Source organism: Nonomuraea sp. NPDC049607, assembly GCF_040675375.1.
GTDB lineage: Bacteria > Actinomycetota > Actinomycetes > Streptosporangiales > Streptosporangiaceae > Nonomuraea.
This window is the reverse complement of the sequence record NZ_JBFAOV010000012.1, coordinates 1-224,172: the sequence shown is the minus strand read 5'-3', so window position 1 is coordinate 224,172 and position 224,172 is coordinate 1. Positions and strand designations below refer to the sequence as shown.

Annotated in this window: 208 protein-coding genes (1 of these 208 only partly in view); 102 read left to right on the top strand and 106 right to left on the bottom strand. The window is 72.5% G+C overall.

Annotated features, from left to right (window positions below; translation table 11 throughout):
• Positions 1-980, bottom strand: the 5' portion of a protein-coding gene (locus AB0J97_RS24670) for an aldehyde dehydrogenase family protein (RefSeq protein WP_364092295.1). 478 nt of this gene lie to the left of the window's left edge; 980 of the gene's 1,458 nt are visible here — the first part of the coding sequence; the start codon lies at positions 978-980; the stop codon falls past the left edge of the window.
• A gap of 230 nt (positions 981-1,210) precedes the next feature.
• Between AB0J97_RS24670 and AB0J97_RS24665 the strand changes: the two genes are divergently transcribed.
• Genes AB0J97_RS24665 through AB0J97_RS24650 form a run of 4 tightly spaced genes read left to right on the top strand, consistent with a single transcriptional unit; the run spans position 1,211 to position 5,029 of the window.
• Complete coding sequence (locus AB0J97_RS24665; RefSeq protein WP_364092292.1) at positions 1,211-2,296, top strand: extracellular solute-binding protein; 1,086 nt, start codon at positions 1,211-1,213, stop codon at positions 2,294-2,296.
• Entirely contained in the window at positions 2,293-3,192 is a 900-nt protein-coding gene (locus AB0J97_RS24660) for an ABC transporter permease subunit (protein WP_364092291.1), read from the top strand. Before AB0J97_RS24665 ends, AB0J97_RS24660 begins: the two co-directional genes overlap by 4 nt.
• Complete coding sequence (locus tag AB0J97_RS24655; protein WP_364092289.1) at positions 3,189-4,013, top strand: ABC transporter permease subunit; 825 nt, start codon at positions 3,189-3,191, stop codon at positions 4,011-4,013. The genes AB0J97_RS24660 and AB0J97_RS24655 overlap by 4 nt, the downstream gene beginning before the upstream one ends.
• Positions 4,010-5,029 carry an ABC transporter ATP-binding protein gene (locus AB0J97_RS24650; RefSeq protein WP_364092287.1) on the top strand — a complete coding sequence of 340 codons (1,020 nt, stop codon included), beginning with the start codon at positions 4,010-4,012 and terminating at the stop codon, positions 5,027-5,029. The genes AB0J97_RS24655 and AB0J97_RS24650 overlap by 4 nt, the downstream gene beginning before the upstream one ends.
• 82 nt (positions 5,030-5,111) lie before the next feature.
• Here AB0J97_RS24650 and AB0J97_RS24645 read toward each other — a convergent pair whose 3' ends face one another.
• From AB0J97_RS24645 to AB0J97_RS24625, 5 genes are all read right to left on the bottom strand, one after another.
• On the bottom strand, positions 5,112-5,564 hold the full coding sequence (locus tag AB0J97_RS24645; RefSeq protein WP_364092285.1) for a hypothetical protein: 453 nt from the start codon (positions 5,562-5,564) through the stop codon (positions 5,112-5,114).
• Between the two features lie 181 nt (positions 5,565-5,745).
• Entirely contained in the window at positions 5,746-7,446 is a 1,701-nt protein-coding gene (locus tag AB0J97_RS24640) for a tetratricopeptide repeat protein (RefSeq protein ID WP_364092283.1), read from the bottom strand.
• Between the two features lie 196 nt (positions 7,447-7,642).
• Positions 7,643-8,863 carry a DMT family transporter gene (locus tag AB0J97_RS24635; RefSeq protein ID WP_364092281.1) on the bottom strand — a complete coding sequence of 407 codons (1,221 nt, stop codon included), beginning with the start codon at positions 8,861-8,863 and terminating at the stop codon, positions 7,643-7,645.
• A 444-nt stretch (positions 8,864-9,307) separates the two neighbouring features.
• Positions 9,308-9,796 carry a GNAT family N-acetyltransferase gene (locus AB0J97_RS24630; protein ID WP_364092278.1) on the bottom strand — a complete coding sequence of 163 codons (489 nt, stop codon included), beginning with the start codon at positions 9,794-9,796 and terminating at the stop codon, positions 9,308-9,310.
• Positions 9,793-11,343, bottom strand: coding sequence for an XRE family transcriptional regulator (locus AB0J97_RS24625; protein WP_364092276.1), 1,551 nt, complete (start codon positions 11,341-11,343; stop codon positions 9,793-9,795). The genes AB0J97_RS24630 and AB0J97_RS24625 overlap by 4 nt, the downstream gene beginning before the upstream one ends.
• Before the next feature lie 272 nt (positions 11,344-11,615).
• Between AB0J97_RS24625 and AB0J97_RS24620 the strand changes: the two genes are divergently transcribed.
• The 4 genes from AB0J97_RS24620 to AB0J97_RS24605 all read left to right on the top strand — a co-directional run bounded on the left by AB0J97_RS24620 (position 11,616) and on the right by AB0J97_RS24605 (position 15,297).
• On the top strand, positions 11,616-11,900 hold the full coding sequence (locus tag AB0J97_RS24620) for a hypothetical protein (RefSeq protein ID WP_357705137.1): 285 nt from the start codon (positions 11,616-11,618) through the stop codon (positions 11,898-11,900).
• Between the two features lie 544 nt (positions 11,901-12,444).
• On the top strand, positions 12,445-13,332 hold the full coding sequence (locus AB0J97_RS24615) for a mechanosensitive ion channel family protein (protein WP_364092274.1): 888 nt from the start codon (positions 12,445-12,447) through the stop codon (positions 13,330-13,332).
• Between the two features lie 59 nt (positions 13,333-13,391).
• Positions 13,392-13,772 (top strand): globin, encoded by a 381-nt coding sequence (locus tag AB0J97_RS24610; protein ID WP_364092272.1) that lies wholly within the window; start codon positions 13,392-13,394, stop codon positions 13,770-13,772.
• Between the two features lie 16 nt (positions 13,773-13,788).
• Positions 13,789-15,297 carry an alpha-amylase family glycosyl hydrolase gene (locus AB0J97_RS24605; RefSeq protein WP_364092270.1) on the top strand — a complete coding sequence of 503 codons (1,509 nt, stop codon included), beginning with the start codon at positions 13,789-13,791 and terminating at the stop codon, positions 15,295-15,297.
• Here the strand turns inward: AB0J97_RS24605 and AB0J97_RS24600 are convergent.
• From AB0J97_RS24600 to AB0J97_RS24590, 3 genes are all read right to left on the bottom strand, one after another.
• Positions 15,292-16,446: an MFS transporter gene (locus AB0J97_RS24600; RefSeq protein WP_364092363.1), complete on the bottom strand. Its 1,155-nt coding sequence runs from the start codon at positions 16,444-16,446 to the stop codon at positions 15,292-15,294. The genes AB0J97_RS24605 and AB0J97_RS24600 overlap by 6 nt on opposite strands.
• Positions 16,447-16,496: 50 nt before the next feature.
• Positions 16,497-16,880, bottom strand: coding sequence for a thioesterase family protein (locus AB0J97_RS24595; RefSeq protein ID WP_357705278.1), 384 nt, complete (start codon positions 16,878-16,880; stop codon positions 16,497-16,499).
• Between the two features lie 77 nt (positions 16,881-16,957).
• The gene (locus AB0J97_RS24590) at positions 16,958-18,388 is read right to left on the bottom strand and encodes an MFS transporter (RefSeq protein WP_364092268.1); all 1,431 of its coding nucleotides are present in this window, start codon (positions 18,386-18,388) and stop codon (positions 16,958-16,960) included.
• A 76-nt stretch (positions 18,389-18,464) separates the two neighbouring features.
• Here AB0J97_RS24590 and AB0J97_RS24585 point away from each other — a divergent pair, with 76 nt between their 5' ends.
• Both AB0J97_RS24585 and AB0J97_RS24580 read left to right on the top strand, forming a co-directional pair.
• Positions 18,465-19,364, top strand: a complete 900-nt coding sequence (locus AB0J97_RS24585; protein ID WP_364092265.1) for an SDR family oxidoreductase — start codon at positions 18,465-18,467, stop codon at positions 19,362-19,364.
• 1 nt (position 19,365) lies between these two features.
• Positions 19,366-20,199: a MaoC/PaaZ C-terminal domain-containing protein gene (locus AB0J97_RS24580; protein WP_364092263.1), complete on the top strand. Its 834-nt coding sequence runs from the start codon at positions 19,366-19,368 to the stop codon at positions 20,197-20,199.
• On the opposite strand, the gene AB0J97_RS24575 is transcribed toward AB0J97_RS24580, so the two are convergent.
• Positions 20,177-20,788 carry a TetR/AcrR family transcriptional regulator gene (locus tag AB0J97_RS24575; protein WP_357705121.1) on the bottom strand — a complete coding sequence of 204 codons (612 nt, stop codon included), beginning with the start codon at positions 20,786-20,788 and terminating at the stop codon, positions 20,177-20,179. The two genes, AB0J97_RS24580 and AB0J97_RS24575, sit on opposite strands and share 23 nt — an antisense overlap.
• A gap of 80 nt (positions 20,789-20,868) precedes the next feature.
• Here AB0J97_RS24575 and AB0J97_RS24570 point away from each other — a divergent pair, with 80 nt between their 5' ends.
• Both AB0J97_RS24570 and AB0J97_RS24565 read left to right on the top strand, forming a co-directional pair.
• On the top strand, positions 20,869-22,050 hold the full coding sequence (locus tag AB0J97_RS24570) for an acyl-CoA dehydrogenase family protein (RefSeq protein ID WP_357705118.1): 1,182 nt from the start codon (positions 20,869-20,871) through the stop codon (positions 22,048-22,050).
• A gap of 4 nt (positions 22,051-22,054) precedes the next feature.
• On the top strand, positions 22,055-24,160 hold the full coding sequence (locus tag AB0J97_RS24565) for an acetate--CoA ligase family protein (protein ID WP_364092261.1): 2,106 nt from the start codon (positions 22,055-22,057) through the stop codon (positions 24,158-24,160).
• 40 nt (positions 24,161-24,200) lie between these two features.
• Here the strand turns inward: AB0J97_RS24565 and AB0J97_RS24560 are convergent, their stop codons facing one another.
• From AB0J97_RS24560 to AB0J97_RS24540, 5 genes are all read right to left on the bottom strand, one after another.
• Positions 24,201-24,680, bottom strand: a complete 480-nt coding sequence (locus AB0J97_RS24560) for a hypothetical protein (RefSeq protein WP_357705113.1) — start codon at positions 24,678-24,680, stop codon at positions 24,201-24,203.
• A gap of 180 nt (positions 24,681-24,860) precedes the next feature.
• Complete coding sequence (locus tag AB0J97_RS24555; RefSeq protein ID WP_357705111.1) at positions 24,861-25,112, bottom strand: SCO4226 family nickel-binding protein; 252 nt, start codon at positions 25,110-25,112, stop codon at positions 24,861-24,863.
• Between the two features lie 113 nt (positions 25,113-25,225).
• Positions 25,226-26,353, bottom strand: coding sequence for a thiolase (locus AB0J97_RS24550; RefSeq protein WP_364092258.1), 1,128 nt, complete (start codon positions 26,351-26,353; stop codon positions 25,226-25,228).
• A complete protein-coding gene (locus AB0J97_RS24545; protein ID WP_364092256.1) occupies positions 26,350-26,757 on the bottom strand; it encodes a Zn-ribbon domain-containing OB-fold protein in 408 nt (135 codons plus the stop codon). Before AB0J97_RS24545 ends, AB0J97_RS24550 begins: the two co-directional genes overlap by 4 nt.
• 140 nt (positions 26,758-26,897) lie before the next feature.
• The gene (locus AB0J97_RS24540) at positions 26,898-27,410 is read right to left on the bottom strand and encodes a VOC family protein (RefSeq protein WP_364092254.1); all 513 of its coding nucleotides are present in this window, start codon (positions 27,408-27,410) and stop codon (positions 26,898-26,900) included.
• A 168-nt stretch (positions 27,411-27,578) separates the two neighbouring features.
• On the opposite strand from AB0J97_RS24540, the gene AB0J97_RS24535 reads away from it, so the two are divergent.
• On the top strand, positions 27,579-28,895 hold the full coding sequence (locus AB0J97_RS24535; RefSeq protein ID WP_357705100.1) for an MFS transporter: 1,317 nt from the start codon (positions 27,579-27,581) through the stop codon (positions 28,893-28,895).
• A 114-nt stretch (positions 28,896-29,009) separates the two neighbouring features.
• Here AB0J97_RS24535 and ettA read toward each other — a convergent pair whose 3' ends face one another.
• Together ettA and AB0J97_RS24525 are read right to left on the bottom strand one after the other, a co-directional pair.
• On the bottom strand, positions 29,010-30,674 hold the full coding sequence (gene ettA, locus AB0J97_RS24530; RefSeq protein WP_357705098.1) for an energy-dependent translational throttle protein EttA: 1,665 nt from the start codon (positions 30,672-30,674) through the stop codon (positions 29,010-29,012).
• Positions 30,675-30,967: 293 nt separating this feature from the next.
• Positions 30,968-31,564 (bottom strand): TetR family transcriptional regulator, encoded by a 597-nt coding sequence (locus AB0J97_RS24525; RefSeq protein WP_364092251.1) that lies wholly within the window; start codon positions 31,562-31,564, stop codon positions 30,968-30,970.
• Positions 31,565-31,654: 90 nt separating this feature from the next.
• Between AB0J97_RS24525 and AB0J97_RS24520 the strand changes: the two genes are divergently transcribed.
• On the top strand, positions 31,655-32,173 hold the full coding sequence (locus AB0J97_RS24520) for a carboxymuconolactone decarboxylase family protein (protein ID WP_364092249.1): 519 nt from the start codon (positions 31,655-31,657) through the stop codon (positions 32,171-32,173).
• Positions 32,170-32,382 (top strand): hypothetical protein, encoded by a 213-nt coding sequence (locus tag AB0J97_RS24515; protein ID WP_364092247.1) that lies wholly within the window; start codon positions 32,170-32,172, stop codon positions 32,380-32,382. Before AB0J97_RS24520 ends, AB0J97_RS24515 begins: the two co-directional genes overlap by 4 nt.
• Positions 32,383-32,587: 205 nt before the next feature.
• On the opposite strand, the gene AB0J97_RS24510 is transcribed toward AB0J97_RS24515, so the two are convergent.
• The 10 genes from AB0J97_RS24510 to AB0J97_RS24465 all read right to left on the bottom strand — a co-directional run bounded on the left by AB0J97_RS24510 (position 32,588) and on the right by AB0J97_RS24465 (position 47,609).
• Positions 32,588-33,880 carry a GGDEF domain-containing protein gene (locus AB0J97_RS24510; RefSeq protein WP_364092245.1) on the bottom strand — a complete coding sequence of 431 codons (1,293 nt, stop codon included), beginning with the start codon at positions 33,878-33,880 and terminating at the stop codon, positions 32,588-32,590.
• A 1,090-nt stretch (positions 33,881-34,970) separates the two neighbouring features.
• A complete protein-coding gene (locus AB0J97_RS24505; RefSeq protein WP_364092243.1) occupies positions 34,971-35,810 on the bottom strand; it encodes a single-stranded DNA-binding protein in 840 nt (279 codons plus the stop codon).
• Positions 35,811-35,961: 151 nt separating this feature from the next.
• Positions 35,962-37,587 carry a YfjP family GTPase gene (locus AB0J97_RS24500; RefSeq protein ID WP_364092241.1) on the bottom strand — a complete coding sequence of 542 codons (1,626 nt, stop codon included), beginning with the start codon at positions 37,585-37,587 and terminating at the stop codon, positions 35,962-35,964.
• Complete coding sequence (locus tag AB0J97_RS24495) at positions 37,584-40,328, bottom strand: dynamin family protein (protein ID WP_364092239.1); 2,745 nt, start codon at positions 40,326-40,328, stop codon at positions 37,584-37,586. Before AB0J97_RS24495 ends, AB0J97_RS24500 begins: the two co-directional genes overlap by 4 nt.
• 563 nt (positions 40,329-40,891) lie before the next feature.
• Positions 40,892-42,124, bottom strand: coding sequence for a uroporphyrinogen-III C-methyltransferase (gene cobA, locus AB0J97_RS24490; RefSeq protein WP_364092237.1), 1,233 nt, complete (start codon positions 42,122-42,124; stop codon positions 40,892-40,894).
• 79 nt (positions 42,125-42,203) lie between these two features.
• Positions 42,204-43,217: an agmatinase gene (gene speB, locus AB0J97_RS24485; protein WP_357705078.1), complete on the bottom strand. Its 1,014-nt coding sequence runs from the start codon at positions 43,215-43,217 to the stop codon at positions 42,204-42,206.
• 37 nt (positions 43,218-43,254) lie between these two features.
• The gene (gene cobT / locus AB0J97_RS24480) at positions 43,255-44,322 is read right to left on the bottom strand and encodes a nicotinate-nucleotide--dimethylbenzimidazole phosphoribosyltransferase (RefSeq protein ID WP_357705076.1); all 1,068 of its coding nucleotides are present in this window, start codon (positions 44,320-44,322) and stop codon (positions 43,255-43,257) included.
• Between the two features lie 13 nt (positions 44,323-44,335).
• Complete coding sequence (locus AB0J97_RS24475; RefSeq protein ID WP_357705073.1) at positions 44,336-45,181, bottom strand: sirohydrochlorin chelatase; 846 nt, start codon at positions 45,179-45,181, stop codon at positions 44,336-44,338.
• Positions 45,182-45,248: 67 nt separating this feature from the next.
• Positions 45,249-46,424, bottom strand: a complete 1,176-nt coding sequence (locus AB0J97_RS24470; RefSeq protein WP_357705071.1) for an SAM-dependent methyltransferase — start codon at positions 46,422-46,424, stop codon at positions 45,249-45,251.
• 81 nt (positions 46,425-46,505) lie between these two features.
• Complete coding sequence (locus AB0J97_RS24465; RefSeq protein WP_364092233.1) at positions 46,506-47,609, bottom strand: GNAT family N-acetyltransferase; 1,104 nt, start codon at positions 47,607-47,609, stop codon at positions 46,506-46,508.
• Between the two features lie 75 nt (positions 47,610-47,684).
• Between AB0J97_RS24465 and AB0J97_RS24460 the strand changes: the two genes are divergently transcribed.
• Positions 47,685-48,092 carry a DUF2795 domain-containing protein gene (locus AB0J97_RS24460; RefSeq protein WP_364092232.1) on the top strand — a complete coding sequence of 136 codons (408 nt, stop codon included), beginning with the start codon at positions 47,685-47,687 and terminating at the stop codon, positions 48,090-48,092.
• Between the two features lie 3 nt (positions 48,093-48,095).
• Positions 48,096-49,106 (top strand): Vms1/Ankzf1 family peptidyl-tRNA hydrolase, encoded by a 1,011-nt coding sequence (locus AB0J97_RS24455; protein WP_357705064.1) that lies wholly within the window; start codon positions 48,096-48,098, stop codon positions 49,104-49,106.
• 20 nt (positions 49,107-49,126) lie between these two features.
• Here AB0J97_RS24455 and AB0J97_RS24450 read toward each other — a convergent pair whose 3' ends face one another.
• Genes AB0J97_RS24450 through AB0J97_RS24440 form a run of 3 tightly spaced genes read right to left on the bottom strand, consistent with a single transcriptional unit; the run spans position 49,127 to position 51,826 of the window.
• The gene (locus AB0J97_RS24450; RefSeq protein WP_364092230.1) at positions 49,127-49,714 is read right to left on the bottom strand and encodes an LUD domain-containing protein; all 588 of its coding nucleotides are present in this window, start codon (positions 49,712-49,714) and stop codon (positions 49,127-49,129) included.
• A complete protein-coding gene (locus tag AB0J97_RS24445; protein WP_364092228.1) occupies positions 49,701-51,098 on the bottom strand; it encodes a lactate utilization protein B in 1,398 nt (465 codons plus the stop codon). The genes AB0J97_RS24450 and AB0J97_RS24445 overlap by 14 nt, the downstream gene beginning before the upstream one ends.
• Entirely contained in the window at positions 51,095-51,826 is a 732-nt protein-coding gene (locus AB0J97_RS24440; RefSeq protein WP_357705058.1) for a (Fe-S)-binding protein, read from the bottom strand. The genes AB0J97_RS24445 and AB0J97_RS24440 overlap by 4 nt, the downstream gene beginning before the upstream one ends.
• An 84-nt stretch (positions 51,827-51,910) precedes the next feature.
• Between AB0J97_RS24440 and AB0J97_RS24435 the strand changes: the two genes are divergently transcribed.
• Complete coding sequence (locus AB0J97_RS24435) at positions 51,911-52,591, top strand: FCD domain-containing protein (protein ID WP_364092226.1); 681 nt, start codon at positions 51,911-51,913, stop codon at positions 52,589-52,591.
• Here the strand turns inward: AB0J97_RS24435 and AB0J97_RS24430 are convergent.
• Entirely contained in the window at positions 52,585-54,015 is a 1,431-nt protein-coding gene (locus tag AB0J97_RS24430; RefSeq protein WP_357705054.1) for a sulfatase, read from the bottom strand. The two genes, AB0J97_RS24435 and AB0J97_RS24430, sit on opposite strands and share 7 nt — an antisense overlap.
• A gap of 74 nt (positions 54,016-54,089) precedes the next feature.
• Here AB0J97_RS24430 and AB0J97_RS24425 point away from each other — a divergent pair, with 74 nt between their 5' ends.
• Entirely contained in the window at positions 54,090-55,091 is a 1,002-nt protein-coding gene (locus AB0J97_RS24425) for an LLM class F420-dependent oxidoreductase (protein WP_357705051.1), read from the top strand.
• A gap of 30 nt (positions 55,092-55,121) precedes the next feature.
• Here AB0J97_RS24425 and AB0J97_RS24420 read toward each other — a convergent pair whose 3' ends face one another.
• A complete protein-coding gene (locus AB0J97_RS24420) occupies positions 55,122-57,062 on the bottom strand; it encodes an ABC transporter permease (RefSeq protein ID WP_364092225.1) in 1,941 nt (646 codons plus the stop codon).
• Positions 57,059-57,736, bottom strand: coding sequence for an ABC transporter ATP-binding protein (locus AB0J97_RS24415; protein ID WP_364092223.1), 678 nt, complete (start codon positions 57,734-57,736; stop codon positions 57,059-57,061). Before AB0J97_RS24415 ends, AB0J97_RS24420 begins: the two co-directional genes overlap by 4 nt.
• 91 nt (positions 57,737-57,827) lie before the next feature.
• Here AB0J97_RS24415 and AB0J97_RS24410 point away from each other — a divergent pair, with 91 nt between their 5' ends.
• Complete coding sequence (locus AB0J97_RS24410) at positions 57,828-58,475, top strand: response regulator transcription factor (protein WP_357705044.1); 648 nt, start codon at positions 57,828-57,830, stop codon at positions 58,473-58,475.
• A 46-nt stretch (positions 58,476-58,521) separates the two neighbouring features.
• Positions 58,522-59,262 (top strand): DUF4328 domain-containing protein, encoded by a 741-nt coding sequence (locus AB0J97_RS24405; protein WP_364092221.1) that lies wholly within the window; start codon positions 58,522-58,524, stop codon positions 59,260-59,262.
• A 43-nt stretch (positions 59,263-59,305) separates the two neighbouring features.
• On the opposite strand, the gene dnaE is transcribed toward AB0J97_RS24405, so the two are convergent.
• The 3 genes from dnaE to AB0J97_RS24390 form a co-directional block, all read right to left on the bottom strand.
• On the bottom strand, positions 59,306-62,947 hold the full coding sequence (gene dnaE, locus AB0J97_RS24400) for a DNA polymerase III subunit alpha (protein ID WP_364092219.1): 3,642 nt from the start codon (positions 62,945-62,947) through the stop codon (positions 59,306-59,308).
• Positions 62,947-63,213 (bottom strand): DUF6504 family protein, encoded by a 267-nt coding sequence (locus AB0J97_RS24395; RefSeq protein ID WP_357705037.1) that lies wholly within the window; start codon positions 63,211-63,213, stop codon positions 62,947-62,949. Before AB0J97_RS24395 ends, dnaE begins: the two co-directional genes overlap by 1 nt.
• Positions 63,214-63,294: 81 nt before the next feature.
• Entirely contained in the window at positions 63,295-64,053 is a 759-nt protein-coding gene (locus AB0J97_RS24390) for a GntR family transcriptional regulator (RefSeq protein ID WP_364092216.1), read from the bottom strand.
• Between the two features lie 112 nt (positions 64,054-64,165).
• Here AB0J97_RS24390 and AB0J97_RS24385 point away from each other — a divergent pair, with 112 nt between their 5' ends.
• From AB0J97_RS24385 to AB0J97_RS24350, 8 genes are read left to right on the top strand one after another with little or no spacing between them, the layout of a single operon-like run.
• A complete protein-coding gene (locus AB0J97_RS24385; protein WP_357705032.1) occupies positions 64,166-65,320 on the top strand; it encodes an ABC transporter substrate-binding protein in 1,155 nt (384 codons plus the stop codon).
• The gene (locus AB0J97_RS24380) at positions 65,317-66,141 is read left to right on the top strand and encodes an ABC transporter permease subunit (protein WP_364092214.1); all 825 of its coding nucleotides are present in this window, start codon (positions 65,317-65,319) and stop codon (positions 66,139-66,141) included. The genes AB0J97_RS24385 and AB0J97_RS24380 overlap by 4 nt, the downstream gene beginning before the upstream one ends.
• Positions 66,129-66,983: an ABC transporter permease subunit gene (locus tag AB0J97_RS24375; protein WP_357705028.1), complete on the top strand. Its 855-nt coding sequence runs from the start codon at positions 66,129-66,131 to the stop codon at positions 66,981-66,983. The genes AB0J97_RS24380 and AB0J97_RS24375 overlap by 13 nt, the downstream gene beginning before the upstream one ends.
• The gene (locus AB0J97_RS24370) at positions 66,980-68,050 is read left to right on the top strand and encodes an ABC transporter ATP-binding protein (protein ID WP_357705026.1); all 1,071 of its coding nucleotides are present in this window, start codon (positions 66,980-66,982) and stop codon (positions 68,048-68,050) included. Before AB0J97_RS24375 ends, AB0J97_RS24370 begins: the two co-directional genes overlap by 4 nt.
• Complete coding sequence (locus AB0J97_RS24365; RefSeq protein ID WP_364092211.1) at positions 68,043-68,708, top strand: HAD family phosphatase; 666 nt, start codon at positions 68,043-68,045, stop codon at positions 68,706-68,708. The genes AB0J97_RS24370 and AB0J97_RS24365 overlap by 8 nt, the downstream gene beginning before the upstream one ends.
• 54 nt (positions 68,709-68,762) lie before the next feature.
• A complete protein-coding gene (locus tag AB0J97_RS24360) occupies positions 68,763-69,707 on the top strand; it encodes a hypothetical protein (RefSeq protein ID WP_364092210.1) in 945 nt (314 codons plus the stop codon).
• Between the two features lie 25 nt (positions 69,708-69,732).
• On the top strand, positions 69,733-71,421 hold the full coding sequence (locus AB0J97_RS24355; RefSeq protein ID WP_364092208.1) for a serine/threonine-protein kinase: 1,689 nt from the start codon (positions 69,733-69,735) through the stop codon (positions 71,419-71,421).
• Between the two features lie 24 nt (positions 71,422-71,445).
• Entirely contained in the window at positions 71,446-71,595 is a 150-nt protein-coding gene (locus AB0J97_RS24350; protein WP_357705018.1) for a hypothetical protein, read from the top strand.
• 114 nt (positions 71,596-71,709) lie between these two features.
• Here the strand turns inward: AB0J97_RS24350 and AB0J97_RS24345 are convergent, their stop codons facing one another.
• On the bottom strand, positions 71,710-72,297 hold the full coding sequence (locus tag AB0J97_RS24345) for a TetR/AcrR family transcriptional regulator (protein WP_357705015.1): 588 nt from the start codon (positions 72,295-72,297) through the stop codon (positions 71,710-71,712).
• A 119-nt stretch (positions 72,298-72,416) separates the two neighbouring features.
• Here AB0J97_RS24345 and AB0J97_RS24340 point away from each other — a divergent pair, with 119 nt between their 5' ends.
• The 7 genes from AB0J97_RS24340 (at position 72,417) to AB0J97_RS24310 (ending at position 79,135) form a co-directional block, all read left to right on the top strand.
• A complete protein-coding gene (locus AB0J97_RS24340) occupies positions 72,417-73,934 on the top strand; it encodes an ABC-F family ATP-binding cassette domain-containing protein (RefSeq protein ID WP_364092205.1) in 1,518 nt (505 codons plus the stop codon).
• Complete coding sequence (locus AB0J97_RS24335; RefSeq protein WP_364092203.1) at positions 73,928-74,845, top strand: virginiamycin B lyase; 918 nt, start codon at positions 73,928-73,930, stop codon at positions 74,843-74,845. Before AB0J97_RS24340 ends, AB0J97_RS24335 begins: the two co-directional genes overlap by 7 nt.
• Positions 74,846-74,994: 149 nt before the next feature.
• Complete coding sequence (locus AB0J97_RS24330) at positions 74,995-75,942, top strand: quinone oxidoreductase (RefSeq protein WP_364092201.1); 948 nt, start codon at positions 74,995-74,997, stop codon at positions 75,940-75,942.
• A gap of 17 nt (positions 75,943-75,959) precedes the next feature.
• The gene (locus tag AB0J97_RS24325) at positions 75,960-76,580 is read left to right on the top strand and encodes a LysE family translocator (RefSeq protein WP_364092199.1); all 621 of its coding nucleotides are present in this window, start codon (positions 75,960-75,962) and stop codon (positions 76,578-76,580) included.
• Positions 76,581-76,736: 156 nt separating this feature from the next.
• Complete coding sequence (locus tag AB0J97_RS24320) at positions 76,737-77,111, top strand: hypothetical protein (RefSeq protein ID WP_364092197.1); 375 nt, start codon at positions 76,737-76,739, stop codon at positions 77,109-77,111.
• A gap of 58 nt (positions 77,112-77,169) precedes the next feature.
• Positions 77,170-77,982, top strand: coding sequence for a patatin-like phospholipase family protein (locus tag AB0J97_RS24315; RefSeq protein WP_357705002.1), 813 nt, complete (start codon positions 77,170-77,172; stop codon positions 77,980-77,982).
• Between the two features lie 40 nt (positions 77,983-78,022).
• Positions 78,023-79,135 carry a 1-acyl-sn-glycerol-3-phosphate acyltransferase gene (locus tag AB0J97_RS24310; RefSeq protein ID WP_364092195.1) on the top strand — a complete coding sequence of 371 codons (1,113 nt, stop codon included), beginning with the start codon at positions 78,023-78,025 and terminating at the stop codon, positions 79,133-79,135.
• On the opposite strand, the gene AB0J97_RS24305 is transcribed toward AB0J97_RS24310, so the two are convergent.
• A complete protein-coding gene (locus AB0J97_RS24305) occupies positions 79,105-80,604 on the bottom strand; it encodes a cobyric acid synthase (protein WP_364092193.1) in 1,500 nt (499 codons plus the stop codon). The genes AB0J97_RS24310 and AB0J97_RS24305 overlap by 31 nt on opposite strands.
• A 136-nt stretch (positions 80,605-80,740) precedes the next feature.
• Between AB0J97_RS24305 and AB0J97_RS24300 the strand changes: the two genes are divergently transcribed.
• Entirely contained in the window at positions 80,741-82,063 is a 1,323-nt protein-coding gene (locus tag AB0J97_RS24300) for an MFS transporter (protein ID WP_357704995.1), read from the top strand.
• Here AB0J97_RS24300 and AB0J97_RS24295 read toward each other — a convergent pair.
• The gene (locus AB0J97_RS24295; protein ID WP_364092191.1) at positions 82,060-82,935 is read right to left on the bottom strand and encodes a diacylglycerol kinase family protein; all 876 of its coding nucleotides are present in this window, start codon (positions 82,933-82,935) and stop codon (positions 82,060-82,062) included. The two genes, AB0J97_RS24300 and AB0J97_RS24295, sit on opposite strands and share 4 nt — an antisense overlap.
• A 64-nt stretch (positions 82,936-82,999) precedes the next feature.
• Between AB0J97_RS24295 and AB0J97_RS24290 the strand changes: the two genes are divergently transcribed.
• Genes AB0J97_RS24290 through AB0J97_RS24280 form a run of 3 tightly spaced genes read left to right on the top strand, consistent with a single transcriptional unit; the run spans position 83,000 to position 85,969 of the window.
• Positions 83,000-84,562 (top strand): phospholipase D-like domain-containing protein, encoded by a 1,563-nt coding sequence (locus AB0J97_RS24290; RefSeq protein ID WP_364092189.1) that lies wholly within the window; start codon positions 83,000-83,002, stop codon positions 84,560-84,562.
• Positions 84,559-85,284, top strand: coding sequence for a phosphatase PAP2 family protein (locus tag AB0J97_RS24285; protein ID WP_357704987.1), 726 nt, complete (start codon positions 84,559-84,561; stop codon positions 85,282-85,284). Before AB0J97_RS24290 ends, AB0J97_RS24285 begins: the two co-directional genes overlap by 4 nt.
• Complete coding sequence (locus AB0J97_RS24280) at positions 85,271-85,969, top strand: phosphatase PAP2 family protein (protein ID WP_364092187.1); 699 nt, start codon at positions 85,271-85,273, stop codon at positions 85,967-85,969. Before AB0J97_RS24285 ends, AB0J97_RS24280 begins: the two co-directional genes overlap by 14 nt.
• Positions 85,970-85,992: 23 nt before the next feature.
• On the opposite strand, the gene AB0J97_RS24275 is transcribed toward AB0J97_RS24280, so the two are convergent.
• The gene (locus tag AB0J97_RS24275) at positions 85,993-87,168 is read right to left on the bottom strand and encodes an acyl-CoA dehydrogenase family protein (RefSeq protein ID WP_357704983.1); all 1,176 of its coding nucleotides are present in this window, start codon (positions 87,166-87,168) and stop codon (positions 85,993-85,995) included.
• Positions 87,169-87,284: 116 nt separating this feature from the next.
• Between AB0J97_RS24275 and AB0J97_RS24270 the strand changes: the two genes are divergently transcribed.
• A complete protein-coding gene (locus AB0J97_RS24270; protein ID WP_364092185.1) occupies positions 87,285-88,166 on the top strand; it encodes a hypothetical protein in 882 nt (293 codons plus the stop codon).
• Between the two features lie 31 nt (positions 88,167-88,197).
• Here the strand turns inward: AB0J97_RS24270 and AB0J97_RS24265 are convergent, their stop codons facing one another.
• Entirely contained in the window at positions 88,198-89,121 is a 924-nt protein-coding gene (locus tag AB0J97_RS24265) for a TIGR03620 family F420-dependent LLM class oxidoreductase (RefSeq protein WP_364092183.1), read from the bottom strand.
• Between the two features lie 94 nt (positions 89,122-89,215).
• Here AB0J97_RS24265 and AB0J97_RS24260 point away from each other — a divergent pair, with 94 nt between their 5' ends.
• Positions 89,216-89,761 carry a helix-turn-helix domain-containing protein gene (locus AB0J97_RS24260; RefSeq protein WP_364092181.1) on the top strand — a complete coding sequence of 182 codons (546 nt, stop codon included), beginning with the start codon at positions 89,216-89,218 and terminating at the stop codon, positions 89,759-89,761.
• Positions 89,762-89,816: 55 nt separating this feature from the next.
• Here AB0J97_RS24260 and AB0J97_RS24255 read toward each other — a convergent pair whose 3' ends face one another.
• Together AB0J97_RS24255 and AB0J97_RS24250 are read right to left on the bottom strand one after the other, a co-directional pair.
• Positions 89,817-90,458, bottom strand: a complete 642-nt coding sequence (locus AB0J97_RS24255) for a TetR/AcrR family transcriptional regulator (RefSeq protein WP_364092179.1) — start codon at positions 90,456-90,458, stop codon at positions 89,817-89,819.
• Positions 90,451-90,789, bottom strand: coding sequence for a hypothetical protein (locus AB0J97_RS24250; protein WP_364092177.1), 339 nt, complete (start codon positions 90,787-90,789; stop codon positions 90,451-90,453). The genes AB0J97_RS24255 and AB0J97_RS24250 overlap by 8 nt, the downstream gene beginning before the upstream one ends.
• An 80-nt stretch (positions 90,790-90,869) precedes the next feature.
• Here AB0J97_RS24250 and AB0J97_RS24245 point away from each other — a divergent pair, with 80 nt between their 5' ends.
• Positions 90,870-91,334: an AAA family ATPase gene (locus tag AB0J97_RS24245; RefSeq protein WP_364092175.1), complete on the top strand. Its 465-nt coding sequence runs from the start codon at positions 90,870-90,872 to the stop codon at positions 91,332-91,334.
• 131 nt (positions 91,335-91,465) lie between these two features.
• Here AB0J97_RS24245 and AB0J97_RS24240 read toward each other — a convergent pair whose 3' ends face one another.
• Positions 91,466-92,224: an SDR family oxidoreductase gene (locus AB0J97_RS24240; RefSeq protein ID WP_364092173.1), complete on the bottom strand. Its 759-nt coding sequence runs from the start codon at positions 92,222-92,224 to the stop codon at positions 91,466-91,468.
• Positions 92,221-92,673, bottom strand: coding sequence for a MarR family transcriptional regulator (locus tag AB0J97_RS24235; protein ID WP_357704961.1), 453 nt, complete (start codon positions 92,671-92,673; stop codon positions 92,221-92,223). Before AB0J97_RS24235 ends, AB0J97_RS24240 begins: the two co-directional genes overlap by 4 nt.
• A 90-nt stretch (positions 92,674-92,763) precedes the next feature.
• Here AB0J97_RS24235 and AB0J97_RS24230 point away from each other — a divergent pair, with 90 nt between their 5' ends.
• Positions 92,764-93,738 (top strand): hypothetical protein, encoded by a 975-nt coding sequence (locus tag AB0J97_RS24230; protein ID WP_357704958.1) that lies wholly within the window; start codon positions 92,764-92,766, stop codon positions 93,736-93,738.
• Here AB0J97_RS24230 and AB0J97_RS24225 read toward each other — a convergent pair.
• A complete protein-coding gene (locus AB0J97_RS24225; RefSeq protein ID WP_364092171.1) occupies positions 93,695-94,816 on the bottom strand; it encodes a HupE/UreJ family protein in 1,122 nt (373 codons plus the stop codon). The two genes, AB0J97_RS24230 and AB0J97_RS24225, sit on opposite strands and share 44 nt — an antisense overlap.
• Between AB0J97_RS24225 and AB0J97_RS24220 the strand changes: the two genes are divergently transcribed.
• Positions 94,710-94,928 (top strand): hypothetical protein, encoded by a 219-nt coding sequence (locus AB0J97_RS24220; RefSeq protein ID WP_364092169.1) that lies wholly within the window; start codon positions 94,710-94,712, stop codon positions 94,926-94,928. The genes AB0J97_RS24225 and AB0J97_RS24220 overlap by 107 nt on opposite strands.
• Here AB0J97_RS24220 and AB0J97_RS24215 read toward each other — a convergent pair.
• From AB0J97_RS24215 to AB0J97_RS24200, 4 genes are all read right to left on the bottom strand, one after another.
• Entirely contained in the window at positions 94,892-98,845 is a 3,954-nt protein-coding gene (locus tag AB0J97_RS24215; protein ID WP_364092167.1) for a metallophosphoesterase, read from the bottom strand. The two genes, AB0J97_RS24220 and AB0J97_RS24215, sit on opposite strands and share 37 nt — an antisense overlap.
• Before the next feature lie 231 nt (positions 98,846-99,076).
• Positions 99,077-99,229 (bottom strand): hypothetical protein, encoded by a 153-nt coding sequence (locus AB0J97_RS24210; RefSeq protein WP_357710513.1) that lies wholly within the window; start codon positions 99,227-99,229, stop codon positions 99,077-99,079.
• A gap of 175 nt (positions 99,230-99,404) precedes the next feature.
• The gene (locus AB0J97_RS24205; protein ID WP_364092165.1) at positions 99,405-100,310 is read right to left on the bottom strand and encodes an NADP-dependent oxidoreductase; all 906 of its coding nucleotides are present in this window, start codon (positions 100,308-100,310) and stop codon (positions 99,405-99,407) included.
• 78 nt (positions 100,311-100,388) lie between these two features.
• Positions 100,389-101,297, bottom strand: a complete 909-nt coding sequence (locus tag AB0J97_RS24200) for a hypothetical protein (RefSeq protein ID WP_364092163.1) — start codon at positions 101,295-101,297, stop codon at positions 100,389-100,391.
• A gap of 161 nt (positions 101,298-101,458) precedes the next feature.
• Between AB0J97_RS24200 and AB0J97_RS24195 the strand changes: the two genes are divergently transcribed.
• The 4 genes from AB0J97_RS24195 (at position 101,459) to AB0J97_RS24180 (ending at position 106,429) form a co-directional block, all read left to right on the top strand.
• The gene (locus tag AB0J97_RS24195) at positions 101,459-102,013 is read left to right on the top strand and encodes a papain-like cysteine protease family protein (protein ID WP_357710506.1); all 555 of its coding nucleotides are present in this window, start codon (positions 101,459-101,461) and stop codon (positions 102,011-102,013) included.
• A gap of 14 nt (positions 102,014-102,027) precedes the next feature.
• Complete coding sequence (locus tag AB0J97_RS24190) at positions 102,028-102,744, top strand: hypothetical protein (protein WP_364092160.1); 717 nt, start codon at positions 102,028-102,030, stop codon at positions 102,742-102,744.
• Positions 102,745-102,888: 144 nt separating this feature from the next.
• A complete protein-coding gene (locus AB0J97_RS24185; protein ID WP_364092158.1) occupies positions 102,889-105,534 on the top strand; it encodes a hypothetical protein in 2,646 nt (881 codons plus the stop codon).
• 16 nt (positions 105,535-105,550) lie between these two features.
• Positions 105,551-106,429 (top strand): hypothetical protein, encoded by an 879-nt coding sequence (locus AB0J97_RS24180; RefSeq protein ID WP_364092156.1) that lies wholly within the window; start codon positions 105,551-105,553, stop codon positions 106,427-106,429.
• Positions 106,430-106,456: 27 nt separating this feature from the next.
• Here AB0J97_RS24180 and AB0J97_RS24175 read toward each other — a convergent pair whose 3' ends face one another.
• From AB0J97_RS24175 to AB0J97_RS24165, 3 genes are all read right to left on the bottom strand, one after another.
• On the bottom strand, positions 106,457-108,145 hold the full coding sequence (locus AB0J97_RS24175; protein ID WP_364092153.1) for a serine/threonine-protein kinase: 1,689 nt from the start codon (positions 108,143-108,145) through the stop codon (positions 106,457-106,459).
• 62 nt (positions 108,146-108,207) lie between these two features.
• Positions 108,208-108,636: a carboxymuconolactone decarboxylase family protein gene (locus AB0J97_RS24170; protein ID WP_364092151.1), complete on the bottom strand. Its 429-nt coding sequence runs from the start codon at positions 108,634-108,636 to the stop codon at positions 108,208-108,210.
• Positions 108,637-108,880: 244 nt separating this feature from the next.
• Entirely contained in the window at positions 108,881-109,411 is a 531-nt protein-coding gene (locus tag AB0J97_RS24165) for a GNAT family N-acetyltransferase (protein WP_364092149.1), read from the bottom strand.
• A 360-nt stretch (positions 109,412-109,771) separates the two neighbouring features.
• On the opposite strand from AB0J97_RS24165, the gene AB0J97_RS24160 reads away from it, so the two are divergent.
• The 7 genes from AB0J97_RS24160 to AB0J97_RS24130 all read left to right on the top strand — a co-directional run bounded on the left by AB0J97_RS24160 (position 109,772) and on the right by AB0J97_RS24130 (position 115,792).
• The gene (locus tag AB0J97_RS24160; protein WP_357710491.1) at positions 109,772-110,203 is read left to right on the top strand and encodes a hypothetical protein; all 432 of its coding nucleotides are present in this window, start codon (positions 109,772-109,774) and stop codon (positions 110,201-110,203) included.
• A 406-nt stretch (positions 110,204-110,609) separates the two neighbouring features.
• Positions 110,610-110,960, top strand: a complete 351-nt coding sequence (locus tag AB0J97_RS24155) for a hypothetical protein (RefSeq protein WP_357710488.1) — start codon at positions 110,610-110,612, stop codon at positions 110,958-110,960.
• Positions 110,961-111,186: 226 nt separating this feature from the next.
• The gene (locus AB0J97_RS24150) at positions 111,187-111,993 is read left to right on the top strand and encodes a rod shape-determining protein (protein ID WP_364092146.1); all 807 of its coding nucleotides are present in this window, start codon (positions 111,187-111,189) and stop codon (positions 111,991-111,993) included.
• 32 nt (positions 111,994-112,025) lie between these two features.
• Positions 112,026-112,352: a TraR/DksA C4-type zinc finger protein gene (locus tag AB0J97_RS24145; RefSeq protein WP_357710482.1), complete on the top strand. Its 327-nt coding sequence runs from the start codon at positions 112,026-112,028 to the stop codon at positions 112,350-112,352.
• Positions 112,353-112,447: 95 nt separating this feature from the next.
• Complete coding sequence (locus AB0J97_RS24140) at positions 112,448-113,011, top strand: TetR/AcrR family transcriptional regulator (protein WP_364092144.1); 564 nt, start codon at positions 112,448-112,450, stop codon at positions 113,009-113,011.
• A gap of 56 nt (positions 113,012-113,067) precedes the next feature.
• Positions 113,068-114,936 carry an alpha/beta fold hydrolase gene (locus AB0J97_RS24135; protein ID WP_364092142.1) on the top strand — a complete coding sequence of 623 codons (1,869 nt, stop codon included), beginning with the start codon at positions 113,068-113,070 and terminating at the stop codon, positions 114,934-114,936.
• Between the two features lie 7 nt (positions 114,937-114,943).
• Positions 114,944-115,792, top strand: a complete 849-nt coding sequence (locus AB0J97_RS24130) for a phosphotransferase (protein ID WP_364092139.1) — start codon at positions 114,944-114,946, stop codon at positions 115,790-115,792.
• A gap of 35 nt (positions 115,793-115,827) precedes the next feature.
• On the opposite strand, the gene AB0J97_RS24125 is transcribed toward AB0J97_RS24130, so the two are convergent.
• The 6 genes from AB0J97_RS24125 to AB0J97_RS24100 form a co-directional block, all read right to left on the bottom strand.
• Positions 115,828-117,576 (bottom strand): SpoIIE family protein phosphatase, encoded by a 1,749-nt coding sequence (locus AB0J97_RS24125; RefSeq protein WP_357710473.1) that lies wholly within the window; start codon positions 117,574-117,576, stop codon positions 115,828-115,830.
• Positions 117,577-117,638: 62 nt separating this feature from the next.
• Positions 117,639-118,094 (bottom strand): ATP-binding protein, encoded by a 456-nt coding sequence (locus AB0J97_RS24120; RefSeq protein ID WP_364092137.1) that lies wholly within the window; start codon positions 118,092-118,094, stop codon positions 117,639-117,641.
• A gap of 87 nt (positions 118,095-118,181) precedes the next feature.
• Positions 118,182-118,538, bottom strand: a complete 357-nt coding sequence (crcB, locus tag AB0J97_RS24115) for a fluoride efflux transporter CrcB (protein WP_357710517.1) — start codon at positions 118,536-118,538, stop codon at positions 118,182-118,184.
• 5 nt (positions 118,539-118,543) lie between these two features.
• On the bottom strand, positions 118,544-119,152 hold the full coding sequence (locus tag AB0J97_RS24110) for a CrcB family protein (RefSeq protein ID WP_364092135.1): 609 nt from the start codon (positions 119,150-119,152) through the stop codon (positions 118,544-118,546).
• Between the two features lie 194 nt (positions 119,153-119,346).
• The gene (locus AB0J97_RS24105) at positions 119,347-119,925 is read right to left on the bottom strand and encodes a TetR/AcrR family transcriptional regulator (protein WP_364092133.1); all 579 of its coding nucleotides are present in this window, start codon (positions 119,923-119,925) and stop codon (positions 119,347-119,349) included.
• On the bottom strand, positions 119,922-120,335 hold the full coding sequence (locus AB0J97_RS24100) for a hypothetical protein (protein WP_364092131.1): 414 nt from the start codon (positions 120,333-120,335) through the stop codon (positions 119,922-119,924). Before AB0J97_RS24100 ends, AB0J97_RS24105 begins: the two co-directional genes overlap by 4 nt.
• A 132-nt stretch (positions 120,336-120,467) precedes the next feature.
• Between AB0J97_RS24100 and AB0J97_RS24095 the strand changes: the two genes are divergently transcribed.
• The 3 genes from AB0J97_RS24095 (at position 120,468) to AB0J97_RS24085 (ending at position 123,500) form a co-directional block, all read left to right on the top strand.
• Positions 120,468-121,454, top strand: coding sequence for an aldo/keto reductase (locus tag AB0J97_RS24095; RefSeq protein ID WP_357710461.1), 987 nt, complete (start codon positions 120,468-120,470; stop codon positions 121,452-121,454).
• 101 nt (positions 121,455-121,555) lie between these two features.
• The gene (locus tag AB0J97_RS24090) at positions 121,556-122,287 is read left to right on the top strand and encodes a 3-keto-5-aminohexanoate cleavage protein (RefSeq protein ID WP_364092129.1); all 732 of its coding nucleotides are present in this window, start codon (positions 121,556-121,558) and stop codon (positions 122,285-122,287) included.
• A gap of 124 nt (positions 122,288-122,411) precedes the next feature.
• The gene (locus AB0J97_RS24085) at positions 122,412-123,500 is read left to right on the top strand and encodes a serine hydrolase domain-containing protein (protein ID WP_364092127.1); all 1,089 of its coding nucleotides are present in this window, start codon (positions 122,412-122,414) and stop codon (positions 123,498-123,500) included.
• Between the two features lie 41 nt (positions 123,501-123,541).
• Here AB0J97_RS24085 and AB0J97_RS24080 read toward each other — a convergent pair whose 3' ends face one another.
• Positions 123,542-124,666 carry a CU044_5270 family protein gene (locus tag AB0J97_RS24080; protein WP_364092125.1) on the bottom strand — a complete coding sequence of 375 codons (1,125 nt, stop codon included), beginning with the start codon at positions 124,664-124,666 and terminating at the stop codon, positions 123,542-123,544.
• A complete protein-coding gene (locus tag AB0J97_RS24075) occupies positions 124,659-125,243 on the bottom strand; it encodes an RNA polymerase sigma factor (protein ID WP_364092123.1) in 585 nt (194 codons plus the stop codon). Before AB0J97_RS24075 ends, AB0J97_RS24080 begins: the two co-directional genes overlap by 8 nt.
• Before the next feature lie 95 nt (positions 125,244-125,338).
• Here AB0J97_RS24075 and AB0J97_RS24070 point away from each other — a divergent pair, with 95 nt between their 5' ends.
• The 3 genes from AB0J97_RS24070 (at position 125,339) to AB0J97_RS24060 (ending at position 130,641) form a co-directional block, all read left to right on the top strand.
• A complete protein-coding gene (locus tag AB0J97_RS24070; protein WP_364092121.1) occupies positions 125,339-128,476 on the top strand; it encodes a S8 family serine peptidase in 3,138 nt (1,045 codons plus the stop codon).
• A 131-nt stretch (positions 128,477-128,607) separates the two neighbouring features.
• The gene (locus AB0J97_RS24065; RefSeq protein ID WP_364092119.1) at positions 128,608-130,146 is read left to right on the top strand and encodes an alpha/beta fold hydrolase; all 1,539 of its coding nucleotides are present in this window, start codon (positions 128,608-128,610) and stop codon (positions 130,144-130,146) included.
• A 132-nt stretch (positions 130,147-130,278) separates the two neighbouring features.
• On the top strand, positions 130,279-130,641 hold the full coding sequence (locus tag AB0J97_RS24060) for a cupin domain-containing protein (protein WP_364092117.1): 363 nt from the start codon (positions 130,279-130,281) through the stop codon (positions 130,639-130,641).
• Positions 130,642-130,654: 13 nt separating this feature from the next.
• Here the strand turns inward: AB0J97_RS24060 and AB0J97_RS24055 are convergent, their stop codons facing one another.
• Entirely contained in the window at positions 130,655-131,167 is a 513-nt protein-coding gene (locus tag AB0J97_RS24055; protein WP_364092360.1) for an STAS domain-containing protein, read from the bottom strand.
• Positions 131,168-131,276: 109 nt separating this feature from the next.
• Between AB0J97_RS24055 and AB0J97_RS24050 the strand changes: the two genes are divergently transcribed.
• Positions 131,277-131,768, top strand: coding sequence for a hypothetical protein (locus AB0J97_RS24050; RefSeq protein WP_364092115.1), 492 nt, complete (start codon positions 131,277-131,279; stop codon positions 131,766-131,768).
• A 36-nt stretch (positions 131,769-131,804) separates the two neighbouring features.
• On the opposite strand, the gene AB0J97_RS24045 is transcribed toward AB0J97_RS24050, so the two are convergent.
• From AB0J97_RS24045 to AB0J97_RS23995, 11 genes are all read right to left on the bottom strand, one after another.
• Positions 131,805-132,413, bottom strand: coding sequence for a cysteine hydrolase family protein (locus AB0J97_RS24045; protein ID WP_364092113.1), 609 nt, complete (start codon positions 132,411-132,413; stop codon positions 131,805-131,807).
• 99 nt (positions 132,414-132,512) lie between these two features.
• Positions 132,513-133,496: a helix-turn-helix domain-containing protein gene (locus tag AB0J97_RS24040; RefSeq protein WP_364092111.1), complete on the bottom strand. Its 984-nt coding sequence runs from the start codon at positions 133,494-133,496 to the stop codon at positions 132,513-132,515.
• A 49-nt stretch (positions 133,497-133,545) separates the two neighbouring features.
• Positions 133,546-134,415: an aminoglycoside phosphotransferase family protein gene (locus AB0J97_RS24035; protein ID WP_364092109.1), complete on the bottom strand. Its 870-nt coding sequence runs from the start codon at positions 134,413-134,415 to the stop codon at positions 133,546-133,548.
• A gap of 31 nt (positions 134,416-134,446) precedes the next feature.
• Positions 134,447-135,847, bottom strand: a complete 1,401-nt coding sequence (locus tag AB0J97_RS24030) for a GAF domain-containing SpoIIE family protein phosphatase (protein ID WP_364092107.1) — start codon at positions 135,845-135,847, stop codon at positions 134,447-134,449.
• Positions 135,848-135,975: 128 nt separating this feature from the next.
• A complete protein-coding gene (locus AB0J97_RS24025) occupies positions 135,976-138,291 on the bottom strand; it encodes a penicillin acylase family protein (RefSeq protein WP_364092105.1) in 2,316 nt (771 codons plus the stop codon).
• Positions 138,292-138,298: 7 nt separating this feature from the next.
• Positions 138,299-140,518: an FtsX-like permease family protein gene (locus AB0J97_RS24020; RefSeq protein ID WP_364092103.1), complete on the bottom strand. Its 2,220-nt coding sequence runs from the start codon at positions 140,516-140,518 to the stop codon at positions 138,299-138,301.
• Complete coding sequence (locus AB0J97_RS24015) at positions 140,515-141,195, bottom strand: ABC transporter ATP-binding protein (protein ID WP_357707449.1); 681 nt, start codon at positions 141,193-141,195, stop codon at positions 140,515-140,517. The genes AB0J97_RS24020 and AB0J97_RS24015 overlap by 4 nt, the downstream gene beginning before the upstream one ends.
• Positions 141,192-141,722: a PadR family transcriptional regulator gene (locus AB0J97_RS24010; protein ID WP_357707447.1), complete on the bottom strand. Its 531-nt coding sequence runs from the start codon at positions 141,720-141,722 to the stop codon at positions 141,192-141,194. The genes AB0J97_RS24015 and AB0J97_RS24010 overlap by 4 nt, the downstream gene beginning before the upstream one ends.
• Before the next feature lie 72 nt (positions 141,723-141,794).
• Entirely contained in the window at positions 141,795-142,439 is a 645-nt protein-coding gene (locus AB0J97_RS24005) for a hypothetical protein (protein ID WP_364092100.1), read from the bottom strand.
• A gap of 114 nt (positions 142,440-142,553) precedes the next feature.
• Positions 142,554-144,791 (bottom strand): immune inhibitor A domain-containing protein, encoded by a 2,238-nt coding sequence (locus AB0J97_RS24000; protein ID WP_364092098.1) that lies wholly within the window; start codon positions 144,789-144,791, stop codon positions 142,554-142,556.
• Positions 144,792-144,852: 61 nt separating this feature from the next.
• Positions 144,853-145,263, bottom strand: coding sequence for an organic hydroperoxide resistance protein (locus AB0J97_RS23995; RefSeq protein ID WP_364092096.1), 411 nt, complete (start codon positions 145,261-145,263; stop codon positions 144,853-144,855).
• Positions 145,264-145,352: 89 nt separating this feature from the next.
• Between AB0J97_RS23995 and AB0J97_RS23990 the strand changes: the two genes are divergently transcribed.
• The 4 genes from AB0J97_RS23990 (at position 145,353) to AB0J97_RS23975 (ending at position 149,581) form a co-directional block, all read left to right on the top strand.
• Entirely contained in the window at positions 145,353-145,925 is a 573-nt protein-coding gene (locus AB0J97_RS23990) for a TetR/AcrR family transcriptional regulator (protein ID WP_364092094.1), read from the top strand.
• Positions 145,926-146,187: 262 nt separating this feature from the next.
• A complete protein-coding gene (locus AB0J97_RS23985) occupies positions 146,188-147,759 on the top strand; it encodes a sulfatase (RefSeq protein WP_364092092.1) in 1,572 nt (523 codons plus the stop codon).
• A gap of 103 nt (positions 147,760-147,862) precedes the next feature.
• Entirely contained in the window at positions 147,863-149,104 is a 1,242-nt protein-coding gene (locus tag AB0J97_RS23980) for an alpha/beta hydrolase-fold protein (RefSeq protein ID WP_364092090.1), read from the top strand.
• A gap of 54 nt (positions 149,105-149,158) precedes the next feature.
• A complete protein-coding gene (locus AB0J97_RS23975; protein ID WP_364092088.1) occupies positions 149,159-149,581 on the top strand; it encodes a hypothetical protein in 423 nt (140 codons plus the stop codon).
• Between the two features lie 30 nt (positions 149,582-149,611).
• On the opposite strand, the gene AB0J97_RS23970 is transcribed toward AB0J97_RS23975, so the two are convergent.
• Positions 149,612-150,106: a hypothetical protein gene (locus tag AB0J97_RS23970; RefSeq protein WP_357707432.1), complete on the bottom strand. Its 495-nt coding sequence runs from the start codon at positions 150,104-150,106 to the stop codon at positions 149,612-149,614.
• 668 nt (positions 150,107-150,774) lie between these two features.
• Between AB0J97_RS23970 and AB0J97_RS23965 the strand changes: the two genes are divergently transcribed.
• Positions 150,775-151,302, top strand: coding sequence for a hypothetical protein (locus AB0J97_RS23965; RefSeq protein WP_357707431.1), 528 nt, complete (start codon positions 150,775-150,777; stop codon positions 151,300-151,302).
• Positions 151,303-151,449: 147 nt separating this feature from the next.
• Positions 151,450-152,034, top strand: coding sequence for a phospholipase (locus AB0J97_RS23960; RefSeq protein ID WP_357707429.1), 585 nt, complete (start codon positions 151,450-151,452; stop codon positions 152,032-152,034).
• Here AB0J97_RS23960 and AB0J97_RS23955 read toward each other — a convergent pair.
• Complete coding sequence (locus tag AB0J97_RS23955) at positions 151,954-152,619, bottom strand: helix-turn-helix domain-containing protein (RefSeq protein WP_364092085.1); 666 nt, start codon at positions 152,617-152,619, stop codon at positions 151,954-151,956. The two genes, AB0J97_RS23960 and AB0J97_RS23955, sit on opposite strands and share 81 nt — an antisense overlap.
• A 71-nt stretch (positions 152,620-152,690) precedes the next feature.
• Positions 152,691-153,914, bottom strand: coding sequence for a cytochrome P450 (locus AB0J97_RS23950; protein ID WP_364092083.1), 1,224 nt, complete (start codon positions 153,912-153,914; stop codon positions 152,691-152,693).
• 203 nt (positions 153,915-154,117) lie between these two features.
• Between AB0J97_RS23950 and AB0J97_RS23945 the strand changes: the two genes are divergently transcribed.
• The 7 genes from AB0J97_RS23945 (at position 154,118) to AB0J97_RS23915 (ending at position 159,295) form a co-directional block, all read left to right on the top strand.
• On the top strand, positions 154,118-154,432 hold the full coding sequence (locus tag AB0J97_RS23945) for a metalloregulator ArsR/SmtB family transcription factor (protein WP_357707424.1): 315 nt from the start codon (positions 154,118-154,120) through the stop codon (positions 154,430-154,432).
• A gap of 103 nt (positions 154,433-154,535) precedes the next feature.
• Positions 154,536-155,423 (top strand): TIGR03620 family F420-dependent LLM class oxidoreductase, encoded by an 888-nt coding sequence (locus AB0J97_RS23940; protein ID WP_364092081.1) that lies wholly within the window; start codon positions 154,536-154,538, stop codon positions 155,421-155,423.
• 83 nt (positions 155,424-155,506) lie between these two features.
• Complete coding sequence (locus AB0J97_RS23935; protein ID WP_357707420.1) at positions 155,507-155,872, top strand: hypothetical protein; 366 nt, start codon at positions 155,507-155,509, stop codon at positions 155,870-155,872.
• Positions 155,873-155,960: 88 nt separating this feature from the next.
• Positions 155,961-157,976: a sensor histidine kinase gene (locus AB0J97_RS23930; protein WP_364092078.1), complete on the top strand. Its 2,016-nt coding sequence runs from the start codon at positions 155,961-155,963 to the stop codon at positions 157,974-157,976.
• 81 nt (positions 157,977-158,057) lie between these two features.
• Positions 158,058-158,264, top strand: coding sequence for a hypothetical protein (locus tag AB0J97_RS23925; RefSeq protein ID WP_357707417.1), 207 nt, complete (start codon positions 158,058-158,060; stop codon positions 158,262-158,264).
• A gap of 179 nt (positions 158,265-158,443) precedes the next feature.
• Positions 158,444-158,773 carry a GNAT family N-acetyltransferase gene (locus AB0J97_RS23920; RefSeq protein WP_364092076.1) on the top strand — a complete coding sequence of 110 codons (330 nt, stop codon included), beginning with the start codon at positions 158,444-158,446 and terminating at the stop codon, positions 158,771-158,773.
• 279 nt (positions 158,774-159,052) lie between these two features.
• Positions 159,053-159,295, top strand: coding sequence for a hypothetical protein (locus AB0J97_RS23915; RefSeq protein WP_364092074.1), 243 nt, complete (start codon positions 159,053-159,055; stop codon positions 159,293-159,295).
• Between the two features lie 27 nt (positions 159,296-159,322).
• Here the strand turns inward: AB0J97_RS23915 and AB0J97_RS23910 are convergent, their stop codons facing one another.
• Complete coding sequence (locus AB0J97_RS23910; protein WP_364092072.1) at positions 159,323-159,886, bottom strand: TetR/AcrR family transcriptional regulator; 564 nt, start codon at positions 159,884-159,886, stop codon at positions 159,323-159,325.
• Positions 159,887-159,978: 92 nt separating this feature from the next.
• Between AB0J97_RS23910 and AB0J97_RS23905 the strand changes: the two genes are divergently transcribed.
• Both AB0J97_RS23905 and AB0J97_RS23900 read left to right on the top strand, forming a co-directional pair.
• Complete coding sequence (locus AB0J97_RS23905) at positions 159,979-160,362, top strand: nuclear transport factor 2 family protein (RefSeq protein ID WP_364092070.1); 384 nt, start codon at positions 159,979-159,981, stop codon at positions 160,360-160,362.
• A gap of 8 nt (positions 160,363-160,370) precedes the next feature.
• A complete protein-coding gene (locus tag AB0J97_RS23900; protein ID WP_364092068.1) occupies positions 160,371-161,375 on the top strand; it encodes an NAD(P)-dependent alcohol dehydrogenase in 1,005 nt (334 codons plus the stop codon).
• Between the two features lie 123 nt (positions 161,376-161,498).
• On the opposite strand, the gene AB0J97_RS23895 is transcribed toward AB0J97_RS23900, so the two are convergent.
• A complete protein-coding gene (locus AB0J97_RS23895) occupies positions 161,499-161,729 on the bottom strand; it encodes a DUF6289 family protein (RefSeq protein WP_364092066.1) in 231 nt (76 codons plus the stop codon).
• 171 nt (positions 161,730-161,900) lie between these two features.
• Here AB0J97_RS23895 and AB0J97_RS23890 point away from each other — a divergent pair, with 171 nt between their 5' ends.
• The gene (locus AB0J97_RS23890) at positions 161,901-164,189 is read left to right on the top strand and encodes a polysaccharide lyase 8 family protein (protein WP_364092064.1); all 2,289 of its coding nucleotides are present in this window, start codon (positions 161,901-161,903) and stop codon (positions 164,187-164,189) included.
• A 17-nt stretch (positions 164,190-164,206) separates the two neighbouring features.
• On the opposite strand, the gene AB0J97_RS23885 is transcribed toward AB0J97_RS23890, so the two are convergent.
• Genes AB0J97_RS23885 through AB0J97_RS23875 form a run of 3 tightly spaced genes read right to left on the bottom strand, consistent with a single transcriptional unit; the run spans position 164,207 to position 167,531 of the window.
• Positions 164,207-165,454 carry an FAD-dependent oxidoreductase gene (locus tag AB0J97_RS23885; RefSeq protein ID WP_364092061.1) on the bottom strand — a complete coding sequence of 416 codons (1,248 nt, stop codon included), beginning with the start codon at positions 165,452-165,454 and terminating at the stop codon, positions 164,207-164,209.
• 33 nt (positions 165,455-165,487) lie between these two features.
• Positions 165,488-167,110, bottom strand: a complete 1,623-nt coding sequence (locus AB0J97_RS23880) for a multicopper oxidase family protein (RefSeq protein ID WP_364092059.1) — start codon at positions 167,108-167,110, stop codon at positions 165,488-165,490.
• Positions 167,103-167,531, bottom strand: a complete 429-nt coding sequence (locus AB0J97_RS23875) for a hypothetical protein (RefSeq protein WP_364092058.1) — start codon at positions 167,529-167,531, stop codon at positions 167,103-167,105. Before AB0J97_RS23875 ends, AB0J97_RS23880 begins: the two co-directional genes overlap by 8 nt.
• A gap of 103 nt (positions 167,532-167,634) precedes the next feature.
• On the opposite strand from AB0J97_RS23875, the gene AB0J97_RS23870 reads away from it, so the two are divergent.
• The 5 genes from AB0J97_RS23870 (at position 167,635) to AB0J97_RS23850 (ending at position 172,383) form a co-directional block, all read left to right on the top strand.
• Positions 167,635-168,537 (top strand): LysR family transcriptional regulator, encoded by a 903-nt coding sequence (locus AB0J97_RS23870; protein WP_364092056.1) that lies wholly within the window; start codon positions 167,635-167,637, stop codon positions 168,535-168,537.
• A 167-nt stretch (positions 168,538-168,704) separates the two neighbouring features.
• A complete protein-coding gene (locus AB0J97_RS23865) occupies positions 168,705-169,808 on the top strand; it encodes a hypothetical protein (RefSeq protein WP_364092054.1) in 1,104 nt (367 codons plus the stop codon).
• 71 nt (positions 169,809-169,879) lie between these two features.
• Positions 169,880-170,293 (top strand): SRPBCC family protein, encoded by a 414-nt coding sequence (locus AB0J97_RS23860; RefSeq protein ID WP_357707397.1) that lies wholly within the window; start codon positions 169,880-169,882, stop codon positions 170,291-170,293.
• 94 nt (positions 170,294-170,387) lie between these two features.
• Complete coding sequence (locus tag AB0J97_RS23855; protein WP_364092051.1) at positions 170,388-171,077, top strand: GNAT family N-acetyltransferase; 690 nt, start codon at positions 170,388-170,390, stop codon at positions 171,075-171,077.
• A 136-nt stretch (positions 171,078-171,213) separates the two neighbouring features.
• Entirely contained in the window at positions 171,214-172,383 is a 1,170-nt protein-coding gene (locus tag AB0J97_RS23850) for an MFS transporter (RefSeq protein ID WP_364092049.1), read from the top strand.
• Positions 172,384-172,431: 48 nt separating this feature from the next.
• Here the strand turns inward: AB0J97_RS23850 and AB0J97_RS23845 are convergent, their stop codons facing one another.
• The 3 genes from AB0J97_RS23845 to AB0J97_RS23835 form a co-directional block, all read right to left on the bottom strand.
• Positions 172,432-172,758, bottom strand: a complete 327-nt coding sequence (locus tag AB0J97_RS23845; RefSeq protein WP_364092047.1) for a DUF3140 domain-containing protein — start codon at positions 172,756-172,758, stop codon at positions 172,432-172,434.
• Positions 172,755-172,988: a DUF2945 domain-containing protein gene (locus AB0J97_RS23840; protein WP_364092046.1), complete on the bottom strand. Its 234-nt coding sequence runs from the start codon at positions 172,986-172,988 to the stop codon at positions 172,755-172,757. Before AB0J97_RS23840 ends, AB0J97_RS23845 begins: the two co-directional genes overlap by 4 nt.
• 74 nt (positions 172,989-173,062) lie before the next feature.
• Complete coding sequence (locus AB0J97_RS23835; protein WP_357707389.1) at positions 173,063-174,295, bottom strand: serine hydrolase domain-containing protein; 1,233 nt, start codon at positions 174,293-174,295, stop codon at positions 173,063-173,065.
• Between the two features lie 193 nt (positions 174,296-174,488).
• Here AB0J97_RS23835 and gdhA point away from each other — a divergent pair, with 193 nt between their 5' ends.
• Positions 174,489-175,829, top strand: coding sequence for an NADP-specific glutamate dehydrogenase (gene gdhA, locus AB0J97_RS23830; RefSeq protein ID WP_357707387.1), 1,341 nt, complete (start codon positions 174,489-174,491; stop codon positions 175,827-175,829).
• 102 nt (positions 175,830-175,931) lie between these two features.
• On the opposite strand, the gene AB0J97_RS23825 is transcribed toward gdhA, so the two are convergent.
• The 10 genes from AB0J97_RS23825 to AB0J97_RS23780 form a co-directional block, all read right to left on the bottom strand.
• Positions 175,932-176,348, bottom strand: a complete 417-nt coding sequence (locus AB0J97_RS23825) for a cytidine deaminase (protein WP_364092043.1) — start codon at positions 176,346-176,348, stop codon at positions 175,932-175,934.
• Positions 176,345-177,091: an alpha/beta hydrolase gene (locus AB0J97_RS23820; protein WP_357707384.1), complete on the bottom strand. Its 747-nt coding sequence runs from the start codon at positions 177,089-177,091 to the stop codon at positions 176,345-176,347. The genes AB0J97_RS23825 and AB0J97_RS23820 overlap by 4 nt, the downstream gene beginning before the upstream one ends.
• Before the next feature lie 10 nt (positions 177,092-177,101).
• Positions 177,102-178,061 (bottom strand): hypothetical protein, encoded by a 960-nt coding sequence (locus tag AB0J97_RS23815; RefSeq protein WP_364092041.1) that lies wholly within the window; start codon positions 178,059-178,061, stop codon positions 177,102-177,104.
• Positions 178,058-178,501 carry a helix-turn-helix transcriptional regulator gene (locus AB0J97_RS23810; RefSeq protein ID WP_364092039.1) on the bottom strand — a complete coding sequence of 148 codons (444 nt, stop codon included), beginning with the start codon at positions 178,499-178,501 and terminating at the stop codon, positions 178,058-178,060. The genes AB0J97_RS23815 and AB0J97_RS23810 overlap by 4 nt, the downstream gene beginning before the upstream one ends.
• Before the next feature lie 125 nt (positions 178,502-178,626).
• Entirely contained in the window at positions 178,627-180,288 is a 1,662-nt protein-coding gene (locus AB0J97_RS23805) for a bifunctional metallophosphatase/5'-nucleotidase (RefSeq protein ID WP_364092037.1), read from the bottom strand.
• Positions 180,289-180,420: 132 nt separating this feature from the next.
• On the bottom strand, positions 180,421-181,230 hold the full coding sequence (locus AB0J97_RS23800; RefSeq protein ID WP_357707378.1) for a carbohydrate ABC transporter permease: 810 nt from the start codon (positions 181,228-181,230) through the stop codon (positions 180,421-180,423).
• Positions 181,223-182,155 carry a sugar ABC transporter permease gene (locus AB0J97_RS23795; RefSeq protein WP_364092035.1) on the bottom strand — a complete coding sequence of 311 codons (933 nt, stop codon included), beginning with the start codon at positions 182,153-182,155 and terminating at the stop codon, positions 181,223-181,225. Before AB0J97_RS23795 ends, AB0J97_RS23800 begins: the two co-directional genes overlap by 8 nt.
• Positions 182,156-182,158: 3 nt before the next feature.
• Positions 182,159-183,403 (bottom strand): sugar ABC transporter substrate-binding protein, encoded by a 1,245-nt coding sequence (locus AB0J97_RS23790; protein ID WP_364092033.1) that lies wholly within the window; start codon positions 183,401-183,403, stop codon positions 182,159-182,161.
• A 125-nt stretch (positions 183,404-183,528) separates the two neighbouring features.
• Entirely contained in the window at positions 183,529-185,898 is a 2,370-nt protein-coding gene (locus AB0J97_RS23785; protein ID WP_364092031.1) for a phospholipase D-like domain-containing protein, read from the bottom strand.
• Positions 185,895-187,535: a beta-N-acetylhexosaminidase gene (locus AB0J97_RS23780; protein ID WP_364092029.1), complete on the bottom strand. Its 1,641-nt coding sequence runs from the start codon at positions 187,533-187,535 to the stop codon at positions 185,895-185,897. Before AB0J97_RS23780 ends, AB0J97_RS23785 begins: the two co-directional genes overlap by 4 nt.
• A 199-nt stretch (positions 187,536-187,734) precedes the next feature.
• Here AB0J97_RS23780 and AB0J97_RS23775 point away from each other — a divergent pair, with 199 nt between their 5' ends.
• Genes AB0J97_RS23775 through AB0J97_RS23765 form a run of 3 tightly spaced genes read left to right on the top strand, consistent with a single transcriptional unit; the run spans position 187,735 to position 190,668 of the window.
• Entirely contained in the window at positions 187,735-188,907 is a 1,173-nt protein-coding gene (locus tag AB0J97_RS23775) for an ROK family transcriptional regulator (RefSeq protein WP_364092027.1), read from the top strand.
• Between the two features lie 53 nt (positions 188,908-188,960).
• Positions 188,961-189,419: a MarR family transcriptional regulator gene (locus tag AB0J97_RS23770; RefSeq protein WP_364092025.1), complete on the top strand. Its 459-nt coding sequence runs from the start codon at positions 188,961-188,963 to the stop codon at positions 189,417-189,419.
• 13 nt (positions 189,420-189,432) lie between these two features.
• Entirely contained in the window at positions 189,433-190,668 is a 1,236-nt protein-coding gene (locus AB0J97_RS23765; protein ID WP_364092023.1) for an epoxide hydrolase, read from the top strand.
• A 36-nt stretch (positions 190,669-190,704) separates the two neighbouring features.
• On the opposite strand, the gene AB0J97_RS23760 is transcribed toward AB0J97_RS23765, so the two are convergent.
• The 4 genes from AB0J97_RS23760 to AB0J97_RS23745 are packed head-to-tail and all read right to left on the bottom strand — an operon-like array spanning position 190,705 to position 194,778.
• Positions 190,705-191,475, bottom strand: a complete 771-nt coding sequence (locus AB0J97_RS23760) for a hypothetical protein (protein WP_364092021.1) — start codon at positions 191,473-191,475, stop codon at positions 190,705-190,707.
• Positions 191,476-191,530: 55 nt separating this feature from the next.
• Complete coding sequence (locus AB0J97_RS23755; RefSeq protein ID WP_364092019.1) at positions 191,531-192,481, bottom strand: CU044_5270 family protein; 951 nt, start codon at positions 192,479-192,481, stop codon at positions 191,531-191,533.
• Between the two features lie 33 nt (positions 192,482-192,514).
• Complete coding sequence (locus tag AB0J97_RS23750; protein ID WP_364092017.1) at positions 192,515-194,464, bottom strand: DUF6596 domain-containing protein; 1,950 nt, start codon at positions 194,462-194,464, stop codon at positions 192,515-192,517.
• Entirely contained in the window at positions 194,464-194,778 is a 315-nt protein-coding gene (locus AB0J97_RS23745; RefSeq protein ID WP_364092015.1) for a YciI family protein, read from the bottom strand. Before AB0J97_RS23745 ends, AB0J97_RS23750 begins: the two co-directional genes overlap by 1 nt.
• 63 nt (positions 194,779-194,841) lie before the next feature.
• On the opposite strand from AB0J97_RS23745, the gene AB0J97_RS23740 reads away from it, so the two are divergent.
• Complete coding sequence (locus tag AB0J97_RS23740) at positions 194,842-195,486, top strand: DUF998 domain-containing protein (protein WP_364092013.1); 645 nt, start codon at positions 194,842-194,844, stop codon at positions 195,484-195,486.
• Between the two features lie 62 nt (positions 195,487-195,548).
• Here the strand turns inward: AB0J97_RS23740 and AB0J97_RS23735 are convergent, their stop codons facing one another.
• Positions 195,549-196,772 (bottom strand): oxygenase MpaB family protein, encoded by a 1,224-nt coding sequence (locus AB0J97_RS23735; protein ID WP_364092011.1) that lies wholly within the window; start codon positions 196,770-196,772, stop codon positions 195,549-195,551.
• A gap of 215 nt (positions 196,773-196,987) precedes the next feature.
• Between AB0J97_RS23735 and AB0J97_RS23730 the strand changes: the two genes are divergently transcribed.
• The 3 genes from AB0J97_RS23730 to AB0J97_RS23720 all read left to right on the top strand — a co-directional run bounded on the left by AB0J97_RS23730 (position 196,988) and on the right by AB0J97_RS23720 (position 202,673).
• The gene (locus AB0J97_RS23730; protein ID WP_364092009.1) at positions 196,988-197,710 is read left to right on the top strand and encodes a TetR family transcriptional regulator; all 723 of its coding nucleotides are present in this window, start codon (positions 196,988-196,990) and stop codon (positions 197,708-197,710) included.
• Positions 197,711-197,829: 119 nt separating this feature from the next.
• Positions 197,830-201,015, top strand: a complete 3,186-nt coding sequence (locus AB0J97_RS23725; RefSeq protein ID WP_364092007.1) for an amidohydrolase family protein — start codon at positions 197,830-197,832, stop codon at positions 201,013-201,015.
• A gap of 107 nt (positions 201,016-201,122) precedes the next feature.
• Positions 201,123-202,673 (top strand): alpha/beta hydrolase, encoded by a 1,551-nt coding sequence (locus AB0J97_RS23720; RefSeq protein ID WP_364092005.1) that lies wholly within the window; start codon positions 201,123-201,125, stop codon positions 202,671-202,673.
• A 10-nt stretch (positions 202,674-202,683) separates the two neighbouring features.
• Here the strand turns inward: AB0J97_RS23720 and AB0J97_RS23715 are convergent, their stop codons facing one another.
• Positions 202,684-204,369, bottom strand: coding sequence for a tetratricopeptide repeat protein (locus AB0J97_RS23715; protein WP_364092003.1), 1,686 nt, complete (start codon positions 204,367-204,369; stop codon positions 202,684-202,686).
• Between the two features lie 297 nt (positions 204,370-204,666).
• On the opposite strand from AB0J97_RS23715, the gene AB0J97_RS23710 reads away from it, so the two are divergent.
• The 3 genes from AB0J97_RS23710 to AB0J97_RS23700 are packed head-to-tail and all read left to right on the top strand — an operon-like array spanning position 204,667 to position 211,912.
• Positions 204,667-205,995, top strand: a complete 1,329-nt coding sequence (locus AB0J97_RS23710; protein WP_364092001.1) for an SWIM zinc finger family protein — start codon at positions 204,667-204,669, stop codon at positions 205,993-205,995.
• Positions 205,992-209,135: a hypothetical protein gene (locus AB0J97_RS23705; RefSeq protein WP_364091999.1), complete on the top strand. Its 3,144-nt coding sequence runs from the start codon at positions 205,992-205,994 to the stop codon at positions 209,133-209,135. The genes AB0J97_RS23710 and AB0J97_RS23705 overlap by 4 nt, the downstream gene beginning before the upstream one ends.
• Complete coding sequence (locus tag AB0J97_RS23700; protein ID WP_364091997.1) at positions 209,132-211,912, top strand: hypothetical protein; 2,781 nt, start codon at positions 209,132-209,134, stop codon at positions 211,910-211,912. The genes AB0J97_RS23705 and AB0J97_RS23700 overlap by 4 nt, the downstream gene beginning before the upstream one ends.
• Positions 211,913-211,990: 78 nt before the next feature.
• Here AB0J97_RS23700 and AB0J97_RS23695 read toward each other — a convergent pair whose 3' ends face one another.
• On the bottom strand, positions 211,991-212,200 hold the full coding sequence (locus AB0J97_RS23695) for a heavy-metal-associated domain-containing protein (protein WP_357700554.1): 210 nt from the start codon (positions 212,198-212,200) through the stop codon (positions 211,991-211,993).
• Positions 212,201-212,351: 151 nt separating this feature from the next.
• Here AB0J97_RS23695 and AB0J97_RS23690 point away from each other — a divergent pair, with 151 nt between their 5' ends.
• The 7 genes from AB0J97_RS23690 to AB0J97_RS23660 all read left to right on the top strand — a co-directional run bounded on the left by AB0J97_RS23690 (position 212,352) and on the right by AB0J97_RS23660 (position 218,976).
• A complete protein-coding gene (locus AB0J97_RS23690) occupies positions 212,352-213,494 on the top strand; it encodes an FAD-dependent oxidoreductase (RefSeq protein WP_364091995.1) in 1,143 nt (380 codons plus the stop codon).
• A 26-nt stretch (positions 213,495-213,520) separates the two neighbouring features.
• Complete coding sequence (locus AB0J97_RS23685) at positions 213,521-213,895, top strand: BlaI/MecI/CopY family transcriptional regulator (protein ID WP_357700550.1); 375 nt, start codon at positions 213,521-213,523, stop codon at positions 213,893-213,895.
• Positions 213,892-214,842: a M56 family metallopeptidase gene (locus tag AB0J97_RS23680; RefSeq protein WP_364091993.1), complete on the top strand. Its 951-nt coding sequence runs from the start codon at positions 213,892-213,894 to the stop codon at positions 214,840-214,842. The genes AB0J97_RS23685 and AB0J97_RS23680 overlap by 4 nt, the downstream gene beginning before the upstream one ends.
• Before the next feature lie 256 nt (positions 214,843-215,098).
• Positions 215,099-215,575, top strand: a complete 477-nt coding sequence (locus AB0J97_RS23675) for a DUF4396 domain-containing protein (protein WP_364091991.1) — start codon at positions 215,099-215,101, stop codon at positions 215,573-215,575.
• Between the two features lie 266 nt (positions 215,576-215,841).
• A complete protein-coding gene (locus tag AB0J97_RS23670; protein WP_364091989.1) occupies positions 215,842-217,275 on the top strand; it encodes an MFS transporter in 1,434 nt (477 codons plus the stop codon).
• A gap of 32 nt (positions 217,276-217,307) precedes the next feature.
• Complete coding sequence (locus AB0J97_RS23665) at positions 217,308-217,796, top strand: universal stress protein (protein ID WP_364091987.1); 489 nt, start codon at positions 217,308-217,310, stop codon at positions 217,794-217,796.
• Between the two features lie 205 nt (positions 217,797-218,001).
• On the top strand, positions 218,002-218,976 hold the full coding sequence (locus tag AB0J97_RS23660) for an NlpC/P60 family protein (protein ID WP_364091985.1): 975 nt from the start codon (positions 218,002-218,004) through the stop codon (positions 218,974-218,976).
• On the opposite strand, the gene AB0J97_RS23655 is transcribed toward AB0J97_RS23660, so the two are convergent.
• The 5 genes from AB0J97_RS23655 to AB0J97_RS23635 form a co-directional block, all read right to left on the bottom strand.
• Positions 218,937-220,130, bottom strand: a complete 1,194-nt coding sequence (locus AB0J97_RS23655; protein WP_364091983.1) for an aminotransferase class I/II-fold pyridoxal phosphate-dependent enzyme — start codon at positions 220,128-220,130, stop codon at positions 218,937-218,939. The two genes, AB0J97_RS23660 and AB0J97_RS23655, sit on opposite strands and share 40 nt — an antisense overlap.
• Positions 220,131-220,256: 126 nt before the next feature.
• A complete protein-coding gene (locus tag AB0J97_RS23650; RefSeq protein WP_364091981.1) occupies positions 220,257-222,497 on the bottom strand; it encodes a heavy metal translocating P-type ATPase in 2,241 nt (746 codons plus the stop codon).
• 27 nt (positions 222,498-222,524) lie between these two features.
• Positions 222,525-223,481 (bottom strand): hypothetical protein, encoded by a 957-nt coding sequence (locus tag AB0J97_RS23645; protein WP_357700534.1) that lies wholly within the window; start codon positions 223,479-223,481, stop codon positions 222,525-222,527.
• Positions 223,478-223,690, bottom strand: a complete 213-nt coding sequence (locus AB0J97_RS23640; RefSeq protein ID WP_364091978.1) for a heavy-metal-associated domain-containing protein — start codon at positions 223,688-223,690, stop codon at positions 223,478-223,480. Before AB0J97_RS23640 ends, AB0J97_RS23645 begins: the two co-directional genes overlap by 4 nt.
• A gap of 22 nt (positions 223,691-223,712) precedes the next feature.
• On the bottom strand, positions 223,713-223,991 hold the full coding sequence (locus AB0J97_RS23635) for a metal-sensitive transcriptional regulator (RefSeq protein WP_357700530.1): 279 nt from the start codon (positions 223,989-223,991) through the stop codon (positions 223,713-223,715).
• Positions 223,992-224,172: the final 181 nt, after the last annotated feature.

Sequence of the window (224,172 nt, the reverse complement as noted above, 5' to 3'; positions counted from 1 at the left end):
CCGATCGTGGCCCCGTCCGACAGACCGGGGCCCACCTTGAGCCCGGCCACCTCGGCGACCAGCCGCGACAGGAACTCCTCCTTGACGGAACGGTCGACGATCACCCTGGACGTGGCGCTGCACCGCTGTCCCGACTGCCCGAACGCGCCGAACACGGTGGCCTTGACCGCCTTGTCCAGGTCCGCGTCCGCGAGCACCAGGACCGCGTTCTTGCCGCCCAGTTCGAGCTGGGTGCGCAGCAGCCGGGGCGCTCCGGCCTGGTGGATGGCCAGGCCCACGGGCAGCGAGCCGGTGAAGCTGATCCCGGCCACGCGCGGGTGCGTCACCAGCGCCTCGCCCGCCGCGATGTCGCCCTGGACGAGGTTGAGCACCCCGGCGGGCACGCCCGCGTCCACGAACGCCTCCACCAGCAGCGCGGAGGTCAGCGGCGTGAACGGCGACGGCTTGAGCACCGCCGCGCACCCGGCCAGCAGCGCGGGCGCGACCTTCCACATGGGGATGGCGAGGGGGAAGTTCCACGGCGTCACCAGGCCGACCACGCCGATCGGCGCTCGGAAGGTGTAGGAGAACGTGCGCGGCTCCTCGGCGGGCAGCGTCTCGCCCTTCAGCCTGCGCCCCTCGCCCGCGGTGAAGTCGAGGATGGCCAGGGCCCGCCTGACCTCGCCGCGGGCCTCCTTGATGAGCTTGCCCTGCTCGCGGGTGATCGCCTGGGCGAAGTCCTCGGCCCGCTCCTCGATCAGGCGCTCGGCGGCGCGCAGGAACTCGGCGCGCTTGATCGGCCCGAGCCCCTTCCACCCCGGCATCGCCGCGGCGGCGGCCTCCACGGCCAGCTCGACGTCCGCGCCACCGGACTCGGCGAAGTCCCCGATGTGGTCGGAGAGGTCGCCGGGGTTGATGTTCGGCCGGGTCTGCCCGCTCTCGGGGGCACGCCATTCGCCGCCGATGTGGTTGAGCAGGTAGCGACTCGGGATCGTCGCCATCGGGTTCCTTTCCGGTCAACTTCTAGTAGGGCAAAGCCTCATGGCCAGGGATGTTCCGGACAAGGGGGATTAGACCGATGCCCCCGATAGGCAGCCGTTATATGAGTCTGCCTATAGCGGCGATAGGCAAATCACACGTTGGCCGGACCGTTCCGCTGCACTAGACATGCCGGGGAAAAGACCTGCTCACGGCACTTGTCGAATTTACCGGGAATTAACCGAGGGTCCATATGAAGCATCGCACATGGGCGGTAATTGCCGCCTCATCCCTTTTCGCCCTCACCGCGTGCGGCAGTTCGGCCGGCGCCGGTGAATACGACTGGTCCGCCGCCCCGGACACCGGCAAGATCGCCGCCCAGGGCAAGGACCTGCCGACCTACGGCCTGGCCCCCGACTGGGCCAACTACGGCGAGGTCGTCAAGACGTTCTGCGCCAAGTACCAGGGCGCCTGCGCCCACAAGGACACCGACATGTCCTCCTCGGAGGAGATCGTCAAGTTCGACGCCGAGAAGGACAACCCGATCGGCACGGCCAGCGACATCGGCCTGATGTGGGGGCCGGTGGCCGAGGCCAAGGGCGTGGTGCCGGCGTACCTGCCGCCGTCGGCGGGCAGGCTCAAGGACTGGCAGAAGGGCAAGGGCGGCTGGGTAGCCACGTTCGTGGGCGCGCCCGCGTTCGTCGTCAACACCGACAAGGTGAGCAACCCGCCCAAGAGCTGGCAGGACCTGCTCAAGCCCGAGTACAAGGGCCAGATCGCCATCAAGAACCCGGCCTCGTCGGGCACCGGCCAGGCCATGGTCGTCGCCGCCGCGGTCGCCAACGGCGGCTCGGTGGACGACCTGACCCCCGCCTACACCTACTTCAAGAAGCTCAAGGACGCCGGCAACCTCAGCGACGTCAAGATGAGCGAGGAGACCCTGGAGAAGGGCGAGGCCCCCATCCAGATCAACTACGACTTCAACGGCCTGGCCCAGAAGGCCGCCCTGAAGGCCAAGAACGTCAACGTGGACGTGGTCATCCCCTCCGACGGCTCGGTCTGGTCGCCGTCCGGGATGATGATCAACAAGTACAACACCGCCAAGGGCGACTTCCTCAAGGGCCTGCTCGACTACGTGCTCTCCGACGAGGCCCAGACGCTGTTCGCCAAGTTCGGCGCCCGGCCGATCCGCGCGCTCAACGGCGACCTCCGGCTCCCCGCCGACGCCAAGGCCAACTGGCTGCCCGAGGAGTCGTACGCGCCGGTCAAGGAAATCGAGATCACGAAGGTCAATCCGGAGCAGATCGTCGCCGACTGGGAGGCGAAGGTCCTCGCGTGACGTCCCACATCACGGAGTCCGTGGCGGCTCCACCGGCCGCCCGTCGCAGGGTCCCGGGCAAGCTGTTCACCGCCTGGGGCCCGGCCCTGCCGCTGTTGCTGTTCACCCTGGCCACCCTGGTCCTGCCGGCGCTGCGGCTGCTGCACGACACCTTCGCCCTGCCCGACGGGAGCTACGGCTTCGACCACATCGTCAAGGTGGCCGGGAACCCGGTGGACCGCCAGGCCATCGGCGGCTCGCTCGCGCTCGGCCTGACCCAGGCCACGCTGGCCACCGCGCTCGGCGCGCCCGCCGCCTGGCTCATCACCCGGATGCGCCTCGGCGGCCGGGCCTTCTGGCTGTCGCTGATGAACGTCGCCTCGAACTTCGCCGGCATCGGCCTGGCCTTCGGCTTCGTCGCGCTGATCGGCTCGACCGGCATGCTGACGCTCGTGCTCAAGGGCCTGTTCGGGATCGAGGACAACCCGTTCCCCTCGCTCGGCTCCTTCAAAGGCATGAACGTCGTCTACCTGTACTTCAACATCCCGATGTTCGTGCTGCTCACCCTGCCCGCGCTGAGCGTGCTCAAGGACGACTGGCAGGAGGCCGCCGCGGTCTGCCACGCCACCAGATGGCAGTTCTGGCGGTACGTCGGCCTGCCCGTGCTCTCCCCGTTCGTGATCGCGGGCTGGCTGCTCGTCTTCACCTGGACGATCGGCGTCTACGCCGTCGCGTACGCCATCGGCTCCTCCCCCAGCGCGACCAAGCTCATCACCCTGCAGATCGGCACCACGCTGGAGTCCTCGGTGTTCGGCCTCGGCCGCGCCGCCGTGCTGTCGGTGCTGCTGATGATCCTGGCCATCGGGGCGACCCTGCTCTACCGGCTTTCGCTCAGGCGCGCTGCGAGGTGGCTGTGAGACGCCGCGTCTTCCTCGGCCTGCTGGCCGTCTACTTCGGGCTGCCGCTGCTGGCCGCCCTGCTGTACTCCGTGGCCACCCGCTGGACCGACACGCCGCTGCCCGACGGCTACACCCTGGCCCACTGGACCGGCGTGTTCGCCAAGCCGGACGTCATGGCCGCGCTCGGCCGCTCGCTCGTGCTCTCGGCGGTCGTCGTGGTGATCGAGATCGTGCTCGTCGTGCCGGCCGCGTACTGGTCGGTCGTGCACAACCCGCGCATCGGGTCGATCGTCCAGACGATCTCGGTGATCCCGTTCGCCATCCCGTGGGTGGTCGTCGGCGCGGGCCTCCAGCTCGTCACCAAGTCGGTCGCGCCCGAGCTGTTCGGCACGTTCTGGCTGCTGGCCGCCGCGACCGCGGCGATCGCGTTCCCGTTCATGTACCGGGCGGTGGAGAGCTCGCTGCTCGCGGCGGGAGCCGTGCGGCTCAGCGAGGCAGCCGCCACGTGCGGCGCCGGGCCCGCCGCCACCCTGATCAGGGTGATCCTCCCGGCGATCCGCGGCGGCGTGGTCTCCGGCGCGCTGCTGGTCATCGCGACCGCCATGAACGAGTTCGCGCTCGCCAAGATCCTCACCGGCGTCAGCTACGAGACGCTGCCGCTCTGGTCGGCCAGGCAGTTCGTCTCCCGGACGCTCGGCGACCCCAACGCGCTGGCCGTCGTCACCATCTTCACCTTCGGCCTGCTGTTCGCGCTGTCCGCGCTGGTCGTCTGGCTCGGCCGCGGCCGGGTGAGCGCGTCCATGGCCACCGCTCCGGTCCAGAAGGGCATCACTCCATGAGCCACGTCGTACTCGACCGCATCACCAAGCGCTACGCCGGCCACACCGCGCTCAACGGCGTGAGCGTCAGCGTCGAGCAGGGTGAGATGCTGGCCCTGCTCGGGCCGTCCGGCTGCGGCAAGACCACGCTGCTGCGCTGCATCGCGGGCCTGACCGGGTTCGACGGCGGGCGGCTGACGATCGGCGGCGCCGACATGGCGGGCGTGCCGGTGCGCAAGCGGCCCATCGGCATGGTCTTCCAGTCGTACGCGCTGTTCCCCAACCTCACCGTACGCGGCAACGTCGCCTTTCCCCTGACCGTCAGGAAGCGGCCGAAGGAGGAGGTCAGGGCCCGCGTGGACGAGATGCTCGACCTCGTCGGCCTCGACCACCTCGGCGACCGCCTGCCGAACCAGCTCTCCGGCGGCCAGCAGCAGCGCGTCGCCCTGGCCCGCGCGCTGTCCCCCCGCCCCGAGGTGCTGCTGCTGGACGAGCCCCTGTCCGCCCTGGACGCCCAGGTACGCCACCGCCTGCGCGACGAGGTCCGCCGCATCCAGCACCAGGTCGGCATCACCACCGTCTTCGTCACCCACGACCAGGCCGAGGCGCTGGCGATCTCGGACCGGGTCGCGGTGATGAACGCCGGCGACATCGAGCAGTGCGGACCGCCCGCCGAGATCTACACCGCCCCCTCCACCCGTTTCGCCGCCGGTTTCGTCGGCAACCGCAACACCCTGGAACTCGACGCGGTGGACGGCCGGGTCACCGCGGGCGGCGCGTTCGACGTCGAGGCGCCCGCTCCCCGCGTCCTGTGCATGTTCCGCCCCGAGGACGTCGAGCTGGCCAAGGACGGCCCGGGGGCTCGGGCGGTCGTGGACGTGACGGTGTTCCTGGGCGCGACCACCCGCGTGTACGCCCAGGCGGGCCCTTCGGTGATCTTCGCCGACCTGCCCTCCAGGGCCGCCGCCGGCCTGTCCCCCGGCGACGAGGTGCGCCTGCGGGTCGCCGCCGACCACGTCCAGGTGTTCCCCGCCTGACCGCTCCCGACGACCAGGCGCTCCGGGCCGTCACCCGCTGTTCGGTCGTCGCCCGCGTTCGGTCGTCAGCCGCGTTCGGTCGTCAGCCGCCGAGGCCGAACCAGAGCACGGCGAACACGCCGCACGGCAGGGCGGCCAGGGTCAGCGCGATCAGCACCCGCCAGCGCGGCGCGAGCCCCGGCCCGGTCACGAACGCCGCGACGGCTCCCGCCCCGGCGAAGACGACCGCGGCGCCCACGGCGTGCGCGGCGGTGGACGGCCACGACGGCAGCAGCTTCCCGGTGGCCCAGAACGCCACCGCCGCCCCGGCGGCCACCAGGGCCGCCCGCCGCGCGGGCCGCACGTCCACGCGGTCCAGCACGTACGCGGCCCCGGCCAGCATGACCAGGCTGATCGCCAGGAGGACGCCGAGGGCCGGGGCCAGGCAGTCCCAGTCGGCGCAGCCGACGCCCGCCCACGTCAGCCGGGCGGTGGCCCACCACAACACCCCCAGCGCCCCGCACACCCCCGCAGCTCGCCCAATACGCCCCGTCATACATCAATCGTCCCACCGCCAGAAGGAACAGACCGCTGCCAGGTGAAACGGGCCGCTTGCCAGGTGAACCGGCCGCCCTCAGGAGGAACGGGCCAGGCGAGCGGCCGTGGTCAGGAGGAACGGGGAAGGCGAGCGGCCGTGGTCAGGAGGAACGCGTCGCTGCCAGGCGAAGCGGCCGTGGTCAGGCGGAGCGGGTCGCGCGGAGCTCGTCGGCTTCGGCCTCGGCGGTTCGGCCCAGGGCGCGCAGGGCGACGGCGCGGTTGGCGTACAGGTCGGGCTGCCGGTCCAGCTCGACGGCCCTGCTCAGATCCGCGACCGCGCCCTCGGCGTCGCCCGCGGCGTAACGCAGCACGCCCCGGTTCCCCCAGGCGGCGGCCAGCTCGGGAGCGCGTTCCAGGGCCAGGTCAAGGGCCGCCGCGGCCTCCTCGAAGCGGCCTGCCGCCGTCTCCAGCTGGCCGAGCACGGTGAGCAGGTGCGGGTTCTCCGGCGCGCGGGCGAGCCCGGCCGTGACGTCGGCCCTGGCCTCCTCGTCCCGGTCCGCCGCCGCCAGCAGCCCGGCGCGGTTGACGTAGGCGTCCAGGTAGGCGGGGTCCAGCTCGATCACCGTGCCCAGGTCCGCCAGCGCCCCCGCCACGTCACCCCGCACGGTACGCAGCTCCGCCCGGTTGTAGTACGCCTCCGGCAGCGGCGGCCCGGCCCGCATGGCCCGTTCGTAGTCGGCCAGCGCCTCCTCGGTCAGCCCCAGCCCGAACAGCAGGTTCCCGCGCTCCAGATAGGTGTCGGGGAAGGCCGGGTCGATGGCGATGGCGGCGGTGTAGTCCTCCAGGGCCTCCTTGGGGTGGCCGAGCATGGCGAGGAGCTGGGCCCGGTTGGCCAGCAGCACCATCCGGTGCACGGGGTGCCGGTCGCCCAGCTCGGCGGCCAGCTCGATGGCCGACTCCACCAGCGACAGCGCGGCTTGCGGCCGTCCGTTCCGCAGCTCGATCAGCGCCAGGCCGTTGCGGTCGAAGCCGAGTTTGAAGGCCCGTTCCAGGGGGTCGGGCAGCAGCCCCGCGATGGCGATGGCCTCGTTGATCCAGCGCCGGGCCCGGCCCAGGTCGCGCCGCGCGGGGTCGGGGTGGCGGGCGTCGAGCATAGCCGTCCCGTACGCGGCGGCGGCGTGCACGACCGGGTCCTGGCTGGCCGCGCGTACGTGGTCCCACAGCGCCCGCGCCTCCCGGACGCGGCCGAGGCCGCCGAGCGCGGTGGCGGTGCGCTGGGCGAAGCGCCACCACCGGGCCTCCCCCGGCTCCGTACGATCCAGGCCCCGCTCGCCCAGCTCGGCCGCGGCGTGCAGGAAGCCCTCGCGCATGCAACGGTCCACCAGGGGCCACAGCTCGTCGGCGGCACGCTCGTCGGGGGGCGGCTCGGGCCCGTCGGCGTACACCAGGACGGTGAGCGTGCCGGCCGGGACGCGCCGGGTCAGGACGTCCAGGAGTTCGGTGTCGGTCGGGTCGGCGTGCGCGCCGTTGCACACCGCGAGCGTCGAGCCCGGCGGCACGGCGGCCCGGACGAACTCGGCGATCCCGTTGGCCAGCCTCAGCGTCCGGCGGGGCGCCGGCACCAGGATGCGCTCCTCGTCGGGCAGCCCCGCGTCGATGGTCATGCGCCGGGCGGGCACCTGAGCGGCCAGCTCGGGTGCGGCCGCCCGGATCTCGATGTCGTACGCCGCGACCAGCTCGGGCGACGCGCCCGGCACCAGACGGCGCAGCAGGGCGGCGCCCACGGTGTAGGGGCCGCGTGGCCGGCGATGCGCGTCCATCACCGGCATCAGCAGCCGTACGGCCCCCCATCGGGCAGGTGGCCCGCCCTGGACGCTGAGGTGGGACCTGTCCCTGGTCAACCCTTGTGGATGACGCCTGCGGTCCCTGCGAGCCTCGCGGTGCCTGGCTTACGGACGACGATGCGCTTCATGACGTGCCTCTCCGATGGGTGTGATTTCCCATTATTCGGACACTCAACCGGATATCAAGATTTATAGGGAATAGGTGGTGGTTTAACGAATAAGTAGCACCTGGCTTTTGTGCGCGTCCCGCAGCCTATTGAGACCGAAACCAATGTTCGACCGCCGCGACCCGCGTCTGTTCCGATTCCTCCATCAACGTGCACAGGCACCGCCCGACCAGCGTGACGGACTGGCAGCAGCCGGGCCCCGGCAACTTCTTGGCGCGGACGATCGCGGTCGCCCGCTCGATCAGCCGCTCCAGGCTCGGCTCGCCGCCGCCCTTCAGCGCGTGCGCGTTCCACGGGCACGACTCGACGTCCCCGCACGCGCTCTTGGCGATGAACGGCGCCGGCCCCGGCTCCAAAGGCAGCCGTTCCTCACGCTTGATCCGCAGGTCGGCCAGCACCAGTGCGGCACGGCGGGAGACCGCCAGCAGGTCGCGCCTGCCCGGCTGGTCCACTTTTCCCTTGGCGGCCCTCTCGGGCAGGGCCAGCAGCATGGCCGCGGCCATGAGCCCGCCGCCCATCACCATGCTCCAGCCCACCTGCTCGTGGAACCAGACGACCGCGATGGCGGCCACCCAGAGGGGCTGCGAGGACATCATGATCGCGCTGGGCACCGCCGGCACGTGCTTCTGCCCGTACGAGCGGGCCAGGAAGCCCAGGGCGCACGACACCACGGCCAGATGGGCGAGGATCGCCCAGTCGGGCAGGCTGGACGGCAGCGTGATCCCGCCGCGCAACGCGAAGCCCCCGGTGAGCAGCCCGATGGTGAAGAGCTGGATCGTGGTCAGCGCGTACGCCTGGAAGCGCTCGCCCTTCTTGGACAGCTCGGCGAGCATGAGCGTGTGGGCCGAGTAGAGCGCCGCGGCCGAGAGCGTGACGCCGAGCGCGAGCAGCGAGACCTCGTGGTCCTCGACCCCGCGCAGCAGCGTGAACACGGTCATCCCGGCCATGGCGAGCACCACGCCCGCCCACACCCGCCGCGGCGCCCGGCTCCTGAACATCACCAGGGCCAGGACGGGCGTGATCACCACGCTGCACCCCACGGCGAACCCTGACACCGCGGAGGGCAGGCTGTGCAGCGCGAGCGCCTGAGCGGTCTGTCCGACACCGAACAGCAGCCCCAGCACGAGCCCGTTGACCCACGTCCTGCGCGACAGCCCCCGAAGGCAGCGAGGCCGGATGAGCAGCAGCGTCAGCGCCGCGACGAGGTACCGCTCGGCCAGCAGGTCCTCGACAGGTAACCGGAGAATGAGGTCCTTCATCAGCGGGAACGCCGACCCCCAAGCGGCGCTGACGAACAACAGAAGCACGGCTCCCAAGAGGGGTCGGGGAGCGGGCACGACTGCCATGGAGCAGAGCATGCCACTACTAAGAGCATTCGCCAGGGCACGTGACGAAGCCGGTGAGGCTCCTGTTCCACTCGGAGTTAAGAGCCTCACTCGCAGGCCCGAAACATCCATACCGGCGTCGGCGAAAACTGTTCTTTCCTGCGGTTACTGCCTAGTAAGGCGAGGTTCTCACCATTCGCACGATGTGCCGGCGCGTACGCGGACCGTGCGGGCGAACCGATGCCGCACCCCGGGGCCGTCACTCTCCGCGAGCGCCGCGAGGCGGGATCGACACGCCTGAGCGTAAAAGCTCGCAGGAGCCCTGCGGGGACGGAAAGGGAGAACGAGCCAGGGCAAGCCAGGGCCCCAGGAGGGGATGGGGCGTGCCGCCGGGTCCGGAAGCGTCGGACCCTCGACGTGTGGGAGCTAGAGCTCCATGGCCGGCGCGCGCGCCAGCCGTTTCTCGCCGTAGATGACGACGAGGTCGCCCACCTGGCAGCGGGAGAGCTCACGCCAGCCCTGACGGGCGTAGAGCGCGAGGGCCGCCCCCTGGTTGAGCGTGGTGTCGCCGCGCAGGCTGCTGAAGCCGAGCTCCAAGGCGCGGTCTTCGAGGGCCGAGAGCATGGCGCCGCCGTAGCCGCGCCGCTGGAACTCGGGATGCACCCTGAGCCTGCACACCTCGGCGGTCTCCCGGTCGACGGGTTTCAGGCCGCCCATGGCGACCACCCGTGAGCCGGTCTCGCCGACGATGAAGTCACCTCCGCAGGCCAGGTAGATCTCCTGGATGCGGGGGAAGTCGTCGTCGTAGTAGACGCCGTCGCCGGGTTGGAGGCCCACCTCGGCGAGGCAGATCCGGTGTAGCGCGAGGATGGTGTCGAGATCGGACCAGCGGTACCGCCGGATCTTCAACGTCATCCACCGCTCCCTTCCTTCTGGGCCGACCTTCGACGCAACTCGGCGCTGAATTCGGCCAGCATGTGATGTTTGTCGACCTTTTTCATGATCGCCTGCTCCAGAGCGAGCGCCGGGCGGATGATGAGGTCCGTAAGGTATTCATCCCCCAAAGCGCGCAAGGCTTTCGTACCGATTTGAAGGGCTTCGTCGACGTCGCCCTCCAGGAGGCGGCACTGGGCCTGGTCGAGCCTGATCAGGGTCTGGTCGAGGATGTGGTCCTCGTACTTGCCGAGCGCCTGGTCGAGCACCACCTCGGCCTCGATGGTCTGGCCGAGCTTGGTGAGCACGTCGCCCTGGTAGAAGTAGAGCTGTTTCTCGGTGTAGCCGAAGGCCATGTCCTCCTGCTCCTCGCTCTTCATGTGCGCGAAAGCGCTCCTGGCCCTGGCCAGCGCCCGTTTGGCCTGGTCGACCACCTCTTTCTTGCTGTCGGTGCCCGAGAGCATGGCCAGGGCCCGCGCCTCGACGACCGGCGCCATCGCCTGGGCCACGCACGGAACGGTGCCCGCCAGGTCACGGCTCTTCTTGGCGAGGTTGAGGGCTTCGCGGGCGTCGCCGTAGTAGAGGGGTACGAGCGACTCCCTGGCCGTGATCCACGCCCGCAGCGCACGGTCGCCGGTCTCGTCGGCGGCGATGCGGCCGGTGCGGAAGAACGACCGGGCCAGCCGGTGGTCGCCGAGATTGATCATCACCATGCCGCTCAGGCCGGCCAGCTGCGCGGCCATGCGGCACAGCCGGTCCTGGAGGTCGATCGGCTGCCGCTGGGACAGCGCCGTACGGACCGCGCTCAGCTCCAGCAGCACGTCGCACAGCAGCCGTAGCGGGGGCGTCGTGGTGTACTGGCGGCCGAAGGCGAGCGTCGCCTCCTCCCACTGGTCGAGCATCCCGCCCGAGACGGTGGCCGAGACCAGCGTCTGGTCCATCCGCCGCCGGATGCCCTCACACGCGCCCAGCATCGCCCCGTCGAACTGCTGCTTGAACGAGACGTCGGTGTCGAGCAGATTTAACAACGTGCGCCGCAGGATGTTCTCGTCCTCCTGGGCGTCGGCCTCGACGGTCACCGGTTGCAGGACCAGGTCGCGAGGGAGCGACGCCGACCCCATGCGCTGGGTGATCTCGGCGAGCGCGCCCGGCATGCGGTGGCCGTGGCCGCAGATGCAGGGGCCGTCGAAGCCGAGCTCGATGGGCTCTACCCGGTAGACCGTGCACAGGTAGTGCAGGTATTCGGGACCCGGGCGCTTGAGCCCGCTCTCGTACGCCGACAGCAACGTCTCGCCGATGCCCGGCGGCGCCTTGGCGTCGCGCTCGAACAACGCGCGCACCTGTTCGATCACGTCCGCGAGTGCGATGCCGTAGGACAGGCGGTGCGCTTTGATGCGGGTCGTGCTGAACTGTGGTGAGCACGCTTCGTGGATCTCTTCAGCTATCTGGGCGGAGGTGCGCCCGGTGGCAAGGCCCTTGGCCCTGACCCGCCGGGCTATCTCCGTTTCCCTGTGCTGCCTGCCGGACATCCCGGCCCCTCTCCCGATGTCTCGACCCGTCAAGACTGGTGACTCAGCGTAGCCCTCAGGTAGCTCTTCGCCTAGAGATGACTATGAGGCAGTGAGGACCGTTTGAAAACGTGCTCATCAAGCCTACGGTTAAGGATCGTCCTCCGAGGGGTCGTTTCTTACAACCCACGAGGGAATAGCCACTCCCTGTGATCACCACAGTGGCGTTGCGTGTGCTGTTGACTTGAGCCATGTTTGGCCCACCAGCAACGATTCCCAGGGAGGACGAGAAGGTGACGGACGACAAGAACGGACATCTGCAGCGCCTCGTATCCGAGCTCGGCGCTCGCGGTCTGCTCGCACGAGTGGTCCAGACCCAGAGCGGCCGGCAGTTCGTACGCGTCATCAACCCGAAGGCGACGAGCCTGTCCGAGAACGTCACCTGCCGACCGGCGAACGCCTCGGACCTTCCCGACTGGTGGTACTGCTGGTCCTGGGGCGAACCCATGCACACGGCCGACGACCCGGCCGGTGCCGCGACCAAGGTCGCACGCGTGCTCGCCGCCGTGGGAGAGTGACGACGCGGTGATCCGGGTGGAGCGCAGCCACCACGGCTCACCGTCCCCACGGCGGCCTCGCGGGGCCGGCGGGACGATCGGTGCGGAGGGCGTCCGGGTTCCCGGGCCCCTGATCGTCCCGCCGGTTCCGGCTCTTTCGCGCGGGCGGGTGCCCGTGCGCGCAGGACAGCCCGGCGGGTGCCCCCGCCGGGTGCCGGGGGGATCACCTCCCCCCTTGGAACCGGAACGGGACACGCTTCCGGGTGCGTGGCCCGTCCGAGCCGTCCGTCATCGGAGCGTCCGGTCTCTCCCTCCGCGGCCCAGAGACCTGGCGACCCCGTCTTCCCCGGCGTGATGTGACGGCGGCCGGTTCGGTCAGCGGTATTTTTAGATCCAATTGGACTGATTTGCCGCTGACCGAACCGCTTCCTGAGGGGGAATCCACCCAGTGTTCCTGTTGGTGACATCGGGGCCATCACCGACGCCCGCGCCGACGGAGTCGTCGCTCGTGCAGGACTTGGACAAAGTGAGCTCGCAGATGGCGCAAGCCTGTCAAGGTGACACAGTGATCTGTGGTCCCCTGGTCGACTGGCTGGGCAACGTATCGTGGGCGCCGTTGCTGGCGAGCTTGATCACCATCGTCCTGATCCTGATCTTCGGGTTCGTCGTGCGGAACATCTCGCACCGTGTGATCACGAAGGTGGTGACCCGGGCGGCCACCGGCGGCTCGCTCGCCAACAGGTTCCGCCGCAACGCCGCCACCGACGGCATCGACGCGCTGCTGCACGAGCGCCGCAAGCAGCGGGCCGAGACCATGGGCTCGGTGCTCAAGCACATCGCCTCCATCGTCGTCCTCGGCACCGCCATCCTGACCGTGCTCGACCGGCTGACGATCCCCATCGCTCCCCTGCTGACCAGCGTCGGCATCCTGGGCGTCGCGATCGGCTTCGGCGCCCAGGAGCTGGTGAAGGACTTCATCGCCGGCATGTTCATGCTGCTGGAGGACCAGTACGGCGTGGGCGACGTGATCGACGCGGGCGCCGCCGTCGGCACCGTCGAGGCGGTCACCCTGCGCGTCACCCGGCTGCGCGACGCCGACGGCCGCGTCTGGTACGTGCGCAACGGCACGATCACCCGCGTCGGCAACGAGTCGCAGGGCTGGTCGCGGGCCTACTTCGACGTCCCGGTGGCCTACGACGCCGACATCACCGCCGTGCGCGCGGCGCTGGAGATCGTGGCCGAGGAGATCTGGGCCGACCCCGAGTTCCGCGAGAGCGTGATCGTGGAGGAGCCCCAGGTGTACGGCGTGGAGCAGCTCTCCGACAGCGCTCTGGTGTTCCGCATCACCGCCAAGACGCTGCCCTCCCACCAGGCCGAGGTCGCCCGGGAGATCCGGCTCAGGGTGAAGTCCGCCCTCGACTCGGCCGGCATCCCCATGGTCGCCCACGCATAGGCGGCGGCCCCTGCCACCTGCGGTTGGCCGCCGAACGCGGCCGACCGTAGGCTGAGAGCGTGACTGAGACCTCCTTCTACGACGCCGTAGGCGGCGAGGAGACCTTCCGCCGCCTTGTCCACCGTTTCTACGAAGGTGTCGCGGAAGACCCGCTGCTGCGGCCGCTCTACCCCGAGCCCGACCTGACGGGCGCCGAAGACCGGCTGCGTGGATTCCTGATCCAGTATTGGGGCGGCCCCAACACCTACAGCCAGGAGCGCGGCCATCCCCGGCTGCGCATGCGCCATGTGCCGTTCGTGATCGGGGAGGCCGAGCGCGACGCCTGGCTGCGGCACATGCGTGACGCGGTCGACTCGCTCGACCTGCCCGAGGAGCAGGCGACCCGACTTTGGGACTATCTGGTGTACGCGGCCCACAGTTTGGTGAACTCGCCGACATAGCGGGCATGACGCCCACATGGATATCCCCTGGTGGCGCGATGCCGTCGTCTACGAGATCTACGTTCGCAGCTTCGCCGACGCCTCCGGAGACGGCGTCGGCGACCTGGCCGGGGTACGGGAACGGATTCCGTACCTGAGGAGGCTGGGGGTCGACGCCATCTGGCTGACGCCGTTCTACCCGTCCCCGATGGCCGACGGCGGTTACGACGTGGCGGACTACCGCGGCGTCGACCCGCTGTTCGGCACGCTGGCCGACTTCGACGCGCTGGTGGCCGAGGCCCACGGGCACGGGCTGAAGGTGCTCGTGGACGTCGTCCCCAACCACAGCTCCTCCGAGCATCCCTGGTTCCAGGCCGCGCTGCGGGGCGAGGGCCGCGACCGTTACCTCTTCCGCGACACGATCAACAACTGGCAGTCCACGTTCGGCGGCCCGGCGTGGACCCAGACCCCCGACGGGCAGTGGTACCTGCACCTGTTCGCCCCCGCCCAGCCCGACTTCAACTGGCGCAACCCCGAGGTGCACGCGGAGTTCCTCGACGTCCTGCGGTTCTGGCTGGACAAGGGCGTCGACGGGTTCCGCATCGACGTCGCGATGGGCCTGTACAAGGCCGAGGGGCTGCCGGACGTCGGCGACCAGTCGTTCAAGTCGGTCTCGCCGGTCTGGGGGCAGCCCGAGGTGCACGGCGTCTACCGCGACTGGCGCAAGGTGCTCGACGGCTACCCGGGCGAGCGCATGGCCGTCGGCGAGGTCTGGACCGACAGCGCCGAGGATCTCGCCCTCTACGTGCGGCCCGACGAGCTGCACCAGAGCTTCAACTTCGCCTGGCTCCAGGCGCCCTGGTCGCCGACCGCGTTCAAGAAGGTGATCGACGACACCCTGGCCTCGGTGCCGTACGCCACCTGGGTGCTGTCCAACCACGACGTCGTACGCCATCGCACCCGCTACGGGACCGCCGATCCCGGCACGGGGCTGGCGCGGGCCAGGGCGGCGCTGCTCACGATGCTGGCGCTGCCCGGCTCGGCCTACCTCTACCAGGGCGAGGAACTGGGCCTGCCCGAGGTGACCGACCTGCCGGACGAGGCCAGGCAGGACCCGGTGTTCGTCCAGTCGGAGGGCAAGCTGCCCGGCCGCGACGGCTGCCGGGTGCCGCTGCCGTGGTCGGCGGAGTCCCCCTCCTACGGGTTCTCGCCGCCCGGCGTGCGGCCGTGGCTGCCGCAGCCGTCCTCCTTCGCCGAGCTGACGGCCGAGAAGCAGGAGGGCGACGCGGACTCGACGCTGGAGTTCTACCGCCGGGCCCTGGCCTGCCGCCGCGAGCTGGCGGGGGACATTCCTTACACCTTGGAGTGGCTGGATTCCCCCGAAGGAGCATTGTTCTTCTCCCGGGGCCCGCTGATCTGCGCGATCAACTGCGGGACGGAGGCCGTACGGCTGCCGGCGCACGACGCGGTGCTGCTGTCCAGCGGCCCGGTCCAGGCGGGGACGCTGCCGCCGGACACCGCCGTGTGGCTGCGCCGGGAGTCATGAGCGAAGGCCGGCCCGCTGCTCGCCGCGGACGGGGATGACGGGCAGCGAGAGCAGCGCGCAGGCCAGGCCCGCCGCGTACGCCGCCCAGTACCCCGTCCCGGTGATCAGCGCTCCGGCCAGCGGGGTCACCGCCAGGGCGACGACGTTCTGGACGGTGTTGTGGGTGCCGAGCACCTTGCCCGCCCAGGCGGGTCCGGCCAGCTCGCCCGCCCTCAGGTAGGCCAGCCCGTTGCCGGACACGGTGAGCACCGAGGCCGTCGCGAGCGCCGCCGGGCCGAGCAGGCTGTCCGTCCCCGTGCCCACGACCAGCAGGGCGAGCACGGCCAGGCAGGCGCAGGTGAGCAGCAGCAGGGGACGCATCCGCAGGCCGACCCGGTCCGACCAGCGGCCCACGGCCACGCGGACCACGGCCCCGGCCACGGCCGACAGGCCGAAGAGCTGGCCGGCCGCCACGGCGTCCCAGCCGTACAGGCCGACGAGGCAGGTGACGCCGTACGTGCTGACCACGATCTGCGGGACCGCGTGCAGCCCGCTGGTCGCGTGCACCCGCCAGAGCGCCGGCTGCCGGTACGGCGAGCGCGCCTGCTCAGCGCTCCCGCCGGAGATCGAGTGCGGCGGCTCGGCCAGGAACAGTGCGGCCAGGACGGCGGCCAGCAGGCTCACGGCGGAGCAGACCAGCAGCACGCCGGGCAGCCCGTGCGCCCGCGCGACCGGCGGCAGCACGAACGCCGCGACGGCCATGCCGAGGGTGTAGGAGACCTGCCGCAGGCCCATGGCGACCCCGCGCTCGGGCGGCTGGAACCAGCGCAGCACGATCCGGCCGCCGCCGACCATGGCCGCCGAGCCGGCCGCGCCGGCCAGCGCCAGCAGCGCGATCACCGCCCAGGCGGGCCCGGCGAAGGCCACGGCGGCGAGCAGCACGGCCGCCAGGCTTACGCCGATGCCGAGCACGAGACGCTCGCCGTGCCGGTCGGCCAGCGCGCCCCAGGCGACGAGCGCGATCAGAACCCCGATTCCCGGGGCGTTCCCAATGATTCCGGCCACCGCCAGCGGAACCCCGAAATGTCGCTCGATTTCCGGCATGACGAGCGGCAGGCCGAAGAGTCCTAAGGTGACGCTCGCGTGGGCGTTGACGCCCAACGCGAGCATCAACCAGCGCTTCCTGCCGGGGCCGGCGGGCGGCTGCGGTTCCAGGGCGGTCAGCCCTCGGCCGCGTAGCGCTTGAGCACGACCAGCTCGTCCTCGGTGAGCCGGCGCGGCGCGGCCCGTTCGACGTCGTAGGCCACGATCACCGAGGTGGCGGTCACGTAGATCTCGTCGTCGTCGCGGATCTCGTAGGACAGGGTGAAGCGGACCGGTCTGATCCCGGTGACCCAGGTCTCGACCCTGACCGGGTCGGGGCGCAGGCCGAGCGGCCGCCGGTAGTCGATCTCGTGGCGGGTCACCACGAGCCCTCCGAAGGGCGCCTCGCCCGCCCGCACCGGATCGATCGCGAACATGCCGAAGCGGGCGTCCTCCAGGTAGTCGAGGAAGCGCACGTTGTTCACATGCCCTTGGGAGTCGATGTCGGCGAATCTGACCATGCGGGGGAAGACGTGCCGGTGCGCCGAGGAGGGTTCTGCCACGTCCGCCACGGTACCCGTACCGTCCGGTCCGCCGGTCACCGGGCCTTGCGGCGGGCCAGGCAGGCCAGCACGGTCAGCACCGAGATCGAGGCCATGCAGGTGAGCGCCCAGCGGTAGCCGGTCACCAGCTCGCCGACCGCCTCCCCGGAGACCTGCGAGAGCGTCCCGGCGAAGACGCGCTGGTGCAGCGCGGCGGGGAGGGGCGCGGTGATGATCGACAGCACCAGGCCGGTGCCGACCACGTTGCCGGTGTTCTGGAGCATGAGGCGCATGGCGTTGACGATGCCGAGGCGGTCGGAGGGCAGGCCGTCCAGGATGGCGGTGGTGTTGGAGGGCAGGAAGACGCCCGAGCCGAGCCCGATGAGCACCAGCCCGGCGGTCACCGCCGCGTACGGCGTGCTCGCCGACATCGTGGCCAGCAGCACCAGCAGCCCGCAGGTCGTGGTGGCGGCCCCGGCCACCGCCAGGGTGCGCGCGCTGGTCAGCCGCTGGAGGAACCCCGACGCCACCGACGCGGCCATGGCCGCCACCGCCAGCGGCAGCACCTTCAACCCGGCCTGTACGGGATCGTCCCCCCGCACGGCCTGGAAGTAGAGCGCGACGAGGAAGACCATGCCCATGCGCGCCACGGCGTTGAGGAAGGAGGCGAGCGTGCCGAAGGCGAAGGCGCGGTCGTGGAACAGCCGCAGGTCCACGACGGGATGGGCGGCCCGCCGCTCCCTGGCCACGAACAGCGGCAGCCCCACGGCGAACGCGCCGAGCCCGGCCAGGACCGCCGGATGCCCCCAGCCCAGCCTGCCGAACTCCGACAACGCCAGCAGCAGCCCGCCCAGCGTGACCAGCACGAACACGCTGCCCGGCAGGTCGAGCCCGCGCTCGCGCCCGGCCGGCTCGGTCCGCCGCAGCGTGACCGCGCCCCACACCAGGCAGATCACGCCGATGGGCACGTTGAACCAGAACACCCAGCGCCAGCCCAGGTTCGAGGCGAGCACACCGCCGAGCGTCGGGCCGATCAGCCCGGCGATGGAGAAGGAGGCCACGTAGACGCCCATGCCCTCGCCCAGCCGCTCGCGCGGGAAGGCGTCGCTGACCAGGGCGGCGCTGTTGGTGAGCAACATCGCGGCGCCGACGGCCTGCACGACCCGCATGGCCACGATCACCCACGCGCCGGGCGCGAACCCGGCGAGCAGGGCGGCCGCGGTGTAGACGGCCAGCCCGAGCAGGTACATCCTGCGCCTGCCGAACATGTCGGCCAGACGACCGAATACCACCATGAGGACGGTCGTGGTCAACTGGAAGCCCAGCAGGATCCAGCCCGCGGCCGTGGCGTCGGCCCCGGTGTGCCGGGCGATCTCGGGCAGCGCGACGTTGATCGAGCTGCCGCCTAACCCGGTCAGCACGCTGGCCAGGCTCACGACCGAGAGCGTGCGCCAGGCGTGGCCGACGGATTCGGTGGTCGTCGTCACCAAGGGCCTGTCCTTTCTAGATTTTAATACTAGAATCCAGTTCAAGTCGTCGGCGGGTCAAGGATCGAGGTGTCGGATGAGCGGGATCGTCGAAGGTCGCGTGGTGATCGTCACGGGTGCGGCCAGGGGCATCGGGCGCGGGCACGCGCTGGAGTTCGCCAGGCAGGGTGCGAAGGTCGTGGTCAACGACCTGGGCGCGGAGGTGGACGGCACCGGTTCGTCCGGGGCCGCCGCCGAGGTCGTGGCCGAGATCGAGGCCATGGGCGGCCAGGCGATCGTCAACGGCGAGGACGTCTCCGACTTCGAGGGCGCCGAGCGCCTGATCAGATCGGCCGTCGAGCATTTCGGCGACCTGCACGTGCTGGTCAACAACGCCGGAATCCTGCGCGACCGCATGCTGGTCAACATGACCGCCGACGAGTGGGACGCGGTGATCAGGGTGCACCTGCGCGGCACGTTCGCGCCCCTGCGGCATGCCGCCGCCTACTGGAGGGCCAAGGCGAAGTCCGGCGAACGCCTCGATGCCCGGATCATCAACACGACGTCGTCCTCCGGCATCTACGGCAACCCGGGCCAGGGCAACTACGGCGCCGCCAAGGCGGGCATCGCGGGGCTGACCGTGATCGCCGCCAGGGAGCTGGAGCGCTACGGCGTGACCGTCAACGCCGTCGCCCCCGCCGCGCTCACCCGCATGACGGAGAACCTGATCCCGGCCGGGGCGACCGGCGCCGACCCCGACGACATCGCGCCGCTGGTGGTCTGGCTGGCCAGTGCCGAGGCGCGGGCCGTCACCGGGCGGGTGTTCAACGTGCGCGGCGGCATGATCAGCGTGGCCGAGGGCTGGCACGCCGGGCCCGGCGTGGACAAGGGCTCCCGCTGGGACCCGGCCGAGCTGGGCGCGGTCATCCCCGCCCTGGTGGACAAGGCCGCCCCCAACGCCCTGACCAACGGCCGCGTCCCCGGACGGGAGGACTGACATGCCGCTCGACCACTCGCTGATCGGCGTCGAGGGCCCGGCACACGAGCGTACGTGGACGGCCAAGGACACCATGCTGTACGCCCTCGGCGTCGGCTCCGGCCTCGACGAGCTGGAGTTCGCCACCGAGAAGGGGCAGCGGGTGCTGCCGACGTTCGCGGTGCTGGCCGCGCAGTCGCCGGGGCGGCGGCTGGGCGACTTCGACCCGGCCCTGCTGGTCCACGCCGAGCAGGGCTTCGAGCTGCGCCGGGAGCTGCCGGCCGCGGGCGGCGTGCGGACGACGTCGAAGGTGACGGGCATCTACGACAAGGGCTCGGGCGCGCTGGTGACCACCGAGGCCAGGGCCGTGGACCTGGAGACCGGCGAGCTGGTGATCGCCTCCCACAGCTCGGTGTTCATCCGGGGCGAGGGCGGCTTCGGCGGCGACCGTGGGCCCCGCGACGAGTGGACGGTCCCGGACCGGGCGCCCGACCACAAGGTGACCTGCCCGACCCGGCCGGACCAGGCGCTGATCTACCGGCTGTCGGGCGATCTCAACCCGCTGCACAGCGATCCTGAGTTCGCCGCCAGGGCCGGGTTCGACCGGCCGATCCTGCACGGGCTGTGCACGTACGGGGTGACCGGGCGGGCGTTGCTGCACACGCTCGCCGGGTCGGACCCGTCGCGGTTCGGGGCGATGTCGGGCCGGTTCAGCAGCCCGGTCTTCCCCGGCGAGTCACTGACCGTCTCCATCTGGGCCGACGGCGACGACGTGCTGTTCAGGACCGCCAAGGACGACGGGACGGTGGTGATCGACCGCGGACGGGCGACGATCAGTCGTCACCGAGCCCTCTGAGGGGATCGAGGCGGTGGATGAGCTTCATCGCCGCCTCGATGATCTCCCTGGCCTCCTCCTCGGTGTCGGACGTGGCCACCTCGCGGGCGGCCTCGCCGATGATGCTGGTCAGCACCGCCACGGTGAACCGGTCGAGCGGGTCTCCCCCGGCGCCGAGCAGGACGGCGTTCTGGCGCACCCACTCGCGCCCGCGGGTGCGGCGGATCAGCTCGAAGCCGGGCGGGCCGTCGCCGTCGATGAAGAGCCTGACCAGGTCGCGCCGGTCCCAGGCGCCGTCGAGGTAGGCGCGGGCCCCGGCGATCAGCAGCTCGACGGGGTCGCTGACGCCCGCCTTCTTGGCCTTGGCGACACTGGCGGCCGAGGCCTGCTCGTGGGCCGCCTGGTGGTCCTCGTAGAGGGCGAGGAACAGCTCGGTCTTGCCGCCGAAGTGGTGGTAGAGGCTGCCGACGCTGGAGCCGGCGCGGGCCACCACCTCCGAGACGTTGGAGTCGGCGAAGCCGTGCTCGCTGAAGACCTCACGGGCCGCCTGCAACATGCTCTTGCGCGTCTGAGCCGTGCGGCTCCACTCCCACGAGGACTTGCGTGCCATGCCGCCCATTCTAGCCCGGTAAATTCTAGAATCTGATTCTTGACCAGGGCGGCACGGGGGCTAGAATCCAGTACTAGAGAATGATTCTAGAAATTCAGGAGGCGGCCGTGGACTTCTCGCTCAGCCCGGAGGAACGCCAGATCCGCGACACCGTACGTTCCTTCGTCGAGAAGGAGGTCATGCCGCTGGAGCCCGAGGTCCTGCGCAACGAGCGCGAGGGCCGTCCGGGGCTCGATCCCGAGGTCGTGCGCGACCTGCGCGCCAAGGCCAGGAAGTCCGGCTTCTGGGGCATCAACACCCCCGAGGAGTACGGCGGCGCGGCGCTCGGCCCGATCATGTCCGCGATCATCGCCATGGAGATGGGCCGCACGTTCGTGCCCTTCTCCTTCGGCGGCAGCGCCGACAACATCCTGTACGCCGGCACCGACGAGCAGAAGCGCCGCTACCTCGTCCCCACCATCGAGGGCGAGCGGCGGTCCTGCTTCGCGATCACCGAGCCCGGCGCCGGCTCCGACGCCCGCAACATCCGCACCCGCGCCACCCGCGACGGCGCCGAGTGGGTGATCAACGGCGAGAAGACGTTCATCACCGGCGGCAGCGAGGCCGACTTCGTCATGGTGTTCGCGGTGGCCGAGGGCCACGGCGTGACGTGCTTCCTGGTCGACCGGGACATGGGCTGGAAGTCCGAGCCCATCCCGACCATGGGCGAGTGGGGCCCGGCGGCGCTGGTGTTCGAGGACGTACGGGTGCCCGAGGAGAACATCCTGGGCGAGCTCGGCAAGGGCTTCGAGCTTGCCATGCAGTGGATCGGGCAGGGACGCTACATGATCCCGGCCCGTGCCATCGGCTCCGCCGAGCGCATGCTCCAGATGGCCGTCGACTACGCCAAGATCCGCAAGTCGATGGGCCAGGCCATCTCGGAGTACCAGGCCATCCAGTGGATGATCGCCGACTCCCAGGTGGAGATCGAGGCGGCCAAGTGGCTCACCCTCTACGCGGCCTGGCAGGTGCAGCAGGGCATGGACGCCCGGCACGCCTCCTCCATCGCCAAGCTCAACGGCGCCGTGATGGCCAACCAGGTCGTGGACCGGGTGCTGCAGATCCACGGCGGCATGGGATACACCAAGGAGCTGCCGATCGAGCGGTGGTACCGGGAGCTGCGCCTGCTGCGCATCTTCGAGGGCACCGACGAGATCCAGCGCCGCACGATCGCCCGCAACCTCATCAAGGGCCACGCCAGGCTCGGCCTGATCGGAGAGTAGCCCCATGTCGGTCGAGGCACTGTTCAACCCGCGCTCGATCGCCCTGGTGGGGGCCACGGACAAGTCGGGCTGGTCGGTCAGCACGCTGCTGAACCTGCGTACCCACGGCTTCTCCGGGCCCGTCCACCTGGTCAATCCCAGGGGCGGGGTGGTGCACGGATCGCCGGCCTTCCGCAGCCTGACCGAGATCCCCTCCCCGGTCGACCTGGCCTACGTCATGGTGCCGACCGCGGCCGTGCTCGGCGTGCTGAAGGAGGGCGCCAAGCTGGGCATCGGCTGTTACGTGATCCTCACGGCGGGGTTCGGGGAGGCGGGCGCGGAGGGCGCTCGCCTGGAGGCCGAGATCGCCGGGTTCGCCCGCGAGCACGGCCTGACGATCCTCGGGCCGAACGGCAACGGCTACATCAACGCCGCCGCCGGCGTGACCCCGTACGGGCTGCCCATCCCCGAGCCGCTGCTGCGCGGGTCGGTCGGCGTGGTGTTGCAGAGCGGCGCGCTGGCCAGCTCGGTGCTCGGCTTCGCCCAGGCCCGCAACGTCGGCATCAGCCTGCTGACCTCGATGGGCAACGAGTCGGTCGTCACGGTCACCGACGTCGTCGACCACCTCGTGGACGACCCGGCGACCAAGGTCGTCGCCCTGTTCCTGGAGACGATCAGGAACCCGGCCGAGTTCTCCCGGGTCGCGCGCCGGGCGCTCGTCGCGGGCAAACCGATCGTCGCGCTCAAGATCGGCCGCAGCGGGCTGGCCTCGCACACGGCGCAGGCCCACACGGGCGCGCTCGTCGGCGACGACGACGTCATCGACGCCGCGATGCGCCAGCTCGGCGTGATCAGGGTGCGCTCGCTGGAGGACCTCATCATCACCGCCGGGCTGCTGGCCGCCACCGGGCCGCTGCCCGGCCGCCGGATGGGCGTCGTGACGCCGTCCGGCGGCGCGTCCGAGATCATCGCCGACCGGGCCGAGGACGAGGGCCTGGAGCTGCCGCCGTTCGCCCCGGCGACGGTCGAGCGCCTGGCCGGGATCGTGCCGTCGTTCGGCACCGTGCAGAACCCGCTCGACGTCACCGGTTACGTGCTCGTCGACCGCACCCTGCTCGGCCGCGCCCTGGAGACGGTGACCGCCGATCCCGGCATCGACCTGGTCATGCTGCTGTCCGAGCCGCCCAGGACCGCCCCTCCGGACCCGGCCCCCGTGCTCGCGATGTACGAGGCCAGCTCGCGGCGCATCGCCGAGTCGCCGGTGCCCGTCGTGGTGGTGAGCAACGTGCTGACCGACGTCACGGAGTTCGGGCGGCGGGTGCAGAAGGAGACCGGGTTCCCGTACGTCATGGGCGGGATCGAGCACGGGCTGACCGCGATCGGCGCGGCGGTGCGCTGGTCGGAGGCGCACCGCAGGGCGCTCACCAGCGCCCCGGCCGGGCGCGCGGCGGTCACCGGCGCGCCCGAGGGCGCGAGCGGCGTGTGGGCCGAGCACCGGGCCGCCGCCCTGCTCGCCGCCGCCGGGCTGCCCGTGGTGCCGTCCGAGACCGCGGCGGACGAGGCGGCGGCGGTCGCGGCGGCCGAACGTTTCGGCTACCCGGTCGTGCTCAAGGCCGCCGCCGAAGGGCTTGGGCACAAGAGCGACATCGGCGGCGTACGGCTCGGGCTGTCCGGGCCCGAGGAGGTGCGGCAGGCCTACCGGGAGGTGGTGGCCGCGGCGCGGGCGCACGCCCCGGACGCGGGCGCCCTCATCCAGCCGCAGCGCGGCGGCGGGGTCGAGCTGCTGGTGGGCGTGGTGCGCGACCCGGCCTGGGGGCTCACCCTCGCGGTCGGGCTCGGCGGCGTCTGGGTGGAGGTGCTGCGCGACGCGGCCCTGCGCGTGCTGCCGGTGGACGCAGTCGAGGTCCGCCGGGCCCTGTCCGAGCTGCGCGGCGCGGCCCTGCTGGACGGCGCCAGGGGCACCGAGCCGGCCGACCTGGACGCGGTGGCCGACGTGGTGACCCGGATCGCCGCCTTCGCCGAGAGCCTGGGCGACGCCCTGGAGTCCCTGGAGATCAACCCGCTCCTGGTCACCGGCTCCCGCGTCGAGGCCCTGGACGCCCTCATCACCTGGCGCCCACCGGCCCCCTGACCTCGGCCGCCCCGGGCGGGACCGCCACGCGCGGCCCCGCTCAGTGCCCGAGGCTCTTCAGCAGGATCATCACGGCCCCCAGAGCCCCCGCACCGGCACCGCAGAGCAACCGGACCCAGAGCCGGTCGGTCTTCGGCGCCGCCGCGAAGAAGCCCAGCACGGTGAGCAGGACGACCGACACGACGATCTCCAGGTACACCGACGCGTCCACGGACATCGCCCCGGTCATCGCCACGCACAGGATCACCGTGAGCGGCACCAGCCCCCACAACATGCCGGTGGACCGCATCACCGCGCCTCTCACCGCCTGGCGCACGTCCGGCGACCGGTCGCCGACGATCTCCGCGAACGCGTGCGCGATCCAGAACACGATGACCGTGCCGATCGCGGTCACCAGCAGCTCGTCGGCGTCGCTGATGAAGTGCGAGAGCCCGGACACGACGCCGGCCGTCAGGATGGTCCCGTAGACCGACTCGCCGTTGACGAACCGCCCCACCCCGCGCGCGGCTCCCGTTCCCACCCGACGAATCTAGTACGGCCCCCGCCCCCGCCCCGGCACCCGACGCGCCCCGCCTGCCCGGATTCTCTGGGTCCATGGCGCCCCGGTCCCGGATTCACAAGGTCCGGGGCGCCGCGGTGACGGACGTCCGCGTCCGCAGCAGCGCGGTCGTCGTCACCGGTCCGGCGGTCACCCCTGTGGTTACTCGACCTCGATCGGCAGCTCGTAGATTTCCGTCGTGGGATGGCCGGCCTTCTCGTGCACCCGCATCACCGCGTCCTTCGACGGCCCCGAGGACAGGCAGAACACCTTGCCCGAGTCGGGGTCGAGCCAGGCGCGCTCGAAGTGCACGCCCTCGGCGTCCTCGACCGCCAGGTCCCGCTCGTGTGCCTCGCGCAACTGCTCCTCGGTGACACCGACGAAACCACTGTGCACGTCCATGAACTTCGGCATCGCCGTCTCCTCTTCTCATGGTCTTCCGCTTCCGATGGAGAGGCGTTCCATCCCGTTCCATGCCGTTCCATCGGCCGTCCGGGCTCGCCTGCCCGGAGGGCCGACCGGGGAACCTAGGGCAGCCGGGACGCCAGGACGAGGGTCGCGGCCGAGGCGAACATGCCGCCGTTGCCCAGCACCACGCTCACCTCCACGTCCGGCACCTGCGCCGCCGCCTCCCCCCGGAGCTGCCGCACCGACTCCTGGATGGCGAACATGCCGTACATGCCGGTGTGGGTGTAGGACAGTCCGCCGCCGTTGGTGTTCATCGGCAGCCGGCCGCCGGGCGAGGTGTGCCCCTCGGCGACGAACGCCCCCGCCTCGCCCCGGCCGACGAAGCCCAGGTCCTCCAGCCCGTAGATGGGCACGTGGGCGAAGGCGTCGTACACCATCAGGTGGTCGACGTCGTCGTGCGAGATCTTGGCCTCGGCGAAGGCGGCCTCGCCGGACAGGCGGAAGCCCTTGGAGGTGGTGAAGTCCTCCATCTGCGAGACCATCGGCGCGTCCATGGCCTCGCCGGAGCCCAGCAGGTACACCGGCGAGCGGCGCGACAGCTCCTCGGAGGTGACGACCAGCGCACCGCCGCCGTCCGTCACCAGGCAGCATTCCAGCAGGTGGAAGGGGTAGGCGACCATCTTCGAGTCGAGCACGTCCTCGACCGTGATGAGGTCGCGGTACATCGCCCGCGGGTTGCGGGAGGACCAGCGGCGCTGCGCGACCGCCACCTCGGCCAGTTGCTCGTGGGTGAGGCCGGTCTCCTTCATGTGGCGCAGCGCCGTGACGGTGAACGACGTCGGTGGCCCGGCCACCCCGTACGGCAGCTCGAACTGCCCCAAAAGCGAGTCCGCGCCCAGCCCCCACCGGCCCGCGCCGACGCGCGACCTTCCCGACTCGCCGTGGGTGATCAGCACGGTACGGCACAGCCCGGCCCGGATGGCGGCGGCGGCGTGCCGTACGTGGAACAGGAACGACGACCCGCCCACCCCCGTGCCGTCGAGCCAGGAGGGCGTGATGCCGAGGGCGTGGGCGATCTGGATCGGGCCGGGCGTGCCGACCGTGGCGATGCCGTCGATGTCATGTTTCGTCATGCCCGCGTCGGCGAGGGCGTTGCGCGCGGCCTCCAGGTGGAGCTGGAAGGTGGAGCGGTCCGGCAGGCGGCCGATCTCGTCGGTCTCGGCCGCCCCGGCGATCACGATGTTCATCGGGCGCCTCCGGCGGGCTCGAAGAGCGGCACGTGCACGTCGCCGCGCCGCTCGAACACCACCCGCAGCTCCATGTCCAGCGGCAGGTTCTCGGGGGTGCTGGGCACGCCCACGATGTTCGTCATCATCCGCACGCCCTCCTCCAGCTCCACGACGGCGATGGCATACGGTCCGTCGGCCTCGAAACCGGGCGCGGGCCTGTGGTTGATGACGTACGAGTACAGGGTGGCGCGGCCCGTCGCGCGTACCCACTCCACGTCGTCGCCGCCGCAGTGGGGGCAGCTCGGCCGGGGGTAGAAGTAGTGCCGCGCGCACGTCTGGCAGCGCTGGATCCTGAGCTCTCCCGCGGCCGTGCCGTCCCAGAACGGTTGGGTCTCGGGCGTGGGCTTCGGTACCGGTTTCATCGGCCTCCCTAATCTGGTTCTAGAATCCCACTCTAGATCTAGGTTCGGTTCCGAGGGAAGGCTCAGGACTTCAGGGACGCGGGGACCTCAGGGGGTGGGGGTGGTCAGGGACGGGGGGGCGGTCAGGGACGGGGGGGCGGTCAGGGGCTGGGGATGCCGTCGCCGTTGCGGCCGCGTCCGGCCAGCACCTCCTCCAGCGTCGGACGGGTCTCGTCCGGCTCGCGGAACCCCGGACAGGCGAGCTGGATCAGCACCCCGTGCGCCTCCTTGGGGTGCAGGAACACCTCCTGCCAGCGGACGTCGGCCCGGTTGAGCCCGTGCAGCCGGTAGCCGCGCTCGGTGAGCCGGGCGACGGCCGCGTCCATGTCGCCGACGTGGAAGTTCAGATGGTGGACGCCACCCCGCCCCCGCGTCAGCCCGAAGAAGCTGTCGAAGAACGTGGACCCGGCCAGCGGCTCCATGAGCTCGATCTTGCTCCCGTTCTGGTACGTGAGCTGCAGCGTGCGGTACCCGTTGACCCGGTTGTCACCCCCGCCCCCCAGGTGGCGGCCCCCGAGCAGGTCGCGATAGATCGGCAGCAGGTCCCTGATCCGGGGAGCGGCCACGGCCGTGTGGTCGAAGGTCACGTCGAGGCCGTCAAGTTCCAGGTCCACGCACGGCTCCTTACTACGAGCGAATCCTAGAATTTGATTCTAATCACCTCATACCGGGTACGCACTCTTGACGTCCGCCGATGCGAGGAGCAGCATCTCAGAAATGGATTCTAGAGCTAGCTTCTAGAACTCATGACGGGGGGCCTAGGCTCGACAGAAAGGCTTGTCATGAGGCTGTCCTACGTCCGCGAGCTCGACGAGTACCCGACCGGCGCCCGCCGGATGAAGATCCTCACCATGGCCGTGCTGGCCATCCTCATCGGCTCCTACGAAGGGCAGATCGCGCCCGTCGTACCCCTCCTGCTCAAAGACCTGAACATGTCCCTGGCCACGTACGGCGCGGTCTCGGGGGCCGCGGCGGTGGCCGGGGCGATCGCCTCCATCCTGGGCGGCAGGCTCACCGACCGGGTCGGCCGGGTCCGCCTGCTCATCCCGCTCATGGCCCTCACCGCCGTGTGCTGCTTCGCCATGACGCTCGTGCACAGCCCGCGCGACCTGCTGATCGCCCGCATCCTGCTGGCCTTCGTGGACGGCGTGGCCATGGCCTCCACCGCGCCGCTGATCCGCGACTTCTCGCCCCGGCTCGGGCGGGCGCAGGCGTTCGGATTCTGGACGTGGGGCCCGGTGGGCGCGAACTTCCTGGCCGCCGCCGTCGCCGGCTGGACGCTGCCGATCTTCGACGAGTCGTGGCGGTCGCAGTTCGTCATCATGGGCTGCTTCTCTCTGGTGATCTCGGCGGTCATCGCGTTCAACATCGCCGACCTGTCCCCCGAGCTGCGCGCCAGGATCCAGCACACGGAACGGGCCGCCGAGGAGGTCGTCGACCTGCGGCGCCCGCCCACCATCCGGTCGCTGTTCGCGCGCCGCAACATCTGGGCCCACGTCGTCGGCATCTCGCTCTGGCTGGTGCTCTACATCACGCTGTCGCTGTTCGGCCAGACGATGCTGGTGGGCTCGCTCGGCATCAGCAGCGCGCAGGCGTCCACGATCATGGCCGCGTTCTGGAGCCTCAACCTCATCACGCTGATCGTCACCGGACGTCTGTCGGACCGTCTGCAACTGCGCAAGCCGTTCTCGCTCGCCGGCACGATCGCCGCGGTCCTGGTCACCGCCTACCTCGCCGTCGCACTCGGCCAGGAAGGCGTCTCCACCGGCACGCTCATGGTGGCCGGCGCCCTGCTCGGCGGCTCGCTCGGCGTCGCGTACGCCCCCTGGATGGCCAACTACTCCGAGGACGCCGAGGACGCCGACCCGCGCCTGCAGGGCACGGCCTGGGGGCTGTTCGGCTTCCTGAGCAAGGCGATCGCGGTGGTCGGGCTGCTGGTCATCCCGCACGTCGTGGCGGCCACGAGCTGGCAGACCTGGCTGTTCGTGGCGCTGGGCTGCCTGGTGCTGTTCATCCCCGCGATCCTGCTGTTCAACGGCCCCTGGCGACGCACCACCCCGGCCCCCGTACCGATCGCCCTCACCGAAGCCGAAGGCTGATCCCCCGTCGTACAAGGCTCGTCCGGGCCCTCCCGCATGGCGCTCCGGCCCCTCACAACACGCGAAAAGCGGCGAGCCCCTGGGAAGAGGCCCGCCGCTCGTCGGCTCGGGACGTCAGTCCCGGTGCAGCTTCCGGTACGTCACCCGGTGCGGACGGGCCGCGTCGGCACCGAGACGCTCGATCTTGTTCTTCTCGTAGTCGGCGAAGTTGCCCTCGAACCAGAACCAGTTCGAGCCTTCCTCCCACGCGAGGATGTGGGTGGCGATGCGGTCGAGGAACCACCGGTCGTGCGAGGTGATCACCGCGCAGCCCGGGAAGTCGAGCAGCGCGTTCTCCAGCGACGACAGCGTCTCGGTGTCGAGGTCGTTGGTCGGCTCGTCCAGCAGCAGCACGTTGCCGCCCTGCTTGAGGGTGAGCGCCAGGTTGAGCCGGTTACGCTCGCCGCCCGACAGCACGCCGGCCTTCTTCTGCTGGTCGGGCCCCTTGAACCCGAACGCCGCGATGTAGGCCCGCGACGGCATCTCGACGTTGCCGACCTTGATGTGGTCGAGCCCGTCGGAGACGACCTCCCAGACGTTCTTGTTCGGGTCGATGCCGCCCCGGCTCTGGTCGGCGTAGGAGATCTTCACGGTCTCGCCGACCGTGATCGACCCCGTGTCCGGCGTCTCCCCACCCGTGATCATGCGGAACAGCGTGGTCTTGCCGACGCCGTTGGGGCCGATGACGCCGACGATGCCGTTACGCGGCAGGTCGAACGTCAGGCTCTCCATCAGCAGGCGGTCGCCGAAGCCCTTGGTGAGCTCGTCGGACCTGATCACCGTGGTGCCCAGACGCGGGCCCGGCGGGATCTGGATCTCCTCGAAGTCCAGCTTGCGGAACTTGTCGGCCTCGGCCGCCATCTCCTCGTACCGCTGGAGACGGGCCTTGCTCTTGGTCTGGCGGGCCTTGGGGTTGGAGCGCACCCACTCCAGCTCGTCCTCCAGGCGCTTCTTGCGCTTGGCGTCCTTCTGGCCCTCGACCCTGAGACGCTGGGCCTTCATGTCGAGGTAGGTGGAGTAGTTGCCCTCGTAGGGGTAGCAGCGACCGCGGTCGAGCTCCAGGATCCAGGTGGCCACGTTGTCCAGGAAGTACCGGTCGTGGGTGACGGCCAGCACCGTGCCGGGGTACTTCTCCAGGTGCGACTCCAGCCACTGCACGCTCTCGGCGTCGAGGTGGTTGGTGGGCTCGTCGAGCAGCAGCAGGTCGGGGGCCTCAAGCAGCAGCTTGCACAGCGCCACGCGGCGGCGCTCACCACCGGACAGCTTGCTCACCTCGGCGTCGGGCGGCGGGCAGCGCAGGGCGTCCATCGCCTGCTCCAGCTGGCTGTCGAGGTCCCACGCGTTGCGGTGCTCCAGCTGATCCTGGAGCTTGCCCATCTCCGCCAGCAGTTCGTCGCTGTAGTCGGTGGCCATCTGCTCGGCGATCTGGTTGTAGCGCTCGAGCATCGCCATCGTCTCGGCGACACCCTCCTGCACATTGCCCAGAACGGTCTTTTCCTCGTTGAGCGGCGGCTCCTGCTGGAGCATGCCGACCGTGAAGCCCGGCATCAGCTTGGCGTCGCCATTGGACGGCTGCTCCAGGCCGGCCATCATCCGGAGCAGCGTCGACTTACCGGTGCCGTTCGGCCCCAGGACACCGATCTTGGCTCCGGGCAGGAACGACAGCGTGACGTCGTCAAGGACAACCTTGTCGCCGTGCGCCTTGCGCACGCGCTGCAGCGTGTAGATGTACTCCGGCATGCTCCCTAGCTTAGAGGCTGCACGCCCAGGCTTCCGCCGCCCAGCCCCATTCCCCTCCGCCCTTCCCTCCCCCCGCCACCCCTCAGCCCCTCGACGCCACAGTCCTCACGGGGTCTTCCGGCCGGGCAGAACCCCCTGCCGCCGCAGCCGAACGCCCACCCTCGGCAGGACACCGATCAGCCCGTCAGCACCAATGGCGACCCCCGATCAACACCGCCTCCGGTCGGCGAAGCCGACCCGGTCACGAACCGGTGGTCCGCGCCTGCGCGCTCCAAGCACCCGACGATTCGACGTCAGCGGACCGCGTCCTCCCTGACCGCCCCCGCAACGTCCGTCGTCACGCCCTCCCCGGTGGCGAGAAGCGCGGCGGCCGCGGCCCGCGCTCGCAGCGCAGGGCGGATTGAACGTTCGCGTACCGCCGTGACGATGGCCCCGTCCACCAGCAGCACGAACAGGTGCGCCAGCTCGACGGCGTCGGGCCGCGCGTCCCGCTCGATCAACTCCGCCACGTAGGCCCGCACGCGCTCCTTGTGCTCGGCCGCCACCCGATGGGCCGCGCTGTCCGGGTCCGCCGTCTCGATCATGGTGTTGATGAAGGCGCAACCACGGAAGTCCGCTCTCGCGAACCGCTCGGCCAGGGCGTCGAAGACGTTCAGCGCATGCCCACCCAGAGCCTCCACCCGTTCGGCCAGCCATGCCCGCCACCGCTCGTCCCGCCGCCGCAGCACCGCGACGACCAGGTCGTCCTTGCTCGGAAAGTGCCGGTAGAAGGAGGCACGCCCCACGCCCGACACACTCAGGATCCGCTCGACCCCGACGGCTCTGATCCCCTCCGCGTAGAAGAGGTCCTCGGCGGCGTCGAGCAGTCGTTCGCGGGCGCGGGTGGGCATGCCTCCAAGCTATCCCGAACTTTCCTAAAACGGAACCATTCGGTATCGTCTTGCCGAGACGGAACCGATCAGTACCGTTTTGGAGACATCATGCCCCGCCTTCCGCAACTGACCGAAGACCACGACGGTCTGCTCGAACAGACCCGCCGCCAACTCGGCAAGGTCCCCAACCTGTACGCCGCCCTCGCCAACGGCCCCGCCGCCCTGGCCGGCTACCTCGCCATGCGGGAGCACCTCAGCTCGGGCGTCCTCACGCCCAGGCTGCGGGAGCAGATCGCCCTGTTCGTCGCCCAGGAGAACCACTGCACTTACTGCGTGAGCGCCCACACCATGCGCGGTCACCGTATGGGCATGTCCGACGAGGAGCTGATCAAGACCCGCCAGGGCGCCGACGACGAGCCGCACGCGGCAGCCGTCCTGGCGATCACCAGGGCGATCATGCACACGGGCGGCGCGGTGAGCGACGACGACCTGGACGCCGCACGGGCCGCCGGCGTCTCGGACGCGGAGCTCGCCGAGATCGTGGGCCACGTCGCCCTCAACACCTTGTCCAACTACTTCAACCATCTCGCCCAGCCCGAGCTGGACTTCCCGGAGGTGCAGGCGTGAACCCCACCTGGAGAAACGGCACCGTCGAACTCCTCGACGGCTACACGCTGACGGACTCCGAGGGCCGCCGCCTGTCGAAGGTGGAAGGAGTACGGTTCGCCATCGAAGGCGGGTACCTCAACGTCGAGGTCCCGGGTGTACCGCACGTCCAGATCGTCTCGGCGCCCGCCGTCCGCCTCGTCACCTGCGACAGCGTCACCACGTCCTGACATCCCGGCCGGCTTCCCCGGACCGGCACCGGCAGGGGCAGGCCCCTGACCCGCACCTCCCTCAGACGCCTGCCCCCAGCTCCTCCGAGAGCCCTCGGCGGAGGCGGCCGACCGCCGCCCTGCAGATCCGCAGCCGACCGACAGCCCCACGGTCGGGAGATCGACGCACGCGACCGGCACGATCGCCTCGTCGTACGAAGCGAGATCACACGGCTTGCTCCTCGGGCGACGGCGGTTGCGGCGGCTGGACGGCGGGGATGCAGACACGGTCCCGTCCCAGTTCCTTGGCTCGATAGAGCGCCAGGTCAGCGGCGGCCAGCAGATCGATCAGATCGTCACCGTGCACGGTCATCAGCGCGACCCCGACCGAGATCGTGATCCGGATCAACGCGTCGTCCACCGGGGTCGCCATGTGCCCGATGTGCGTACGAAGACGTTCGGCGACCTGCCGAGCCTCGTCGACATCCGCGCCCGGCAGCAGGACGACGAACTCCTCACCTCCGAACCGCCCCACCACGTCGGAGTCCCGCAGCTCCCTGCGCAACATGGCCGCCACCCCGGCGAGGACCTCGTCGCCGACCAGGTGGCCGTGCGCGTCGTTCACGCGCTTGAAATGGTCGATGTCGATGATCAGCAGGGCCAGCGTCTCGCCGCTGCGACGCGCCCGCAGGATCTCGGTGTCGGCCTCCCGCTGCCAGGCGGCCGCGTTGAGCAACCCCGTCTTCGAGTCGGTACGCGCGGCGGCCTGCAACTGCGCGTGCAACAGGCTGCGTTGCAGCAGGACGACCGGCGGCAACGCGAGAACCAGCAGAGCGAGGTTGAGCCCGCACCCGATCGAGACCGTGACCCCGAGGCACAGCTCGACGATGTCCAGCAGCACGCTCTCCCTGTTCCACAGCACCTCCTGCCACGACCCCTCAGGGTCGGACGTGTGCGCCGCGACCGCGATGAGACCGATGTTGAGCAAGGAGAAGAGCACAGCGGCCGTCACCGCGTAGGCGATCGGCGGCCCGCTCCCCTGCGTCAGCACCCAGGGATCCGGGACGACCCAGTGGAAGGCCACCGACGCCGTACACCCGGCCAGACCGATGGCCGCCGAGCTGAACACCCGACGGTAGAGAACTGTGGCGCGGACGCGCACCTGGAGCAGGATCTGCAGCACGATCGGCGCGAAGAGGGCGTAGACCGGCGGCAGGAGCAGTGCGACCGGCAGCCACCAGGCCGACAACAGGTCGCGCGAGACTCCGGCGGGCATGCCCAGACGCCTGCTGGCCTCGATGCAGACCGCGCCGCATGCCATGAGCGCGGCAAAGGTCAGCAAATCCGGCCATTGGAAATCGGTAGATCTCGTGAACAAGGTAATCGCGACGGCATCGAGGGCGACAATGGCGCACAGATACGCCACAAGCGGGCGCCGTTGCCCGAGCAATGGCCAGCGACCGGCCAGTCTTGACACACCGTCGCGAGACTTGATCGTGGCGTGACTGGTCGCCGCCATCTCGTCTCCTCCCTGACTAACGATGTGTAACACAATAATTGCGGAGTGTGCGTTATGCGATGGGAACCGCTACGTTGAAACGACCACGCCCGCTCACTCCGCGAGCGGGCTGCCGGAAAGGAGCAACCATGGTGCGGGGCGTGACCTGGACATGACCCATGCTCTAGGTATCTGACGCGGACAAACACCCCATCGGCCCCCCTTCGGGGTGGCATCGGGGCCATCGGCCGATGCCCCTCCCCCTCCCCTTAGGCCGTCCCCTGCGCGGGGCGCCGACAATCGGCTGCTGCCCCTCCGCCCCGATCGCTTCCCACCCCGTCCACCGGCCGGTGATCGACCGCGAATCGGGATTCACACCGCCAAGGTGCGCATCACTCCAACAACCGGGTGTCTCATCACGCCCGCCGGCCGGGCCTCGCGTCAGACGGCGCACCGTCTCACCCCCATGAGACACACTCCGGTTCCTCACGACGTCCCCTCTGCCGACGTCTGCACGCGCCCGACCGCAGACACCGGCGGCGGGCAGGAGCACCGCGCGTCCGTACGTGCGCGCTCCCGAGTCGGGTGTGCGCAAGCGAAGGTGACCAAGCAGCTTCCCAGGTGGCCGCCCCGAAAGTGCAGCGGACGACCCCCAATGCACTTGACGCGACGTAGGCGAGGGGCGACCCGGCGTAGGCGAGGGCGCCGTGAAGGTGGACAAATCCGCAAGGCGGCGGACAGCCGCGCCGGTGGACGAGCGCCTTCCCAGGTTGGGCCTCCCCGCAGGCTGGAGGTCGCCGCCTTTGTGGGCGGCGCCGTGTGCGCGTACTCCTGTCGGCGAGCGGTCGCTCGCGGTGCGGGGAGGCGCGTGTCTTGCTGGTCGCCTGAGCAAGGCACCGGCACACACGCGCCTCCACCGACAGCGGCCACCCTCACGGCACGAGCATCCACCGACGTCAGTGCCTAGCCGTACAGAGCTCTAGCCGTACAGAGCTCTAGCCGTACAGAGCTCTAGCCGTGCAGATCCCTGGCCGTGTGACGCCCGGCTGTGTGACGCCTGGCTGTGTGACGCCTGGCTGTGTGGATGCCTGGCCGTGGGGTGGTGCTGGTGTCAGGCGGCGGCCTTTTCCGGGATCTGGGTCTTCGTCCGGGGCCGGGCGGTCGGGCCCAGGGGGCGGACTGTGCCGGTCTTCGTTGCCGAGCCACGCACCCGGTGCTCTCGGGTGCCCGTGTCGGCGTCGACGTAGTCTCCCGAGGCGGGAGCGTCTTCCGAGGCGGGGTCGGCCGGGGTTTCAGGGACGGGCACAGGGGGTGTGGCCGGCTTCGGGGTGGTGGCGCCGGGGTCGGTGGCCGCGATGGCCATTGGCGCATGGTCGGCTTCCGGCCTGGCATCCTCGTCGTGAGGCTGGGCGGGGACGGTTCCGGCGGCGTCGGCGGTCAGGGAGACCGACGGGTCGGCGGTCAGGGGGATCGACGGGTCGGCGGTGGGGCGGGACGGCGGGCGGACGGGCCTGGTGCCCATGGCCCAGTCCTGAGTCTCCTCGTCGAGGCGTTCGCGCATCTCCTTGGTCATCGAGCCGAGGCCGCCCCCGCGCTCCGGCTTGGTGAAGGCGCCAGTGCCCCAGCGCAGGTCGTGCCCCACCGCGCTGGCCTCGATCTCCGGCATGAAGCGGCGGTCGCCCTCCGCGCCGAACTCGCGGATGCGGAGCTTGCCGGACACGACGACGGGTTGCCCCGCCCGTACGCAGCCGGCGACGTTGTCGCCCAGCGCCCGCCAGCAGCGGACGGTGAAGCAGACGCGCTCACCGTCGGTCCACTGCCCCGTCTTCCTGTCGAAGTAGCGGTGCGAGGTGAACACCTTCAGCGATGTGACCCTGGTGCCGTCGTCGAAGCTGTACTGCCGTGGCTCTGCTGCGACGTTTCCGGTGAGCGTGATGTAGATGTCGTTCATCCGTGCCTCCCATGATGCGGGCCTGCTGCCCGCGACCTGGGAACACGGTGCCTGAAGGGGGCCGGGTGGGGTGGAGGCGAACGCCGTTCTGTGGATGAGGGGACGGGAAGGGAACGAGCCTGTGGACGACGGCCGTACGAACAGACGGGGATCAGCTGGAGAGGTCGCGAAGGGCCGTGTAGAAGGCGTGGTGACGGCCTAGCTCGCGTTCGACCGGCTCCACCACCATCGTCGCCGACACCGCCGCCACCCGGCGGCGCATCTCCCGCTCCAGCCGTTCCCGCTCGCGCGAGGCCCCCAGCTCGACGAAGTTGCGCGAGGCGATGCCGGACAGGGCGCCCAGCCCGAGCACAGAAGCGATCATGAGCGCCACCCACGGCAGCGCGGCGCCGTCGCCGACCAGTTGCAGGGTCGCGGGCAGCTGCCTGGGCACGGTCAGCCCGGCCACCAGCCAGACCACGCCGGCCACGAACGCCACCACCAGCAGGTACTGCCACACCTTGAGCAGCCGCCACCAGCCGGGCACCCGGTCGAGGCGCGGCGCCACCTCCGTGAGCTCCTCGGTCAGCGCCTTCGGCAGCTGGGACGCGTGCGAGCGCGCCGCCTGTTGCACCGCGGACCGCCACACCGGGTCCATCCCGGACGACAGCCCGTCGGTGAGCGCCTGCACGGCGTTGGCCACCTCGGCGGACTGCGCGCTCACCGAACCGGTCGTGATGCCGCGGATCTCGTCGCCGACGTCCTGGAGACGCAGGCTCTTCAACGGATCCGGACGGAACTTGGCGAACCACCGCGGATACGGCCAGCCGACCCACTGGCTGGACCGCTCGGCGTAGACGTTCTCCATGGCCTCCCCGACGGCGGGGACGCCGATCGCGTCGCAGAGCGCGTCGGTGAGCCCCATCCTGCGCGCCTCGTCGACCGACGACGGCACGAGCAGCGCGTCGCCGAGCGGCATGGCCTCGCCGAGCCGCTGCTCCATGCGCTGGAGGTCGGCCTCCAACTTCTGGATGGCGGCGCGGCGGCGGCCGACGGCGGTCGCGATCACGCTCTTGAGGCTCTCGACGCCGCGCCCGGTGACGGCCGAGGTGGGGACGACGCTGGGATGCTCGACGCCTTCCCTGCGCAGCAGGTCGTTGAGGTCGATGACCAGCTCGGCCAGCTCCGCGGCGGAGAGCTTGTCGGCCTGGTTGAGCGCGAACACGGTCACCGCGTCGTGCCCGGCCAGCTCGGTGACGTAGCGGCGGTGCGTGGAGGCGTCGGCGTACTTCTGCGGGTCGAGCACCCACACCACCAGGTCGGCCAGCCCGATGAGCCGGTCGGCCTCGTTGTCGCTGAGCGCCCGGATCGAGTCGTGGTCGGGCAGGTCGAGCAGGATCAGCCCGTGGAGCTGGCTGTCGCCCTTGTCGAGCGCGCTGGTACGGGAGAAGCGGTGGCGCTGCTGGATCCGCAGCCAGTCGAGCAGCGGCGCCGAGCCCTCCAGCCCCCACACGCAGGCGTGGGTACGGGCGGTCGTCGGGCGGCGTACGCCCGTGGGCGACAGCTCAAGCCCCGAAATGGCGTTGAACAGGGACGACTTTCCGCTGCCCGTGCCGCCCGCGAGAGCGACCACGGTGTGCTCGGACGACAGCTTGAGCCGGTCGCCCGCGTGCATCAGCAGCGCTCCGGCCTCGGTGAGCAGCTTCTGGTCGAGCCGTCCGGGGCCGAGCTCCACCACCTTGTTGAGCGCGGCCAACCTCGGCGCGAGCCCCGCCCTCGGGGGCGTGGTCGTCGTCATCGGGCGACCTCAAGGTTGTAGGTCGCCTGGAAGAGGCGGGTCGCGACGGACTCGTCCGGGATGCCCGCGGAGTCGAGAGCGTGTACGTAACGCATGGATTCCTCGTCGAACAGCATGCCTATCCTGGCTCGCAGGTCACTGAGCGCCTTGGAGCCGATGCCGCGTAGCGACTCCGCTCCGAGCAGCGCGTTCACGAGCCGGTGCGGGACGCCCGACCCGTCGCCGCCGCTGAACATGGCGACCGTGAAGATCAGGGAGAGCGCGTCGGGATCGAACGAGACGAGCTTGGACACCGAGCGCTTGGTCACGCCCTCGGTCCGTACGAGCTCGTTCAGGTGATCCTGCCAGGACGCGATGGCTCGCCCGGCGTGCCGCAGAAGGTTGTCCGACGGGCGGTCCAGCCCTTCGACGAGCTTGGCGCCCAGCTCCGAGCGGTGCCGCCAGCGAGCGACCACCTCCTCGGCGGCGCGGTTGGCCGCGGCGACGATCACCGACTCCAGCCCGGCCCGGATCGCCGCCTTGAACGCCAGCACGCGCTCGGGCGTCTGTCTGCCCGCCTTGCCGCCCTTGCCGAACTGCAGCGAGCGCATGAGGTCGCCGGAACCCGCGAAGTCCTGCCAGCGGGCCAGCACCTCGCCGTGCAGCAGCGAGCCGTTCTTGGACGCCTTGTCGATCTCGGCCAGCGCGCCCAGGTAGGCGGCCTCCACGTCGCTGCGCAGCTCGGCCCGGAACACCGCCTGGCCCTCCAGGTGCCTGGCCAGCGCGGGCACGCGGGTGCGGAAGCTGTTGAGCACCCCGTTCAGGGTCTCCTGCACGGCCTGCGCGCGGCGCGCCTCGTCGACGGAGAGCTCGGCCAGCCAGAGGCGCAGGTCGGTGACCTCGCTGTCGGGCAGCCTGCCGTCGGTCACCGTCGCCTCGTGGATCACGAACCTGTCGATGTCGCCCAGGCCGTATTCGGTCAACATGCGGACGAAGTGCTTGAGCACGACGTCGGCCGAGCGCGGCTGCACCCGCGACAGCACGATGGCCAGGCGGGCGCCGCGCTCCTTGGCCAGGCGCAGGAGGTTCCAGGCGGGGGCGTCGGCGTAGCGGGCGGCGGTGGTCACGAAGATCCACAGGTCGGCGGCGTCGAGCATGCGGTGCGCGATCTCGTGGTGCTCCTCGACGACCGAGTCGATGTCGGGGGTGTCGAGCAGCGCTACGCCCTGCGGGAGCTTCTCGGTGGACACGACGACCAGGCCGTCCGTGCCGCTGTCGGGCGACGGCCGCTCCAGCCGTTCGAGGCCGGCGAGCAGCTCGCCCTCGGCGAACCAGCTTCTGTCGTCGGGGTGGCAGGCGAGGATCGGGGTGCCGGTGGTCGGGCGGCGCACTCCGGTGCGGGAGATGTTCCGCTCGGCCAGGGAGTTGACCAGGGTGGACTTGCCCGCGCCGGTGGAGCCCGCGATCACGATCAGCGCGGGGGCGGTGTTGGTGCGCACCCTGGGCAGGACGTAGTTCTCCAGCTGGGCGAGCAGGTCGGCCCGTGCCTGCCTGGCCTCCTCGGCTCCCGGCAGGTCGAGGCTGAAGCGCAGGTCGGACACGCTTTCGCGCAACGCGCGCAGTGCCGCCGTCATGGCCTCGACGACCTCGGCGGGCAACTCCTCGACCCGCTGCCCTGCTTCCGCGCCCTGTGGATCTTCCGGCTCCGGCACGGCGTCCGCGTCGGCCGCCGCGTCGGCCGCCGTGTCGGTGTCGGCCACGGCATCCGGGTCGGTGTCAGGATCGGTCTCGCCGCTGTCGTCGGCGGGATCGGCGGCATCCGTTCCGGCCTTGTCGGCCTCACCCGGGATCGTGATGTCGTCGGTGTCGGCCTCGACGTCGAACTCCTCTTCCGCCAGGTCTCCCGGGTCGGTGGGGTAGTCGGCGTCGGCGGGGACATCGGTGGCCGCAGTGTCTTCGGTGGCTTCGGTGGTGGCGGTGTCGCTGGGTTCGTCGTCGGCGGGGGTGTCGTCGAGGTCGCCGTCGTTGTCGTCAAGGGCGATCGCCTCGGCGAGGACGTCCTCGCCTTCCGTAGAAGGCGACGCTTCGGCTTCGGGAGCGGGGTCGGATCCCGCGTCGGCCTGAGTGGCGGGACCGGCGTCGGCGTCCTCTCCTTCGAGGTCGGTCGCCTCGGCGAGGGCGCCGGTGTCCACGTCAGCGTCGGGAGCGGTGTCGAGGTCGGGGTCGCTGTCAGAAGCAGCGCTCACCTCGGAGGGGACGGCATCTGCGTCAGGGGCGGGGGCGACGTGGGGAAGGGGGCCGTCCGTGGTGGGCGGGCGGTCGTCGCCTGTGGTGTCCGTCTCGTCGTGCGTATCCCGTGGTGAGAACTCTTCGGGGTGTGGGTCGAGCGGAGCGTCGTTCGGGGGTGCGTCGTCGTCGCCAGAAGCCGCGTCGGCCGGGACGTGCTCGGGCTCGATGTCGGAAGGGGTGGCTCCGGTGTCGTCCGCGTCGGCGTTCGGGCTCGCGGCCACCGGGTCGGACTCCGCGTCCGGGGTCGGCTCGGGGGAGGCGGGCTGCTGGGAGGGGGCGGCGGGTTCTTGGGCGGCGCGTTCCCAGAAGGCGGGCGGCCTCGGGCGCGGGTCGTTGCCCTCGCGCGGCTCGGCAGGGCGGGCCGGGGTGAACAGGCTGGGCCGTTCGGCGGGACGCGCCGGAGTGAAGAGGCTGGGGCCGGTGGGCTGGCCGGTCTCCGTCTCGGCGGACGGCCGTTGCGGCGCCGAGGGCACCTGCCGCGTGAAGGGACGCTGCGGCGCGGCCGGCTCCTGCGACGCCGAGGCCGGCGGCCCGGACGGGTGACGCGGGGCGGCGGGCTCGTCAGCACGCGGCGGCCGCTGGAAGAGCGAGGGCCGGCCAGAGGAGGACGACGGCTCGTCCGCAGCGGACGGCAGCCGTTCGGCAGAGGACCGCGACGGCAAACCGGAGGGGGACCGCTCACTGGTAGACCGCGATGGCAAACCTGAGGAGGACCGCTCACCGGTAGACCGCGACGGCAAACCTGAGGAGGACCGCTCACCGGTAGACCGCGATGGCAAACCTGAGGAGGGCCGTTCAGCAGAGGACCGCGACGGCAAACCCGAAGAGGACCGCTCAGCGGAAGACCGCGACGGCAAACCCGAAGAGGACGACGGCCCTTCGGTGGGGGGAGGCGGCGGGGCCGCAGGGGGTTGGGGGGCCTCGGGGGACGAAGGGGCCGGGTTTCCGGGGTCGGGCAGGTCGTCGTCCGTCACCGGACGGAAGCTCAACGTCTGCTCCCCCAGCGACTCGTGCCGCCCGTCATCCATGGCGGTGTTCACGGCGATCGCTCCGCTCGAACCATCTCGACCTCCTGGCCGACCCGCACGACGTCGCCGACGATGACGATCGCCGGAGGCCGTATCCCAGCCGCGGACACGCGGTCGGCCACGGTGGAAAGCGGTGCGACTACCGCCCGCTGGGTCGGAAGGGTACCGTCCTGTACCACCATTACGGGAGTCTCCGGCGCACGTCCGTCTCGAAGGAGCGCCTCGGCCACCTTCGGCAGCCGCTCGACGGCCATCATCAGCACCAGCGTGCCCTGGGAACGGGCCAGGCCGGGCCAGTCGACGGTGGAGGCCGGGTCGTCGGGCGCGACGTGCACGGAGATGACGTGGAACTCCTGGCTGACCCCGCGATGCGTCACCGGCACCCCGGCAGCGGCCGGGACCGCGACGGCGCTGGTGATGCCGGGCACGACGAGCACGGGGATGCCGGCCCGGGCACAGGCGATCATCTCCTCGCCGCCGCGCCCGAACACGAACGGGTCGCCGCCCTTGAGCCGGACGACGAACTTGCCCTGCCTCGCCCGGTCGACCAGCAGCTCGTTGATCTTCTCCTGGGACAGCGACCTGCCGTAGGGCACCTTGGCGGCGTCGATCAGCTCGACGTCGGGGGCGAGCTCGTCGAGCAGCGCCCGGGGCGCGAGCCGGTCGGCGATGACCACGTCGGCCTGGGCGAGAAGCTGCCGCCCGCGCACGGTGATCAGGCCGGGGTCGCCGGGACCGCCGCCGACCAGGGCCACGCCGACGGGCTTGGTGCGGTTGCGCCGGGCGTCGACCGTGCCGTCGCGCAGCGCGTCGACGACCGCGTCGCGGATGCCCGCGGCCCTGCGCGGGTCGCCGCCCGCGGTGACGGCCACGCTGATCTCGTCGACCCGGCCGGAGGCGGGGGTCCAGGCGGCGGAGGCGTCCTTGTCGTCGGCGCGCACGCACCACACGCGCTTGGCCTCCGCCTCGGCGGCGACCGCGGTGTTGACGGCCCTGTCGTCGGTGCACGCCTGCACGAGCCAGGCGCCGTCGCAGTCGCCGACCTCGTACGGCCGCGGGTGCCAGGTGACCCGGCCCGCCGCGATCAGGTCGTCGAGGGCAGGCGTGACGCCCGGGGACACGACGGTGACCTCCGCACCGGCCTCTAGCAGCGCGGGAACACGCCGCTGGGCGACGCGGCCGCCGCCCACGACGAGGACCCGGCGGCCGGAAAGCCGCAGGCCGAGGAGGTAGGGACCCATGGGGGGAATCTCCCGTTCGCGAAGGTTGTGTTCGGAGGTAAACCTACCGGCTCACCGTGCGTCGTTCGCTGCACACGGCTCAACGGCCGTCAAGAAGAGGCTGCGACGGGTCCCAGCGTGGCCCGCCCTGAGCGTCTTTGCGGCGTCTGGCCATGGCCGAGAGTGCCTCAAGAATAACGCGGTTCCCGAGGAACGCGGTGATGTCGGCGTGGTCGTACGGCGGCGAGACCTCCACCACCTCCATCCCGGCCACGGGCAGCTCGTAACAGATCCTGCGCACGGCGTCGAGGAGCTGCCTGGCCGACAGGCCGCCGGGCTCGGGCGTGCCGGTACCGGGGGCGTGCCCGGGGTCGCAGACGTCGATGTCCACGGACAGGAAGACCTGGTCGCACTCGTCGAGCGCGATCGTGAACGACTCCGTCAGGCACTCCTCCAGCCCGCGCGTCACGATCTCGGTCATCTCGTACGAGCGCATGCGCTGCGCCGCCATCCAGTCGAGCGTCTCGGGCTCGGGCCAGTAGCCGCGCAGCCCGATCTGCAGGAACCTGTCGCCCCGGATGGCGCCGGACTCGATGAGCCGCCGCATCGGCTGGCCGTGTCCGTGCAGGTGGCCGAACTCGATGTCGCCGGTGTCGGCGTGAGCGTCGAAGTGGATCATGGACGTGCGGCCCGGCTCGTACGCCCTGGCGGTGCCCCGGGCGTCCGGCAGCGCGACGGTGTGGTCGCCGCCGAGCACCACGGGCACGGCCCCGGAGGAGGCGATCCGGTGGACCGCGTCCTCGATGGCGGCCAGCGAGCCCTCGACGTCGCCGGAGTAGCACTCGACGTCGCCCGCGTCGAACACCCGCAGGTCGCGCAGGGCGTCGACGCGCAGGGCCAGGCTCGGACGGGACCCGTTGTGCGGCAGGTAGCAGGTCTGGCGCAGCGCCATCGGCCCGAACCTGGCGCCCGGCCGGTTGGAGGTGCCCCCGTCGAAGGGGGCGCCGATGATCACGACGTCGGCGCCGGCATGACTGGCCGGGTCCGCGAGGTCGCAGCGCTCGACGCCGAGGAACGTGATGTCGGGGCCGAACATGGGACCGTACCGGGACACTGCTCACCTCACGTGCTGTCTGGCGTGTCCCCCATCATCACACGGGTTTCTCGGTGACCCCCGCCGAGTCGAACGTCGCCACGTCGTGCATCACCCGTACGGCCGCGCACACCAGCGGATGCGCGAGCAGGCCGCCGGTGCCCTCGCCGAGCCGCAGCTCCAGGTCCACCAGGGGGCGCAGCCCGAGGTGGTCGAGCGCGGCGGCGTGGCCGGGCTCGGCCGAGCGGTGACCGGCCACGCAGTGACCGCTGACGTGAGGGTCGAGCGCGGCGGCGGCCAGGGCGGCCGAGCCGGCGATGACGCCGTCGAGGATCACCGGCACCCGGTTCGCCGCGCCGCACAGCACGAAGCCCGCGATGGCCGCGTGCTCGAACCCGCCCACGGCGGCCAGCGCGCGCAGGGCGTCGCTCGGCCCGGTGCCGCCCGGCAGGCCGTTGACGCGCAGCGCCTCGCGGACGATGTCCACCTTGTGCGCGTACGTCTCGTCGTCGATCCCGGTGCCCCTGCCGGTCACCTCGGCCGGGTCCTTGCCGGTGAACACGGAGATCAGCGCGGCCGAGGCGGTGGTGTTGGCGATGCCCATGTCGCCGGTGATCAGGCAGCGGGCGCCCTTGTCGATCAGCTGCTGGGCCACCGCGATGCCCGCCTCCAGCGCCCTGACGGCCTGGTCGACGCTCATGGCGGGGCCGCGGGACAGGTCGGCGGTGCCGTACGCGACCTTGCGCTTGATCAGGTCGGGGGCGTCGGGCAGGTCGGCGGCGACGCCGACGTCCACGACCGTCACGGAGGCGCCCACCTGGGCGGCGAAGGCGTTGGCGACCGCGCCCCCGGCCAGGAAGTTGGCGACCATCTGCGTGGTGACCTCCTGCGGCCACGGGCTGACGCCGCGCGCGTGCACGCCGTGGTCGGCCGCGAAGATGGCCAGGGCGGCCGGCTCGGGCACGGGCGGCGGGCAGACGCCGGAGGCGCCCGCAAGGCGTACGGCCACCTCCTCCAGAGCCCCGAGCGCGCCGCGCGGCTTGGTGAGCCGGTCCTGGTGGGCACGGGCCTCGGCGAGCGCCTCGGGGTCGGCGGGACGGATGGCTGCCAGGGTCTCGGCGAGCACGGGACACCTCCACTTAGTGAACGAGCTGGAGCGCTTCCTCGTAGCGGTCGATCACGACGTCGGCCAGCGTCTCGCAGTCGCCGATCACCTCGGCGCAGCGGATGTCGAGGTCGGGGTGGCCCGCGCCGTACGCCAGGGCCTGCGCCCACACGCGCTCCAGCAGACCGCCCGCGAACAGCAGGTACGGCACCACGATCACGCGCTTGGCGCCCAGCCGCCGGCAACGTTCGAGCCCGCCGGGCACGCCGGGCGGCGTCACCGAGACGAACGCGGTCTCGACGGTCATGTAGTCGTAGGCGTGCGTCTCCCAGAACAGCCGCGACACCCGGTGGACCTCGGCGTTGGCGACGGCGTCGGTCGAGCCCTCGCCGACCAGCACGACCGCCGTCTCGCCCGGCTCGACCTGCCCGGGGGCTTCGTCGAAGGCCGGCGTGTCAACGGCGCGCAGCCGGGGGCGGGCGCCGACCAGCTCCAGCGGGCGCGGCCTGGCCATCTCGGCGGCGGCCTCGCCGAGCCGGTCGGCCAGCAGCGCCAGCACGCGCGGGTCGGGGCCGAGGGGACGGCCGTAGTCGTACATGAGGGTGGGGTGGCGCTGCTGTTCGAGCGCCATCGCGGCCGGGAACTCCTCGCCCACCCTGCTGAGACTGAGCGGCAGCGCGACGAGACGGTGGTGGCCGCGCGCCATCAGGGACGCCACGGAGTCGCTCAGGCGCGGCGTGGCGCGTTCCAGGTAGCCACCGGAGACGTCGACGGCCGTCTGGTCGAGGCGGCAGCGGAGCCGGTGGACGAACCTGCCGAACTCCGCGGCGTAGGCGTCATCGTTCGAGCCCTGCCCGATCAGCAGGAGCGGCGGCTTCATTGAGGGAATCTCCGGTGCGTAGACAAAGTCACGCGAGGATAACCGATACGTGCCCGTGGGGGACAGGTCACGCTGCGTGCACGGGCCTGGCGTGCACCACGAAGACGGGGTCGGCGGAGGTCAGGCGGTGCGACCCGGCGGCGCCGAGCGTCAGCCCGGACGCCTGGATCCGCGTGCCCTCGGCGCGGTAGCCGTGCTCGCGCAGCAGGGCGAGCACGGCCACGGCCCGCTCGACCGTGCCGAGCGCGCACACCAGCGCGCGGGGCCCGCGGGCGGCGCAGGCCGCGAGCACGTCGGCGCCGCCGCCGCCGACGTAGACGGCGTCGGGGTCGGGCAGCGGTTCGAGCGCGGCCGGCGCCTGTCCCCTGGTCAGAGCCACTTTGACGCCGTGGGCCAGCACGTTGGAACGCAGGCGGGCGCAGGCGGACTGGTCGCGTTCGACCGCCACGACGGCCGCGCCCAGCCTGGCGCACTCGACGGCGATCTCGCCCTCGCCGGCGCCGACGTCCCAGACCAGGTCGCCGAGCCGGGGACCGAGCTTGGCCAGGACGAACGCCCGCACCTCGGCGGGCAGCCCCTTCCCGGACGGCAGCGCCCACTCCGGCGGTCCCGGCTGCGCCCCGGCCAGCCAGCCGGGCTCTCCCGGCCGGTGCAGCGGGTCGATGACGAGCACCACGTCGGGGTCCTTCCAGGGCCGGGTGGTGGCCTCGCCCATGCGGCTGTGCGTGACGCGCTGCTCGGGGCCGCCGAGGTCCTCGCAGACGATCAGGGCGCGCGGCGTGGTCGGTGCCAGCTCCCTGGCGATCTCGGCTGGGCCGACGCCGGGCGCGACGAGCAGCGCGACCTTGGGGTGGGCGCGGCAGGCGTTCACCACGCGGGCGAGCTGGCCGGGGCCGGAGGGGGCGACGACGAGGGCGTCCTCCCAGTTGAGCCCGGCGCAGGCGAAGGCGCGGCTGATCAGCGAGGTGGCCGGGAGCACGTCCGGCCGGAGGCCGTGCGCCCGTAACGTGCGGACGACTCCGAAGAAGCCGGGATCGCCCTCGGCGACCACGACGGCCGGCCCGCGGCCCTGTCCGAGGTGGCCGTCGAGGGCTTGCAGCAGGTCGCCGTCGTTCGCGGCCCGTCCTTCGACCCTGAGCCGGCCGAGAATGGCGGCGGGGCCGACGACGAGCTCCGCCTCACGCAGCCTGTCCGCGGCCCTGGCCGGCAGCTCGACCCCGTCCCAGCCGACAACCGTGATCATTCAGCCTCACCGTCCTCATCCCCAGGGTGACGGTTCACGCCGGGTTTCACCATGGGTCGGCGGGGCCAGTCCGCCGTGCCCTCAGGCCAGGTCGGACGGGAGGAGGCTGTAGACGACCAGGTCCTCGCCGCCGAGCGCGGCGCGGGCGACGCCCTCGCGGGTGAAGCCGGCCTTCTCCGCCACGCGCTGTGAGCCCGGGTTCGACACCGCCGCCCGCAGTTGCAGCCGGCGGAAGCCGTGGCGCTCGAACAGCCAGCGGGCGATGCCGGTCACGGCCTCGCCCGCGTAGCCGTGGCCGCGGGCCCAGGGGGCGGTCATGTAGCCGACCTCGGCCGTACGGTTGTGCCAGTCGAGGTCCCTGAGGTCCACGTTGGCCACGAAACGGGTGGTCGTGAACTCCTCCACGGCGAACGCGATGCCCGCGCCCCTCATCCGCATACGTTCGCAGATGTCGATGAAGCCGCGGGCGTGGTCCTCGGTGTAGTCGCGGGGGACGCCGGTCCTGGCCTGGGTGAGCGGGTCGGCGGCGGTGGCGGTCAGGTCGGGGACGTCGGCGAGATTGGGCTGCCTGAGCAGCAGCCGGGGCGTGCGCAGCTCGGTCCTCGGCAGGGCGGGCGCGGGCTCGCCGGAGTCCTCGCGCAGCCGTCCGAGGACGACCAGGTCGTGCGGGCCGTCCTCCTCCAGCACGGCGGCGCGCAGCACGCCTTCCCAGGTGAAGCCCGCTTTGAACGCGACGCGCAGGGAGGCCGGATTGTCCAGGTTCGCGGTCAGGTCGACCCTCCGCAGGGCGGTGGTGGCGAACACCCAGGCGGTCAGGGCGCGTACGGCCTCGGTCGCGTAGCCGCGGCCCCGGTACAGCGGGTGGACGCCGTAGCCGACCTCGGTCGTGCCCGCCGTCCAGGAGGTCTTGAACAGGCTGATGGCGCCCACGATGCGGTCGTCGGCCTCGGTCATGGCCAGGTGCAGGCCCTGCTGCGAGCGGTACAGCTCGTGCACGCCGTGCGTGAGCCACTGGCCGACGCCGGAGGGGTGGACGGGCGCGCCCGGCGGGAGGAAGCGGTCCCCGGGCCCGGACGCGGCCCCGACTGCGGCCTCGACCACGGACCTCACACGGTCGGCGTCACGGGGACCGAACGGCCGCAGCACGAGCCGTCCGGCGGCTATGCGCGCATCGGGATCGAACACGTGCGCACCCTACACACCCACGATGTTTGCCCACGAAAGCGGGGGTAGGGGCCGATCGAGAGGAGTGAGGGAACTATGGAACGTGGGAGCGACAAGCACGGTCCGCGCCTGGACGATCAGCAGAAACACGAGACCGAGGGCATGGTCCGCGGCGGCGGCAGCACGCACGCCGAGGAGTGGAAGGAGACCGAGTCCATGCCCGGGCCCGGCGAGGAGTCATTGCAGTCGTACCCCCCCGGACACGAGCCCGGCACCCCCCAAGGCATCACCCGGCGGGGCGTCGACATCCGCAGCGACCTGGCCAAGTGGCTCAGCGACACCCATTGGCCCGCGTCCAAGGACGATCTGGTCCAGCACGCCCAGGAGGTGGACGCGCCTGACCAGGTGGCCGACATGGTGCAATCCCTTCCCGACCGCCGTTTTGTGAACATCGCCGACGTGGCCAAGGCCCTCGGGCTCGGCCTGGAAGAGCGGAGGTGGTGACCGGTGCGCCTCGACTTCATCCGGCCGCTGTACGAGCGGCGCGGCCCGTACGCCTCGGTCTATCTGGGCGCGCTCACCGAGCCGCAGCGGGAGACGCACTGGCACAGCGTGCGTGACCAGCTCGACGGGACCGACCCCGCCACCATCGACGCCCTGGAGGTGGCCGCCAACCGGCCGGCCCCCGGCCAGGCGCTGTTCGCCACGCACGGGGCCGTGGTGCTGGCCGAGCCGCTGGCGCGGCCGCCGTACGAGCTGGCGACCGTGTCGCCGCTGCCGCACGTCACGCCGATGCTGATGCAGCGCGGCGAGAACGTGCCGCACCTGCGGGTCATCGTGGACCACGCGGGGGCCGAGCTGTCGGTCTTCGGCGGCGGCGCGGCGCGCACGACCACCGTGGAGGCGGCCGACTGGCCGCTGCAGAAGACCGCCCAGGGCGGCTGGTCGCAGAAGCGGTACGAGCGGGGCGCCGAGGAGACGTGGGAGAAGAACGCGGTCGCCGTCGCCCGCGAGATCGACGAGCAGGTCCGCAGGATCGGCGCCGAGCTGATCATCGTGGCCGGCGAGCCGAAGTCGCGCTCCTACCTGCTGCAGCACCTCAGCACCAAGTCCGCCGACCGGGTGATGATGGTCGAGCACGGCAGCCGCTCCGACCACGGCCAATTCGAGGAGGACGTCGAGCGCGCGCTGGACGACTGGCTCGACCGCCGCCGCGCCGAGCTGCTCGACCGCCACCGCGAGTCCTCGGGGCCGGCGGGCCTGTCCCAGGTCGCGCACGCCCTGCGCGAGGGCAGGGTGCACGCGGTGCTCATGCCCGGCCCGCTCGACCGGAACGTGTGGACCGGCGACGGCGGCACCCAGCTCGCCACCGACCCGGCCGAGCTGCGGCGCTGGGGCGTGGAGCACCCCGTCGAGGAGCGCGCTGACTCGGCCGTGGTCAGGGCGGCCGCCATGACGGACGCCGAGCTGTGGTTCACCGACGACGTGCACGACGTGGCGGCCGTGCTCAGATACTGACGATTTGCGAGGGCGGCCGCTCAGGTGCTGATGATCACTTCGAGCGTCCTGGGGCCATGCACGCCCTCGACGCGGTTCAGCTCGATGTCGCTGGTCGCCGACGGGCCGCTGATCCAGGTCAGCGGGCGGGCCGGGTCGAGCCTGGCCACCGCCTCGGGCACGCCCGCCACGATCTGATCGGCGCGCACCACGCACACGTGGTGGTCGGGGACCAGCGTCTGCGCCCTGGCGCCCTGGCCGGGCCCGTGGTCGAGGACGATGGTCCCGGTCTCGGCGACGGCCACCGCGCAGGCGGTGAACACCCCGTCGGCGGCGTCCAGCGCGTCCCAGCGCCGGTCGGTCCCGGCCTCCGGGCTGCTCGGCGCCGCCCAGGCGAAGCCGTCCGGGACGATCATCCGGCGGCCCTCGGCCAGCTCGGCCAGCTTGCCGGGCACCTCCCCGTCGGGGAGCACGTGCACGACGGCCCGGTAGTCGCGCACCCGCTCGGCGAACAGGCCCACCACGTCGTCCACCTGCGGGCGGGTCCGGTAGTGCCGGGCGACCTCCACCTCGGGCGCGTCCGCGACCGCCTTCCTGACCTTGGCCAGGATCTCTTCACGCGCGCCCATCGTCACGCTCCCACCAGTCTCTAAAGGATTCTTCAGGGATGTCCGGCACGTCCCGGGTGTCGGTCCAGGCCGACAGCGGGCCGGGGAGCCGACGTCTGGGCACCAGCCGGCGCAGCCGGCCCGCCAGCCGCTGCGCCCTGGCCAGCCGCGCCTGGTCGCCCAGCACCCAGCCGGCGGCCTTCATGCCCGCGCGCTCGGCCGCCGCGTGCGGCGCCTTGGCCCGCAGGTCCACCAGCACCTCCGGAATGTCGATGGCCACCGGGCAGACCTCCAGGCAGGCCCCGCACAGGCTGGAGGCGAACGGCAGCGAGGCGTCCAGGTCCGAGGACATGCCCCTGAGCTGCGGGGTGAGGATAGCCCCGATCGGCCCGGGATAGACCGAGCCGTACGCGTGGCCGCCCGCGCGTTCGTAGACGGGGCAGACGTTCAGGCAGGCCGAGCAGCGGATGCAGCGCAGCGCCTGGCGGCCGACCTCGTCGGCGAGCACGTCGGTGCGGCCGTTGTCGAGCAGCACCAGGTGGAAGTCCTGGCCCTCGGTGGCGCCGGTCCACGTGCTGGTGTACGGATTCATCCGCTCACCTGTGGAGCTGCGCGGAAGAAGCTGGAGGAAGACCTCCAGATCCTGCCAGGACGGCAGGAGCTTCTCGATGCCGACGACGCTGATGAGCGTCTCGGGCAGGGTCAGGCACATGCGGCCGTTGCCCTCCGACTCCAGCACGACCAGCGTGCCGGTTTCGGCGATCATGAAGTTGGCGCCGGAGACGGCGACCTTGCTCTTGAGGAAGCGTTCGCGCAGGTGGAGGCGGGCGGCCTCGGCCAGGGCGGACGGCTCGTCGGTGAGGCCGGGGGGCGCGCCGGGCATGTGGTCGAGGAAGATCTCGCGGATCTCCGACCTGTTGCGGTGGATCGCGGGGACCAGGATGTGGCTGGGGAAGTCGTCCCCGAGCTGCACGATCAGCTCGGCCAGGTCCGTCTCGTACGCGGTGATCCCGCGCCGGGCCAGCGCCTCGTTGAGCCCGATCTCCTGGGTGGCCATCGACTTGACCTTGACCACCTCGGTCTCGCCGGTGGCCGCGACCAGGTCGCCGACGATGCGGTTGGCCTCGTCGGCGTCCCTGGCCCAGTGGACGGTGCCGCCCGCCCGCCGGACGGCCTCCTCAAGCTGGAGCAGGTAGCGGTCGAGGTGGCGGAGGGTGTGGTCCTTGACGGCCTTGCCGGCGGCGCGCAGTTCGGCCCAGTCGGGCAGCTCGCCGACGACGGCGGCGCGCTTGCCGCGAATGGTGTGAGTGGCTTTCCGGAGGTTGAACCGGAGTTGCGAGTCCTCCACGGCTTTCGCCGCATTTTTCGGGAAATTTCCGGGCATGCCGAGGAATGTTGCGCTCATGGGGTCTCTTCCGTGGCTGCGAGGATTTCCGCCAGGTGCATCGTCCTGACTCCCGTCTTCTGGCGGCTCAGGGTGCCGCCGATGTGCATCAGGCACGAGTTGTCGGCCGCGCAGATCACCTCGGCGCCCGTGTCGAGGATGCCGCGCACCTTGTCGGCCCCCATGGCGGCCGACACCGCCGGGTTCTTGACCGCGAACGTGCCGCCGAAGCCGCAGCACTCCTCCGCGCCGGGCAGCGGCACGAGCTCCAGGCCCCGGACCTTCCGCAGCAGCCGGGTGGGCCGGTCGCCGAGATGCAGCCCGCGCAGCGAATGGCACGTCGGGTGATATGTCACCCGGTGCGGGAAATATGCGCCAACGTCGTCGACTTTCAGGACGTCCAGCAGGAACTCGCTCAGCTCGTACACCTTGGGCACGACCTCGGCCACGGCCGCCGCACCCCTGCTGCCCGGCCGCACCAGCTTCGGGTACTGCTCGCGCACCATGGCCGCGCACGACCCGGACGGCGCCACGACGGCGTCGTACCCGGCGAACACCTCGGTGAACTTCCTGGCCAGCCGCACGCCCTCCGCCCGGTAACCGGTGTTGACGTGCATCTGCCCGCAGCACGTCTGGGCGACGGGGAAGTCCACGTCGCAGCCCAGCCTGCGCAGCAGCGACACGACGGCCTTGCCGGTGCCCGGGAAGAGCGTGTCGTTCACGCAGGTGATGAACAGGGCGACTCGCACGACTCTCCCAATGAATGGTCTGACCACTGTATGGTCAGACCATACCCAACCACACTGTTCCGGGCCAGCACCGGGGAGGCATCGGTGAAACGCACACGGGCGTTCGAGGACGTGCTCGCCCAGATCGAACGGCGCATCGCCGAGGACGGCCTGACCGTGGGCGACCGGCTGCCGGGCGAACGCCGGCTGGCCGAGCAACTGGGCGTCGGCCGCTCGTCCGTACGCGAGGCGCTGCGCGTCCTGGAGACCCTGGGCGTGGTGTCCTCGCAGGTGGGACGGGGACCGGAGGCGGGGGCCGTGCTGACCTCGCGGCCCGACACCGCGCTGACCGACCTGCTCCGGCTCAACCTGGGCCTGGCCACCCTGGAGCAGCGCGAGGTCGTGGACGCCCGGCTGATGATCGAACGCTGGTCGGCCGCGCACGCGGCGGCGACCCGGGCCGGCACCTCGGCCCTGGACGCCGCGATCGAGGGCATGGACCGGGCGGGCACGGCCGAGGAGTTCGTGGAGCACGACACGGCCTTCCACTGCGCGATCGCGGACGCCTCGGGCAACCGGCTCATCGCCGCCATCATGCGCTCACTCCGGGACGCGATGCGCAGGAACGCCATAGAGGCGGTCGAACGCCTCGGCGACCCGTCCGTGCTGCGCGCCGACCACGAGCGCATCCGCGCGGCCATCGCGGCCGGCGACCCGGACGAGGCCCAGCAGGCGGTCACCGACCACCTGGCGCACGCCTACCCCGCCCTGTTCCCCGGTCACTGACGCAGGTCGGCCTCCCGGCACCCGGCGCCCGAGCAGGCCCGCATCGCCTGGAGCCGGGTGTCGAGCCCGAGCAGCAGCGCCGGGTCGGCAGTGGCCGCGAGGTTGTCGAGCTGGTACGGGTCGGCGGTCAGGTCGTAGAGCTGCCGCTCCCCCGTGTCGTACCTGACGTAGGTGTAGCGGTCGGTGCGCAGCGCCTGGTAGGAGGGCACCGGCGTCTGGGCCGCCGACGACCGGTTGACCGGCCTGTTGAACTCGACCAGCACGTTCCTGCGCCACTGGGCGGGCGGGCTGCCGCGCAGCAGCGGCACCAGCGAGCGCCCCTCGGTGAACGACGGCACGGCGGCCCCGCCCAGCGCGGCGATCGTCGGCGCGATGTCGACGGTCGCGCCGAGCTGCCCGATCGTCGAGCCCGGCTTGATCCCCGGCCCGCGCACCACGAACGGGACCTTGATCGCCTCCTCGAACGGCGTCGTCTTGCCCTGGGTGAGCCGATGCGTGCCGAGATGGAAGCCGTTGTCGGAGGTGAAGACGATGTAGGTGTTGTCGAGCTTGCCGGACGCGCGCAGCGTCTCGACCACCGATCGGACCAGGTCGTCCACGCCGAGCATCGAGCGCAGCCTCCGGCGGTGGCGCTCGTCGACCCGGTCGATGTCCTCCTGGCTCAGCGGGGGCAGGGAGCGCAGCCACAGCGGCTCCTTGCTCACGTCGACCTGGTTGAACGACGGCGTGCGCGGCGCGCCGACCTCGGGGAGGTCGGCGACGTGCCGGACCGCCGGGTTGGCCGGGTTGTGCGGGCCGATGGGCGTCAGGTAGAGGAAGAAGGGGTCGTCGGAGCCGGTGATGAAGTCGCTCGCCTTGGCCGCCAGCACGTCGGACAGGTAGTCCTGCTCCGACCAGCCGTAGTCGTACAGGTCGCCGTTCTCGTTGAGACGGTAGCCGTACTCCTCGTAGAGCTTGCGGACCGGGACGTCCCATTCGTCCCAGCCGGGCGGCACGTACGCGGCGTCGGCGGTCGCGCCGGGATAGTGGTTCAGGAACTTGCCCATCAGCGCGGTGCGGTAGCCGGCCTGCTGCATCCACGTGCCGATCGTGGAACGTTCCAGATCCAGCGAATGGAAGCGGTCGAACCCCCCTTCGGGGGCGGTGTTGGTCAGGACGCCATGGCTGTGGACGTACTGGGACCGCAGGATCGACGTGCGCGAAGGGCAGCACCAGGAGTTCGTCACGAAGAAGTGGTCGAAGGAGGCGCCCTTGGCGACCAGCTCCGAGGTGATGGTCGGAAAGTAGGGCAGCACGCCGCTCTCCAGGTCGTCGGCCATCACGAACACGATGTTCGGCCGCGCGGCGCTCACGGCCATCGTCGGCTCGGCCGCCGGCGACAGCAGGAGCAGCAGGCAGAAGAGACGACAGAGACTCTTGAGCACAATGTCTGATCTCCCCGGAGGATCACGCATTGACACTGCGGCGTCGGTAATGGAACTTTATTCCGGAGGTACGTATGAAGCTCGGCCTGAATCTCGGCTACTGGCAGCGCGGCGCCGACGACGCCACGGAGACCGTCCTGGCCGCCGAACGCCTCGGCTACGACTCGGTGTGGACCGCCGAGGCGTACGGCAGCGACGTGTTCACGCCCCTGGCCTGGTACGGCGCGCGTACGAGCCGGATCAAGCTGGGCACGTCGGTGGCGCAGATCTCGGCCCGCCCGCCGGTCACCACCGCGATGACCGCGATGACGCTCGACCACCTGACCGGCGGCCGACTGCTGCTCGGCCTCGGCGCCTCCGGCCCGCAGGTGGTGGAGGGCTGGTACGGGCAGCCGTTCGCCAGACCCCTGGCCAGGACCCGCGAGTACGTCGAGATCATGCGCCGCGTGTGGCGCCGCGAGGAGCCCGTGACCAGCGACGGCGAGCACTACCCGCTCCCCCTGGCGGGCGGCCTGGGCAAGCCGCTCAAGCTCATCACCCACCCGCTGCGCCCCGAGATCCCCGTCTACCTCGGCGCGGAGGGCCCGAAGAACGTCGCCCTGGCGGCCGAGATCGCGCAGGGCTGGCTGCCGCTGTTCGCCTTCCCCGGCCGGATCGAGGAGATGTACGGCGACGCGCTGGCGGCCCGGAGCCCCGGCTTCGAGATCGCCGCCATGGTGATGGTCGTCATCTCCGACGACGTCAGGGCCGCCCTCGACGGCGTCAAGATGATGCTGACGCTCTACATCGGCGGCATGGGCGCCAAGCAGCGCAACTTCCACGCCGACATCATCGGCCGCATGGGCTTCGCCGAAGCCGCCGAGCACATCCAGGCCCTCTACCTGGCCGGCCGCAAGGACGAGGCGTTCCGGGCGATCCCGGACGAGCTGGCCGACGGCATCTCGCTCGTCGGCCCGCCCGGCCGGATCAGGGAACGGCTCGACCTGTGGCACAAGAGCCCGGTCACCAGCCTGCTGGTCATGGGACCGCGCGACGAGCAGTCCCTGCGCACGGTCCGCGACCTCGTGCTCGGCTGAGCGGCCGGTTCGGACACCCGGTCCGGGTGGTCAGTCCGGGCGCGGCGCCGGGTCGTCGGTCACCGAGCGCAGCAGCGGCCTGCTCAGCGCGCCCGCGCCGATCACGCCCCCGAAGCCCGCGGCCACGCAGACCAGCAGCGTGACCACCCCGGTCGTGCTGATCCCGCCGATCATGAACGGTATCGCGCAGAACGCGCCCACCAGGATCGCGCCGCCGCCCATCACGGCCATCGGGATCAGCGTCTCGGCCCGCCGGGCCCGGTCCAGGACCTCCAGGGGCGTGCCTGCCAGCCGCAGCAGCGCGTACGTCTGCCGCCGGTCCAGCACCGACGACGCCGCGGTGATCCCCGCACTGGCGATCGCCACGAGGAACGACACCGACAGCACCACGATCGTGCCCACGCGCACGTCGGCGAGGATCTGCAGGCCGAAGCGCTGGTCGTCGGCCTTCGTCGTCGGGGTGTGCCCCGGCACGAGATCGCTCAGCACGGTGCGCGCCCGGTCGACCACGACGTCGTCGGCGCCGCTGCCGAGCGCCGCGACCACGGTGTGCTTGGTGGTCTTCACCGTGGCCGTGATGCCCGCCCGGCCGAGCCGGTCGCGGGCCTGGTCGGCCACCTTCGACACCTCGCCCACCGGCGCCGCGACGCTGAGCTGGGCGGGCCCGGTGTCCCCGCCGAACGCGCCGGGGCTGAGCAGGCCGAGGAACCCGGCCACGAAGCCGGTCAGGGCCACTCCGCTGACGGTCCGCCAGGCCGAGCGCGGATCGTCCACGAGCCTGCGGGCCGCCAGCAGCCGCGCGGGCCGGCGCGCGGTCCCGGCCGCGACCTTGCCGATGAGGCCGACCACCCACGGGCCGGCCAGGTTCAGGCACAGGAACGCCAGTCCGAGCGCCACGGCCACGATCGCCACGCTGGTCCCCCTGGTGAGCAGCGGGAACGCGGCCAGCACCGCGAGCAGCGCGAGGACGCGGACGAACCGCATGCCGGGCGGCGTCTCGCGCTTGGCCACGCCCAGCGGGCTGACCACGACCCGGCGCAGCCCGACCACCGCCGACACCCCCACCAGCAGCGGCACCGCGACCAGCACGCCGGCCAGGATCAGCAGGTTCGGGAACAGGTCCGCGACGAACCAGGTGCCGCCCTGGATCGGGATGCGCGCCAGCAGCGGCACGGCCACCCCGAACGCGACCGCCCCGGCCAGCGCCCCGGCGAAGGCCACCAGCACGGCCTCGGCCACCGTCATGCCGATCACCTGGCCCGGCGTGGCGCCGACCAGCCTGAGCGCGGCCAGCCGCTGGTCGCGCCGGGCGACCGTGAGCCTGGCCGCCGCGCCGCCGAACACCAGCAGCGGCACGACCATGAGCACGCTGGCGATCAGCGCCAGCACCTGGTATGCGGTGGCGTCCTCGCTGGGCGTGCCCGCCAGGGTCGCGACCTTGACCGGCGGCTTGCCGAGGATCCAGTCGTCGCTGCGCTCGGCGGTCATCGCGGGCGAGTCCGGGGCGTGGCCGACGACCGCGACCAGCTCCTCGGGCTGGACCAGCGCCTCCGGACCCAGGACGCCCTTCGGCGCCGGGTAACGCTTGGCGAGCTGGTCGGCGGGCAGCCGGGCGGCCAGCTCGGACAGGGCGGGCGACAGCCACACCTCGCCGGGCGCGGGGAAGTGCGGCATGCCGGGCGGGGCGGGCGCCCCCGGCTTGAGCGCGGCCAGGTCGACGACAGTGATCGCCTGGTCCCCCACGTAGTCGAAGCGGCTCGCCTCGACGGCGACCGCCGCGTCCTTCTGGGCCGCCGCCACCGGGTTGCGCCAGGCGCTGCGGTCGGCCCTGGCGTCGAAGGCGACGTTCGCGGCGACGGCGAACAGCAGCAGCGCCGTGGCCACCGCGACCGCGCCGAAGGTGAGCCAGGTGCCCAGCATGCCCCTGCGCCCGCCGCCCTTGAGCAGCCGCCAGGTCAGGTCGAAGTTCACGCGGTCACCCCGTGGGCGAGCAGGCGGCCGTCGCGGACCTCGACCGTGCGGTCGCACCAGGCGGCCACGTTGGGGTCGTGCGTGACGACGATCAGGCAGGCCCCGTTGTGCCTGGTCGCCTCGGTGAGCAGGCGCATCGTGTCCTGGCCGGTCTGCTGGTCGAGCGCCCCGGTGGGCTCGTCGGCGAAGACCACGGCGGGCTTGCTCACCAGCGCCCTGGCGATGGCCACGCGCTGGGCCTGGCCGCCGGACAGCTCGCCGGGCCGCCGGGCCTCCATCTGGTGCAGGCCGAGCAGCGGGAACCACTCGCGCGCCTGCCGGACGGCCTGGACGCGCGGCACGCCGCCCAGCATGAGCGGGAGCGCCACGTTCTCCTCGGCGGGCAGCTCCGGCAGGAGCTGGCCGAACTGGAAGACGAAGCCGAAGCGGGTGCGCCGCAGGGCGCTGCGCTGGCGTTCGCCCATCGCGTCGATGCGCTGGCCCAGCAGGTGGACCTCGCCGTCGTCCGGCTTCATGATCCCGGCCAGGCAGTGGAGGAGGGTCGACTTGCCGGAACCGCTCGGGCCCATGATGGCCACGGCCTCGGCCGCCCGTACCGTGATGTCCACGCCGCCCAGGGCGACCGTCTGCCCGAACCGCTTGGCCAGGGCTCGTCCAACAAGCACGTCGTTCATGGGCTCCAGCCTTCCGGGACAGGGGGTGCCGGCGGATCGGCCGTGCGTCCATTTCGGCCTCGGCCGAACGGCTGATCCTTAGAGTTGAGCCGTGACTATTCGGGTTCTCATCGCCGACGACCAGCAGCTGGTACGCACCGGCTTTCAAATGATCTTGGACGCACAACCGGACATGGAGGTCGTGGCCGCCGTGGCCGACGGCGCCGAGGCCGTGGCCGAGGCCAGGCGGCTGCGGCCGGACGTGTGCCTGCTCGACATCAGGATGCCCAAGCTCGACGGGCTGGAGGTGACCCGCGTGCTGTCCGGGCCGGGCGTGGAGAACCCGATGCGGGTGGTCATCGTCACCACCTTCGACCTCGACGAGTACGTCTACGGCGCGCTGCGCGCCGGGGCCACCGGCTTCCTGCTCAAGGACAGCGGCCCCACGCTGCTCATCGAGGCGGTCAGGGCGGCCGCCGGCGGGGACGCGCTGGTGTCGCCGTCGGTCACCGTACGGCTGCTGCAGCACCTGACCCAGCCCAGGCGGGCGGCCGAGCCGCCGAACGGCGCGCTGACCGACCGCGAGCTGGACGTCGTGCGCCTGGTGGCCAGGGGACGCACCAACCAGGAGGTGGCCGCCGAGCTGTTCGTGTCGCTGTCGACGGTGAAAACGCACCTCGGCAGCATCCAGGCCAAGCTCGGTGTCCGCAATCGAGTGGGAATCGCAGCTTGGGCGTGGGAATCCGGCGTGGTGAGCTGATTAACAGCGGTGCTCACGGGATACAAGTGAGTCAGAACCTCAGCGCATGGCCCGGGGGGAGAACATCGTGCGCTACGCCCAGGCACCGCCAACCAAAGCAGCTTCCGCCGTCTACGTGACGCTCGCCGCGCAGGTCCTCTCCCTGGGCGCCCTCGTGGTCTTCGAGCGGTCCAGCGGCCGTCATCTCGCCGTCCAGCTCGCCGCGTTCGGCGGCCGTCCCCATGGGGCGCAGGCCGAGGCGGTCGTGGGGGCGGTGACGATGTTCGCGGTGCTGATGATGCTGGTCGCGGGCACCTCCGTCGCCGCCGCGGCCGCCTACGTGACCTGGCTGGTGCGCGCCCGCCAGGTCAAGGACCGTTCCAGCCCCACCGGGCCGGTCGCGGCCGCCTGGCTGATCCCCGTCGTCAACCTGGTCGCGCCCGCGCTGCTGGTCGACGACGTGTGGCAGCGGGCCAAGCCGCCGGCCGGGCGGCGCGGGCGGTGGCTCGCGCTGCTGACGGCGTGGTGGCTGAGCTGGCTGGCCATGCTGACGCTGATCACGGTCCGCCTCCCGCTGGAGTCCTCCTCCGACGGGCTGACCGGGGTGGGGTTGCTGGAGCTGGCCGGCGCAGTGACGGCGGCCCTGCTGTGCGCCGCCACCGTCCGCGAGGTCACCCGCGTCCAGCGGCTCGACGTGGCCGGACGGCTGCGCGAGGCGGTCGCCGAGGCCGCGCCCGGCCCCGAGGTCGTGACCCGCCTGACCACCCGGCCCGCCCAGGGCTCGACCCCGTTCGGCCACACCGGCTAGCCGTGGCGGCCACGCGGGCTCTGTCGGGTCAGAAGCTGCCGGGTCAGGCAGCCGTCGGGCCCGAGCTGCCGGGGCTGGCGTGCCAGAGCTGCCGGGGCGGGGCGGCGATGGCGGGGCCGAGGTCGGAGTAGGGCGAGAGCCGGAAGCCGTTGGCGTACTCGATCTTCCGTCCGCCGACGCCCTGCGACTGTTCCGGGGCCTGGTCGAGCAGGGCGCGGACCGCCTCGACGCCCTCCGCGCGCCACAGCGCGTCCAGGTCGGTCAGGTTCCAGCAGTCCACGGCGCGCATGGAGACCGCGCGGGCCCCCGTACGGCGGACCACTCCCCTGGCGAGCATGAGCCACGAGCCGAACACCGTCGCCGCGCACCTGCCCTGCACCGACTCGAAGAACGTCAGGTCGATCGGGCCCGTCGAGTCGTCGAGGGTGGTGAAGATGACCCGCTGCCCCGAGCGCACGGCGGGCGTCTGGGTGGCCACCTTCACCCCGGCGACCAGCACCTCCGCGCCGTTGCGCTGGGCGAGCAGGTCCTTGGAGCGCACGACCCCGAGCGCGTCGAGCAGCTCGTCGTGGAAGCTGATGACGTGCCGGCTGACGTCGATGCCCAGGATCTCCAGCTCGGCCTCGACCATCTCCGTCTCCGTCATCTCGGGCAGCTCGCCGGGCGGCAGGTGCTCGCCGAAGCCGAGCGGGAGCTGCGTGGACGGCTGCTCGGCCCGGGGGCGGGGCGCCGCCGCGGTGTAGCGCCTGGACCGGGGCGCGGCCGAGCGCACGCCGATCGACGACGCCCGTTCCAGCGCGCCCACCTGGGCGATCAGGTCACGCCGGGTCAGCTCTCCCGGACGCCAGCGGGGACCGCCGGGACGCAGGCCGTGCAGCGCGTCGAGGCCGCCGACCTGGACGATGCGCTCGATGGTCGGACGCGAGGGCCGGGCCCGGTCCCAGAAGTCGGCCAGCGACGTGTACGGCTGCCCCGCCACCATGCGTTCGACCTCCGCCTCGCTCACCCCCTTGATCGCCGAGAACGGCACCCGCAGCGCGTAACCGCGGCCGATCTCCCCGATCCGGAACTCCTGCCGCACCGGACGCCGCTCCTCCCCCAGCTCCGACGGGCTCACCCTCAGCCGCAGCGGCGGACGCGGGCCGAGCCGCTCCACCCGCCAGTCCTTGCCGGACCCGTTGACGTCGAGCGGCAGGATCTCGACCCCGCACTGGCGGGCCTCGTCGATGATGACGCGCGACGGGTACATGCCGGGCTCGTGGGTGAGCACCCCGGCGAAGAACGCCGCCGCGTGGTGCCGCTTGAGCCAGGCCGACTGGTAGGTGGGCAGCGCGAACGCCGCCGCGTGCGCCTTGCAGAACCCGAACGCGCCGAACGCGTCGAGCACCTTCCAGGCCCGCTCCACCGCCGCGTCGCCGAACCCGTTGGCCCTGGCCAGCGGCACGAACGCCTTGCGCACCCGCTCCCGGCCCGCCGGCGTGTCCAGGGTGCGCCGCAACGTCTCGGCGAAGGACAGGTCGCGTCCCGTCATGACCGAGATGACCTTCAGCACCTGCTCGTGGAAGACGACCACGCCGTGCGTCTCCTTCAGCGCCTCGCGCAGCCGCTCGTGCGGGTAGTACGGCTGCCGCCACCCGTGCCTGGCCTCCAGGTACGGGGTGACCATGTCGGAGTTGACCGGCCCCGGCCGGAACAGGGAGATGTCCACGATCAGGTCGTGCATCCGGCGCGGCTCCAGCTTGGCCACCAGCTCGCGCTGGCCCGGCGACTCGATCTGGAAGCAGCCGAGCGTGCGGCTGGCGCAGATCATGTCGTAGGTCTCCTGGTCGTCGTGCGGGACGTACTCGACGCCGGGGTCGTCGCCGGTCTGCTCGTCGAGCCTGACCTCGATGTCGTCCACGCGTTTGACCTCGCTCAGCGCGTACGCCATGGCCGACTGCATGCGCACGCCCAGGACGTCCAGCTTGAGCAGGCCGGCCTCCTCCACGTCGTCCTTGTCGAACTGGGACATCGGGAACTCCAGCAGGCTGCGTTCCACCGGCGTCCTGTCGCGCAGGCCCGAGTTGCCGACCAGCACGCCGCACGGGTGCAGCGCGATGTGCCTGGGCAGCCCGTCGAGCCTCTCGGCCAGCCGGAACACCCGGTCGAGCCCGGCCTCGCCGAGCCGGCTCTCGCGCAGCTCGGGCAGGTCGGCCAGGGACGCGGTGATCTGCCTGGCCCTGATGTGCGGGAACGCCTTGGCGATGGCGTCGATCTCGTGCGGGGGCAGGCCCATCGCGCCGGCGACGTCCCTGATGGCGCTGCGCGCCCGGTAGGTCTCCATCATGGACACGCAGGCCACGCGGGCCTCGCCGTAGCGTTCGAAGATGGCCTTGTAGCAGTCGAGCCGGCGGGCCGACTCCACGTCCACGTCGATGTCGGGCAGGCCGACGCGCCCTTCCGACAGGAAGCGCTCCATGAGCAGGCCGTGTTCGAGCGGGTTCACCTCGCCGATGCCGATGAGGTAGTTGACCAGGCTGCCGGCGCCCGAGCCGCGGATGGCGCAGCGGATGTCCATGCCGCGGATCATGTCGGTGATGCCGGCCACGGCGATGAAGTACCCGGACAGGCGCTTGCGCTCGATGACGTCCAGCTCGGCCCGCAGGCGTTCCCTGGCCTGCCGCGAGCGGTCGAGGCCGCGCCTGACCAGGCCGTCCTCGACGCGGTTGCGCAGCAGCGGCACCGGGTCGCGGCCGATCTCGGGCAGGTTGAGGTCGGGCGGGTCGTTCCTGAGCGCGAGCAGCCGCAGCGGGTCCATCGAGCACGCCTCGGCCAGGCGCCTGGTGGTGAACAGCAGCCGGGCCACCCGTTCCCGGTCGGCGCCGCAGACCTTGGCCGCCACCTGCCACATCTCCTTGGTGCTCTTGAGGTAGGCGTGCGAGGTGGTGCGTTCCAGGTGCCGCGGGTGCAGCGGGACGAGCTGGCGGGCCGCGTCGAGCACGTCCCCGACCTGGTGGTCGGCCGGGTCGAGGTAGCGGGCGGCGTTGGTCAGCACGGCCGGCACGCCGGCGGACTCGGCCAGGCCGAGCATGCGGACGGCCGTGGTGGCGTCGCGGAAGCCGTACTGGTCGACCAGTTCGATCACCACGCCGGGGACGGCGGCGCGCCACAGGCCGAGCAGCGTCCTGGCGTGCTCGTCGCGGCGTTCGGCGATCGCGCGGCCGACGTCGGAGCGCGGCCCGAGCAGCACCACGAGCCCGTCCTCGGCGCCGAACCCGTGGTCGCCGCCCTGCGGCCCGGCCCAGGCGCCGAGCAGCTCGCGGGTCACCTTGGGCGCGCCGCGCTCCCCGGCGGCGTGCGCGGCGGTGACCAGGCGGCACAGCCGTGACCAGCCGCCGGCGCGGGCCAGCACGGTGACCCGGTCCTCGGCGCCGGGACCGGTCCTCGGCCGCGGCGGGCGGAGGCCGGGCGCCGGGGTGGAGGCCGGGACGTCGAGCGCCAGGTTCACGCCGACCACGGGGGCGATCCCGGCGTCCGCGCACGCCTGGACGTGCTTGACCGCGCCGTAGAGCCCGTCGCGGTCGGTCAGCGCGAGGATGTCCATGCCGTGCTCGGACGCCCGGTCCACCAGGGCGCGCGGGAAGGCGGTGCCGTACCGCATGGAGTACGCCGAGGCCACGTGGAGGTGCGGGAACGGGGGCGCCATCAGTCCCACGCCCGCAGCAGCAGCCAGCCGTTCCCGGCGGTGTCGTAGCGCAGCTCGTACGAGCCCACCTCGCGCCCCGGGCTCGCCTCCACCCGCCAGAAGCGGCGCTCGCCGGGGTCGCCCTCGCCGGTCTTCCACCACTCGCGCGCCACGACCCAGTGGTCGAGCACGTTGCGGACGAGGTAGAGCCGGTCGCGCCAGACGAATTGGGTCGGCTCGCCGTCTCTGGTCCACACCTCTATCGGATCGCCATAGAGTCTGCTCAAGACGCTTCTCCCCGCGGCTCTGGTTCGTTTGCTGAGCCACCCGGGGGAAGACGGGCGTGCTTATGTATCGAACATATGTTCTTACGGCCCGAAGCGCAAGTCACCCGCCCGTCTTGTCAGGGGGTTGGCGCCGATCGAGTTGCGGATGCTGAAGGTGACGCTGCCCGCCCGGTACCTGTCGTCGGAGGACTCCACCGGCCGGCCCTCGTGGGTGGTGGTGACGCGGCGCTGGCGCAGGAGCGGGCTGCCGCGCCGCACGCCCAGCAGCCGGGCGTCCTCGGCCCCGGCGGGCACGGCGTCGATGAGGTGCTCGCCGTAGGCGAAGATCAGGCCGATGGAGTCGTACAGGGCCTCGGTGACGGACGCGCAGTCGGCGGGGAGCGCCTCGACGGCGGGGGCCACCCAGCCGGCGTAGACGGTCCGCTCGACGAGGACGGGCTCGCCCTCCAGCGAGCGCAGGCGCAGCACCTCCAGCACCTCGCCCCCATCCTCGCCCGCGCCGAGCCTGGCGGACTCGGGCGCGGTGGCGGACCGGCGGCGCTGGGAGACCACCTGGCCGCCGATGCGGTAGCCGTTGGCCCTGGCCCACTGGGCGAAGCTGTGCAGCTCGGCGAAGCTCTGGCTGCGCGCGTTGCCGAGCACGATGCGCCTGGCGCCCTGCCGCGACCCCACCAGCCCCTCGGCGACCAGCACGGCCACCGCCTGCCGTACGGTCCCGCGCGCCGCCCGGTGGCGGGTGGCCAGCTCGGCCTCGCTCGGGAGCTGGGAGCCGACCGGGTACGCGCCCGTGAGGATGTCATCACGCAGCTCAGCGGCTATCCGTTCATAGCGCGCAACCATTCGCGACCCTCTCCATTCATGAAAGAGCAATGTTTATGCGACTTACTGGTGCTCGCTTGTTTGTACAAGTTCCCTTAGGTTCTTTCCACACCCCCCGGAGAGTGGAGGCGACGTGTTCACACCTCGCGCCCGTACGGCCGGCGTCATCGCGGCCCTTACCGTTGTCACCGCGGCGTGTGGCGCCGCCCCGAGCAGCCAGCAGACCACCAAGACGGCCGAAGGCGGGGCGAACGCGGCGACCGCCGCCTCGGCCGCCGACTTCGGCGGCTTCGACAAGCTCGTCGAGGCCGCCAAGAAGGAGGGCAACCTCCACGTCATCGCACTGCCGCCCGACTGGGCCAACTACGGCGAGATCATCAAGTCGTTCGAGGCCAAGTACGGCATCAAGATCGAGAGCGAGACGCCCGACGCGGCCAGCGCGGACGAGATCAACGCCGTCAAGACCCGCAAGGGCCAGGACCGCGCCCCCGACGTGCTCGACCTCGGCCAGTCGTTCGCGATCAGCGGCGCCAAGGAAGGGCTGTTCGCGCCGTACAAGGTGCAGGCGTTCGACAAGATCCCCGAGGGCCAGAAGGAGCCGACCGGGCTCTGGACCAACGACTACGGCGGCTACGTCTCGATCGGCTGCGACGCCAAGAAGATCGCCAACTGCCCGACCAGCTACGCCGACCTGCTCAAGCCCGAGTACAAGGGCAAGGTCGCGATGAACGGCAACCCGACCAAGTCCGGCTCGGCCTTCGCCGGCGTGTACGCCGCCGCCATCGCGAGCGGCGGCTCCTTCGACGACATCCAGCCCGGCATCGACTTCTTCAAGAAGCTCAAGGACGCCGGCAACTACAACCCGGTCGAGACGACCCCGGCGACCATCGAGAAGGGCGAGACCCAGATCAGCATCGACTGGGACTACAACAACGCCGCCTACGCCCCCCAGATGTCCGCCAAGGGCCTCGACTGGAAGGTGAACGTGCCGACCGACGGCAAGTACTTCCAGATGTACGCCCAGGCCGTCAACAAGGACGCCCCGCACCCGGCGGCGGCCAGGCTGTGGCAGGAGTACCTGTACAGCGCCGAGGGCCAGAACCTCTACCTCAAGGGCTTCGCCCGTCCGGTGCTGCTGCCGTCCATGACCTCCGACGGCACGGTGGACAAGGCGCTGGCCGAGAAGCTGCCCCAGGTCGAGGGCACGCCCGAGTTCCCCACGCCCGAGCAGGTCGACGCGGCCAAGGCCAAGCTGGCCAGCGGCTGGGACGCCGCGATCTCGGGATGACCCGCTCGCGTTCCAGGGGCTGGGCGGGAGCCCTGCCCCTGCTGGCCTTCTTCGCCCTCGTCTTCGGCGTCCCGGCGGTCGCGCTGGTGGCGGGGGCCTTCACCGCCCAGGGACGGCCGAGCCTGGCCAACCTCGCGCAGAGCCTCCAGGGCGGCTATCTCGTCGCCATGGCCGGGAGCGTCAAGCTGTCGGCCGTGGTGGCGCTGGCCGGGGCCGTCCTCGGCACGTTCCTCGCCTACGCCGTGGTGACCTCGCGCTTCACGCTGCTGCGCGAGGCCGTGCTGACCGCCTCGGGCGTGCTGGCCAACTTCGGCGGGGTGCCGCTGGCGTTCTTCTGGATCGCCACGCTGGGCAACTCGGGCGTGATCAGCGGCCTGGTGGGGCTGCCCTCGGGGGCGCTGTACACGTTCTGGGGGCTGGCGATCGTCTACCTGTACTTCGCGATCCCGCTGATGGTGCTGGTCATGGCGCCCGCGCTGGACGGGCTGAAGCCCCAGTGGCGCGAGGCCGCGGCCAACAGCGGCGCGACCGCCTGGCACTACTGGCGCTTCGTCGCGCTGCCGGTGCTCGCGCCCGCGATGCTGGGCGGGGTGGTGCTGCTGTTCGGGTCGGCGTTCTCGGCGTACGCGACCGCCAACGCCATGGTGGGCACCGTCGTGCCGCTGGTCACCCTGAAGATCGCCAGCGCGCTGACCGGTGACGTGCTGGTCGGCTACGAGAACATCGCGCTGGCGCTCAGCCTCGACATGATCGTGGTGGCCGGCCTGGTGATGGCGATCTACCTGCCGCTGCAGAGGAGGAGCTCCCGATGGCTGCGCTGACCGGGCTGGAGCCCGTCGCCGCGGCGGCGGCGAAACCGCCCGCACGGCCCCGCTGGTGGCGCGGCCTGGTGTTCGCCCTGGCCGCGGCCTACTTCCTGATCCCGCTCGGGGCCTCGCTCTGGTACACGATCCACAACCCCGCCACCGGGGTGTCGTTCTCCGCCTACGGCGAGCTGCTGACGGCCGAGGGCTTCGCCCGCTCGCTGCTGATGTCGCTGTCGCTGGCCGCCGCGACGATCGTGCTGGTCCTGCTGCTGGCGCTGCCGGCGATGCTGGCCGTACGGCTGTTCGCGCCGCGGCTGCGGCCGGTGATGGAGGTGCTGTGCACGCTGCCGCTGGTGGTGCCGCCGATCACGTTCGTGGCCGGGCTGACGACCTCGCTGCGTGACGGGGCCGATCTGCTGGCGCCGACGCCGTTCTGGGGCACGCTGATCGCGATCCAGGACCCGGGGTTCCCCGTCGTGCTCGTGCTCGCGTACGTCGTGCTGGTGCTGCCGTTCGTCTACCGCTCGCTGGACGCCGGGCTGCGCACCATGGACGTGCGCACGCTGGTCGAGGCCGCGCGGAACCTGGGCGCGTCCTGGCCGCACGTGCTGCTGCGGGTCGTGGTGCCGAACCTGCGCTCGGCCCTGGCCAGCGCGTCGTTCCTGACGCTCGCGCTGGTGCTCGGCGAGTACACGGTGGCCAGCCTGCTCGGGTACGAGCCGTTCGCGGTGTGGATCGTGACCGTCTCCGGCTCCAAGGGGCAGCTCTCCGTCGCGGTCTCCATCCTCAGCCTGCTGCTCATCTGGGCGTTGCTGCTCGCCGTCTCCACCGTCTTCAGTGGAAGGAAGAAATCATGACCGCTCAGGTGGAGTTCCGCGGGCTGCGCCGGGTGTTCGGCAGGACGGTCGCGCTCGACGGGTTCGACCTGACCATCGCCCCCGGCGAGTTCGTGGCCCTGCTCGGGCCCTCGGGCTGCGGCAAGACGACGGCGCTGCGCTGCGTGGCCGGGTTCGAGCGGCCCGACTCCGGCGCGGTGCTGCTGGACGGCAAGGACATCACGAACGTGCCGGCCAACAAGCGCGACGCCGGGATGGTCTTCCAGTCGTACTCGCTCTTCCCCAACCTCAACGCCCGCGACAACGTGGCCTTCGGCCTGCGCGTACGCAAGGCGCCCGCGGCCGTCCGGCACGCCAGGGCCGCCGAACTGCTCGAACTCGTCGGGCTCCCCACGCACGCCGACCGTTTCCCGCACGAGCTGTCCGGCGGCCAGCAGCAGCGCGTCGCCCTGGCCCGCGCGCTCGCGCTCGAACCGCGCGTGCTGCTGCTGGACGAGCCGCTGTCGGCCCTCGACGCCAAGGTGCGCGTGACGCTGCGCGAGGAGATCCGCCGGCTGCAGCTCGACCTCGGCATCACCACCGTCTTCGTCACCCACGACCAGGAGGAGGCCCTGTCGATCGCCGACCGGGTCGCGGTGCTGCGCGAGGGGCGGCTGGAGCAGTGCGGGCCGCCCGCCGAGGTCTACGACCGTCCGGCCACGCCGTTCGTCGCCGAGTTCGTCGGGGCCATGAACCACCTGGCCGGGCGGCTCTCCGGCGACGGCGTGACCGTGTTCGGCCAGCTCCTTCCCGTGGACGGCCCGGTGCCCGCCGAGCCCGACGTGGACGTGCTGATCCGGCCCGAGGCCGTACGGGTCACGCCCGACCCCGACGGGCGGGCCGAGGTGCTGGCGGCGTCCTTCCGGGGGGCCTCGGTGCGGCTGCGGCTGTCGCTGGAGGGCGGCGAGGTGCTGGCCGACGTCCCGGGGCACGAGGCGGCCCGGCTGGGCGCTGGGGCCCGGGTCACGGTCCGGCTGGTGGAGCGGCCGGTGCTGGTGGCCGCCCGTACGGTCACGGCGCCCGCGCCGGTGTTGTCGGCCGATGCCTGAGGCGCTGCCCGACGCGGTCCAGGTTGATGCCGTCCCTGCCGACGCTGTCCTGTTCGACGCTGTCCTGTTCGACATGGACGGCACGCTGGTGGACACCGAGGGGCTCTGGTGGCAGGCCGTGGCGGCGGTGGCCCGGTCGCTGGGGCGCTCGCTGACGGCGGCCGACGCGCCGCACGTGGCGGGCCGCACGGTGGGCGACACGGCCGCGTACCTGGTGGACGGGACCGGCGCCGGATCCTCTGGCGAGGTGGCGGAGGCGCTCACCGAGGCGTTCGCCGAGCGTGTCAGGGAGGGACTGACGGTCCTGCCGGGGGCGCCGGAGCTGCTGGCCGGGCTGGCCGCGGCCGCCGTGCCGACCGCTCTGGTGACCGCCTCCCCCCGGAGCATCGCGGAGCTGGTGCTGCCCCGGCTCGGGCACGCGTTCGACCTGGTGATCACCGACGGGGACACCGCCCGCGGCAAGCCGCACCCGGACCCGTACCTGGAGGCGGCCCGCAGGCTGCGGGTGGCCCCGGCGCGGTGCGTGGCCGTCGAGGACAGCCCGGCGGGCGTGGCCGCGGCCACGGCCGCCGGCTGCCGCGTGCTGGTGGTGGACCCCGCACACGGGCTGGCCCGGGTGCGGGCCGCGCTGCTCGGCGCTCCCCCGCACGGGGGATGAGCACGCCTCCCGCAGGGGAGGGACGGGCCCGCGGCCGTCGGCAGGATGCCGTTCATGAGCATTGTCAGGACGCCCGTCGCGGCGCTCGCGCTGGTGGTCCTCTACGGCGGCCTGCGCGTCTACTGGGAGCTCGGCCACATGCCGGCGCGGATGTCGCCGATCGGTCCCGATCTGATCGTGTTCACCGGCTGGGCGGCGGTGGGCCTGTGCGCGGCGGCCGCGGCGGCGCTGGTGGTCATGATGACCGTGCGCCCGGACGGCCCGCTCGGGTGGGCGCCGCCGGCGCTGGCGTGGGCGGTGGGCGGCGCGCTCATCGTGTCGGGGGCGCTGCTGCTGCTCGACGTGGTGTCCGCGGTCGTCCCCGGGCTCGGCATCCCGTTCTCGTGGACGGGGGCGCTCAGCAAGGCGGCCTGCGTGGGCTCGGGGGTGCTGCTCTGGCGGTCGGCCGCGGCCTACCGGCGGCGGGCCGCGGCGACCTGCGAGGCGTGCGGGCGCGGGCCGCGTTCGGCCAGGGCGCTCGGCCGTACGCCGGGGTGGGCCTTCGCGGCGGCCTACGTGTCCGTGGCTGGTTGCCTGGCGCGGATCGCGGCGCAGGCGGCCGTGGGGTTCGACGCCGTGCCGTACCGGGCCGGGGCGGTGGCGTTCGAGGTGGAGTTCCTGCTGGCCGGGACGCTGCTGCCGCTGGCGCTCGTCCACCGGTTCGGGCGGGTGTGGCCGCGATGGGTGCCGTGGCTGGCCGGTCGGCCGGTGCCGCGCCGGCTGGTGCTGTGGCCGGGCGCGGGGGTGTCCGGCGGGCTGCTGGCCTACTTCGGGGTGGCGCTGGGGCAGATGGCCGCCGAACGGCTCGGCGGGGGCGTGCCGTTCTCCGGGGGCGACCTGCCCGAGGCGTTCTTCTGGGTGGCCGTGCCCGGGTACGTGGTGTGGGGCGCCGGGATGGCCGTGGCGGCCTGGTCGTACGCGCGGCGTACGCGTACCGCCTGCGAGATCTGCGGCGGATAGCCGTCAATCGGTAAGCTGACCCGCCGTGAGCGGTGATATATCCCAGATCGGGCGCTACCGGCTGCTGAGCGTGCTCGGGCGAGGCGGCATGGGCACCGTCCACCTCGCCGAGGACCCGGCCGGGCAGCAGGTCGCCATCAAGGTGATCAATCCGGAACTCAGCCAGCACGAGCAGTTCAGGATGCGCTTCCGCCGGGAGGCCGACGCCGCTCGCCGCGTGCGCAGGTTCTGCACCGCCGCGGTGATCGAGGCCGCGCTCGACGGCGACCTGCTCTACGTCGTCACCGAGTACGTGCCCGGCCCCAACCTGGAGGAGGCCGTACGCCGGTCGGGGCCGCTGCGCGGGTCCAGCCTCGACGCCCTGGCCGTCGGCGTGGCCACCGCGCTCACCGCCATCCACGGCGCCGGGGTGGTCCACCGCGACCTCAAGCCGTCGAACGTGCTGCTGTCCCCCGTCGGGCCGCGCGTGATCGACTTCGGCATCGCGCGGGCGCTCGACACGCTGGGCGGCGTCACCGGCACCGGCGAGCTGGTCGGCACGCCCCGGTACATGGCGCCCGAGGTGCTGCGCGGCGAGCCGGTCTCGCCCGCCTGCGACGTGTTCTCGTGGGGCTGCCTGATCGCGTTCGCGGCGAGCGGACGGGCGCCGTTCGGCGGCGACACGCTGCCCGCCATCGTCTACCAGGTGCTCAACACCGAGCCCGGCCTCGACGACGTCGACCCCGGCCTGCGCGAGCTGGTCGGGGCCGCGCTGCGCAAGGACCCGGCCATGCGGCCCACCGCGCAGCAGCTCCTCGACCACCTCGTGGGCCGCTCGGCGGCGCCCGCGCAGGCGGCGCACACCGTGCAGGTGGCCTGGCAGCAGGCCACCACGCCGTTCACCGAGGTCGCGCCCCCGGCCGGCACAGCAGCCAACACAGCGGCCAACACGGCGGCCGGCACGGCGGCGAAGCGGCGCGGCAGGCTGCTCGGAATCGGCGCGGCCGCCGCGGCGGTGCTCGTGGCGGGCTCGGTCGCCGCCTGGGCGATGCTCACCCCGGGCGGGCCGCCCGACGACCTGGGCGTCCTGTACCGCGAGGACTTCACGCAGACCTCCGGCGGCTGGCTCGGCACGTACGACCCCACCACCACGGGCAGCAAGGGCTACCGCACGGACGGCACGTACGGGCTCGACGTGGCGGACGGCCGCGAGGAGCAGCGGGCCAAGGCCCCGATCCCCTTCCTCGTCGCCACGCCCACGACCACGCCCGATCCCTCGGCCACGCCCACGCCGATGTTGCCGTCGTCGGTGGTCGTCGGCGTCACCGCCGAGATCCGGGAGTCCGCAGGCAACGGCGAGTACGGCGTCTACTGCCACGACTCCGACGACGACGACACCTACTACGAGTTCGGCCTCGACCTCCAGGGGAACGCGCGGATCCGCCGCGTGTACGACGGCGCGGGCGGCACGCTGACCCAGCCCGCCAAGGTGGCCAAGCCGGAGGGACGCGTGCGCATCGTGGCCTCGTGCGAGCAGCGCGGCGCGGCGGTGCGGCTGACGATGTGGGTGAACGACAAGCGGGTGGCACAGGCCGACGACCCCAACGGGCTCGGCAACGGGCACGTCGGGCTGTTCGCGCGTACGCCCAAGGACAGCGAGTCGTCGCTGAAGCTGACCTTCGACGACTTCGAGCTGCGGGGGCAGAAGGAACCCCAGGCGGGCCTGCGTTCATGACGGCCATCGGGGTAGGGGATGCGGATGGCGAAGCTCATGGACCGGGTGCGCGCGTACCTGCGCAGCCCTGAAGGCAGGCAGAACGTGGAGAAGGCCAAGCGCATGGCCCGCGACCCGCAGAACCAGGAGAAGGCCCGGCGCTTCCTGAACCGATTCCGCACCCGCCCACACTGACGGCCCTCTCCGTCCGCCGCCGCTGACTGGCCCCTCCGGCCTCAGCCACTGACGGGCCCTGCCGCCCGCCGCCGCTGACCGGACGCTGCCGGTCGCCGGCCTGATCGGGGACGCTCAGAGGACCCCGGCGCGGGCGGCGGCCAGGGCGGCGTCGGCGGCGCGGTCGGCGTCCCGCTCGCTCACCGGCTCGTGCGCCACGAACAGCCGGTAGTAGACCGGGGCGACGGCCACCCTGATCACCTCCCGCACGTCGACGACGTCGGGCAGCTCGCCACGGGCGATCGCCCGCCGGACCACCTCGGCCGACTGGTCGTGCCGCGCGGCGAAGAACTCGTGCAGGGCCCGCGCCGCCTGCGGGTCCTGGACGGCCGCCGCCACGAACGCCGACGACACCGGCCCCATCTCCGGGTCGGCGAACCCGCTGCGGACGAGCTGGACGACCCCCCGCAGGTCGCCCTCGACGCTGCCGGTGTCGGGGATCGGCCACGGCTCGTCCTTGGCCAGCTCCAGGGCGTCGGAGATCAGGCCCTCCACGCTGCCCCACCGCCGGTAGACGGTGGTCTTGTGCACGCCCGACCGCTCGGCCACGTTCTCGACCGTCAGGCCGCGGAACCCGTGGGCGGCCAGCTCGGCCAGGGTCGCCTGGCGCACGGCGTCGCGCACCCGCGCGCTGCGCCCTCCCGGACGCCTGCTCGTCTCCAAAAACTACTCCAGTTGCTTTTACGGCTCGACCTGTGCCAAACTAAAGCTACAACAGTTGCGATTGGAGTTCCATCCTGATCAACGTCCGCAAGCTCAGCAAGTCGTACGGCGACCGCGCCGTGCTCACCGAGGTGTCCCTGTCCGTGGGGCCCGGCGAGCGCGTGGCCGTCGTCGGCGAGAACGGCTCCGGCAAGTCCACGCTGCTCAGGCTGCTGGCGGGCGTCGAGCGGCCCGACGACGGCGAGATCACCGTCACCGGCGACGTCGGCCACCTCGGCCAGACCCTCGGCCTGCCGCTCGGCCACACCGTCCGGCAGGCGGTCGACCACGCGCTGGCCGGCCTGCGGGCCATGGAGCGGCGGCTGCGCGAGCTGGAGTCGTCGCTCACCGACGACGTCATGGACGAATACGGCGAGCTGCTGACCGCCTACGAGGCCCGCGGCGGCTACGAGGCCGACGCGCGCGTCGACAGGGCCTTCCACGGCCTCGGCCTGGCGCACGTCACCCGCGACCGGGTGCTGTCGAGCCTGTCGGGTGGCGAGCGCGCCCGGCTGGGGCTGGCCTGCGTGCTGGCCGCCGACCCCGCAACGCTGCTGCTCGACGAGCCGACCAACCACCTCGACGAGCCCGCGCTGACCTGGCTCGAAGAGCGGCTGCGCGGGCACCGGGGGCCGGTCGTCGTGGTCTCGCACGACCGGATCTTCCTCGACCGGGTGGCCACCGCCGTCCTGGAGGTCGAGGAGGGGGTCGTCACCCGCTTCGGCGGCGGCCACACCGGCTTCCTGGCCGCCAAGGCGGCGGCGCGGGCGCGGTGGGAGCAGGCGTACGCGGCCTGGCGCGAGGAGGTCCGGCAGGTGCGCCAGCACGCCGCCACCACCGCTCACCGCGTGGCGGCCGGGCGGGCCATGAAGGACAACAACAAGATGGCCTACGACCGCAACGCGGGCCGCGTCCAGAGCTCGGTGGCGGCCCGGGTGCGCAACGCCCACGAGCGCCTGCGCCGCCTGGAGGAGGACCCGGTCCCGCGTCCGCCGGCCCCGCTCCGCTTCCGGGCCGCCTTCCGCGGTCCCGCCCCGGCGGGCGACGGTCCCGGCACGCCCCGGCCCCTGGTGGAGCTGCGCGACGTCCACGTCGGCGACCGGCTCCACATCGAGTCGCTGACCGTCCGGCCGGGCGAGCGGGTGCTGGTGAGCGGGCCCAACGGCGCGGGCAAGTCGACGCTGTTGCGGATCATGGCCGAGCGCGCCGCGTGCCGGGCCGGCCACCTCCTCCAGGACGACGACTTCGACCCCGGCCTGCCCGTGCCGGCCGCGCTCGGCCACGACGGCTACGCCGACGAGCGTCGCGCGGCCCTGCTGGACACCGGCCTCTTCCCGCCGCACGTGCTCGGCCAGAAGGTGGGCGCGCTCTCGGTCGGCCAGCGGCGCCGGCTGTCGCTGGCCAGGCTGCTGATCCGGGAACACGACCTGCTGCTGCTCGACGAGCCGACCAACCACCTGTCGCCGACCCTGGCCGACGAGCTCGACCACGCGCTCGCCGCCTACCCCGGGGCGGTGGTCATGATCACCCACGACCGCGCGCTGAGACGGCATTTCTCAGGCACCGAGATCCGACTGACAGGGGGACACGTATGTTGACCATGATTCCCGAAGGCGCGCCCTACGGCGTGGCCACCGCCGCCGACGGCGCGCTCTGGTTCACGCTCGTGCACCAGGGCCGCGTCGGCAGGCTGGTGCCGGGGCGCGAGCCGGTGATCCACCAGCTCGACCCGGCCGACGGGCAGCCCGGGGTGATCGTGCCCGGCCACGACGGCGCGATGTGGTTCACCGAGGGCAAGGGCGGCCGGGTCTGCCGCATCACCGGCGACGGCCAGGTCACCGCGTACGCGGCCGACTCGCCGTACGGGATCGTCGCCGGGCCCGACGGGGCGATGTGGTTCACCCAGATGGGCAGCGGGCGCATCGGGCGCATCGGCGGCGCGGGCGAGCGGTCCGACTTCGACGTGCCGGTGGAGGGCGGGATGCCCGCCTTCATCACGGTGGGCAGCGACGACGCGCTCTGGTTCACGATCAACCAGGGCCACGCCGTCGGCCGGATCTCGTTGTCCGGGGAGGTCAGCGTGCATCCGCTGCCGACCGAGGGGGCCGCCCCCGTGGGCATCACGCTGGGGCCGGACGGGGCGGTGTGGTTCGTGGAGATCGGCGCCGGGCAGGTCGGCCGGATCGATCCGGCCGGGAAGATCACCGAGTTCCCGTTGCCCGATCGCGCCTGCCGTCCGCACGCCATCGTGGCCGGTCCCGACGGCGCGCTCTGGTTCACCGAGTGGGCCACCGGGCGGCTCGGCCGCATCACGGTCGACGGCACGATCGAGGAGCACCCGCTGCCCTCGGTGCCGCCGTCCGCGTCCGCCGGAGAGGGCGCCCCGAGCCCCGCCGAGGGCAGCGAGCCGCACGGGCTGACGGTCGGGCCCGACGGAGCGATCTGGGTGGCTTTGGAGGCCGGCGCCCTGGCCCGCGTCACGCCCACCCCCGACTCGGCACCCCGGTGAGCCGCCCGTAGCGACGCGCCACAACTGGCGGGCGCGCGGCGCGGCGCGGGGCGCGGAGAGGCGCGGCGTGGGTGCGGCGGGGGTGCGGCGGGGTGCGGCTTGGTGGGTCAGGGTGGCGGTGGGAGGGCGGGGCGGAGTTGACTGGGGGGATGCATGCCATCATCGTCTCCGCCCAGGGCGGTCCAGAGGTTCTCGAGTACGTCGAGCGTCCCGATCCGGTGCCGGGCGACGGGGAGGTCGTGGTCGACGTCGCGGCCAGCGGGGTCAACTTCATCGACATCTACCACCGTTCCGGCGCCTACCCGCTCTCCCTGCCGAGCCCGATCGGGTCCGAGGGGGCGGGCGTGGTCTCGGCCGTCGGCCCGGGGGTGCACGAGTTGGCCGTCGGCGACACCGTGGCCTGGGCCGGCGTGATGGGGAGCTATGCGGACAAGGCCGTGGTGCCGGCCGACCGGTTGGTGCCGGTGCCCGACGGCGTGTCCGCCGAGGTGGCGGCGGCGGCGATGCTCCAGGGCATGACCGCCCACTACCTCACCCACTCGACGTACGAGGTCAAGGAGGGCCACCAGGTCCTGGTGCACGCCGGGGCCGGCGGCATGGGCCAGTTGCTGATCCAGCTCGCCAAGCTGCGCGGCGCCAAGGTCTACAGCACGGTCTCCACGCCGGAGAAGGAGAAGCTGGCCCGCGCGGCGGGCGCCGACGAGGTGCTGCACTACGACGACTTCGCCGAGGCGTTGCGCGGCCGGATCCACGTGGTCTACGACGGCGTGGGCAAGACCACGTTCGACGGCGGTCTGGAGGCGCTGCGTCCGCGCGGCCTCATGGCCCTCTACGGCGCGGCCAGCGGCCCGGTCCCGCCGATCGACCCCCAGGTGCTCAACCGCAGCGGCTCGCTCTTCCTGACCAGGCCCACGCTCGTCCACTACGTCGCGGAGCGGGAGGAGCTGCTCTGGCGGGCCGCCGACCTGTTCGGCTGGATCTCCTCCGGGCAGCTCAGGATCAACGTGTCCGAGCGCTACCCGCTGGCCGAGGCGGGCCGGGCCCACGAGGACCTGGCCGCCCGGCGTACGACCGGAAAGTTGCTGTTGATTCCCTAGCGCTACGCTCACCCCTTGTGGACATCAGTGCGGCAGTTTGGTCCTTCGCTGCCGTCGTCGCGCTCCTGACGATCACGCCGGGGCTCGACACGGCTCTCACCCTGCGCACGTCGCTGCTCGTGGGCCGGCGTGCCGCCTGGGGGGTGGTGCTGGGCATCCAGCTCGGCACGCTCGTCTGGGGCGTGCTCACCGCGGCGGGGCTGTCGGCGCTGCTGGCGGCCTCGCGGCCGGCCTACGACGTCCTGCGCTGGGCGGGGGCGGCGTACCTGGTGTGGATGGGGGTGCGCATGCTCCTCACCAAGGCGCGGGCCGGCGAGGAGGAGGACGGGCAGCACGCGTTCGGATTCGGGAAGGGGTTCCGGCGCGGGCTGCTCACCAACCTGCTCAACCCCAAGGTCGGGGCGTTCTACGTGGCGATGTTGCCGCACTTCATCCCGGCCGGGGCGCCGCACGCGGCGATGGGGCTGCTGCTGGCCGGGGTGCACGCGGCCGAAGGGCTGCTGTGGAGCACGGTGCTGATCGGGTTCGCCTCGCTGATGAGCGACGTCCTGCGGTCGGCCCGCGTACGGCGGGTCCTCGACCGGGTGACCGGCGTGGTCATCGTCGGGTTCGGGCTCCGGCTGGCCCTTCACGACTGACCCCGGGGCCGATCCGGCAGCCGCTTTCCGGACGTTTCCAGAAACAGCAGTTTCCAGAAACCGGACTTTCCTTTATTTCTCGCTAATCTTTGAACTCATTTCGCATTCGCTCCCGTACGTCCCCACACAAGCAATTCCTTCGGGACAAGGAGCGAAATGTTCACCACCCGCACCACCGTCGGCGCGTCGGTGCTCGCCGCCGCGTTCGTCCTCGCGGCCGTTCCCGCGAGCGCCCAGACGCAGAGCCAGGCCCCCGCGGCCTCCGCCTGCCGCCAGATCGTCATCACGGGGTCCAACGTGGGCGTGCGCGAGTTCGCCTTCAACAACGGGCAGGTGCTGCAGACACGCAAGACCGGCAGCGTCCTCACCTCCTGCCAGTTCCTCAGAGGCAACGGCAGCAACGGGTACACCCCCAAATGCGGGGCCAGTGGTTACAACTGGTACCAGGTCAACATCAAACCCACGCGCGACGAGATCGGCCTCGTGGTCACGAAGGGGTACGTGCCCGCCACCTGCGCCCGCGTCCGCTAGCGTCGCCGCCGGTTCCCTTCCAGGACACTGCGCCGGGAAATGGGGCAGGGTGAGGTGCGTGAAGACAGCGTTCGTGCTCGGTGGCGGTGGTGTGCTCGGTGCTCACGAGGTGGGCATGCTTCAGGCGCTCGACGACTTCGGCGTCCAGCCCGACCTGGTCGTCGGCACGTCGGTGGGCGCGCTCAACGGCGCGCTCATCGCCGCCGACCCGGCGCGGGCGGTCGACCGGCTGACCTCGCTGTGGCGGTCCGACATCGTGCGCACGGCGTTCGCCGGGTCGTGGGTGGCCCGGCTGTCCACGCTGGCCAGGACCGGCACCCACCTGCACCCCAACGGCCCCCTGCGGGACGTGCTGGCCGGGACGGTGCGCACGGAGCTGATCGAGGAGCTCGCGGTGCCGTTCCAGTGCGTGGCGGCCTCGGTCGAGCGGGCCGCGGCCCACTGGTTCACCAGCGGGCCGCTGGTGGAGGCGGTGCTGGCGTCGTGCGCGGTGCCGGGGCTGCTGCCGCCCGTGAAGATCGACGGGGAGCACTTCTTCGACGGCGGGCTGGTGCACAGCATCCCCGTCGGCCGGGCCGTGCAACTCGGGGCCAGGCGGGTCTACGTGCTGCACGTCGGCCGGATCGAGCGGCCGCTGACCGCGCCCCGGCGGTTCTGGGAGGTGGGGATGGTGGCGTTCGAGATCGCGCGGCGCTACCGGTTCGCCGAGGAGATGGCCACGTTGCCGCCGGGAGTGGAGGTGCACGTGCTGCCTGCCGGGGTCGGTGAGCCGCTGTCGCCGTTGCGCTACCGGGACCTGTCCCAGATCTCCACCTACATCGACCGGGCGTACGAGGCTTCTTCTCGTTATCTGCGGACAATAGGAGGATGAAGACCCAACCTCAGGGAGGCTGACCCAAGGGAGGCCACCGATGCTCCCGCCGCGGATCGTGCGCCGGATCATCCTCGCGCCGCTCGTGATCGTGGTCACCGTGCTCGTGCTGGTGACGCTGCCGTTGTGGCTCCTGGTCACGTTCGGGGCCTCCTTGCGGCTGCCGCCGCCGCAGCGCAGGGGGCTGCGGTTCGTCTGGTTCGGGGCGGCCTGGCTGACGCTGGAGTCGGCGGTGCTCATCGCCTGCCTCGGGCTGTGGCTGTCGGGGGCGTTCGGCCGGGCCCGGCGCCAGGAGCGGCACTACGCGCTGATCCGCTGGTTCCTGTCGAAGGTCTACGCGGTGGCCGTGCGGATCTTCAGGCTGACCCTGGTCGTCGAGGAGCCGCCGCCGACCCCGCAGGAGCGCGCCGCCCGGCTGAGCCGCCCGGTCGTGGTGCTCTCCCGGCACGCCGGGCCGGGCGACTCCTTCCTGCTGATCTATCTCCTGCTGTCCCGGTACGAACGCCGCCCCCGGATCGTCATGAAGGCCGCCCTCCAGTACGACCCCTCGCTCGACGTCGTGGTCAACCGGCTGCCGAACGCCTTCGTGCCGCGCCGGTCCGGCCGCGAACGGGTGGTCGCGGAGATCCGGCGGCTGGCGACGACCATGGACGACCACGACGCGCTGGTGATCTTCCCGGAGGGCGGCAACTTCACCCCACGCCGGCGGCGGCTGGCGATCCGGCGGCTGGAGGAGAAGGGGCTGGCCGAGGAGGCGGAACGGGCACGCGGCATGGACCACCTGCTGCCGCCCCGGCCGAACGGCGCCATCGCCGCGATCACCGCCTGCCCGGAGGCCGACGTGATCTTCGTCGCCCACACCGGCCTGGACGACCTCGTCACGATCGGCGACGTGTGGCGCAGGCTGCCGTACGCGGCGCGGATCACGGCCAAGTGGTGGCGGGTGCCGGCGGCCGAGGTGCCCCGGGACCGGGAGAGCCAGGTCCGCTGGCTGTACTCCCACTGGGAGGAGATCGACGCCTGGATCACCGCCCAGCGTTCCACGCGGGACGGGGAAACGCCGCCGGACCGGGAAACGGCCCGGGATCAGGAGGCGCCACCGGATCAGGAAGTGGTGCCGGATCAGGGTGAGGGGGCGCCCGGCGGCAGGTAGGGGACCGGGGCGGGGCCGTCGCGCAGCAGGCCCAGCAGGGCGTCGGTGTCGAGGTTCTCCTCGATCAGGTCGCCCAGGGCGTCGAGGCGGGCCTCGCGCAGACGGGCGAAGTCGGTGTCCGGGGCGGGGACGAAGGCGCGCCCGGCCCGGTCGGCGACGTCGGCCAGGAACGCCCGCCGGAAGGCGTCGTTCTCCAGGGCGCCGTGCCAGGTGGTGCCCCACACGTCGCCGGCGCGGCAGCCGTCCAGGAAGGGTTCGCCGCCCTCGACCGTCGCCCGGCCGTGGTGGATCTCGTACGCGCTGACCGGCTCCCCGTAGGCCCGCCCGACCGGCCGTCCGAGCCGCTTGTCCGGCGCGAACTCGACCCGCACGGGCAGCAGCCCGAGCCCGTCCACCCGGCCCGCCCGCGACTCCACCTCGTCCACGATCTCCCGGCCGAGCATCTGAAACCCGCCGCAGATCCCCAGGACGGGCCCGCGCCGGGCGAGGAGGGCATCGGCCAGGCCGGTACGCCGCAGCCAGGCCAGGTCCTCGACCGTGGCCCGCGAGCCCGGCAGCACCACCAGGTCGGCGTCGTCCAGCTCGACCGGGTCGGTCACGAAGCGCACCACCACACCGGGCTCGGCGGCCAGCGCGTCCAGGTCGGTGAAGTTCGAGATGCGCGGCAGCCGGACGACCGCCACCCGCAACGTCTGCCTGCCCAGTGGCCGGCCGGTCGCGACCCGGCGGGAGTCCAGCGCGAGGGAGTCCTCGACGTCCAGCCAGAGGCCGTCGAGCCAGGGCAGCACGCCGTACACCGACCGGCCGGTGAGCTTCCTGAGCATGTCGAGGCCGGGTTCGAGCAGCTCGCGGGCGCCCCGGAACTTGTTCACGACGAAGCCGGAGACGAGGGCCTGGTCGGCCGCGTCCAGCAGCGCGACCGTGCCGTGGAAGGCGGCGAACACGCCACCCCTGTCGATGTCGCCGACCACGACGACGGGCAGCCCGGCGGCCCTGGCCAGGCCCATGTTGGCGATGTCGCCGCGGCGCAGGTTGATCTCGGCGGGGCTGCCGGCGCCCTCGCAGATCACCACGTCGTACCGGGCGCGCAGCCGTTCCAGGGAGGCGAGGGCGGTGGTCCGCAGGAGGTCCTTCAGCGCGCCGTACTCCATGGCGTCCACGTCGGCGACGGGCTCGCCCAGGAGCACGACCTGGCTGCGGCGGTCGCTGCCCGGCTTCAGCAGGACGGGGTTCATGTCGGCGACCGGTTCGAGCCCGGCGGCCTGGGCCTGCATGGCCTGGGCGCGGCCGATCTCGGCGCCGCCGGCGGTGACGTAGGAGTTCAGCGACATGTTCTGGGCCTTGAAGGGCGCCACGCGCACGCCCTGACGGGCCAGCCAGCGGCAGATCCCGGCGGTCACCACGCTCTTGCCCGCGTCGGAGGTGGTGCCGGCGACCAGCATCGCCCCGGTGAGCCGCGCAGCGTTCATGCAGATCACCGTACATGAGCCCCAAACTGCGAAATTTCCCAGAAAACGGCCATTTACGAATCGTGTGACTTCTGCCACTCTGTCTAGAACGTTCGCCTAGAACAGCATTCTAGATTTTCCTACTGGAAGGGTGAGCATGGTCAGGACGTTGGGATCGCCGCGTGCCGGCGCCATCGACGCGCAGACCCGGGCGCCGTTCGGCTGGGCGCCGCTGGTCGTGCTCTTCATCGTCGGACTCGTGGACCGGATCGAGTACAACCTGCTGTCGGGGGTGCTGCCGCTCGTCCAGAAGGAGTGGGGGTTCAGCGACACCGCCGCGGGCTCGATCCCCACCGCCGCGGCGCTCGCGGCCGCGATCGTCTCCCTGCCCGCGGGCTTCCTCGCCGACCGGTTCAGCCGTACGCGGATCATCGCGGTGGTCGTCCTCCTGTGGGCCGTCGCCACGCTCGGGTCGGGCCTGGCCACCGGCTTCGTGATGTTCTACCTGATGCGGGTGCTGCTCGCGGCGGCCGAGAACATCGACAACCCGGCGGCCGGCAGCCTGCTCGCCGACTACTACCCGCCGGTCAGCCGGGCCAAGGCGTACGGGCTGACCCGCGTCACGACCTATCTCGGCGGCGTCGGCACGCTGCTGGGCGGCGTGCTGGCCGAGGCGTACTCGTGGCGCACCGCGTTCCTGGTCATGGTGGTGCCCGGCGTGCTCACGGCGGTGCTCTGCTGGTTCCTGCGCGAGCCGGGCCGCGGCGACCTGGACCGGATGGTGGCCGGAGCCGCCGTCGAGCCGCCCGCAGCCCGGCCCGCGACGCCCAAGGCGCCCTTCTGGCAGCAGTTCGGGCAGGTCATCCGCATCCCGACGCTGCTGTTCGTGTGCGCCGGGCTGGGCCTGCTCACCCTCGGCCTGGCCGGCATCTTCTACTGGCTGCCCACCCTCATGGTCCGCGAGTACGGCGTCGGCGTCGGCGCCGCCGGCTCGCTGAGCGGCCTGATCACCATCGCGGGAACGCTGGCCGGCACCCTGGTCGGCTCCTGGCTGGGCCGCCGGTGGCACGGCACCCGCAAGGGCGGCAGGCTGCTGGCCGGCGGCGGCGGCATCACTGCGGGCGCGGCGGTGCTGGCCGGGGCGCTCGCCATGGACTCGATCGGCCCGATGACCGCGCTGGTCCTGCTGGCCTGCTCGCTGATGTCGATCGCGATCCCGAACATGACGGCCTGCCTGGCGGACGTCGTCCCGGCCGCGGCGCGCGGTCTCGGCTTCGCCGTGCTGCAACTGCTGATCACGGCGGCCGGGGCGTTCGGCTCGCTCGTCGTCGGCATCGCCTCCGACCGGTTCGGCTCGCTGATCGGCGGCATGTACCTGCTGGTCGTCCCCATGATCGTGGGCGGCCTCCTGACGCTCGGCGCCCGCGCCTCCTTCGAGCGCGACGCCGGGCGGGTCATGGACGCCGCCCGCGCGGGCTAGGGCAGGCAGACGGTCAGCGCCCCCGGGGCCACCTCGGCTTTGAGCTTGGTGGTGGCCTCGCGGTCGCCCCCGTCCAGTTCGTACGTCAGCGGCGACCCGAACCGGGCCGTCACCTTGCGCGCCCGGGTGATGCGCACGAACGGCGAGTCCTCCGACCGTCCGGCGGCCATCTTGCCCATCACCCTGGCCCACTGGATGGGCCCCTTGGCCGTGGACAGCCCGACCTCCAGCCAGCCGTCGTCCGGCCGGGCGTCGTCGAACGCCTCGATCCCGCCGGCGATCGTGCCCACGTTGCCGAGCAGCAGGCAGCTCGCCTCGCCCTCGAACCAGGTGACCCCGTCGACCTTGACCTTCATCGGCACCAGGGGCCCGCCGACGTGCCGGACGGCGGCCTTGACGTAGCTGAGCCTGCCGAACTTCCGCTTGGCCTTGCCGTCGGCCTCGGCGATCATCTCGGCCTCGAACCCGGCGCCGGCCATGACCGCGAAGTGCTCGCCGTTGAGCAGCCCGAGGTCCAGCTGGGCGCGGCGGCCCTCGAAACCGATCCGTACGGACTCCTCCAGGTCGGTGGGGATGCCCAGGTTGCCGGCGAACAGGTTGGCCGTGCCGGCGGGCAGGATCGCCATCGGCACGCCGGAGCCGGCCATGGCGTCGGCGCACCGTTGCACCATGCCGTCACCGCCCCAGACGAACACCTGCTCCGCGCCCGCCTCCAGGGCCTTGCGCACCTTCTTGGGCGCCTTCTTGCTCTTGGGCACCTCGTGCCAGATCAGCTCTCCGACGTCCCGCTCGGTGAGCAGCACGCGCAGCCGGTCCAGCCCGGCGCCGAGGATCTTCTTCTGATGTGCGACAACTGCGATTGTGGGGGACACTCCTCCCGCACTACCCGTGGTTTGCGGGGTTATGAATGGCTTTCATGCGGGTAGCGGTGGCCGAATGCGCATCCAGGACTGGTTCCTCACCGAGGAGGAACGCGATAACCGGGCGACCGGGCTCGACGCCTGGTCCAGCGGCAACGAGGTACGCCCGCTCATCCACGGCGCCACGTACTTCGCCGAGCTGAACAGCCGCCTGGCGGCGCTGCGCAAGGACGACCTGCTGCTGTTCGCCGACTGGCGGGGCGACCCCGACGAGCGGCTGACCGACGACGGGCCCACGGTGAGCGCGGCCCTCGGCGCCGCGGCCGAGCGCGGCGTCATCGTCAGGGGCCTCATCTGGCGCTCCCACCTGGACCGCCTGCGCTTCAGCGCGGCCGAGAACCGGCACCTGGGCGAGAAGATCGAGAACGCGCACGGGCAGGCGATGCTCGACACGCGGACCAAACCGGGCGGCTCGCACCACCAGAAGTTCGTCATCCTCCGCCACGACCGCGACCCCTCGGCGGACGTGGCCTTCGTCGGCGGCATCGACCTGTGCCACAGCCGCCGCGACGACGCCGAGCATCTGGGCGACCCGCAGTCCTGCCCGATGCCCGACGTGTACGGCCCCCGCCCGCCCTGGCACGACATCCAGCTCGCCATCCACGGCCCGGCGGTCGCCGAGGTGGAGAAGACCTTCTGCGAACGCTGGGAGGACCCGGCCCCCGAGACCAGGGACCCGCTGCGCCGCCTGCGCGACCATCTGAGCAGGCTGGACGACGCTCCCCCGCTGCCCGACCCGGGCCCGCCGCCCCCGCGCGCCGGCACGCACCACGTGCAGCTCCTGCGCACCTATCCGGCCCGGCGCAGCGCGTACCCGTTCGCGCCGGACGGGGAGCGCAGCATCGCCCACGCCTACCACAAGGTGCTCGGCAGGGCCCGGTCGCTGGTGTACCTGGAGGACCAGTACCTGTGGTCCACGGACGTGATCGAGCCGTTCGCGCAGGCGCTGGAGCGCGAGCCGGAGCTACGGATGATCATCGTGGTCCCGCGCCACCCCGACCAGGACGGCTGGCTGGCCGGCCCGGCGAGCCTGATCGGCCGGGTCGAGGCGCTGAACCGGCTGACGAGCGCCGGCGGCGACCGCGTCGCGATCTACGACCTGGAGAACCACCAGGGCACCCCCGTCTACGTGCACGCCAAGGTGTGCGTGGTGGACGACGTGTGGGCCTCGGTCGGGTCGGACAACGTCAACCTGCGCTCGTGGACCTACGACTCGGAGCTGAGCTGCGCCGTCCTGGACGAGCGGGAGGACCCGAGGCCGCCGCACGGCGCCCTGAGGTTCGCCCGCGACCTGCGGCTGACGCTCATGTCCGAGCACCTGGACGAGGAGTCCGAGGCCGGCCGGGACGAGCTGTGCGACCCGGTCGCCGCGTTCGACGCCTTCGCCGGGTCGGCGGCCCGGCTGGAGGACTGGCACTCCTCCGGCTGCCGGGGACCGCGCCCGGCCGGCCGGTTACGCCCGCACCCCGCCCCCACGCTGTCCAGGGTCCGCAGGGCGATGGCCATGCCGCTCTACCGGTTCGCCGTCGACCCCGACGGCCGGCCGCCGGAGCTGCGGAGATCGCGGAGGTTCCGATGAAGACGTTCCTGCTCCACAGGCTGGGGCCGCGGATGACGGTCGCGGCGTTCGCCGTCGCGCTCATCATGATCCCGTTCTCCCTGCTGCTCGTCGTGGCCAAGATGCCGCTCAACGAGCTGGACGCCGGAGCGGCCCGCGAACTGCACGAGTACGCGCTCGCCCACCCCGGCGTGACCCGGGTGCTCATCGTCTGGACGGACCTGTTCGGCCCGTGGCCGTGGCGGATCGCGGTGGGCGCGTTCACGGTCTGGCTGCTGATGCACGGCAGGCGCAGGCTGGCGCTGTGGGCGATCACGACCGTGACCGCGGGCGGCCTGATCGGGCTCGGCCTCAAGATCCTCGTCGCGCGGGTGCGGCCGCACCTGCCCGACCCCGTCGCCCTGGCGCCCGGCGACTCCTTCCCCTCCGGCCACGCGGTCAACGTGACCCTCGGGGCCGGGGTCGTCACCCTGCTCCTGCTGCCGATGCTGCCCCGGTGGGGGCGGCGGCTCGCCTGGGTGCTGGCCTGGTTCGTGGTGGTCTCGGTGGGCTTCACCAGGATCGCTCTCGGCGTGCACTGGGTGAGCGACGTCGTGGCGGGGATCGTGCTGGGCGTGGCGGTGATCGCCGCGACCGCGGCGGCGTTCGAGACGTGGCGGCGCGACACGGGCCGCAGGCCCACCGCGCCGCTGTCGGAAGGTATGGAACCCGAACCGGTGAAGGTGCCCGATGAGCAAAGCTGAGCATGTCCGGTACTACGCGCTGTCGCTGGTGTTACCTCTGGTGCTGATGGGCGCCGTCTCGTACGGCATGGGGCTGCTCATCGTCGGCGTCCCCCAGCCCGGCGACGTGGCCGTGAGCAAGGAGTTCGCCTCGATCCGCACGTCGCTGTGGAACACCCTCACCGACTACGGCACCAGCCTGTCGGACACGCCCTACGTGGTGGCGTTCACGGCGGTGGCGGTGATCCTGTTCCGGCTGGTGTACAAGCGCTGGCGGGAGTCGTTCTTCATGATCGCCGCGGTCTGGGGCCAGTCGCTGGTCTTCCTGGCGACCACCGAGCCGGTCGGCCGCAGCCGCCCGCCGGTGCACCACCTCGACCCCGCGCCGCCGACCTCCAGCTTTCCGTCGGGACACGTCAGCGCCGCCGTCGCGTTCTACTGCGGGCTGGCGCTGGTGCTGACGACGCACGTACGCAACCGGGCGCTGCAGGTGGTGATCTGGACGATCGGGATCGCGGCCCCGCTGATCGTCGCCTTCTCCCGGCTCTACCGCGGCATGCACTTCTTCTCGGACGTGACCTGGGGGCTGCTGCTCGGGGTGTTCTGCGTGGTGGTGGCCGCGCGGTCGATCCTCTACCGGACCTGGGACACCCGGCAGGCGGCCGTGAAGGGCGACCGAAAGCGTCCCGCCTCCGTCCACGACTAGCGCGGGTCGGCTCGCCGGCCGGGTCAGACGAAGGCCCCGATCCCCGTCACGGCCCGGCCGACGATCAGGGTGTTGATCTCCCTGGTCCCCTCGTAGGAGTAGATCGCCTCGGCGTCGGCGACGAACCTGGCGATGTCGTGGTCCAGCAGGATGCCGTTGCCCGCCAGCAGCTCCCGCGCCCACCCGACGACCTGGCGCATCTGCGTCGTGCAGTACGCCTTGGCCAGCGCCGAGTTCTCGTCCCGGTAGATCCCGGCGTCCTGGAGCTGCGCCAGGCGGACGACCATGCCGAAGCAGGCGGTGGCGTTGCCCAGCATCCTGACCAGCAGGTCCTGGACGAGCTGGAAGGAGCCGATCGGGCGGCCGAACTGCTCGCGCTCCTTGGCGTAGGCCAGGGCGATCTCGTACGCGGCGATCATGATGCCGACCGCCTGCCAGGCGACCCCGCTGCGGGTGCGGCGCAGCACCCTGGCGGTGTCCCGGAAGGAGCCGGCCTCCTGCAACCGGTCGGACTCGGGGACGCGGCAGCCGCGCAGCGTGATGTCGGCGTTCTGGACCGTGCGCAGGGCCATCTTGTTCTCCATCTTCGTGGCGGTGAAGCCGGGGGCGCCCTTCTCCACCACGAAGCCCTTGACACGGCCGTCGTCGGCGTCGCGTGCCCAGACGACGACGAGGTCGGCGAACGTGCCGTTGCCGATCCAGCGCTTGGCGCCGTCGAGCACCCACGTGTCGCCCTCGCGCCTGGCCGTCGTGCGCAGGCCGCCGGCCACGTCGGAGCCGCCGGTCGGCTCGGTCAGCGCGAACGCGCCGATCTTCTCCATCCTGCTCATCGCGGGCAGCCAGCGCCGGCGCTGCTCGGCCGAGCCGCACTCGGCGATGCTGCCCATGGCCAACCCGGTGTGCACGCCGAAGAACGTGGCCATCGAGGCGTCGGCGTGCGCCATCTCCAGGGCGAGGAAGCCGCTGAGCAGGCCGCTCGGCCGGGGCCCGGGGCACTCGGGGTGGGCCAGGCCCGCGACGCCGAGGCCGGCGTAGCCCTTCACCAGCTCGACGGGGAACTCCGCGCGCACCCAGCAGTCGTTCGCGACGGGCACGACCTTCTCCCGCAGGAACGCGCGCACCCGCAGCAGGATCTCGCGCTCGTCGGCCGAGAGCAGGTTCTCGAACTCGTAGAAGTCCCCGGTCAGCAGCTCGGACATGACCTCGTGTCCTTCCTCGGGCCGGCGCGGCGGGCTCTGTCCCAGCGCCCTACCCTGCGCGCCGGAGGCCACACGGACGGTCAGCCGGGTACGCCGCGCCGCTTACCATACGGCCCATGACCACCCACGGATTCACGCTCACCGCGGAGGGCCCGTTCGACTTCGGCGCGACGCTGCGCTTCGTCGAGGACTGGCCGGCCACCAGCGCGCTGCCCTCCGACGGCCGGGCGCTGCGCTTCGCCTACTGCGCCGAGTCCGACTGGCTGCCGATCGGGGTGAGCGTGACCGCCGCTCCCGGCGGCGTCGCCGTCACCACCACCCGCGCCCCCGGCCCGGCGATCCGGAGCGAGATCGCGCGCATCCTCTCCCTCGACGTGGACGCCGGCGGCTTCGCCGAGCTGGGCGAGGCCGACCCGGTGCTCGGCGACGTGCAACGGCACCGTCCGGGGCTGCGGCCGGTGTGCTTCTGGAGCCCGTGGGAGGCGGCCTGCTGGGCGGTGATCGTGCAACGCTCGTCGATGCTCGTCGCCTCGCGGATCAAGCAGCGCATCGCCGACCGCTACGGCGCGGCCGTCACCGTGGACGGGCAGGCGTACCAGGCGTTCCCGCCGCCCGTGAGCCTGGTGGACGCGGGCGGGCTCGGGCTGCCGGCGCAGAAGGAGGAGTGGCTGCGCGGGCTGGCCAGGGCGGCGCTCGACGGCGTGCTCACCACCGAGCACCTGCGCTCGCTCGCCCCCGAGGACGCCCTGGCCGAGCTGCGCGCGCTGCCCGGCGTGGGGCCGTTCTCGGCCGGTCTGATCCTGATCCGCGGGGCGGGCGCGCCCGACGCGTTCCCCGGCGACGAGCCCCGGTTGTTCGGGATCCTGCGCGAGGCGTACGGGCTGCCCGAGGACGCCCCGGCGAGCGCCTACCGCCGGATCGCCGAGTCGTGGCGGCCCTACCGGTCGTGGGCCTCGTTCCTGTTCCGCGCCACCGGCTACCGGGCCGCCGCGGACTGAACCCGTCGGCCGCCCGCGCCGAGCACGACGCTCACAGGGACGTCAGGGCGGCCAGTTCGCGCCACTCGGGCAGAGGCGGCTCGCCGGGGCGGTCGGTGAGCACCTGGAGGCACACGTGGTCGGCGCCCGCGTCGAGGTGGGCCCGTACGCGCTTCTCGATCGCCTCCACGTCGCCGTGGGCCACGATCGCGTCCACCAGCCGGTCGCTGCCGTGCTCGATCTCGTCCTCGCCGAAGCCGAGCCTGCGCAGGCTGGCGGCCTGGTGAGGGGCGCCGGTGCGGTAGAAGAAGACGTGCTCGGCCGCCAGCTCACGGGCCCTGGCCGGGTCGGGGTGCAGCACGACGGCCTGCTCGACGGCCAACCGGGCGCCGGGGCCCATGGCCTGCCTGGCCCGCGCGGTGTGCTCGACCGGCACGAAGTACGTGTGCGCCCCGAGCGTGCGCCTGGCCGCCAGGTCCAGCATCTTCGGGCCGAGCGCGGCCAGCATGCGGCGCGGCGCGCGCTCCGGGGCCGGCGAGTTCAGCGGGACGGCGTCCATGGCGTCGAGGTAGCCGCCCATCGTGGTCACCGCCCGGCCGAGGCTGGGGATCGCGTAGCCGTCCATCTGGATCGGCCCGTCGCTGATGCGGTGGCCACCGAGGCCCAGGACGTACCGGCCGGGGTGGGCCTCGTTGAGCGCCCGTTCGGCGGCGGCCATGCTGATCGGGTCGCGCAGGGCGATGTTGGCGATGCCGGCGGCCACCGTGATCCGCCTGGTCGCCGAGAGCAGCAGCCACGACTGGCTCACCGAGTCGCGGCCGAACCCCTCGCCGAACCACAGCGCGCCGTAACCCAGCTCCTCGATCTCGGCCGCGCCGTCGCGCAGCTCCCCGGCCGGACGGTCGTCGAAGGCGAACGTCCACAGGCCCACCTTGCCCAGGCGGGGGCCGTCGTCGTGGTGGGGGTTGTCGGTCATGGGTCACACCGTCCCGTCTATTCGGAGAGCCTCTCCGGTTACGTCGGGGACTATAATCGGAGATGTTCTCCGATTCAACCCGCGGGAGTGTCCAGTGCCGGCACGGGCGATGCGCGCCGATGCGCGCCGCAACTACGACCAGTTGGTGGCGGCGGCCATCGCCGTGGTCGCCGAGGAGGGGCCCGACGCCTCGCTCAACGAGATCGCCCGGCGGGCCGGCGTCGGGGCGGGCACGCTCTACCGGCACTTCCCCACGCGCGAGGCGCTGCTCGTGGCCGTGTTCGAGGGGCGGCTGGCCCGGCTGTGCGCACGGGCGGAGGAGGCGGGCGAGGAGCTGCCGCCCGGCGAGGCGCTGGTGGCCTGGCTGCGGTCGCTGGTCGCGCACGCGATGACCGACCGGGGGCTCGGCGCGCGGATGATGCTCACCCAGGACGGCGCGGGGGTCGACTGCTGGGCGATGTTGCGCGCCGCCGCCTCGCGGCTGCTGCGGCCCGCCCAGGAGGCGGGGGCCGTACGCGCGGACGTCGAGGTGTCCGACCTGGTGGAGCTGGCCGCGGGCATCGCCCAGGCCACCCCCGACCCGGCCCGCGCCGACCGCCTGCTCACCCTCATCCTGGACGGCCTGCACCCCCGCCCCTGACCGCCCCTGACCGCGCCCGACCACCGCACGCCCGACCACCGCACGGCCATCCCGCTCAGCGGACAGCGGTCATGGACGCCGTGAACGCGGACATCCCGGCGGCCCAGGCGGCTTCGACGTCCGCGCCGGGCGGGAAGCGGCCGTCGAGTTCGAGCACGACCAGGCCGTGGGCCAGCCCCCAGACGGCACGCGCGGCGGCCTCGCCACGCACGATCCGCGCCAGCGGCGCCGCGGCCCGCTCCTCCACCCCGGCGGGCAGCAGGTCACGCGGCAGCGGCCCGGCGCTCATCAGGCGGTACAGATGCGGATGAGCCAGCGCGTACGCCCGATAGGCCCGCCCGAGAGCCCCCAAGCCGCCCCCGCCCCCGCCGCCGTCACGCTCGCCACCCCCGCCGCCGTCACGCTCGGCGCGCTCGCCGCCGTCACGCTCGCCACCCCCGCCGCCGTCACGTTCGGCGCGTTCGGCGCGTTCGGCGCGTTCGGCGCGTTCGAGGGCGACCGCCAGTTCGGTCAGGGCGATGGCGATGAGCTCGGCCTCCACGGCGGACTTGTCGGGAAAGTGCTTGTAAAGGGACGGCGCCCGGATCCCCAGCCGCGCGGCCAGCGCGCGCATCGTCAGCGCCTCCGCCCCGCCCGCCTCGACCAGCTCGCGCGCCGCCGCGACGATCTGCCCGGCGCGCGGCGACAGGTCAGCCACGCGCGCTCCTCGGCCCGTGACCCAGGAACCGGGCGACCGCGACGTACGTCATCCAGGCCAGCCCCGCGGTGAAGACCGGCACCCAGCCCAGCGGCGAGACCGAGTAACCGACCAGCACGGCCAGCGGGATCCACGGACGGTGAGCGAGGTCGTGCAGCACCGCCGGCCCGCGGAACCTGGTCGCGTACGGCGCCAGCACGAACAACGCCGAGCTGACCGGCGTGACGCCTCCGTACTTGGCCACCTCGAAGACGAGGAACGCGAGGCAGAAGGCGGCGAGCAGCGCCCACCCGGAACGGCCGGCCACCCGCCTGACGGTCACTGCGGTCATGATGTCCTCCTCGGCTAACAGCGTTAGCCGCACTCTAGGCTAACGACGTTAGCCTGTCCAGGGAGCAATAGGGTGGAATCATGATCGATCGGGAGGTGGCCGTACTCATCGGCCTGCAGGCCTCCGGCAAGTCCACCTTCTACCGGCGCTGCCTGGCCGCCACGCACGCGCACGTGAGCAAGGACGACTTCCCCAACGCGCGCCGCCGTCAGCACCGCCAGCTCCGGCTGATCCGCGAGGCGCTGGAGGAGGACCGGAACGTGGCCGTGGACAACACCAACGCCTCGCCCGAGGAGTGGCAGCCGCTCATCGTGGCCGGCCGGGAGCACGGCGCGCGGGTGGTGGCCTACTGGTTCCCGCCCAATGTGAAGGCGTCCCTCCAGCGCAACGCCGAGCGCCTGGGCCGGGCGCGGGTCCCGGAGGTGGGCCTCTTCGCCACGCTCAGGCGACTGCGCCGCCCGCGCGCCTCCGACGGCTTCGACGCCGTCTACGCCGTGGAACTCGACGGCCGCGGCGGCTTCCTGGTCCGCAAACAGGAAGGCTGAGCGGCCGCGGCCCGGCCCGCCAGGCGCGGGCCGGTCCTTCAGGTACGGGCCGATCGGTCAGGTACGGGCCGGTCCTTGGCGCGGGCCGGGCCGTCAGGTGCGGGCCGGTCCTTCAGGCGCGGGCCGGTCGGTCAGGTGCGGCGGGTGAAGGGGGCACTGGCGAAGCGGTAGGCGATCTTGGCCGGGGTCAGCCACCGCACGTGGGCGCCGTTCCTGGCCCGGCCGACCACCCGTTCGGCCAGCCACGGCGCCACGGTCTCCACCGGGTCGGCGAGGATCGCGAAGATCCTGGCCGCCCGCGCCCGCTCGGCCTGCGAGTAGCCGTACGTCAGCAGGTCGGTGACCACCATGCCGGGGCTGAGCAGGCCCGCCGTCACTCCCTCGGGAGCCTCCTTGGCCAGCGCCCGGGTCAGGTACGTCACGGCCCGCTTGGTGGCGCCGTAGACGCCGAGCCCTGGCACCGTGCGGCCGTCGCTCCCCAGCCCCTCCATGTTCCAGACGTGGCCGCCGCCCTGCGCCGCCATGCCCGCCACCGCGACCGCGCAGCCGTTGACCGTGCCCAGCAGGTTGACCTCCGTCACCGCGCGGGCCTCGTCGGCGGGCAGCCGCCACAGCGGGAGGCGGTCGTGGGAGATCCCGGCGTTGTTGACCCAGATGTCGACCCGCCCGTGCCGGCGTACGGCCTCGTCCCAGAGGTCCTGGAGGCGGGCGCGGTCGGCGACGTCGGCCACGACGGCGGGCACGCCGAGCTCGGCCCCCGCCTCGGCCACCCGGACGGGGTCGGTGCCGCACACCGTGACCCGGTGCCCCAGGGCGGTCAGCGACCGGGCGAGGCCGAACCCGAGCCCCCGGGTGCCGCCCGTGATCACGATCGACCGGGACGCGCTCATGCCTCGTGCTCCTTCCTGGCCGCCACGGTCGCCTCGATCGCGTCCGCGAGGAACCTGCCGACGACCTCCCGCTCCGCCGGGGTGAACGCGTCGATCGCCGCGGTGAGGTGGCGGACCAGCGGGGCGAAGAACGCCCCCGCCAGCTCGACGGCCTGCTCGTTCAGGACGACCTCGACCTTGCGGCGGTCGCCCTCGTCGCGCCGCCGTACGACGTGACCGGCCTGCTCCAGCCGGCCGAGGAGGGCCGTCGTGGCAGGGGCACTGAGGTTCAGGGCGGCCCCCAGCCCGCCCGGCGAGAGCGGCCGGCCGGCGCGGTGGGCGTCGAGGATGACCACCAGGGCGTTCATGTCGGTCCTGTGCAGCCGGTGCCCGACGGCGAAGCCCTCCACGAACCGGTCGCTCTCCACGTTGAGCCGGCGGATGAGGACCATCAGGTCATACGCCGTCATGTCACCCCTTATATTTCTATCGTGGAAGTATTCCATCATAGAAAGAAAACGTTAGCCGCGCTCCGTCCTGAGACGGTACTCGTCGCGGGGGTGGTCGCGAGCGCCGTCCTGACCGGCCTGATCTGGTTCCTCGGCCGGTGGCTGGACGACGTGGTGCTGCTGCCCGACCAGGGCGCGTCCTGGTACTACTGGAAGCTGCCCGAGCCCACCATGTGGACCAGGCTGTCGGCGTGGGCCGGTTACGCCGCCCACCAGATCGTGTCCTGGTGGCTCATCCACTACGCCCAGACCCGGGTCCGCCGCTACTCCGCCGGCCTCCACCCGGTCAACGTCGTCGCGCTGGCGGTCAACACCGGGTTCATAGCCCTGCACACGGCGCAGACCCACCTGTTCTACGACGGCCTGGCCCAGGACGTGTCGATCTACAGCTCCCAGGGCTCGGTCATCCTGCTGCTGGTGGTCGTCCTGATCATGGAGAACCGGCGGCGCGGCCTGTTCCTCGGCAAGCCCGCGCCCATCAAGCGGGAGATCGTCGACTTCGCCCGCCGCTACCACGGCTACCTGTTCAGCTGGGCGGCGGTCTACACGTTCTGGTACCACCCGGCCGAGTCCACGCCCGGCCACCTGATCGGCTTCTTCTACATGTTCCTGCTGCTGCTCCAGGGCAGCCTGTTCCTCACCAGGGCGCACACCAACCGCTACTGGACGGTGACGCTGGAGCTGGCCGTCGTCGTCCACGGCACCCTGGTGGCCGTCATGACCTCGGGCCCGGACGGGTTGTGGCCGATGTTCCTGTTCGGCTTCCTCGGCGTCTTCGTGATCACCCAGATGCACGGCCTGGGGCTGTCGCGCGCCGCGCGCTGGGCGCTGACCGGCTGCTACGCGGCGGCCCTGATCGTCGTCTACGCCCTGCGCGGCGACCTGGCCGGCACCAACGAGGCGATCAGGATCCCGGCCATCGAATACCTCCTGGTCGGCGTGCTGGCCCTGCTCGCCTGGGGAGCCCGTCGCCTGTGGGCGCTCAGAGCGGGAGCGGGATCCGGTCGAGGAACCAGTACAGGCTGACCGCCACGATGGACAGCGACACCGCGGCCGACGCCCAGCGGGCCGCGGCCGTCCGCCGCAGGAGCACCAGCAGCGGGAAGAGCACGGCGATGATCGCGAGCTGGGTCACCTCGATCCCGACGTTGAAGCTCAGCAGCGACAGCAGCAGCTCCCACGACCCGCTCTCGCGGATGTCGAGCGCGCCGGCGAACCCCAGGCCGTGCATCAGGCCGAAGGCGAAGACGACCGGCAGCCGCCAGGCGCCCGGCCGGTCGCGGCCCAGGAGGTTCGCGAGCGCGACGACGACGATCGAGGCGGCGATGACCGGCTCGACGACCGCGCCGGGCACGTTCACCACGCCCATCGCGGCCAGCAGGAACGTGATGCTGTGCGCGACCGTGAAGGCGGAGGCGGTGACCACGACGTCCCGCACCCCGCGGGCGCCGATGATCAGGGTGAGCAGGAAGAAGACGTGGTCCAGGCCTAGGACGAGGTGCTCGACGCCGAGCAGGAAGAACTCGCCGATCTGGCCGGTCGCGGCGCGCTCCCCCACGCGCAGGGCCGGGCTCCCGGCGGTCAGGACGGCCGAGCCCGCGTCGCCGTCGAGGTCGTAGCGCAGGAGCGTCTGGGTGCTGTGGACGAACGACTCGGCGTCGGGGAACAGGGCGCTGGAGATCGTGGGCCCGCCCCCGTCCGGGCAGGCGTAGGCCAGGGTCAGCGTCGCGAAGGCGGCCTTGCCGCGCGGGTGCACGTCCGCCTCGCCCACCTGCCGGGGGACGCACGGCCGGTCGCCGCGGGCGACGGAGAAGCGGCGGGTGACGTAGCCGAACACGGCGTCGCGGTTGGCCGCGAGCTGCCGGAGCTGCTCGGCGCGCTCCTTGGCCTCGTACGCCTCGGCGTAGAGCCAGGCGGACTTCATCAGCAGGTCGTACTCCAGGTCGAGCACGACTCTGACGTCCCCGGCCGTACCGGTCACCTCGGCGTGGGCCTTCGTGGTGGCGTCGTGCGCCGCCGCCGGGGCGGGGTGCAGGAGGTCGGCCAGCGCGCCGCAGAGGATGACGGCGAGGACGACGGCGTACGGCCAGCGCCAGCGAGGCATGTCTCTTGTCTCCAGGGGTCAAGGGGGGGAAGGGCGCCGCCCCGGGCGCGGGCCCGGGGCGGCGGAAGGGACGGATCAGCGGTTGAACCAGCGGTACATGGGCGAGTCCTGATCCCACTTGCCGGGACGTCCGCGCTCGTCCTTGGTGACGAACACGCTGGGCTCGGAGGCGGTGACGCCGCCGCCGGCCGAGCGCGCCGTGACGAACCAGGCGTAGGCCGTGTCGTTCTTGAGGTGCTTCCAGGTCACCGAGGCGACCTGGCCCGAGGCGGCGGTGCTCCTGCCGATGATCTTCGTGGGCTTGTAGAGCGCCAGAGAGTCGGTCTTGAAGCTCGTCGTCCGGGAGGTGAGGTCGACGGGCAGGACCATGTTGTCCTCGCGCCCGTCGTAGCGGCGCAGCGGGTCGAACTCGCCGGCGCCGAAGTCGCCGAGCAGCGGGGAGTAGGTGTCCACGCTCAGCTCGGCCCGCTTGACGTCGAACTGGAGCAGCCGGAAGTAGCTGGCCCCGAACTGGAGCTGGTCCTCCGGCTTGTAGCCGCCGATCTCGGTGAGCCCGAGCCGGTCGGCCGAGACCGTGTAGAACTGGTAGTCGGCCAGCAGCTCGACCACGCCGTTGCCGACCTGACCGACCTTCGGCTTCACGTTGGTGCCCACGCCGTGCTCGTGACCGGCCAGGATGAGGAAGACGTTCGGGTTCTTCTCGACGACGGTCTTGTAGAGCATCGAGCCGTCGGGGGCGGAGAAGCCGGCGCCGCGGCCGTCGGGGTTGGTGCTCGGCACGAGGTAGTCGTGCGAGAGCAGGATGCCGTTACGGCCGGGGAACTTCTTGAAGACCGAGTCGGCCCACTCGGCCTCCTCCCTGGTCACGCCGTACGACAGGCCGACGACCACGAAGTCCAGGCCGCCCGCGGAGAACAGCTCGTAGTGGTTCTGGTTGTCGCCCTCCTTCCACGGGCCGCCGTACTTGGCGTGCTGCCAGCCCTGGGAGGCGTTCTGGTAGCGGGACGGGCCGTAGTACTTGTTGTAGATCGCCTCCGGGCCGTCCTCGGTGCCCGACTGGTTGTCGTGGTTGCCGGCGATGACGCCGTTCGGGATGCCGGCCTCGTCCAGCACGCGCTGCTGCTTCGACGACACCTCGAACTCGCCGACGACCTCGCGCTGCATGGCCTCGTCGGCGGGCTTGCGGATGTTGTTCTCGATGATGTCGCCGGTGTGGGCGACGTAGGAGATCTTGCGCTGGTCCTTGTTGGCGGCGATCCAGTTGACGATCCCGGCGTAGGCCGACTCCCACACCGCGCGCTCCTGCGCGGTCTCCTGCTCCACCGCGCCCTCGGAGATGTACTGGGTGTCGGTGAAGTGCACCATCGAGAAGTCGTACGTGGAGGGGTCGGCGAAGCCGTTCGGGTCGCCGGGGTCGATGTCGTCGGCGAACGGGTCCTCGCCGGTCACCATGACGTGCACGTCCTGCCGGTCCACGTACTCGGGGCCGACCACGGCGGTCAGGACGGTCCTGCCGTCGGCCGCGCCGCGGGCGCTGGTCAGCAGCTCCCACGCCTTGGTCCTGGTGTTCCACGCCCGCAGCGAGGCCAGGCGCTCGGGGTCGACGACGCCCTCCCAGCGCAGGACGGGCGAGTCCACGTGGCCCTGAACCTTGACGTCGTAGCGCTGGTAGACGAGGTCGCGGCCGCTGGGGGCGTCGAGCGTCCGGCCGTCGCCGGGTTCGAGCCCTTCGGCCTTGACCCGCTGCTCGCCGGGCACCTTCAGCGTCGTGGGCAGGGTCGTGGCGGTGCCCTGGTACGCCTCGTCCGGGGTGAGGATCTTGGCCTCGGAGAAGGTGGCCGACACCTGCCCACCGCCGGGCTCGCCGACCTTGGCCGACAGCGTGACGGGGTCGGACACGTCGGCCGTCCCCGGGGCCGGGGTCAGCTCGGCGGGCACGTCCGGGATGCCGGCCGACTCGAACACGATCTCCTGGGCCGCGGTGTTGCCGAGCCCGTCGACGCCGGTGACCGACAGCGTGTGCCGGCCCGCCTTCAGCCCGGGGCCCACCTTGGCGCCCAGCTCCACGGCCTGGCCGTCGAGCTTGACGTCCGGCCCGGACACGACGCCGGAGGCGTCTTCGAGCTTGACGTCCAGGACGACCGTCGCGGTGATCTTCTCGTCCACGGCGGGGACGCTCCTGGCGACCTTCGGCGCGGAGTTGTCGGTGATCAGGACGCGGGCGGCGGTCTCGCCCGAGGTGGACTTCGCCGCCAGGGTGTGCCGGCCGTCCTTGATCGCGGTGGTGTCGAGGTCGGCGCGCAGGCCGCGGGCCGGGGCGTCCACCAGGAACTCCAGGTCGATCTCGGTCAGCGGGTTCACCGTGTCGCCGCAGTTGCCGTCGCCCATGCCGTACGAGGTCTTGATCATCTGGCCGGTCGCGGTGCCCTGCGCCGGGGTCAGGACGATGTTCGAGATCGTGAAGTCGTCCCGGTTGGCGCCGCAGGACGTCGGGTACGTGCCGGCCACGAAGTCGATCGTGTTCCAGCCGGGCACGAGGTACTCGTTCGGGATCGGCAGGTCCACCCGGCGGCTCACGAAGTCGCCGTCGAGCACCACCTTCTGGCCGTTGACCAGCACGAAGTTCTGGTAGCGCGCCTCGATCGAGTTGCTGCCCACGGTGAAGCCGAGCGTCGCCTGGCCGGAGCCGAGCGTCTCGGTGACGTGCACGGCGGGGGCGTCGATCGTCCAGCGCAGCTCGGCCTCGCGCGGGAGGGCCTGGTCGCTGCCGCAGTCGCCGTCGCCCAGCGCGTACGAGGGCTTGACGTCCTGGCCGGTCACCGTGGCGCCGTCGAGGGTCAGGGCGAGGTTGGCGATCGTGAAGTCGTCGCGGTTGACGCCGCAGGACTCCTTGTAGTCGCCGGTGACGACCTTGATCGTGTTCTCGCCGGGCACCAGGAACCTGGCCGGGACCGCGACGGTCACCCGCCGGCTCGCCCAGGTGCCGCCCAGGTCGATGCGCTTGCCGTTGACCAGCAGGAAGTTGTCGTACTTGTCGTCGATCGAGTCCGCGCCCACGTCGAAGGCGAGCATGGCGGCGCCGTTGCCGAGCGTGGCCTTGGTGACCGGCTTGCCGCCGTCCACGGTCAGCGACTCGACGCCGCCGGATCCGGCCGCCGGGACGGTCGCGTACACCGTCTTGGCGCCGGCCACGAGCGTGCCGTCGGTGGGCAGCAGCCGCGGCGCGCCGGCCGGGGCGTTGTTCACCGTCACGGTGTTCCTGACGGTCCCCCCGGCCGCGGTGGCGGCGCTGATGACGTGCTCGCCGTTGGCCAGCTTGGTGGTGTCCACGTCGGCGGCCAGGCCGGTCGTGCCCTGCGGGTCGGACTGGGTGAAGAACGTGAGCGTGGCGCGCTTGAGCAGCGTGGTGTTGCTGCCGCAGTTGCCGTCGCCGAAGTTGAAGGTGTAGGGGTTGTCCTCGCCGTCGGCCACCTCGCCGAGCAGTTCGAGGCCCACGTCGGACAGCACGAAGTCGTCGTGGTTCTGCCCGCAGGAGGACTGGATCGTGCCGACCACGATCTCGACGGTGTTCTCGCCCTTGACCAGGTGCCCGTTCGGGATCTCGATGGTGGCCCGCTGGTTGACGAAGTTGCCGATCTCGGCCTTGTACGCGCCGTTGACCAGCACGTAGCTGTGATACTGCGCCTCGGTGGAGTTGGAGCCGACGTCGAAGGCCAGCTTGGAGACGCCCACCGTCGGGGTGGCGGTGACGGGGGCGCCGTCGATGTCGAGCTTGGTGACGCTGTCGCCGGCGCTCACCGGGACGGCGGCGAGCTTCGCCGTGCCCTCCAGGTACGAGCCGGTGGCGGGGGTGAGCGCGGGCGGGGCCGGGGTGCTCGTCGGGGTGGGGGTCGGCCGTCCCCGGCCCTGCTCCCCCGGGTCGGCGTAGGCCGCCGTCACGACACCGCCCACCAGCACCGCCGCGAGCGCGGTGGTGACGGCGAGCCGTCCCCTGCTCCTTGAACCGCCCAATAACTGTCGTGCTGCCATCGGCTGCATCGGGTCCTTCCATGACGTTCACGGGCAGCCGATGAGGCGGCGTGCCCTTCGAGCGGACACGTTGGAGCGCACGAGTGAACGTTGTGCATGGAGAGACTGAAGGGACGGGGAACTGTCTCCTCATTCTGGTCATTCACCAACAGACAGGAACAACCCCGACACAAGAGACGGCGTGACCCGCGGCCCGAAGGGCCGGGTGTCACGCCGTCGTGCCGGGCAGGGTCAGCCCTGATGCCCCGGCAGGTGCTTGCTCTCCTGGGACTTGTTGGTGGAGGGCTTCTTGTCCCCGGTGCTGCGGCTCTGGGTCGAGGAACTGCGGCTCTTGTCCTTGTCCTTGTCGCCCGACTTCGTCTTGCGGGCCTTGTTCTGCGGCATGACGGTTCCTTCCTTCGATACGGGGAGTCAGCGAGTCGCTTGGCTCCGTAACTGCGCGTGCCCGTGGCCCGGACGGTCATACGGCAGGCCGGTCAAGGTTTCCTCAATAGGCCGAAATATCCATACATTTGCCACTGCAGGCCGCCGCTCGACGGACCAGCCCCGGACGCCGGCCTCAGATCTCGATCACGACCTTCCCCGGCACGCCGCGCTTGGCCCGGAACGCCTGCCCGGTCTCGGCCAGCGGATACACCGCGCCGACGTGGGCGCGCAGCAGCCCCGCCCCCGCCCGCGCGGCCAGCTCGGCGAGCTGGGCCCGGTCGGGCTCGACGATGAAGAACACCGCCCGCCCCGCCTCGGGGGCGACCGGCGGCGGCGCGGTGATCGAGACCAGCGCGCCGCCCGGCCTGACCTTCGCCGCCGAGCGGGCGAGCAGGTCGCCACCGATCGTGTCGAAGATCAGGTCCACCGGCCCGACCGCCTCCTCGAACGACTGCCGCTCCAGGTCGACGAACTCGTGCGCGCCCAGCTCCACCGCCAGGCCCGCGACCCGTCCCCTGCCGGTGGCGATGACGTGCGCGCCGGCTTCGCGGGCGAGCTGGACGGCGAGCGTGCCGGTGCCGCCGCCCGCGCCGTGGACGACGACCGTCCGGCCCGCCTCCAGGCCGCCGTGGGTGAACAGGCCCTGCCAGGCGGTCAGCCCGGCGAGGGGCAGCGCGGCCGCCTCGGTGAAGGTGACGTTCGCGGGGATGTGGGCGAGGTTGCGCGCCTCGGCCGCCACGTACTCCGCCGCGCCGCCGTCGCGGTGCCAGTCGGTCAGGCCGAAGACGCGGTCGCCCACGGACAGGCCGGTGGTGCCGTAGGCGACCTCGGACACCACGCCCGCCACCTCATGGGCGGGGACGGACGGCGCGCGGTCCCGCCCGGCCCGGTCGGTCCACGTCCCCGGCCACTCCAGCTCGTCGGGGACGAAACCGGCCGCGTGCACGCGTACCACCACGTCGCCGGTGGCCGGGCGCGGCATGGGGGCGTCCTCCAGGACGAGGTCGCCGCCGGGCCGGTGAACGCGTATCGCTCTCATGGTCATGACCTCTCCGTTCGTCGTCATTGTCGACGACAGGACGGGACAGCGGCCCGGAATGTGACGGCGACGCGCCGGTCAGGGCCAGGCCCACCGGATGCCGACCAGGCCGGGCTGCAGGGCGGCGGCCATCAGGTGGACGGCGTGCTGGGAGTTCAGCGTCAGCTCGGCGGCGGTCGGCTCGCCGCCGCCCGGACCGCGCCGGGCGAAGCGGTGGATGCGCACCGGCAGCTCGGCCGGGTCGAACGCCACGCGCAGCACGTACTGGCCGGCCGGGAAGCGGAAGCCGCGCTCGTAGAAGCAGGACTCCGCGCCGCTGAGGTCGGCGATCCGGTACCGCAGCACGTGGGTGTCCCCGACCCGCAGCGACCGGTCGAACAGCAGCTCGGCGACCACCGTGGCGCTCGCGCCGTCCCTGGTGACGCGGCCGACGCGGCAGTCCTCAAGGGCGGTGACGGTGACGTGCTCCACGTCGCAGCCGGCGTCGCCGCGATAGATCATGATGTAGCGGTCGGCGCCCTCCTCGTGGGCCTGGACGACCTGCGTGGTCTCGCGGCTGGTGAGGCTGCGGTCGGGGCCGATGCGCAGCGACTCGTACATGACGGCGATGTGCAGGCGGCGGTCGTCGACCACCGCGTCCAGCTCGTCCAGCATGGCGGAGACCACCTGGGCCGGCCGGAACAGGGTCGAGTACGCCACCCCGGGCGCGCGTCCGCGTGGCTTCGGCGGCCCGAGCAGGCCGAGCAGCGCGCGGGGCGGCAGGTCGAGGATCTCCTCCAGGGCTCCCACGGCCCGCAGCGACTCCTCGCGCTCCGGCCGGCGCAGGCCCTGCTGCCAGTAGCTCAGCGTGCTCACCCCGACGTTCAGGCCGCGCTGCGCCAGGCGGTGGCGCAGCCGTTCGAGGGTCAGCCCCCGCGCTCCGACCGCGGCCCGCAGGGCGACGTGAAAGGGGCCCGCGCGCAGCGCGGCCTGGAGCTCATCCGCCACGTTGTGAATGTTCACAGATTTCCACAGATTCGTCATCACTTCATGAACGTCATGAAATGTCACCTTCCACAGTGATCTGTCAGGGAAATGCGCTCCCTCTTGTACGGACATCACCGCAGGTCGAACATCCTTCGCAGCACCCCCCAGCAGAAGGAGCGCCTATGTTCCGCCTGGCCGTGGCCCTCGCCCTAGCGGCGGCCACCTGGATCGCGAGCAGCCCCCCGGCCGACGCCGCGACCTGGTACAAGCTGAACTTCACCCAGCAGTCGCAGCAGTACTCCAACTGGTGCTGGGCCGCGACGGGCAACTCCGTCGCCGCCTACTACGGGTACTCCTACAGCCAGAACCAGTTCTGCAACCTGGCCTTCAACCGCGGCGTCAACACGAGCTGCCCCAACAACCAGGCGACCCTCGGCAACGACCAGACGGCCTTCCGCCAGATCGGCATCAGCCCCGGCGTGTACGTCTACGACTACCTCACCTACGCCGCCATCGTCAGGGAGATCGACGCCCAACGCCCGATCATGGCCCGCATCCAGTGGACCAGCGGCGGCGGCCACATGGAGGTCATCTACGGCTACGACCAGAGCTCGTCGTACGTGTACTGGAGCAACCCGTGGCCGTCCAGCACCCGATACAACTGGTCCACCTACAGCTACTACGTCTCGAACTCCTCGTTCTTCTGGACCCACTCGCTCGACTACATCGGCGCGTGAGGGAGGCCATCGACATGAAGCTCATCGCAGCGGTCGCGGCCCTGACCGCCCTGTTCCTGTGGGTCCCGAGCCCCGCGCTGGCCGACCCCGGCGCCCCCACCCAGGCCGACATCGACGCCGCCAGGACCGCCGCCGCGGGCGCCGGCGACACGGTCGGCCGCTTCTTCGCCGGGCAGGGCAGGCAGACCAGCCTCGCCCCCGTGCCGGCGCGGATCGACGGTCCCACGGTCGCCGTCAACGACCTCAACCCGGACTTCGTCGCCGGACGGTCGGCGGAGATCGCCCGCTTCGCCTTCCTCGCCACCAGGGCGACCGCGCCGGACGGGCAGACCGCCTCCGTCTGGACGACCCGCGACCGCCGGGGCACGTGGGTGGTCAGCAACATCGCCAGCGGCGGCGACGAGCAGACGTACGCGGGCCAGACCGGCACCGTGTTCCGCGAGCCGCAGCTCAACGCCTGGTACGCCCTGCGCGACGGCACGGTCGTGCCGCTCAACGCCGAAGCGGCGCAGTCGATCGGCCGGGCCGGCGTCCCCGTGGCCGACTACCGGCGGCTGGCGCAACAGCGCTACGCCGCCAAACTCCCCGGCAGCGCCTATGCCAGGGACGGCTACGCGGGCGGCTACGGCGTCCCCGGCCCGGGGGGCACCCCCCTGCCCTGGGCCGTGGGCGCCGTGGTCCTGCTCGGCGCGGCGATCACCGTTCGCCTGCTGAGAACCCGCCGCACCTGACAAGATCCGGTGCACGGCCCGCGCCTCCACGGCCATCTCGGCGGAGGCGCGGGCCTCCCTTCTGAGTAGCCCTTACTCATGCCGTCCACCGGCACGCGCCCCCACCATGGCGGCACAGCTGCTCATCCACGAGGGGGGACGACCATGGCAGACATCCTCAGCGCGGCGGCCTCGGGGCCACCGGCTCCACCGTCCGCGCCGGTGCTGGACAACTCTGCGCGGGAGGTGCTGAAAGGCACGCTCGTTCCGCTGCGGGTGCCCACGGCGCACGACGATCCGGGCGGCGGCATCGTCAAGCTCGGGGCGGTCCGGCAGCTCGCGCTGGCCCCCGGCGACACCGACGAGGTCCGCGACCGCCTCCGCGCCGGCCACGCCGCCGAAGGCGTGTCCGGCGAGGCGCTGGACCTGCTCAGGCGCTTCGAGGAGCAGCCCGCCGCGGCACTGCGCCCGGACCCCGCCGCGCTGTCGCGGGTGCCGGCCGCCGAACTGGCGCTGTTCGCCGGGACGCTCGTCGAGCTGCGCGCCGAACGCCTGCGCGAGGCGGAGCGCGCGGGCGCCGGGGACGCCGGCCGGGCCGCGCAGGCGCTCAACACCGCCGCGGTGGCCCTGCGCGGCCTGACGGTCAACACCGCCGCACCGCCCATCGGCCTGCTCAACCTCGAACGCATCGAGATGGTCCCGGTCGGCATCCAGCGCGGCGAGCTCGTCTCGACCATCCCGCTCGCGCCCGGCGAGGAGACCGCGGTCACGCACAAGGAGTGGTCGGTCACCTCGAAGGAGTTCACCACCATCGTCACCGACTCGCTGGAGGCGGTCAGCGAGACGGGCGTGACCGACAACACCGACCTGGCGCAGTCGACGTCGTCGCAGAGCCAGCACTCCAACCAGTTCAACATCACCGGCACGGTCCAGGGCGGCATCCCGATCATCTCCGGTTCGAGCACCACCGGGTTCACCGCGCAGGGCTCGGAGTCGGCCTCGGCCGCCGAGAGCGTCAAGCACGCCCGCGCCACCACGCAGAAGGCGTCCTCGCGCTCCCGCCGCGAGCACAAGGTGACCATCTCCACGACCACCGTGACGGGGTCGGAGGAGACCTCGACCCGGATGCTGAAGAACACGGGCAACGACCCGGTCCGGATCGACTACTTCAGCCTGATGCGCAAGTGGCGGGTCCGGCTCTACCGGTACGGGCTGCGCCTGACGTACGACATCGCGGTCCCCGAGCCGGGGGCGTCGATGCGGCGGGCGTACGCGGAGCTCGAACTGCTCCGCTCGCGGCAGGGGCCCTTCGAGTTCCCGGTCAGGCACGCCGACATCACCACGGACCTGGTCGACCAGGACGGGCATCCGTCGCCGACCGGCGTCCCGAAGTACCAGTGGCTGGCCGACCGGTACGGCGTCACCGTCCGGCCGCACCCCGAGGAGCCGACGCCGCTGACCGTCAGCTCGCACGTCAACACCGACGGGAACTGGTGGTTCCTCGACCTGGAGTTCGACGTGCCCGGCGGCACGCACATCCGGGAGATCATGCTGGACGCCCAGGTCGGCAAGGACGACTCCGACGACAAGATGAACTTCGACGTCATCGGCGCCCGTTCGGAGCCGACGTGGCGCAACCTGTCGGACGCGCTCATCATCCGCGACCACCGGATCATGTCCTTCGACGGCGCCACGCCGTACATGCGCGGCTTCACCGGCCGTCACAAGATCACCTTCTTCTTCCACCACTCCGAGCGGGTGTTCGTCGGGCTCGGCGTGCGGCTCGACCTCACGGACGAGGCCGTCGAGCAGTGGCGCACCGACGTCTGGAACACGCTCTACAACGCCGCCCAGACCAGGTACTTCGCCGAGCAGGAGGACATCGCCGCGCGCATCGCGGCCGTCAAGGACGGCCTGGCGAACGTCGACACCCTGACGCTGCGGCGCGAGGAGAGCGACGAGATCATGAAGTGCGTCCTGCGGTTCGTCCTCGGGAGCGACTTCGACTTCATGCCGGCCGACGTCCTGGCCGCCTTCCTCGCCGCGCACGTGGACCTCCAGCACGGCATCGGCTTCGACGGGCCGAGCCTCGGCCTCAGCTCCGAGCAGTGGACGCTGCTGCGGCGGCACGAGGACCTGGTGCGCTTCATCAACCAGGCGATCGAGTGGGAGAACGTGGTGACGTTCCTCTACTCCTACTTCTGGGACGTCCCGCCGAGCTGGCCGTTCATCCGGCAGTTGCGGCACCCGGACCCGACCAGGCAGGCGTTCCTGCGGGCCGGCAGCGCGCGGATCGTCCTCACCGTGCGCAAGGGCTGGGAGGAGGAGTGGATGCGCTTCGCCGAGGGAGGCGCGGTCGGCGCGCCGGTCCCGGCGCCGTACCTGACGATCGCGCAGGAGATCGCGGCCTACGACGACCGCAACTATCCCGGCATCCCGCCCGCCAACCCCGAACGCGCCGCCGCCCGGCTCCAGGACGCCGCCTTCACCACGTCGTCCTCGGACCTCGCGCCGAGCCCGAACCCGGTGAACATCAAGGTCGGCAACAGCTCGGCGTTCGTCGTCGGGCTGCCCGTCGTGCTGGACGTGGAGGACGACCGCCGCATCCAGGAGGCGCAGGTCGTCGTCGCGATCCCGGACGCCACCCACATCGTGGTCGAACGCCTGAGCTTCGCCCACCGCGGCACGCAGTCCCCCGTGCCGATCCTGCAACCCGGCGAGAAGGGGGCGCTCATCGCCGAGTGGCACGAGTACACGCCGTCGTCCGGCACCGACATCGCGCTCACGTCCAACCTCGCGACGATCTCGTAGGGCGGCGGGCGGCCCGATGACGTACTTCTGCTTCCAGAGGAGCCAGGACGACCGGGTCTCCCGGATCTCCCTCACCGTCGGCGAGGAGAGCCGGCCGATGATGTGGAAGGGCGAGAAACCCGACGACAACGTGCACGCCGTGCTCTTCCACCACGATCCCGGGCTCGTGTTCCTGGAGGAGACCCGGGCGTCCTACTCGCCGCAGGGCTCGTACCGGGTGTTCGCGCTGACCGGCAGGACGCCCGGCTCGGGCCGGTTCGAGGCCGTCGACGTGCCGCGGACGGGCGCCCTGAGGACGCTCGGCCAGTTCGACCTCGACGTCCGCGACCCTGCCGACGACCAGGCCGACCTCGTCTACACCGGCAGGTTCCTGTACTGGCGCAGGTCCATGCCCGCCTCGCTCCGGGGTGCGGGCACCCTGCTGTACGCCGCCACCTCGGGCCTGGTGGGACACCAGATCGGCAGCATGCAGAACAGCAAGGACCACGGCCCGCTGCCCGAGGGGCTGTACACGTTCCTCACCCACGTCGATCCCCGCCAGAACTCCGTCGAGGCGGCGAACCAGCGCGGTGACAAGGCCGTCTCCAATCCCGGGGAGGGCATCCAGTTCCTTCCCGTGGGCGGCAACGGCCCGGTCTTCCCCGACTGGGGCACCTTCCGCGTCCGGCTCACCCCGATCCAGGGGAACATGTACGGGCGTGGCGGCTTCTACCTGCACAACTCACACAAGGGGTACAGCCACGGTTGCGTCGAGGTCGGTGTGAACGCGGACGGCCTCGACTTCTTCTCCGGCCTGCTGGCCTACGCCGGCAGCCAGCCGCGCAAGGCCAAGCTGGTGCTGCGCGTCAAGTACTCCTATCCCGAGCAGGGCACCCTGGGCAGAACCCTCCGCTGACGCGCCCGGGGGTCCCTGGGCTCACCGTCACCAGTAGCAGCGGGCGCGGGCTGCGGAGACCGTCACCTCGTGGGTGTCGCCGGCCTTGACGGGCTGGTTGCCGACCAGGACGGTGAGCCGGCCCGGCGCGGGGACCTTCCAGGTGCCGAGCGGGGCCCAGCGGCCGCGGTGGGCACGCTGGTCCACGGTCACCGGCGGGCCGAGGTGCGGTGGGTCGGTTTCGTCACCGTCCAGGTAGTAGAAGGCGAGGCCGGTCGAGCGGGGGTCGTCGGGGATGTGCACGTCGATGGTGCAGCGCGCGCCGCCGCGGGTGTCGAAGTACCAGTTGACGCCCTGGTTGAAGTGGGCCGGCTCGCTCCCGACGCGCAGCGCCAGCGCCGCGCCCGCGCAGCCGTCGCGCTTCCAGCCGCCGGTGACGGGACGCCAGGCTGGGTCGGCGTAGAACCATTCCGCCACGCACCGGGGGCCGTGCACGGCCCGCCATCGGACGGGACCGGAAGGGGTGGGGCCGGGCGGCGGCTGGGTGACCACGACGGTCCCGGGATCACCGGCCACCGTGGCCCCGACCTCCACCGAACCGCCCGTCGTGGACGCGGGCGCGGGGCTCGTCGCGGAGGCGGGCGTCCGGCCCGTCGTGGACGCGGGCGCGGTCGTGGGGATCGTCGGGGAGGCCGGGTTCGGGCCGGGCGTGGAGACGGTCGGGGTCGGGGCGGGCGTGGGGGTGGCGAGGTGGGGGAACAGGACGGCGGCCGTCGCGCCGAGGGCCACCAGGACCGCTCCCGCCGCCAGTGCCCGCCCCGGCCAGGACGCCCTGCCCGGCCGGGCCGTCGACCCGGTGGGTTCGCCCTCGGCGGGGCCGGTCTCGCCGACGAGTGCCTGGTACTCCTCGTCCGAGCCCCACGACAGCGGGTCCACGGCGTTGCCGGCCAGCGCCGCCACGCGCTCGGACGTGAGCCGCTCCGCCGGGTCCCGCGCCGCGCACGAGCGGATCAGCTCGGCGAGCGCGGGCTCGACGCCGTCCACGTCGATGTCGGTGTTCAGGCTGCTGTACAGCACCGCCATCGGCTCGCCGCGGCCGAACGGCGGACGGCCGGTGGCGGCGTAGGCGACCGTGCCGGCCAGCGCGAAGACGTCCGCCGCCGCCGTGACCGGCTCCTGCCGCACGGCCTCGGGAGCGATGTAGCCGGGCGTGCCGACGATCTCCCCCGACGTCGTGATCGTGCTCTGGCCGGGGGCCCGCGCGATGCCGAAGTCGATCAGCCGCGGCCCCTCGGGCGACAGGACGACGTTGTGCGGCTTGAGGTCGCGATGCTGGACGCCGTGCCCGTGCACATCGGCCAGGGCGGCGGCCAGCCCGGCGAGCAGCCGCCGGCACAGCCCCGCCGACAGCGGCCCCCGCTCCGACACCGCCCGCAACAACGTCGGCCCCCGCACGTACTCCGTCGCCAGCCAGTACGGCGGGGCCGTCACCCGGGCGTCCACCAGCGGCGCCACGTACGGGCTGCGCAGGCCCCGCAGGGTCGCCGCCTCACGGCGGAACCGTTCCATGGCCTCGGCGTCGGCGGGGTCGTGCCGGATGACCTTGATGGCCATCAGGCCCCGGCGGCGGCTCCTGGCCAGGTACACGACGCCCATGCCGCCCGCGCCGAGGCGCCCGAGCAGCCGGTGGCCGCCGATCTCGGGTGGGTCCGTCGCCTGTAACGCCTGCACGCTCATCCCAGCCGATCATGACAGACCGGGCGCGCGGGAGGCAGCCCCCAGCAGGGGCGGGCGGGCGGTCAGGCCGGGCCGGCGTCGCCCACGGGGAGCAGGCCGCGTTCGGCGAAGACCTTCTTGGCCGCGAACGTGGCGTTCAACGCCCGAGGCATGCCGCAGTAGACGGCCGCGTGCAACAGGGACTCGGTGATCTCGGCAGGGGTCAACCCGACGTTCAGCGCGGCGTTGACGTGCACGTCGAGCTGGGGTTCGCAGCCGCCGAGCGCGGTGAGCACGCCCAGGGTCACCAGCTGACGGTCGCGGGGGGCCAGGCCGGGACGGTCGTAGATCTCGCCGAAGGCCCAGGCGACCACCTGGTGGGCCATTTCGGGCGAGACGTCGGCAAGGGCGTCGACGACCCGCTGCCCGGCCTCGCCGTCGATCTCCCGCAACACCTTCAGGCCGTGCTCGTACCGCTGCTCCCGCTGGGGTCCTTCGTCAAAGTTCGTCATGTGACGGAACGCTAGGCGTTAGAGCGCGCTCAAACGCAAACCGGACCTCCAGCGAGGGCGTCGAAGGCATCCGGGGACATCCGGGGGCATCCAGGGGCATCCGGAGGGCGTCCAGCCGGATTGCCTCGCCATTTGTTGGCGATTCTCCCGCCCTCTCGACGCAGCAATGTCCGACTTATTCAGTACTCGCGCAGTTTTGCTCCAGATATCAGCACTAGTACAGAGATTCGGCGAAACATCGTGCTTACTCGGGCTTGACGAACACCACAATTCCCCCGTTCTCGCCGACCCGCCGCCACTCCAGGCGCTCATACAGACGAATGGCGTCGGGCGCGTGCACGGAGGTCAACAACCAGCTGCGGCGTCCGCCGCACAGAAGGTCCAGAATGCGGCCCGCCAGGCCCCGGCCACGGGCGCGCGGAGCGACCGCCAGCTCGTCCACCTGCAGCGCGCCGGCCAGGAGCCGGGACACCCCGTCCGGCCCGAGCGCCGCGAGCACCTTGCCGTAGCTACGGGTCTGCGGCAGCGGGGACGCCGTCGGCCAGGCCGTACCGAACCCGCACGGTCCCGCGTCCCCGACGGCCAGGACGGCGCGGAAGCCGGGCAGCGCCGCGTCGGCGGCGAACCGGACGCCGAAGTCGGCGACCTCGGCCTCCCGCTCGTTCCACGGCGGCCCGGTGAACACCTCCCGGTAGAGGTCGATCAGCTCCGCCCGGCGCGCGAGCGCCTGGTCGCCGGTCAGCAGTTCCAGCCGCACGTCCGTACGATTCGCCACACTCCACCTCACTGTCTACCTACGGTACGACAGTGACGATAGCGGATCTCGAACGAAACCGGCACCCCCGCGCCCACCGCACCGGCGACCCGGAGCGCATGTTCCCGGCAGCGCCGCATTTTCGGGATGACAGCGCTAGGAATTGATCCAGTCTCAGTAAAGCGACACCACCGCTGGTTGTCGCAATAAACCCGGACAAGTCGGCTGTAAGGGCCTGGTAAATCTGGTCAAGCTTTAGGAGCTCATGCCTGTCTTGTCAGAACTCCGAACTCAATGCGCGGGTAAGACTGCTCATGCCGGAGACCGACGGCAGTCGAGAAGTCCCGCGGCGGTTCTGGAAACTTCTGAACGGAAAGCGCGATGAAATCAATGATGAACAAGCCGGCGGCCGTGCTCGCCACGAGCGCGTTGCTGCTGCTGGGTGGCGGCCAGGTGCCGGCACAGGCCAGCACGGCCGGCACGGCGTCGTATCAGAGCCCGTCCGATGAGAAGCCGGTCCTGAGGGGCGGCTGCGGCTGGCGCCACTGCGGTCCCCGCTGGTGGGGTCCGCGCTGGGGCGGCTGGTGGGGCGGCGGCCATGACCACGACCACGACGACGACCACGGCCGCCACCACCGCGTGGGCCCCCGTGGTCCTCAGGGCCCCCGCGGCCCGGAGGGCCGTCCCGGCCGCCCGGCCATCCACAAGCCGGACCGCCACGACCACGACACCGACACCGACGACCGTGGCCCCGACACCCACCAGGAAGACGACGACTGGGGCGAGTGGGGCGAGAACTTCGACGGCTTCTAAATAGCAGCCCTCGGCGAGGTTCCCGCTGAGACAGCAGCACGCTGAACGGCGGGGTTCCCGGCGACGTGGCGCGTGCCGGCCATCCGGACCAAGACCGGCTCCCGGTCCGGCGACCGGCCACGCCCGCCATGTCCCGGCGAACCCCGCCCTCCAGCGCGCCACCCCTCCCCCGCCTTCCCTCGGCCGCCTTCCCTCGGCCCCGCCATCCATCGGCCCCGCCATCCATCCTTCGCGAGTCCTCCCCGGTGCCCTTCGCACCAGCCCCGCGAGCCCCTCCAGACGCTCCCGCCCCCCCGCACCGCCTCGCCCCCGGCAGGCCACGCCGTACCGCCGAACGGGAAATCGGACGGTAATGCCTTTTCCCATCGCCTGGGCTATGGTCGGCCTTATGAAGGGACCGTGCAGAGTGCCACGAGGCCCCATCGCGCTGTGCTGCGTGGTGGGCCTGGTCCTGCTGTCCCTGCTGGTCGCCGGCCCCTCCTACGCCGACGGCCAGGCAACCGCGCACCCCCTGTCCGCCGGTCACGAGTGGACCCCGGACAAGGGCGGCGACCGGATGCCGAGCCTGCCGCCGCAGGTGTCCAGCGGCCGTGAGCACCTCACGCTGACGCTCTGGCCGCCGCCGCGCGGCGGGCGGCACCTCCAGGCAGCCCATCTCGCGCTGCTCCCGGCGCCCGGCCCCGACGCGGCCGCGATCCGCGACCCGCAGCAGGTCGGTCACCGCACGGCGGGCTCGCGCAGCCCGCCGTTGATCTAGCTCCCTCCCTCTTCACGAGTCGCCGCCTCCCGGCCCGCCCAGCGCGCCGCGGGGCCGGTCGTCGCGCCCGGCCGTCGCACGGCCGGGTCCGCGCGTCGTCCGGCCGTCCGCGGGTTCCCGCGCGGCCGGAGAGCGCCGTCGTGGCGTCCCCGCCTGCGGGATGCGCCCTTTCTCTCGTCTTTCGCGTACGAGTTCTCCGCGTCAGAGCAAGGAGCCGATCATCGTCATGTCCGACGCCGGATCAGTCCACGAACACTCACCGCGAACCTCCGCGGTCCACCGCGCCCACGTGGTGCTCGACCTGGGCACCTCGCGCACCCGTTCGCTGTCCCTGGACGGGTTCGCCATCGCCGACCGTCCCACGGCGGTGGTCGTCCCGTCGCCGGAGAGCGCGGCCGGGGTACCGGTCCGTCCGGTGCGCCGGGGCATGGTGGTCGACCCGGGGGCCTGCCTGCGGCTCGTGCACCTCGTGCTGCAGGACGCCTGGCTCTCCGGCGGCCGGCCGCTGGAGCACGTGATGACCGCGGTGCCCAGGGCCGCGACGGGCAGCGACCGCCAGGCGGTGCGCGCGGCCGTCGCCGAGGCGGCCGGCTGCCAGGTGACGCTGGTCGAGGCGCCGCTGGCGGCCGCCGCCGGCGCCGGTCTGGACGTCGCCGGGCCGGCACCGTACCTGCTGCTGGACGTGGGGGCGGGCATCGTCGAGGCCGTAGTCGTCGTCGGCGGCGCGGTCAGCGACGCGGCGGCGCTCCAGCTCAGCGCCACGACCAGCAAGGGCCTGCTGCCGGACGCGCTGGACGGCGTCGTGGAGATGACCGCCGGCCTGCTGCGCCGCCAGCCCGCCCACCTGCGGCCGGCCGTCCGCGAGAACGGCCTGACCGTCACCGGCGGGGGCGCGCTGCAGACGCGGTTGCTGGACCGCCTGCACACCGCCCTTCGCATCCGGATCAACGCCGCGCCCGAGCCGCAGCACGCGACCGTCCGCGGCCTGCTGCGCCTGTGCCTGCGCCCCACGGCGCCCGTGACCGCCCTCTGAAACCCCCGCATCCGCGCGGAAAGGAAACCACAATGACCGACCACCTCAGCACCGTGCAGCTCCAGTCCCTGCGCCAGGACCTCGACGAGCAGCTGGAACGACGCAGCCGCCACCTGCTCGGCCTGCAGGCCGAGGCCCAGGACGGCAGCGGCGCGGACGGCACCTGGCAGGAGCTGCTGGCCTCCCTCGCCACCGCCGACCGGGCCATCGCCGAGCTCACCCAGGCCCTCGACCGGCTGACCGCCGGCTCGTACGGCCGATGCTCGCACTGTGAGTCGGGCATCCCGTTCGAGCGCCTCAAGATCCGCCCGCTGGCCCGGTTCTGCATCAACTGCCAGCGCCGGAACGAAGCCGCCTGACCCCTGGACCGGCCGCCCCCGCGGCATGGGGCGGCCGGTCCACCGCGAGCGGCCCGCGTGGACAGGAATATGCAGACCGGTCTAGTGTGTGCCGCATGGCGGTCAAAGGAGACGAGACGCGGGCGCGCATCATCGCGGCGGCCCGCACGCTGGTGGAGGCCCAGGGCTGCCACGGCACCGGGCTCAACGAGGTGCTCGCGGTGGCCGGCGCCCCTCGCGGCTCGCTCTACCACCACTTCCCCGGCGGCAAGGACCAACTGGTGGGCGAGGCGCTCACCGCCGCCGGACGCGAGGTCGACACCATGATCGACGAGCTGGCCGGCACGCTCCCGCGCGCCCGCGACCTCGTGCCGGCCCTCCTCGACGCGCTGGCCGACAGGATGGTGGCGGCCGGGTACGCCAAGGGCTGCCCGGTGGCGACGGTGGCCCTGGAGGTCGCCTCGTCGAACGAGCACCTGCGGCGGATCTGCGCCGGCGTCTACGAGGGCTGGCAGCGCAGACTGGCCGACGCCCTGCGCACCGAGGGGCACGAGTCGGCCGACGACCTGGCGGCGACCGTGCTCGCGGTGATCGAGGGCTCGCTGGTGCTGGCCCGTGCGGGCCGCTCCCGCCTGCCCGTCGAACGCGCCCGCCGCCAGGTCGTCAGGCTGCTGGCGTGAGCGGGCGGTTTTCCGTGCCCAGAGAATATGCAGATCGGTCTAGAGAGGGAAGTGTCATGGAAGACGCCGTGGTGTTCGGCGCGACCGGTTTCATCGGCAGATGGACGATCCTGCACCTGCTGGAACAGGGCCGTACGGTGACGGCCGTCGTCCGCCGCGCGGACGGCGGGCTGCACGCGTGGCTGGGCGAGCACGGCGTGCCCGCCACCCGGCTCACGGTCGTCGAGGGCGACCTCACGGTCCCCGGCCTGGGACTGGACGCGGCCGTCGAAGGCCCGGCGGGCGTGCGGGACGTGTTCAACGCCGCCGGCGTCTACCGCTTCGGCATGGAACGCGAGGAGGCCAGGGCGGTCAACGTCGAAGGCGCCCTCAACGTGCTGCGCTGGGCCGCCGCCCGCCCCGGGCTGCGCCGGTTGGTGCACGTGTCGGGGTACCGCGTCGGGCTGGACCCGCGTCCGCGCCATCCGCTCCCGGAGGCCGAACTGGCGGCCCTGTACCGGGACAAGGGGGCGTACGAGGGGTCCAAGGCCGAGGGGGACGCCGCCGTGCGGGTCGCCGCTGCCCGGCTGGGCGTGCCGCTGACCGTGGTGAACCCGAGCAGCGTCATCGGCCATTCGCTCACCGGCGAGGCCGGCCAGTACCTCGGCCTGGCGGGGCTCGTCCGCGACCTGTGGACGGGCCGGCTGCCCGCGCTGCCCGGCGGCGCCCGGACGTTCGTGCCCGTGGTGACGGTGGACGAGTTCGCCCGGTTCATGGCCGCCGTGCCCGAGCACGACCCCGAACCCGGCGGACTGCACTGGGTGCTCGATCCCGCAACGCCCGAACTGCCCGACCTGATCCGGTTGCTCGCGGACCATCTCGGCGTCCGCGCGCCGCGGGTGCGCGTGCCGGTGGCCCTGATCCGCCGCCTGCCGTCCGCGCTGACCGGCGCCGACCCGGAGACGCTGGGCTTCCTGACCGAGGACCGGTACGACACGGGCTCGGCCGACCGGGTCGCCGCGTCCGCGGGGCTGCGGCGGCCTCCGGTGGCGGACGCGCTGCGCCGCTGGGCCGACCGGCTGGTCGCGGACCGGTTCGGCGCCGCCCCGGCCGTGCGTCCCGGCGGTTTCCACGACGTCGCCGGGTCACGCACCTACCTCGCGGGCGACCGCACGTCACCGCGCCTGGTCCTGCTGCACGGACTGCCCCTGGACGGCGACTCCTGGCACAACCTGCTCGACGAACTGGACGCCGACTCCCGGCACGACGTGCTCGACGAACCGGACGGCACCCCCGCCTCACGGCGCTTCGGGGCGCTCGTAGCCGATCTGCCCGGGTTGGGGCGTTCGTCTCCCGCGGCGGCCACGTCGCCGGAATGGCTGGCCGAGTTGCTGGGGCCGGTGCGCACCCGTCCCGTGATCGTCGCGCACTCGGCCGCCGCCGCGCCGGCGCTCCGGTACGCCGCCGCCCAGCCGGACCGGGTCGCGGCCCTGGTCCTGGTGTCCCCCTTCTTCCTCCAGCGCCGGCCGTCCGCGCTCACCCGGCTCCTCGCCGGCCCCCTGCTCGGGAGGGCGGGCGCCGACCGGCTCGCGGCCCCCCTCCTGGGCGCTGCGCCGCCGCCGGAGAGCGCGCGGCGGGCGGTCGCGAGCGCCGCGGCCGGGCTCCGCCGTCCCGGGGCGGCCCGGCGCACCGCCAGCGCGCTGCGGGCCGCGCACTCCCCCGCCGAACGCGCCGCCCTCCGTACGCTGCTCGGCGGCCCCGTCCCCGTGCACCTCGTGGTCGGCGAGCTGGACCCGCTGACCGGCGACCCCGGCCCCGTTCCCGTCACCGTCGTCGCGGGGGCCGGGCACCACCCGCACCTCACCCACCCGGCCGCCGTCGCGGAGATCGTCCGGCGGGTCCTCCTCGGCCATGAGATCATGACCGGCCCACTCCCCAGCCCTTGAGGAAGCCATGAGCTCCGTCACCTACGTCGAGCCCGACGACGCCCAGCCCGAGATCCCGCTCGCCGGCGGCGACGTCACCGAAGGCGTCGTACGCGTCGGCGACACCGTACGCCGCCCGGTCGGCCCCAACGCCCCGCTGGTCCACGCGCTGCTGGAACACCTGGAGGAGGCGAAGTTCGCGGGCGCCCCGCGCTTCCTCGGCGTCGACGCCGCCGGGCGCGAGGTGCTGACCTTCGTGCCCGGAGAGGTCGCCGGACGCCCGAGGCCCGAATGGCTGGCCGACGAGGAACGGCTGGCCTCCGTGGGCCGGCTGATCCGCGCCTACCACGAGGCGGTGGCGGGGTTCGTGCCGCCCGAAGGCGTACGGGCCGACTTCGGGTTCACCGAGCCGCCGGGCATGCCGCCCGCGCCGCCGTACCCGCCGGAGCTGGTCGGGCATCTGGACTACACGCCGGACAACATCGTGTTCCGCGACGGCGTCGCGGCCGGGCTGATCGACTTCGACATCGCCAGGCCGGCCACGCGGGTGGAGGAGCTGATGAGCGCGATGATGTACTGGGCGCCGCTGGGCGACCCGGCCGACGCCGACCCGCCCCTGCGCGACCTGGACGTGCCGCGCCGCTGCCGTCTGCTCGCCGACGCGTACGGGATGTCCGGCGTGGACCGGTCGCGCCTGGTCGAGGTGGCCGTGATGCGTACCCGGCGGTCGTGGTTCTCGATGCGGCAGATCGCCGAGGAGCAGGGCGGCGGCTGGGCCCGGATGTGGGAGGAGGGCGTCGGCGACCTGATCAAGCGGCGTGAGGCGTGGCTGGAGCTGCACGGCCCGGCGATCGAGGCCGCGCTGACCGCGCCCTGACCGGCGTGCCGGCCCTTCCCTGAGGGCGGGCCGCGCTACTGCCCCGGAGGCGGCAGGCGCAGGGCGAGCAGCGCGATGTCGTCGGTGCGCGGCGACGGCGCGAGCGCGAGCACCTCCTCGCAGAAGTCCTGGAGCGGGCGTCCGGCCAGCGTCGCGGCGTGGCGGCGCAGCCGGGCCAGGCTGGTGTCCAGGTTGACGCCGGGCACCTCGACCAGCCCGTCGGTGTAGAGCAGCAGCGTGCTGCCCGGCGGCAGCGGCACCAGGGCGTCGTGGCGGGTCACGTCGTCGAGATGCACGCCCAGCAACAACGACTGGCCCTCCTCCAGGTAGCGGGCCTGCCCGTGCGCGGTGACCAGCAGCGGCGGCAGGTGGCCGGCGCTGGTCCAGCGCAACATCCGCGCGCCCGGCTCGCCCTCCGGCTGCGGAGGCTCGATCCGGGCCAGGATCGCCGAGGCCGTGGGGGCGTCGCTGGCCACGGCCATGACCTTGTTGAGCCGGTCGAGGATGAGGCTGGGCGACTCCTTGTGGTCGCAGGCCAGGGCGCGCAGCATGTTGCGCAGCTGGGCCATCTGCCCGGCGGCCTCCAGGTCGTGGCCGGCGACGTCGCCGATGGCGATCGCGGTGACGCCGTCGGGGAGCACGAAGGCGTCGTACCAGTCGCCGCCCACCTGGGAGCCGGCCGGGGCCGCCAGGTAGCGGGCGGCGAGCTGCAGGTGATCGACCTGCGGCAGCGCGGTCAGCAGGTGGCGCTGCATGGTGTCGACGATGTCGCGTTGCTGGCCGAACAGGCAGGCGTTGTCGGCCGCCAGGGCCGCGGTGCGGGCGATGTCGGCCACCAGCTCCACGTCTGACTCCGTGTACGGCCGCGCCGGGTCCGTCCGCGCCACCGTCAGGGCCCCCAGCACGCGGCGCGGCGTACGCAGCGGCGCCACGATCGCCGACGAGCCGCCCAGCACGTTGAACAGGGCGTCGTGCGCGGCGGCCAGCGGCCCGTCCGGCGGGGCGGCGATCTGCTCGGGGCCGAGCAGCAGGGCCTGCTCCCCGCGCAGCACCCGGACCAGCGCCGACCGTGAGGGGCCCTTCGGCAGGTACGGCAGCTCGGCGAACCAGGAGGGGTCGACCGGCGCCGCCCCGGCGGAGGCCATGGCCAGGCGGCGCAGCTCGCGCGGCCCGAGGAACAGGTCCACCGCCGCCCAGTCGGCCAGGCGCGGCACCAGCAGCCGGCCGAGCCGGGTCATCGCCTCGCGCACGTCCAGCGTCTGGGTGAGGACGGTGCTGATCTCGGTCAGCAGGCGGAACTGCTCGGTCAGCTTCTGGGCGCGGACGAGCTCTTCGGCCTGCCGGCCGGCCGCGTCGAGGCGTTCGACGACGTCGATGAAGACCACGACGGCCCCGGCGGGCTCGCCGTCGCGGTGGAGCGGCGAGGCCACCCAGGCCACCGGAAGCAGCCGGCCGCCGGCGGTGGCGAAGGTGGCGAACTCGCTGCGTACGGACCGGTCGTGCCGGCACACCGTCACCAGCTCGCAGCCGGAGCGGGGCGGGAGGCCGCCGTCGAGGCGGCGGTGCAGCTTCTGGTGCGCGTCGGCGCCGCGCAGCTCGTCGGCGGGGAAGCCCAGCAGGGCCACCGTCGCGGGGTTGACCCAGGTGATGCGGCCGTCGATGTCGGTGAGGTAGATGCCCATGCCCGTGCCGTCGAACGCCGCGCGCAGCAGCCACTCCTCCGGCTGCGCGCCGGAACCGGAGCCTTCCGGCCGGTGCCCGACGTCACCCCGATCAGCCATCATCACACTACGTTATCGGATGATTACTGACATGCCGACTTCGCGTACCCGGGACCGCGCCGCGCTCAGGACCAGGGCAAGGCGCCGCCGGCCATGGCGTCGCTGAGGCGGCGGTCGGCAGCACGTGGGGTTTCCGGAGGCACCAGCACGCGCAGCCGCAGCCGCGAGCCGAGGCCGGTCCGCTCCAGCGCGACCGAGTCGCACAACTGCCGGATCACCCACAGCCCGAAGCCGTGGGACGCGGTCGGGTCGACGCCGGCGGCGTCGAGGTGGTCGGGGGTCAGGCGGCCCGCGGTGTCCAGGATCTCCACGCAGACCCCGATCGGGTCACGGACGGCGGTGACCAGGCCGGCCGAGCCGCCATGGTCGAGGACGTTGGTGACGGCCTCGTTCACCGCGAGCACCAGGTCCTCCAGCCGCTCGCCGGACAACCCGCTGTGGTGGCCGTGGAGGCGCACCAGGTCGCGGATGAACGCCAGATCGGCGCTGATGGGACAGCGCAGCTCGAACTCCACACACATGATCGTCTCGTCTGTCGGACGTCGGGAAGGGATACGCCGGCTTCCGTTCAGCTTTCCCGTCGATCGATCGTCAAACGTGCCGGCCGCTCACAGGATGACGGCCTGGGCGAGGGCGATGCCGCACCAGGCCGCTCCGAGGCCGGCGGCGATGCTCGCCACGGCGTTGAGCGCGGCGTAGGTGCGGGCGCCGGTCTGCAGCAGCCGCAGCGTCTCGTAACCGAAGGTGGAGTACGTGGTCAGCGCCCCGCACAGGCCCGTGCCCAGGAGAGCCTGCGCGCCGCCGTCGGCGGGCAGCGCCAGCAGGAAGCCGAGCAGCGCCGACCCGGCCACGTTCACGGCGAAGGTGCCCCACGGGAACAGGCTGTCGTGCCGGGCCTGGACCGCGCGGTCGATCAGGTAGCGGGCGGGCGCGCCCACGGCGGCGCCGAGCACCACCAGCAACATCGTGGTCACTGACGCCTCCCGCCGTGCGGAGCGCGCGTGCCCTCGTCGCCGAGGGTGGCGAAGCGGCCGAACAGGCCGCGGCCGAGGGTCTGTCCCAGGAAGACCGCGACCAGCGCCGTGACGAGCGTGACCGCCAGGTAGGCGAGCGCCGTGCGCGGCGCGCCCGCGGCCAGGGCCCCTTGGGCGTCGGCGATGGAGGTGGAGAACGTGGTGAAACCGCCCAGCACCCCCACCCCCAGGAACGGCCGGGTCAGCGGGTGGACCTGCCAGATCTCGGTGATGGCCACCATCAGCAGCCCGATCAGCAGGCACCCGGAGACGTTGACGGCCAGCGTCGGCCAGGCGAAGCCGCCGGGCGGCACCGGGAAGGCGGTCAGGACGGCGTACCGGGCGAGCGCGCCGAGCACGCCGCCGGCCGCGATGACGGCCAGCGTGGCGATGGGGGCGCGGGCGAGCTCGCCGCGCTGGGCGGGCACATGCAGATCGACGTCGGGATCGACCGCGGCTCGCGGATCGACCCACGTGCCCTCGACGGCGGACGCGTCGCCGGCCTCCGCGCCCTCGGCGGCGTGCGCGCCGCCCGGGCCGGGCCTGGGGGGACGGGCTTGGGTCATGAGGCATCTCCTACCAGCACATGAGCGTGGCACATCTCTGGCAGGGACCGTTGGCGGCCGACACCGCGGTTACCCCCGTACGGGCGGGAGGCGGCGGGCCCCACCGCCGCGGCTCCCGACGTGGGAAGCCGTGCCCATCATACCGACGCCCCCTCCCTGGAGCGGCCCACCATCCGGTGAGGGGCGTCCGCCCGTCAGCCGCCGAGCGACAGCCAGACGCGGTCGGGCAGGACGCGGGCCGCCTCGTCCAGGTCGATGTCCGGCACGCCCGCCAGCCACCGCCGGCTCACCTCGGCCACCGGCCCGATCAGCAACATCTCCACCTGCGCCGCCGGCAGCCGCGCGACCGCCCCCTCTTCCATGCGCGCGCCGATCCAGGCGTTCAGCCTGGCCAGCCGGGACGCCTTGGCCTCGGCGATGCGCTCGGCGTACGGGCCGAGGTCCAGCGCGTACGGCGCCGCGTGGATGAAGCGGGCCCTGTCCGGGTGCCGCGCGGTGAACCCCAGGTAGGCCCGCACCACGCGGCGCACGCCGTCACGGGCGTCGGCGGCCTCCTCGGTGGCGGCGACCAGCGTGCCGAGCAGCTCGTCCATGCACCGGCTGTACAGCGCGGCGGCCAGCCCTTCGAGGCTGCCGAAGTGGTGGTAGACGCTGCCCATGCTGACGCCGCTGCGCGTGGTCACGGCCCGGAGGGTGAAGTCGGCGGGGTGGACCTCCAGGGCGGTGTCCAGGAGCCTGCGCACGGTCTCCTCGCTGCGCCGGTGCCGGGTCATCGCGCCGCGGCCAGCGCCTCGGCCTCGTCCCAGACGCGCCGGGCCAGGCCGGCGTCCAGCGCCGGGCCCTGCGGGGGAACCTGACGGTCCTGGTCGAAGTACCGGCCGGTGCCGGGCGCCCCGGCCAGGGAGACGACGTGCCGCGCGCCCTCCTCGGGCGCGGCCCAGGTGCGCTTGGCGGCCTTGAGCAGCAGGCCGAGCGGGCCGCGCCGATCCCCGAGCCCGGTGCGGACGACTCCTGGGTGCACGGCGTCGACGGTGATCCCGGCCGCCCGCCAGCGCTCGGCGACGCCGGAGTTGTGCACGAGCACGTCGATGCGCGGGCAGCGGTCCCGCAGCTCGCCGGCCAGCCGTTCGCAGACCGCGTACCCGATGCCCCGGTTGCCACCGGTCACCACCATGACGGACATGTCAGCGCATTTTCTAGAGAAATGCTCTGAATTCAAGGAGCTCGCCGGTCCGGCTTGACCTGGAGTTCGCTCCAGGCCCCAGACTCCCGTTCCGGGGCCTCCACGCACAACGTGACGAATTGGGGAGACAGCATGAAGTACCGGACGATCGGCACGAACCCTGACACCCGCCGTGAGGTGAGCGTGCTCGCACTCGGGGCGATGTTGTTCGGCTCGGTGACGGACGAGAAGACGTCGTTCGCCATCCTCGACCGCTACGCCGAGGCCGGGGGGACGTTCATCGACACGTCCGACAACTACGCCTTCTGGGTGGACGGCGGCCAGGGCGGGCAGAGCGAGGAGCTGCTCGGCCGCTGGCGGCGCGCCAACGGCGTCGGCGACGAGATCCTGATCGCCACCAAGCTGGGCGCGCGACCGCTCGCCCCCGGCACGAGCTACGTCGACAACGCCGAGGGACTGTCCGCCAGGACGATCAGGGAGTCGGCCGAGCGCAGCCGCGAACGCCTCGGCGTGGACCGCATCGACCTGCTGTACGCCCACATCGAGGACCGTTCGGTGGCGCTGTCCGAGACCGTCGAGGGCTTCGGCGCGCTGGTGGCCGAGGGCACGGTCGGTCTGCTCGGGGTGAGCAACCACCCGATCTGGCGGGTGGAACGGGCCCGCGCCCTGGCCGCCGCGGCGGGGGTCGCCGGGTACGAGGTCCTGCAGTACCAGCACAGCCTGCTGCGCCCGCGCTTCGACATGCCCGAGTCGATCTTCGAGGACGGCAGCCTCGGGCACGCCGGAGCCGAACTGCTGAGCTACCTGCGCGCCGAGCCCGGCCTGACCCTGGTGGCCTACTCGCCGCTGCTCGGCGGCGCCTACACCCGGCAGGACAAGCAGGTGCCGCCGGACTACGACCACCCCGGCACCCCGGCCCGCCTGTCCGTGCTGCGCGAGGTCGCGAAGGAGTGCGGGGCGAGCATGAACCAGGTGGTGCTGGCCTGGCAGATCGGCTCGGCGTTCCCGGTGATCCCGCTGGCCGGGGCGTCGTCGGTGGCCCAGTTGGAGGAGAACCTGGCCGCCGTGGACCTGGAGCTGACCGACGACCAGCGCGCCCGCCTCGACGCCGCCCACTGAGCCGCTGAGACACCCCCGCTGAGGACCCCGGCTGACGCCTCCGCCGAGAAGCGCCGAGACACCCGCGCCTGAGCTCGGACCGCCCGGGAAGGATGGGCCGCATGTTCATCAAAGCGTGTCTCAACGGAAGCCGGTCGGCGGGCGAGCATCCCCGGCTGCCCCTCACGCCCGCCGAGCTGGCCGCAGACGCCGTGGCCGTGCGGCTGGCGGGGGCGGGAGCGGTGCACGTCCATCCGCGTGACGCGACGGGACGGGAGTCGCTGGACGCCGCCGACGTCGGAGCGGCGACCACGGCCATCCGGGCGGCGGCCCCGGGGCTGCCCGTGGGCGTGTCCACCGGCCTGTGGATCGCGGGCGGGGACGCCTCCGCCCGCCTGGAGGCGGTGACGGCGTGGGCGGCGCTGCCCGCCGGAGCCCGTCCGGACTTCGCCTCGGTGAACCTGTCGGAGCCGGGGTTCGGCGAGCTGGCGCGGGTGCTGCTGGAGGCGGGGATCGGGGTCGAGGCCGGGGTGTGGACGCCGGCCGACGCCGCCACGCTGACCGCGTCGGGCCTGGCCGGGCGGATGACCCGCATCCTGGTCGAGGTGATCGACGCGCCGTACGAGGAGGCGGTCCCCCGGGCGACGGCCGTCCTCGACCGCCTGGGCGGGTCTCCCGCCCCCCGCCTCCTGCACGGCGAGGGGCCGGCGACCTGGCCGCTCGTGGCGGAGGCCGTACGGCTGGGCCTCGCCACCCGGATCGGCCTGGAGGACACCCTGCTGGACCCGGACGGCGGCCCGGCGGCGGACAACGCCGACCTCGTCCGCCGCGCCCTCTCCGCGCCCTCTCCATGAGCCGGCCGGTCCGGTAGCCGGTAGGGGCAGCCCCCGTATGAGGGTGGGTGGTGCCGTGACTGTGACAAAGCCTTCAATTCGCGAGAGTCGGGACATATCTTGATCCACCGCTAAAGGAGTCCCGATGCCTTCCTCCGCCTCCCGGCGCGCACTCGCCCTGCTCGTGATCGTCCCGCTGGCGCTCGCGCCGGTGGCTCCGGCGTTCGCGGCCGACCGTGCGCCGTCGTTGCAGTCGCGGCTGGACGCCCTCACCTCCTCCCCGGACGTGCCCGGCGCCGTGGCCTACGTCCGCCACCCGGACGGCAGGACCACGACGGTCGTCTCCGGCACCGCGCGGCGTGGCGCCGAGGAGCCCATGCCCGGCGCCGACGGCCGGTTCAGGATCGCCAGCGTGAGCAAGTCGATCATCGCCGCCACCGTGCTGAAGCTGGCCGACCAGGGCAAGGTGAACCTGGACGAACCGGTCGAGACGTACCTGCCCGGGGTGATCCGCGGCAAGGGCGTCGACGGGCGGGAGATCACCGTGAAGATGCTCCTCCAGCAGACCAGCGGCCTGGCGGACTTCACCCCCGCCGCCGACTGGTCGAAGGTCGGCAAGCAGGACCTGCTCAAGCTGGCGCTCACCCTCGAACCGACGCCCCGCGGCCGGTTCGCCTACTCCAACACCAACTACACGGTCCTCGGCCTGGTCACCGAGGCGGTGACCGGGCGCGACTTCCGCCTGGTCAGCCGCGACCTGGTGCTGAAGCCGCTGGGCATGCGGGACACGTACTGGCCGGCCAAGGGCGAGACCGGCGTCCGCGGCCCGCACGCGCACACCTACGGCGTGAACCCGGTGCGCCCCGAGGACGGGATCGTCGACATCACCCGGCTGCCCGGCTACTACTTCGGCGCCAGCGGCGGGCTGGTCTCGACGCCGCGCGACCTCGACACGTTCTGGCGGGCGCAGTCCGTCAAGTCCGGTTCGTACGTCGCCGTCGGCCAGCCGGGCTGGCCCAAGGGCGCCCGCTACGGCTACGGCGTCGCGGAGATCCCGCTGAGCTGCGGCGGCAAGCTGTGGGGGCACGGCGGCGACCTCCCGGGCGTGTCCTCCTTCAGCGGCCGCGACCGCGCCGGCCGCACGGTCACCGTGTACGTCACCGGCTCCGCCGACGGCGGCAAGTCCCGCGACCTCCTGCTCGCCGCCTTCGACACCGCCCTCTGCACCCGCTGACCGGGCAGGCACCGCCCCCGCCCCTGTCGTGAGAGGGGGGGTCAGCGGTTCATGTCGCGGCGCAGCGCCGGGAGCCGAGGCTCCGCGTCGGTCCAGGCGGCCGTTCTGATCGCCTCGTACAAGCGGTCCTGGCCGATCGTCGACTCCAGCGCCAGCGGCCGGCCGGTGGCGGTGTCCACGACGAACCGGTACCGCTCACCCGGCCCGCCCGGCCGGCTGACCGCCTGTCCCATACGGCCGAGCGGGTCGGTGGCCTCGCTCTCCGCGCTCGCCCCCGGGAGCGCGGCCAACATCCGGTACGTCGCCGCCCGGACCTCCGGCGAGGTGGGGAAGTTCATGACGAGCCGCACGCCGGTCTCGAAGAGCTGGGCGTTCATGTCCACCCGCTCCTTGCCGTACCCCTTGGAGACGATGCGTTCCAGGGCGTGGCGCAGCCCGTCCGGCGTGGTCGGCAGGGCGTTCAGGGTGGCGGGGGTCATGGGCGTGCCCAGCAGGGTCAGCGTCTTGCCGCTGTCGTCACGTACGGCGTCGCGCTCGCCGGGGTCGGCCTGGAGCTTCACGGCGGGCGTCCCGCCGCTCAGGGTCCAGGTCCGGGGCGAGCCGGCGGCGCGCCAGGCCGTCTCGTCCTCGGGCGTGGCCGGGTGGGCACCGAGGTCCTGGCGGATCACCCAGGTGGGGCGGCCGGCCGCTTTGGGGAGCCAGAGCTCGACCGAGCGGCTGGTCTTGAGGGTGTAATGGCCGCCGGGCGCGCGTTCGTACCGGCCGACGACGCCGTCGCGCATCCAGTACGCGCCGTCGCCCGTGGCGGGGGTGACCGAGTGGGCGGCGGCCAGCAGGATCTCACCGGCCGAGAGCCGGGCGGGCACCGCGGACGCCGAGGGCGCCGGCGGCGTCGAGGGTGCGGTGAGGAAGGTCGCGGCCACGGTGACGGCGGCCGCCCCGGCCAGGGTCGCCCCCACGAGCGGCCAGCGCCGCCGGCGCCCCCGGCTCCTCCCGCCGTCCGGCAGCGCCCGCGGTGCCGGACGCCGCATCCCCCGGCGGGTGCCGGCGGACGCCGGGGTCGCCTGGGCGTAGGCGTCGGCGAGGCGGGCGCGGCCGTCGGCCAGCACCTCAGGGGTGGGGGGCGGCGCCGTGTAAAGGTCGCGGATCAGGATCAGGTCATCCATGGGACTCTCCAAGCAAGGGGTTCGCGCCGCCCAGGGCGGCTCGAAGCTTCCGTCTGATGCGGTTCAGCCGGGAACCGACCGTTCCTGAGGGGATGTCGAGGGCCTGACCGATCTCCTGGTAGCTCAGGTCGGCCAGGGCGAGGAGCAGCAGGACGTCGCGGTCGGCGTCCGGCATCGCGCGCAGCGCCGCCACCAGGTCGTCCTTGACGCCCGCCGCCGCCAGCCGTCCGGCGACCAGGTCCTCGTGCCCGTCCTCGGCCTGTTCGCCGGTGAGTATCCCTTCCGGCGCCCGTTGCATGGCCTGCAACCGGCGCAGCTCGCTCCTGCGGTGCTGGGCGACGACGTTGGTGGCGATGCCGTACAGCCAGCCGCGGACCACGCCGCGGCCGGAGTCGAAACCGGCCCGGCCGTGGAAGGCGGCCAGGAAGATCTCCGCGGTGAGGTCGTCGGCGGCCTGGGTGCCGAGGCGACCGGCGACGTACCGGTGGATCTCGGGGAAGTAGCGGTCGTAGAGCACCCCGAACCTCTCGGGGAGGCGCAGGGACTCGCCGATCACCTGCTCGTCCTCGACGGTCATGGTTTGTGTCACACCCCTACTTGGCGGGAGCGTCCGTCCTTCTTCACGCCCTCTCAGCCCGTGAAGAAGGGGCGGGCATTCCGCCAAGAAGACATGTGATCCTCAGAACGACAGCGGTCTCGCTGACCATCGCGCTCCTCGGAGCCGTCCCTTCCGGCCTGCCGGCCCCGCCGGGCGGCCCCGCCCGTACCGTGACGCTGATCACGGGAGACCGGGTGAGTCTCATCGCCGACGGTGTGCGCGTCGCGCCGGGCAAGGGCCGTAAGGGCGTCGTCTTCAGCACGGAGAAGATCGGCGACCGGCTCCGCGTCGTCCCCAGCGACGCCGTCCCCCTGCTGGCCGCCGGCCGCCTCGACCCCCGCCTGTTCGACGTGACGACCCTGCTGGAGTACGCCCCCGGCGCCCTGCCCCTCATCGTCGCGGGCCCGGACGCCGCCCGCCGGCCGGGCCTGGCCGCCCATGGCATGGCGGTGACCCGCGACCTGCCCGCCGTGAACGGCGCCGCCGTACGCTTCGACGCCGCCGCCGGCTCCTGGCCGGACCTCAGGGCCTCGCTCTCCACCGGCACGGGGAAGATCTGGCTCGACGGCAGGGCGACCCTGTCGCTGGATGCCAGCGTCAAGCAGATCGGCGCCCCCGCCGCCTGGGAGAAGGGCCACACGGGCGCCGGGGTGAAGGTCGCCGTCCTGGACTCCGGCATCGACGACACCCACCCCGACCTGGCCGGCAAGGTCGCCGCCCGCCGGAACTTCACCGGCACGGACACCGCGGCCGACCTCACCGGGCACGGCACCCACGTGGCCTCGACCATCGCCGGGACCGGCGAGCGCTACCGCGGCGTCGCGCCGGGCGCCACCCTCCTCGACGCCAAGGTGTGCGCCGACCGCTGGTGCGCGGAGTCGGCGATCCTGGCCGGCATGCAGTGGGCCGCCGAGCAGGGGGCCAAAGTGGCCAACCTCAGCCTCGGCTCGCCGGACGCCCCCGGCCTGGACCCGCTGGAGGAGGCCGTCCAGACGCTGACCGAGCGGTACGGCGTGCTGTTCGTCGTGGCCGCCGGGAACTACGGCAAGCCGGGCACCGTCGCCTCGCCCTCCACCGCGGACGCGGCCCTGTCGGTCGGCGCGGTGGACCGTGCCGACCGCCTGGCCGTCTTCTCCAGCACCGGTCCCCGCGTGGGCGACTCGGCGTTGAAGCCCGACATCACCGCGCCCGGCGTCGCCATCCGCGCCGCGCACGGCAAGGACTCGCCGGGCGAGGGCCCGTACGTCGAGATGTCGGGCACCTCCATGGCGGCCCCGCACACGGCCGGATCGGCCGCGATCCTGGCCGGGCTGCGCCCGGACTGGACGCCCGAGCAGCTCAAGGCCGCCCTCATGGCCACCGCCCGGCCGCAGCCCGGCACCGGGATCTACGCCCAGGGCGCGGGCCGCCTCGACGTGGGCCGCGCGATCGGCCAGACGGTGACCACCTCCCCCGCGTCGGTCGGCTTCGGCGTGCTCGCCTGGCCGCACGACGACGACGAGCCGGTCACCAGGAAGCTCGCCTACCGCAACGACGGTCCGGAGCCGGTGACGCTGCGCCTGTCGGCGCGGGCCGGCGCGGACGTGTTCGAGGTGTCGCCCGGCACGCTGACCGTCCCCGCCGGCGGCCGGGCGGAGGCGACCGTCACCGCCGACACCCGCGGCGACGTGGCCGACGGGCCGCTCGGCGGCTACCTGGAGGCCACCGCCGAGAACGGCACGACCGTGAGCACGCCGCTCGCCGTGGTCAAGGAGGTCGAGAGCTACGACCTGACCCTCGACCGGCCGGGCGCCGCGGACGTCCTGACCACCCTCTACCGGACCGACGTCGACCGGAAGGACTGGAACCCGGTCACCGTCCAGCCGGGCGACAGGGTCGCGCTGCGGCTGGCCAAGGGCACCTACCTCGTCGACAGCCGGACCACCGACGGCGGAGGTCTGACCATGCTCGTCCATCCCGGCCTGCGCCTGGACCGGGATCAGTCCCTGCGGCTGGACCCGGCTCAGGCGCGGCCGGTGTCCATCACGCCGCCCGACCCGGCGGCCAGGCACCTGATGACCGAGGTGACCTACAGCGGCCGCACCCGCGACGGCTCCCCGTACTACCTGAGCGCGGAGGCCACCATGTTCGACGCCGCGCCGGGCATCCGCACCGCGCAGGTCGGGTCCGGCCGGTACGACCTGCTGACCAAGGTCGCCGGCCAGTGGGCGGTGCCGGGCCCGGATGGCGACCTGGCGGGCAGCGCGCGGGCGTACCGGCTGGCGTGGTTCGTCCAGGGCCAGGTGCCGACCGGCTTCAGCCGCCGGGTGGGGCGCGCGGACCTGGCCACGATCCGCAGGGACTACGGCGCGCCGGCGCCCGGCACGGCCGCGAGCGCCGCAGGCGCCGCCTGGCCCGCGGAGGGACGGTTCTTCAGCATCATGTTCGTGACCGACTTCCGGCCCCCCTTCACGCACACCGAGTACGTCAACACCGGCGGCGGCCTCCGCTGGCTGAACAGCTACACGGAGATGGGCCCGACCTGGGAAGGCGACCTGACCTCGACCGCCTTCAGGTACGAGGCGGGACGTGCCTACGACGAGACCTGGAACCGCGGCGTCTTCGGTCCCGCGCCGGTCACCTGGGAGGGCACTCCTCCCGTCTCCCGCGCGGGCGACGTGATCTCCGCGTTCCCGTCGCTGTACGCCGACGGGGCCGGTCATCTGGGGATGTCGAGCGTGTCCGGGGCACGGACCGCCCTCTACCGCGACGGCGAGCTGGTGGCGGAGGAGCCCGGTCTGGGGGCGCGGTTCGGCGTGTCGGCCGGGGAGGCGGCGTACCGGCTGGAGGTGGAGGCCGAGCGCGGGCCGGAGGTCGTCTCCACCCGTACGGCGGTCGCCTGGACGTTCCGCTCGGCCGGCGGCCGGGACGGTGCGCTGCCGCTGCCGGTCGTCGCCTTCTCACCCTCCCTGGACGCGGCGAGCGGCGCGCCCGCCGGCCGGGCGTTCGCGGTGCCGGTGTCCGTGCGCGGGCAGGCGGGGGCGGTGCGCGAGCTGTCCGTGGACGTCTCCTACGACGACGGCCGCACCTGGCGGGCGGTCAAGGTCGCGGGCGGCGCCGTACGGCTGCGCCATCCGGCCGCGGCGGGCTTCGTCTCCCTGCGCGCCCGAGCCGCCGACGCCGGGGGCAACACCGTGGAGCAGACCGTGATCCACGCATACCGGATCAGATGACCCACGAGTGGCCGGAGTCAACGCTCTGAGGAAATTTCCGATTTCGCTCACATTCGTGCCCGCGACCGGCGATGATCAACGTCGGCCGAGTGCCCACGGGGGGCGCACCGACCGTTGATTGGAGTTGCATTTTGCGGACAAGACTCCCTCTGCTCGCCACCGCCTTCGTGGCGCTGGCGGCGTTGATCCCGGTCCCGGCGGCGAACGCCGCGGCGACCGCGACGACCAACACGAAACCTGCGGCCAGGACCATCACCTGGGCTCCCTGCGAGGAGGAGCCCAGTGCCGAGTGCGGCAAGCTGGCCGTCCCCATCGACTGGTCCCGGCCGGGCGGGCCCTCGATCGACCTCGCCGTCGCCCGCCGCAAGGCCACCGACCCGGCCGCCAGGGTCGGCTCGCTGGTGATCAACCCCGGTGGTCCGGGCGGGTCCGGCGTGGAGGCCGTCTACGGCGCTCCCGGGTCCTACACCGAGGAACTGCAGCAGCGGTTCGACATCGTCGGCTTCGACCCGCGCGGCGTGGGCCGCAGCCACCCGGTGATCTGCTCGGCGTCGGTCTACAACAAGATGCCGCCGACGGTCATGCGCAGCCAGGCCGACTTCGACGCCTGGAACGCCTTCACCAAGAAGCTGCACCCGGACTGCCGGGCCCGTACCGGCCCGCTGTACGACCACGTGGACTCCGTCTCCGTGGCCCGTGACATGGACGCCCTCCGCGCCGCCCTCGGCGAGGAGAAGCTGACCTACTACGGCATCTCGTACGGCACCCTGATCGGCCAGATGTACGCCGAGCTGTTCCCCGGCCGCGTCCGGGCACTCGCCCTCGACAGCAACATGGACCACAGCCTCGGCCTGAAGGGCTTCTTCGCCACCGAGGCCATGGCCGTCGAGGACGGGTTCGACCAGTTCGTCGGCTGGTGCGAGCAGGACACCAGTTGCGTCCTGAACGGCCGCGACATCCGCGCGATCTGGAAGAGCCTGCTGGACAAGGCCCGCCGCGGCGAGCTGGTCTACCCGAGCACCGGTCAGCGGGTGACCGAACTGCAGGTCATCTACAACGCCGCGCTGGGCAACGAAGGGCCCGACTGGCGCACGCTGAGCGAAGTGATCAACTGGCTGAACGGCGGCCCGGCCCCCGAATGGGTGCCCCCGCTGCCCGGCAGGGGCCCGGTGGAAGGCGACGTCGCCGAGCTGCCGACCAGGATCCTGTGCCAGGACTACAGCCTCAAGGTGAGCAGCTACGCCGAGTACGCCGCGCTCATGCGCACCGCGGGCGCTCTGGCCCCGGACACGAAGTACCACCCGTACCCGACCGACGACCTGCCCATCTGCCTCAACTCCAGCCCCGTCAACCCGCCGCACAAGCTGCGTTACACCGGCCAGGCGCCGCTGCTGCTCGGCAGCTCGATCCACGACCCGGCCACGCCGTGGATCTGGTCGGCCAACGCCGCCCGCCAGCTCGGCCGCAAGGCCGTGCTGCTCACGTACGAGGGCTGGGGTCACCGCATCTACGGCAAGGACAAGTGCCAGACCGACATCATCGACCAGTACCTCATCGCCCTGACCGTCCCGCCGCAGGGCACTCGCTGCGGCGTGGGCACGCCTGAGGAGACGCTCCGGAAGCAGACGAAGCGGGCGTGGCCGTCCGACTCGCTGCCCTGGGCCGGATAGTCCGTACGACATGGGTACGGCCCCACACGCACATGGGGCCGTACCCATCCCCACAAAGGGATATTTGCCCCGGCAAACCCCCCGTTATGAACAATTCAGCGTAAGAAGGTAGCTGAAGAGGGGGGATGAGCCATGATCGAGGTCAAGAGCATCGACAAGCCCGACGAACGGCGCGACTTCCCGAAGGGCCACCTGGAGATCTGCGAGCTGAGCGGCCTGACGTTCGGGGTCGCCACGTTCGAGCCGGGATGGCACTGGACGGAGTCCGTGCAGCCGATCGCCGGCATACCGTCCTGCCAGGTGTACCACAACTGCTTCGTGGTCTCGGGCCGGATGCGCCTGCGCATGGACGACGGCACCGAGGCCGAGGCGGGACCGGGCGACGTCTTCGTGTGCCCGCCCGGACACGACGCCTGGGTGGTCGGGGACGAACAGGTCGTCCTGTACGACTTCGCGGGCGGCGCAGCCGAGTACGCCAAGGCGAAGAACGGCTGACGCCGCGCGCGGTTCAGGCGGGCGCGTGCGAGCGCCTGGGAATGATCTCTTCCAGGGCCTCGGCGACGGTGGCGCGTACGCCGAGGCGTCCTTCCAGACCGGTGATGCGCATCAGTCTGGCCGGTTGCGGGGTCGGCGCGGCGACCATCACCGTCCGTCCCGTGGCGGTGATACGTTTCCACGCGCCGATCAGCGCGCCGAGACCGGCCGAGTCCATGAAGCCGACATCGGACAGGTCGATCAAAGTGACGGCGGCCGGCGAGCCGTCGAGATAGCCGGTCGCCCAATCCTCGATGGCGCCGGCCGTGTGCAGGTCAAGGTCCCCGGCCGGGTGCAGCACGACCGTTTCTCCTGCGGAGTTCGCAAGGAGTCGGAAAGTGTCCACTTTCACTGCTATCACTTCCCTTCTTGGACCGCTCTCCCCTGGCCGGCGGACGACAAACCCCGCAGCCTGACCGTACGGCGCAGCGTCGCTGCTCAATGCGGCTTTTTTCGGAGTGCAATTGGCGAAGCCCCGGACGGCCATTCCCGAGCCGAATGCGCGACCATTCTTTCGACGCCCGGAGCATGCCCATACATAAGTAAAGAAATGCTGGGCAGCGGCAAGGAATCGTGATCGCCGACGTTCGAGGAGAGTGAGAACCATGGTCCTGCTCGGCCTGCTGCTCATGGTCGCCGGGTCGGCCGCCGTGGTGGTCCTGTTCACCCAGACGACCACCACCGCCGCCGCCGCGCTGACGCTGATGGGCGTCACCTTCCGGGTCGGTGACCTGGAGCTGTTCAGCGCCGGGGCCGCCACCGCCACCGCGTTCATCCTGGGCGCCTTCCTGATCGTGGCCGGGACGAGCCGCAAGCTGGCCCGCCGCCGCGAGCTGCGCCGCCTCCTGGCCGAGCGGACGGACGACCGCCCCGCCACGGCCGAGCCCGACCTCACGGCCGCCCGGCACGACAACCGCACGACCGACCCGGCCGCCGACCGCCTCGTGGCCACCGACCGAACCGACCGAACCGACCGGACCGACCGGACCGACCGGACCGACGGCCGGGACGCGTCCGTTCCGGGCGCGCGTCACCGGACGCCCGCCGATCGCCTGGTCGCCGGCCGCCGCCGTCCCGTCACCGGCTGACCCCGGTCACAAGCCGACCGGCCCGGCCCGCCCGGCTCAGGCGGGCAGGGCGTCGGCCGTGGGGACCACCAGGCCGAACAGGTCGCCGATCGTCGTCAGAGCGGCCTCGTGCAGCGCGTCGGCGGGCAACGGCGCTCCGCCGGGACCGGCGAGCGTACGGGTGGCGCAGGCGTCGGCGACGACCGTGGGACGGTAACCCAGCCGGAAGGCCCCCTGGGCGGTGAAGGTGACGCACATGTGGGTCATGAAGCCCGCCAGGACCAGGTCGGGCCCGGAGTCCAGGCCCGTCAGGACGTCCTGGAGACCGGTCTGGTGGAAGGCGTCGGGAAACGTCTTGACCACCACCGGCTCCCCGTCGCGCGGCGCGACCGGCGGGCTGATGGCCCCGATCTCGGCGCGGACGTCGTACGGGCTGCCGGGGCCGCCGTCGTTGACGACGTGCACGACGCGCGCCCCGGCGGCGCGGGCGCGCTCCAGCAGGCGGGCCCCGGCCGCGAGGGCCCGGTCCGCGCCGGGCAGGGCCATGACGCCGGTGCTGTAGGTGTTCTGGTAGTCGATCAGCACGAGGGTCGAGTCGGCCAGACGGGCCGGGTCGTCCGGCAGGCCGACGACCTGGCGGAGGGTGGGCGAGACGGTGCTGCTCATGGCAGGGGTTTCCTTTCGGGCAGGCTCGCGCCGCCGCCCGGCGTGGGCGGCGTGTCGCGGGGAGAACGGGGTCAGGCCACCGTGGTCAGGCCACCGTGGTCAGGCCACCGTGTGGAAACGGCGGCGGTAGGTGCCGGGGCCGGTGCCCAGGCGGCGGCGGAACGCGCGGTGCAGGGTCTCCACCGAGCCGAGCCCGCTGTCGGCGGCCACCCGGGGCAGCGGCAGGTCGGTGGTCTCCAGCAGCCGGCGCGCCACCTCCACACGCGCCGACTCGACGTACGCGGCCGGGGTGAAGCCGGTCTGCTGCCGGAACACCCGGCTGAACTGACGCTGGCTCAGCCCCATCCGCGCCGCCAGTTCGACCGTGGTCAGCTCCTCGGCGAGGTGCTCGGCGATCCACAGGCGCAGGTCGTCGATGTCGCGACGGCCTGTCGCGGGCCGCGTCAACGGGACGCTGAACTGGCTCTGGCCGCCCTGGCGCTTGAGGTACACGACCAGCTCGCGGGCCACCGCGAGGGCCGTCTCCTCGCCGTGGTCCTCGGCCACCAGGGCCAGGGTCAGGTCGAGGCAGGCGCTGATGCCGGCGCCCGTCCAGATCCGGCCGCTGGACCGCAGGAAGATCGGGTCGGGATCGACGGTGACCCGGGGGTGGTCGGCGGCCAGTTGCGCGGCGGTGGACCAGTGGGTGGTGGCGGTCAGGCCGTCCAGCAGGCCGGCCTCGGCCAGGATGTGCGCGCCGACGCACACCGAGGCCACCCGGCGGGCGCCGGGAGCGGTCCGCCGTACCCAGGCGACCACCTCGGCGTCCGTCAGGGCGCGTGGCCCGTCGGGCGTGACGGTCACCGCGCCGGGCACCAGCAGGGTGTCCACCTGGTCGCCGACCTCGTCGAACGCCAGGTCCGCGACCAGCCGCACCCCGGCGGACGTGGTGACCTGGCCGCCCCGGGGACCGGCGAGCCGCACGTCGTACAGGGCGCCGCCGGCGACCCGGTTGGCCAGGGCGAACACCTCGGCCGGGCCGGTGACGTCGAGCAGGTCGACGTCCGGGAAGAGCGCGATGACGACGCGGTGTGCAGCGGGCATGCCCAGATTCTCACCGAACCGATGGAATGACCGCAACGACAGTTATCTGTCACATCTGGTCATCGAGCAGCACCTGGTCGAGCACGTGCGCGCCGATGGCGGCCATCGCGGGGTTGTCGGCCGAGTGGGCGGCCAGGGCCGTGCCGATGACGACGGCCCAGCCCCGCGCGCGTTCCCAGGTCGCCCGGTCGGCGTCCACGTGGGCGCGGAACACCGTGCGTCCGTCCTCGTCGAACACCAGCCAGGCGGCGGCCAGGTCGGTGGCCGGATCACCGCTGGTCACGTCGCCGAAGTCGAGGACGGCGGCCAGCTTCCCCCCGTCCAGCAGGAGGTTCGCCGGGTGCGGGTCGCCATGGAGCCAGAGCGGAGGGCCCGGCCAGGGCGGCAGCGCCACCAGCCGCTCCCAGAGCGGCAGCAGCTCGTCCCGCCGGGCGGCGAACGGCATCCGCTCCCGCACCGCCCGGTCGCGATGGGCCAGCGGGACGCCCCGCACGGGGTTGCGCGGCGCGCCGGACGGCGCCGGCCGGTGCAGGTCGTTCATGAAACCGGCCAGCGTCACGGCCACGACGGCCCGCTCGGACGGCGGCAGGTCGGCGGCCGTGCGCCCTTCGTACCAGGGGGCGATCGTCCACGGCCAGGGGTAGCCCTCGCCCGGCACGCCCACCCTCACCGGCACGGGCAGCGCGACCTGGACGTACCCGGCCAGCACCGGCAGCCAGCGCTGCTCGTTGACGACGAGGTCGACGGCGACACGCCGGCGCGGCAGGCGTACCGACAGGCCGTCGCCCAGCCGGTGGACGACGTTGTCCCAGCCGTTGGCGACGAGCGTGAGCGGGCCCGCCAGGTCGGGGTGCTGGGCGCGGATCAGCCGGTCGACGAGGGCGTCGTCGATGTCGATCTCCGCTTCGGGGGTGTTCATCCACGCCACGATAGTGCGGGGGTCGGGGCGCTCAGTCGGCGTGCAGGTCGGCCGGTTCGCCGAGGCGCAGGGCGAGCAGGGCGACGTCGTCGGTGAACCTGTCGCCACGGTTGGCCAGCAGCAGCTCGCACATCTCCTCGATGGGCAGGTCGCGCAGTTGGGAGGCGGTGCGGGCCAGGCTCTCCATGCCCCTGTCGACACCGTGCGCGCGGTCCTCGACGAGCCCGTCGGTGTAGAGCAGCAGGGTGGACCCGGCCGGGATGATCTGCTGGTGGTCCGGCCGGGGCAGGTCGGGGGTGACGCCGAGGGGGTGGCCGCCCTCGGCCCGCAGGTAGCGGGCGGGGCCGCCGGTGGGGAGCAGCAGCGGCGGCAGGTGGCCGGCGGTGGCCCAGCGCAGCCGCCACTCGGTGCCGCCGTACTCCTCCAGGCGGGCCAGCAGCACGGTCGCCATCGGGCCGCCGTGCAGGGCGTGCAGGATCTCGTCGAGGCGGCGCAGGATCTGGGAGGGCGGCTCGCAGTGCTCGTAGGCGAGCACCCGCAACATGTTGCTGATGTGGCTCATGACGGTGGCCGCGCGCAGGTCGTGGCCCATCACGTCGCCGACCACCAGGCAGGGCACGCCGTCGGGAAGGACGATCGCGTCGTACCAGTCGCCGCCGATGCGCGGGACCGAGCTGGAGGGCAGGTAGCGGGCGCAGGCCCACAGGCCGTTCAGCTCGGGCAGCGGCGGGAGCAGGCTGCGCTGGAACTCCTCGGTGTTGCGGCGGATGCGCTCGTAGAGGCGGGCGTTCTCGATCGCGACGCCGGCCGCGCTGGCCAGCGCCGCGACGATCCGCTCGTCGTCGCCGGTGAACGGCAGGCCCGACCGCTTGTCCGCGAAGTACAGGGTGCCGTACGCGACGCCGCGGACCAGGATCGGCGTGCCCAGCAGGGTGCGCATCACCGGATGGCCTGGTGGGTACTCGCGGAAGCTGGGATGGGCGAGCACGTCGTCCACGCGCAGCGGCCTGGGCTGGGCCATGAGCTCCTGGAGCAGGCCGTGGGTGGTGGGCAGGCGGCCGATGGCCTCGTACACCTCTTCGGAGACCCCGTAGGTGAACAGGTCGGCGAACTCGCCCTGCTCGTTGAGCACGCCGAGGGCACCGTATTGGGCGTCCACCAGGTCGGCCGAGACCTCCACGATCGTGCGCAGCGCGGCGTTCAGCTCCAGCTCGGAACTGATCGCGAGGACGGCGTCCAGCAGGCGCGCCATCCGGCTGTGCAGATCCTCGATCTGCACCAGGCTCGCCTGCAGCCGGCGGAGCTTCTCGGAGCCGAACGGCCCCAGGTCCCCGCCGTGCGCACCGCCCTCCGGCCACTGTCCGCCCACCGCACCCCCCGAGATGCCCTTGCCCAGGTCATGCCCCCGGTCACCGGCATGACACCTGTTCACAGGCACCGCGAGAGGCGGCTCAGAGCACCTTGGAGGAGGGAGCCGCCCAGGTGTTGCAGGAGCCCGGGTCCCCGGTGGCGAAGCCGCGCTTGATCCAGCCGCGGACGGTGGCGGTCCTGCCGGACAGGTCAGCCGCTCACGCTGGTGACCTTCAGGGCCGGGTCGGAGGCGATCTCGGCGTCGGTGAAGCGTTCCGTGACCCATCCGCCGCGGGAGAACAGGGCGGTCTGGTCGGCGTGGTGGGGCGAGCTCGGGTCGGCGGACAGGGAGTAGGTGAGGACGGTCCGGGTGCGGGGGCCGCCGGGGGTGAGCTCGACGGCCATCATGAAGCTGGAGCCGGTGTTCACGTCGGGGTAGCGCCCGTCCTTGCCGAGCGGGCCGGAGTTGCGGACGCGGTCGAAGCAGCCCTCCCCCTCGGTGCAGCCGGGGATCGGGACCGACGCGTAGTGCTGGGCCTGGCCGGTGGTGAGCGTCAGGGGCAGCCCGTTGGCCCGGAAGAACAGCGCGGCGTCGGCCAGGGCCCGTAGCACGGCGGGGTCGTCCCGCTTGAGGCCGCGCGGCGTGGCGAGCGGACGGGCGGGATCGAACGGCACCCGCCACCAGCCCTGCGGCGGCTCCCCGGGCTTGACCGGGACCTGCAGCCCGTCGAAGAACCGCCGCCACAGGACGGCTCCCTCGCTGTCGAGCGTGGCGCGGCCGTCCCAGCGGGTCAGCGTCCGGCAGGCGGCCCGCACGTCGACCCGCTCCCCCGAGGTGGCCCGCAGCTCGCGGTGCTCACGGCACAACGCCACCAGGTCCGGGCGCATGAGCTCGAAGCCGTGATTGCGCTTGCTCCGGGCGATGGCCTGGAGCGTCTCCAGGGTGAAGCCGGGGCCGCCGAGCCCGTCGGAGCCCTTGAGCCGCCGGTCGATCATGTCCAGGCTCACCCGGGGCCGCAGCTCCAGGTCGGTCCGCACGGTGCCCCAGACCTGGTCGTAGCCGGTCAGCGGCGCGGCCGGGTTCGCCATCCACGGGCTGTTGTTGGAGTTGGCGACGTACTCGGCGCGGGTCAGGCCGGGCCGGCTGCCGGGGCCGAAGATGCCCGGCACGATCGCGTCGGCGTCCTTGCCCCACAGGCACGCCGAGGTCGAGCCGTCCAGGACGAGCGCGTCGATCGACGGGTCGGGTGAGGGCTTGGCGCAGCGGCGGGCCTGGGCGTCGGTGACGTGCGGGACGACGGAGGCGTCGGCGAAGGACGCGGTCCCGCCGACGTCGGTGGCCAGCGTGTAGACGAACGGCATGCCCTGGTGGGCGTCCTGGGCGGCGCGCAGCTCGCGTACGTCGCCGGCCTTGGCCATCGCCAGCCACTCGTCGGCCGCCCGCAGGTTGGCGGCGTTGACGTCGGCCAGCGCGTACGCGTACTCCTTGCCGTGCCCGGCGGCCAGCACCGGGCCGTAGCGGGAGGTGAGCAGTGTGCGTGAGACGAAGGTGCCGTCCTGGAGCGGCACCTCGACGTCCTGGCGGCCCATCGGCTCGGGCCGGCCGTCGACCAGGTAGGTGGTGGGGTCGCCCTGCGCCAGCCGGAGCCGGTAGAGGGTGAAGCGCTGGGCGTGGGAGACGGTGTGGGTCCAGGCGACGGTCGTGTTGTGGCCGATCTGCACGACGGGGGTGCCGTACAGGCTGCCGCCGGCGACGTCGAGCACGCCGGGGATGGTGAGCTGCACCTGGTAGAAGCGGCGGACGCCGTTCCACGGGAAGTGCGGGTCGGCCAGCAGCATGCCGTTGCCGTCGCGGGTGGCCTCGCGGCCCAGCGCCCAGCCGTTGCTGCCGGGAGCGCGCCGCGGGCCCTCTCCCCCGCCGTCCCCTCCTCCGACGATGGCCTCCTTGAGGGCGGAGCCGCCCGACATGCGGCTGAGGTCGAGGAGGTTGGCCCAGACGTCGTCGGCGGTGATCGGGCCGACCCAGGACTTGCCGCGGCAGGTGGGGTCGGGCAGGTTGGCCACGCCGGTGTCGTCGAGGTAGCGGTTGTACCCGGCCACGTACCCGTCCACCAGCTCGCGCAGTTCGGCGCTCGGGCCGGCGGGGGCGGGCCGGGCCAGCAGCCGCCGGACGACGCCGGAGTCGGCGACGCTCCGGTGGTACAGGTCGCTGGTGAGGTTGGCGACCGGGCGCACCGGGTCGTCGGACTCGGCGTCCGGGCCGAAGTAGCGGGACCGGACGCCGCGCAGCGTCACCACCCAGGAGGCCAGCACGCACAGGTTGTCCTGGGCGAAGGCGTACCCGTAGCCGAAGCCGAGGCCGCCGTGGTCCTTGGCGGACACGTGCGGGATGCCGTACTCGGTGCGCCGGATCTCGGCCGCGTGGCGACCGGCGGCGGCCGCGGACGGCGGGCCGGTGAGCAGGGCGGCGACCACGGCCAGCACCAACGCCGGAACGACCGCCACGGTCGATGTCCGCAGCTTCATGTGGCTCCTATTCGAAGCGCGCGTTGTCGGGCGCGGTCATGTGCCGCAGCAGCGGCAGAACGGTCAGGATCACCAGCAGGGACGCGGCCAGCCCGCCGCCGACGCCGGCGAAGTAGGCCGGCCCCGGCATCGCCAGGGAGGCCCCCTTCATGCCGAGCGCGTCGATGAACGGCGCCGCCACGGCGAACCCGGCCCCGGCCGCGACGACGGCCGCCAGGACGAGCGGCAGCGCCGACTCCAGCAGCACGACCGCGCCCAGGGTGCGGCCGGGCGTGCCCGCCAGCCGCAGCAGCGTGAACGGCTGCCGTCGCTCCATCAGCCCGCCGCCGACCGCCACCAGCAGGCTGCAGCCGCCGGCGAGCAGGGTCAGCGCGACCATGGCCAGCGCGATGTTCTCGGCCTGCGTGTAGAGCGTCGCCCGGACCTGGGCGACCTCGTCGAACGTCATCGGCGGGCCGGTGCTCTGCCCGGCCAGCAGGGTGCGGATCTGTTCCAGGGCCGCCGGGTCGGGCATGGCGACCAGCACGGAGGCCAGGTTGAGCCCGTCGGCGGAGACGGGTTCGCTGCCGGTGCCGGCCAGGGGGATCAGCTTGTCGATGGTGAGCGGGTTGTCGGCCTCCACCACGCGGTCGAACCGCCCGGCGACGGCCCGCGCGCCCGGCGGGCACTGCCCGAACGCGGGGAAGCGGGCCAGGTCGGCGCACTCGACGACCGCCCGGGGCGGCGGCGGGCGTTCGGGGTCGATCACCCGGTTCTCCTCCTCCTTGGCGGCGTAGATCGGCAGCACGCCGACGCCCGGGTGGGCCCGCAGCCGGGCCACCAGGTCGGCCCCGGCCCGCGGCGACAGCCCGCCGCCGGCGACGTCGCCGAGCGGGGCGCGCAGCACGCCGGACAGCGTGCCGCCGGCCACCGCCCGCTGGCCGTCCAGCACGGCGGGGACGATCCCGGCGATCGCCGTCCCGATGAACACCGCCAGGACGAGGCCGCTCACCGACCGGAACGCGGCCTTCGGATCGGCGGCCAGCCGCCGGGCGGCCAGCAGCGTCGCCGCTCCCCCGGTCAGCCGGGCGGCCAGGCGCGCGGCCAGCATCGTCAGCCAGGGGCCGGCCAGGATCAGCCCGGCCATGGTCAGCGCCAGGCCCGCCGAGGCCAGGACGGCGTCCGGATCGCGGTTCTCGGTGCGGAACGCCGGACCCGCGAACAGGGCCGGCCCGGCCAGCAGCGGGATCACCCGCCAGGCCCGCGGCGGCCGTGGGGCGCCCTTCCTGAGCGCGCCCAGCGGCGAGATCCGTACGCGGCGCAGCGACCAGAGCGCGCTCACCCCGGCCAGCAGCGGGACGCCGGCCAGCACGGCCGCGTACTGCCAGGCGGCCGGGGTCACCGTGTCGGGGAAGAACCGGGAGCCGGTGACGCGGACGGCGGCGACGGCCGGGCGTACCAGGAGGAAGAGCACGATCCCGGCGAGCGTGCCGGTCAGCGCGCCGAGCGCCGCGTCCACCGCGGCGAACAGGGTGACCTGCCGGGACGTGCCGCCCACCAGCCGGATCGCGGCGAAGCGCGCCTCGCGGCGGGCGGCGGCCAGCCGGGTGGCGGTGTTGACGAGCACGAGCAGCGGCACCATCAGCCCGACGGCCGCGACGGCGAACCCGAACCGGTAGATGTCGGCGTTGTCGTCGATGGCGGGCTCGTCGGCCGTCGTGTCCACCTGGCGGCTGCCGCGCAGGGCGGCGACCTGCTCGGGCGTGCGGCCGACCACGATGGTCAGGTCGTCGGGGCCGGACAGCGCGGCGCGGGCGACCGTCCCGGCCCTGACGCCGGGGAAGCGGTCGGCGAGCTGCGCGCGCGGCGCCGAGTCCAGCAGCCGGGCCAGCTCCGGGGAGACGTAGTACTGGCCGGGCGCGGGCATGCGGGACAGCCCGGGGAGGACGGGGGCCCGGGCGCCGAGCGCGGCGGCGTCGAGGCGTCTGATCACGCGGCCGGCGTAGTAGTCCTCGTGGTAGTTCCACAGGGCGCCGGTGGCGGTGGCGTCGAGGGCCCAGCCGCTGGGCGCGGTGCCGCGGGTGCACTCCCAGCAGGTGCGTTCGTTGGCCGTCTGGAAGGCGTTGAACAGGGAGAGCGTGGTCAGCAGCACCGCCACGCCGACCGCCACCCCGGCGACGATCAGCGCGAGCCGGGCGGCCGCCTCCCTGCCTCCGGCCAGCGACAGCCGCAGGCCGAGGGCGATCACCGTACGACCTGGCCGGCGTAGGGGTCGGTGAGCCTGCCGTCGCGGACGATGACCTCGCGGTCGGCGGAGGAGGCGACCCGGGCGTCGTGGGTCACCACGATCACGGTCGTGCCCTCCTCGCGCGCCAGGCCGACCAGCAGCTCCATGACGTGCTCGCCGGTCAGCGAGTCGAGCGAGCCGGTCGGCTCGTCGGCGAACAGCACCCGCGGCCCGGTCACCAGCGCCCTGGCGATCGCCACCCGCTGCGCCTGCCCGCCGGACAGCTCGCCGATGCGCCGGCCGCCCAGGTCGTCCAGCTCCAGCCGGCGCAGCCAGTCCGCCGCCCGCCGGTACGCCTCCTTGCGCCCGGTACGCGCGAGCAGCAACGGCAGGGCGACGTTGTCGGCCGCGGTCAGCTCCGGCACGAGCTGCCCGAACTGGAACACGAAGCCGAACGCGGTGCGCCGCAGCCGGGTGCGCCGGTCGTCGCTCATGGTGTCCAGGCGCTGCCCGTCGAACCACACCTCGCCGCTGTCGGGGGTGAAGATCCCGGCCAGGCAGTGCAGCAGCGTCGACTTGCCCGAGCCGCTCGGGCCCATGACCGCCACGATCTCCCCGGCGGCCACCTCCACGCTGGCCTCGCGCAGCGCCGGGGTGCGGCCGTAGGAGCGGCTGATCTCGCGGGCTTGGAGGATCACGACGAGGTCCGCACCAGCTCGGCCAGCGCGTCCAGCCGCGCCTGCGTGACGTCGATCCAGCGCAGGTCGGCCTCCAGGTGGAACATGCCGTGGTCGGCGAGCAGCGCGTCGGCCAGCGAGTCGCCTCGCTTGATCTGCGCGAACTCCCGCATGCGCCGCAGGTGCGTGGCGCGCTGGAGGTCGAGGTAGGCCGCCGCGTCGCGGCCCAGCATCAGCGCCAGCACGACCTTGGTGAACAGCACCGTCTGCAGGTACGGCTCGGCCGCGACCGGCTCGCTCAGCCACGCCTCGACCTCCCGCGCGCCGAGCGGGGTGATCGCGTAGCGCTTGCGCTCGGGGCCGTCGCCCGGCTCGTTCTCCCCGGCGGTGACCTTGCCGTCCCTGGCCAGCCGGCCGAGGGTGGAGTACACCTGGCCGAAGGGCAGCGACTTGCCGCGGCCGAAGAAGGTGTCGTAGTCGCGCTTCAGGTCGTAGCCGTGGCTCGGCTCCCGCTCAAGGAGGCCGAGCAGCGCAAGAGGGACGCTCATGCCCGAACTATATACCGAGGGTATATACGGGGGGCATAATCGCCCTCTCGCGAACCGGGGACCGGTGATCGGTCAGGAGGTGGAGCTGGGTGACGGGGTGGGCCGCTGGTCGCCGTGCCGGTGGCCGTCCTTGCCGCCGTCCCTGTCGTCGCGGTGGTCGCCGCCGCGCGAGTGCGGTCCGCGGGCGGTCACGTCGTGGACGGTGACGGCGGTGGACGTGCCGCCGCTGACCTTGGCGCTGACCATGACCTTCTGACCGGCCTTGATCGCGTCGATGCCCTCGTCGCGGTTGACCCGGGTGCCGGCGTCGACGGCGTACTCCTTGGTGTAGCCGTCCGCGCTCTTGACCGTGACGGAGTCCTGGTCCACGGCGGTGACGTCGCCGTACTGGGTGGCCACCGTCACGTACGCGCCCTTCCCGTCGGGGACGACGAACTCGCCGTGGACGGGCGGGCCGCCGAACCCGCGCCCCCAGCCCCGCTCCTTGCCGGACGGCGATTCCGACGGGCCGGCCGCCGGCGAGTCCGTCGGACCGGCCGAAGGGGTCGCGGTGGGTGAGGGCGCCGGCGAGAGCGCCGAGGCGGCGGCGACGCCCGCGCCGGTGGCCAGCACGGCCACGGTGGTCGCCGCGACGAGAACCGAGCGGGGGAATCGGCGCCTGGGCGGCTTGCTCGTCAGAGTGTCCGCCGTGCCGAATCCGTCAGGCCCAGAGGTCATGATCTTTCCTCTCTATGGGATACAACACGACAACACTGCCCGAAACCGCCTAAAAGTGTCGTAAACGCCCATAGATGTGCGGCCCGCCTCCCCGCATGCGGGCCGCACCCGGCTCTATGACCCGGAGACGCGCACCACCGCGCGGTCGCCGTCACGCAGGACGGCGATCCGGGTGCCGGTGTCGGGCACCTTCACCCCGAGCTGGGGCAGGTCAGGGTGCCAGTAGACGCCGTTGCGGTCGTCGAACACCGGCACGCCCGGACGCGCCGGGAACACCGCGGGAACGCCCGCCGAGTGCAGCCGGAGCCGGTCCGTGCGCGCGTCGCCGAACGGCGCGTCGAACACCTGGAGCCGCGCCCCGGCCGCCGCCCCACTGGCCCAGCGCAGCGGCTCGGGCCGGGCGTCCACGGGCAGGATCATGCCCTCGCCGGGGTGGTCGCGGGTGGTGTTGTCGCCGTACCAGGCGTCCCAGAGCCAGATGAGCACCCCCTGCTGGTACGGGTAGTGCTCGACCCGCTGGCTGCCGGTCCACCCGAAGTTGTACGGCCCGGTCCGCAGATAGGCGTTGTAGCCGGTGTAACGCCGGTTCTCGGCGAGGTAGGCCCGGGAGAAGCGCTGCACGCCGACCTCGCCGCTGCGGGCGAAGCCCACCGCCGTCCACTCGCCCTCACCCTGCTCGACGTCGTCGGCGAACACGCCGGGCACCTGGACGTCGTCCACCCGGAAGCCGGACTCGGAGGTGTTGGAGTCGGTCGAGTAGCGGAAGCGGAACCAGATCTGGCCGCCCGCGTACGGGGTGAGGTCGTAGGTGATCTCACGCCAGTCCGAGCTCCCGGTGAGCGGCCGGCCGACCGGCGACCAGGCCGCGCCGTCGCGGGACACCTCGGCGTAGAGGTAGTCGTAGCCCTGCTCGATCGCGTACGCCCCGTGCGCCTTCAGCGTCGCCTCCGTGGCCCGGGAGAGGTCGATGCGCCGGGTGAGCGTCTGCTCAAGGTTGTCGCCCTTGCCGCTCCACCACTGCCACTCCCCCTGGTACGGCCGGCCGAGCGGGGTGCTGATCTCGCGCGGCGGCAGGTCCACCACGAGCGCCTGCGGATCTCGGGTGTTGTAGGAGCCGACGCCCAGCGTGTGCGTGGAGGGAGTGGCCGCGCGGGCCCGGTCGTAGGCCAGCCAGCCGAGCTGGAGCTTGCTCCAGGCGTCCAGGTCGCCGGCGTACTCGCCGAGCGGCCCGGTCCGCGAGCTGAGGTAGGACCCGGACGACATCAGCGACCAGAAGTTGACGGAGTTGTCCCCGCCGCCCGCGTACAGGTCCGGCAGGCCGAGGTCGTGGCCGAACTCGTGGGCGGTCAGGCCGACGCCGCTGTTCTCCCCGACCGTCAGGTAGTCGCCGACCCAGATGCCGGTGTCGCCGATCTGGGTGCCGCCGTTGCGGTTGCCCTGGGGGCCCGCCTGGCCGCGCTCGGGCCAGTAGGCGAAGTAGCGGTGGGCCCAGACGGCGTCCGCGCCCTGCGCGCCGCCGCCCCAGGTCTCGTCCACGCCGGAGTGCACGACCTGGTAATGGTCCAGGTAGCCGTCGGGCTCGTCGAAGTCGCCGTCGTTGTCGTAGTCGTAGCGGTCCCAGACGTCGTACTTGGCGAGTTCGGCGCGGATCTGGTCCGAGGTCCTGCCCTTGGCCTTCTCCGCGTCGTACCAGGCGTTGGCGGAGTCGCGTACCAGGTCCCAGTTGTTCCAGCAGATGCCGCCCTCCTCGGGGGCGCACCGGTCACTGCCGTAGCGGGCCTCGTTGTACGGCACGCGCACCCAGTCGCTGACGTAGCCGTCGAGGTCGTAGCGGCCGGAGGACTGGAGGCGGTAGTAGTCGCGCAGCGAGTTGCCGCCGGTCGCGAAGTAGGACTTCGTGTAGGAGGCGCGGTCGAAGTCGGGACGCCAGAGGGTGTGGTTGTCGTCGGTGCGGCGCGGGTCGGGGATCGCGTTGTGGCGGGGGCCCGGCCGGCCGCCGTACTTGACCTGGCCGTCGATCTTCGTCTCGTTGTCCACCTTGTCGCCGAACTCGGCCAGGACGACGAAGACCTGATCCTTGCGTTCCTGGGCGAGCTCGACGTAGCGGTGGCCGACCTTGGCCGAGCGGCCGGTCCGGGCGTCGGCCGCCGCCGCGCCCGGGGATAAGACGCCTTCGACGGCCTGCCTGCGCAGTGCCGCCTGTTCGCGTTGTTGCGGGCTGAGCGGGGAGATCTCCCTGCTCATCTTCTTCGCGGGTGGCGGCGCGGGCTCCGCCGCCGCCGCGGAGACGGGTGGGGTGCCGAGCGCGGCGATCGCCAGCAGGACGGCCGCCGCGGAGAGAGTGATTCGCATGGCATGTAACATGTCACACTCCAAGCCTCTCGTCTCTACCTCCGCACGATCTTCTCCCCGCTCACTCGACGATCAGGTTGACCGGCATGTTGCCGCGGGTGGCGTTGGAGTACGGGCAGACCTGATGGGTGGCCTCGACCAGCTCGCGGGCGGCCTCGGGCGAGATGTCGTCGGGCAGCTCGACGCGGAGCGTGGCGTCGAGCTGGAAGCCGCCCGCGCCGTTGGGCGACAGGCCGATCTCCGCCGTGACCGACGCGTCCGCGACGTCGAGCCGCCTCTGCCCGGCCACCAGCCGCATCGCCGAGGCGAAACAGGCGGCGTAACCGGCGGCGAAGAGCTGCTCGGGGTTGGTGCCCTCGCCGTCGCCGCCCAGCTCCTTCTGCAGGGCCAGCTTGACGTCCAGCCTGCCGTCGGAGGAGACCGCGCGCGCGTCGCGGCCCGCGGAGGTGGCGATGGCGGTGTACATGCTCATGTCTCGTTCGCCTTTCCTGTAGTAGACAGACCTGTCTGTCTGCCCTGCTGAGCCTGAGACTAGACAGGTCTGTCTGGTAGCGTCAAGGGGTGACCGCAGAGACGGCGAAGGACCCTCGCCCGAGCCCGGCCCGCGCCCGCGTCCTGGAGACCGCGGCGCGACTGTTCTACGCCGAGGGCGTGCACTCGGTGGGCATCGACCGGATCATCGCTGAGGCGGGCGTCGCGAAGGCGACCTTCTACCACCACTTCCCGAGCAAGGACGAGCTGGTCCGGGCCTACATCGCCGAACAGGGCTCGACGCAGCGCGCGATGGTCGCCACCCTGCGCGCGGCCTCACCTCGGGAGACGCTGGAGGCCGTCTTCGCGTTCATGTGCGAGTTCGGGTCCGGCGCCGGTTATCGCGGCTGCCCCTTCGTCAACACGGCGGCGGAGTACCCGGACCCCGCGCATCCCGTACGGCGGGCCATCGCCGAGCACCGGCGCTGGTCGCGCGACCTGTACCGCGACCTCCTGGCGGCCGACGGCCACCCCGACGCCGAGCGCACCGCCGACATCCTGCTCCTGGTCAGGGACGGCCTGGTGGTCGGCTTCGACCTGGACGACCCGCCCACGGTCCGCGCCACGGTCCAGGAAACCCTGACCCGCGTCCTCACCCTCTAGGCCCGCCTCCGGCCGCAACCCGCCGTCCCCGGGCCAGGCACAACCTCAGCCCCGCCCGTAGCCCGCCTTCAGGGCGCCCTTCGCAACCCTCGCCCTCTGCAACCCGCCGTCCGGCGCGCCCTCGGCGGGCCGGACGGCTGGGAGAAGTGGGGGGTTTTGTGCTCTGTGAGTGGTTTGTCTGGTATTACTGGGCAGCGCCATTCCTCCCCTCTCCACCGTTTACGAGGCAGTCATGTCGTTGTCCGGAAATATCAGGAGAATCGTGGCTGCGGCGGTGACCATCGTCCTCGCCCTGCTCGCCGCCTCCCCCGCGACCGCCGCCCCCACGGCGGCCCCGGCCCCCACCCGCCCGAACATCATCTTCTTCCTGGTCGACGACCTGTCAGCCGACCTGCTGCCCTACATGGACACGGTCCGCAGCCTCGCCGACGGCGGCACCACGTTCACGAACTACTACGTGTCCGACTCGCTCTGCTGCCCCTCCCGGGCCACGATGTTCACCGGCCAGTTCCCCCACAACACCGGCGTACGGACCAACCAGGGCTACGACCGCGGCGGCTACCAGGCGTTCGCCCCGCACGAGAGCCGCACCTACGCCGTCCCCCTCCACCAGGCCGGCTACCGCACGGGCTACCTGGGCAAGTACATCAACGAGTACCCCGCCCGCCCCGGCTACCAGGTGCCGCCCGGCTGGGACGAGTGGCACGTCTCGGCGGGCGGCGGCTACAACGAGTTCAGGTACCAGCTCACCCGCTACATCAGGGAGGAGTCGGGCGGCAGGCGTGCGATCGCCCCCTCCAAGGGCACGTACCTGGTCGACGAGCTGGCCCGGCGCGCGACCGGCTTCATCGAGCGCTCCCGCGAGCACGCCCCCGGCCGGCCGTTCTTCCTCCAGGTCGCGCCCTTCTCCCCGCACAACCGGGTGGACGTCAAGCCCGGCGACACCGAGCCGCGCTTCCCGCCCGCGCCGCGCGACCGTCCGAAGGACCGTTTCCCGGCCGGCGAGTTCCCGCACGGCGACTGCGGCGGCCCCGACTGCGACGGCATCGACGTCACCGCCCTGCCCTCCTTCGACGAGGACACCGCCGACAAGCCCTCCTGGGTCCGCAGGGCCCCGATCGGGGCCAAGCGCACCGAGGAGCTGCGCGAGGACTTCCGCGACCGGATCCGCATGGTCCAGTCGGTCGACGACATGGTCGGACGGGTGCTGTCCGCGCTGACCGAGCAGGAGCGCCGCGACACCTACGTCGTGTTCGCCAGCGACAACGGCTTCCACCTCGGCCAGCACCGCCTGGTACGCGGCAAGTCCACCGCCTACGACCACGACGTACGGGTCCCGCTGCTGATCAGGCGGCCGGTCACCGGACAGGGTGACCGGCTGGTGACCGACGCCATCGCCCAGAACGTGGATCTGTTCCCGACCTTCCTCGACATGGCCGGCGTCGCCCCCGCGGTCCGCGACAGCCGGGACGGCCGCAGCCTGCTGCCGCTCGTCCAGGGCCGGCAGGTCACGGACTGGCGGCAGGCGGCGCTGGTCGAGCACGTCAAACCGGACCCGCGGACGCCGGGCAGGCCCGACCCCGACGCCGACCGGCTGAAGAAGGGCAACGCGCAGCCGCCCACGTACAACGCGGTGCGAACCGCCGGAGAGCTGTACGTCGAGTACGAGGGCGACCCGAAGCCCGAGTACTACGACACCGTCACCGACCCCCGCCAGGAGTCGAACGCCCCCGGCAACGCCAGGACCGCCTACCTGGCCGGGGTGCTCCGCGGGCTGACGACCTGCGGCAGGCCCGGCGCGCCCGACTGCTGGACGGCCGCCCACCTGCGCTGAGGAGTACGGCAGAAGTTGACCCCCTTCGGACCGGCGGTTGACGCGCGGGCCGCCGGTCCCCCCGTAGGTTGGGGCGGTCGGGAGTCCGAACCGAAGGAGAGCCATGCGGTTCATGTCCACCCTGGCCGGATTACTACTGTTCGCAGGCACGATGGTGGCGCTGGGGGCGCCCGCGGAGGCCGCCGGGTGCGCGACCGTGCTCCCCCACGCCGACGGCTACGGCATCACCTGCGCCGACGTGCAGCGTCACCCGCAGAGCGACGGCTCCGAACTGCGGGACGTCACGATGACCTCGACGGCGATCTTCCAGGCGTCCGGCGGCACCCCGGTCATCAGCCCGCTGTCGCGCCCGATCACCGTCCGCGTCTACCTGCCCAAGGGGTACGACCCCCAGCGCGCCACCCGCTACCGCGCGCTCTACCTGATCAACGGCGGCGGCGACAACTACGACTCGTGGACCACCAAAGCCGACCTCGTCTCGTTGGTCCGGACGGCGGGCTCCTTTGACGGGATCGTGGTGATGCCGACCGGCGGGATGACCGGCTGGTACGCGAACTGGGCCGGCCGTACGGATGGATATTTCGCCCCGAAGTGGGAGACGTACCACATCAACCAGCTCATCCCGTGGATCGACGCCAACTTCAACACCGTCGCCGACCGGTCCGGGCGCGGCCTGGCGGGCCTGTCCATGGGCGGCTACGGCACCCTGCGGTACGCGGCCGCGCACCCCGGCGTCTTCTCCGTGATCGGCGCCTTCTCGCCCGGCATCGACCTGCGCGCCAAGCCCGCCCAGCGCACGATCTCCGACTCCATGTGGCAGTCGGGCGCGGCGATCAACCTGACCGACCTGGGCGAGTTCCGCGTCAACAAGTACGAGAACGGCAGCCCGCTGCCCGTCCTCGACCAGGAGGTGCAGCGCCGCTACCGCCTGGACACGCTGTTCGGCCCGCACACCACCACGGTCTTCCACGGCCGCACGGTCGACGACTGGCCCGCCGCCAACCCCGCCGACCTGGTCACCCAGGGCAAGTACGCCCCCTACTCGGGACGGCTGGCCCTCTACGCCGGCGGCTGCGCGAGCCTCCCGCACGTCCCGGACGGCACCGAGCCCGCCCCCGCCGCCTGCGGCTACGACACCGGGGCGAGCGACGACGCCACAGGCGTCAGCGAGCCGATCCTCGGGGCGTACGCGAGCGAGTTCGACACGACGCTGACCACCCTCGGCGTCGGCCACCGCTACTGCTACACCAAGGGCGGCCACGACTGGAACGCCTGGCCGGCCTACCTGGTCGACTTCCTCCGGTACGCCTACGGCACCGCCCCGGCCCTTTGCCCCTCGCCCTGATCCCTCATCCCGCTTCCAAGTCGGCCACAAGTGCCGGCCGGTAGTTCTGGACCGGTGACGAACCATCTTCCGACCCGCGTCCTGGCCGCCCTGGGCGCCGCCGTCCTCACGCTCGCCGCGATGGGCACGGCGGCCGCCGCCGATCCCACGAGCTGGAGGTGGGGCGCCCTGCACTCGACCGACGGCCTGGCGACCGCCCGGGGCAAGGTCGTGGCCGGGCAGTCGGGGCTCGCCGTGACCGGACATCTCGACGACGACCGCGGCAAGGGCTGCTCATGGGTCCTGATCAGGTACCAGAGCGGGAGCAACGGCCGCTGGCACACGCACGGCGTCTACAACTGCATGAGGAGCACGGGCACCTTCCGCAAGAACGTCGGCGGGGCGCTGCAGATCAGGGTGCAGGTGTGCCGCGGCACCGCCAAGCGGCCCGTCGGCCGGTGCTCGCGCTGGAGGACCGTCTACACCCAGGGCGGCTGACCCCCGCCGCCCTGCCGTCCGCCGGGGGTGTCAACCGGCGCGTTTCTTGCTGGCGATGATGTAGAGCACCAGCTCGCCGCAGGCGCGGCAGACGGTCATGTCACCGTCGGCGCCCAGGTGGGCGGGCACGGCCCGCGCGCCGCAGAACGCGCACGGCCGTTCCGCCGGCTCCCGGTCGCCGCCCGTGGTCCCCGCCGTCGCCAGCAGCGCGCATCCCAGGCAGACCGAGACGGCCTTGCCGACGACGAGATCGGCCGGATCGGGCACCGAGCCGCAGAAGCCGCACTGGAACACCGCCGTCACCCCGATCCAGTCGCTCGCCCGCGTGTGCTCGCCCGACAACACCAGCCGCAGGACACGCAGGCAGCGTCCGGCGTCCTCGTCCGTGACGCCCGCCCGCGCGAGTTCCGCCCTGAGCGCGGCCCGCGCGCCGGGGTCCTCGGACGGCAGCGCCTTCAGCAGGTCGAGCAGCGCCTCGTCGAGCGCCCGCAGGGCGTCGGCGGCGGCCGCGACGAGGTCACGCATGCCGTCCCGCCGTCCTCGCCACGCCCTGCGGGGCTCTCTCCTCGCCGGCGGCGAGCGGCGGGCGCGGAATGTCACGCCCTTCCTCGTACGCGCGCCCGATCCTTTTCCGCTCGCGCCTTGTACGGAATGTCGCTTGCCGTACTCGTCGCGCGTTTTCACCGGCGGTGTCAGAAACGCTTCTCCGCGCTGACCGTTCTAGAATTCCGCACCACCGGGAGTCAATGGCCGGGATGCCGGGCCGGACGGGCATGAATTCATGTGCCCCGAAATCGGCGGCCAACTCGGCACGGCGGGCGCGAAGGAGTTCCGTATCGCCGGGCGCGGACGTCATCTGCTCAGCCCCTGCCACCGCCCGCCGGAAAACCGCAGTTCACGGCCGTGTCACGGCACTGTCCGGGCGCACCGGGGCGTCGGGCATTCGCTCGCACAAGCAGGGTCACGCATTTCCTCATTTCCGACGGAGGCACGGACGTCCCTTTCGCGGCCATCATCACCCGGGCCCAAAAAAGCGTCAACGGGAGACGGCCCTACATTTTCCCTATATTGCGGCGTGGCGCCGTCTTGCGCGCCCCGGCTTGTCCCGGCACGCTGGCAACGTGGCGGATACCCGTACTGGAAAGAGCCGCGCGCGAGCGGCGCGCAGATGGTCGGCCGCGCCGCGCAGCGAAATGTTCAGCCTGCCGGAAATCCTCGCCAAGCTCGCCGACCCCGACCGCGAGTCGCCCGGCGATCCGGAGCTGCGTGACTTGTTCGAGCGCGACCAGCACGACCGTCGCGACGGCGGGCCCGAGGACGGCGGCGACCAGCGCGCCCTGGCCCGGCGGGCGCGCTGCATGGAGAAGTTCGCCGCCGGGGAGGTCCGCTCGCCGGGCGACTACTTCCACCTGGCCGCGGTGATGCGGCACGGCGGGCTGGCCGAGCACTACCACCTGGCCTTCGAGCTGGCGCGGCGGGCGGCCGACGCCGGTTTCCGCCCCGCGCGCAGGCTGGCGGCGTCGGCCCTCGACCGGTGGCTGCTGCACATGGGCCTGCCCCAGCGCTACGGCACCCAGTACGTCGACATCGGCGGCCGCTGGTCCCTCTACCGCGTCGACCCCGTCACCACGGACGCCGAACGCACGGTCTGGGACGTGCCGCCCCTGGCCGAGGCCCTGGCACGGGCCGAGGAGATGAACCGCGCCGACGAACCGGGATGACCCGCTCCCCCGCCGACCTGCGGTTTCCCGTCGGAAACCGGACACGACCTTTGCCAGTGGTTTTCCTGTATCTCCCGGCTCTCACCGGACCGGCGGGCGAATCTGACCATGACATGTTCCCGCCCCGGTCGAGACAGGCAGGTTCCCATGGTCAGACGGGCTCTCAAGACGCCGGTCCCGCTCGCGCTCTCTCTGGTCGCCGTCCTCGCGACCGCGCCGCCCGCCCAGGCGGTGACGCTGGAGGAGAAGCTCGCCACGCTGGCGGAGTTCACGCAGCCCACCGAGTCCAGCGCCGCGGCGTGGCGGGACGCCTGGTCGGACCGGAGGTCGTGGGCCGACTTCGACTTCGACTGGTCCACCGACGGCTGCACCAACAGCCCCGACCAGCCGCTCGGCTTCGACTTCAGCATCGCGTGCCGGCGGCACGACTTCGGCTACCGGAACTACCAGGCGGTCGGCGACTTCCGGGCGAACAAGGAGCACGTCGACAAGGCGTTCCTGTTCGACCTCAGGCAGGTGTGCGCCGGGTACACGATCTTCCGTCAGCCGAGCTGCAACGCGCTGGCCAAGCTGTACTACCAGGCGGTCCGCCAGTTCGGCGCCCCTCGCGGCACCGGCGGGCAGCTCGGGCGCGTGCCCGACCGGGACGCTCTAGGGCAGCAGGGCGCCGCTGAGTCCGCAGACGGCCGTGACGAGATGTTCTCCCAGAGCCCGCCAGGATTCTTCGACTGAACCGGCGGCGGCACGGCCGGCGGCCAGGTCGGTCTCCAGCTCGGCGCTCATGTGCACGACGAGCAGCCGGACCATCGCCGCCTGCCGCTCGGACAGCTCGCGCTCCCGGTCGCGCATCGCCGGCGGACGCAGCAGCTCCAGCCGGCGGAACGACGGCGTGCTCAACGTCGCCTGCGCCGCGTAGTCGCGCAGGGACGGCTCCACGACGGCCTGGGCGAGGAAGCGCCCGTACCAGGACGGCGTGCCGAGCTCGATGTGGTGCTCGATGCTCGGCGCGATCACGCACGTGATCCAGTCGCGCAGCGACACCTCGCCCGACGCCTCGAGCGCGGCCACCATCGGCAGGCGGTGCCGGTCGATGGCGGCCGCGTGACGGGACAGGATCGCGTGGATCAGCTCGTCACGGGTGCTGAAGTGGTATTGGACGGCGGACTTGTTCCGCTGGCCCGCCGCCTCGCGGATCATCCTGATCGACACGTGCGCGAAGCCGTGCTCGGCGTAGAGCCGCTCCGCGGTCTGCATGATCTTGTCCTTGGCGCGGATCGAGCGGGGAGACGGCGCGGCGACCGCCGTACTGACGTCCATGACCGGTCCTCGATCTCGTTTCCACCACCGTCCCCGAACGTTATCCCATGTCGCCGGTGGAGGTCAGCGGGTCACCAGGTGACCCACACGTCCTGGAGGCCGCCGGACAGGCCGCCCGTGCGCAGCCGCAGCTCGTCCGGGTTGTCGCGGAGCCGCAGGTCGGGCAGCCGTCGCGTCAGCAGGTCCAGGACGACCTGAAGCTCCAGCCTGGCCAGCGGCTGGCCGAGGCAGTAGTGGCGTCCGGCGCCGAAGGTGAGGTGCTGGCTGCTGTTCTCCCGGCGCGGGTCGAACCGGCCGGGGTCGGCGAACTTGGCCGGGTCGCGGTTGGCCGCCGGGATGTGCGGGATCACCGTGCTGCCGGCGGGCACGGCGACCTCGCTCAGCTCGACGTCCTCGGTGATGAACCGGGGCACGCCGCCGATGGCCGACAACGTGCTGTCCAGCCGCAGGACCTCCTCCACGGTGCCCGGGATCAGGTCGGGGTCGTCGATCACGGCCTCGTAGCGCCGCCGGTCGGAGAGCAGCATCGCCGTCATGATGGCGATCATGTTGGACGTGGTCTCGTGGCCGGCCAGCAGCAGCCCGCGCACGGTGGCGACGAGCTCGTCCTGACTGAGCCTGCCGTCCTCGGCGTCGGTGATCTGGGTCAGCTCGCTGAGCAGGTCGTCGCCGGGGTTCGCGCGGTTGCGGTCGACCAGGTCCGACACGTACGCGTTGAAGTCCCGGTAGGCCGCGTCGACCTCCTCCTGGGTGTTGCGCGTCAGGGTCAGCATCGTGCTCGACCAGTGGGCGAACTTGTCCTGGTCCGAGCTCGGCGCGCCGACCAGCGCGCAGATGACCCGTACCGGCAGGGGCAGGGCCAGGCCGGACGACAGGTTGCCCGGGGAGCCCTTGGCCAGCATGGAGTCGAGCAGGTCGTCGGCCATGGCCTGGACCCGGGGGCGCCACACCTCCATCTTCCGTGCCGTGAACCAGCGGCTCAGCAGCCGCCGCCACCGCATGTGGCCCTCGCCCTCGCCGATGTCGCCGGCGCCGTCCTTGCGCCGGTTGAACAGGCCGCCGTCCTCGGTGGTGGACAGCCGGGCGGCGCCCTCGCGGGCGAGGTTGCGGCTGAAGCGGGGGTCGGCCAGCACGGCTCTGGCGTCGTCGTACCTGGTCACGAGCGCCGCGACGTCGCCGCTGGGCAGGCGTACGTGGGCCACGGGGCATTTGTCCCGCAGGTCGTCGAGCTGCGGGGGCGGTTCCAGCGCCGTGGGGCGGTCGAAGGGGAAATCGGGGATCGCGTCAGCGGTCATGCGTCCTCCAGCTTGATAGCCCGACACTTCGGAATATAAGGCGATCGCCTTATTCAAGGCAATCGCCTTGACTGGATGGATTACTCCCGGTGCGGAGAATCTTCTGTGGCGTTACGGTCGATTGACCTCGGCCGGGCACGCATCGAATTACCCCGATACGTCGATGAGTGCCTAGGATCGCCTCCATGGCGGAAGCTGCACTCATGACCGATTCCGAGCTGTCGGACGCGTTGCGGGCCCTGGCGAACCCGACCCGGCTGCACCTGCTGTCGTGGTTGCGGGAGCCGGAGCGCCACTTCTCCCTGGAGGGGGCGATCGCCGATCCGGTGGAGGTCGGGGTGTGCGTGACCCACATCCAGGCCAAGGTGGGGCTGGCCCAGTCGACGGTGTCGGCGTACATGAGCGAGTTGCAGCGCGCCGGGCTCGTACGCGCCACCCGTGTGGGCAAGTGGACGCACTACAAGCGCGACGAGCAGCGCATCGCCCAGCTCGTCGCCACGCTCGGGCACACGCTGTAGAGACCCGCGCCGCCCCTCGAAGCGCCTCCGACTTGTGTCATATCGACATTTTGCGATATGTCTATCCTTGAAGTGTTCGGCAGATGATCGAGGGGGATGTCCCATGAGCGCCATCGACGGCCTGGATCTCGGCACGTTCGGGATCTACACGTTCGACTTCGAGCACCAGCCGGCCGCGCGGATGCGCGAGTCGATCCAGGAGCTGGAGGAGCAGGGGTGGCGCGCGTTCTGGATGCCAGAGCTCCTCGGGCGCGAGGCGCTCACGCACGCCGGGTTCCTGCTCGCCTGCACGCGGCGCCTGCACATCGTGAACGGCATCGCCCAGATCTGGGCCCGCGAGGCCAGGTGGACGTACGGCGCCGCCCTGCTGCTCGCCGACGCCTATCCCGACCGGCATCTTCTGGGCCTGGGCTTCGGCGGCGAGCCGCGTCCGGGGACGACCCCACTGAAGGCCATGCGCACCTACCTGGACGAGATGGACGAGCTGGAGACCGTCAACCCGGTCCCGAAGGCGGGCGTACGCCGCATCCTGGCTGCGTACGGGCCCAAGATGCTCGAACTGGCCCGCGACCGCGCGGCGGGCGCCCAGACCTACCACGTCAACGTCGCGCACACCGCCGAGTCGCGGGACCTGCTCGGCCCTGACGCGTTCCTGGCCGTCGAGCACCCGGTGCTGTTCGAGACCGACCCCGCCAAGGCCCGCGCCGCGGCCCGCGAGCACCTGGGTCCCTACCTGAGCACGCCGTACAACGTGGCGAAGTTCCAGCGGCTCGGGTACGCCGAGGACGAGCTCGCCGGCGGCGGCAGCGACCGCCTGGTCGACGACTTCGTCTTCTGGGGCGACCTGGACACCGTCGTCGGCAAGCTCCGCGGCCACGTGGAGGCGGGGGCCGACCATGTCGCCGTGCAGGTGATCGGCATCGAGCCCGGCCGCACGGCGATGCCCCACTGGCGCGCGCTCGCCGACGCCCTCGCGCCCGGCGACGCCTGACCACCTCCCAGATATACAACCGATCGGTCGTTAATATAGTTTGGCGGCATGACATCCGAGATCGCCGCCGGGCCGGACGCCGCATGCTGACGTCACGCTGGATCCCCGGCCCCGAGAGCCACAGCCGGGGGCCGATGGTGGCCGCCCTGACGGACTTCCGCATGCGACGGCTCCTCGACCTGCCCGGCATCGCCCGGCGCGGCCGGTCCCTGAGCCGGCATTGGCCCGAGCTGCCGGGCGCGGTGGGCATGTGGCTCTGGGTGGACCTCGCCGGCCGCCGGGTCGGCTCGTTGTCGGTGTGGCGGACCGAGGAGGATCTGCGCGGGTTCGTCCGGCTGCGCGAGCACGTCGCGATCATGCGCGCCTACCGCGATCGGGGCACCCTGCGCTCCCGCACGTGGCCGATCGACGTCCTCGACCGGGACGCCCTGCTGCGGTCGCTGCGCTGACCCGCGCGGTCCTGCACCGGCGCGCGTGGCGGACCGTTCCGCAGGCACGCTAGGGTCGGGCGGGACGGCAGCCGGAAGGCGGGGACTGATGGCGTGGGCAGCCCGGGTGGTCGCCGTCGTCATGGCCGTGGTCTCGCCGGTGCTCGTGCTCGCCGCGATCCTCATGTACGCGGCGCTTCCGTCCGAGTGGCGGCTGCCGCAGATCTTCACGCCGCTGGCGGCGGCGGGGGTCACGTTCCCGGCGTTCAGCGCGTTCCTCATCATGCACCGGCCGCGGCTCAGGCTGGCGTGGCTGATGTGCGCGGGCGGTCTGGGCGGCGCGGTCAACACGTTCTGCCAGTCGGCGATGCTGGCCGCCGCGGCGGGCGGGGAGCTCGCGCTGGCGGGATGGGTGCGATTACCGGCCCATGTCGGCTGGGCGATGTCCGGGCTGCTGCTGGAGATGTTGCTGCCGCTGTACTCCCCCGACAGCAGGCTGCCGTCGCGGCGCTGGCGCCTGGTGGTGCTGCTCGGCGCGGTGTCGACCGCGGTGGAGCTGGCCCACATGTTCGTACGCCCCGACCCGCCGGCCGAGGGATACCCGCTGCCCGCGGTCATCCCGAACCCGTTGCAGGTCCCGGAGCTGGCGCCGATCTGGCCGGTGGTCACGGTGGTGGCCTGGACCGGAATCCTCTCGACGCTGCCGCTGGCGGCCTGGTCGATGTTGCTGCGCTTCCGCCGGGCCGACCCGACGGTACGGCGGCAGATCGGCTGGCCGCTGTTCTCCTTCGCCGGGTACATCGTCTTCATGCTCGTCGCCATCGTCGTGCCCGGGCTGGAGTGGCTGTCGATCGCGTGGGCGACGGTCATCCCCGTGTCGATGGTGATCTCGGTGACCCGCTACCGGCTCTACGGCATCGACACCGTCATCAGCCGGACGTTCGTCGCCGCCGGGCTGCTGGCCGTGATCGGCGGGGTCTACTTCGGGGTGGCCACGCTGTCGAGCCTGATGGTGTCGGGGTACCACCAGGTCGCCGGGCTCGCCTCCGCGCTGCTCACGGGCGCGTTCTTCCAGCCGTTGCGGCGGGCGCTGCAACGCGTGGTCGACCGCCTGCTCTACGGGCCGGTGGGCGATCCGCGCGTGCTGGCCGAGCGGCTGGCCCAGGAGGTGCGCCGGGGCGATCCGGCGCAGGCGCTGGCGGCGGTGCTCGGCGTGCTGCGCGAGGGCCTGGCGGTGCAGGGCGCCGCGATCGAGGTGACCGGCGGCGAGCCCGGCCACCCTGTCGGCCACCCGGCCGGCAGGGCGAGCATAGACAGCGGGCAGCTCGGCGACTCCCCGCGCGAGGTGCCCCTGATCTGGCACGGCGAGTGGGTGGGGCGGCTCCTGGTCGGCCCACCCGCCGCGCGACGCTTCCCGGCCGCGCACGACGAGCGCGTCCTGGACACGCTGGTCCCGTACGCGGCCGACGTGGCCCACGCGGTCCGGCTGGCCGCCGACCTGCAACGTTCCCGCGAACGCATGCTGGCCGCCCGCGAGGAGGAGCGCCGGCGGCTGCGCCGCGACCTGCACGACGGCCTCGGCCAGACCCTCAGCGGGCTGGCCATGACCGTCAACATGGCCCGTCTGAGCCTGAAGACCTCCCCGGAGGCGGCCGACGGGCTGCTGCGCGAGCTGCGTACCGGCATGGACGCCGTCACGGGCGACCTGCGGCAGCTCGTCTACGGCCTGCGCCCGCCCGCCCTGGACGACCTGGGCCTGGCCGCCGCCGTACGGGCACTGGCCGGGCCGGACGGTCCCGCCGCGCAGGTGATCACCGAGGGCGACCTGACCGGCCTGCCCGCCGCCGTCGAGGTGGCCGTCTACCGGATCACGCAGGAGGCGCTGACGAACGTGCGGCGGCACGCGCGGGCCACCAGCGTCCGGGTCGAGCTGCGCCGCGAGCCCGGGGCGCTGCGCCTGCTGGTCACCGACGACGGCGCCGGCCTGCCGCCGGAGCACCGCTCGGGCGTCGGCCTGACCTCGATGCGCGAGCGCACGGCCGAGCTGGGCGGGATCTGCCTGGTCACCGGCGCTCCGGGCGCGGGCACCACGGTGGAGGTCATGCTTCCCGTCCAGCCCGCCTGACCGTGCGCCTTACCGAACTTCGCCCCCTCGATCACGTAGGGTGCCAGTCAGTCACTTTCAGTAACTCTCACGGAGGTGTCCATGAAGCTCATGGGCCGTATCGCCTGCACCCTCGCCGGTGGCGCGCTGCTGACCACCGCCCTCACCACCCCGGCGTCCGCCGACTCGCTGGCGGCCGGCGGGCCCGTCGGCGCGCTGGTGCAGCCACTGCTGGACATGCTCAACCTCGTCAACGACACGACCACCCTCGGCGTCCTGCTGCCCAACGGCATCATCGCCGCCCGCTGACGATCGCCCCTTCCCCCCGGGGCGGCCGCTCAGGGTCGGTATGCACGCAGCACACACCGACCCCCAGCGAAGAAGCACCGAACGGACGGCGCCGCCAACGCCGAAGACTATCCGGTAAGCCCGCCTTCCCGACAGAACCCGAGCTCCACGCGCACCGGCCCTGGGGCAGGCTGGGCGTCATGGTGGAGATCGACTTCCTGACCGGGTCCGACCGCGCCCCCTGGGAGGCGCCGGCCCGCGGCAAAGACGCGTACTTCGAGGTCGAACGCGGCGACGACGCCTACGAACGAACCTGGCGACGCCTGCTCGACGACGACCGGACACACGGGATCGCCGCCCGCCTGAACGGCGACCTGGTCGGCATCGCGCACTACGTGTTCCACGCCGGCGTCTGGCACGCCGGGAGATGCCATCTGGCGGACCTGTTCGTGGACGCCGACGTCCGGCGGCGGGGCAGGGGGCGTGAAGTAGGGCGATCCCGACAGGTGCGGCGTACCGTGGGCGGATGATGGTCGCGGGTGAGGGCATCCGAGGGTGGGAGCCGTCCACTGTCGTCAGTGACGAGCTGGTCGATCCGTCGCCGGTCGCCGCGCTCGCGGCCCTGTTCGACGACGGTGTGCCCGTCCCCGGGCCGGGGGCGGAGTTGCCGCCGTTGTGGCATTGGGCGGCGTTGGCGCGGTGGCCCCTCTCGTCCGTGAACGGGAGCGACGGGCATCCGGTGCGCGGCTCGTTCCTGCCGCCCGTCGACCTGCCGCGACGCCCACTACGACTGGCCGTACGCCACCCGGGTGGAGGGGTATCCCGGCCTGGTGGTGCACGGGCCGCTCATGACGCTCGCCCTGGCCGAGACGCTCCGGCTGGAGGGACGTGCCGAGCGGGTGACGCGGGTGGGACACCGGAACGACAGGCCGCTGTTCTGCGGTCGGCCGGCGCGGCTGCGGGGCCGCCGGACCGCGGACGGGTTCACGCTCGACCTGCACGGCCCCGAGGCCGCCACCCCGTGCACCACCCTGACCATGGCGGCCCGGTAGCCGGTCTTCATGCCCGCTCGGCGTTCGTCAGGGGGTGATGACGTGTTCGGCGAGTTCGCGGGCGGCGGCGGCCGGGGAGGTGCCGGGGCGGGTCGCGCCGACGGCGAGGAGGCCGTCGATGAGGATGAGGAGCTGGTCGGCGCCGTGGTCGGGGCGCGGGTGGCCGAGCGCGGTCAGCTCGCGCGCCAGCAGCTCGTGCACCTGCCGCCGGTAGTCGCGGGTGACCTCGTGTGCGGGGTGCGCGGGATCGGCCAGGCCGAGGTCGGCGGCCAGGTAGCGGCAGCCGTGGAACCCGGGCATGCCGACGATCTCGCCGAGCCGGTCGAAGACGGCCAGCAGGCGCTCGCGCGGGTCGTGGCCGGCGGCGTCCATGGTGTGGCGGTAGTCGGCGGCGTCGGCGGCGGCGGCTGACCGGAGCACCTCGACGATCAGGCCGTCCTTGCCGCCGAAGTGCTCGTACAACGACCGGCGGGCGACGTTGGCCGCCTTGAGCAGGGCGTCGACGCCGATGTTCACGCCGTGGCTGTAGATCAGGCGGTCGGCGGCCTCCAGCAGGCGCTCCCGTGGGCCGGGTCCCGTACGAACTGTCATGGAACCCAGGTTGCCACGGGTTGACGAGTAGATCAACCGGTCGATATACATAGATAGACCGATCGATCTACCGGCTTCCACCTGGAGGAACCGTGTCCTTCCCTTCCACCGCCGACGTCATCGAGCGCTTCAACCGCGCCTTCGTCGAGCGTGACCGCGGCCTGCTCGACGACCTGGTCGCCGAGGACTGCGTGATGGAGTCCGTCCAGCCGGCCCCCACCGGCGAACGCGTCACCGGCCGCGAGGCGTGCCTTGAGTGGTGGGGCGCGCTCGTGGACGACCTCACCAGCAGGTTCGAGCCGCAGGAGGTGATCATCGCCGGCGACCGGGCCACCATCCACTGGCACTACCGCTACGGCACCGGCCCCTCCGACTGGGTCAGCGGCGTGAACCTCATGCGCATCCGCGACGGACGGATCGTCGAGGCCCTCGGCTTCAGCAAGACCGCCGGCGAAGTCCCCCTGGCCAGCGCCTGATGGACGTCATGCGCAGCTACCACGTCGACAGCGGAGCCGGCGTCGACGGCCTGTCGATCAAGGAACACCCCGTCCCCTCCCCCGGCCCCGGGCAGGTGGTGGTCGCGGTGCGCGCCACCTCCCTCAGCTTCCGCGAGCTGATGATCCTGCGCGGCGACTACGTGCTCCCCGTCAAGCCGGACGTGGTGCCGGTCTCCGACGGCGCCGGCGAGGTCGTCGCGACCGGCCCCGGCGTCGAGTCCGTCGCCGTCGGCGACCGGGTCACCGCCACCCTGTTCCCGAGCTGGCAGGACGGCCCGTTCGCCCTCCGGCACCTGCCGCAGCTCGGCGGCTCGCTGGACGGCATGCTCACCGAGTACGCGCTGCTCGACGAGCACGCGCTCGTGCCGATCCCGGCCCACCTGTCCTACGAGGAGGCCGCGACTCTCCCCTGCGCCGCGGTCACCGCCTGGAACGCCCTGACCGGCGACGGCACCGGCCCGCTGCCCGGCCAGACCGTCGTCACCCAGGGCACCGGCGGGGTGTCGCTGTTCGCGCTGCAGTTCGCCAAGGCGCTGGGCGCCCGCGTGATCGCCACGACCAGCAGCCCGGCCAAGGCCGAACGCCTGTACGAGCTGGGCGCCGACGACGTCGTCGACTACCGGGCCACCCCCGACTGGCCCGCCCGCGTCCGCGAGCTGACCTCCGGGCGGGGCGCGGAGTACATCGTCGACGTCGCCGGCGACCTGGGGCTGTCGCTCACGGCGGCCTCGATCGCGGGGCAGGTCGCCAGCGTCGGGTTCGTCGTCGGCGACCCGCCGCCCCTCGACCCGCGGGCGGTCTTCAAGGCGGGGGCCACGCTGCGGGGCATCGCCGTCGGCAGCCGGGCGCAGTTCCTGGCCATGAACCGGCTCGTCGAGACCCACCGGCTGCGCCCGGTCATCGACCGCGTCTTCCCCTTCGACCAGGCTCCCGACGCCTACCGCCACTACGCGTCGGGCCGGGCGTTCGGGAAGATCGTGATCACCGTGTGAGGGCGGTCGGTGCCGGGCGATCGGGCGCAGCGGCGGGGTGCGCCTGCGGAACACCCCGCCGGTGCAGCCGGGCCCGCCGGGGAACGCGCGACCGGCAGCGCGTCGTCCCCTTCGCCGATCCCGCTAGCAGGGGGTCTCGTAGAACTCCGGGTACGAGCCGCGGGTGCCCACCCACGTCTCGTCGCCCACGCAGTTCTCGTACTTGACGCCGACCAGCGTGGTGCGGGAGGAGTCGCTGTAGTAGTACGTCTCGCAGTGGTAGTCGATCTGGCAGGCGCGGGCGTGGGCGGGCGAGCCGATGATGGTGAGGGTGCCGAGGGCGAGCAGGACGGCCAGCGATGCGCGGCGAATCATGGAGATCCTCTCTGACACGAGGAAGCGCTACTGACCTCGATGATCGATCGCCAGAGCGAACAGTTCAATACGCTCTATGCCGGGTAACCCATGGCGAAGGCGAAATGATCGCACTTCTCTCCGACATAGGATCATTTCATCTGGTAGTTGGCCGATCATCGAAAGGCTTCCATGATCCACCCCCTCAGCCGCCGGTCCGCCCTGCTGGGGGCCGCGGCCGTGGCCGGAATCGCCCTGTGGGAAAGGCCGGCCGAGGCGGCCGGCGCCGCCGCGTTCGACGCGGCCCGGGAGCGATGGGTGAGCCTGCTGACCGGTGCGACGTACGACCCCGCCTACCTGGAGAAGACGCGGGCGGTCGAGGGCTCGGCCAACGCGGTGCTGCGCAAGATGAACCCCACCCCCGGCCGTCCGAGCCTGTGGCCCGACCTGCCGCTCGACGACCCCCGTACGGGCAACTTCAACCGCGCCTACAACCGCATGCGCACGCTGGCGCTCGGCTGGGCCACGCCGGGCACCGACATGCACCGGGACCAGCGGGTCGCCGAGACCGCGGCCGACGCGCTGGACTTCCTGTACGAGCACGCCTACCGCGAGGGCCTCGACCGCCGGGGCAGCAACTGGTACTGGTGGGAGATCGGCGTCCCCCGGGCGCTGACCGACACCTGCGCCCTGCTCTACGACGGCCTGCCCAGGAAGAGCCTGCACCGCTGGCTGCGCCCGCTGCGCCACTGGTGCCCCGACCCCGAGCGGCGCGTCAGCCACCCCGGCGTGGTCGAGACCGGCGCCAACCGGGCGAGCAAGGCCATGGCGGTGGCGATGCGCGGGCTGCTCACCCACGACGCCCGCCTGATCAAGCGGGCCGGGAACGCCGTCTCCGACCTGCTGCGCCGCACCGGGGGGCCGGGCGACGGCTTCTACCGGGACGGGTCGTTCATCCAGCACGACGTGTACCCCTACAACGGCAGCTACGGCGTGGACTACCTGGAGAGCGTGGCCAAGCTGATCGCCATGCTCGCCAGGTCGCCGTGGGAGATCGACGGCATCGGCAAGGTCTACGACATCGTGGACCGCTCGTTCACGCCGTTCATCTTCGACGGGCTGATGATGGACTGCGTGCGCGGCCGGCAGATCTCGGTGCAGGGCCATCGCGACCACCACTCGGGGCAGAAGGCGGTCGAGGCCATCCTGACGCTGCTGGAGACGGCGCCCGAACGCCACGCCCGGCGCTGGCGTCCGCTGGTGAAGGGCTGGCTCACCCGCAACCAGGCCGTCCCGTACGCCACGGTCGCCCCGCTGGCGAGCGTCGCGCGGGCCGAGGCCCTGCTGGCGGACGCGTCGGTCCCGGTCGGCCCCCGCACGACCGGCACCTTCGTCTTCGCCGACATGGACCGGGTCGTGCACCGGCGTCCCACCTGGGCGTACGCGATCGCGATGAGCTCGGAGCGCATCGGCGCGGCCGAGGGCATGAACCAGGAGAACCTGCACGGCTGGTACACCGGCGACGGCATGACGTACCTCTACACGGCCGACCTCACCCACTGGAACGACGACCTGTGGCCGACGATCGACCCGTACCGGCTGCCGGGCACCACGGTCGACACCCGCAGGCGCGCCGACCTCCCGCACGGCGCGCGCCGCCTGCCGCCCACCCCGTGGGCGGGCGGCGTGGCGCTCGACGGCGAGTACGGCGTGGCGGCCATGAGGCTGATCGCCGACGGCTCCTCGCTGCGGGCCAGGAAGGCGTGGTTCCTGCTCGACGACGGGGTGATCGCCCTCGGCTCGGGCATCACCGCCTCCGACGGCCGCCGCGTCGAGACCGTCGTGGAGAACCGCAACACCCACGGCGCCCATCCCCCGCTGACCCGCGGCGACGGCTGGGTCCACCTGTCCGGAGTGGCCGGGTACGCGCTGCTCGACGGCGCCGAGGCGAAGGTGATCCGCGAGAAGCGCACCGGCCGCTGGCGCGACATCGACACCGGCGCCACCACCGGCGGCGACCGCACCCCCGTCTCCAGGCACTACACGACCATCGTCGTCGATCACGGCGTCGATCCGCGCAGGGCCCGCTACGCCTACGCCGTGCTGCCCGACGCCACCGCCGAGCAGACCGCGGCCTACCGCCGCCGGGTCGAGGTCCTGGCCAACTCCAGGACGGTCCAGGCCGTGGCCAGGGGCGACCTGCTCGCCGCCGTGTTCTGGCGCGCGGGGGCCGTCGAGACGCCGCACGGGCCGCTCGCCGCCGACGGCCCGTGCGCCCTGCTGCTGCGCCGCGACCGCCACCGGGTACGGCTGGCCGTCTCCGACCCGTCCAGGACCGCCGACGAGGTGCGGATCAAGCTGCCGTGGCCGGTCAAGTCGGTCAAGGAGGGCGACCGGGGCGTGCGCCGGTCCAAGCGGGCGGTCAAGATCGAGGTCGGCGGCAGCCGCGGGCATGCCCGTACGGCGGTCGTCCGCGTCTGAGGCCGGGCCGCCGCCGTTCAGGAGGCATCGGCGGGGGCGTACGGCAGGAGGTCCGCCACGGGGACGCCCGGGTCGGCGAGCCGCCGCGGATCGGCGGTGTGCCCGGCGGCGACCAGGGCCCGGAGGTTACCGGCGGCGCCCTGGCCGTCCATGGTCATGGCCGCCACGGGGACGCCGCGGTCGAGCCAGAAGGCGGTGAACCCGGGCTCGCCGGGCTCGCCCCTGGTGACGACGCGGTCCGAGGTGGTGGGGAGACCGACGTATTCGAGGGTGGACCCGTACTGGGTGGAGAAGAAGTACGGGACGTGGTCGACGGTCGCCGGCTCGCCCACCAGCGTGGCCGCGGCGGCCGTCCCGTGGACGACGGCGTTGTCCCAGTGCTCGATCCGCACCGGTTTCAGGTAGCGGGGGTGCCGGTGGCGGGCCACGTCGCCGGCGGCCAGCGCGGCCGGGTGCGAGGTGCGCAGACGTCCGTCGGCGACGATGCCGCCGTCGACCCGTAGCCCCGCCGCCTCGGCCAGGTCGGTGTTGGGGACGGCGCCCACGGCGACGACGACGAGGTCGGCCGGGACGCGCCGCCCGGCGACGGTGCGCACGGCCTCGACCGAGCGCGTGCCGAGCACCGCCTCGACACCGTCGCCGGTCAGCAGCTCGACGCCGTGGTCGAGATGCCGCCGGGCGACGACGCCGCCGAGCCGGTCGCCGAGCACGTGGTAGAGCGGCGTGGGCAACGGGTCGACCACGGTCGTGCGGACGCCGAGCGTCCGGGCGGCGGCGGCGACCTCGCAGCCCAGCCAGCCGGCGCCCACGACGACGACGTCGGAGGCCGCGCGCAGGGCGTCGCGGAGGCGTTCGCTGTCCTGGCGGTCGCGCAGGTAGTGCACGCCGTCGAGGTCGGCGCCCGGCACCCGGAGGCGGCGCGGGCGGGCGCCCGTGGCGATCAGTACCTGACTGAACGGGAGCTCCACGTTGCGGCCCAGCTTCACCCGCCGGCCGTCCAGGTCGAGCAGGGTGGCGGGGGCGCCGAGGGCGAGCGCGACGTCCTGGGCGGCGTAGAAGCGCGGCTCCAGGACGTCCAGCTCGGCGGCCTCGGTGGTGCCCAGCAGGTAGCCCTTGGACAGTGCGGGACGGTGGTAGGGCAGGGGGTGCTCGTCGCCGACGAGCGTGATCGGCCGGTCGTAGCCGTGGTCGAGCCGCAGGGCCCGGGCGGCCTGGGCGGCGGCGAGGCCGGCGCCGATGATGACGATGCCGGGATCGGCGGGCATGGGAAATCTCCTTGTGAACGGGACCGAGGAGGGTCAGACGACCTGGAGGTTGGCCATCATCGCCATGTCCTCGTGCTCGGCGTTGTGGCAGTGGAAGAGGTAGCGGCCGCGGTAGCCGTCGAACCGGGTGATGATCTCCACCGCCTCGCCCGGACGCAGGGAGACGGTGTCCTTGAGCCCCGCGTCGTGCGGCAACGGCGGCCGGCCGCTGCGCGAGAGCACCCGGAAGCCGACCAGGTGCAGGTGGACGGGGTGGTGGACGTCGGCGACCATGCGCCACACCTCGACGTCGCCGAGGCCCACGGTGACGTCGGACCGGGCGGGGTCGAACGGCAGCCCGCCGATCAGCCAGCCGTGGCCGTCGTCCATGCGGCCCGCGCGGAAGGAGAACTCGCGCACCCGTACGGCGTCCGCCCGCCGCCACTCGGGCAGGTCGGTGGACAGGACGCGCGGGACCCTGCTGTCGTCGGCCGCGGCCCGCGCGACCCGGAAGGCCATCACGTCCCGGGTACGGCCGGAGCCGAGCCGGTTGACGATCCGGACGCGCCCGCCGACCGGGACACGGGCGAAGTCCACCACCACGTCGTACCGCTCGGCCGGCGCGATCGGCAGGAACCGGTGGGTGACCGGCGACGCGAGCAGCCCCTGGTCGGCGCCGATCTGGACGAGGTCGAGCCGCCGCCCGTCGTCGAGCACGGCTTCGAGCTCGTAGTGGCGGGCGTTGGAGGCGTTCAGCAGGCGCAGCCGGTAGCGGGCCGCGTCCACCTCGTGCACGGGCCAGGGGGCGCCGTTGACCAGGATCACGTCGCCGAGCACCCCGGCGAGGTACGGTTCGAGCACGCCCGGCCGCTCCCGCAGGGTGGGGTCGAGGGCGGGGTAGGCCAGCTCGCCCTCGGCGGTGAACGCCCGATCGGCGATCATGAGCGGCAGCTCGCGCGGCCCCGAGGGCAGGCCGAGGGCCTTCTCGGCGTCGTCGCGGACGATCTGCAGCCCGGCCAGGCCGCGCCAGATCGCGGGGGCGGTGAAGTCCATCCGGTGGTCGTGGTACCACAGCAGCGTCGCCCGCTGGTCCAGCGGGAAGGTGTAGTCCCTCGTCCGCCTGCTCAGCACGGCCCGGGGGTCGCGCATGTTCCCCATCCCGGAGCCGTGCGCCGTGTGCATGCCGGGGTGCACGGTGGGCTCCGTCCAGCCCTCGGGCAGCACGAGGTCGGTGGGGTAGCCGTCGGAGGCCGCCGGGGTGCGTCCGCCGTGCAGGTGGACGACGGTCGGCACGGGCAGGTCGTTGCGGTGCGTCACGGTGATCGGCCGGCCTCGGTGCGCCTCGATCGTCGGCCCCGGGAAGGTGCCCCCGTACGTCCAGGCCCGGGTCCGCACGCCGGGCAGGATCTCCAGCGTCGTCTCACGCTGGACGATCTCGTACCGGTCGGCGCCGCCCGAGGTGCCGGACGGTGCCAGCACGGCCGGGATCGGCAGCGGCACCTGGAACGGCGGCGGCAGCGGCAGGTCGCTGCGCAGCTCGGCGCCGGTGGTCGCGGGCCGGCGGGCCATCGCGGCCGAGGTGCCGAGCCCGGTGGCCGCCATCAGCCCGAGCGCGCCGCCGATGCCGAGCGCCTGCCGCCTGGTCACGCCCATGATCCGCCTGTCCTGTTCAGGCATCGGGGGTCTCCCGTCGCGGGAAGGGGCGGCGCCAGACGTCGATGAACTGCACCGTGAGCGCGGCGACCGTCATCACCCCCAGGGGGATGTGCAGCCACAGGGCGCCGTCGAGCCCGGCGAAGTACTGCACCGTCTCGGCCGCCACCACCGCCGCCGTGGCCAGGAAGGGGCCGGACCTGCGCAGCCGCACCCACACCACGATCGCCACGATCAGCTGGAGGTAGCCGGCGGAGGTGACCACGTCCGCGCCGATCGAGTGCCAGCGCAGGCTGTCGTAGTCGCCGGTCAGGTAGACGCCGGCGAACACCGGCTGCCCGGCGATCGCCGCCATGTGCGCGCTGACCAGCGCTCGCAACGTCCAGGCCACGGGTGCCGTACGCCGCCGGGCGTCGGCTCCCGGCCCGTCGACCACGGTGAGCATCGGGGGTCCTCCTCGTCTCGTCCTCGTGAAACGCTCCGACGCTATGGCCTCCCGGTTATCTTGTCCAAGATCTGTATTGCTATGGTGTTATGCGTTGGGAGGCATGATGGATCTGAACGCGCTCCGGCAGTTCCTGGTGGTGGCCCGGCTCGAACACCTCAGCGCCGCCGCCGAGGAGCTGCGCGTCGCGCAGCCGTCGCTGAGCCGTACGATCGCGCGGCTGGAGAACGAGCTGGGCACGCCGCTGTTCGACCGCGGCGGCCGGCTCCGGCTGAACGGCGCGGGCAGCCTGTTCCTCGGTTTCGTCGAACGGGCCCTCGGCGAGCTCGACGCCGGACGGCGAGCCGTCGCCGAGGCCGCCGGCGAGGGGTTCGGCACCGTACGGCTGGCGTCGGAGACCTTCCTGACCCTCACCGGGCCGCTCGCGGCCTACAAGCGCGCCCACCCTTCGGTCGAGGTCGAGTTGCACTGGGCGCCCGCCGACGACATGAGCCGCCGCCTGCGCGCCCAGGAGTTCGACCTGTGCGTCGCCTCGCAGCCCATCCACGCCGACGGCCTGGAGGCGGTCGAGCTGCTCGACGAGCCGGTGGGGCTGGCCACCTCGCTCGACCACCCGCTCGCCGGCCGTGCGTCGGTGACCATCGACGAGCTCGCCGGCCAGCCCTTCGTCACCGCCCGCAAGGGACACTGGCAGCGCCGGCTGCTCGACCGCCTCTTCGCCGCCAGGGGCCGCACGCCGAGGGTCGTCTGCGAGGGCGACGAGCCCAGCGCCATCGCCGACCTGATCGGCGCGGGGCTCGGCATCGGCCTCGTCCCGTCCCTCGCCCGCCGTTCCACCACCCGTGCGCCCCTGGCCTGGGTGGACGTCGACGACCCCGACTGCCGCCGTACGCTCACCCTGCTCTGGGGCGCCGACAGCCACCTGTCCACCGCCGCCCGCCTGATGCGCACCACGATCACCAGCTGGGACTGGCTGGCCGGCGAACCCCAGGAGAAGCGCGCCTGACCCCGGCCCGCGCCTCCGCGGACCGCTCCTGCAGCCTGGGCGCCGCCGCTCGCGGGCGGCTGGACGGAGAAGGCTCGACCGGACACGGAGTGCGAGCGTCCGTACACTTTCTGTCGCTGGTCCGCGTGGCCTTACGGCCCGGTCGAGAGAGGGCGGGGTTGACAGCGATGAGCGAGGTCCACGGCGGCGGACAGTCGCCGGGCGCCGCGGCGGCCACCGGCCCCGAGTCGGTGACCTGTCATGAGGATCTGGCCAGGCTGCTGGCCGAGCAGTTCGCGCGGGCCGACGTGTCACTGCGGGAGTTGCAGGCGCGGGCCGACAGGTCGGGCGGGACCAGGCTGCCGCGCAGCACCTGCGCCGACATGCTGGCCGGGCGGCGTTTTCCCAAGAAGGCGGTCATGGTGGCGTTCCTGCGGGGGTGCCGGGTGCCCGACCATGACCTCCCGGCGTGGGAACGGGCCTGGGACCGGGTGCGGATCAGCCGCCTGCCCGCCGGGGCCTGGGACGGTCGCGCCTCGCCGACGCCCACCGGCACAGCGCCGACGTCCGCGGCCGCCCCGGCGGGACCGGCCGTGGACGAGGGCGGGCGCCGGCGGCGGGCGGTCCTGACCGGAGACGGACGCGGGCGGCGGGCGGTCCTGACCGGAGGTGGTCGTCGGCGGGCCGTCCTGGTCGCGGCGGTCGCCGTTCCCGCGGCGGCCGCGCTGGTGCTGGCCGTGGTCGTCGCGCTGCGGATGACGGCCCGGCCCGAGGCGCCGCCCGAGCGGGTCCCCGACCAGGCCGTGGATCCCGATCACATCGTCACCGACGACGGCCGCGCGTTCCCCCGGGGCGGGTCGAGCCGGTTCACGGTCAGTGTGAGCCCGGCCAACACCGGCGTACGGCTGACCCGCCGCCTGGACGCGGGCGTCGGCCTGCAACACGCGACCATCACCGTGGACGGCGCCCCGGCGGCGCACTGGCGGCCGCTGCTGGAGGACGGCGTCCACAAGTGGCGCAACCAGATCGTCGACCTGCCGCCGGCCCTGACGGCGGGGCGGCGCGCGCTCACCGTCGTGAACGAGTGCGTGTCCGCCTCGGGCTTCAACGAGTTCCTCTACACCGTGGAGCACCGGATCAACGGCGTCTGGTCGATCGCCGACAAGGTCGACGTGGGCCCCGATCATCCCGAGAGCGAGGCCGCGCACGACTACCGCGTCATCGGCGGCGACTGGGCCCACCACCAGACCTTCGCCTACCCGCCCCGCAAGGCGGACTGGAACGTGCGCTGAAGGCCCCGGGCGATAAGATATCGAAGTACTTCACAATGAAGGACGTAAACAAACCCGAGGAGCTCCCCCGCATGGCCTCCATCCGGCACGAGATCGTCATCGACGCCTCCCCCGACCACATCTGGGACGTCCTGCGCGACGTCGGAGCCGTGCACGAACGGCTGCTCCCCGGCCGCGTCGAGGACACCCGGATGGAGGGCGACCAGCGCTTCCTCACGTTCCCCGACGGGCACGTGATCCGCGAGCTGATCCTGGCCATCGACGACGACGCCCGCCGCCTGGCCTACGCGGTCGTGGACGGCGCGAGGCCGCCGCTGGAGCACCACCACGCCTCCTTCGAGGTCCGGCCGGAGGGCGAGGGGGCGGGCCGGCTGATCTGGGTCACCGACGTGCTGCCCCACGCGCGTGCCGCCGAGGTCGGCCTGCGGATGCGGTACGGCGCGTCGGAGATGCGGCAGGCGATCGAGGGCACGGCCCGCTCCTGACCTGGCGCGAGGGCGCCGACAACGGTGTCACTAGGATGGCCCGCGCCGGGAGGGCTTCCCGTCCCGTCCCGCACGACCCGAGAGGCACATCCTGATGGCGGACCGCGACGCCCACCCGCTCGACGACCCGGTGGGCGCGTCACTGCGCGGGCGCCACGCGCACCTCGCCCGCCGGCTCGGCGACGCGGTCGCGTACCGGCAGGACGTGGCGACCTTCTGCTCGGTGCCGGCCGACCCGGACGAGCGGGCGTGGGCCGACCTCGCCCGGCTGCTCGGGCCGGGTGAGCTGGCCGACCTGTTCAGCCTCCCGGCGACCCCGCCGCCGGACTGGGAACCGGTCTTCTCCGTCGAAGGACGCCGGCTGATCTGGCCCGGCGGCCCGCCTCCCGCCGGGTCCGGCGAGGTCGCCGAGCTGGGCGACGACAGCGTCCCCGAGATGCTCGACCTGGTCGCCCGGACGCGGCCGGGGCCGTTCTGGCCGCGTACCCGCGAGATGGGCGTCTACCTCGGCGTCTTCGACGGCGGGAAGCTGGTGGCGATGGCGGGCGAGCGGCTGCGGCCGCCGGGCTGGACCGAGATCAGCGCCGTCTGCACCGCGCCCGAGGCGCGCGGCCGCGGGCACGCGGCCCGCCTGGTCGGCGCCCTCGTCTCGCGGGTCCTGGCCCGCGGCGACCGTCCCTTCCTGCACGTGGCCGAGGCCAACACCGGCGCGATCGCCCTCTACGAGCGGCTCGGTTTCCGGACCCGCGGGCCCGTGACCTTCCGGGGTTTCCGCACCCCCTGACGGCCCCGGCGGGCGCCCGGATCCGTCACGGAAAAACGCGTTGCCGTGGACGCCCGGCGAAACGTATGGTTTTGCGCTCGTGGTCACAGTGGTGGAGCGGGTCCTGCCGGCCCGATTGGGTACAGGGTTCCGATGGTTGCTGGCGTCGAGCTGGCTGACGAATCTCGGTGACGGGATCGCGGCCGCCGCGGGCCCCCTGCTGATCGCGACGTTGACCCGCGACCCGCTGATGATCTCGCTGTCCGCCCTGGTGAGCTGGGCGCCGCCGCTGATGTTCAGCCTGTACGCGGGCGTCCTGTCCGACCGGCACGACCGCCGCAGGATCGTGCTCGTCGCGAACGCCGTACGGGCCGTGGTGCTGGCGGCGCTCGTCGTGCTCATGGCGACCGGCACCGTGACCGTGGTGACGGCGCTGGTGGCGCTCACGCTGCGGTCCGTCGCCGAAGTGTTCGCCGACAACGCGACGTCCACGCTGACGCCCATGATGGTCAGCAGGGACGACCTGATCATCGCCAACGCCCGCCTCGGCACCGGGTTCATCACGCTCAACCAGCTCGCCGGGCCGCCGGTCGGCGCGGCGCTGTTCGGACTGGGGCTGACCTGGCCGTTCGCGGGCCAGCTGATCCTGGTGCTGGCGGGGATGGTCCTGGTCTCCCGCATCACGCTGCCGCCCCGCGACCGGCCGGCCGGCGCGCCGCGGCCGGACACCCTGCGGGAGCTCGTCGCCGGGTTCAGCTGGACCGTCAGGCATCCGGCGGTCCGCACGCTGGCGCTCACCATCCTGATCTTCAACTTCACCTTCGGCGCGGCCTGGTCGGTCCTCGTCCTCTACACCCAGGAGCAGCTCGGCCTCGGCGCGATGGGGTTCGGGCTGATGACCACCATCGGCGGGATCGGCGGCCTGATCGGCACCGGCCTGTACGGGGCCGTCACCCGCAGGGTGAGCCTCGGCGCGCTGATGCGGATCGGGCTCATCATCGAGACACTCACCCACCTGGGCCTGGCGCTGACGCATTCGCCGTGGGTCGCCGGAGCCATCTTCCTGGTGTTCGGCGCGCACGCCTTCATCTGGGGCACGACCTCGGGCACCGTCCGCCAGCGCGCGGTGCCGCAGGAGTTGCAGGGCCGGGTGGGCAGCGTCAACACCGTCTGCGTCTACGCCGGTCTGGTGGTCGGCTCGGTGATCGGCGGCGTGCTGGCCACCCGCTTCGGCGTCGCGGCGCCCTTCTGGTTCGCCTTCGCCGGTTCGGCGGTGTTCGTCGTGCTGCTGTGGCGTCAGCTCATGCTGATCGCCCACGACGACTGACCCGCCCGCCGGCGGACTCGGAGCACGTCGTGCAGCCGGACGCTCGTCTCACTTGAGCGGGTCGTGTCCCCAGTTCATCAGCGAGTGGCGCCACCGCGTCCCCCGGACGTCGCCGGACGGGCGTTGCGCCAGGTGCCGGTGGATGTAGCCGATGACCTTGGTCATGTGCTCGTAGTCGTGGCCGTTCAAGGACGACTTCCCCTTGCGGAGGAGCCGGACGATCTCGCGGCCGGAGGCGTGCCCGGTCGACTCGCCGCCGTCCCGCTTCTGGCCGGCCTCCTTCGACTCGTCGGTGTCCAGCCAGCGTTCCAGCTCCTTGGCGGTCATGTTCACCGCCTCGCCGAACTCGGCCGCCACGTCCCGGTCGCCGCTCATTTCGCGTCCTTGTCCTCGCGCAGGGCCGACGGCTTGTGCACGGCCTTGCGCCCGCTCCTGTCGCTGCGCACGACGTACTGCGGGTCGCCGGGCGAGGCCGCGACCGTGCGGCCCGCCTCCTTCGTCCTCTTGGTGATCTTCTTCTCCACCTTGCCACGGGCCGTGGACCCGTGGCTCTTCCAGGAGACCTCGTCACCCACGGACGGATCGTCCTTGCGCTTGCCGGTCATAGAACCCGCGCTACCCCGCCCCCCTCCCGCACTCGGCCCCGGAGGCAAACCTTCCTTTACCGTCGGCGCCCCGGTCAGGCGTCGATCGCCTGGTAGAGCGTGGTCCAGAAGTCGTGGACGAGCCGGGCCGAGTCCGGCGTGGACATGCCGACCTGGGTGAGCAGGATCCCGGTGAGCCCGTTCTCGGGGTCGGCGTAGGTGGAGGTGCCGCTGCCGCCGTCCCAGCCGAACTGGCCGACGGGCGCGTAGTCGCCGCGATACGTGCGCACCGCCATCCCGAGGCCCCAGCCGCCGTGCTGGCCCTGGCCGAAGGAGATGTGCACGTTGTCGACCGCCATCGCGTGCCGGGCGGCCTGCTGGGCGGGCGTGAGGCGGTTGGTGGTCATCAGCTCGACGGCGGGCCGCGACAGGACGCGCTCGCCGTCGTGCGTGCCACCGTTCAGCAACATGCGGAAGTAGGCGTGGTAGTCGTCCACCGTGGACGACAGCCCGCCGCCGCCGCCCTGGAACGCCGGGGGCTCGCTGTGACGTCCGCCCTGAGCCTCGTCCCAGACGTGGAACTCGCCCGTCGCCGGGTCGGGGGCGTACAGGGGAGGCAGCCGGTCGAGCTTGCCCGCGGGCACGTCGAAGCCGGTGTCCTTCATGCCCAGCGGCTCGAAGACGCGTTCGTTCAGGAACGTCCCGAACGGCCGGCCCGTGACCCTGGCCACCAGCACGCCGAGCAGGTCGCTGGCGATGTGGTACTGCCAGCGCTCCCCGGGCTGGTGCATCAGCGGCAGCTCGCCCAGGCGGCGCATCCACTCGTCCGGCTCGGGCATCGGCGTCGGCAGGTCGGGCGTGAGACCCTGCCCGAACACCGCGTTCATGATCGGGGTGCCCAGCGACGTCATGTCCATGCCGAGCCCGAACGTGGAGGTCAGCACGTCGCGCACGGTGATCGGCCGGCGTGCCGGCACGGTGTCGTCCAGCGGGCCGTCCACGCGGGTGAGCACCCGCCGGTCGGCCAGTTCGGGCAGCCACGGCTCGACCACGTCGTCCAGCCGCAGCCGGCACTCGTCCAGCAGGACCATCGCCGCCGCCATCGTCACCGGCTTGGACGTGGACGCCATCCGGAAGATCGTGTCCCGGCTCATCGGCGCGCCGCCGTCGTGCCGCATCGTCCCCATCGCCTCGACGTGCGTCTCCTCACCCCGGCCGACCAGGGCGACCAGGCCGGGGATCCGCCCCGAGTCCACATGCCGCGCCAGCACGTCGTGCAGCCTGCCCAGCCCGGCCTTCGAGAAGCCGCCGTTGCCGTTGCCCGTCATCGTTCTCCCTCGTCCCGTGAGCGCCGATCCGCTCATGGGGTAAACCTTCGCCGACCGTCCTGACACCGGACTGTCGGCGCCCTGACGCCGCCGCTGACATCCGCGGGAGCGCGCGAGGGCGGGCCGCCTGCTGCTCACGAGTGGCCGAATCGTAAAGTGAGCAGGATTGCACCAGTGATGTAGGGAGTCCTTCTTGCACGAGAAACTGTCGTCGATCTACGACAACGTCCTGCGCCGGAACCCCGGCGAGGTCGAGTTCCACCAGGCGGTGCGCGAGGTGCTCGAAAGCATCGGCCCGGTTCTCGGCAAGCATCCCGAGTACGCCGAATCGAAGATCATCGAGCGGATCTGCGAGCCCGAGCGTCAGATCATCTTCCGGGTGCCGTGGGTGGACGACCGTGGCGAGGTGCAGATCAACCGTGGCTTCCGGGTGGAGTTCAACAGCGCGCTCGGGCCGTACAAGGGCGGGCTGCGCTTCCACCCGTCGGTCTACCTGGGCATCGTCAAGTTCCTCGGGTTCGAGCAGATCTTCAAGAACGGCCTGACCGGCCTGCCCATCGGCGGCGGCAAGGGCGGCTCGGACTTCGACCCCAAGGGCCGCTCCGACCGCGAGGTGATGAGCTTCTGCCAGAGCTTCATGACCGAGCTCTACCGGCACATCGGCGAGTACACCGACGTCCCGGCCGGTGACATCGGCGTCGGCGGGCGCGAGGTCGGCTATCTGTTCGGCCAGTACAAGCGCATCACCAACCGCTACGAATCCGGCGTGATCACCGGCAAGGGCCTGGTCTACGGCGGCGCGCAGGTACGCACCGAGGCCACCGGCTACGGCTGCACGTTCTTCGTGGAGGAGATGCTCAAGGCCCGCGGCACGTCGTTCGACGGCAAGCGGGTCGTCGTGTCGGGCTCCGGCAACGTGGCCATCTACACGATCGAGAAGGTCGAGCAGCTCGGCGGCGTCGTGGTGGCCTGCTCCGACTCCTCCGGCTACGTCCTCGACGAGAAGGGCATCGACCTGGACCTGCTCAAGCAGGTCAAGCAGGTCGAGCGGGGCCGTCTGGAGGCGTACGCGGAGCGCCGGGGCGAGCACGCCGTCTTCGTCCCGGACCGCAGCGTGTGGGAGGTGCCCTGCGAGGTGGCGATGCCGTCCGCCACGCAGAACGAGATCACCGGCCGGGACGCCGCGTTCATGGTGGACAACGGCTGCCTCGCGGTCGGCGAGGGCGCCAACATGCCGACCACGCCCGAGGGCATCAAGGTGTTCCTGGAGGCGGGCGTCTCGTTCGGGCCGGGCAAGGCCGCCAACGCGGGCGGGGTGGCGACCAGCGCGCTGGAGATGCAGCAGAACGCCAGCCGCGACTCGTGGACGTTCGAGTTCTCCGAGCGCCGCCTCCGGGAGATCATGCAGGACATCCACGGCCGCTGCCTGCAGACCGCCGACGAGTACGGCATGCCGGGCAACTACGTGGCCGGCGCCAACATCGACGGCTTCCGCCGGGTCGCCGACGCCATGCTCGCCCTGGGCCTGATCTGACCCGCGCGCACGGCTGACCCGCCGCCGGCCGGCTGTGCCTGACAGCGGGCGACGTGCGGACGGACCCCGGGTCCGGCCGCACGCCTGGCGGCGGGTCGGCGGTCAGGCCGGAGTGGTGGGGTCGAGCTGGTGGTCGGCCCAGACGTAGGTCTCGGGCAGCAGGTCGGCGACGGGGACCGCCCGGAGGCGGTCACCGCCGCCCACGATCACCTTGAGGGCCGGGAAGTAGTCCAGCAGCACCTGACGGCAACGGCCGCACGGCGGGACGACTCCCCGGTCACGGTCCCCCACGGCGACGATCGTGTCCAGCTCGTAGGCGCCCTGGGCGGCGGCCGTGCCGATGAGCACCAGCTCGGCGCAGGGTCCTCCGGTGAAGTGGTAGGCGTTCACGGCGGTGATGATCCGGCCGTCCCGGGCGCGGGCGGCGGCCGCCATGGTGTGGTTGTCGCCCCGGCAACGAGTACGGGCGACCTCCGCGGCGGCCTGGACGAGCTCGTTGTCGGCGTGGTGGCCGGTCAAGCCCGGGCCTGCTCGCGCAGGAACGCGACGATCAGTTCGGTGACCTCGGCCGGGCGTTCCATGCTCGCCAGGTGGCCCGCCCAGGGCAGCTCGACGTTGCGGGCGGCGGGCAGGTCGGCCTCGGTGTGCCGGAAGTCGACGGCGTCGTGCGCGCCCGACACGGCCAGGCACGGCATCGTCACGACCGACGGCTCGATCGCGACCTTGACCGGCCCGACGACCCCCTCGGCGAGCTGGAGCTCGTAGGCGCGCACCTGCATCTCGTGCACGGCCCGCCCGGCCTCCTCGCCGGCGTCGGGGCCCAGCCAGCGGTCGACCATCAGCTGCGAGGCGGCCGCCAGATCGCCCGCCTCGACCAGCTCCTCCTCGCGTTCTCCGAGTGCGCGCAGGTCGGCGCTCGGCTCCCGCCAGGGCAGCGCGGCGGAGAGCAGGACCAGCGCCTCCACCCGCTCAGGGCTGCCGGCGGCGACCTCCAGCGCCACCTTCCCGCCGTAGGAGGAACCGACCAGGAAGAACCGGTCGATGCCCAGGCTGTCGAGCAGGTCGAGAACATCGCCCGAGTTGCTGTACGGCTCGGTGGGCAGCGGGCTCTGCCCGAAACCGCGCAGGTCGCATCGGACCACCCGGAACCCGGCGGCGATCAGGGGCTCCCACTGGGGGTCCCACATGCGCCGGTCGCACACCCCCGCGTGCAGGAGGAGCAGGGCCGGTCCGTCACCCGCGACATCATGAGAAATCATCATCGCGCAGACGTTACCAGCCATTCAGTGACCGGTTCGTCCCCTTTTTTACGGCACCCGCGCCCTGTCCGGCGACCCGGGCCATCCAGGACGTCACCCCCAGCACCACCACCGCCGGCACGCTCAGCAGCACCGCGTTCAGCAGGTAGCCGGCCCCCGGAAGCCCGCCCACGTAGACGCCGACCATCGGCAGCAGCACCACCAGGGCACGGCGCCCGACCGGCGACCGCAGCGCCAGCCCCGCGGCCACCACCGCCAGGGCCCACATGGGCGGGTAGGCCCATCGGGACGAGACGGCCGCGCCGGCCGCCGCAGCCCCGAGGAGCACGGCCATCCACCTCAGCAGCCGCCGCCCGCCCAGCGGGCCGGGCCCGGGAGACGGCGCGAGGAGCAGCATCGCCCCGCACAGCACCAGGGGCAGCGCCGAGATCGCCATCCCGCCGAAGTCGAACGGCACGCCTCCGATCAGGAGCACCCCGTCGCCGGTCACGCTGGACGTGAACGACGCGTTGACCCACCCGCGCACCCCCAGGGTCACCAGCGCGTACGCCCACGCGCAGACGGCCGCCGCACCGGCCTTCCCGCGCCAGGCCAGCACCACCACGACCGCGTACGGCAGGGCGTAGGTGAGCATGCGCAGGAACTGCGGGAACTCGTCCGCCACGAAGGGGCGCTGCCATGTCGCCGCTCCGAACATGGCGGCCCGCGCGAGCGCCGTCAACAGGAGCGCGACGGGCACCAGGAGGGCGGCGGCGTCGACCGCGGCCCGCCACTGGGCGCCGGCCCCGCGCCGCACCCTGATGGCCAGGCCGCCCCGCACCAGGTCGAACGTGTCGCGCACCCCGGGCCGCCGCCGGCCGGGCTCCGCGCCCGCCACCAGCACCGCGATCATCTCCTCCTCGTGCAGGGCCCGATGCTCGGCCGGGTACCACCGGACCAGCAGCCGCCGGTAGCGCCGTTCCAGGGACGTCATCGCGACCTCCCTGCCCCGCCGAAGGCCGCCGACGGCCCGCCGAGCGCTCCCGGCGGCCCCGCGAACGCCCCGAGCGGCCCGGCGAACGCCGATCCCAGCCCTCCGCCGGGCTGCCACGCCGCCCGGCCGCGCAGCCGGGCCGTGGCCGTCTCCGCGTTGTGCCGCAGTTGCTCGGCCTCGGCCGCCAGCCGGAGCTCGCCCTCGGGCGTCAGCCTGTAGTGGCGCCGCGCCCGCCCGTCGACGACCTCCTCCCGGTCGGCCGCCACCAGCCCTTCGGCCTGGAGCCGGTCGAGGGCGGCGTAGAGGGTGCCGGCCCGCAGCCGCACCCGCTCGGCGGAGATCCGCACGACGTCGGTGATGATGCCGTAGCCGTGCTGCGGCCCGGCCGCGAGCGCGGTCAGGATGAGGAACGTCGGCTCCTGCATCGCCCTTGAAGTCATGCCGACGATATATACCGATGATCAGAGCGAGCCGCAACTCCGGCATGCGAAAAAACCGCCGGTCCCGCGAGCGAAGTGCGAGCCCGGGGTGCGGAGGGACGGCAGGTCCCCCCGCACCGGGAGCCCTACGGGAGCGGGATCGCGCGGTCCAGGGCGGGCGGGGTCAGCGGTCCCTGTCGCAGGTAGGCCCGCATGGCCTCGTAGTCGCGGTTGCCGCGCACCGCGTCGGTGTACCCGGCGAAGGCCGTGTAGCCGTCGGCGCCGATCAGCGTGTACGCCAGCGCCGCCAGCCGGTACGTCCTGCCGGTGTCGAGCGGCTGCCCGTTGATCACCACGTCCGCGGGGTTGATCCGGTCCCCCACAGGCCGGTTCGGGGAGTAGGAGAAGCGGACGTTCTTGGACACGGCCAGCGGCGCGAACTTCACGGTGCCGTCGGCCTGCGTCTGCCACTGCTGCTCAAGGGCCTGCTCGATCTGCGCGCCCTTGACCGAGACGGTGAGCACCGGGTTGGCGTAACCCCATGCCGCCCAGGACTCGCCCATGAGCACCCGGCCGTCGGCGTCGGCGGGGTTCGTGCCCTTGGCGAACTTCAGGTCGCCGCGCAGCGAGTTCGAGCCCTTGGTCGGCGCCACGGCCGCCATGGCCAGGTCGGCCTTGCCGCCCTCGGTCTGCTGCGAGTCGTAGTACTCCACGTCGGCCACGGTGTTGCCGAGCGTGCTCTGCCCGGTCGCGTCGCGGGTCCTGGTGAGGTCGCCGGTGATGGTCCCGTAGGGCTTGGCGTAGGTCTCCTTGGTCTTGGCGTTCCAGTGGTCGACCAGCTTGACCATGGCGGGATCGGGGGTGACGTCGCGGGTCACGGGGTGGTTGACCGCGGTGGTCTCGGGCCTGATGACGTCACGGGTGCGGCGGTCGAGCTTCAGGTTGATCTCGCTGATGAGGCGGCCGTGGTTGGCGGCCTCGACGACCGGGCGGAGGTTACCGGCGGGGTCGGGGAGCGAGCAGGTGAAGTACCAGTGCCAATGGCCCGTGACGATGACGTCGATGTCGGCCGAGGCGTTCTTGGCGAAGTCCCAGATCGGCCCGCCCTTCGGCTCGCCGCAGCCGTTGTAGTCCTCCCCGGCCTTGCCGCCCTCGTGCACGTTGGCGACGATGGCCTTGACGCCGCGCGCCTTGAGGATGGCGGCGTACTTGTCGGCCGTCTCCACCAGCGGCAGGTTGTCCAGCGACGGCTGGTAGGAGGTGGAGCCGTCCACGGTGGTGGGCGTGGTCAGGTTGATGAACCCGACGGGGATGCCCTGGAAGCGCTTGATCACGTACGGCGGGAGCACCGGCCGGTCGTCGCCCTTCTGGACGATGTTGGCCGTGGAGAAGGTGAAGTCGGCGCCGGAGAACTGCTGCCCGTCGGAGTCGGTGAAGCAGCTGTCGAGCCCGATCTCGCCGAAGCACTCGCCCTTGCCCATGTGGTCGCGCAGGAAGCCCAGCGACCGGTCCAGCTCGTGGTTCCCGACCGCGGTGAACTCCACCTTGATCTTGTTCAGGAACTCGATGGTGGGCTCGTCGGCGTGGTAGGACACCTCGGTCGGCCAGCCGCTGAAGTTGTCACCGCTGGCGAACGTGACCGTGTTCCTGCGGCCTTGCCTGAGCCGGTCGAGATGCGTCGCGATGTACGGCGCGCCACCCACCACCAGGGTGTTCCCCTGCGGATCCTTGATCGTGCCGTCGGTGGCGTTGGACTGCGGGGTGATGTAGCCGTGGAAGTCGGTCAAGGACAGCAGCTGCACGTCCACGGGCTTCGGCTCGGCCTGTGCGGGTGTGGCTGTCGAGGCCAGAGTGACGCCTAAGGCGACTACGATCCACTTACGGAACGAAGACACACTTGCTCCTCAATAGGTGAAATATCGGGATAAAAGGCTTGCGGATCAGCCCTTCGAGCCGGTGAACGCGATCCCCGCGATCAGCTGCCGTTGCATGACCACGAAGAGAACGATCACCGGCAGCGAGGCCACGACGGACCCGGCGAAGAGGATGGGGTAGTTGGTCAGGTACTGGCCGCGCAGCGAGGCCAGCCCGGCGGAGAGCGTCATCATCTCCGGGTCGGTGTTGACCACCAGCGGCCAGAGCAGGCTGCTCCAGGACCACATGACGGTCAGCAGGCCGAGCGCCAGCAGGCCGGGCCGCACCAGCGGCAGCATGATCCACCAGTAGATCTGCAGCGGGTTGGCGCCGTCCAGCCGCGCCGCCTCGTCCAGCTCCTTGGGCAGGGTCTTGAAGAACTGCCGCAGCAGGAACGTGCCGAAGGCCCCGAAGACGCCGGGGGCGATGAGCGCCTGGAGGCTGTTGAGCCACCCGAGCCCCTGCATGATCTCGTACCGCGGGAGCAGGAACAGCTCCCCCGGCACCATCAGCACGGCCAGGAACAGCATGAAGACCAGCCCGCGCCCGGGGAACTCCAGCCGCGCGAAGGCGAAGGCCGCCAGCGAGCACAGCAGGAGCTGCCCGGCCGTCACCGCCACCGTCACGATCACCGTGTTGAGGAACTGCCGCCCGAGCGGCACGGTCTGGAACACGTCGGCGAAGTTGTGCCACTGCCAGGAGGGGACCGCCGTGGGCGGCACCCGCATCGACTCGGTCATGGTCTGCAGCGAGACCACGAGCTGCCAGACGAACGGCGTGATCATGATCAGCCCGCCGGCCAGCAGGACCGCGTGCACGATCCAGCGCCTACTCATAGTGCACCCACCGCTTCTGCAGCCTGAACTGGACGGCGGTCAGCAGGAGGATCAGGGCCAGCAGCACGACCGCGATCGCGGCGGCGTAGCCGCGGCTGTTCTGCACGAAGCCCTGCTCGTAGAAGAGGTAGACGATGGTGCGGCTCCCCGCCAGCGCCGGGCTCTTGGTGTCGATCATGAGGTAGACCAGGTCGAACACCTGCAACGCGTTGATCAGCGTGATCACCGTGACGAAGAACGTGGTGGGTGTGAGCAGCGGCAGCGTGATGCGGAAGAACTGCCGCAACCTGCCCGCGCCGTCGATCGAGGCGGCCTCGTAGTAGTGCTTGGGGATGCCCTGCAACCCGGCCAGGAACAGCACCGCGTTGTACCCGAGCGAGGTCCAGATCCCGACCACCGCGATCGCGTAGATCGCGAACTCGGGGTCGGACACCCAGTAGGGCCCGTCGATGCCCACCTGGGCGAGCAGGTAGTTGATCGGCCCGAAGTCGCCGTTGTACAGGTAGCGCCAGGTCAGGCCGACGGCGGCGGGCATGGTGACCACCGGCAGGAAGTACAGCGTGCGATAGAAGCCGAGCCCGCGCAGCCCCGGCACGTTGAGCAGCGCCGCGATCACGATCGACAGCGGCACCCCGATCAGCACGAGCACGGAGTAGAGCAGCGTGTTGCGCAGCGCGCCGACCATCTCCTCGTCGCCGAAGAGGGCGACGAAGTTGTCCAGGCCGACCCACGTCTGCCCGCCGAACACGCCGGACTCGGTGAAGCTGAGATAGAGCGTCTGGACGATCGGCCACAGGTAGAACACGGCCAGCCCGAGGGCCATGGGCGCGATCAGCGCGTAACCCCAGAGCCAGTCGCGGCGCGACCGCCGCCCCGTCGGGGCCGCCGCCCCGACGGCGGCGGCCCGTTCCTCGGTCAGCACCATCGGCTACTCCTTGGCCAGGATCTCGTTCATCTGCGCGGCGATCTCCTTGGCCGCCTCCGCGGTCGGCCGCTTGCCCGCCCACGCCTCGGCCAGGACCTTGTTCTGCACGTCCTGCCACTTGGCGGTGTTGAGGGAGACGGGGTACGGCACGCCGTTCGGGATCGAGGCGTCGAACGTCTCCTTCAGGCGGTAGTTCGGGAAGGCGTTGAACCAGCCGTCCTGGGTGCCCGCGCGGGAGGAGACCGAGGCGCCGCCGGCGTCGCTGAGGATCTTCTCGGCCTCGTCGGAGGAGAGGAACTGGGCGAACTGCGCGCTCTCGGCCGGGTGCTCGCTCTTGGCCGAGACGGCGTTGGCCAGGCCGAGCAGGATGACGGCCTCCTGCGCGGGCCCCTTGGGCAGCGGCGCCACGTCGACCTTGTCGCCGCGCTCGGTGTTGGCCTTGAACGTGGTGGCGAGCCAGGAGCCGCCGTAGTACATGGCGTACTTGCCGGTCATGAACAGTTGCACCGGGCTGGTGTCGGTGGTCGCCTGGGCGGGCGGGGCGACCTTGTCCTTGTTGATCATGTCGGTCCAGAACTCCAGGCCCTGGATCGAGCCGGGCTCGTCGAAGCCCGACTTCTTGCCGTCGGCGGAGATGACGTGGCCGCCGGCCTGGACCATCGTGGGGTAGAAGCCGCCCTGGTCCCACAGGGGGGCCAGCAGGCCGTACTGCTTCTTGGCCGGGTCGGTCAGCTTCTTGGCGGCGGCCCGCAGGTCGTCCCAGGTCCAGTCGGCGGTCGGGTAGGCGACGCCGCCCTTGTCGAAGAGCTCCTTGTCGTACCAGAGCACGGGGACGCCGACGTCACGCGGCATGCCGTAGAGCTTGCCGTCGTAGCGGTAGCCGTCCACGATGGCCTGCGGGAAGGCGCTGACGTCGGCGTTCTCGAAGGGGGCGATCACGCCGCCCTTGGCGTACATCCGGACGTTGAGGCTGTTCATCCAGAAGACGTCGGGGGCCGCGCCGCCGGTGGCCGCGGTCTGGAGCTTGGTCCAGTACTGGTCCCACGGGGTGATCTCAAGCTTGACCGTGACGTCGGGGTGCTGCTTCTGGAAGGCTTCGATGATCTTCTGGGTGCTGGGCTGGTCGTTCTTCTCCCAGATCGCGTAGCTGATCGTGACTTTTCCGGACTTGCTGGTGGTGTCGGTGCCGGAGCCACAACCGGCCAGGGTCATCGCCAGGGCGGCGGCCAATGCCATACGCAGGCGCATGGGCGTTCCTTTTCTCTGTAAGCCGTCGGCGGGCAGGCCGGAGGACGGCGTCGGGGGTGATGATCAGGTCTCGATCTCGGCGGGTCCGCCCGCGCGGGGGCGGCGGGCGGTGAACGGCGGCGGGCTCAGAATCCGGTGTTGGTGAAGCCTGTCCTGGCCACGACGTCGCCGTATCCGTTGACGTCGAAGTCCTCGACGTAGAAGAGGTGGAAGCCGCGGCCGTCGGCGGCGACGGCGGTGCCCGACTGGTCGCCGACCGTGTTCGGGTTCATGCGCTCGCAGGGGAAGCGGCCGGTCGTCGTCCCGTCGGCGTTGAAGCCGCGGGCGTACACCTCGTGGGAGCGGCCGGCGTTCCACGCGTCGGACTCGGTCCAGCCGACCACGAACCGGCCGGTGTCGTCCACGGCCACGGACGGCGTCCCCTGGACGGCGCACCTGTCCACCGAGGACACCTCCCCGCACAGCGGCGGGTACTCCTTGCCGCCGTCGGAGGGCGTGTTCGGCGCGTACTGCCCGAACGCGACGGGGGTCTCCGCGAACCGCTGTCCCAGGGACGGCGTCAGGCCCCGCGTCCGCACCCGCCAGACGGTCGTCACGTCGCCGCCGGTGACCGCCACGTTGTCGCTCCAGGCCACGACGCTGTCGCCGCCCGGGGTCGTGGCCACGGCGGGGGCCAGGTGCTGGGTGGCGGCGTTGGTGTTGATCCTCGTGGCGGGCGCCACGGTCGCGCCGGTCGCCGAGAGCCGCCTGCCGTACACGTCGGGCGCCTGCTGCCAGACCACGGTCGCGGCGCCCGCGCCGTCGACGGCCACGTCCGGCCGGTCGCCCGTACCCACCTGGAGCGGGGCGAAGGCGCGGGCGGTCAGGGAGGAGTAACCGGCCGCGCGGACGGTTCCGCTCGGCCCGTCCTCCCACACCACCGTGAACCCGCCGCCGCCGCGGACCGCGATCCTCGGCCGGGTCTGGTCGCCGCTCCACTGCGGCGCGTTGGCCCAGATCGCCGGGCTCAGCGTGCCCGACGGCGAGAGCCTGCGCACCGCGATGTTGTGCTCGCCGCGGCAGTCGCCGTCCTCGGCCCAGGCGACGTACGCGTTGCCCGCGTCGTCCACGCCGGCCGACGGCTGCACGTGGTTCCAGCCGGTGGCGCAGCCGACCCCGCCCATGGAGACCTTCACGGGGCCGGTCACCGGCTGCCCGTCGCGATAGATGCGCGCGTAGATCTCGGTGCCGTCCAGGGAGGCGCGGTCGCGGTCGTCCTCCCAGGTCACCGCCGTGTAGCCGGAGCGCATGGCGGCCGCCCTGGGGGCGCGCTGGTCGTCGGGGCCGTTGGCGGCCATCTGGAGCCCGGCCCCCGGGTAGGCCCTGGGGACGATCTTGATCATCTCGTCCAGCATGGCGGTGAAGTCCGCGTCGTACAGCGCGTAGGTCGCCGCGTCGTCGACGCGGACGAAGGAGTCGTCCGAGGCGGTCAGGGAGCCGTTGTTGAGGTTGTGGGAGCCGGTGTAGACGTAGCTGCGCCGCGCGCCGCCCGCCGCCGCCGACGGCCCGTCCACCAGGACGATCTTCGAGTGGAGGCCGTCGGGCGCGCAGGTGCCGCCCGCCGGGTAGCGGCAGCCGCCGGGCCGGAAGGTGTGCACCACGATCCCGCCCTTGGCGAGCTCCTGGGCGGTCGCGACCGTCTGGTTGCCCTCGGCCACGAGCACCTGGACGTCGCAGCCCTGCTGCTTCTTCGCCTTGAGCTCCGCGATGACCAGCGGCCGGTCCGTGGCGAACTGCGACTGCGCCACGCGGATCGTGCCGGGGCAGCCCACGTCGCGGATCATGGCCGCGACCAGGTCGGCGCTGCCGTAGGCGGTCTGGTCGTAGGCGGTGTCGCGGGGCTCCATCCAGACCGTGACCTTGCCACTGGTGGAGGTGAACGGCGCCCGCCAGGTGGTCCGCACCCGGGAGGCCAGCGTGTCGAACGCCTGCCGGTAGCCGTCGGCCAGCCCGGCGTCGCCCGTGCTGATCAGCATGTTCTGGTGCATGCCGTTCTCGGGGCTGAGATTCTGCGAGCTCTGCACGACCACGTCGGTCCTGCCGTCCGTGAGCCGGCTGAACACGAAGAACTTGTGGTGGCTGATGTCGGTGTCCGGCCCGTTGCAGCCCCTGTCGCAGAGCGTGACCGGCACGCCGGCGGCGGCCAGCTCGTCGAGCAACGGGTGGGACCCGGACCCTTCGGACACCACCCGCACGTCGACACGCCGGTCGTGCGCCGCCGCCAGAGCGTCCTTGACGGCCTCGATCTCCAGCACGAAGGTCGCCACGCGCAGGGTGGAGTCGGGGGCGGCCAGGTTGATCAGGTCGAGCAGCCTGGTCAGCAGGGAGCCGTCGAGCGTGCCGTCGACGCTCGGCCTGCTGAAGTAGGCCGACACCTGGGGAGCCGCCGCCTGGGCCGGGGCGACCGGTCCGAGCAGGGACAGGCCGACCAGGATGACGAACAGGCGCTTGATCATGACCGCTTCCCTTCGCTGTGGTTCCGCCGCAGGTCGCGGGTCCAGGCAGCCACCTCGGCCTCGGTCTCCGCCCGCTCCCGCGGCCAGCCGCGGACGTCCGGCCGGGTCTGCCACGGCTCGGGGCCGGTCTCCTTGCGGTACTCCACGCCCAGCGCGGCGAGCCGTCGCTCGTGGTGGTACAGCCGTGCCCGGAAGTCCTCGTAGTCGCCTCCGCCGGGGCTCCACACGACCTCGGCGAAGGCCGAGAGCCTGGGGAAGGCCATGTAGTCGAGCGCGCGGGGCGAGTCGATGTGCTCGGTCCAGAGGTTGGCCTGCGCGCCGAGCACGCGGCCGGCCTCGGCCTCCGTCAGCTCCGCGGGCACCGGCTCGTAGGCGTAGACGTCGCGTAAGGAGATCACGCTGCCGATCGGGACCGGCTCGTCGGAGCGGTCCGACTGACGGAAGTCGAGGTAGAGCTCGGTGAAGGGGCAGGTGACCACGTCGTGCCCGGCCTTCGCCGCCACGACCGCGCCGTACGTCCCGCGCCAGGACGCGACCGTCGCCCCCGGCGGCAGGCCACCCTCGATGATCTCGTCCCATCCCAGCAGGCGGCGCCCGCGCGCCGCCAGGTGGTCGGAGAACCGGTGGATGAACCAGCTCTGCAGCTCCGCCTCGTCGCGCAGGCCGAGCTCGCGGATGCGCCGCTGGGCCTGCGGGCTGCGCCGCCACTGCTCCTTGGGGCACTCGTCGCCGCCCACGCAGACGTACTCGCCGGGGAAGATGTCCATGACCTGGTCGAGCACGTCCCGGTAGAAGGCGAGCGTGGCGTCCTCGACGTTGAGCACGTTGGGCGAGACGCCCCATCTGGTGGCGACCTCCAGCCGTTCGTCGAGGTTGCCCAGCTCCGGATAGGCCGCGATGGCCGCCTGCGAGTGTCCGGGCAGCTCGATCTCCGGCACCACGGTGACGAACCGGTCGGCCGCGTACGACACGATCTCCCGCAGGTCCTCCTGCGTGTAGAAGCCGCCGTGCGGGCGGCCGTCGAACATGTCGTCCCGGCGGGAACCGAGGGGGCTCTCCCTGCGCCACGCGCCGACCTCGGTGAGCTTCGGATATCCCGTCACCTCCACCCGCCAGCCCTGGTCGTCGGTGAGGTGCAGGTGCAGCACGTTGAGCTTGTGGGCGGCCAGCAGGTCGATGTACCGCAGCAGGTCGGGCTTGGGCAGGAAGTGCCTGGCCACGTCGATCAGGCAGCCCCGCCACCGGAAGCGCGGCCGGTCGGCGACGGTGACCGGGGCGAGGTGCCAGTCCCGCTCGCCGACCGCGCCGCTGCGGAAGGCGTCGGGAGGAAGCAGCTGGCGCAGGGTCTGCGCGCCGTAGAACGCCCCGGCCGCGTCACCGGCCTCGATGCGCACCCCGTCCGGGCGTACGGTCAGGCGGTAGCCCTCGGGGCCGAGCCCGTCGGTCAGGGTGAGCTCGATCGCGCCGGGCCCCGGCGCTCCGGGAGGCAGCGGCAGGCCGGTCACCGGGAACAGCACGGTACGCAGCCAGCCCTCCACCCGCGAGAGCCCGGGAGGCGCGGCGATCACTGTGGTCGTGGTGAGGGCGAAGGGTTCCCCGCCGTCTCGGGTCAGATGGACGGGTCGCGGCAGCAGCAAGACAGGTCCCTGAGGGGTCGGGGGGTGGGGATCGGCGGTCAGTGACAGGGTGGGCGGCGGGTCGTACCATGGCGCTCGGCTTCCGGTCGCCGCGAACCGCCCGCGGCCACGCCCATGATCTGGCCTCTTTTCTGGGTGAGCGCCTCGATCTGGATTTATGATGTAGCTCACCATTAAGATTCGTCAAGAAGGGTTCTCAGTGACGCTCTCCGTGACCGGCGGCGACCTTCAGCGGCTCCGGCGGCTCAACGCGATCGCCGCGCTCTCGGCCCTGCGCGCGGGCGGGCCGGCGACGCTGACCCAGCTCGCCGAGCGCGCCGACCTGGCCAGAGCCACCATCAAGGTGGTGGTCAAGGACCTGATGGAGCTGGGCTGGGTGATCCAGATGGACCCGAACGGCGGGGAGAAGGGCAGGCCCGCGCGCCGCTACCGGTTCCACGCCGAGGCGGGCCGGGTGCTCGGGCTCGACATAGGAGCGCACAAGGTGCTCGCGGTCGTGGCCGACCTCGACGGCAACGTCCTGCACACCACGCGGGAGCCGGCCTCCCCCGAGCAGCCGCGCACCGAGCGCCTGGCCGCCGTGGACCGGGCCATCGAGTCCTGCCTGACCGGCTCGGGCACCGCCGCCTCCGACGTCTGGCTCGCGGTCGCGGGCAGCACGGGCTATGTCGACCTGCAAGGACGCGTCGTGCTCTCGCGCGCCATCCAGGACTGGTCGGACGTGCCGCTGGCCGACCATCTCGGCGCCCGGCTGCGCTGCCCCGTCCTGGTGGAGAACGACAGCAGGCTCGCCGCGCTGGCCGAGTGCCGCAGGGGCATCGCCCGCGACGCGCGGAACCTGGTCTTCCTGCACGTCGGCCGCCGGGCCGGCGCCGCCGTCGTGCTCGACGGGGTCCCCCTGCGCGGCGGCGGCGGCGCGGCGGGCGAGATCGGCGTGCATCCGCTGTTCAACCTCGGTTACGTGGGCGAGCTCCTGCAGGCCGTCCCCTCGGTCGAGCCCGGCACGCCGCCCGACGCGGTCGCGGGAGCGGTGTTCGAGGCCGCCAGGCGGGGTGACGTCGAGGCACGCCGCGCCGTCCTGCGCTACGTCAAGGTGCTCGCGCTGGCCACCACCGCGATGGCCCTCACCGTCGATCCCGACCTGGTGGTGCTCGGCGGGGGCTTCTCCCGCTCGGCGGACGTGCTCATGGAGCCGCTGCGGGTCGAGCTGGAGACGATGTGCCTGCGCACGCCCGAGCTGCGGGCCTCCGTGCTCGGGGACGAGTGCGTGGCGATCGGGGCCGTGTGCCACGGCGTCGACCATCTGTCCAAGGTCCTCTTCGATCCGGAGACCGACCTGCCGGCCGCGACCTCCCCCTTAATAACGGTTTAGTTCACCGAAAGTCGGCTCTCCTCGCTTATATCGAAGTTCGATATAAATGGGTCGTGGCATCTTCGCAGGCGGGCCGCGGCCCCGCCCTGGACCTCGACGAGCTGGTCGGCGCGATCGAGGAGTTCAACACGTACTTCATCCGGCTGCCCTCGGTCAGACGGCTCAGCTTCTCGACCCTGTCCGTGCTGCACACGCTGGCGGGCAAGGGTCCGATGCGGCTCACCGACCTGACGGCGACGGAACAGCTCAAACAGCCCGCGCTCACGACCCTGGTGGCCAAGCTCGAACGGGACGGGCTGGTCTCACGCCGTCCCGACCCGCGCGACGGGCGCGCCGTCCTGCTCACTCTCACCGAGGAGGGCATGGGCATCGTCCGCTCCCGGCGCGCCGACCGGGTGGCGCGGGTCGCCCGCCTGGTGGAGCACCTGAGCGATGAGGAGCGCGCGGCGCTGGCCCGGTACGCGGGCCTCCTGGGCCGCCTGACCGAGATCGCCGCGCGTGTCGAAGACTAGGAGAACGGTCCCCTTGACGAATCGCCCCTTCCCGCTGCGCCCCGAGCCGCTGCACGTCCCCGACGAGGTGCTCGACGACCTGCGCCGCAGGCTCGCCCTGACCAGATGGCCGGCCACCGCCGGGAACGAGGACGGCTTCTACGGCGTGCGCGGCGACCACCTGCGCGAGCTGGTCGCCTACTGGGCCGACGGCTTCGACTGGCGTGCGGCCGAGCGCGCGATCAACGCCTACGAGCACTACCGCGTGGACGTCGGCGGCGTGCCCGTGCACTTCATGCGCAAGCCCGGCGTCGGCCCCGCCCCGGTGCCGCTGATCCTCAGCCACGGCTGGCCCTGGACGTTCTGGCACTGGTCGAAGGTGATCGACCCGCTCGCCGACCCGGGCGCCCACGGTGGCGATCCGGCGGAGGCGTTCGACGTGATCGTGCCGTCGCTGCCGGGGTTCGGCTTCTCGGCCCCGCTCGACCACCGGCCGGACATGAACTTCTGGAAGATCGCCGATGTGTGGCACGAGCTGATGACCGGCGTCCTGGGCCATGACCGGTACGCCGCCGCCGGGTGCGACGTCGGGGCGCTGGTCACCGGGCAGCTCGGCCACAAGTACGCCGACGAGCTGTACGCCGTCCACATCGGCTCGGCGCAGAAGCTCACCATGTTCAACGGCGACCGCGCCTGGGACCTGAGCGGCGGCATGCCCATCCCCGACGGCCTGCCCGCCGACGTGCACGCCCGGATCGTCGAGCTGGACAGGCGGTTCGCGGTGCATCTGGCGGCGCACGTGCTGGCGCCGTCCACGCTCGGCTTCGGGCTGGCCGACTCCCCCGCCGGCATGCTGGCCTGGATCCTGGAACGCTGGACGAAGTGGTCCGACAACGGCGGCGACATCGAGAACGTGTTCACCAAGGACGACCTGCTCACCCACGCGACGATCTTCTGGGCGGGCAACACGATCGACAGCTCGATCCGCACCTACGCCAACAACAACCGCTACCCCTGGACGCCGTCGCACGACCGGTGGCCGGTCGTCGAGGCGCCCACGGGCATCACGTTCGTCGGCTACGAGAACCCGCCCGGCGTGACGACCGGCGAACAGCGGATCCAGGGCTTCGTCGACGGCGAGCGGGGCGCCTGGTACAACCACGTCGACATCACCGCCCACGACCGCGGCGGCCATTTCATCCCCTGGGAGATCCCCGGGGAATGGGTGGCGGACCTGCGCCGCACGTTCCGCCCCTACCGCCCGGCCTGACCCACATCGAGCTCGACGCGCGGCCCGGCCCGTCCGTCAGGACGGGCGCGGCGCCGCCAGGAGCTCGCCGACCCGGACGACCGCGAACTCGACCTGGCTCTGCCCCTCCTCCCAGTTCGCGATCAGCGTGCAGCCCACGTCGCCGAGCAGGTCGCCGCCCGTGCGCTCGGTCCGCAGGTACATCAGCCCCTCCTCGCCGTCGGTGCAGAAGAAGCTCAGGTGGGTGAACAGTTCGGGCGGGGTGAGGCCGCCCAGCGCCTCCTGCCACTCCTCGGCCGCCTCCGCCTCGAACGGGAGCAGGCTCTCGGGGCCCGTGCCGAGCGCGGTGGCGACCCGCATCGCGTCGAAGAGCGTGCCGTCGGAGACCAGCCGCGGGTGGCTGACGGTCCAGGCGTCCCGCAGGCCGGGCCCGGCGAGGTCGTGCCGGGCGAGCAGGGGAACCAGATCGCCGCCCAGGACGAGCCGGTCCGCGAAGCACACCGCCGCCAGGTCCGCCGCGAACTCCGGCGGCAGCCCCGCCTTGTCGAACTCGAAGACCGACCGGCTCGCGTCGAACGTCGTCGGCGGCTCGTCCACGTCGAAGATCGGGCAGTCCCAGACGACCGGCTCGGCGCCGGCGAGGGCGGCCGGGGTCACCCAGGCGACGTCACGCGCGAAGCCGAGCTCGTCGATGAGGTTGCCGCCGAAGAACGTCGCATAGGTGGCGTCCGCGTCGAAACTCGACAGCGGACGGCCGAGCAGGATCTCGAAGGCGCCGGTCAGCTTCGCTGCCCACGGACCCGGCATGGTGGCGGAAACACAGTTCATGCCGGGACCATATAGTCCGTCCCTCTCATTTCAGGCCGGGTTCGCGGGCTTGTGCTCAGCGCTGCTCGGGCAGCACCGGTCTCGCGTCGGTCCAGCCGGACGCCGTCAAAGCGGTCCACGCGGTGAGCTCGTCTCCGTCGAGCCGGTCCTCCATGGCCAGCGGGCGGCCCGACGCCTCGTCGATGACGATCCGTTGCGTTCCGCCCTGGAGCTCTATCCCTGTCCCCACCCGTCCCAGGGGGTCGCTGATCCTGCCGAGGTTCTTCACGCCCGGGAGGTCGGCGAGCATCCGGTAGAGCGCGGCCCGTATCCTGGGCGTGGTCGGAAGTTGCGACAGCAGACTGACGGCCTCCGCGAACAACGCCTCGTCCGACTGCTGACCGGCCTGCCGGTCCCACTGCTGAAGGACCTTCTTGAGCGCCGCCGGATCGGCCGGCAGGTCCGTCACCTGCTTCGTGGTGACGGGCGTGGCTCCGACCATCGGATAGGACACCTCCGGGTTGCGCTTGTCGTCGAGCCGTACGGCGAACGGCGGCGCGGTCAGCGGGCCCACTCCGGGAACGCCGGCCCCACCGCAGTCACCCAGCCTCCATCGGCCCTGCAGGCGCCAGGTCTCCTCATCGGCGCCGGTGAGCGGCTTGCCCGACTGAGCGGTGACCACGAGCCAGCTGGGGTCTCGTCCCGACTTCGCCATCCAGAGCTCGTGGGTGCACGTCACCCGGTAGCCGACGCTCTTGGGGGTCCCGCCGCCGGGCGGCCCCTGTCCCGCGTTCCGCAGCGCCATGCTCAGCCCCACGGTGTGCCAGTAGCGGCCGGTCGCCGGGGTCGCGGTCTCGATCCGCTCCGCGGCGGCGAGCAGTACGGTACGGGCGGACATGGCGACAGGCGTGGCGAGCCGGGCGTCCGTGCTCCGCACGAAGACGACGGCCGCGACCGCGACGGCCGCGACGGCGGTGAGCCGAAGGCCCGTCAGCAGGGTCCGTCTCGGGCGCGACGGCCGGACCATCACACTGCATCGCCGGCCCGCCTGTCGACCCGATTACCCGGCCGCCGGCGCCGGACGGCGTCCCGACGTCGCGAGCTGGTGCAGGGTGTAGCCGCCCGAGGCCTGCTTGAACAGGTACTCGGCCCGTTCGTAGGACAGGCGGCGCCTGCCGGTCTCGGGGCACAGGTCGGCCGGGTCCGGCGTCCGGGCGGGGGCGGGCCTGCGGTCGGCCAGGAAGAGCGGGCCGCCGGTCCGGCCCGCGACCAACTCCTCCAGCAGGGCCGCGGCGCCGTCGCCCCACGTGATCGTGGCGGCGCGGCGGGCGGGCAGGTCGAGGTCCTCGACGTTGAGCGCGAGGACGGCGGCGGCCGAGGCGCCCGACTCGTGCACCAGCCGCCACAGCGCCCTCTCCCGCGGCGACGGGTGCCGCCAGAGCGCGGCCAAAGCCTGATCGGCGACGGCGGGGCGCCTCCTGCGGTCGTCGTGCTTCCTGGGAAGCTCGGCCGGCAGGTCGCCGAGGCCCGCCCACGCGCCGAAGGACCGTACGGCCGCGCGGTGCCGGTTCCAGGTCCTGGGCGCGGCCGTGCTCCAGGCGGCGGCGAACACCCTGGCCACGAGGACGGGCGTGATCTCGGCCAGCGGCGTGGCGGCCCCCAGGTCCAGGCGCAGCCGCCGCAACGTCTGCCCGTACGACCGGATCGTCCCGGCGTCCAGGTCCGTGCGCGCCAGGAACCGGTCCACCGCCTCGCCGAGCAGGGCCATGTCCCGGACGCCCGCCGTCCGGGCGAGGGAGGAGGCGGTGCGGTGGCGGGCGGCGCGGGTGAGGAGGAAGGCGCGTTCGGCGGTGTTGCGGGTGAGGGCGGCGGCCCGCTCGAACGCCGTCGCGGCCTCGGCGTCGCGCCCCGCCCGCGCCAGCAGGTCGCCGTGGACGGCCGACAGCGGCGGGTAGTCCCGCAGCGCCGGGTCCGACAGCAGCGAGTCCACCAGCGCCAGCCCCGCCTCCGGCCCGGTCGCCATGCCGACGGCGACCGCCTGGTTGAGCCGGACCACCGGCGAGGGCAGCAGCCGTGCCAGCGCGCCGTAGAGGGCCGCGATCTGGTCCCAGTCCGTGTCGGCCGCCCCGGCCGCCCGCGCGTGACACACCGCGATCGCCGCCTGCAGGACGTACGGCCCGAGCCCTCCGCCCGCCTCCCGCGCCCTCAGCATGGAGGCGAACCCGCGCGCGATCAGCTCCCGGTCCCACCGTCCCCGGTCCTGCTCGTGCAGCTGCACCGGCTCCCCCGACGGCCCGGTACGGGCGTCCGCGCGCGACTGCTGGATCTCCATCAGCGCCACCAGCCCGTGCACCTCGGACTCGCCCGGCGCCAGCCCGGCCAGCAGCCGTCCGAGCCGCAGCGCCTCCAGCGCCAGGGCGGGCCGCATCAGGTCCTCGCCCGCCGTGGCCGAGTAACCCTCGTTGAAGATCAGGTAGATGACCTCCAGCACGGACGCCAGCCGTACGGCCAGCTCGGGCCCCTGCGGCAGCTCGAACGGCACCCCTTCCTCGGCGAGCGTGCGCTTGGCGCGCGCGACGCGTCCGGCCACGACCGCCTCCCGCACCAGGAACGCACGGGCGATCTCCGCGGTGGTCAGGCCGCCGAGCAGCCGCAGCGTCAGCGCGGTCCGCTCCTCGGCGGGCAGCACGGGATGGCTGGAGACGAACATCAGCCGCAACACGTCGTCGCCGGGCGGCTCGTCCCGGCCGGGCCGCTCCGGCCGGAGTTCGCCGATCACCCGGTCGTGCCGCCGGTCGCGGCGCAGGTGGTCGAGGGCGCGCCGCTTGGCGGTGGTCATCAGCCACGCGCCCGGCCTGTCCGGTACGCCGTCGCGCGGCCAGGTCTCCAGCGCGGCGACCAGCGCGTCCTGGGCGAACTCCTCGGCCAGGCCCACGTCGCCGAGCATCCGGGCCAGCCCGGCGACGATCCGCGCGGACTCCTCCCGCCAGACCGCCGTGACGGCGTCCATCAGTAGATCTGGCGCATGTGGCACTCGCCGTCGCCGACGACCGCGAAGAAGCGCCGCGAGATCTCCAGCGCCTCCTCCCGCGAACCGACCTCGATCAGCGCGAAGCCGCCCGCCATCTCCTTGGCCTCGGCGAAGGGCCCGTCGGTCACGGTCAGCTCGCCGCCCGCGGACCTGAGCACGGTGCCGCCCAGCTCCATGCCTCCGGTGGCGAGCAGCACGCCCGCCTCGGTGAGCTCCTGGATGAACCTGCCCATCTCGACGTGCAGCGTCTCGTCGTCGCGCCGCTCGCTCACGTTCGTCAGCAGAAATCTCATGTGCGTTCCCTGTCACATCGCCGGTTCGTCGCGTATGCAGTAGAACACGAAAGGACACGGGACATGACCGCCATCGCCCCCACCGCCACCCCCGCCTCGACCCGCACCCTGCTGACCGCGGGCGCCGTCGCCGCCCCCCTGTGGACGGCGGTCAACCTGGCCCAGGTGCTCACCCGCGAGGGCTTCGACATCGTCCGCCACCCGCTCAGCCAGTTGTCGACCGGCTCGCTCGGCTGGATCCAGGTGGCCGACTTCCTGGTCGTCGGCGCGCTGGTGATCGCCGGCTCGTTCGGGCTGCGCCGGGCCGTCCCCGGCCGGTGGCTGCCCCGCCTCCTGCTGGTCAACGGCATCGGGATGATCTTCGCCGGGATCTTCCGGATGGACGCCGGCGACGGCTTCCCCGTCGGCACCCCGGCGGGCCCGCCCACGACGATGAGCTGGCACGCCGGGCTGCACATGGCCTCCGGCTCGATCGCCTTCATCGCCCTGGCGGCGGCCTGCTTCGTGCTCGGCCGCCACTTCTCCCGGGCCGGGGCGCCGGGCTCGGCCGTCGCGTCCTTCGTGGCGGGCGTGGCCGTCATCGCCGGGAACGGCTGGACGATGAGCGGCGGCCCAGGGGGTTCGGTGACCCTGGCCGTCGGCGTCACCGGCGCGATGTTGTGGGTGTCGGCGGTCGCCTACCGGCTGCGCCGTCGCCCCCTGGTCTGACACGCACCCCGAAGACCCTCCCCGTCACCGGCGGGGAGGGCCTTCCGCTTGGGCGGGGGCGGTCAGCCGGGACGGTTGCCGGTCGGAATCACGATCTTGGTCTGCGCGCCCTTGGTCAGGTAGAACGTGGTCCACTTCTTGATCATCTCGTCCAGGAGCCAGGCCGCGGCGGGCACCAGCGGCAGCCCGATCAGCCCCTCCCTGAACTGCACCAGCAGCGGCCAGGCGGTCTTGACGACCGGGTCCCACAGCGGCTCGCGCGGGATGCCGTTCCAGTCGGCCGCCTGGTTGCCGGTGAGGTACCTGGAGAACGCGTTGACCAGGGGCTTGTCGATGCCGCCCGGGCTGGTCAGCTCCGCGAGCATGCCCCGCAGGATGCCGTTCAGCTCCACGCCCTCGGCGGTGGGCCCCATGTTCCTGGGCAGCACGATGTCGGACTGGGCGTAGGAGGAGTCCCAGGTGGCGGGGATGAACTCGTCCCTGATGCCGAGCATGTGCGCCAGCAGCTGCAACGAGTGCAGGTACGCCGCGGACTCGCCGGCGGAGATGCGCACCTTCCACTCGCGCATCCCGCGCATGGAGTAGGTCGCCAGGGTGTGCCACGTGACGAGCATGTCCTCCTGGCTGATCGGGATGGGGCCCGGCCAGTGGGGGGACGACTTGAGCAGGTGCCGCACGGCCGCGTGCACGAGCCGGGTCTTGACGGCCTCGACCACGGCCGTCCCGCCGGGCCCCCAGGCGTTCTGCGGCCTGACCGCGTAGGCCAGGACGTTCGTCTTGGCGACCCGGTCCTTCAGGTCGGCGCCGCCCGCCGAGTAGTAGACCGCGCGGGCCTCCTTGGGGATGGCGGTGGCCAGCATGCCCGCCCCGACGATGGTGAGGACGACGATGTAGTTGCCCTTGAGCGCGTGGAAGCGCGAGGCGGCGTCCAGTTTGCCCTGGTCGGCCCACGAGGGCAGCTGACGCGCCTGCTCGATGAAGGCCCGCAGGTCGGCGGGGAGCCCGGCGGGCAGGGGCTGGTCGTTGCGGTTCCAGTCGTACAGCAGCCGGTTGACCTCGGGGATGACGCCGCGGTCGAACAGCGAGGCGAGGAGTGGATCGGCGACGTCGTCCCACACCCATCGGGGGTCGGCGCCGGTGCCGGAGCCCGCGACCGAGCCGGAGGCCGGCCAGGTCCAGTCGTCCGCCAGGGTCTTCGCCTGGGCCGGAGAGGTGATGCCCAGCGCGCCGAGGGCTCCCAGGGCGGTGCCCGAGATCAGGATCTCGCGCCTGCTCAGCTCTGCCATGCTCTGCACTCCTTCGAGATGGGGGGTCCCGCTCAGGGCAGTCTCGATCGGCTCGCCGGAGATCCGCCGAGCAGGGGGCGCGTGTCGGCGTCGTCGCCGGAATCACGCCTGCCGAGGTCTCCCACGCCGCTTCCTCCTTCTCGTGCGAGGCCGAGAAGTGGGTGATACTGAGAAACAAACCTTGAGTCTGTGTATCATCATGAGAGCACGATGTGATGGACATCACAAGACCCGCCCCCGAGGCGGAACCGGACCAGGAGGTGATCGTGGAATCCGTGCTGTCCGGCTTCATGGCGCCGTCGGGCTCGGAGTCGTTGCTGGAGCGCGCGTTCGTCGACGCCGTCGAGCGGGTCGGCGACCTCGACGAGCTGAGGGCGCGCATCCTCGACGCGGCCTACGAGCAGTTCTGCCGGATGGGCATCAGGCGCTCCACCATGGAGGACGTCGCGCGCCTGGCGAAGGTGTCCCGGATCACCGTCTACCGGCGCTTCGACACCAAGGACACGCTGGTCGAGCATGTGGTCCGCCGGGAGTTCCGGCGCTACTTCGACCAGTTCCTCGTCGACATCGAGCAGGCCCGCACCCCGGCCGACAGGGTGGTGCTCGGCTTCGTCAGCTCGTTGCGGGCCATCCGCGGCAACCCGCTGATCGGCGGGCTCATCGCCACGGAGCCCGACCTGCTGGTGCCGTCCATGATGACCGACGGGGGCCGCACCCTCGCCACCGTGCGGCAGTTCGTCGCCGGCCAGCTCCGCCGGGAGCAGCGGGCGGGCAACGTGTCCGAGCGCCTGGACGCCGACCTCGTGGCCGAGATGATGGTGCGGATCTCCACCTCCTTCCTGGCGATCCCCAGCGCCGTCATCGACCTCGACGACGACGGTCAACTGGCCGCGGTGGCCAGGCGCTTCCTCGTGCCGATGCTCGAACCCCCCGCCTGATCCCCTGCCGCCGATCGGAGCAACTCCGGGACTAAAGGCATTTCGTCTGCGACCATGACTCGCGCGTCAACACGTTCAGCGGTTCGCTGACCATCTGAATAGTGGAATGGAGATTCGCGATGTCCCATGCTCCGGTTCCTCCCGACGCGTTCACCTCCTCCTCCGGATCGACCTCCCGCCCGTCCCGCCGGGCCGTTCTGGCGGGTGGCGGCGCCGCCCTCGCCGCCGTGCTCGTCCCGGCCTCACCGGCGCGGGCCGGCGTCGGGGGCATGGCGGGCGCCGCCGCCCGTACGGCCGTCACCTCCGGCACCGACTTCGCCGTCGCTCCCTCGCCCGACGGCCGCCGGCTCGCCCTCGACCTGCTCGGCGTCCTGTGGGTCTGCTCCGCCTCCGGGGGCGCCGCCCGCAGGCTCACCAGCGACCTGTACGACATCGCCCAGCCCGACTGGTCCCCCGACGGCGGCACCCTCGTGTTCCAGTCGTACCGCGACGGCGTCTTCGACCTGTGGACGATCCGCCCCGACGGGTCCGCGATCAAAAAGCTGACCACCGGCCCGTTCGATCACCGGGAGCCCCGCTACAGCCCCGACGGGCGGACCATCGCCTACGCCTCCGACGCGGGCGGCAGCTACGGGATCCACCTGCTCGACGTCGCCACCGGAGCGAGCCGCGTCCTGACCGACGGCCCCGCCGAGGAGTACGAACCGGCCTGGTCGCCCGACGGACGGAAGATCGCGTTCGTCGTCGCCGACACCAGGATCGACGTCATCGAGGTCGCCACCGGCACGCGCGGCACGGCGGTCACGGTGCCCGCCGGCCAGGTCGTCCACCAGCCGTCCTGGCTGCCGAACGGCGCCGACCTCGCCTACCACCTCTTCCGCTCGGGCGCCAACGAGCTGGCCGGCACCGCGGGCGCCCTCGTCACCGGCGAGGAGGTCTTCCCGTTCCGTGCCCGCTTCGCCCCTGACGGACGCTTTTACTACACCTCCGCGGGCGCCATCAAAGTGCGCCGGCTCGATTCCACGTCCGTCGGCATGGTCGGATTCACCGCCGCGCTCACCACGACCACTCCGAAGTACCAGAAGAGGGTCCGCGTGTTCGACGAGCCGGGGTCGTTCCCCGTCATCGGGATCGGCAGCCCGGCGGTCTCCCCCGACGGTTCCGCCATCGCCTTCCGCGCCCTCAACGACATCTACCTGATGCGCGGCGGCGGCACCCCTGAACCGCTCTTCCGCGACCGCTGGTGGAAGGCCGACCCGGACTTCTCCCCCGACGGGCGGCGGCTGGCGTTCGTCACCGACCGCACCGGCACGCTCAACGTCTGGGTGCGCGACCTGGGCACCGGCGCCGACCGGCAGGTGACCCGGCTGACCGACTCCGCCGCCCTGTCGGTCCGCTGGTCGCCGGACGGCCGGGAGATCGCCTACCTCGACCAGGACGGCGCCCTGTGGGTCGTGGACGTCTCCACCGGCGACCTCCAGAAGATCTACGACGCCACCTTCGAGCCGGGCCGCCCGACCTGGTCACCCGACGGCCGGACGCTGGCGATGGCCGCGGTGGTGCCGTACTCGCGACGCTACCGGGAAGGGCTGTCCAAGATCCTGCTCGTCGACCGGGCCACGGGCGCCGGCACGTACGTCGACCCCGCGCCGCACCGGTCCCTCCAGACCCGCGGCGACGACGGTCCCGTCTGGTCCCCCGACGGCACCATGCTGGCGTTCGCCATGGAGTCGCTCCTGTGGGTGCTGCCCGTCGACAGTTCCGGACGGCCCACCGGCGCCGCCCGTCAGGTCACCCGGGAGGTCTCCGACGCCCCCGTCTGGGTCGGCGACTCGGCCACCCTGCTCTACCTGAACGAGGGGCGTCTCAAGAGCGCGCGCCTCGACGGCGGGCCCGCGCGGCCGATCCCGATGCGGCTGACCTGGCGCAACGACCCCGGCCCCGACCAGGTCGTCATCCACGCGGGCCGCATGTGGGACGGCGTCTCCGACCACGTCGCCCACGACGTCGACATCCTCGTACGAGGCCAGCGCATCACCGCGGTCGAGCCGCACCGGGACGGCAGGCCCGGCACCCTGATCGACGCCCGGGACGGATTCGTCATGCCCGGCCTGATCGACATCCACCACCACCGGGAGATGCAGGGCTACGCCTACGGATCGCGGCAGGGTCCGCTGTGGCTCGCCCTGGGCGTCACCACGACGCGCTCGCCCGGCTCACCCGCGTACCACATGGTCGAGGAGCGGGAGTCGGTGCAGTCCGGCGCCCGGCTCGCGCCGCGCTACCTGGGCACCGGCGAGGCCATCGACGGCGCGCGCGTCTACTACAACTTCATGCGCCCGACCTACAGCCACGACCAACTGCTGCTCGAACTGCGGCGGGCCGCCGCCCTCGACTACGACCTGCTGAAGTGCTACGTGCGGCTGCCGGTCGCCTGGCACCGCGAGGTCATCGAGTGGGCCCACCGGCGGGGCAGGCCGGTCAGCTCGCACTACCACTATCCGGCGATCGCCATGGGCGGCGACCAGACCGAGCACGTCGGCGCCACCAACCGGTTCGGCTACTCGCGCACCGTCACGAACGTCGGGTCCGCCTACTCCGACGTCATCTCCATGTTCAACGCCTCGAAGATGGCCAGAACCCCCACCCTGTTCACCTCCTCGATCCTCTACCGGGAGGACACCTCGCTCGTCACCGACGAACGGGTGCGCCGGCTCTACCCGAACTGGCGGATGGCCCAGCTCCGGGCGACGGTCACCACGGTGCAGAACGCCGACCCCGCGGCGGTCCAGGTGACCCGGACGAACCTCGCCAACCAGGTCGCGCAGCTCACGGCGATGATCCGCGGCGGCGGGGTGGTCACCGCCGGCACCGACGCGCCGATCGACCATCTCGGGGTCAGCCTGCACATGAACCTGCGCGCCATGGTCAGGTTCGGCCTGACCCCGCGCGAGACGCTCACCGCCGCGACCAGCGCGTCCGGGGCCCACCTCGGCCTCCCGCTGGGCAGGATCGCCAAGGGCATGTACGCCGACCTGGCCATCGTCCGCGGCGACCCGCTGTCCCGCATCGAGGACGCGGCCAATGTCACCGCCGTCGTCGTCGGCGGCAGGCACCACACGGTCGAGCGGCTTCTCGCGCCCTACCCGTCCGCCACCACCACCGACCAGGCGACGCCCGCCGCTTCGGCCGCCTCGGGCAGGGTCAGGGACCGCGTCCCCGTCCATCCGAGCACGGCGGGCCACTGGTGGAACGAGCCCGTCCACCTTCAGGCGGCCCGCACCGCCTGCTGCGACGGCCACTGAGCGGGGAATGTCCGTTAGGCCGACCCCGGTCGGCCGTTCGGCCGATCAAGATCAAACGCACGGAACCCTAGCGTCGGTGACGACATCATCAGAAAAGGGGGCTTTCTGTGCGTGCACGAAAGATCGTGACAGCCGTCGCCGCGAGCGCGACCCTGGTGGCGGGGCTCGCGGTCACCGGCCAGGCGTCGGCGGCCGTCACGGGTGACGCCCGGGCCGGTGACGCGACCCGGTTCCACCGCCAGACGCTCGACTGGCACCGCTGCCGGACCGGTCGCGGCGACGAGATCGGCGAGGCTCTCGACGCGGCGGGGGCCCAGTGCGCCGAGGTCACCGTCCCGCTGGACCACCGCAGGCCAGGAGGGCGGACCGTCTCGGTGGCGATCTCACGGATCAAGGCGACCGACCCCGCCGCGCGCCGGGGCGTCCTGCTGATCAACCCCGGCGGTCCGGGCGGGAGCGGGCTGCCACGGCCGCTGCTCGGCCGGCTCATGCCCGAGGTCGCGGCCCGGTACGACCTGATCGGGATGGACCCGCGCTTCGTCGGCCGCAGCACGCCGATCCGCTGCCGGTGGACGACCGACACCCCCACCCGGTCGGCCGGCCCGACCCGCCGCACCTTCGACGAGAGCGTCACGCTCATGAAGGAGCTGGCCGACGGGTGCGCCAAGGGCGGCCGCGACCTGCTGCCGTACGCCTCCACCCGCAACACCGCCCGCGACATGGACGTCATCCGCGCCGCCCTCGGCGAGCCCAGGCTGTCCTATCTCGGCTACTCCTACGGCACCTACCTGGGCGCGGTCTACACGCAGCTGTTCGGCTCACGGGCCGACCGGTTCGTGCTGGACAGCGCGGTCGGCCCGGACGTCTACGGCCCCGACCTGCTGTCCGCGAACGGCCCGGCGATCGACGCCGCGCTGGGGAACTGGGCCGCCTGGGCCGCCGCCCGCGACGCCGAGTACGGCCTGGGCGGCACCCGGGCCGACGTCCTGGCCACCGTGGAGCGCGTCGACCGGGCCGCGGCCCGCCGCCCGCTGCGGGTCGGCGCGTACCGGATCGACGCCCATCACGTCCCCTACCTGCTGTTCGTCCGCCTCTACGACGACAGCGCCAAGGCGTACGCCGGCTTCGCGGCGGAGGTGCGGACGCTGGCCGGCGCCGCCCGCGGCGAGGCGGTCACCGTCCCGGCGTCGCTGAAGGAGACCCTCGACGGCCTGTTCACCGGCTCGGGGCCGGCCGAGGACCGGGCCGGCACCCCGATCCTGTGCGCCGACCGGGCCGCCTCCCGCGACGTGGAGGGCTACTTCCGCGACATCCAGGCCCACCGCGCGGACGAGCCGCTGTTCGGGCCGATGACCCGCAACCTCAGCCCCTGCTCCTTCTGGCCGTCCGCCCCCGTGGAGGCGCCCACCAGGCTCGGCAACGACGTCCCGATGCTGGTCGTCGGCGCCGACGGCGACCCCGTCACCCCGTTCCCCGGCCAGCGGGCGATGCACCGGACGCTGACCGGCTCCCGCATGGTCACCCTGCGCGGCGCCTTCCGCCACGGCGCCTACCTCGCCGCGGGCGACACCTGCGTGAACACCACGGTCAACCGCTACCTGGTGGACGGCGTCCTGCCCGGCCGCGACACCACCTGCGACAAGGCGGACGCACAGTAAGCCTTGCGGTTCAGCCGGAGCGGGCGCGGTCGCAGCGGGCCAGTTCGGCACGCAGGTCGCGGCGGAGAGCCCGGTCCAGGCCGGGCTGGGCGAGCGCGTCGGTGAAGTCGCGGGCCGCCTCCTCCCAGCGGCCGAGCCGGGCCAGCGCGGTGCCCCGGTTGTAGCGCGGCTCGGGCGCGGGCGACAGCGCCACCGCCCGGTCCAGGTCGGCCACGGCGGCGGTCACCTCACCACGCTCGAAGCGCACGGCGGCGCGGTTGGTCCACGCCTCGACCAGCGTCTCGTCACCCTCCAGGGCCTGGGTGAACAGCTCCTCGGCCGGCTCGCCGCGCTCGGAGCGGATCAGGCCGAGCGTGCACAGCAGCGCCGGCTCCTTGGGGGCCAGCGCGAGGCCGGCCAGCGCGTCGCGTTCGGCGGCGTCCAGCGCGCCGCGCTCCAGGTGGGCGTTGACCAGGGCGATCCGGGCGTCCAGGTGGCCGGGGTCGATGGCGAGCGCGCGCCCCAGGTCCTCGCGGGCCCGCTCGTCGCGGCCGCGTTCCAGGAGGAGCACGGCGCGGTTGTAGTACGCCTCGGGCAGGTGCGGTCCCAGGCGGATGGCGGTGCCGTAGTCCTTGATCGCGGCCTGGACGCGTCCGGCCGCGCGGTGCAGGGCGGCCCGGTCCACGTAGTACTCGCTGTTGTCCGGGTCGTGGGCGATCACGCCGTCGAGGTCGGCCAGGGCCCGCGCCGGGTCGCCGAGAGCCAGGTGCACCTGGGCGCGGTTGTGGCGCAGGCGGGCCAGGTGCTGCGGGTGCTCGCCCGGCGCCAGCACCGCCGTCAGCCTGGCCAGCCCGTCGTCGATCAGCCGCAGCGCCTCGGCGGGCGCGCCGGCCTTGGCGTCCAGCAGGGCCAGGCCCTGCTCGTAGAAGACGGTAGAGATCACCTGGTGGCGGGGGTCGTCCACGTCTTCGGCCAGCCGGAGCGACTCCTCCAGCCAGTGTCGTGCCTGCCCGGGGTCCTGGCGGGCGGCCGGAAGGTGGCGGGCGTACAACATGGCGGTGGCGTACGCGGCGGACATGTTGATCTTTGGGTCGCCGGTGGCCGCGCGGGCCTCGTCGTAGAGTGCGAGCGCCTCTTCCGCGCGCTCCAGCGCCGCGAGCGCGGTGGCCAGGCCCGTGGTGCAGGCCCACCACTGCCGCAGGTCGCCTTCGGGGGTGACGATGGCGCGTCCGTGGGCGGCGACGCGGGCCGCGTGGTGGTAGAAGCCGCGGGCCAGGCCGTCGCCGAGCGCGGCGCGGACGGCGTCCGGGTCCGTGGGCAGCGGCGGGGGCTCGGCGCGGCCGTCGTCGCGCAGGTCAAGGCGCAGCGGGGTGGAGGCGATCCGCGGGAGCAGGGTGTCCAGCAGTTCGGCGGTGGTCTCGTCGGCGTGCGCGACGTGCTCGAAGGTGACGGTGACCGGGCGGCGCAGGGTGCCGGCCCAGGAGGCGGCGAACTCCGCGGCGCCGTACGCCAGGCAGGCGGTGCGGCGGGCCGGGTGGAACCTGATCGGCTCCTCCTCGGCGGCCGGCCGGGCCGTACGGTCGAGCCAGGGGGCGATCGCGTACAGCTCGACCCGGTGAGGGGCGGCCAGGCGCGGACGGTCGGCGGCGATCTCGGCGAGGAAGCCGGAGACCCCGGCGTAGGGCCCGTGCCCGCGATGGCAGTCGAAGCGGTTCACGGCAGGTCCGGAGACCGCAGGGGCGGGCACCCGAGGGCGCCCGCCGTCTTGGCACCTACCAGCACCACTCGATCCAGAGCCGGCGGGCACCGGACATCAGGCGCTGCGTGCTCTTGCGGCGGATGGTCATCTTCTTCATGGGCGCCTCCCGGGGGTGTGATCCACTTCAGGATGCCCAGAGCATAAACCGGCTTGTCCGAAATGAGTAGACCATCCGGTATTAAAGATGATCTGGCGTCGAAGGCCGCGGAAAGTGAAGCAGCGATCTTGTCGGTGGGGCGATCTATCGTCCCGGCCATGACTTCAGCGACGCAGGCGTACACGTACGCCGCGCCCTCCTCCCTCGTCGACGGCCGGCTCGGTCTGGCGACCTCCGGCGGCCGGGCCCTGTCCGGCCCGGCCGTGGCCCCCCGGTTCTTCAGCGGCGTGGTCACGCAGGCCGCCCCCGCCGCCGCGGCCCTGCTCGGCGTCGCCGACGTGGCGCTGGCCCGCTACCACCAGCCGCAGTCGCGGCCCGGCTGGGTACGCGACCCGGTGGTGACGTGCAACGGCGACCGCCTGCGCTTCGAGTCCTTCTCGGCCTGCGGCGGCGTGTACGCCCGGCTCGACCTGCTGGACGGCGCGCTCGACGGCGAGGTCTTCGACCGGGGCACCACCAACGTCGACGTCAACGCGCCGCTGCGGGAGGCGCTGGCGCGCATCGGCACGCGCGACCCGCTGCACCTGGGGGTGGGCCTCGACGAGCTGGTCGTGACCACGACGGACGGCGCGGTGGTGGAGAAGAAGGTGCCGCTGCCCGAGCGCTGGCTGCGCGGGTTCGCCGAGGTGCAGGTCATCGCCTCGGGCATGGACCAGCGCGGCGAGCTGGCCGGCATGGCGGCGGTGCGGTTCCTGCGCGGGCTGCCCAAGAAGGGCACGGTGTGGGTGGCGCAGTCCGGGCGCGACCTGAAGGTCTCCCAGCACCAGGTATCCGGCTCGGTCCAGCTCGCCGGCCCCAACCGGCTCGGCACCCTCCTGCCGCTGCTGCGCTTCGCGAAGTCCCTGCGGGTGTACGGCCCGCCCGACGCCGCCTCCAGCGCCTGGGAGCTGGAGCTGCCCGGCATGCGCTACACGCTCACCCTCTCGCCCGAACGCTGGCGCGGCTTCTCCGGCGAGGGCGCGGTGCTCGACGACCTGGCCACCGACGAGGCCGAGAACGACGCCGACGTGGTGGGCATGCTGCTCAACTTCGAGCCGGAGATCGAGATCGGCCTGCTGGCCGACCGCGCCGGCATCCCCGCCGACCGGGTACGTGCCGCGCTGACGCGGCTCGGCGTCGCCGGCCGGGTCGGCTACGACCTCTCGGAGGCCGCCCACTTCCACCGCGAGCTGCCCTACGACAAGGACAACGTGATCCTGCTCAACCCGCGGCTGGCCAAGGCGCGCAAGCTGGTCGAGGCGGGCGCGGTGCACCTCGAAGGCGAGTCGGCCACCGTCCGCACCTCGGGCGGCACCCGCCGGGTCTCGCTGGCCGACGGCTCCTGCACCTGCGAGTGGTGGTGGGACCATCGCGGCTCCCGCGGGCCCTGCAAGCACGTGCTGGCCGCCCGGATCGTCGCCCGCGCCGCCGTGGAGGTCTCCCGATGACCCTCTGGACGGAGATCCTCGACCTGATCACCCGCAACCAGGTCGCCCGCCTGGCCGACCGGCTGGGCACGATCACCGAGCAGGAACGCGCCGAGCTGGGCGGACGGCTGCCCGGCTTGGTCAAGGAGCTGCGCCAGGCCCGCACCGAACGGCTGCGCGCCGAGCACCCCGACGACGTCGAGGGCGTCGAGGAGATGGCCTCCTGGGAGGTCGGCGACCTGCTCGACACCGTGGCCGGCGCGCTGCTGCTGACCGGCGTCGGCGTCATCACCGGCCCGGCCGCCGCCGTGGCCTGGATGACCGGCCGCGACGTCAACCGCCGCTGGGCCAGGGAGCCCAACGTCGCCCAGGTGTGCCGGTTGGCGGCCACCCGGCCCCTGGAGTGGCGGCGCGACGTCGCGGTCCGGCTGGCCCGGCGGGTGCGCCGTCCCGCCGACCGCATCGCGCCGCTGGCCGTGGCGCTGCTGCGCGAGTCCGGGGCCGTGCCGCCCGACCACGACCCGCTGGTGGCCGCCTGGCTGACCGTCCCGAGCGTGCCCGGCGACCCGCTGACCCCCGTGCTGCTGCCGCGCGTCTTCGACGCCGACGGCGCGGGCCGTGCCCTCCGCGACGAGCGGCTGGAGCCCCGGCCCAGCCGCTGGCTGGCCGCCGCCGCCCGCGAGCTGCCCAGGGAGCAGGCGCTCGACGGTTGCGTGAGCCGGTTCCTGCGCGGCGGCGAGGCGCAGGACCTACGTTTCTTCGTCCGGCTGCACACGCTGCTCGACCCCACGCCCGCGGAGTCCGCCGCCCGTCTGCGCGACTACCTGCGGCTGTTGCCGTCGGCCCCGGGCACGGTCGCCGAGCTGGCCGCCGCGCAGGTGCGCGGGGCGATGCCGCTCGACCACGCCGACCTGGTCGAGGCGGTCGACGCGCTCACCTTCCGGGCCGAGGCCAAGCTCGCCACCCTGGGCCTGCGCTGGCTCGACCAGGCGATCCGGGCCACGCCGGAGACGGCCGCCGACTTCGTGACCGCGCTGACCACGGCCTACGCGCACGCGTCCTTCGACGTGCGCAACCGCGCGGTCGAGCTGACGCTGCGGCACGCCGCCCTGTTCGCCGACCACGCCGAGGCGATCCTCGACGGCGTCCGCGCGCTCCCCGCGGATCTGGGCGCGAAGCTGGCCGGGCGGTTCGGCGGGGACATACCGGTCGAGGAGCTGCTGGAGCGCAAGGAGTTCCCGCCGCTGCCCGAGCCGCCCGAGGCGCGGCGCTTCCCCGAGCCGTCGGTCTTCCCCGACCACCACGAGCCCTGGATCGAGCAGGAACGCTGGCTGGCGGCCTTCGTCACCGGCGCCGCCGGCGACCGGGCGGCACTGCGCCACGATCTCAGGGGCCACGCCGAGCAGGTCCACACCTACTGGCGGACCGACAAGGTGCGCCTCGACCCCGACAGCTGGCAGGCGGCGCTGTCCGCCGAGCTGGTCACCCCGGGCAGCGTGCCGGAGGTGCCGCCGATCCGGCCGGAGAAGTTCTGGGACCAGGCGAGCCACTCCCTGAGGGCGCGCGTCCTCACCCGTGGCGAGGATCCCGCCGCGCAGCCGCCGCAGTCCCGGCGGATCATGGTGGGCGGCTTCCACCGGCCCGGCCGCTACCTCGACGACGACGCCCCGCTGCGCGCCTTCTTCATCACCTGGACCAGCGACGACGGCCCCGGCAACGCGGTGGCCCACGAGGGCGACCGGCAGGTCTCCTTCGCCGGAGGCCGGATCCACCTGAACGACCCCGACCCTCTCCACCCGGTCCAGGCCAGGCCCGGCATCCAGTACGACGACTCCGCGAAGGCCATGCCGGACCACATCCTTGAGCACGCCTACGAGCGCATGGCCGAGTTCGGCGTGCGGCCCGCCCGGATCGCCGCGATGCGGGCGGGTGACCAGGTGCCCCCGCCGGGCCCCGACGAGCCGCTGGTGCAGGTGACCGTCGTCTTCGTCCCGCCGCGGCTGCGTTCGTACATGCCCCATGAGCTGCCCGAGCAGGACGAGTGGCGGCGGCGCAACCGGCTGCCCCACGCCCATCGTGTCTCCCCGCCCCACGACTTCCTGCTGCACCGCCACGCCGAACTCGCCGAGGCCCTCCGGACCGGCACGCTGCCGCCGGTGCTGCTGGCCACGCCGACCTGGACGAGCGGCCACCTCGACCCCGACGTGCTGATCGACCGGCTGGAGACGTGCGCCGCCGCCGGCGTCGAGCCGCTGCCGGCCGACCTGGCGCAGGCGCTGCTGCGGCTGCCCCGGGGCGCCCACCCGGCGGCGGCCGAGCGGGCCGCCAAGGTCGAGTCGGAGGCGGCCGGGTCCGCCGCCCGCTGGCTCGCCGGCGACGGCCTGGCCGACCCCGAGTGCGGCCACGTGTGGCGTCACATGACAGGCGCGTCCATGGTCGACTTCGGTGACGGCGAGCCGGAACACTTCACCGAGGTCAGACTGCGGCCCGTGCTGCGGCTGACGGCCCCGACCGGCCATCGGCTGATCGACGAGGTGCTGCTGCGCGAGCCGTCCGACTCGACCGGCGAGTCCGGCCACACGGTCGGCGCGTGGCCCGCCATGCTGCCCTCGCACCGCGAGGTCGTGGCCGTCAACTTCCTGCCCTACCTGTTGCACGGCCACTGGGGGGTGTGGAGCGCCCCGGCGGCGCTCGCCGGCCTGGAGATCGCCCAAGGGCCGATGGGCGAGCCGACGGCGGTGATCCTCGCCTTCCTCCTGGCCGGCGGCGTGCCCGGCGTGACCCGGCAGATCCTGAACCTGGCCGCCAGGGGAGAGCTGCCCGCCGAGGCGATCGGCCGCCAGCTCGCGCTGGTGCTGCGCCGCACCTGGCAGGAGACCCGCCCCGCCATCGCGGCCCTGACCGCGCTGGCCGAAGCCGGCGGCCACCACGAGGTGTGGCGCATCCTGCTGACCCTGCTGCCCGGGATGCTGCCCGGCGAGGGGCGCCGCGTCACGGCGACCCACACCGCGCTCGTCGCCTTCGCCGCCGACGTCGCGCACTGGACCGGCGCGCGCGGGGAGATGCCGGTCATCGCCGAGTACGCCCGCGGCCGCCGGACGACCCGCTTCGCGCACGAGTGCCGGCGCCTGCACGCCCAGCTCACCGGAGCCACCTCGTGACCGCCGACGACGTCCGCACCGAGATCAGGAACCTCGTGCTCGCCCGCGACACCGAGGGCCTGGCGGCGCGGCTGCCGACGCTCACCGGCGACGAGCGGGCCGCCGTCGCCGCCGAGCTGCCCGGCCTGCTCGCCGAGGTGCGCCCCCGGCTGGCCGCCATCGGCTGGGACGGCTTCGCCTGGACCGCCGACGGCCACGCCGCCCGCCTGTCCGAGGCGCTGAGGATGACGGGCGCGGCGACCGTTCCCGGCCCGGCCGGCGCCGCCACCTGGCTGACGAAGCGCGACCTCAATCCCCGCGGGACCGACGCGCCGAGCCCGCACCGGCTGGTGAAGGCGCTCTCCGGCCGCCCGGCGGCCTGGCGGGCCGATCTGGCGGCCCGGATCGCACGCCGCGTCCGCCGTCCCGACGACCGGATCGTGCCGCTGGCCCTGGAACTGCTGCGCGACGGCGCGACCACCCCGCCCGACCACGAACCGCTGGTGGCGGCCTGGTTGTCGGCGGCGGCCGTGGCCGAGGACCCGCTGACGCCGCACCTGCTTCCGCGGATCTTCGAGGCGGCCGGCGCGGGCCGGGCGCTGGCCGGCGAGACGCTCACCCCGAAGCCGTCCCACTGGCTGGCCCTGACCGCCCGCGCGCTGCCGCGCGAGCAGGTCATCGCCGGCTGCGTGCGCCGGTTCCTGCTCGGCGGCGACGCGCGTGACCTGCGGTTCTTCGTCCGGCTGCACACGCTCGTGGCGCCTGCGCCGGAGGAGTCGGCCGGGCTGGTGCGCGACTACCTGCGGCTGCTGGCCGCCGCGCCGGGCCCGGTGGCCGAGCTGGCCTGGCAGCAGGTACGCCGGGCGCGCCTCGACCCGGCGGACGCCGCCGAGGCCGTCGAGGTGATGACGTTCCGCCAGGAGGCCAAGCTCGCGGTGAAGGGCCTGACCTGGCTCGACCGCGATCTCGGCCGCCATCCCGAACGCGTGGCCGACCACGTCACCGCGCTGACCAACGCGTACGCGCACGCCTCCCACGAGGTGCGCGACCGCGCGGTGGCCCTCACCCTCAGGCACGCCGCCCACCTCCCCGACCCCGCCCCGATCCTGGAGGGCGCCGAACTGCTGCCCCCGGCCTCGGCCCGGCGGCTCCGCGAGCGGTTCGTCGAAGGCTGGACCGGCGACTTCACCCCGGGCCGGCTGCCGGAGCCCGTCGTGCCCGGCCCGTTCCCCGCGTCCGGCCCGCACGGCGGCCCGCACGGCGGGCCGCCGGGGGAGATCGGCTGGATCGGCGTCGAGGCGTGGCTGGCGGCGGTCGTCCGGGAGGCGCACGCGCATCCGGGCACCCTGCGGGAGAGGCTGGCCCGGCGGTTCGGCGAGGATCTGCGGCCGGTGCTCTACGACGCGCCGTCGTGGGAGTCCCCTCGTGACTGGTGCACCGCGCTGGCCAGGGAGCTCGTCAACCCCGGCGAGGACCCGGGGCCGCCCGGGTCACGTCCGCGGCGCCGGGTCCGCCCCGACCCGGCCGGCGATCTCGGGCACACCCTGTACGACGGCATGGTGACCCTCGCGGCCACGGCCTTCCGGCTGTTCCCCGCCCTGCGCACGATGGTCCCGATCCACGAGCTGCCCGCCGACGTGCGGGCGGACCTCCTCCGGACGGACGACGCCGAGCCCGACCTCCACGACCTCTACGCCCCCGGCGCGCGGCCCGCGTCCGCCGGTTGGAGCCGCCTCCCCCACCAGCGGAATTGCGCCCACCCGCACGCCTTCCTCCTGGCCCGCCTCGACGAGCTGCTGAGCGCGGCGAAGGCCGGAGCCCTGCCCCCGGTCCTGCTGGCCACCCCCACCCGCGCCGACGGCCACCTCGCCCCCGAGACCCTGCTCACCCGCCTGGCCGGGTACGCGGACTCCGGTCGCGAACCGCTGCCGCTGGATCTGGAGCAGGCCCTGCTGCGCCTTCCGCCCGGCCCCGCCCCCGACCTGGCCGCACGCGCGAAGGGCCTCGGTTCGGCGGCCGGCGCGGTGGTGGCCCGCTGGTTCGAGCGCGGCGCGCCGCCGCCTCCGGAGGTGGAGCTGACCTGGAGCCTCGACCTCGGGCCTCACGGCGACCGGGGGCTCGGCCCCCAGGTGAGCTGGCGGCCCGTGGAGCCCACCGGTCTCGCGCACCTCGACGCCCTGCTGACCGCGCCGTCCGGGACACGTCCGTCCCGGCGCGCGTCACGGCGGTTCTGGCCGGGCATGATGCCGCACCACCGGGAGCTCGTGGCGGCCCATCTGGCGATCGGACTGACCGGCCGCTTCGACCCGCCCGACCTCACGATCGACGACCTGCGCGGCCTCGCGTCGGCCGAAGGCGCGTCCGGCCCGGCCACGGCCCTGGTCCTGGCCTACTTCCTCACCCTGGAGGGCGACGACGCGGTGCCTCCGCTGCTTGAGCTGGCGGCCAGGGGCGCGCTTCCCGCCGCCGAGACGGGCCGCCTGCTGGGCCTGCTCGGCCGCCGCACCCGCCACGAGACCGACCCGGCGCTGCCCTCACTGGAACTGGCCGCCAAGCAGGGCGCGCACGCCGAGGTGTGGACGATCATGCGCCACCACCTGCCCGTCTTCCTCCCCCGCGAGGGCGAACGGGCCCGGCGCCCGCACACCGACGCCGTCGTGCTGGCCACCGACCTCGCCACGTGGGCGGGCGCGCGCGGCGAGATCCCGGAGGTGGCCGCCCACGCGGAGAGACGCGGCTCGACCTCGCTCACCCGCGCCTGCCGGAACCTCCACCGGGAGCTGACCCGGCCGACCTGATCGACCCGGCCCGGCCGAGGGTGACGGCCGAAGCGGCGCCGGGTCAGCTCCCGGCGCCGCTTCGGTGGTCCTGCCTGCTCAGCCGGCCACCAGCTCGTAGCCCGCCTCTTCGACGACGTCCCTGATCCTGGCGTCGTCGAGGGCGTCGGCCGAGGTGACGGTCACCTGTCCCGTGGCCAGCTCGACGTCGACCGAGGAGACCCCGGCGACCTTGCCGATCTCGGTCTTGACGGTGCCCGCGCAGCCACCGCAGGTCATCCCGGACACCGTGTAGGTCTTCGTGCTCATCGCCTCGCTCCTCTCGTAAATACCCCTGCCGGGTATGTGACGAAGAGAACGTACGCCCGATCACCACGAAAGGCAAGCCATACGGAGGAGGGGTATGTGAGACGCGCGTCACATTGCCTCAGGGATACCCCCTACCGGTATGGTGCCTCGCATGAGAATCCTTGGCAAGATCATTGTTGTCGGCGCCTCGCTGGCGGGGCTGCGGGCCGTCCAGACCCTGCGCCGCGAGGGCTTCGACGGCGAGCTCACGCTGGTCGGCGCCGAGGCGCACGTGCCGTACAACCGGCCGCCGCTGTCCAAGAGCGTCCTGCGCGGCGACGAGGACGTCACGCTCCCCGGTGCGGAGGAGCTCGGCGAGGAGTGGCTGCGCGGCAGGCGGGCCGTACGCCTGGACGCCGCGAATCGCACGGTCGTCCTCGACGACGGCACCGAGCTCGGCTACGACGGCCTGGTCATCGCGAGCGGCGCCCGTCCCCGGCGGCTCGACGGCGTGCGCACCCTGCGCACCATCGAGGACGCCCTGGCCCTGCGCGCCGAGCTGGACTCCGGCCACGAGCACGTGCTCGTCATCGGGGGCGGGTTCATCGGGGGCGAGGTGGCGTCCACGGCCAGGCAGCTCGGCCGCAAGGTCACCCTGGTCGACTCCGGGCCGCACCCCATGCACGCGGGCCTCGGCGCGGAGGCGGCGCGCTGGCTGGCCGGGCACCACGAGCGCAACGGCGTCGAACTCGTCACCGGCACCCGCGTCACCGACGTGACCGACGGCCGGGTGCGTCTCGCCGACGGCCGCGTGCTGTCCGCCGACCTGGTCGTCGGCGGCATGGGCGTGACGCCCAACACCGAATGGCTGGAGGGCAGCGGCCTGGCCGTGGACGACGGCGTCGTGTGCGAGCCGACGCTGTACGCCGCCGGTTCGGCCGACGTCGTAGCGGCGGGCGACGTGGCCCGCTGGCCGCACCGCCTGTACGACGACGCCCTGATCCGCGTCGAGCACTGGTCCAACGCCAACGAGCAGGGCGCGGTGGCCGCCCGCAACCTCCTGGCGGGCCCCGAGCAGGCGCAGCCGTTCGCGGACGTGCCCAACTTCGCCACCCACGTGCACGGCGCCCGCATCCAGACGGCCGGCCTGCCGCACCTGGCCGACGAGGCCCGCGTCGTCGCCGGCAGCCCGGAGGAGGACCGCTTCGCCGTGGCCTTCGCCCGCGACGGCGTGCTGGTGGGCGCGGTCGCCGTCAACGCGCCGAAGGACCTGATCAGGCTCAAGCGATCCGTCGCGGCGCGCGAGGCGCTCTGACTACGACCGCGGGTAGCATGACCGGCATGATGCGTGGCCTTGGGGAGCTCGAATCCACGATCATGGACTGGATGTGGGCCAGGCGCCGCCCCGCCTCCGTCCGCGACGTCTTCGAAGACCTCAGGCAGCGGCGGACCATCGCCTACACCACGGTGATGACCGTGATGGACAAGCTGCACACCAAGGGCATGCTCCGGCGCGAGGCCGTCGGCCGCGCCTACGTCTACGAACCGGTCGCCTCCAAGGAGGCCTACACCGCCGACGTGATGCGCCGCGCGCTCGCGGGCAGCGGCAACCAGGCCGCCACGCTCGTGCACTTCCTCGAACGGCTCACCCCCGAGGAGGCGCAGGCCCTGGAGGCGGCCCTGCAGGTCTACCCGCACCGGGGCCGCCCCGCATGATCGCCGCCGCCGTCCTGGCCTGCTACACCGTGGTGGCGGCCGTCTGGCTGCCCGCGCTGGGGCGGCGGGCCGCCAAGTGGGCCGACCGCGCGCCCCGGCTGGCGATCGCGCTCTGGCAGGCGGGCGCGGCGTCGGTGGTCGCCTCGGCCGTCCTGGCCGCGCTGGCCTTCGCCGTGCCGGCCGAGGTCGTGGGGCACGGGCTGGCGGGGCTGTTCGAGGTCTGCGCCGGCATGCTGGGCGACGGTTCGGGCGTGACCCGGGTCGGGTCGGCGGCCATTCCGGCGGCCGCCGCGGTGGCGGCGAGGGTGGTCTGCTGCGGCGGGGTCGTCCTGGTGCGGGCCTCCGTCGAGCGTCGCCGGCACGCCGCCATGCTGCGGCTTCTCGGGCGGCGCGACGCCGAGCTGGGCGCGGTGGTGATCGATTATGACGAGCGGCTGGCGTACTGCGTGCCGGGCCGGCGCGCGCAGACGGTGATCACCACGAGCGCGCTGCGGGCCCTGACCCCGGAGCAGATCGCCGCCGTGCTGGAGCACGAGCGGGCGCACCTGCGCGGCCGTCATCATCTGGTGCTCGCCGGGGCCGAGGCCCTGGTCCGGGCGTTCCCCCGGGTGCCGCTGTTCGAGCAGGCCAGGACCGAGATCGCCCGGCTGGTCGAGCTGCTCGCCGACGACGTCGCCGCCCGCCGCCACCCGCGCGCGCAGATCGCCGCGGCGCTGGTGAGCCTGGCCACCGGGCGCGCGCCCGCGTTCACGCTCGGAGCCGGCGGCGAGACGGCGCTCACCCGCGTACGCCGGCTGCTCGGCCCGGAGCAGCCGCTCCGCCGCCGTGAACGGCTGACCGGGCGGCTCCTGGTCAGCGCGCTGCTCGGCGGGCCCGGAGTGGTCGCGCTGGCGCCGGGGGTCGGCTCGTTCCTGGCCCATCACTGCCACTCGCTGTTCTCGCTCTGACCTACGACCACATCTAGTAGCCGACGCCACCCGAGCGCGTCCGGCCGCACGGCCACGCCCTGAGACGCCGCGACCACATCCCGCGGACCTCGGACTGCCGAGCCACACCGAAGAACCCTTGAACGAAGTTCTACTAACCATGATAGTAGAGTTACGAATCGGGCGAAATCGCCCCTATTTCCCTTCTTCGTCCACCAGGAGGCCCGCCCCTTGACCCGGACGCATACCCCATACCCCTACCCTGTGGAGCCACATCATGGACCATAGCGAACATCACCACCATCCGCCCGCCGCCACCTGGACCACGGCCGCGCAGGCGACCCTGCACTGCCTGACCGGGTGCGCGATCGGCGAGGTGCTCGGCATGGTGATCGGCACCGCGGCCGGCCTGTCCAACCTCGCCACCGTGATCCTGTCGGTGGCGCTGGCGTTCGTGTTCGGCTACGCGCTGACCATGCGCGGCGTGCTGCGCGCCGGGCTGGACTTCAGGTCGGCGCTGAAGGTGGCACTGGCCGCCGACACCATCTCGATCGCGCTGATGGAGGTGCTGGACAACACCGTGATGGTGACCGTGCCGGGCGCCATGGACGCCGGGCTGGCCGACTGGCTGTTCTGGGCGGCCCTGGCCGGGTCGCTGCTCGTGGCCTTCCTGCTGACCACGCCGGTGAACAAGTGGCTGATCTCCCGCGGCAAGGGTCACGCGGTGATCCACCAGTACCACCAGGGCCACTGAGAAGACCCGCCCCGGGCAGGCGATGAGCCGCCCCGCCCGTCGTCCGCACCTGCTCGGGACATGGACGGCGGGCCGGCGGCGGCCCCCCTGAAGCGCCGCCCCGATCCGCGCGCCGCACCGAATCTCCGAACAACCGCCCGTGGACTTGACAGATACCCCCCCGGTGTATGTATGTTCATCGCCAGATACCCCCTACAGGTATACAGCCGAACCGAGAAACCACCCGCATCCCCCACCGGGGTACGGCGTAACGCTGGAGAATGCTCATGTCCACACCATCTCCCCGGCGATGGACCGCCCTGGCCCTGATCGCCACGGCCCAGTTCATCGTCATCATGGACACGTCGATCATCGGCGTGGCCCTTCCCCGCATCCAGGAAGACCTCGGCTTCTCGCAGGAGAACCTGTCGTGGGTCTTCAACGCCTACGTCGTCGCCTTCGGCGGGCTCCTGCTGCTCGGCGGCCGGCTCTCCGACCTGTTCGGCGCACGCAAGCTGTTCGGCGCCGGCTGGCTGATCCTGCTCGCCGGCTCGCTCGTGGCCGGCATCGCCCCCGAGGTGTGGGTCGAGCTCACCGGACGTGCCGTCCAGGGCGTCGGCGCGGCCCTGATCGCCCCGTCCGCGCTCACCCTGCTGATGATGCTGTTCGGCCACGACCCCAAGGAGCTCACCAAGGCCCTCGCCCTCTACGGCGCGGCCGCCCCGGCGGGCGGCACCGCGGGCGTGTTCCTCGGCGGCGTCATCACCGAGTACCTGAGCTGGCCCTGGGTCTTCTACATCAACATCCCGATCGCCCTGGTCGCGCTGCTGGCCACCCGCCCCCTGATGCCGGCCGGCCAGTCCCAGCGCGGGTCCATCGACGTCTTCGGCGCGCTGTTCGTCACCGCCGGGCTCGGTGCCGCCGTGTACGCCATCGTCCGGGCGCCCGAGGTCGGCTGGGGCTCCGCCGAGACCTGGGGCGTGCTGGCCGCGGCCGTGGTGCTGCTCATCGCCTTCCTCGCCATCCAGGCCCGCCGCCGCGAGCCGCTGATGAGGCTGTCGATCTTCCGTACGCCGAACCTCGCCGCCGCCAACCTGACCCAGCTCCTGCTCGGCGGGGCCTGGATCCCGATGTGGTTCTTCCTCAACCTCTACCTGCAGCAGGTGCTCGGCTACAGCGCCTTCCCCAGCGGCGCCGCCCTGGTGCCGATGACCGTCCTCATCATGCTCGGCATGATCGTCCTGGCGCCGCGCGCCATCAACCGGTTCGGCCCGAAGGCCGTCACGGTGGCCGGCCTCGTCCTGCTCGCCGTCGGCATGGGCTGGCTGTCGCTGATCAGCCCCGAAGGCAGCTTCGCGGTGGACGTCCTGCCCGCCAGCCTCGTGGCCGCGCTCGGCATGTCGCTGGCCTTCATCCCCTCCCTCGGCACCGCGATCTCCTCCGCCCGTCCCGAGGAGGGCGGCCTCGCCTCCGGCATCGTCAACACCAGCTACCAGGTCGGCTCGGCGCTCGGACTGGCCGCCATGACGGCCGTCGCCGCCGCGAACGGCGCCGCCCAGCTGGGGAACCTGCCCGCGCTGACCGACGGCTTCTCCTCGGCCTTCGTGGGAGCCGCCGGGATCGCGGTGGCCGGCGCGCTGATCGCCGCGCTGACGCTGCGCTCGCGGGGCGCCGTGCACACCGAGGCCGCCGACGAGACCCCTGCCGCCGCCCGCGGCTGACCTCGACGCCCACAGCTCCGAAGGAGATCCCCATGTCCATCCTCATCGCCTACGACGGCTCGTCCGACGCCCGCCACGCCGTCGAGGAGGCCGCCCGGCTGTTCCCCAGCGTCTCCGCGGTGGTGCTCTACGCCCGTCAACCTCTGGAGAGCCTCGCCGCCCACCTCGAAGGGCATCCCGCCCTTGAAGATCTGCGGGACATCGACGCCAAGACCCTGGACGCCTCCGAGCGGCTGGCCGCCGAGGGCGCCGACCTGGCTCGCACCCTCGGGCTGAAGGCCGAGCCGCGGGTCGCCTCGGTCCCGGAGGAGGTGGTCGCCGCCACCATCGTCGCCGTCGCCGAGGAGATCGACGCCTCGCTGATCGTCCTGGGCTCCCGTGGCCGGCAGGGGCTGCGCGCGCTGCTGTCGGGCAGCACGTCCACCCACGTCATGCACGCCACCTCGCGGCCCACGCTGATCATCCCGTCGAAGCCGCTGGCCGACGCCCGCCGCGCCGCCGGGCATGGCGCGGCCCGCTGAGGCCGTCGGAAACGCCCGGCTCCCACGGGAGCCGGGCGTTTCCGCGTGCCGGTGAACGCGCTCGACGCCGCGTGCGTATCTCCAGACGAGCCGGAACGGCCGTCTGTTACGCCGGGTAGTACGCCCGAAAGGCCCACACTCAGGAAGACTTTCTGTACTATTCCGCCTCAGGCATGGAGACATACGAGGAGGCATCGTAGTGGTCGTGGCGACGAGGCTCGCGCGAGCGGCAGTGGCCGTGACACTGGCGGCGGTCGGGGCGCTCTCCGTCCCGGATGCCGCCTTCGCCGATCCGTCCCCCGCCAAGGCCAAGGCCAAGCTGGTGAAGCTGAACGAGCGGGCGGACGAGGTGGTCGAGCGGTACAACCAGGCGTCCGAGGCGTACAAGACGGCGAAGCGGAAGTTCGACGCGCTCAACGCCGAGGTCGAACGCAAGAACGCCCAGGCCGACCAGTTACGCAAGGATCTCGTCACGACGGCGGTCAGCGACTACCAGTCCGGCCCGATCACCAGCTGGGGCCGCCTCGTCGCCGAGGGCAGCCCCGAGACGGTGCTGAGCGGCATGGCCTCCCTCGAACAGATCTCCCAGGCCAGAGCGGCGAAGCTGGCCGCCTTCGCGGCGACCACCAAGGACCTGCGCGACCGGCGCGACCAGGCCAAGACCGTCCTCGCCGAGGCCGACACGGCGCGCGACAAGTTCCGCTCGGAGAAGGCCAAGGCCGAGAAGATGGTGGCGGAGCAGACCAAGCTCCTGCGCAAGCTCAACGCCTTCCGCAGCGGCGATCCCAACAGTACGGGGATCAGGTACACCGGCCCGGCCTCCGGAAGCGCCCGTGCGGCGTTGCAGTTCGCCTTCGCCCAGGTCGGCAAGCCGTACCGGTTCGGCGGCACGGGCCCCGGCTCCTACGACTGCTCCGGCCTCACCCAGGCCGCCTGGCGCACGGCGGGGGTCGCGCTGCCCCGCACGACCTGGACGCAGTGGTCGTGGGGCGCGGCCAGACGCGTCCCGCTCGACGCGTTGCAGCCCGGCGACCTGCTCTTCAGCAAGGGGCTGGGACACATGGGCATGTACGCCGGCAACGGCAAGATGGTCCACGCGCCCCAGACCGGGGACGTCGTCAAGGTGGTCGACCTCGACGACTACTGGCGCGCCCGGCTGCTCGGCGCGGTCCGCCCCTGACCGACGACGGCGGCCATCCGTTCGACGCCCTCGCCGACCCGGGCCGGCGAGGTGGCGAAGTTGAGCCGGACGAACCCGCCGCTGTCCGGGCCGAACCTCAGCCCTGCCGACAGGCCGACCCTGCCCTGCTGGAGGAACACCTGGGCGGGATCGTCGCCCAGGTCCAGCGGGCGGCAGTCGAGCCAGGCGGCATAGCCCGCCTGCGGCGGGTGATGGGCGACGGCGGGCAGGAGGTCGGCCAGGCGTCCGGCCAGCAGGTGCCGGTTGCCGTCGAGGGCGGTGATCAGCTGATCGAGCCAGGGGACGCCGTGCGTGAAGGCGGCCTCGGAGGCGAGCACGCCGAACAGTCCGGCACCCTCGCCGACCTCCTCGCGGATCGCCGCGACGTCGGCGCGGGCGTCCGGCCCGGGGACGGCCAGCGCGGCCTTGAGCCCGGCGATGTTCCACGCCTTGGACGCCGAGACGAAGGCGACGGAACGGGCCGCCGCCGGGCTGTCCAGGGACGCGAACGGGACGTGCCGGTGGCCGGCGTAGGTGAGGGGGGCCAGGACCTCGTCCGTGACGACGCGCACGTCATGGCGGTCGGCCAGCGCGGCGACCCTGGTCAGCTCCTCACGGGTGAGGACCAGGCCGGTGGGGTTGTGCGGGTTGCACAGCAGGTACGCCCGCGCGCCCGCGGCGAAGTCGCGCTCCAGCCGGTCCAGGTCGAGGCGGTGGCCGTCGGGCCCGGCGGCCAGCGGGTTGCGGACCACCTGGCGGCCGAGGTGTTCGAGCCAGGTGAAGAAGAGCGGGTGGCCGGGGGTGTTGACGACGACGCGGTCACCGGGTCCGGTGATGATCCGGAGGATCTCCACGACGCCCGACATGATGTCCGGGAGCACGCGTGCCCCGGCGGGGTCGGGGTGCCACCCGTACCGTTGCGCGGCGAAGCCCGCGAACGCCTCGGGCAGGCCTCCGGCCCGCGCGTAACCGGTGTCGCCGCGGCGGACGGCCGACGTCAGCGCCTCGGCGACGGGCTCGGCGAGCGGGGTGTCCATCTCGGCGATGCGCAGGGGAAGGACGTCGGGAGGGAACTCGCGCCACTTGACGCTGTGCCGCCGGCGCAGTTCCTCGGTGGTGAGCGCGGTGAGGATGTCGTCCGGGTTGGTGGTCAACGGGGGTCCTTCCTGTGCAGATGATCAGAGCCTAGGCCGGACCGTTCCACTCCCCGGCGGCGGGGCCGAGCGCGGGAACGCGGAAAGGGCTCCGGGCGGGGTGCCCGGAGCCCTTTCCTGGGGTGTTCACTTGAAGCGGCGCAGCCGCAGGCTGTTGCTCACCACGAAGACGCTGGAGAAGGCCATCGCGGCCCCCGCGATCATCGGGTTGAGCAGGCCGAGCGCGGCCAGCGGCAGGGCGGCCACGTTGTAGGCGAAGGCCCAGAACAGGTTGCCCTTGATCGTGCCGAGCGTCCGGCGCGACAGCCTGATCGCGTCGGCGGCCACCCGCAGGTCGCCGCGGACCAGGGTCAGGTCGGAGGCCTCGATCGCGGCGTCCGTGCCGGTGCCCATGGCCAGGCCCAGGTCGGCCTGGGCGAGCGCGGCCGCGTCGTTGACGCCGTCGCCGACCATCGCCACGACCTTGCCCTCGCCCTGGAGCTCCTTGACGACGTCGACCTTGTCGGCGGGCAGCACCTCGGCGATCACCTCGTCGATGCCGACCTCGGCGGCCACGGTCCTGGCCACGGCCTCGTTGTCGCCGGTCAGCAGGACGGGCGTGAGCCCGAGCGCCCGGAGCTGGCTGATGGCCTCCTTGCTGGTGGGCTTGATCACGTCGGCGACGACCAGCACCGCGCGGGCCCTGCCGTCCCAGCCGACCGCCACGGCGGTCCTGCCGTCGGCCTGGGCGGCGTGCAGAGCACGTTCCAGGTCGGGTGACAGGTGCTGCGACCACTCCTCCAGCAGCCTCGGGCGGCCGACCAGGACCGCGTGGCCGTCCACGACGCCCTGGACGCCGAGGCCCTCGACGTTCGCGAAGTCCTCGGGGGTGGGCAGGTCGCCGACGCGGGCGGCGGCGCCCTTGGCGACGGCCTGGGCGATCGGGTGCTCGGAGGCGTGCTCCAGGGCGCCCGCCAGGCGCAGCACCTCGGCCTCGTCCTCGCCCTCGGCCAGGTGCACGCCGGTGAGCGTCATCCGGCCCTCGGTCACGGTGCCGGTCTTGTCCAGCACCACCGTGTCGATGCGGCGGGTGGACTCCAGCACCTCGGGGCCCTTGATCAGGATGCCGAGCTGGGCGCCCCTGCCGGTGCCGACCAGCAGCGCCGTCGGGGTGGCCAGGCCGAGCGCGCACGGGCAGGCGATGATCAGCACGGCGACCGCGGCGGTGAAGGCCGCGCCGACGCCGTCGCCGGTGCCGAGCCAGAAGCCCAAGGTGCCGAGGGCCAGCGCGATCACGATCGGGACGAAGATGCCGGAGACACGGTCGGCCAGGCGTTGCACCTGGGCCTTGCCCGTCTGGGCGTCCTCCACCAGCTTGGCCATCTGGGCGAGCTGCGTGTCCGCGCCGACCCGGGTGGCCCGCACGACCAGCCGGCCGCCCGCGTTGACGGTCGCGCCGGTGACCGCGTCGCCGGGCCGCACCTCGACGGGCACGGACTCGCCGGTCAGCATCGAGGCGTCCACCGCGGAGGTGCCCTCCTCGATCACGCCGTCGGTGGCGATCTTCTCGCCCGGCCGCACCACGAACCGGTCGCCCACGGCCAGCCGGTCGCTGGGGATGCGGGTCTCCACGCCGTCGCGCAGCACGGCTACGTCCTTGGCGCCGAGCTCCAGCAGGGCGCGCAGCGCGGCCCCCGCCCGCCGCTTGGAGCGGGCCTCGAAGTAGCGGCCGGCCAGGATGAACGCGGTGACCCCCGCCGCGGCCTCCAGGTAGATGTTGCCCGACCCGTCGGTGCGCTCGATCGTGAACGCGAAGGGATGGGTCATTCCCGGAGTGCCCGCGCTGCCGAAGAACAGCGCCCACAACGACCAGCCGAGCGCGGCGATGGTGCCGACGGAGATCAGCGTGTCCATGGTGGCCGCGCCGTGGCGCAGGTTCGTCCAGGCGGCCTTGTGGAAGGGCCAGCCGGCGTAGACCACGACCGGCGCGGCCAGCACCAGCGACATCCACTGCCAGTTCGTGAACTGCAACGGCGGGATCATCGCCATCGCGATCACCGGCACGGCCAGCACCACCGAAGTGATCAACCGGCTGCGCAGCGGCCGCAGCTCGTCCTCCGGCTCCTGCTCGCCCGGCTCGCCCTCGGTCCTGGGCGGCGCGGGCAGGGCCGCGGTGTAGCCGGCCGCCTCCACCTGGGCGATCAGCTGCTGCGGATCGACGCCTTCGGGGAAGGTGACCTTCGCCTTCTCGGTGGCGTAGTTGACCGTGGCGGTCACGCCGTCCATCTTGTTGAGCTTGCGCTCGATGCGGTTGGCGCACGAGGCGCAGGTCATGCCGCCGATCGAGAGTTCGACCGCGTTCTGCCGGTCATCGGTGACAGCAGACATCACCATTCCCCTTTCTCCGTGGCTCGATCAGTGGCTGTGGTTGCCGTGCCCGCCGGGCGTCGCCGGCGCGGCGGACGTGGCGGCCGCCGGCCCGGCGGCGAGGGTGAAGTCGGCGGTGCGGACCTCGCCCTCGTGCTGGAAGTCCAGGAACAGGCGGTAGTCGCCGCCGCTCGGCACCTGGGCGTAGAAGACGATCTCGGGGCCGGGCTTCGTCCTGCCGTCGCCGGGCTCGCCGTCGGGGTGGACGTGCAGGTAGGCGAGGTCGCGGGCGCGGAGGGCCACCAGGTGGCCGAAGGCGCCGAGGTAGGGCTGCAGGTCGGTGACCGGCTTGCCGTCCTTGCTGACCTTGAGGGTGAGCTTGCTCGCCTGGCCCGGCGTCAGGTCGCCTTCGAGGGTGACGTCGTAGCCGTCGACCTTGGACGTACGGCTCGCCTCCGGCAGCGGCTTGGGCGCGTAGTCGCCCCCCACGGCCAGGTCGGCGCCCAGCGTCAGGGGCTCGCCGCCGGTCGGCGCGAAGTCGGCGAAGGCGCGGTAGCCGCCCGCCTCGGGGAAGGTGACCTTGACCGACCAGACCCCGTCGGCCGCCATCTCCGGATGGACGTGCTGGAAACTGCCCAGGTCGCGGGAGACCACGATGAAGTGCAGCTTCTTGTCGTGCTGGACCTGGTAGTCGGTGACCGCCCGGCCGTCGGGGCCGGTCACGGAGAAGCTGAAGTCGGTGGCCTCACCGGGTTTGATCGTCGCGGTGAGCGGGTTGAGGGTGTAACCGTTCTCTGACACTTGGAGCCCCCCGGGGGTATCGTTCGTCGTCTGCTGGGCTGCGTGCTGGTCGTGACCCGCGCTCTCCGCGGTGTCCGCCATGGCGCTGTGGGCGGTGGCGGGTGCGGCCCCGACCGGCCCCACGGCCTTGCCGGCGCCCAGGGCGCCGCCGAAGACGACGGCCAGCCCCAGGGCGTAGGAGCCGAGCTTGGCTGCGGTGTTCACGACTGATTCGCCACTTCGTACCCGGCCTCCTCGACGGCGGCGACGATGTGCGCCGCGTCGATCGGGCTGTCACTCTCGACGGTCAGCAGGCCGGAGGCCAGGTCGACCTGGACGCCGGTCACCCCGGCCACCTCGCCGACCTCCTCCTTGACCGAGCTGACGCAGTGGCCGCAGGTCATGCCCTTGACGGTGTAGGTGGTGGTGCTCATATCGGTCTCTCCTTCAATCCGGTCAGGAACGAACAAGTCTGGCGATGGCGTCGGAGGCTTCCTTGACCTTCGCGTCGGCCTCGGGACCGCCCTTCAGGGTGGCCTCGGCGACGCAATGGGCCAGGTGCTCCTCAAGCAGCGACAGGGAGAACGACTTCAGGGCGCTGGTCGCGGCCGACACCTGGGTCAGGATGTCGATGCAGTACTTGTCGTCCTCGACCATCCGCTGCAGGCCGCGGACCTGCCCTTCGATCCGGCGCAACCGCATCCCTTGGTCCTGCTTGTTACTGCGTCCAGCCATGTCCAGCCCTCCCTCGGCTCGTTGCCGTTGAGAACACTATACCCCCCTATGGTATCCAGAAGGCAAGGGGCTCCGACGTGCTGATTCGCGACAGAGGTGTTCGAGCAGCTCTGAAACGCAGCGGCGCCCGGCCGATGAACCGGCCGGGGGCCGCCGGGGGGGCGCCGGGGTAAGGAAACCG

Excerpts from the sequence above, each read along its gene's own strand:
- AB0J97_RS24665 (WP_364092292.1), top strand. The coding sequence starts at position 1,211 with ATGAAGCATCGCACATGGGCGGTAATTGCCGCCTCATCCCTTTTCGCC.
- AB0J97_RS24650 (WP_364092287.1), top strand. The coding sequence starts at position 4,010 with ATGAGCCACGTCGTACTCGACCGCATCACCAAGCGCTACGCCGGCCAC.
- AB0J97_RS24645 (WP_364092285.1), bottom strand. The coding sequence starts at position 5,564 with ATGACGGGGCGTATTGGGCGAGCTGCGGGGGTGTGCGGGGCGCTGGGG.
- AB0J97_RS24630 (WP_364092278.1), bottom strand. The coding sequence starts at position 9,796 with ATGACGTTGAAGATCCGGCGGTACCGCTGGTCCGATCTCGACACCATC.
- AB0J97_RS24625 (WP_364092276.1), bottom strand. The coding sequence starts at position 11,343 with ATGTCCGGCAGGCAGCACAGGGAAACGGAGATAGCCCGGCGGGTCAGG.
- AB0J97_RS24605 (WP_364092270.1), top strand. The coding sequence starts at position 13,789 with ATGGATATCCCCTGGTGGCGCGATGCCGTCGTCTACGAGATCTACGTT.
- AB0J97_RS24600 (WP_364092363.1), bottom strand. The coding sequence starts at position 16,446 with ATGCTCGCGTTGGGCGTCAACGCCCACGCGAGCGTCACCTTAGGACTC.
- AB0J97_RS24595 (WP_357705278.1), bottom strand. The coding sequence starts at position 16,880 with ATGGTCAGATTCGCCGACATCGACTCCCAAGGGCATGTGAACAACGTG.
- AB0J97_RS24585 (WP_364092265.1), top strand. The coding sequence starts at position 18,465 with ATGAGCGGGATCGTCGAAGGTCGCGTGGTGATCGTCACGGGTGCGGCC.
- AB0J97_RS24580 (WP_364092263.1), top strand. The coding sequence starts at position 19,366 with ATGCCGCTCGACCACTCGCTGATCGGCGTCGAGGGCCCGGCACACGAG.
- AB0J97_RS24575 (WP_357705121.1), bottom strand. The coding sequence starts at position 20,788 with ATGGCACGCAAGTCCTCGTGGGAGTGGAGCCGCACGGCTCAGACGCGC.
- AB0J97_RS24570 (WP_357705118.1), top strand. The coding sequence starts at position 20,869 with ATGATTCTAGAAATTCAGGAGGCGGCCGTGGACTTCTCGCTCAGCCCG.
- AB0J97_RS24565 (WP_364092261.1), top strand. The coding sequence starts at position 22,055 with ATGTCGGTCGAGGCACTGTTCAACCCGCGCTCGATCGCCCTGGTGGGG.
- AB0J97_RS24555 (WP_357705111.1), bottom strand. The coding sequence starts at position 25,112 with ATGCCGAAGTTCATGGACGTGCACAGTGGTTTCGTCGGTGTCACCGAG.
- AB0J97_RS24550 (WP_364092258.1), bottom strand. The coding sequence starts at position 26,353 with ATGAACATCGTGATCGCCGGGGCGGCCGAGACCGACGAGATCGGCCGC.
- AB0J97_RS24545 (WP_364092256.1), bottom strand. The coding sequence starts at position 26,757 with ATGAAACCGGTACCGAAGCCCACGCCCGAGACCCAACCGTTCTGGGAC.
- AB0J97_RS24535 (WP_357705100.1), top strand. The coding sequence starts at position 27,579 with ATGAGGCTGTCCTACGTCCGCGAGCTCGACGAGTACCCGACCGGCGCC.
- ettA (WP_357705098.1), bottom strand. The coding sequence starts at position 30,674 with ATGCCGGAGTACATCTACACGCTGCAGCGCGTGCGCAAGGCGCACGGC.
- AB0J97_RS24525 (WP_364092251.1), bottom strand. The coding sequence starts at position 31,564 with ATGCCCACCCGCGCCCGCGAACGACTGCTCGACGCCGCCGAGGACCTC.
- AB0J97_RS24520 (WP_364092249.1), top strand. The coding sequence starts at position 31,655 with ATGCCCCGCCTTCCGCAACTGACCGAAGACCACGACGGTCTGCTCGAA.
- AB0J97_RS24510 (WP_364092245.1), bottom strand. The coding sequence starts at position 33,880 with ATGGCGGCGACCAGTCACGCCACGATCAAGTCTCGCGACGGTGTGTCA.
- AB0J97_RS24505 (WP_364092243.1), bottom strand. The coding sequence starts at position 35,810 with ATGAACGACATCTACATCACGCTCACCGGAAACGTCGCAGCAGAGCCA.
- AB0J97_RS24500 (WP_364092241.1), bottom strand. The coding sequence starts at position 37,587 with ATGACGACGACCACGCCCCCGAGGGCGGGGCTCGCGCCGAGGTTGGCC.
- cobA (WP_364092237.1), bottom strand. The coding sequence starts at position 42,124 with ATGGGTCCCTACCTCCTCGGCCTGCGGCTTTCCGGCCGCCGGGTCCTC.
- AB0J97_RS24475 (WP_357705073.1), bottom strand. The coding sequence starts at position 45,181 with ATGAAGCCGCCGCTCCTGCTGATCGGGCAGGGCTCGAACGATGACGCC.
- AB0J97_RS24470 (WP_357705071.1), bottom strand. The coding sequence starts at position 46,424 with ATGATCACGGTTGTCGGCTGGGACGGGGTCGAGCTGCCGGCCAGGGCC.
- AB0J97_RS24460 (WP_364092232.1), top strand. The coding sequence starts at position 47,685 with ATGGAACGTGGGAGCGACAAGCACGGTCCGCGCCTGGACGATCAGCAG.
- AB0J97_RS24450 (WP_364092230.1), bottom strand. The coding sequence starts at position 49,714 with ATGGGCGCGCGTGAAGAGATCCTGGCCAAGGTCAGGAAGGCGGTCGCG.
- AB0J97_RS24445 (WP_364092228.1), bottom strand. The coding sequence starts at position 51,098 with ATGAGCGCAACATTCCTCGGCATGCCCGGAAATTTCCCGAAAAATGCG.
- AB0J97_RS24425 (WP_357705051.1), top strand. The coding sequence starts at position 54,090 with ATGAAGCTCGGCCTGAATCTCGGCTACTGGCAGCGCGGCGCCGACGAC.
- AB0J97_RS24415 (WP_364092223.1), bottom strand. The coding sequence starts at position 57,736 with ATGAACGACGTGCTTGTTGGACGAGCCCTGGCCAAGCGGTTCGGGCAG.
- AB0J97_RS24405 (WP_364092221.1), top strand. The coding sequence starts at position 58,522 with ATGGCCCGGGGGGAGAACATCGTGCGCTACGCCCAGGCACCGCCAACC.
- dnaE (WP_364092219.1), bottom strand. The coding sequence starts at position 62,947 with ATGGCGCCCCCGTTCCCGCACCTCCACGTGGCCTCGGCGTACTCCATG.
- AB0J97_RS24390 (WP_364092216.1), bottom strand. The coding sequence starts at position 64,053 with ATGGTTGCGCGCTATGAACGGATAGCCGCTGAGCTGCGTGATGACATC.
- AB0J97_RS24380 (WP_364092214.1), top strand. The coding sequence starts at position 65,317 with ATGACCCGCTCGCGTTCCAGGGGCTGGGCGGGAGCCCTGCCCCTGCTG.
- AB0J97_RS24375 (WP_357705028.1), top strand. The coding sequence starts at position 66,129 with ATGGCTGCGCTGACCGGGCTGGAGCCCGTCGCCGCGGCGGCGGCGAAA.
- AB0J97_RS24370 (WP_357705026.1), top strand. The coding sequence starts at position 66,980 with ATGACCGCTCAGGTGGAGTTCCGCGGGCTGCGCCGGGTGTTCGGCAGG.
- AB0J97_RS24365 (WP_364092211.1), top strand. The coding sequence starts at position 68,043 with ATGCCTGAGGCGCTGCCCGACGCGGTCCAGGTTGATGCCGTCCCTGCC.
- AB0J97_RS24360 (WP_364092210.1), top strand. The coding sequence starts at position 68,763 with ATGAGCATTGTCAGGACGCCCGTCGCGGCGCTCGCGCTGGTGGTCCTC.
- AB0J97_RS24350 (WP_357705018.1), top strand. The coding sequence starts at position 71,446 with ATGGCGAAGCTCATGGACCGGGTGCGCGCGTACCTGCGCAGCCCTGAA.
- AB0J97_RS24335 (WP_364092203.1), top strand. The coding sequence starts at position 73,928 with ATGTTGACCATGATTCCCGAAGGCGCGCCCTACGGCGTGGCCACCGCC.
- AB0J97_RS24330 (WP_364092201.1), top strand. The coding sequence starts at position 74,995 with ATGCATGCCATCATCGTCTCCGCCCAGGGCGGTCCAGAGGTTCTCGAG.
- AB0J97_RS24320 (WP_364092197.1), top strand. The coding sequence starts at position 76,737 with ATGTTCACCACCCGCACCACCGTCGGCGCGTCGGTGCTCGCCGCCGCG.
- AB0J97_RS24310 (WP_364092195.1), top strand. The coding sequence starts at position 78,023 with ATGCTCCCGCCGCGGATCGTGCGCCGGATCATCCTCGCGCCGCTCGTG.
- AB0J97_RS24305 (WP_364092193.1), bottom strand. The coding sequence starts at position 80,604 with ATGAACGCTGCGCGGCTCACCGGGGCGATGCTGGTCGCCGGCACCACC.
- AB0J97_RS24300 (WP_357704995.1), top strand. The coding sequence starts at position 80,741 with ATGGTCAGGACGTTGGGATCGCCGCGTGCCGGCGCCATCGACGCGCAG.
- AB0J97_RS24290 (WP_364092189.1), top strand. The coding sequence starts at position 83,000 with ATGCGCATCCAGGACTGGTTCCTCACCGAGGAGGAACGCGATAACCGG.
- AB0J97_RS24285 (WP_357704987.1), top strand. The coding sequence starts at position 84,559 with ATGAAGACGTTCCTGCTCCACAGGCTGGGGCCGCGGATGACGGTCGCG.
- AB0J97_RS24280 (WP_364092187.1), top strand. The coding sequence starts at position 85,271 with ATGAGCAAAGCTGAGCATGTCCGGTACTACGCGCTGTCGCTGGTGTTA.
- AB0J97_RS24275 (WP_357704983.1), bottom strand. The coding sequence starts at position 87,168 with ATGTCCGAGCTGCTGACCGGGGACTTCTACGAGTTCGAGAACCTGCTC.
- AB0J97_RS24270 (WP_364092185.1), top strand. The coding sequence starts at position 87,285 with ATGACCACCCACGGATTCACGCTCACCGCGGAGGGCCCGTTCGACTTC.
- AB0J97_RS24265 (WP_364092183.1), bottom strand. The coding sequence starts at position 89,121 with ATGACCGACAACCCCCACCACGACGACGGCCCCCGCCTGGGCAAGGTG.
- AB0J97_RS24250 (WP_364092177.1), bottom strand. The coding sequence starts at position 90,789 with ATGACCGCAGTGACCGTCAGGCGGGTGGCCGGCCGTTCCGGGTGGGCG.
- AB0J97_RS24245 (WP_364092175.1), top strand. The coding sequence starts at position 90,870 with ATGATCGATCGGGAGGTGGCCGTACTCATCGGCCTGCAGGCCTCCGGC.
- AB0J97_RS24240 (WP_364092173.1), bottom strand. The coding sequence starts at position 92,224 with ATGAGCGCGTCCCGGTCGATCGTGATCACGGGCGGCACCCGGGGGCTC.
- AB0J97_RS24235 (WP_357704961.1), bottom strand. The coding sequence starts at position 92,673 with ATGACGGCGTATGACCTGATGGTCCTCATCCGCCGGCTCAACGTGGAG.
- AB0J97_RS24225 (WP_364092171.1), bottom strand. The coding sequence starts at position 94,816 with ATGCCTCGCTGGCGCTGGCCGTACGCCGTCGTCCTCGCCGTCATCCTC.
- AB0J97_RS24215 (WP_364092167.1), bottom strand. The coding sequence starts at position 98,845 with ATGGCAGCACGACAGTTATTGGGCGGTTCAAGGAGCAGGGGACGGCTC.
- AB0J97_RS24210 (WP_357710513.1), bottom strand. The coding sequence starts at position 99,229 with ATGCCGCAGAACAAGGCCCGCAAGACGAAGTCGGGCGACAAGGACAAG.
- AB0J97_RS24205 (WP_364092165.1), bottom strand. The coding sequence starts at position 100,310 with ATGAGAGCGATACGCGTTCACCGGCCCGGCGGCGACCTCGTCCTGGAG.
- AB0J97_RS24195 (WP_357710506.1), top strand. The coding sequence starts at position 101,459 with ATGTTCCGCCTGGCCGTGGCCCTCGCCCTAGCGGCGGCCACCTGGATC.
- AB0J97_RS24190 (WP_364092160.1), top strand. The coding sequence starts at position 102,028 with ATGAAGCTCATCGCAGCGGTCGCGGCCCTGACCGCCCTGTTCCTGTGG.
- AB0J97_RS24185 (WP_364092158.1), top strand. The coding sequence starts at position 102,889 with ATGGCAGACATCCTCAGCGCGGCGGCCTCGGGGCCACCGGCTCCACCG.
- AB0J97_RS24180 (WP_364092156.1), top strand. The coding sequence starts at position 105,551 with ATGACGTACTTCTGCTTCCAGAGGAGCCAGGACGACCGGGTCTCCCGG.
- AB0J97_RS24175 (WP_364092153.1), bottom strand. The coding sequence starts at position 108,145 with ATGAGCGTGCAGGCGTTACAGGCGACGGACCCACCCGAGATCGGCGGC.
- AB0J97_RS24170 (WP_364092151.1), bottom strand. The coding sequence starts at position 108,636 with ATGACGAACTTTGACGAAGGACCCCAGCGGGAGCAGCGGTACGAGCAC.
- AB0J97_RS24160 (WP_357710491.1), top strand. The coding sequence starts at position 109,772 with ATGAAATCAATGATGAACAAGCCGGCGGCCGTGCTCGCCACGAGCGCG.
- AB0J97_RS24150 (WP_364092146.1), top strand. The coding sequence starts at position 111,187 with ATGTCCGACGCCGGATCAGTCCACGAACACTCACCGCGAACCTCCGCG.
- AB0J97_RS24145 (WP_357710482.1), top strand. The coding sequence starts at position 112,026 with ATGACCGACCACCTCAGCACCGTGCAGCTCCAGTCCCTGCGCCAGGAC.
- AB0J97_RS24140 (WP_364092144.1), top strand. The coding sequence starts at position 112,448 with ATGGCGGTCAAAGGAGACGAGACGCGGGCGCGCATCATCGCGGCGGCC.
- AB0J97_RS24135 (WP_364092142.1), top strand. The coding sequence starts at position 113,068 with ATGGAAGACGCCGTGGTGTTCGGCGCGACCGGTTTCATCGGCAGATGG.
- AB0J97_RS24130 (WP_364092139.1), top strand. The coding sequence starts at position 114,944 with ATGAGCTCCGTCACCTACGTCGAGCCCGACGACGCCCAGCCCGAGATC.
- AB0J97_RS24125 (WP_357710473.1), bottom strand. The coding sequence starts at position 117,576 with ATGATGGCTGATCGGGGTGACGTCGGGCACCGGCCGGAAGGCTCCGGT.
- AB0J97_RS24120 (WP_364092137.1), bottom strand. The coding sequence starts at position 118,094 with ATGTGTGTGGAGTTCGAGCTGCGCTGTCCCATCAGCGCCGATCTGGCG.
- crcB (WP_357710517.1), bottom strand. The coding sequence starts at position 118,538 with ATGTTGCTGGTGGTGCTCGGCGCCGCCGTGGGCGCGCCCGCCCGCTAC.
- AB0J97_RS24110 (WP_364092135.1), bottom strand. The coding sequence starts at position 119,152 with ATGACCCAAGCCCGTCCCCCCAGGCCCGGCCCGGGCGGCGCGCACGCC.
- AB0J97_RS24105 (WP_364092133.1), bottom strand. The coding sequence starts at position 119,925 with ATGACCCGGCACCGGCGCAGCGAGGAGACCGTGCGCAGGCTCCTGGAC.
- AB0J97_RS24100 (WP_364092131.1), bottom strand. The coding sequence starts at position 120,335 with ATGTCCGTCATGGTGGTGACCGGTGGCAACCGGGGCATCGGGTACGCG.
- AB0J97_RS24095 (WP_357710461.1), top strand. The coding sequence starts at position 120,468 with ATGAAGTACCGGACGATCGGCACGAACCCTGACACCCGCCGTGAGGTG.
- AB0J97_RS24090 (WP_364092129.1), top strand. The coding sequence starts at position 121,556 with ATGTTCATCAAAGCGTGTCTCAACGGAAGCCGGTCGGCGGGCGAGCAT.
- AB0J97_RS24085 (WP_364092127.1), top strand. The coding sequence starts at position 122,412 with ATGCCTTCCTCCGCCTCCCGGCGCGCACTCGCCCTGCTCGTGATCGTC.
- AB0J97_RS24080 (WP_364092125.1), bottom strand. The coding sequence starts at position 124,666 with ATGGATGACCTGATCCTGATCCGCGACCTTTACACGGCGCCGCCCCCC.
- AB0J97_RS24075 (WP_364092123.1), bottom strand. The coding sequence starts at position 125,243 with ATGACCGTCGAGGACGAGCAGGTGATCGGCGAGTCCCTGCGCCTCCCC.
- AB0J97_RS24060 (WP_364092117.1), top strand. The coding sequence starts at position 130,279 with ATGATCGAGGTCAAGAGCATCGACAAGCCCGACGAACGGCGCGACTTC.
- AB0J97_RS24055 (WP_364092360.1), bottom strand. The coding sequence starts at position 131,167 with ATGGCCGTCCGGGGCTTCGCCAATTGCACTCCGAAAAAAGCCGCATTG.
- AB0J97_RS24045 (WP_364092113.1), bottom strand. The coding sequence starts at position 132,413 with ATGAGCAGCACCGTCTCGCCCACCCTCCGCCAGGTCGTCGGCCTGCCG.
- AB0J97_RS24040 (WP_364092111.1), bottom strand. The coding sequence starts at position 133,496 with ATGCCCGCTGCACACCGCGTCGTCATCGCGCTCTTCCCGGACGTCGAC.
- AB0J97_RS24035 (WP_364092109.1), bottom strand. The coding sequence starts at position 134,415 with ATGAACACCCCCGAAGCGGAGATCGACATCGACGACGCCCTCGTCGAC.
- AB0J97_RS24025 (WP_364092105.1), bottom strand. The coding sequence starts at position 138,291 with ATGAAGCTGCGGACATCGACCGTGGCGGTCGTTCCGGCGTTGGTGCTG.
- AB0J97_RS24010 (WP_357707447.1), bottom strand. The coding sequence starts at position 141,722 with ATGAGCGTCCCTCTTGCGCTGCTCGGCCTCCTTGAGCGGGAGCCGAGC.
- AB0J97_RS24005 (WP_364092100.1), bottom strand. The coding sequence starts at position 142,439 with ATGACCTCTGGGCCTGACGGATTCGGCACGGCGGACACTCTGACGAGC.
- AB0J97_RS24000 (WP_364092098.1), bottom strand. The coding sequence starts at position 144,791 with ATGCGAATCACTCTCTCCGCGGCGGCCGTCCTGCTGGCGATCGCCGCG.
- AB0J97_RS23995 (WP_364092096.1), bottom strand. The coding sequence starts at position 145,263 with ATGAGCATGTACACCGCCATCGCCACCTCCGCGGGCCGCGACGCGCGC.
- AB0J97_RS23980 (WP_364092090.1), top strand. The coding sequence starts at position 147,863 with ATGCGGTTCATGTCCACCCTGGCCGGATTACTACTGTTCGCAGGCACG.
- AB0J97_RS23970 (WP_357707432.1), bottom strand. The coding sequence starts at position 150,106 with ATGCGTGACCTCGTCGCGGCCGCCGCCGACGCCCTGCGGGCGCTCGAC.
- AB0J97_RS23965 (WP_357707431.1), top strand. The coding sequence starts at position 150,775 with ATGTTCAGCCTGCCGGAAATCCTCGCCAAGCTCGCCGACCCCGACCGC.
- AB0J97_RS23960 (WP_357707429.1), top strand. The coding sequence starts at position 151,450 with ATGGTCAGACGGGCTCTCAAGACGCCGGTCCCGCTCGCGCTCTCTCTG.
- AB0J97_RS23955 (WP_364092085.1), bottom strand. The coding sequence starts at position 152,619 with ATGGACGTCAGTACGGCGGTCGCCGCGCCGTCTCCCCGCTCGATCCGC.
- AB0J97_RS23950 (WP_364092083.1), bottom strand. The coding sequence starts at position 153,914 with ATGACCGCTGACGCGATCCCCGATTTCCCCTTCGACCGCCCCACGGCG.
- AB0J97_RS23945 (WP_357707424.1), top strand. The coding sequence starts at position 154,118 with ATGACCGATTCCGAGCTGTCGGACGCGTTGCGGGCCCTGGCGAACCCG.
- AB0J97_RS23940 (WP_364092081.1), top strand. The coding sequence starts at position 154,536 with ATGAGCGCCATCGACGGCCTGGATCTCGGCACGTTCGGGATCTACACG.
- AB0J97_RS23935 (WP_357707420.1), top strand. The coding sequence starts at position 155,507 with ATGCTGACGTCACGCTGGATCCCCGGCCCCGAGAGCCACAGCCGGGGG.
- AB0J97_RS23930 (WP_364092078.1), top strand. The coding sequence starts at position 155,961 with ATGGCGTGGGCAGCCCGGGTGGTCGCCGTCGTCATGGCCGTGGTCTCG.
- AB0J97_RS23925 (WP_357707417.1), top strand. The coding sequence starts at position 158,058 with ATGAAGCTCATGGGCCGTATCGCCTGCACCCTCGCCGGTGGCGCGCTG.
- AB0J97_RS23920 (WP_364092076.1), top strand. The coding sequence starts at position 158,444 with ATGGTGGAGATCGACTTCCTGACCGGGTCCGACCGCGCCCCCTGGGAG.
- AB0J97_RS23910 (WP_364092072.1), bottom strand. The coding sequence starts at position 159,886 with ATGACAGTTCGTACGGGACCCGGCCCACGGGAGCGCCTGCTGGAGGCC.
- AB0J97_RS23900 (WP_364092068.1), top strand. The coding sequence starts at position 160,371 with ATGCGCAGCTACCACGTCGACAGCGGAGCCGGCGTCGACGGCCTGTCG.
- AB0J97_RS23895 (WP_364092066.1), bottom strand. The coding sequence starts at position 161,729 with ATGATTCGCCGCGCATCGCTGGCCGTCCTGCTCGCCCTCGGCACCCTC.
- AB0J97_RS23890 (WP_364092064.1), top strand. The coding sequence starts at position 161,901 with ATGATCCACCCCCTCAGCCGCCGGTCCGCCCTGCTGGGGGCCGCGGCC.
- AB0J97_RS23885 (WP_364092061.1), bottom strand. The coding sequence starts at position 165,454 with ATGCCCGCCGATCCCGGCATCGTCATCATCGGCGCCGGCCTCGCCGCC.
- AB0J97_RS23880 (WP_364092059.1), bottom strand. The coding sequence starts at position 167,110 with ATGCCTGAACAGGACAGGCGGATCATGGGCGTGACCAGGCGGCAGGCG.
- AB0J97_RS23875 (WP_364092058.1), bottom strand. The coding sequence starts at position 167,531 with ATGCTCACCGTGGTCGACGGGCCGGGAGCCGACGCCCGGCGGCGTACG.
- AB0J97_RS23870 (WP_364092056.1), top strand. The coding sequence starts at position 167,635 with ATGATGGATCTGAACGCGCTCCGGCAGTTCCTGGTGGTGGCCCGGCTC.
- AB0J97_RS23865 (WP_364092054.1), top strand. The coding sequence starts at position 168,705 with ATGAGCGAGGTCCACGGCGGCGGACAGTCGCCGGGCGCCGCGGCGGCC.
- AB0J97_RS23860 (WP_357707397.1), top strand. The coding sequence starts at position 169,880 with ATGGCCTCCATCCGGCACGAGATCGTCATCGACGCCTCCCCCGACCAC.
- AB0J97_RS23855 (WP_364092051.1), top strand. The coding sequence starts at position 170,388 with ATGGCGGACCGCGACGCCCACCCGCTCGACGACCCGGTGGGCGCGTCA.
- AB0J97_RS23845 (WP_364092047.1), bottom strand. The coding sequence starts at position 172,758 with ATGAGCGGCGACCGGGACGTGGCGGCCGAGTTCGGCGAGGCGGTGAAC.
- AB0J97_RS23840 (WP_364092046.1), bottom strand. The coding sequence starts at position 172,988 with ATGACCGGCAAGCGCAAGGACGATCCGTCCGTGGGTGACGAGGTCTCC.
- AB0J97_RS23835 (WP_357707389.1), bottom strand. The coding sequence starts at position 174,295 with ATGACGGGCAACGGCAACGGCGGCTTCTCGAAGGCCGGGCTGGGCAGG.
- AB0J97_RS23820 (WP_357707384.1), bottom strand. The coding sequence starts at position 177,091 with ATGATGATTTCTCATGATGTCGCGGGTGACGGACCGGCCCTGCTCCTC.
- AB0J97_RS23815 (WP_364092041.1), bottom strand. The coding sequence starts at position 178,061 with ATGACGTCCCTGGAACGGCGCTACCGGCGGCTGCTGGTCCGGTGGTAC.
- AB0J97_RS23810 (WP_364092039.1), bottom strand. The coding sequence starts at position 178,501 with ATGACTTCAAGGGCGATGCAGGAGCCGACGTTCCTCATCCTGACCGCG.
- AB0J97_RS23800 (WP_357707378.1), bottom strand. The coding sequence starts at position 181,230 with ATGAGTAGGCGCTGGATCGTGCACGCGGTCCTGCTGGCCGGCGGGCTG.
- AB0J97_RS23795 (WP_364092035.1), bottom strand. The coding sequence starts at position 182,155 with ATGGTGCTGACCGAGGAACGGGCCGCCGCCGTCGGGGCGGCGGCCCCG.
- AB0J97_RS23790 (WP_364092033.1), bottom strand. The coding sequence starts at position 183,403 with ATGCGCCTGCGTATGGCATTGGCCGCCGCCCTGGCGATGACCCTGGCC.
- AB0J97_RS23785 (WP_364092031.1), bottom strand. The coding sequence starts at position 185,898 with ATGATCAAGCGCCTGTTCGTCATCCTGGTCGGCCTGTCCCTGCTCGGA.
- AB0J97_RS23760 (WP_364092021.1), bottom strand. The coding sequence starts at position 191,475 with ATGAACTGTGTTTCCGCCACCATGCCGGGTCCGTGGGCAGCGAAGCTG.
- AB0J97_RS23755 (WP_364092019.1), bottom strand. The coding sequence starts at position 192,481 with ATGGTCCGGCCGTCGCGCCCGAGACGGACCCTGCTGACGGGCCTTCGG.
- AB0J97_RS23750 (WP_364092017.1), bottom strand. The coding sequence starts at position 194,464 with ATGGACGCCGTCACGGCGGTCTGGCGGGAGGAGTCCGCGCGGATCGTC.
- AB0J97_RS23745 (WP_364092015.1), bottom strand. The coding sequence starts at position 194,778 with ATGAGATTTCTGCTGACGAACGTGAGCGAGCGGCGCGACGACGAGACG.
- AB0J97_RS23740 (WP_364092013.1), top strand. The coding sequence starts at position 194,842 with ATGACCGCCATCGCCCCCACCGCCACCCCCGCCTCGACCCGCACCCTG.
- AB0J97_RS23735 (WP_364092011.1), bottom strand. The coding sequence starts at position 196,772 with ATGGCAGAGCTGAGCAGGCGCGAGATCCTGATCTCGGGCACCGCCCTG.
- AB0J97_RS23730 (WP_364092009.1), top strand. The coding sequence starts at position 196,988 with ATGGACATCACAAGACCCGCCCCCGAGGCGGAACCGGACCAGGAGGTG.
- AB0J97_RS23725 (WP_364092007.1), top strand. The coding sequence starts at position 197,830 with ATGTCCCATGCTCCGGTTCCTCCCGACGCGTTCACCTCCTCCTCCGGA.
- AB0J97_RS23710 (WP_364092001.1), top strand. The coding sequence starts at position 204,667 with ATGACTTCAGCGACGCAGGCGTACACGTACGCCGCGCCCTCCTCCCTC.
- AB0J97_RS23705 (WP_364091999.1), top strand. The coding sequence starts at position 205,992 with ATGACCCTCTGGACGGAGATCCTCGACCTGATCACCCGCAACCAGGTC.
- AB0J97_RS23695 (WP_357700554.1), bottom strand. The coding sequence starts at position 212,200 with ATGAGCACGAAGACCTACACGGTGTCCGGGATGACCTGCGGTGGCTGC.
- AB0J97_RS23690 (WP_364091995.1), top strand. The coding sequence starts at position 212,352 with ATGAGAATCCTTGGCAAGATCATTGTTGTCGGCGCCTCGCTGGCGGGG.
- AB0J97_RS23685 (WP_357700550.1), top strand. The coding sequence starts at position 213,521 with ATGATGCGTGGCCTTGGGGAGCTCGAATCCACGATCATGGACTGGATG.
- AB0J97_RS23680 (WP_364091993.1), top strand. The coding sequence starts at position 213,892 with ATGATCGCCGCCGCCGTCCTGGCCTGCTACACCGTGGTGGCGGCCGTC.
- AB0J97_RS23675 (WP_364091991.1), top strand. The coding sequence starts at position 215,099 with ATGGACCATAGCGAACATCACCACCATCCGCCCGCCGCCACCTGGACC.
- AB0J97_RS23670 (WP_364091989.1), top strand. The coding sequence starts at position 215,842 with ATGTCCACACCATCTCCCCGGCGATGGACCGCCCTGGCCCTGATCGCC.
- AB0J97_RS23665 (WP_364091987.1), top strand. The coding sequence starts at position 217,308 with ATGTCCATCCTCATCGCCTACGACGGCTCGTCCGACGCCCGCCACGCC.
- AB0J97_RS23650 (WP_364091981.1), bottom strand. The coding sequence starts at position 222,497 with ATGTCTGCTGTCACCGATGACCGGCAGAACGCGGTCGAACTCTCGATC.
- AB0J97_RS23640 (WP_364091978.1), bottom strand. The coding sequence starts at position 223,690 with ATGAGCACCACCACCTACACCGTCAAGGGCATGACCTGCGGCCACTGC.
- AB0J97_RS23635 (WP_357700530.1), bottom strand. The coding sequence starts at position 223,991 with ATGGCTGGACGCAGTAACAAGCAGGACCAAGGGATGCGGTTGCGCCGG.